Source organism: Bradyrhizobium sp. AS23.2, from assembly GCF_001908185.1.
Lineage (GTDB): Bacteria > Pseudomonadota > Alphaproteobacteria > Rhizobiales > Xanthobacteraceae > Bradyrhizobium.
Genome location: NZ_LGHM01000080.1, coordinates 1 through 163,345 on the forward strand (window position 1 = coordinate 1; position 163,345 = coordinate 163,345).

Genomic DNA, 163,345 nt, shown 5'->3' on the forward strand with positions numbered 1-163,345 from the left:
ATCGCGACCCGCTATGACAAGCGAGCCGATATCTTCCTCTCCGCAATCCTCTTGGCTGCCGCACTCACTTGGTGGATCAATTGAGTCCGGACCCTAGTGCGATCAAGGCAAGTCCAACAAGCGCGCCAGCATCTCCGGCATCGTGCATGCTGCTTTCAGTCGCGAGCAAAGCATCAGCGATCAAACGGCGAATTCCCGATTAAACCGTTGCTGACGGATGCGAAGCGGGTAGTGATGCGCGACGATAGTGCCGCATTAGGTGAATCGCACGTGTTCGTCATGCAATGGACGCCCAGGGCGCATTACAATCTAGGGTAGGGGGATGCGACAGTGTGGCGAATTCGGCCTGCGCCGCCGCGTAGCTGCGCATGCAAGGGGCCGAGGCCCTCGGTTTGCAAAGCCCATCCAGGCCCAAGAACATCCAACCCACTGTGCGCTAGCCCGAGCTACCGCCGGATCGGTTGACGGACTTCTGGTGCTGAGTCCGGCCTGGCGTCGTCACACGGTCGTTCGCGAAGTCCAGCACGGACACGACTGCAAAACCCGCCAGCGTAGCTACTGCGCCCACGATGAAGTCCTCCAACCGCGCATGTCGGCCGGGGACAAACAACTGCAGAAATTCAAGCACGCCAACCATGACGACAGTTATCACTGCGGCTGGTAGCCTGTGGCGCGGATAGGCAAGCGCGAAGGCCAGCGCGACCAAGCCAAAGGCCAGGATATGCTCGCCGACTTGCCCGAGGATGGAATGCGGCCGATGGCTCGGTGGTCCAAGCGTCGCAAAGGTAACGGCGGCAGCCAGCAGCCAAGCCACCAAGCGGATCAGAGTGATCATCCTTCGCCGCATATAACGTGTGGGGCGCATTGCCGCCTTTGCCTTTGAAGTCATACGTCCGGAGAGAGGAACTATGTCAGAATAGAGGCGCGGTGGCTTGCACTAAAAAGGGCACCTCGGGCTGAAAGATGATCTTCTTGAGGCCACAAGAAACTCATTCTTAGTTTCTTCGTTGTGCGCACAGCCAGATTAGTGGCGCACTGAGAAGTATGTCCGACGGCCGCACGTGCCGACCTTCATGCTCCGGGGGGCGTCGCAAACGCCTCCTGCCTATCCTTTTCACCGTTGGAATCCGACAGAGGCCCACGTCGGTCTGCAGAACAATTCGAAACTACTATCCGCTTTCCTTGATCATTGCTGACGGCGACGAAAGCAAACGCGACCAAGTACGAAACGCGCCGGATGATGATGCGAGCGCTGCCCGTCTCTCTTTGGTGTCCTCCACGCTCTCGTCAGTGCGGCTGCCCGGCAATGGCAACAATTCCCCACACGTGCATTCCACCTGACCTCAAGACGGAAGAACGGTGGGTAGTCTGGGTTTATTTGCGTAGACGCCCGCTCTTCCCGACTCTCCGAATGGAATTTGCCGATGGCTCTGTCCAATCGCGTCCAGCGAAATTGCGTTCGCGAAGACCTGATATTTGATGTAGGTCTCCATAAAGGCGAGGACGCCGCCTACTACCTCAGAAAGGGGTTTCGAGTTGTCGGCATTGACGCAAATCCTGATCTGATAGAGTGGAACAGGAAACGGTTCGCCGGAAATGAGCGGATCACAATCATTTTTGGCGCGATCGCCCAAGGCCAGGGCAATGTTCGCTTCTTCGTTGATAAGCAATCCACCTGGGGGACGGTCGATCCAGATTGGGCCACGCGCAACGTGCGCCTCGGGTCCGCCCATCACGAGATCGAAGTGCCGATATTCGATATTCGCGAAGCATTCCAAAGATGGGGCGTTCCGTACTATCTCAAGCTCGACATTGAGGGGCGAGAAGATGTCATCATTGACGCCCTTGCCGAGCTTTCCGGCCTGCCAGCCTTTATCTCCATGGAAAGCGAAAAAGTTGACTTTTGAAAACTGATCCATGAACTCCGAAAGCTGCGCAACCTTGGATATCAACGTTTCCAGGTTGTGCCTCAAGTGCACATTCCGAACTCGTCGATCCGCACGCGCGATCGCAATGGCGCTACCTTCAACTATATTTTCGAAGACGATGCATCGGGAGCGTTTGGCGAGGATCTGAATGGGCGCTGGATCAGCTTTGCCGAAGCTGCTGCGAGATACGCCTTCATTTTCATCCAGTACAAGCTGTTCGGAGATGACGGCTTGATGTTCCGCCTAAGAGGTGGAAGATTCATTCATCGCTTGCTGATGGCGTGCTTCGGGGCGTTTCCCGGATGGTACGACACACATGCGAGGCTCTAGCGTGCCGCCTGTCTAGGCTGAACTGTGAATCATGCTTTGCGGTTGCCATCGTCGTAATGTTGAATTGCCCACTTGGTCGAAGGCAAACCGTTCGTCCTGGTCATCGCCTCAGGCATATAAAGCCATTTGGCCTGAATACTTTGTGAGGGTTTGGAAACAGCTGGTCAGGCGGCCAAACTGCTCGGGCCGACGATTTGCTTGACCTGTTCTTTGATCGCGCCGTAGCACTCGCACGAGCATTCCTCCATCGCTGCGGCGTCCTCGATGCGGACCTTGCCGCGCGAAACCGAAACTAGCCGGGCGGTTTCCAACTTTCGCAAGACGTGCGTCAGGCTCGGTCGATAAACCCCCAACATGGAAGACACCAAATCCTGAGTGAACGGCAGAGTATCTGCGCTCGCCAAATCTCTACATTGCAGAAGCAACCGGCAGAGGCGCGCTTCCAGCGGATGTATGGCGTTGCATCCGGCGATCTGGACAGACTGCGCTGCCAATGCCTGGGAGTGCCGGATCAACACTTCGCGAAGAGCCTCGTTCTCCCGTGCCAGCCGCCGCAGGACACCAGCCTCGATCCGGTCCGCATTTCCTGGGGCCGCAACCATCACCTGATTCAAAGCGGTCCCATCGCCAAACGCTGCGATCGCTCCAACGATCGTATTGGAACCTGCTACAGCCGCCTCGGCCGAATTGCCGTCGGAGAATATCACAACGATGGAAAGCACGCCGCTTCGCGGGAAGTAGACGTGGCTCACGGGCTCGTGCGGGCTGTGGAGAGCGTGTCCAGGGACCAGTTCGAACAACCGCAAGTGAGGAACGATCAGCGATCGTTCCGGTGCGGAGAGGCAGCTTATGACTTGGTTCGTTCCGGAGTAGAGCATCGTTGGGCCCCCAAATAGCGTCGAAGCTGTTCAACGCCCGGTTTCATTTTTCGTTCAAAGTTAAGTAAGGAAGAATACCGAAGCAGGCGGAAGCGCATGGCATCCTCTGACGCATAACGTGCGTTTGACGAAAGGGAGGAGGACACAAGGCGCGCCGCGAATGCATGTTCGCGTGCATAAAGTCTGAGCCTCGTCTCTGAGGCTTTTGTTGTCTTGGAATTTCCTGGAAGCCCGTGCCTCGGCTGCGCGTCCGCAAGCCGCGTAAAGGAGATTCGAAGCAAATGTTCCATCGGACGGTCTCCCCTCAATCCGTCGAGTTGCGTGGGCGGGCGCCGCACGACCGTTTGCTCGCAAGTATTGTCCCCTATTCCGAAATCGGACTATTCATGGCGGCCTCGGATCTGATGCTGATCCTGATGGCGAGCCTGGTTGGGGGGCGTCACCTATCACATGTTGGCATTCAACGAGGTGGGCAGCCTTAGCGAATACCTCGGAGAAGGGGGCGATGCAGGTCTATTCTTCGTTCTGCTGATGAACTCACTGGGGTTGTACCGGGCATCCATTCTTCTCTCTCGCGGACAACTGCGAGCAGTGGCCGGGGGATGGCTGATGGCGATGGCGGCCCTCGTCGGGTTCCTTTTTCTGCTTAAGTCGACGGCCTATTATTCACGGGGAGGGCTGATTACCTTCGCGTTGCTCGGTGTCGCGTTTCTGCTTGGTTGGCGAGTAATTCTGGCCGCGCAGCTTCGGAATGCCCTCGCGGAAGGCCAAGTGAACGGACGCCGGGTCATTCTGATTGGCGATGAAGCCGAACTTGCCCGTCATTCCCCTCGCGATCTGCTGATGAATTACGGGGCGCACGATATCGGCCGCTTTCCGCTCTCCCGTTGCGATCCCGGCGGCGCGGAGCTTTTCTCTCGCGACTCGGAGATCATCACAAATGCAATACGCGCCGCCCGAACTCACGAAGCGGAGAAAGTGCTGATAGCAATATCCTGGAATGACGAGCAACGGCGCAAGCTGATTTGCGAACGCCTGAGGATATTGCCTGTCCCGATCTTCCTGTTGCCCGACAGGTCGTCGGAGACGTTGCTGACGCAGCCGTTAATGAATATGGGCAGGAGCGCCGTGATCCAGCTCCAACGCGCGGCCTTGTCTCGAGTGGAATTGTTCGTCAAACGAGGGTTCGATCTCATCTTGGCAACCCTCGGGGGAATCCTCGCGCTGCCACTGCTCCTCATCGTGGCGATACTGATCAAGCTAGAGTCCGCGGGGCCGTTGATCTTCAAGCAACGTCGGCGTGGGTTCAATGGTCGAGAGTTCACAATATACAAGCTTCGTACAATGACCGTACTCGAAGACGGCCCCAACATCCGTCAGGCCGAGCGAAACGATGTTCGAATAACGCGCGTAGGAAGCGTCCTTCGTAGAACCAGTATCGATGAGGTGCCGCAGTTATTGAATGTGCTGTTGGGCGACATGTCCCTCGTCGGGCCGCGACCGCATGCCGTCGCGCATGACGACCAATACTCGGCGTGCATTGGCGACTACGCGTTCCGCAATCACGTGAAACCCGGGCTCACCGGATGGGCGCAAGTTAACGGCCTGCGCGGTGAAACCGCGCAAATCGAGCTGATGAAGCGCAGGGTCGATTACGACGTCTGGTACATTAACAATTGGAGCCTGTGGTTGGACATATTGATCGTGGCCCGAACGTTCTTCACTGCCGTGTGGGCGAAGAATGCGTACTGACAGCAGCTGATAGCCGGGCAGCGTCCCGCCGGACACTGATCGAGCTCAGGTCGATCGGGTCCTTCTTGACAGATCCCTGCATTGAAGAAGCGATTTGCCACGTTCGCAGCGGATCAGAAGGCTCCCCACTGGGTTGAGGACTGCGGGGCCTACCGCGGGCTGGAGTTTGCGGAGTTGGCAACCTCCATCTCGATTGACGGCTATGTGATCCCCCGCGAGATTGGCCTGGCCCTGAAATCCAACAGAGCCGACCCGCAGTCTCTCAAGCGCGTGTGGCACTGCGTGGCGAAGTTCGGCAGTCCGGTTGCTGAGTAAAAGGCCGCACTGGGGCGGCGGGCGAGCCTGCCATAGGAACCATCACTTCAAGCACGAGTTGGCCGTCCCGTCGGCATCGCCATCAACAAGACCGGCGCGCTGCTGGTCGCCGACGACAGCGGCAATACCGTATGGCGGGTGACCGCTGCGCACCCGCAGGTCACGCAGCGATAGACCTTTAAAAGCTTGCAATGGGCCTTGCTCAATACGCGGTCGTGCCGGTTCAGGACGAATGGGGTGTGCTGCACGACGGCAACATCAACGGTAAATACGCCACCAAGGAATCGGCGTTCGAGTCGGCGGTCGCCGCCGCCTCGCTGGCACTCCGACAGGGTCATGAGGTCCATGTGAGCGTGCCCGGCCGCGAAGCGCGCGAGACCGCGCTTGGCAGCTAGCGCGATCGCACTTCGCGCAGAGCACGAAAGGAGGTCACGATGACCAGGCCTCGTGAGCAAAACGGCGTCGAGCCGCCCAGGTCCGAAGATGACATCGTCCGAAGACGACATCCAGCGCGACCAGCTCGGTCCGCGCGGCGTGCCCGGTGCGCCTGATCCGGCCAGGATGACGCCTCAACGCGAGAAGAAGACGCCCAAGCATATCGATCCCGGCCACGTTTCCTGACATCCGGTCTGCGGCTGGCGCTGCGGTGCCATTCGGAACCGATATTCCCGGCCGTCGCATCCGGGGGTAAGACTACCGTACGGGCGTGATCCGCGCCTGCCGGGCAGGCGACGGGTGGAATGCGGTTTCTGAAATCTGACAGCAGGCTCATCGGCGTCCTGCTGGTGCTCGCGGTCACCCAACTGGTCGGATGGGGCACGATCGGTCTTCCCGCCATCGTCGGGCGCGATCTCGCGGCCGATCTCGGCACGAGCCTGCCGGTGGTGTTCGCCGGGACGTCCGTTCTCTAGGTCTCGATGGGGCTGTGCGCCCCCTGGCTGGCAAAATCCTTTGCGCGGCATGGCGCACGAAACGTCATGATATCAGGCACGGTCGTCGCCATACCGGGCTACGTTCTCCTGTCTTTCGCCCGCGAGCCAACGCTGTATTTCGCTGCCTGGGTCGTCCTCGGCATGGCCGGCAGCGCCACGCTCTCGACCGGCGCCTATATCATGTTGAACGAGGTCGCCGGGCGGGGGGCCAAGAATGCCATCGGCGCGCTCATGCTGGTGACGGGCCTCTCCAGCAGCATCTTCTGGCCGACCACGTCGTTCCTGAGCGGTTGGCTCGGCTGGCGCGGGACGTGCCTCGTCTATGCAGCCATGATGCTCGTCATCAACCTTCCGCTCTATGCGTTCCTCGCACCGCGCCGGAAGATTGCGAAAGATGGTGGTGCTGAGCCGGTCAAGGCCGCGCCGCCGCCTGCGATCCCGAAGAGCACCTTCAGCCTCGTCGTTGCCGCGATCACGATGAATGCCTTCGTCAATTTCGGCATCAGCGCCATTCTGATCGAGTTGTTGAGGGCGGAGGGGCTCGCGCCGGCGCGGGCCCTTGCATTCGGCTCTATGCTGGGCGTGATCCAGGTCAGCGCCCGCGGCCTGGATTTCCTCGGCGGCGGGCGATGGGACGGGATCACGACCGGGCTCGTCGCGGGCACCGCATTGCCCGTGGCCATGCTGCTGCTGATGATGAGCGAGGGCGCGACCTGGGCGGTCGCGGCATTCATCCTGCTTTACGGCGCCGGCAGCGGTGCGATGGCGGTGGCGCGGGCGACGATCCCGCTCGTGTTCTACGACCAGGCCGAGTTCGCCAAGGCGATGTCGATGATCGCGCTACCGCTCAATCTGGCGTCCGCGATCTCTCCGCCGCTCCTTGTCGGCTTGCTCACCCAATTCGGCAGCCGCGGCGCGCTCGGTCTCACCTTTGCCTTCTCCTGCGCCACGGTGCTCATCCTGGTCCTGCTCGGCCGCCGGCGTCCGCAAATCGCCGCGGCGGCCGCGACCTGAGCCGATGGCAATATTCACGGCGCGGAAATTCGCGGCCAGGAGCCGCGGCCTGCGGCGGGGGGATGGCCGTATTCCCGGAGTGCAGTGCTCAGAACGCCAAAATAGTGTATCCGCAGGAAGCGCGGTCCGCTTCGAGAAGCCGCGCCATTATCCAGTTCCCGGAGGAAATCGACATGTCGGCCTTGCCGCTTTCAGGCATCAAGATCCTTGACCTCACCCGCGTGCTTGCCGGGCCCTTGTCGGCCCAGATGCTGGGCGATTTAGGTGCGGAGGTCATCAAGATCGAGCGGCCGGGCACCGGCGACGACGCGCGCGCCTTCGGCCCGCCTTATTTGACCGACCCCGAGGGCAAGGCGAACAACAACAACTCGTTCTATCTCTGCGCCAACCGCAACAAGAAGTCGGTCACCGTCAACATCGCCAAGCCCGAGGGGCAGGCGATCATCCGTGAGCTCGCCAAGGACGTCGATGTCTTTATGGAGAACTACAAGGTCGGCGATCTCAAGCGCTACGGCCTCGATTACGAGACGATCAAGGCTCTCAATCCCCGCATCATCTATTGCTCTGTGACCGGCTTCGGCCAGACCGGCCCCTACGCGCCGCGCGCCGGCTATGACGCCATTCTGCAGGCGATGGGCGGCCTGATGAGCGTCACCGGCCATATGGACGGCGAGCCGGGTGAGGGCCCCATGAAGGTCGGTCCCTCGATCGTCGACTACATGACCGGCATGAATACCTCGATCGGGATTCTCTCGGCGCTCTACAATCGCGACGCCAATGGTGGCGTAGGACAGCATCTCGACGTCTGCCTGTTCGACACCGTGATTGCCTCGCTCAGCCACTGGCTCCAGATCTACCTCGTCAACGGCAAGACCCCGCCGCGCCGGGGCACCTGGGGCAATGGCGGCATGCCGGCCGGCGTGTTCCGCTGCACCGATGGCGAGCTGATGCTGGTGGTCGGCAATGACGGCCAGTTCCAGCGCACCTGCGCGGTGCTCGGCGAGCCCGAGCTCGCCAACGACAAGCGCTTTATCAAGAACAACGACCGCGTCGTGCACGGCAAGGAGATCATGGCGATCTTCGCCGGCCTGTTCCTGAAGAAGCCGGTGGCCTACTGGCTGGAAAAGCTGGAGGAGGCCGGCGTGCCGTCAGGTCCGATCAACAATTTCGAGCAGGTGTTTAGCGATCCGCACGTCCAATCGCGCGGCATGCGGGTGAAGACCGAGCACAAGTTCGAGCCGGAGCTGTCGCTGATCCGCAACGCGCTGACCTTCTCGGAGACCCCGATCAAGACCTACCGCGCCCCGCCGCTCTTGGGTGAGCACACCCAGGAAGTTCTCGGCGGCAAGCTCGGCTATGATGCCGACAAGATCGAGACGCTGAAGAAGCAGGGCGTGATCTGACGGTTGAGAGGTTGCCGAACGTGCTCGGCCTGCATGGTTCGAGACGCCCGCCTACGGCGGGCCCCTCACCATGAGGGTTTGATATCTCGCCGCGAAACGTGACCTCATCCTGAGGGCCCGCCGTAGGCGGGCGTCTCGAAGGATGGCCGCAGGCGAACTTCCTGACGCGTTTTCTTCATATACGATCGCCCTGCCGCAAGCGGGGAGAGGCGAAGGCCGCGCTAGCTCTCCTCGCCCGCGATCCGCGCTAGATAATCCGACTTGCTGAACTGCATGTGATCGACGCACAGCTGGGCGAGCGCCCAGCTGTCGCGGCCCTTCAACAGCTCGATCATCAGCTCGTGCTGGCGCCGCGATTGCGTCAGCCCGTCGCGATCGGCGAGATTCTTTGCGCGCATCGGCAACGTCAGGTTCATGTAGTCCTGGAGCGAGCGCACCAGATAGGGATTGCTGCAAGCCGAAAACAGCGCGAGGTGGAAGGTGTCGTTGGCCTCGTGGATGCCGCGCAGATCCTGCACGTCGGCCTTCGCACAATACTGCCGCTGCAAGACGGTCAATTCGTCGATGAGGCCTTGCGGTGCGGGCAGGGGGATCATCAATGCGGCCTGCCGCGTCAGCATCTCCCGGACTTCGTAGATCTGCCGGACTTCCTCGGCGGAATAGAACCGCACGGTGGCGCCGACATTCTTCTCGCGGCGGACAATGCCGCGCCGCTCAGCATCCACCAGCGCCTGGCGCACGAAATGCCTGGAGGTGCCGTAGCGCGACATCAGCGCGTCTTCGGTCAGGCGCGCGCCCGGCGGCAGGCGGCCGAAGATGATGTCCTCCTCCAGCCGCGCGACGACGTCGTCCGGATCGTCGCGCCGGACCATCATGGCGTCTGCGGTGCGAATGACGGTCATCCCTCAGCCTCCCGGCGCCTAGCCGGTCCGTCTTGTGGAGCAGGGACGGCGCTGATTGTCAATAATTCGTGGCACCAAACGATGCATAGGGCAGAAAATGCGACGATATGGACCAGTCTTATTGACAATCGAGGGGCAGGCTGTACCACAATGGCAAATTGGAAGGAGTGGCATGATGACGAGTGGTTTGCGCAAGGGTTTGACGAGCTACGGCGATGCCGGCTTCTCGCTGTTCCTGCGCAAGGCATTCATCAAGGCCATGGGCTATTCCGACGACGCGCTGGAGCGGCCGATCGTCGGCATCACCAACACCTATAGCGACTACAATCCCTGCCACGGCAATGTCCCTGACATCATCGAGGCCGCGAAGCGCGGCGTGATGCTGTCGGGCGCGATGCCGTTCGTGTTCCCGACCATCTCGATCGCCGAGAGTTTTGCGCATCCGACCTCGATGTATCTGCGCAATCTGATGGCGATGGACACCGAGGAGATGATCCGCGCCCAGCCGATGGATTCGGTGATCGTGATCGGCGGCTGCGACAAGACCTTGCCTGCGCAGGTGATGGCCGCGATCAGCGCCGACCTGCCGACCGTCGTCATTCCCGTAGGGCCCATGGTGGTCGGTCATCACAAGGGCGAGGTGCTGGGCGCCTGCACCGATTGCCGCCGGCTGTGGGCGAAATACCGCGCCGGCGACATGGACGATGCCGAGATCGAGGCGGTGAACGGCCGCCTCGCGCCGTCCGTCGGCACCTGCATGGTGATGGGGACGGCCTCGACCATGGCCTGCATGATCGAGACGCTCGGCCTGTCGCTGCCGATGAGCGCGACGATCCCGGCGCCGCATGCCGAGCGCTTCCGCCTCGCCGAGGCGAGTGGCCGGGTTGCCGCGGAGATGGCCAAGACCAAGGGCCCGAAGCCGAGCGAACTGCTGACGCCGGCGTCCATCAAGAACGCGCAGGTCGTGCTCCAGGCGATCGGAGGTTCGACCAACGGCTTGATTCATCTGACCGCGATTGCGCATCGCTCGCCGCACCGGCTCGATCTCGAGGCCTTCGACCAGATCGGCCGCGAGGTGCCGGTGCTGGTCGACCTCAAGCCGTCCGGCGAGCATTACATGGAGCATTTCCATCACGCCGGAGGCGTGCCGAAGCTGCTGGCGCAACTCGGCGACCTCATCGATCTCGATGCGAAGACGATCACGGGCCAGACGCTGCGCGATGTCGTCGCGAATGCGGAGGACGTGCCCGGCCAGGACGCGATCCGTCCGCGTGACAATCCGATCAAGAAGGAAGGCGGTCTCGCTGTCCTGCACGGCAACCTCGCGCCGCGCGGCGCCGTCATCAAGCAATCGGCCGCGAGCCCAAAGCTGTTGCAGCATACCGGGCGCGCGGTAGTGTTCGAATCCGTCGAGGACATGACCTTCCGGGTTGATGATCCCGATCTCGACGTGACTGCCGATGACGTGCTGGTGCTGCGCAATGCCGGCCCGAAGGGCGCGCCGGGCATGCCGGAGGCGGGCTATCTGCCGATTCCGAAGAAGCTCGCGCGCGGCGGCACCAAGGACATGGTGCGCATTTCGGATGCGCGCATGAGCGGCACCGCGTTCGGCACCATCGTTCTGCACATCACGCCGGAATCCGCCGTCGGCGGACCGCTCGCGCTGGTGCAGAACGGCGACATGATCCGGCTGGATGTTGCCAAGCGCAGCATCGAGCTGCTGGTCGACGCCGCGGAGCTGGAGCGGCGGCGCGCCGCCTTGAAGCCGGCCGCTACGCCGGACGAGGCGCGGCGCGGCTACGCCTGGCTGTTCAACGAGACCATCATGCAGGCCGACGAGGGCTGCGACTTCGATTTCACGCAGAGGACTGGCAAGAAGACTGAGCAGAAAACTGAGCAGAAAACTGAGAGAGGCTGATCAACCACTCGAACGAGCGCTCAGACCGCTGAAGCGGCGGGCGATAGAAACAGGGGGAGACGATGATTGCACGATCCATGCGTGGGTTGGTGGTGGCTGCCGCTGTCCTGTTCGTCACCGGGGCCGGGGCGCAGGAGGTGAAGCATTATCGCTTCGCCTACGACCAGCCGCGCAATACCGGCTATTCGATCGCGGGCGACCTCTTTGCCGACAAGCTCAAGGAATTGAGCAAAGGCACGATGATCATCGACCAGTATCCGGGCGCACAGCTCGGGCAGGAGCCGCAGGTGCTGCAGCTCGTGAAATCCGGTGACATCGAATTCGCGATCATCTCGTCGGCCAATACCGCGACGATCTCGCCGCAGGCGGGCGTGATGTCGCTGCACTTCCTGTTCCGCGACGAGAACCACGTGATCAAGGGGCTGGCCGATCCCCGCGTGTTCGAAGCCCTCAAGACCATGATCGACGAGACCACGCAGGGCCTGCACGTCATCGCGACGGGCTCGCAGGGCGTGCGCCACATGTACTCCAGGAAGGAGATCCACAATGTCGGCGACATCAAGGGCCTGAAGGTCCGCGTGCAGGCGACCGCGACCGAGGACACCATGTTCCCGGCCTATGGCGCCCAGACTGTGCACATGCCGTTCGGCAGCGTCTACACCTCGTTGCAAACGGGTGTGGTCGACGTCGCCGAGAACAGCATCAACGTCTACCTCGTCAACAAGCACTACGAGGTCGCGCCGGTCCTGAACATCACCGAACACGAGGCCAACAACGCCCTGGTGTTCATCTCCGACAAGCTCTGGCAGAGCCTGTCGGCCGAACAGAAACAGTGGGTCCAGACCGCGGCGAACGAGATCAGCTCCAAGGAGCCGCAAAAGGCGTTCGAGCTCGAGCGGACCGCGGCCGAGAAGCTGAAGAAGATGGGCGTCAAGATCGTCGACAACGTCGACAAGAAGAGTTTTACGACGATCGCCGATCCCTATCTCGACAAGCTCGCCAAGGAACTTGGCCCGCATGCCGAGAAGATCAAGGACCTGATCCGGTCGATTAATTAGGCCGCGTGCGGCCATCCTTCGAGACGCCCGCCTACGGCGGGCCCTCAGGATGAGGTCGCCACTGGCGGCGAGATATCAGACCCTCATGGTGAGGAGCCCGCTAAAGCGGGCGTCTCGAACCATGCAGGCCGAGCACGTTCGGCAGCTTCCTGGCTGTCACATGCGATAGCTCCGGGAGGGCGGGGAAACCAATGGCCATCGCCGACAAACTGCTGGTGCAACGGCAACGTCACCTGAAATGGCGCTGGCTCGACTGGCTCGAGCTGACGCTGATGGTCCTCTGTGGCGTGCTTTGCTTCGGCTTCTCGCTTTCGGTGACCGCTGATATCGTCACCCGTACGATCGGCCACCCCTGGCTGTGGCTTCAGGAAGTCACCTCGACGTTGTTCATCTACGCGATCTTCATTGGGGCCGCAGCCGCGACCCGGCGCAACGATCACCTCTATCTCACTGCGATCTCGGAGGCGATGCACGGCACGCCGCGGCTGATCGTCGAAGTGCTCATCCGCCTCGTCGTGCTCGGCGTCGCCTTCTGCCTGATCTGGTACGGCTATCAGAACTATCTGCGCGGCTTCGGCAGTTTCAGGCTGCCCTCGGGCACGCCGATCGCATCGCTCTATGCGATCATTCCGTTGTCAGGCGTGCTGATCGGCCTGTTCACCATCGAGCAACTCGTCAATGGCTTGCGCAACGGCTTTGACCATCCCGAGCCGCCGGATGAGGGAGCGGCACCTGTCGTCAGCGACGCGCAGATGAGGGCGCAGCCGTGAGCGCACCAATTGTCCTGGTGTTGATGTCGATCTGCTTCCTGTCCTTCGGCTATCTCGGCGTGCCCGTGCCGTTCTCGCTAATGGCCGGCGTCTTCATCGGCGCGATCCTGTCGAATGTTTCGCTCGCCGCCATCATCCAGAAGATCTTCGACGGCGTGGATTCCGAGGCGCTGCTGGCAATCCCGTTCTTCCTCCTGGTCGGCGAGCTCATGAGTTCGGCCAACGTGGTGGTGCGGATCGCGAACCTCTCGGTGTCGCTGGTAGGGCACATCAGGGGTGGGCTGTCGCAGGTCGTCGTCGTCTTCAGCATGTTCTTCTCGGAGATGTCGGGCTCGACCACGGCCGACGTCGCCGTGATGAGCCGCGCGCTGGGCGGCCCGATGAGACGTGAGGGCTATGAGCCCGCCTTCATCGCCGCGATCATCGCGTCCGCCTCGACGATTGCGGCCCTGGTGCCGCCGAGCATCACGGCCGTCGTCTATGGCGCGGTCGGCAACGTCTCGATCGCCGGGCTGTTCATGGCGGGCGTCGTGCCGGGCCTGATGATCGGCTTCGGCCTGATGATCTACTGTTATTTCTTCGGCCCCTCGGGCCTGCGCAAGCCGCGCGCGCCGCTGCGGCAGGTGGTGTTCGCGGCCGGCGACGCAGCCCTGCCGCTGATGATCCCGGTGATCCTGCTCGGCGGCATTCTCACCGGCTGGTTCACGCCGACGGAAGCCGGCGTCGTCGCCGTGGCCTGGATCGTGCTCGTCGTGATCCCCGCGCTCAACCGCGGGCATATCAAAAAGATCCCGTACGATTTTTGCCTCGCCGGCCTGATCTTCTCGTTGCCGCTGATCACCATCGGCGCCGCCAACGCCTTCGGCTGGATGCTCGCCTATTTGCGCGGCGCCAGCTACATTGCCGAAATGATCACCTCGATCGCCGGCAACGATCCGCACCTGATCATGCTGCTGATGGTGCTGCTGTTCACCGTGGTCGGCGACTTCATCGAGCCGGTGCCGACGATCATCATCTTCATGCCCCTGGTCAACGCGCTGACAGAAGCGGGCGACATCAACGGCGTGCACATGGGCGTGGTGCTGATTGCCACGCTCGCCTTCGGCCTGATCACGCCGCCTTACGGATTGGTCTTGCTGATGGCCTCGAAATTCGTCGGCATCAGCTTTGCCAAGGCGTTGCGTGCGGCACTGCCGATCTACCTCGTGTTCTTCGCCACGATTGCGTTCGTGATCTACTTCCCGAGCGTGGTGTTGTGGCTGCCGCGGTACGTGCTGCCGGAATCGGTCGGCTGCTTCAAGTCGCCGGCGGGCACGGGCTACATCTGTCCTAAGTGATGACTTGCTCAACGCGCCAGTGCACCGTTTCGCGGACGTAGCGAAACGGTGTGCCGTGGCTGTTCTTGAAATAGCTGCCGCATAGCGACTTCGCCATCGCCTGCATCACCGCGTCATGGCAGACAAACAGGAGCTTGTCGCCGGCGTGACGGTCGAGCCAACCGGAAACGCAGCGCAGCGACCGTTCGGTCATGGTGCTCCAGGTCTCGCCGTCGGAGGGCAGGATGGACACGAGACTCGGCCGACTTCACGCCATGCTTTGCCATCATGTCGCGGACGGGGAGGCCTTCAAAGCTGCCGAAGTCGAACTCGATGATACCGGGGTCCACCTCCACGGGCACCGCGACTGCCGCGCCGATGATCTCGGCCGTCTTCAGCGCGCGGACCAGCGGGCTGCTCACGATCCGGCTGATGCGGATGCCCCTCAGCACATCCGCGGCAGCGTGCGCCTGTCCGAGGCCGTCCTCGTTCAACGGGTTGTCGGTGCGCCCCTGGAATCGCCCCTCGCGATTCCAGTCGGTCGCTCCATGGCGCAGGCCGTAGAACGAGCGTGTCGGCGTCGGTGCGCTCACTTGCCCCTGCTCGTGAATTTCTTGACGGCGACGCGAAACTCCTCCGTATTCATCGCCATGATGATCTTGTGCTCCTCGGCGTCGAGCTGCTGCTTCACCGGCGTGGTGGCGGCCTGGTAGACCAGCGACTTGGTGCCGGCGATCGCCGCCGGCGGGTTCTGCGCGAGACGCTCGGCGAATTTTCGCGTGGCCGCCTTCAACTCCGCGGCGGGAACGACCTTCGCAACCAGGCCCCATTCATGGGCCTGCTGTGCGGTAAAATTGTCCTCGGACAGGAAGATCTGCAGCGCGCGGCGGGAGCCGACCGTGCCGACGATGCCGACCGTGCTGCCGCCATCCGGCGACACGCCGATCTTGGCATAGGCCGGCGTGAACTTGGCATCCTCCGCGGCGATGCAGAGGTCGGTGACGAACGCCAGGCCCATACCGGCGCCGGCGGCCGAGCCGTGCACGCTGGACAGGGAGAGCTTCGGCATGCGTCGGATGATCTCGATGAAGGCGTGATAATGCTTCAGCAGTTCGCCGACGACCGGCGTCACTGTGTTGGCCTCGGCGGCCGCGCCGATCGTCTGCAGATCGCCGCCGGCAGAGAAGGCGCGGCCTTCGCCTTCGAGAACCACGACCCTGATCTCGTCGGTGCTCTCGATGTAGGCCGCGAGCTGCTCGAGCTTCTGCGCGATCGCAAGGTTGATCGAGTTGAACGCGGCGGGGCGGTTGAGCGTAATGGTCGCAATCGGACCGTCGATCCGCAGCAGGGCGGGATCATCGGGTTGGGAGATGGGAGCAGGCATCGGAAATCCCCGGCAAGAGGTCGTTGGTGCAACTAAATCGCAGAAGGCGAGGGGAGACAATCCCCAGCCGTGGTCTCGCCGTACTGCTTCCGGGCCCTTGCCTAAGGCGGGGCGATAGGCTCAAATGGGCGGCCTTCGTCTAGGGACGGACACGAGCGCCGGCTCCTCCTAGGCTAGCCAAGCCAATATCAGCGAGAGAGGAGACGACATGGGTCACGCTCGTGTCTCCGGAAATGGGCTGTTCCAATGACGGAGGGTCCGGTGATCATCGTCGGTGCCGGCCATGGTGGCTACCAGGTCGCGGCATCCCTGCGGCAGGCGGGCTTTTCCGACCGCGTTTGCCTGATCAATGACGAGGCGCATCTGCCCTATCAGCGGCCGCCTCTGTCCAAGGGCTATATCAAGGGCTCCGCCGGACCGGAGAGCCTGATGTTCCGGCCGGAGAAATTTTACCACGACCAGAAGGTCGAACTGATCGCGGGCCGCGCCGTCTCGATCGACCGCGCGGGGCGCAAAGTGCTCCTCGCCTCGGGCGAGACGCTTGCCTACGGCCACCTCGTGCTGGCGACGGGCGCGCGCAACCGGCTGCTCGATCTGCCCAATGCGAATCTGCCTGACGTGAAATACTTACGCATCCTCGACGACAGCGAGGCGCTGCGCAAAGTCATGCCGTCGAAGAAGCGGGCCGTGATCATCGGCGCAGGCTTCATCGGTCTCGAATTCGCGTCCACCGCGCGGATCAAGGGGCTTGAGGTCGACGTGCTCGAACTCGCCCCCCGCGTCATGGCGCGTGCGGTGACGGCGGAGGTCTCCGAATATTTTCAGGCGCGGCATCGCGAGGCCGGCATCCGTGTTCACCTCGGTGTGCAGGCAACCAGCATCGAGGCCGAGGGCGGCAAGGTCACCGGCGTCAGTCTTAGCGATGGCAGGCACCTGCCGGCCGACCTCGTCGTGGTCGGCGTCGGCGTGTTGCCGAACATCGAGCTCGCGGCCGAAGCGGGCTTACCGGTCGCCGCCGGCATCATTGTCGACGAGTCTCTCTCGACGGCTGATCCGAACATCTCGGCGATCGGCGACTGCGCGCTGTTCGCCAGCCCGCGCTTCGGCGGATCGCTGCGGCTGGAATCGGTGCAGAACGCCACCGACCACGCCCGTTGCCTCGCGGCGCGGCTGACCGGTGACAGGAAGGCCTATGACGGCCATCCCTGGTTCTGGAGCGACCAGGGCGACGACAAGCTCCAGATCGCAGGCCTCACCACCGGCTATGACCGCGTGGTCCTGCGCGGCGATCCCGCCGGCAAGGCGTTCTCGGCGTTCTGTTACAACGGCGAGAAGCTGCTCGGCATCGAGTCGATCAACCGCGCCGGCGATCACATGTTCGGCCGCAGGCTGCTGGGCATGGACCGTTCGATCACGCCCGAGCAGGCCGCGGATGAGAGCTTCGACCTGAAGAGCGCGCTGGCGTGAGATTTTCTCCCTCGCCCCGCAAGCGGGCGAGGTGAAGAAAAAGCCTACAACGTCGCCGCCACTTCCGCCGCCGTCGGCATCGATGGACCCGCGCCCATCCGCTGTACGCTGATCGAGGCGGCGGCGTTGGCGAAGGTGAGCGCGGCGCGCAAGGCTGCGCCGCCAGCCAGTTGCGCGGCGAGCGCGCCGACGAAGCAATCGCCCGCGCCAGTGGTGTCGACCGCCTTCACCACACGGCCGGGTACCGAAAGCTCCTCGCGGCCGGCGAGCGCGAGCACGCCGCGTTTGCCGAGCGTGACGCAGATGGTCTGGTCCTCGCGCGCCTGAAGCTGCCGCGCGACATCGATGATCCGCTCCGCGGTATCGCCCTCGGAGAGCTCGGCGCCGGCGAGGAGGCCGAGCTCGGTCTCGTTCAGCACGAGGATGTCGACGAGCGCGAGCAGCTCGCTGGACATTGTCTGCGCCGGCGCCGGGTTGAGCAGCGTGGTGGTGCCGGCCGCACGGGCCCGCTGGAAGAACGCTGCGATCGTCGGCAGCGGAATCTCGAACTGGCTGACGGCGACATCGCCCTTCGCCAGCGGCGCATCCGCGACGTCATCAGCGCTGACCAGCGCATTGCTGCCGGGAATGACGACGATCGTGTTGTCCGCCTCCGCCACCGTGATGATGGCGGTGCCGGTATGCGCCTCGGCCGTCTCGCGGATAGAGCCGAGATCGATGCCCTGATTGCCGAGGAACGCCCTCAGCTCAGCCCCGAATGAATCCTTGCCCAGCCGCCCGATCAGCGTGGTCTCGGCACCGAGCCGCGACGCGGCGACCGCCTGGTTCGCACCCTTGCCGCCCGGAAAATACAGCACCTGCCGGCCGGCGACGGTCTCGCCGACTTTGGGATGGCGATCGGCCGTCGCCACCACGTCCATGTTGATGCTGCCGGCGACGAAGACGCGCCCCATGAAACCCTCTGCGAAGTCACACCCTTACGAAGTCTACACTCTGACTTCGAACTCGTGCCTGACTTTGGCGATGTCGACAAGGGTCGGCAGGCCGGCCTCGTTGCCGAGGCGCTGGATCTTGAAGGTCGAGGCGGCGCGGGCGAAGTCGAAATGCTCGCGCCAGCTTTTGCCGGGATGGGCGAGGTAGGAATAGACATAGGCGCCGTGGAAGACGTCGCCGGCGCCGTTGGTGTCGATCACGCGCTCGCGCGGGATCGGCATCGCCGGCATGATCTCGACCGCTCCGGTCTCGTTGTACCAGAGCAGGCCCTTCTCACCCATGGTGACGCCGCCGATCTTGCAGCCGCGGCCCTTGAGATAGTCCAGCATCTTCTCCGGCGTCAGGTCCATCTGCTCGCACAGCCGTTCGGCGACGATCGCGACGTCGATGAATTCCAGGAGTTCATGCGTGTTGGTGCGCAGGCCACCACCGTCGAGCGAGGTCAGGATGCCGGCCTCGCGGCAGACCTTTGCATAGTGGATCGCGGCGTCCGGCTGGTGGCCGTCGACATGCAGCGCGCGGCAGCCGCCGAGATTGAGCATCGGGAACGGATGGATGTGCTCGTCGTCGCGGCAGCGTACGATGGCGCGCTTGCCGTCCTTGGGCATGATGAAGGACAGCGAAGACTGGTTCACCTTCCGCCCGTGCAGCGAGATCGCGTATTTCGCGCACATGTCCTGGAACATGCGTCCCAGCCAGTCATTGGCTGCCGTGGCGATGAGATCGGGCACGATACCGAGCTTGGCGCAGCAGAACGCCGCCGTGACCGCATTGCCGCCGAAGGAGACCGCGTAGTCCTTTGCCACGTGCTTTTCGTCGCCGGTCGGCATCTGGTCGGTGATGAAGACGACGTCGATATAGGTCTGTCCGATAAAGAGGGCCTGCATTGGTTGTCCGTGATGCGCTGGGTGGTCCCGGCCGGCGGGCTTACTCTAGCACCGGTTCCGCTCCGGGGACGCTGAAATTATTCGCAAAACTGCCGCCGGGGCGCTTGAGGTCAGCATGGTGCCGGAATACGACCATCACCGGCCAATGCCAAGCCCGGACAAACGCCGTCTTTCGGTCCATTGTTCCAGGTCGATCAAATGGGGGAAATATGATCACCGGCCTCGATCACGTCGTCGCTCTGGTCAAGGATATCGGTGCGGCCAAGGCGGCCTATCAGACGCTGCTTGGGCGCGCGCCTGCCTGGCAGAATTCCGGCGAAGGCGCCGACCGCGTGCTGTTCACGCTCGAAAACATGTCGATCGAACTGATGGCGCCGAGCGGCTCCGGCGTGACCGCGGACCGCATGCGCGCGCTGCTCGACGACCATGAAGGTGTGCTCGCCAGCCTGTGCTTTCGTGTCGCAGACATGAGCAAGATGCACCGGCGTCTGGAGCGGGTGGCGCTCAAGCCGGATGGTGTCGCCGAGGTCGAAAGCAGCGACGTCGAGAGCGGTGCGGTTCTGCACTGGAAGCGCACGCGCGCCGCCACCGAACTCACCCGCGGCGTGCGCATGTTCTTCCTCGAGCTCGCCAGGGAGCGGCCACTGTCGGCCGTGACCGACGCCGCGCCGATCGACGGGCTCGACCACGTCGTGATCACCACCGAGGATTCCGACCGCGCCGCCGCGCTCTATGGCGCGCGGCTCGGGCTCGACCTGGCGCTCGACCGCTCGCACCAGGATTGGGGCCAGCTGATGTTCTTCCGTTGCGGCGACCTCATCGTCGAGGTGGTGCGCCGGCCGGTGGCGGGTGGCGATTCCAGCCATGACCGCCTCTGGGGCCTGAGCTGGCGGGTGGCCGATATCGACGCCACGCGCGCCCGCCTGATCGCCGCCGGCCTCGACGTCACCGAGGTGCGTAACGGCCGCAAGCCGGGCACGCGGATCATGACCGTGCGGAGCGGGACGTGCGGCATCCAGACCGTGCTGCTGGAGCGCTCGCCGAAGCCGGTGGATTGAAGGGGGCATTCCGGGGCGTCGCGCAGCGAGGAGCCCGGAATCCATTCGTCCACGCGTCTTGCCGCGCGATGGATTCTCAGGTGCGCAATTGCGCACCGTAGCTCGCGCCCAAAAGGGCGCGCCCCGGAATGACGGAAACATGTGGCATCGACGCGGAGGCGCTTCATCCTTCATTCTCAAACGCCCGCCCGCGTGTTACATGCGTCGTGAGAGCACCCAGCGAGCAACCGGTTTGGCGAAGGCAAAGCAAAATCTGAAGTGGCAGCGCGATCCCGAGGGGATGCGGCTGCGCATTCTCGAAGCCGCCAAGCAGGAGTTCTCGGCCCATGGGCTCGCCGGCGCGCGCGTCGACCGCATCGCGGCCAAGGCCGGCGCCAACAAGCGCATGCTATACTATCACGTCGGCAACAAGGACGAGCTCTACCTCGCGGTGCTCGAAGGCGCCTATGACAAGATCCGCAGCGAAGAGCGGGGGCTCGATCTCGAACATCTCGATCCGCCCGAGGCCATCCGGCGGCTGATCGAGTTCACCTGGAACTACTTTCTCCGCAACCCGGAATTCCTGTCGCTGCTTCAGACCGAGAACCTTGCGCGCGCAAAGCATCTGAAGCGCTCGACCAAGGTCAAGTCGATGCACTCGCCCTTCGTCGAGATGATTCGAACAGTGGTCCGGCGCGGCGTCGACAGTGGCGATTTCCAGGTCGCCGTCGATCCCGTGCAGCTCTACATCTCTATCGCGGCGCTCAGCTTCTTCTATCTCTCCAACTCGGCGACGCTCAGCGTGATCTTCGGCCGCGACCTGCTCGCCAAGGACGCCAAGGACGAGCGGCTGGCACACATGGTCGGCCTCGTGGTGGCCGCGCTGACAGGGCGGTCCGCCGCGCTGTTCGAGATCGCCAAGGCGCCGAAGTCGCGCGCTGCCGTGGCGCAGACGGTTTAGTTGCGCAGTCCTGCAGGTGTGTCCGCACCCTCAGCTGTCATCGCCCGACTTGATCGGGCGATCCAGTATTCCAGAGGCAGCAGCGGGATGCGGAGAAGGCGCGGCGTACTGGATTCCCCGCTTTCGCGGGGAATGACACTGAAGATGATGCGCGACTGTTCCGTCTCCCCATGCTGGCTACAAGGCTACAAGCCCTTGCGGTGCCCGACGGGCAAAACACGCCATAACCGGGTCAATCGGTGGGCGTCAAAATATTCTACTTTCCAGAAATTTCGGTTTATCGTATAGCGTGCCCATCCTGGCCCACGAAAGGGGCGGATCGCGAGTCGTCACGGACTGCGGGCCGGGCTGCGGTGGACGCGGGCAGCGTCGGCGCGGATGCAGGGTGCAGGGCGGGGCAGTGGATTGAGCCGAACCCGTGAGCCCCCGGCAAGCCGTGTTCGATGAACGGCGCTGACGCGTACGGCGAAACCGTGTGGTCCTGGCCGTCGTTGCTACGGCCAAGCCGAGCGGAGGTGCATCGATCCAACCGGACCTCGATGCACCGTCAATCCGTGAGGCGACGGAGGCAAAGGGAATTCGTCTCCGGGGAGAGCGCGCATAAGCCGTCAAACCACTGCGCAGGGAAGGCCGGGTTTCGGCTGCCCTGTGTCTCCCCTGTGCGTTGCGTGCGCATCTGTTCAGCACGGGGGGTTTTGCGGGTGCCAGCCGGCGCCCGACCTTCCCTGCGCCCTTTCTGTCGAGATAGGGCCAAGCGAGAAGCAAAGCTCGGGCAAATGCGCCGCGAGAACGCGGAGGTGTGTCTGCGAGGGGGGAATTGCGCCTGCGAGTGAGGTGCGAATTGATCGAACTATGCTGTTGCCGCAAGCTCCGTCATTGCGAGCGCAGCGAAGCAATCCAGGCTGGCTCTGCGGAAAGGCTCTGGATTGCTTCGCTGCGCTCGCAATGACGAGGTGGGGACAGACGTGCGCCACGTCTCGCTCTCGTGCCCCGGATGCAGCGCAGCGCTTCTTCAGCGGTGCGCTGCAGCGCGTCCGGGACACGAGAGGAGGTGTGTGCCGGACCCTCACCCAAAGGTCCGGGAACCGGCGCAAAACGTCACAGGGAAAGCGCTGGACAGTATTTATCCAACGGGTTAATTACTCCTCCGAACGACGAAGAATGCCGGGAGTGAGACGTGGCCGAGCCGAAGCCGCAAGGTGCGGTGTCCAAGATACTGAATGCGGCCTGGGTGCGGCCGTTATTGTTCCTGGTCTTCATCGTGGTCGCCTGGGATCTTTCGATCCGGCTGTTCAAGATCCCCGCCTACCAGATCCCGGCGCCGGCCGATGTCGTCGCGGTGCTGCGCACCGACTGGCCGGAACTGCTGCGCCAGTCCTGGCCGACCACCTATGCAACCGTGTGCGGCTTCCTGCTCTCCGCGCTGTTCGGCATTCCCGTGGCGATGCTGATCGCGGGCTCCAAGACGGTGGAGAGCTACGTCTATCCGCTGCTGGTGTTCTCCCAATCCGTGCCCAAGATCGCGATCGCGCCGCTGTTCGTGGTGTGGTTCGGCTTCGGCATCATTCCAAAGGTCATCTCCGCCTTCCTGCTCGGCTTTTTCCCGGTGGTCGTCTCCGCCGTGCAAGGCTTCAAATCGGTCGATCCTGACATGGTCGATCTCGCCCGCGCGATGCAGGGAAGCCGCTTCCAGGTCTTCCGCGCGGTGAACTTGCCGCATGCCCTTCCGGCGATCTTCTCCGGGCTCAAGGTGTCGGTGACGTTGGCCGTGGTCGGCGCTGTCGTCGGCGAGTTCGTTGGCTCCAATTCCGGCATCGGCTACGTCATGCAGCGCTCGATCGGAACCTTCGACCTGCCGACGATGTTCGCAGCCCTCGTGATCCTGGCGCTGCTCGGCGTGATCCTGTTCTGGATCGTGGACCGGATCGAGAAGCTGGTCATTCCCTGGCATGTTAGCCAGCGCGAAGACGTCATTTTCGCCTCTTAGGGCATGATCCGGACCCGGAGGGCCGCGTTAGCGCAAAGTGTGCAGCGGTTTTCCGATAAGATCATGCTCAAACAATAACTAAAGCAACGAACGGCCACCAACGGCCGAAACAACAAGGGCAAGGGAGACTGATGATGAAGCGATTGATTGGGGCTGTCTCGGTGGCGCTGTTGGTATTCGCGGCCATGCCGGCGCAGGCAGCCGACAAGGTCGTGCTGATGCTCAACTGGTACGTCTATGGCGAGCACGCGCCGTTCTATTACGGCAAGGCCAAAGGCATCTACGCGGCCGAGGGCATCGACCTCGAGATCCAGGAAGGCCGCGGCTCCGCAGCGACCACGCAGGCCGTCGCCGCCAAGACCGCCGATTTCGGCTATGTCGACGTTCCCACCATGATGCGCGCGGCGATCAAGGGCGCGCCCGTGATCGCGACCGGCGTGCTGCTCCAGACCAGCCCGATGTCCGCCATGGGCTTTGTCGACAAGAACATCAAGAAGCCCGAGGACATCAAGGGCAAGACGGTGGCGATCACGCCGGCCGATTCCATGACCCAGATCTGGCCGTTGTTCCTGAAGAAGACGGGCCTGAAAGAGAGTGACTTCCACACGGTTGCCGGCGACGGCCAGACCAAGCTCAATGCCGTCATCAACGGCCAGGCCGATCTGCTGCTCGGCTACGTCATGGACCAGTCGATGAAGATCAAGGACGCCACCGGCAAGGACGTCTATCCGATCAAGTTCGCCGACTACGGCATCAACATGGTCTCCTCGGGAATCATCGCCAACTCCGACTATGTGAAGGCCAACGCAGATCTCGTCCGCCGCTTCATGTCGGCGACGACCAAGGCGGTCGAGGCCGCCGAAAAGGAGCCGAAGGCCGCGGCGCAGTCGATCCTCGATGCCAACCCGAAGGGCGGCAAGATCGACACGCTGACGCAGGGCTTTGAGCTGACCATTCCGCTCTACCGGACGCCCGAGACCAAGACCAAGCGGCCGTTCCAGGTCACCGACCAGAACATGACGGACTCGGTCAATCTGATGGTCGAATATGGCGGGTTAGATGCCAAGGCCAAGGAGAACCCGAAGGCCTTCTACACCAACGACTATCTGCCGAAGAGCGGCTCGTGAAACAAGTACCGTCATTCCGGGATGGTCCGGAGGACCAGACCCGGAATCTCGAGATTCCGGGTTCGCCCTTTGGGCGCCCCGGAATGACGGTTCATAATCGCCGAGTGGACTTGATTAGATGACCCCAGCAACGAAGGTGGTAGGTGACGTGCAGCCGGCCGCGCATCTGAGACTGGTGAGCGACCGGGCTGGTGGCGATGCGTCAGGCATCACGCTGTCCGGCGTGTCGAAGACCTACCGGACGCGCGACGGCGATGTGCCGTCGCTGCGGCCGATCGACTTCCATATCAACGACGGCGAGTTCTTTGTCGTGGTTGGCCCGTCCGGTTGCGGCAAGTCCACGCTGCTCAAACTGATCTCGGGCTTGCTGCCGCCGACCACCGGCGAGGTGCTGGTCGAGGGCGAGAAGGTGACGAAGCCGCATGGCAATGTCGGCATCGTGTTCCAGAACGCGCTGCTGCTGCCATGGCGCAACATCCTCTCCAACGTCATGCTGCCGATCGACATGAAGCGGCTGCCGCGACAAGAGTATCTCGATCGCGCGAAGGCGCTGCTGAGGCTTGTCGGGCTGGAAGGGTTCGAGAAGAAACTGCCCTGGCAGCTCTCCGGCGGCATGCAGCAGCGGGCGTCGATCTGCCGCGCGCTGGTACATGATCCCAGGATCATGCTGATGGACGAGCCGTTCGGCGCGCTCGATGCGCTGACGCGCGAGCGCATGAATGTCGAGCTGATGCGAATCCAGCGCGAGACGAAGAAGACGGTGCTCCTGATCACGCACTCGATTCCGGAGGCCGTGTTCCTCGCTGACCGCGTGCTGGTCATGACCGAGCGGCCCGGCGCGGTCGCTGCGATCTACGATGTGCCGCTGCCGCGCCCGCGTTCGCTCGACGTGATGGCCGACCCTGTTTTCACCGAGCTCGTGCAGCGCATCCGCAAGCATTTCTTTTCGCAAGGTGCACTGGACTAACGATCATGGCGCCGCGCCTGAAGCTGCGAGACATCGCATTTTTCGAACGACCGACGCGTTTCGCGCGGCCGTTCCGCTTTGGCGCGATTACCATCGACGCGACGCCGCAGCTGTTCGTAAGGGCCGAGATCGAGGTCGAGGGCAGGGGAACCGCGGTCGGCGCCAGCGCCGAGCTGCTGGTGCCAAAATGGTTCGACAAGCGGCCGGAGCTATCGCCGGCGCAGACGGTCGACGGCTTGCGCCGCTCGCTGGAGATCGCGCGCGGCCTTTATCTGGCGCGGACTGGATTCCTGACGGCGTTCGATTTGCATGCTTCGTGCATCGGCGCCCAGATCGCGACCTGTGCGAAAAAGAATATTCCGGCGCTTGCTGCGGCTTATGGCCCTGCGGAAATCGACAAGGCGATCCTCGATGCATTGTTGCGCGCCGCGGAGACCAACTTCTTCGATGGAATGGCCGGCAACATCGCGGGCATCGATGCGCGGCTATCACCGGACCTGAAGGAAGTGGACGTCGCGACGTTTCTCTCCGGCCGGAAGCCGCTGCAGCGTGTTGCTGTCAGGCACACTGTCGGTCTCGACGATACGGTCGAAGGCGAGGGTGGCGTTGCGGACGTACGCGAGAACGCCGGTGCCAGTTACTTCAAGCTCAAGCTGTCGGGCGATCCCGCCGACGATGCGGCGCGCCTGGCGCGCATCGGCAAGGAACTCGATACGCTGGGACGCGGCTACAAGGTGACGCTCGACGCGAACGAGCAGTACGCCGATCTCGCCGCGCTGCGCGCGCTGATGGACCGGCTCGATCTCGATCCCGCATTGCGACCGATTGCGTCGCGATTGCTCTATGTCGAGCAGCCGATGCCACGTGATGTCACGAGGCAATCGCCGCTCGGCTCGCTGGCGGCGCACGGCTTCATCATCGACGAGGCCGACGATTCCTACGATGCATTCCCCGCAGCGCGGGCGCTTGGCTATTGCGGCATTTCGTCGAAGTCGTGCAAGGGCCTCTACAAGTCCGTCGTCAACGCGACGCGTGCGGCGAAATGGAGCGCGGGCGGCGAGAGGTTCTTCGTGACCGGCGAGGACCTCACCTGCCAGGCGGGCCTTGCCGTACAGCAGGATCTCGCGCTCGGCGCCCTGATCGGCGTCACCCATGCCGAGCGCAACGGCCATCACTATGTCGACGGCTTTGGCGAGACGCCGGTCGCTGAAGCGCAGGCCTTCGCAGCCGCGCATCCCGATCTCTATGCCGATGCCGGGCAGGGCATCCGCCTCTCCATTCACAACGGCGATCTCCTGACGGGATCGCTCAACGCAACGGGCTTTGCGACGTCGGTCCATCCGGACTGGTCGGCGCTTCGCCCGCTCGAACAGCCAAAATCACTTCAGGAGCAATCGGCATGACCACCCAACGCCTCGGCCTCATCATGAACGGCATCACCGGCCGCATGGGGCTCAACCAGCATTTGATCCGCTCGATCGTCGCGATCCGCGACCAGGGCGGCGTCAGGCTGAAGAACGGCGACCGCGTGATGCCCGATCCGATCCTCGTCGGTCGCAGCGCCGAGAAGGTCGAGGGGCTTGCCAAGAGCTTCAACATTACGCGCTGGACCACCGACCTCGACGCGGCGCTCGCCGACAAGAACGACACCATGTTCTTCGACGCCGCGACCACGCAGGCCCGGCCGGGCCTGTTGACCCAGGCCATCAATGCCGGCAAGCACGTCTATTGCGAGAAGCCGATCGCGACGAACTTCGAGGAAGCCGTCGAAGTCGTGAAACTTGCGAACGCCAAGGGCGTCAAGCACGGCACGGTGCAGGACAAGCTGTTCCTGCCCGGCCTGAAGAAGATCGCCTTCCTGCGCGACTCCGGCTTCTTCGGCCGCATCCTCTCGGTGCGCGGCGAGTTCGGCTATTGGGTGTTCGAAGGCGGCTGGCAGGAGGCGCAACGGCCGTCCTGGAATTACCGCGACGAGGACGGCGGCGGCATCATCCTCGACATGGTCTGCCACTGGCGCTACGTGCTCGACAATCTCTTCGGCGAGGTCGAGAGCGTGGTCTGCATCGGCAACACCGACATCCCCGAGCGTTTCGACGAGCAGGGCAAGAAGTACAAGGCGACCGCCGACGACTCCGCTTATGCGACGTTCCAGCTCAAGGGCGGCGTCATTGCCCACATCAACATGTCCTGGGTGACGCGCGTCTATCGCGACGACCTCGTCACCTTCCAGGTCGACGGCACGCACGGCTCGGCGGTTGCAGGGCTGACCGACTGCATGATCCAGGCGCGGCAGGCGACGCCCCGGCCGGTGTGGAATCCCGACGAGAAGCGGCTGCACGATTTCTATGGCGACTGGCAGAAGCTGCCGGACAACGTCACCTACGACAACGGCTTCAAGGAGCAGTGGGAGATGTTCATCCGCCACGTCTACGAGGATGCGCCCTACAAATTCACGCTGCTCGAAGGCGCCAAGGGCGTGCAGCTTGCCGAATGCGCGCTGAAGAGCTGGAAGGAGCGGCGCTGGATCGACGTCGCTCCGATCAAGGCCTGAGGTCTATTGGATAAGTCTCGATGTGTATTGAGCCGTCATTGCGAGCGAAGCGAAGCAATCCAGAACGCCTCCGCGAAGGGAGGCTGGATTGCTTCGTCGCTTCGCTCCGCGCAATGACGGGGAAAGGTCCGAAATCATGAATAAACCCGTCCAGCCGATGTCGTCATTGTCGCTGAAGCTGCCGAAAGCCGACCGGTCCATCGAGACCTACCGGCTCGCGGCGTCGCGGAGCTTTCCCGCAAAGCTCGAGGGCACGCTGAACCGCATCGCCTTCTCAGCCGTGCACACGGTCGTCGATCCCTTCGCGGACAACGATCCCTGGCTCTCGGTTGCCGTCGACTGGGACAAGACCATCGCCTTCCGCGAGCACGTCTGGGACCTAGGCCTCGGTGTTGCGGAAGCGATGGACACTGCGCAGCGCGGCATGGGGCTGGACTGGCCGACTTCTCTGGAGCTGATCACGCGTTCGGTGTCTGCCGCCAAGCGCCGCAATGCGCTGGTGTTTTCTGGGGCGGGCACCGATCATCTCGCGGTCGAGGATGCCAAGACCATCGACGATGTGATCCGCGCCTATGCGGAGCAGATATCGGCAGTCGAGAAGGTTGGTGGCCGCATCATCCTGATGGCATCGCGTGCGCTGGCCAAGCTCGGCCGCAACGCCGACGATTACGCGAAGGTCTATGACCGCGTGCTGTCGCAAGTTCGCGAGCCCGTGATCATCCACTGGCTCGGCGACATGTTCGATCCGGCGCTGACGGGTTATTGGGGCACCAAGGACCTCGACAAGGCGATGGACACGGCGGTGGCCATCATCAACGGCAACGCCGGCAAGGTGGACGGCGTGAAAGTCTCGCTGCTCGACAAGCAGCGCGAGATCGACATGCGCCGGCGGCTGGACAAGCGCATCAAGATGTATACCGGCGACGACTTCAACTACGCGGAGCTGATCGCCGGCGACGAGCAGGGTTTTTCGCACGCGCTGCTCGGCATCTTCGACGCGATCGCGCCGGCGGCCTCCTACGCACTGTCGCGGTTAGCTGCCGGCGACGAGGCCGGCTTCCACGACGTGCTGGGGCCGACGGTGCCGCTGTCGCGCCACATCTTCAAGGCGCCGACGCGCTTCTACAAGACGGGCGTGGTGTTCATGGCCTATCTGAACGGTCACCAGGATCACTTCACTATGGCCGGCGGCCAGGAGAGCACGCGCTCGATGCTGCATCTGGCGGAACTGTTCCGCCTGGCCGATCGGGCGGGCCTGCTCGCCAATCCGGAGCTGGCGACGCGGCGGATGAAGACCGTGCTGGCCTCGCACGGGATCGAATCCTGATGCGCGATTTCTCGTCCGACCACCGCTGGCTGTCGCTGAACACGGCGACGGTCCGCAAGCAGGGTGACCTCGTTCAGATCATCGATGCCTGTGTCAGGCATGGCATCCGCGCCATCGACCCCTGGCGCGACCAGGTCGCTTCCGTCGGTCTCGACCGCGCCGTGCGCGCGGTGCGCGATGCCGGCCTCGATCTCTCGGGCTATTGCCGCGGCGGCATGTTCACCTCGGACGCGTCGCGCCGGGGCGAGGTGCGCGACGACAACCGGCGCTGCGTCGATGAAGCCAAGGCGCTGGGCGCCTCCTGCATCGTCCTGGTCGTCGGCGGCCTGCCGCAATATTCGCGGCCCGGCAGCGAGGCGTCCAAGAACATCGCGGGAGCGCGGACGCAGGTCGAGGAAGCCCTTGCCGAGATGCTCGACTACGCCAGACAGGCCAAGCTGCCGCTGGCCATCGAACCGTTGCACCCTGCCTATGCGGCCGACCGCGCCTGCGTGAACACCACAAAGCAGGCGCTCGACATCTGCGACCGGCTCGATCCCGGTCGTAGCGGCATGCTCGGTGTCGCGCTCGACGTCTATCACATCTGGTGGGATCCGGAGCTGATGGGCCAGATCGCGCGCGCCGGCAAGGACCGCCTGCTGGCCTTCCATGTCTGCGACTGGATGGTGCCGACGAAGGACATCCTCAATGACCGCGGCATGATGGGCGACGGCATCATCGACATCAAGTCGGTGCGCGCCGCGGTCGAGGCGCAAGGCTACACCGGCTATTCGGAGATCGAGATTTTCTCCAACGACTGGTGGGGCAAGCCGATCGACGAGGTGCTGCGCACCTGCATCGAGCGGCACCGAAGCGTGGTTTAGGGGCGACACTCCAAGCAATGCTGGTGGCGGTCACTGGCTTGCCGTCTGGGGCAGCGTGTTGAAGCGCGCCTTCTGCTCGCTGCTCAGCGTCGCATAGAACTCGTCCAATGCCGGCTGCACCCGATTGGCAGCTTTCAGCATGGCTTCGAGCCGTTTCTGCATCGCTTCGAGTCGCCCCACCGGCGTCAGCGGCACGTCATCTGGGCAGGCAGCCTGCAGGGCTTTAACTGCCTGATTGGTCGCGTCGCTCAATCGGTCGAGTGCTTCCTTTTGCTTGCCCGCCGGATGGACCACCGCCTCGATCCGCTCGATCGGGAGCCGCGTCAGGCTGGATTTCGGGTCGCCGCAGCTTTCGGACTGGGCATTTGCCTCCTGCTGCTGCGGCTGCTGCGAACGCTCGCCGACATTTGGGCCGAGCGCGTTAAAACGCGCCTGCTGCTCGTCGCTGAGCGAGCCATAGAACTTTTCGAGCGCCGGTCGCACGATCTTCACCGCCTCGAGCGTCGCGCTGACGCGGTTCGTCATCGCGCGCAAGCGGCCGGGTGGCGTCAGCGCATACGAGTCATTGCAGGATTGCTTGAATGCATCGGCGGCCTGTGCCGCCGCGGCCTTCAAGTCGTCGAGCAGGGTGCGCTGCTCGGGCGTCGGCCGAACCGCCTGGGCGATCGACGCGAACGGCCATGCGGTCACGCCTTTGTCCGGAGCGTCACACAATTGTCGTAGCGTCTGCGGGCTTACGCTGGCGCCCCGGCGCGCGCGGTAACTCGCACCGGCTTGCGGATAGTCACTCGGGTTGATGCTGGCATAGGCGGAATAGGCGCCAGCCCCGCCCCAGAACACGGTGTCGACGAAGTCGTCGTAGGCATAGGCCCAATAGCCGGGGTCGTACGCGTAGGACCAGAACGTGTAGTCAAAAATATCGGAATAGGCATACGGCCAGAACACCGGCCCAAGCCACGCCACGAAGACCGCAGGATGACGGTGCCGCCAGGCCTGCCGGGGAGCCCAGCCGCTCTGGCGGGTGATGAGCGCCGCTTGGCTTTGCGGGGTGGCATGCTCGCGGAAACGCTCCGCAAATCGCCCGCGCTCGGCGGCCTGCACGGCGGCGGCAGTGGCGGCTCGCCCAACAGTCGTCGGCTCAGGTCCCAACCGCTGCAAGCGCGCCTGATCCCGCTGTTGCATGCTCTGTTCGCGTTGGAGCAGCCGGTTCTGTGTCTGCAGCGCCCGCTCCTGTGCACGCTGGGCCCGTAGGCCTTCCGGCTTCTGCGACTGCAATTGCTGGACGCGCTGCTGCATCCGATCGAGGCGGCTCTGCCGTTCCGTGCTCTGGCGCGTCAGCGCGTCGCGCTGGCGTTGTTGCGTGATCTGCTGGCGTTGCTGGATTTGCTGCTGACGCTGTTGCGCGCGCTCTTCCACCTGCTCCTGTCGCGATGGCCGCGCGCTCACGGCCGGTGGTGCGCGTCGGGGTGAGGGGGCGGCGATATGCGGTGTCGGCCGCGGTGCCGCCACGTGCGGGGAAGCTCGCGGTGGTGCAGCAAAGTGTGGGGTCGGACGCGGCGGCGGTGAGGCGATGTGGGGCGCCGGATGTGGCGCCATCGCCGGCCGCTGGGGCATGGCAGGAGGATGGAATGTCGGTGCGGCGGGACGCGCCATGGCTGGCGGCGCCGCCGGACGGGCCATCGGCGGTGGTGCTGCCGGTCGTGCAGCCGGCCCCGGTGGTCCACCCCTTCCATGGTGATCCTGGGCGGACACGCCGACGTCCGCCGCTAGTATCGAAACACCAACCAAAAACGCCGTAAAGCAAACACCACGCGAAAGCATGATTGCAGCTCTCCGCTCGTCGAGTCGCCCGCAACTGTCAACGCGCAGGCGCCCAAATCGTTCGGCCGCCGCCGGCATTGCGGTATTCCGACGCAGGCAGGCCTTAGGCCAAATCCCGTGTAAGGGTGGCCGCGATCCGTTCCAGTGCCCAGTCGACCTGGTCGCTGGTGATCACCAGCGGCGGGGCGAAGCGGATCGTGTGCTCGTGGGTATCCTTGGCGAGGATGCCTTCGAGCTGCAGAGCCTCGCAGTAGCGGCGCGCCCGTCCAGCCTCGGGATTGAGCTCGACCGCCAGCATCAGCCCGCGTCCGCGCACCTCGCGGACGGTGTTGGCGCGGATGCTTCTGAGGCCTTGCAGGAAGCGCTCGCCCTGCACCGCAGCGTTCTCGATCATTCCTTCCTCGACGAGAACGCGCAGCGCCGCGCGCGCCACCGCACAGGCGAGCGGGTTGCCACCAAACGTCGAGCCATGCTGGCCGGGCTTCAGCGTGCCGAGGACCTCGTTGTTGGAAAGCACGGCCGAGACCGGATAAAAACCGCCGGACAGAGCTTTGCCGAGCAGCGTCACGTCCGCCTCGATGCCCTCGTGCTGCTCCGCAAGCAGCTTGCCGGTGCGACCGAGCCCGGTCTGGATCTCGTCGAGGATCAGCATCACGTCGTGCGCGGTGCAGAGCTCGCGCACTCCCGTGAAATAGCCTGCCGGCGGAATGATGACGCCGGCTTCGCCCTGGATCGGCTCGACCAGGAAGGCGACGGTGTTCGGCGTGATCGCCGATTCCAGCGCGGCGAGATCGCCGAACGGAATGATCCTGAAGCCCGGCGCGAAAGGTCCGAAGTGTTCGCGCGTCGCCGCGTCGGTCGAGAAACCAACGATGCCGAGGGTGCGTCCATGGAAATTGTTGGCACAGACGATGATCTCGGCTTGCCCGTCGGGCACCCCCTTCACCTCATAGCCCCATTTGCGAACGGACTTGATCGCGCTCTCCACCGCCTCGGCCCCGCTGTTCATCGGCAGCACCTTGTGGGAGCCGGTCAGCTCCGCGATCTCTTCGTAGAAGGGAGCGAGCTGGTCGTTGTGGAATGCCCGCGAAGTCAGGGTCAGTCGACCGGCCTGTTCGACCATCGCCGCCAGGATTTTCGGGTGACAGTGGCCCTGGTTGAGTGCCGAATAGGCGGAGAGGCAATCAAGATATCGGTTGCCGTGGGTGTCCCAGACGAACACGCCTTCGCCGTGCGACAGGACAACGCCGAGCGGCTCGTAATTGCGGGCGCCGAAGCGCGCCTCCCTCGCGATGAAATCGGTCACTGGCGGACTACTCATCCTTCGTCACTCACAGCTCATGCGCCTCGCGTATTCTAACCGATCATGCGCGGCTCGTTCAGAAATTCTCAGCCGATGGAGCAGGGCACGCTCAGGAAGCCGCGGAACCGTACCCGTCCGCCTCGCACTGGCTGGCCGCTCACGGCATAGTTCGGGAAGCGCGCCAGGAAGTGCGAGATCGCGATGGCGCCTTCGAGCCGCGCCAGCGCCATGCCGGCGCATTGATGCGCGCCGGTGGCGAAAGCGAGATGCCGGTTCGGCGTGCGCGCGATGTCGAAGCGTTCGGGGTCCGGAAATTGTGCGGGGTCGCGATTGGCCGCCCCGATGCACAACGTCACCGACGTGCCGCCATCGAGCACGACGCCGCCGAGTTCGACCCGCTCCGTGGTCATGCGGTTGCCGAGCTGGTTCGAGCTCTCGTAGCGGAGCACCTCCTCGACCGCGGTCTTGATGAGCTCGGGATTGTCGATCAGCCGCTGCTTCTGGCCCGGGTTCCGGTCCAGTGCCACGAGACCGTTGCCGATCAGGTTGGTTGTGGTCTCGTGGCCGGCATTGAGCAGGAAGATGCAGTTGTGCAGCAGCTCCTTCTCGGTCAGCCGCTCGCCATTCTCCTCGCCCTGGATCAGGCGCGTCAGCACGTCGCGCTCGGGATTGCCCGGCTTCTCGCGCCGTCGCGCGACCAGCGTTTTGAGGTAAGCGAGAAAATCCGTCACCGCCTTGTTGCCGCGCGCAGCCACCTCGGGCGATACCACCGGCTCGAGCGCGCCGAGGATCGCCAGCGACCAGTCACGCAGCGGCTCGCGCTCGTCGTGGGGCACGTCGAGCAGATTGCCGATCACCTCGATCGGGATAGATGCGGCGAAGTCCTCGATCAGCTCGCAGCTTCCTTTGGCGGCGATGGCGTCGAGCAGGCCGTCGACCAGCTTGATGATATCAGGCTCCATCCCTGCGATCGCGCGTGGCGACAGCGCGCCCATGATCAGGCGCCGCACGCGGGTGTGCGAGGGCGGATCGTTGAAGACGAGGCTTGTGGTGTGGTGCTCGTAGAGCGGCGTGTCGCCGTATTTCGGCGCGAACTCGCGCTTCTTGTCCGAGCTGAAGGATTTTGTGTTCTTGTAGGTGGTGACGAGGTCGTCATAGCGGGTCAGGAAGACGGTGCCGTTCGGCAGGCGCTTGACCGGATCGTTCTCCCGCAGTGCACGATAAGTTGGGTAGGGATCGTCGTAGAATTCGGGCGTCAGCTTCTCCAGATCGAAATTGGCCGCCAGTTCTTTCGCACTTGCGTTCATGCCGCCATACTCGCCGGTTGAGACCGATATGCCGTTTTCGCTCTTTCGAGCGGTGCGGATCACCGTCTACAGTCGTGCCGTGATTTGCAAGTCGACCGGACAGGAAAATGCACGCCCGCGCTGATGCCGACACGGCCCCTGAGTCTAGCACTCTTTGGCCCGACGAAATTTTTGCGACATTGCAACGCTTCGATGTTCGGCAGGTGCCTTACGTGCCCGATGCCGGCCATTCGAAGCTGATCCAGCGGGTGCTGGCCTCGCCCACGATGCGCGGCATTCCGCTGACGACGGAGGAGGAGGGCGTGGCGCTGCTGGCCGGCGCCTGGACCGGCGGGCAGCGCGGCGTCTTGCTGATGCAATCGAGCGGCGTCGGCAATTGCATCAACATGCTGTCGCTGATCCCGATCCTGCGCTTTCCGTTCCTCACGCTCGTGACCATGCGCGGCGAGTGGGGCGAGTTCAATCCGTGGCAGGTGCCGATGGGATCGACCACGCAGGGCGTGTTCGAATTGTCGGGCGTCAAGGTGCTGCGCGCCTCGAACGCGGCCGAGGTGCCGGCCGTGCTCGAAGCGGCCGCAGCCCAGGCCTACAACGCCCTGACCCCCCACCGCCGTCCTTCTGTCGCAGCGCCTGATTGGCGCCAAGGTTTTCACCAAATGAGCAAGGCCAATCTCCTCGACCGCCGCCGGGTGGTGTCCGCGCTGCTTGCGAACCGCAAGGACGTCGTTGCGATCGGCGGCCTCGGGGCCTCCACCAACGACATCACCGCCGCTGGCGACCACGCGCGCAACTTCTATCTCTGGGGCGGCATGGGTGGCGCCGCGATGATCGGGCTGGGCCTCGCGCTGGCGCAGCCGAAGGTGCCGGTGCTGGTCATCACCGGCGACGGCGAGATGTTGATGGGGATGGGCAGCCTGGCCACCATCGGCCTGCAGAAGCCGTCCAACCTCTCGATCGTGGTGCTCGACAACGAGGTCTATGGCGAGACCGGCGGCCAGACCAGCCACACCTCCGCGGCCGCAGATCTCGTTGGCGTCGCCAGGGCCTGCGGTATAAAGGACAGCCAGTCGATCTCGACCATGGCCGAGGTCGAGGCCTTTGCCAAAGCCGTCCACGACGTCTCGGCCGGGCCGCGTTTTGCCAATGTGAAGATCGACAGCGCCAACGTCGAACGGATTTTACCAAGCCGGGACGGGACTTACATCGTCAACCGGCTCCGCGGCGACCTCGGCTTCCAGCCGATCTGATTCCGCCCGCCTCAGGCGACGCCGGCCCCCTCAAGAGGGGAAAGCGGAGCCATTTTCTGCTGAATCTGCAACCCATTGAGGTTGCGATGCAACATAATGCTTGACTTTTGCGTGGGTGAGTGCTTACTCACCAGCATGAGCTCATTGCGTATGACGAGCGACCTGAGGCGTCAATTGATCCTCGGTGCCGCGAAACGCTGCTTCGCCCGACACGGCTATATCGGTACCACGACGAAGAGCGTGGCTGCCGCCGCTGCCATTTCCGAAGCCCTATTGTTCAAGCATTTCCCGTCCAAGGCGGCGCTCTACGCCGAAATCCTCAGCGACGAATGCGAGGCGGATCCGGCGCTCACCGAACTGCTCGAGCGGAAGCCGTCGACGGCCACCCTGGTCGAAGTGATCCGCGGCATGGTCCAGCACTTCATGGAGATCGCCGACGGCCCCGATCAGGAGGAGGCGCAGCGCCTGCGACTGATGGCCACTAGTCATTTGGATGATGGCGAGTTCGCCCGTCTGCTATATGCCAAGATCGAGAAGCTGATCGGGGCGGTCTTCGTCGCGTCGCTCGAGCGGGCGGTCGCCGCCGGCGACGCGCGGCCGTTCAGCAACGAGCCGCTCAACCTGTTCTGGTTCGCGCATCACACAGTGATGACGGCGGCGCTGACCAGGCTACCGGCCGTGCCCTGTCTGGCTTACGGCAAGGCGAACGATCTGGAGCGCCAGCTCTGCGAGTTTCTCCTGAGGGGTATCGGACTTAACGACGCCGCAATTGCTTCGCATTTGGGCCGCGAATTGGCGCCGGGTGCCGGCAAGACGGCGATTGCAGAAAGTGCATGACATGAACATCGTAGCCGAACACAAGATTTCGGGCGAACCGATCGACAGCAAGGTTCCCAAGCGTCCGGTCCGCCCGGTGCTCTGGTTCATCATCGTCGGCACGCTCCTGGGCGTGCTCGTCGGCGGCCTCGTCTGGTTCAATTATTTCCGTGGCGAGATGATCAAGCAGTTCTTCGCCAACAACAAGCCGCCGCCGGTCGCGGTCAGCGCGGCCGAGGCGAAGTCCGAGGTGGTGCCGAACCTCTTGACCGCGGTTGGCAGCCTTGTCGCCGTGCACCAGGTCGATGTCAGCGCCGACGTCAACGGCCGGGTCACCGAGATCAAGTTCGAGCCGGGCTCGCACGTCGAGGCCGGCACGCCGCTGGTGCAGCTGTTCGACGCGCCTGATCAGGCCGACCTTGCCAACTACAAGGCACAGGCGACCGTCGCGCAGCTTTCGCTCGACCGCGCCAAGCAACTGGCGTCGCGCCAGTTCGGTCCGCAGGCGACCGTCGATTCCGCGCAGGCCGCCTACGACCAGGCGCTGGCCGGCATCGCCAGGACCGAGGCGCTGATCTCGCAGAAGCTGGTCCGTGCGCCGTTCTCCGGCGATCTCGGCGTCCGCAAGGTCGAGGTCGGTCAGTATCTGACGGCCGGCACGGCGATCGTGTCGCTGACCGATCTGTCGGAGCTGTGGGCCAACTTCACTGTGACGGAAAAGGATTCGGGCAGCCTCAAGGTCGGCCAGCCGGTCCGGCTCAAGGTCGACGCCTATCCGGGCCGCACCTTCGACGGCAAGATCACCACGATTGAGCCGCAGATCGCGACCGACACCCGCAACATCCGCGTGCAGGCGACCGTCGCCAATCCGGAGAAGATCCTGAAGCCCGGCATGTTCGTGACCACCACGGTGGTACTGCCGAACAAGCCGGCCGTGATCACAGTGCCTGAGACGGCAGTCGACTACACGCTGTACGGCGACTCCGTGTTCGTGATCACCGAGAAGAAGGAAGAGGACGGCAAGACCAGCCTGAGCGCGGTGCGCACCTTCGTGCAGACCGGCAACCGGGTCGACGGTCGCGCCGAAATCATCAAGGGCGTGAAGCCGGGCGACAAGGTCGTCGCCGTCGGCCAGCTCAAGCTGCAGTCGGGCGCGGCGGTGTCGATTTCGACCGACCCGCCGCCGCAGATCCCGGCGCAGCCGCCGCGCTACTGACAAATACACTCACGTGATCCGGCTCTGCCGGATCACTTTTCTTGAGACATAGAAATCGAGATCGCCGCGATGGCCTTTACCGATATTTTCATCAAGCGCCCGGTTCTGTCGGTCGTCGTCAGCCTGCTGATCCTGCTGATCGGCCTGCGCGCGGCGATGGTGCTGCCGATCCGGCAGTATCCGAAGCTGTCGAACACGGTCATCAACATCACGACCGTCTATCCCGGCGCGTCCGCGGACCTGATCCAGGGCTTCATCACGACGCCGATCGAGCAGGCGGTCGCCTCCGCCGAAGGCGTCGACTACATGACCTCGTCCTCGGTGCTCGGCACCTCGACGATCCAGGTCTACATCAAGCTGAACTTCGATCCGAACCAGGCGCTCACCGAGGTGCTGGCGAAGACGAACTCGGTCAAATATCTGATCCCGAAGGAATCCAACGATCCGATCGTCACCAAATCCACGGGCCAGACCACGGCCGTGATGTATCTCGGCTTCTCGTCCGAGGAGCTGTCGGGCTCGGCGATCTCCGACTATCTGACGCGCGTGGTGCAGCCGGTGCTGTCGACCGTCGACGGCGTGGCTTCGGCCGATATTCTGGGTGGCCAGACCTTTGCGATGCGGCTCTGGCTTGACCCCGTGAAGATGGCCGGCCGCAACGTGTCGGCGGCCGATGTCGCGGCCGCGATCGCCGCCAACAACTTCCAGTCCGCGGCGGGCCAGACCAAGAGCTATCTCATCGTTTCCAACATCTCGACGAACACCAGCCTGACCGACGTCAACCAGTTCAGGAAGATGATAGTCAAGGCCAAGGATGGCGGCTTCGTGCGGATGGAAGACATCGCCACAGTCGAACTCGCCGCGCAGAGCACCGATGCGAGCGTCGCCTTCAACGGCGAGCATGCGATCTTCATTGGCGTGAACGCGACGCCGCAAGGCAATCCGCTGACGCTGGTCAAGGGCGTGCGCGCGCTGTTCCCCGAGCTCGAACGCAATCTGCCGCCGTCGATGAAGATGAAGGTTGCCTACGACTCGACCAAGTTCATCCAATCCTCGATCGACGAGGTGGAGAAGACGCTGGGCGAAGCCGTGGTCATCGTGATCGTGGTCATCTTCCTGTTCCTGGCTTCGCTCCGCTCGGTGATCATACCCGTCGTCACCATCCCGTTGTCGATGATCGGCGTCTGCACCCTGATGCTGGCGCTTGGCTTCAGCTTCAACCTCTTGACCCTGCTCGCGATGGTGCTTGCGATCGGTCTCGTGGTCGACGACGCCATCGTCGTGGTGGAGAACATCCATCGCCATCTGGAAGAGGGGAAGACGCCGGTCCAGGCGGCGCTGCAAGGCGCGCGTGAGATCGTCGGGCCCGTCGTTTCCATGACCATCACGCTCGCTGCGGTGTATGCGCCGATCGGCTTCCTCGGCGGCCTCACCGGTTCGTTGTTCCGCGAATTCGCCTTCACGCTCGCGGGCTCGGTGATCGTGTCCGGTGTGATCGCGCTGACGCTGTCGCCGATGATGTGCTCGGTGCTGCTCAAGAACACCGAGGAGGGCCGCTTCGCCAAGCTCGTCAACAAGGTGTTCGGCGCGCTGACGCGCTGGTATGGCCGCAGGCTCGACCGCTCGCTCGACTACAAGGCCATCACCGGCCTGTTCGCCGTGACGATCCTCGGGCTCGTTGGCTTCCTCTACATGCACACCTCAAAGGAGCTGGCGCCCGAGGAGGACCAGGGCATCGTGTTCGCGGTGACCAAGGCGCCGAAATACGCCAACATCGACTATGTCGATTACTACGGCGAGAAGCTCGACAAGGAATTCCAGAAATTCCCCGAGACCGATCTGCGCTTCGTGCTGAACGGCATCAACGGGCCGCAGGGCGGTATCGCCGGCATGCTGCTCAAGCCTTGGGAGGAGCGCAAGCGCTCCTCGATCCAGCTGAAGCCGCTGGTGCAGGCTGAGCTTTCCAAGATCGAGGGCGTGCAGGCCTTCGCGTTCAACCTGCCGCCGCTGCCGGGCGGGCCGGGCGGCCTGCCGGTGCAGATGGTGATCAACTCCACCGCCAGCTTCCAGACTGTCTATGAGCAGATGGAGAAGCTGAAGGAAGCCGCGCGCAAGAGCGGCATGTTCATCGTCTCCGACAGCGACCTCGCCTATAACCAGCCGAACGTGGAGGTCACGATCGACCGCACCAAGGCGCAGGATCTCGGCGTCAACATGCAGAACCTCGGCAGCACGCTCGCGGTTCTGCTGGGCGGCAACTACATCAACCGCTTCAATCTCGAGGGCCGTTCCTACCAGGTGATCCCGCAGGTGCCGCGCAGCGACCGGCTCTCGCCGGAATCGCTCGGTGGCTATTATGTGACGACCAACACCGGCCAGCAGCTCCCGCTGTCGACCGTGGTCTCGATCAAGACCAAGACCGACCCGAACTCGCTGACGCACTACAATCAGCTCAATTCGGCGACCTTCTCGGCCGTGCCGATGCCCGGCGTGACCGTCGGCGCTGCGGTCGACTTCCTCGAAGGCGAGGCCAAGAAGCTGCCGCAGGGCTTCAGCCACGACTATCTCGCGGACAGCAGGCAATACGTGCAGGAAGGCAACCAGCTCGCGATCACCTTCGGTTTCGCGCTGATCATCATCTTCCTGGTGCTGGCGGCGCAGTTCGAGAGTTTGCGCGACCCGCTGGTGATCATGATCTCGGTGCCGATGGCGATCGTCGGCGCGCTGATCCCGCTGTTCTTCGGCGTGGCGACCATGAACATCTACACCCAGGTCGGTCTGCTCACCCTGGTCGGCCTGATCACCAAGCACGGCATCCTGATGGTGGAGTTCGCCAACGAGCTCCAGGTCAACGAACGGCTCGATCGCCGTTCGGCCATCGAAATGTCGGCCCGCATCCGCCTCCGGCCGATCCTGATGACTACGGCCGCGATGGTGACTGGTCTGATCCCGCTGCTGACCGCGTCCGGGGCGGGCGCGGCCAGCCGCTTCTCGATCGGTCTGGTCGTCGTGGCCGGCATGTCGATCGGCACGCTGTTCACGCTGTTCGTGCTGCCGGCGGTGTATGTGGTGCTGGCGACCGACCATCGCGCGGCGGCGGATTCCGAGCGCAACAAGCAGGTCAAGGATCTCGACGTCGGCTCCAAGGCACTGCGGCCGACCTGACACAGGATCGAGCAAGGATCAATTACGTGCGAAGCGGCAACAGCAATGGCTGTTGCCGCTTTTTTTTTATCGTCCGAGATCTCGTAATATGATGGCTCTGGCGCCGTGATGGGCGCCTGGAACAGGTCGTCTGGATGAAACGGCGCGATTTTCTGGCACTTCTTGGTGGGGCCGCTCTGGCAACGCCGAACATTGCGTCGGCGGACACCGCCGACCGTGTTTATCGCCTCGGCACGATCCAGCCGGTCGTGCCGCTAACCGCAACGGATCAACTCGGCAAGATGCTCGTCGATGCGCTGGCACAACGAGGTTATGTGCTCGGCAAGAATCTTGTCCTCGAGGCGCGCGGCGCTCGTGGTGATGTCGAAAAGCTGCCGGCCCTGATCGACGAGTTGAAAGCGGGCGGCGCCGAGGTCCTCGTGAGTTTTGGCTACGCCGCGACTGTCGCAGCAAAGTCCGCGGGCATCCCGACCGTTGTCGGCTGGGGTGTCGGCGATCCTGTCGAGACGCATCTGATCGAGAGCCTGACGCATCCCGGGGGCAACATCACGGGCATCTCGGACGTTGCGGCCGAGTTGACCACGAAGCGGCTCCAGCTGTTGGAGGAAATCACTCCGCGGCTCGACAAGGTTGCCATGCTGTGGAACGAGCAGGACCTTGGCATGACCCTGCGCTACGAGGCCTCGGCGAAAGTGGCGCGGGATACCGGGATCACCGTTCAGGCGCTCGGCGTCAGGAAATCTGGCGATCTCGACCAGGCGTTCGCGGCGATGACCGCCGATCCGCCGGATGCCATGCTGATGGTCGCCGACGCGCTGACCATTTCGAGCAGCCAGCGCATCTTCGAATTCGCTTCATCCAGGCGGCTGCCGGCGATCTACGAGTATGACTTCCTGGTCCGCGACGGGGGGCTGATGTCGTACGGGGCCGATGTGGGGGAGTCGCTGGTGCGCGCGGCAGCCTTCGTGGATCGCATCTTCCGCGGCGCCAAGCCGGCCGATCTGCCGTTCGAGCGGCCCGTCCGCTATCCGCTTGCCGTTAACCTGAAGGCCGCCCGAAAGGCTGGATTGGACGTTCCGCCCACGTTGCTTGCACTGGCGGATGAAGTGATCGAGTAGCCTTGTTCACCGCGACGAGAGACAAGGTCCGGCCTTCTTGCTAGGCTTGCCTGGATGAGCATCTCCGTCCACCCCGACACCCCGCAGGCCAGGCCGCTGCCGAACGCAGCCACGGAAGCCGCCGTGTCCGGTGCGGCGGCGGAGCCCCGGGTCCGGACCCGGCTGTTCACCAAATACGTCGCGCTGTTCGTGGCAGTCGTCGCCATCGCGCTGCTGGCCAATGGCCTGTTCGAGGTCTTCTTCTACTATCGCGAGCACAAGGCCGCGCTGATCCGGGTCCAGCACGAGCAGGCCGAGGCGGCGGCTGCCAAGATCAGTCAGTTCGTCAAGGAGATCGAGAGCCAGCTCGGCTGGACGACGCAACTGCCGTGGTCGACGGGTTCGATCGAGCAGCGCCGGTTCGACGCGCTGCGGCTGTTGCGCCAGGTGCCTGCGATCACCGAGCTTGCTCAGGTGGACGCGACGGGCAAGGAGCGCCTGCGCGTCTCGCGGCTCGCCATGGACACGATCGACAGCGGTATCGACCTCTCGAGCGATCCAAAGTTCACCGAGGCGGCCGCGCACAAGGTCTATTACGGGCCGGTCTACTTTCGCCGGGAGTCTGAGCCCTACATGACGCTGGCGCTCGCCGGTGCGCGCAAGGATGCCGGTGTGAGCATCGCCGAAGTGAACCTCAAGCTGATCTGGGACGTCGTGTCCCAGATCAAGGTCGGCGAGCACGGCCACGCTTATGTGGTCGGCCCGGAGGGGCGCCTGATTGCGCATCCCGACATCAGCCTGGTGCTGCGCAACACCGACATGTCGGGATTGGCGCAGGTGCGCGCGGCGCAAGCCAGCGGCGGCGTCATGCCGGACGCCTTGCAGGAGGCGACCAATATCCAGGGACAGAAGGTTCTGACGGCGTCCGCGCCGATCACCCCGCTTGGCTGGACCATGTTCGTCGAGCTGCCGGTCGAGGAGGCCTATGCGGCGCTCTACGCCTCGCTGGAACGGCTTGCGCTCGTGCTGCTCATGGCCTCGATCTTCGCGGTCCTTGCCGGGATATTTCTCGCGCGCCGCATGGTCGGACCGATCCAGGCGCTGCGCAGCGGCGCCGAGCGGATCGGCGGCGGCGATTTCTCCCAGCGCATCTCGATCAAAACCGGCGATGAGCTCGAGGGACTCGCCCATCAGTTCAACGACATGGGTGCGCGCCTGCATGAATCTTATGCCGACCTCGAAAACAAGGTCGAGCAGCGGACCGCAGCATTGCGGGAATCACTGCAGCAGCAGACCGCAACCGCCGATGTGCTGAAGGTGATCAGCCGCTCGACGTTCGATTTGCAAACCGTGCTTGACACGCTGGTCGGGTCGGCGGCCCGGTTGTGTGACGCTGACGAAGGAACGATCTTCCGGCCCCGGGATGGCGTCTTTTATTTGGCAGCAAGCTGCGGTCTTGACGCGGAGCAGGAGAACAAGCTTCGGACGTTTGCTTCTGTACCGGAACGGGGAAGTGTCGTCGGACGTACCTTGCTCGATTGCAAGACAGTTCATGTTCCGGATGTGCAGGCCGATCCGGAATATGCGCCTTCGTCCGCTCGAAGACGCTCTAACGTTCGTACGATGCTTGGTGTGCCTCTGCTTCGAGAGGGGGCACCAATCGGGGTGTTCGTCTTGACGCGACATGTCGTGCGTCCCTTCAGCGAAAAGCAGATCGAACTCGCCACCACATTTGCAGACCAGGCCCTTATTGCGATCGAGAACGTCCGACTGTTTGAGGAAGTCCAGGAGCGCACCAGGGAACTGTCGCGATCCCTCGATGACCTGCGCGCCGCCCAGGATCGCCTGATCCAGACCGAGAAGCTCGCCTCGCTCGGCCAGCTTACGGCGGGGATCGCCCACGAGATCAAGAACCCGCTCAACTTCGTCAACAATTTCTCCTCGGTGTCGACCGAGTTGATCGACGAGCTCAACGAGGTCCTGCAAACAGCAACGCTCGACGGCAAGACCAAGGAAGAGATCGACGAGCTGACCGCCATGCTGAAGAGCAATCTCGAGAAGGTGGTGCAGCACGGCAAGCGCGCCGATTCCATTGTCCGGAACATGCTTTTGCATTCGCGCGAAGGCTCAGGCGAGCATCGCCCAACCGATATCAACGCGATCGTGGAAGAGAGCCTCAATCTGGCCTATCACGGCGCACGTGCCGAACGGCCCGCTTTCAACGTCACGCTCAAGCGCGACTTCGACCCCGCCGCCGGCATGATCGACATCTATCCGCAGGAGATCACGCGTGTCTTTCTCAACCTTATTTCGAACGGCTTCTATGCCGCCGCGAAGCACAAGGAGAGCGCGGCGGTCGGGTTCGAGCCTACCCTGAGCGCAACGACCAGAAACCTCGGCAGCAAGGTCGAGATCCGGATCCGCGACAACGGCATTGGAATTCCGCCTGAGGTGAAGGAGAAAATGTTCAATCCCTTCTTCACCACCAAGCCGGCCGGCGAAGGGACCGGGCTCGGCCTTTCCATGAGCCATGACATCGTCGTGAAACAGCACGGCGGCACGATCGACGTGAACACCGAGCCCGGTGTATTCACCGAGTTCATCATCACGCTGCCGCGTGCGATGGCGGCAGGGGACACTACCGGAGGCAAGCCTTGAACGTTTACATCCTGGTCGTCGACGACGAGCCCGACGTCGAGGCGCTGTTCCGGCAACAGTTCCGGCGTGACCTGCGTGCCGGCCGTTTCCAGATGGAATTCGCGCCGTCCGCGCCCGATGCGCTGAAGCGCGCCGCCGAGGTTCGCGACCCCTCGCTGATCCTGATCCTGTCGGACATCAACATGCCCGGCATGAGCGGGCTGGACATGCTGCCCAAGGTCCGTGCCGAGCATCCGAACGTTCCCGTCATCATGATCACGGCCTATGGCGATGCCGAGACGCGCCGGAAGGCGATTGAGCGCGGCGCCATTGGACTCCTCACCAAGCCGATCGACTTTGGGCTACTGAGGCAGGAGATCGACACGAGGCTCGAGCAAGCCGCATGACTGCGACCATCCTCTTCGTCGATGACGAGCCGGATCTCGAGGCGCTGATCCTGCAAAAGTTCCGCAGGCAGATCCGCGACGGGCTCGTCTCCATCATGTTCGCGCGTGATGGCCTTGAGGCGCTGGAGTCGCTCGAGCAGAATCCGCACGTCGACATGGTGGTCTCGGACATCAACATGCCGCGCATGGACGGGCTGTCGCTGTTGCAGAAGCTCCAGGAGGCGGAGGACAAGAAGTCGACCATCATCGTCTCGGCCTATGGCGACATGAGCAACATCCGTACCGCCATGAACCGCGGCGCGTTCGACTTCCTCACCAAGCCGATCGACTTCGCCGACCTGGAAATGACGATCCAGAAAACGATCCGCCATGTCGAGATGCTGCGCGAGGTGCGACGCCGCCAGATGGAGGCCGAGCGCGCTCACGCTTCTCTGTCGCGCCATTTCTCGCCCGAGCTCGCCAAGCGTCTGGCAGCAAGCGGCGAGGGTGAAGGGATCGAGGTGCAGTGGCGTGATATCGCGACCATCTTCACGGACATTACCGGCTTCACGTCGCTGGTCGAGAATACACCGCCCGAGATGCTGGGCGAGCTCCTCAACGAATATGTTGGCGGGATGACCGAAGTCGTCTTCGAGCACGAGGGGACAGTCGCCAAGATCATCGGCGATGCGATCCAGGTGCTGTTCAACGCGCCCGGAGATCAGCCGGACTATGCGACGCGTGCGGTCGCCTGCGCCCATGATCTCGATGCCTGGGCACGGGACTTTTGCACGCGCCAGAAAGGCAGGGGCGTGGATTTCGGCGCCACTCGCATCGGCATTCACGCCGGGCCGGCACTGGTCGGCAATTTCGGCGGCAACCGCTTCTTCGACTACACCGCGTATGGGGACACCATCAACATCGCGGCGCGGCTGGAAGCTGCCAACAAGCAACTGGGTACCCGCATCTGCGTCAGCTCCAGCGTCGCCGAGGCGGCTGAGAATTTTCGAGGCCGCCCCGTGGGCGAGTTGATGCTGCGCGGACGCAGCGAGCCGCTGCGCGCGTTCGAGCCGCTGCCGCCGGCCAAATTCGAGGCGCCGGAAACCGCGTTGTATTCCCAGGCCTTTGCCAAGATGGAGGCCGGCGATCCTGCGGCCATGCCGGCCTTTGCTGCGCTGGTCGGTATGCATGCCGACGATGCGCTGGCCGGCTTTCACCTGAAGCGCCTTCTCAACGGTGCCAAGGGCATTCGCATTCAACTGGAATAGGGGTTCGACATGACGCGTGAATTCTCGCTCGGCCATTACCGTTTCATTCCGTCGGTGTTCCAGTATTCGGCCGGCGCGGCCGCGGATGACGGCTATGAGATCGAGCGCGTTCGCTTCGACCGCCTCGTGCCGCTGGCCGAGGGATTTGCGCTCGCGGCGAAGTTCATCCAGGAGGCAGGGCGGCCGCTGACCGCGTTCTGCGCCTGCGAGCTGCGCTCACCGGCGGCCTTCAGCGAAGAGGGCTTTCGCGCGTTCAATCTGCACTACGTGAAGACGCTGTCCGAATGGGGCATCTTCGACGGCACCACCAATCCGGTGGCGCGCAGCAATGTCTGCCCTGAGATCGACCCGCCGTCCGAGCCGTCGTTCTATGCCTTCTCCTTCACGCGCCCGACGCGCTCGACGGCGCCGAGCTTCGTGATCGCCGGCGGTGCCGAAGCACGCGAAGGCAGCGGGACCTATGTCGAGCGCACGGTGCGCTACCGCGACCTCAGCCCGGAAGGGCTACGCGAGAAGGTGCGTTTCACCACCACCTCGCAGATGGAAAGCCGGATGGCGGCCTTCGGCTTCGGCTGGAAGGATACGACCGGCGTGCAGGCCTATTCCGTGCACGACTTCCACCACGCGCTCGTCGACGAGTTGGTCCGCCGCGGGGCGCTGCGATCGGGCCTGACATGGCATTTTGCGCGTCCCCCGGTGGTCGATCTCGAATATGAGATGGATTGCCGCCGCGTGATGCGCGAGACCGTCATTTAGGTCCTCATCCTGAGGAGCGGCCGTCAGGCCACGTCTCGAAGGATCGCCGTGGGCGAGAGCGGGGTCTCATGGTTCTACCGGCGATGCGAAGCGTTGTCCGGAGACGCGCGCGAAGAGCGCGCACCATAAGGGACATCTAGCGCTGGCGCGGGTCGAGCGCGTCGCGCAGGCCGTCGCCGAGCAGGTTCAGCGACAGCACCACGAGGAAGATCGCAAGGCCCGGCCAGATCGCCATCCATGGCGCCTGGGTCAGGAAGCGCTGCGCGGCGTTGAGCATGCTGCCCCAGGACGGAGCCGGTGGCTGCTGGCCGAGGCCGAGGAAGGACAGCGCCGCCTCGGCGATGATGGCGGCCGCGATCGACAGCGTCGCCTGCACCAGAAGCGCGGGCAGGATGTTCGGCAGGATGTGCGAGAATGCGATCCGCCAGGGCGGATTGCCGAGCGCGCGCGCGGCCTCGACATAGTCTTCGGCCTTGACGCTCAGCACCTGGCCGCGGGTCAGGCGGATGAAGATCGGGGTTGCCGAGATGCCGATTGCGATCATGGCATTGCCGAGGCTCGGACCGAGGAACGCCGCCAGCGCAATCGCCAGGATCAGGAACGGGCAGGCCAGCATCGCGTCGGTGATTCGGCTGATCAGCGCATCGGTGAAGCCGCCGCGATAGCCGGCGAGCAAGCCGAGCGGCACGCCGACGCCGAGCGCGATCGCGACCGAGATCAGGCCGGCAAGCAGCGAGGCCCGCGCGCCGTAGACGACACGGCTGAGGATATCGCGTCCCAGTTCGTCGGTGCCGAACCAATGCGCTGCGTTGGGTGGCTTGCGCACCAGGCTCCAGCTCGTTGCGACCGGATCGTAGGGCACGATGATCGGCGCAAGGATTGCAAGAGCGATGAACATCGTGAGAACGACGAGACCGAACACCGCCGCCTTGCGCTTGAACAGGCGCCGACGCGCGCGGCGTGCCGGGCTGTCCAGCTCGTAGGCTTGTATGACGGGTTCCGGCAGCGCGGCATCGCTCATGGATCTAGCCCCGCAGCCGCGGATTGACGAGGATATAGGCGATGTCGGCGACCAGATTCAGCGTGATGTAGACCGTGGCCGTTACCAGCACCACGCCCTGCACGACCGCATAGTCACGGTTGAAGACGGCGTCCACGATCAGCTTGCCGAAGCCGGGAATGGAGAAGATCTGCTCGGTCAGAACCGCGCCTGACAACAGTGTCCCGAGCTCGAGTGCGCCCAGCGTGATGATCGGCGTCAGTGCATTGCGCATGGCGTGCTTGAGGATCACCGAGCGCTCCGAAAGTCCCTTCGCGCGCGCAGTGCGGACGTAGTCGCTTTCCAGCACCTGAAGCATGGCGCTGCGCGTGTGCCGCATCAGGATCGCGGAAATTGCGTTACCGAGCACGAAGGCCGGCATGACGGTGGCGGCGAGGCTCGCGCGCCAGTTCTCGGTGAGCGGTACATAGCCCGAGGCCGGCAACCAGCCGAGCTCGATCGAGAACAGGAAGATCAGCATGATGCCGAGCCAGAAGTTCGGCGTCGAGATACCCCACAGCGCGAACAGATTGGCGCCGTAGTCCCAAGCGGACCCCTTCTTCACGGCGGCGACGATGCCGGCGGGAATGCCGATCAGAAATGCGATCACGATCGCCATCAAGCCGAGCTGGAGCGTCACCGGCAGCTTCTGTGCGATCAGCTCGCGCACCGGCATCTTGTTGCGCAGCGACTCGCCGAAATCGCCGGCCAGTACGCCCTTGATCCAGTAAGCGTACTGCACGGGGACGGGCTGATCGAGCCGGTATTGGTGCCGGATCTGCTCGATCACGGCCGGATCGCGCTCTTCGCCCGCCATCACCAGCGCCGGATCGCCTGGCAGCAATTGCTGGAGCGAGAAGATCAGCACCGAGACGAAGAACAGTGTCGGTACGATCTGCGCAAGACGGCGGGCGAGGAAGTTCAGCATCCTCTGATCGTCACTTCAGCTTGAGGCCGATGACGCGCACGAGGCCGTCGGGCATCTGCTTGTAGCCTTCGAGCTTGGTGGTGTGCGCGATGATGATGCGGCGGTGATAGAGATAGAGGAGCGGCTCCTCATCCTGGACCAGCTTCGCCAGCGTTTCGTAGATGGCCTTGCGCTTGGCGGGGTCGGTGACGAGCCGCGCGTCATCGAGGGCCTTGTCGGCCTGGGCGTTGTTCCAGGCGCTGTAGTTCTGCGGGGCGTTGCTGCGCAGGAAGACATAGCTATTGCCATCGGGATCGACACGGCCGCTCCAGCCGAGCATATAGGCCTGATAGTCGCCGGCCTCGGCCTGCTTGAGCCCGGTCGCGAATTCGGTGACGCGGATCTTCATGTCGAACCCGGCTTCCGCGGCCATCGACTGAATCACTTGCGCCGGCGTCTCCGTCTCAGCGCCCTTCGGCACCAGGAAATCGACGCTGACCGGCGGCGTCACGCCGACCTCCTTCAGCAGCGCCTTGGCCTTGTCGACGTTGCGGCCGCGGACCGGAAGGGACTTCTGGTAGTAGGGATGATCAGGATTGACCCATTGATTGCCGGGCTGGAACTCGCCGTTGAACACGACCTGATTGATCGCTTCCCGGTCGATGGCAAGGTCGAGTGCCTGCCGCACCTTGGCGGATTGGCTGAGCGGCCCCTTGGCTTTGTCCTTGCCGATATTGAGCGTGATGCCCTGATAGCCGAGCTCGATGGCGGTGGCGACCTTCAGCCGTGAATCCGCGCGCACTTCCTTGAGGTCAGTGGCGAGCACGCGCTCGATCAAATCAAGGCCGCCGGATTTCAGGTTCGCCAGCCGCACGGTGGCGTCGACGATGGGCTGGAACACGATGCGATCGATGAAGACGTTGTCCTTGTTCCAATAGTCGGCGAACTTCTCGAAAACGATACGGTCCTGCTGCACGCGCTCGACAAATTTGTAGGGACCGGCGCACACCGGGCGCAGGCCGAACTTGTCGCCGGCTTCCTTCGCCGCCTTCGGCGACATCATCATGCCGGCGCGGTCGGTGAGCTGGGCGAGCAGCGGCGAGAACGGCGACTTAAGCACCAGCTTGATGGTCAGGGGATCGACCACCTCAATGTGGTCGACCGAGGCCAGCTCCGGCTTGCGGAACGAGCCGGGGAAGGTCAGATGGCGCTCCAGCGAGAATTTGGCGGCTTCCGCATCGAACGGCTCGCCATCGTGGAATTTCACGCCGGGGCGGAGCTTGATGACGAGGCCTTTGCCGTCATCGTCTGTCTCGCTCGACAGGGCGAGCTGCGGCACGATGTTAAGCTTCTCGTCGATGTCGAACAGCTTGTCGCAGAACGCGGAGAAAACGATGCGGCCGACATAGGTGCGCGCCATGGAGGGATCGAGGATGTCGGGGTCTTCGGCGAGGCCGATGCGCAGCGTGGTCTGGGCCTGCGCGGCTACGGCAAGTGACAGCAGGAAAGCGGCGGACGTTGCGGCCAGGCGAAACATCTTCATCGGACAGTCCCCATTGCTTCGGCTACGTCGTCGTAGGCGTTGCACTCTGTATACCAACCCCGGCCTGCCCCGCGCCTTCCGTCTTTCGGCTGAAGGCTGCGACTAGTTTTGCCAGTGCCGGAGTGAACCCGCCCGCTGCGGGCAGGATGGCGTCGGCCGAGGGTAGCTCGCCCACGCGATGACAGGCGGTGGCGTGGCCTGCGGCGTCGGCCAGCAGCTCCGGCACCTCGGTGCGGCAGCGATCGACCACGAAGGGGCAGCGGGTGTGGAAGCGACAGCCGGCCGGCGGATTGAGCGCGCTCGGGATCTCGCCTTCCAGCATGACTCTCGCTCGCTTGGCGTGAGGCTGCGGCAGGGGGATCGCGGACAACAGGGCGCGGCTATAGGGATGGCGGGGTTGGGCGAACAGCGCGTCCGCGTCCGCCTCTTCGACGATACAGCCGAGATTCATCACGGCGACGCGGTCGGCGATGTGCTTGACCACCGCGAGGTCATGCGAGACGAAGATATAGGCCAGTCCCAGCCGGTCCTGGAGCTCGCGCAGCAGATTGAGGATCTGCGAGCGAATCGAGACGTCGAGCGCCGAGACCGGCTCGTCGCAGATGATCAGTTTCGGCTCGACAGCGAGTGCGCGGGCAATGGCGATGCGCTGACGCTGGCCGCCGGAGAACTCGTGCGGATAACGCCGCGCGAGCCGCGGCTCGAGGCCCACCAGACGCAGCAGCTCCTCGACGCGCTCGCGCCGTCGCGCCGCCGGCACGAGATCGTGCAGCGCCAGCGGTTCGGTCAGGATCTGGCCGACGGTCATGCGCGGATTGAGGGAGCCGTAAGGGTCCTGGAAGATGATCTGTGCCTCACGGCGAAAGGCCCGCAAATCGTCGGCGTCGAGGGCGAGGAGGTCGCGGCCGTCGAACCGCACCGTACCCGCGTCCGGCTCGATAAGCCGCAGTACGAGGCGGCTGACGGTGGATTTGCCGCAGCCGGATTCGCCGACCAGAGCGAGCGTCTTGCCGGCTTCCAGCGAGAAGGAAACGCCGTCGACCGCTCTGACATGTGCCAGCGCCCGGCCGAACAGCGAGCGCTCGGCGACGAAATGCTTGACCAGGCCTTCGACCTCGAGGAGAGCGGTCATCGTCTCTGCCCTCCACGACGACCGATCTCGTGTCCTGGGCGCGGCGCAACGCGAAGTGTTGCGACGCCGAACCGGGACCCAGATCGTCGACACATGGGCCCCGGTTCGGCAGCGCACCACCGCGCTTCGCCTGTGCTGCGCTGCGCCCGGGGCACGCGTGGAGAGAGCACCGCCATCACGACACCAGGCGTTCGAGCGGCGCGCGGATGCAGCGCGAGAGATGGCTGGGGGTGACTTCGACGAGCGGCGGCGGCGCCCTGGTGCAGGCGTCCAGCACGAACGGGCATCGCGCGGCGAAGCGGCAGCCGGCGGGCGGCTGCGCCATGTTCGGCACCATGCCTTCGATCGTCGCGAGCTGCTCGGTGTGATGGTCGAGCCGCGGGATCGAGCCGAGCAGGCCGACAGTGTAGGGGTGTTGCGGCGCCGAGAACAATTCGTCCACCGGCGCGCGCTCAACGATTTCGCCGGCATACATCACCGCGACCTCGTCACAGACTTCGGCGACCACGCCGAGGTCGTGGGTGATCAGGATGATCGCCGCGCCGCTCGCGGCCTTCAGCTCGCGCATCAGCTCCAGTATCTGCGCCTGCAGGGTGACATCGAGCGCAGTGGTCGGCTCGTCCGCGATAAGGAGCTGTGGATCGCAAGCGAGCGCCATCGCAATCATCACGCGCTGGCGCATGCCGCCGGAGAGCTTGTGCGGATATTCATCGATCCGCCGCTCTGGCGAGGGGATGTGAACGCGCCGCAGCAGCTCGACTGCCCGCTCGCGCGCGCTACGCCGCGAGCCACCGCGATGGCGCAAGATCGTCTCGATGATCTGGTCGCCGATGGTGAAGCTCGGGTTGAGCGAGGTCATTGGCTCCTGAAAAATCATCGCGAGCCGGTTTCCGCGGAGGTCGCGCAGGGTCTGGTCCGGCGTCCGCAGCAGATCGAGGCCGTCGAAGCGGATCGCGCCTGATATTTCTGCGCTTTGTTTCGGCAGCAATCCCATGATCGCCAGTGACGTGACGCTCTTGCCGCAGCCGGATTCGCCGACGAGGCCGAGCGTCGCGCCGTTGGCGACGCTGAGATCGACACTGTCGACGGCGTGGGTGATGCGGCCGTCGTCACCGTGAAAGCGGATACGAAGATCCCTGATCTCGATGAGAGGGCTCACGCTCATGATCGTGCTGCACGTGCTGCGGCGACCCTGGCGTCGATGACGCTGCGATCGGTGTTGCCGGCCGGGTTCTGCCGGGTCGGCAGGGAGGCACGGAAGTGGACCCAGAGCTCCTGGCTCACTTGCTCCAGCCGTTCGAGCTCGCCGAGCGGGTCGGGATGATCATCGGCACGCAAGTCCAGCGCCGCCCATTCCTCCTCGCCGTGGATCAGGAGTGCGGCGGACTGCTTGCCGCGCTTGTCACCACCGGCAGCCTCGCCCGCGCGCATGGCGGCGAGCAGGCGGCGCGGGAAGGGCAGGCTGTCATTAGCAATGTAGGTTCTTGCGGTCTCGTCGAGCACGCCGGCGCCGGCAAGCATGTTGCCGGCGACCGAGAAGCTGCTGCCTGCGACGTGCCCGCACCAGTCGACGCAGTCGCGACCGGTATGCGCGGCGATCTCGCCGCTCGCGTCCATGATGTGGAGCTGCCGGCTCTCGCGGCCGTCGTCGGTCGCGAGCAGCGTGGACAGCACGTCATGCGCGTTCAGGCCCTCGCGCAAGAGTCTGACGCCGTCGATGCCGTAGTAGGGATTGACGAAGGCCTGCGTCGCGATGGCGCCAAGACCGGCTGCGATGTAAGGCACGCGCGCCCCGACCGCGAAGAAGCGGGTCGCAACGGCGATGCCGAACTGGCCGGTGGCAGGATCTCGCGCGATGATCGACCAGGTCATGTCGTTGTCCGTCAGCGCCCTGCTGCGTAGCCCTGCATGCCGCGTGGATTGGCAGCGGCGCGCCGTCGCACACCCACGCGCGAGGCCGCGGTGAGACGGCCCTCGGACCAGTCCGGACCGACCTCCACGATATGCCCGCGCTCGCGCAAATTCTCGATGGTCGCCTTCGGCACGCGGTTCTCGACCACCAGGACGCCGGGGCGTGCGGTGCGCGGCCAGAACGAGATCGGGAAATGCTCGGAGTGCCAGGCCGGCGCGTCGATGGCTTCCTGAAGGTTGAGGTTGCAATGGACGTGGCGCAGGAAGAACTGCGTGATCCATTGATCCTGCTGGTCGCCGCCGGGTGAACCCCAGGCAAGGTACGGCTCACCGTCGCGCAGCGCCATGGTTGGCGAGAGCGTGGTGCGCGGCCGCTTGCCCGGCGCCAGCGCGGCGGGATGGTCTTCCTCCAGCCAGAACATCTGCGCGCGGCTGCCGAGGCAGAAGCCGAGCTCGGGAATGATCGGAGAGGATTGCAGCCAGCCGCCCGACGGCGTCGAGGACACCATGTTGCCGGCCTTGTCGATGATGTCGAAATGCACGGTGTCGCCGCGGACTTCGCCGAAGCGGCCCACCGTGGGCTCGCCGGCGCCGAGCGCGCCGACCGCCTCGCGTTGCCCTTCGGCACGGCGCAACTTGACCACGCCGCCAAAGCCCTCGACCGAGCCCGGCAGGAAATCGAGCGAAGCCTTGTCGGTGACGAGCTTGCGGCGCTCGTCGTTATAGGCGTCCGACAGCAGCGTTGCGATCGGGATCTCGCTGAACTTTGGATCCCCGTAGAATTTCTCGCGATCGGCGAATGCGAGCTTGGCGCATTCGATCTGGAGGTGGATGAATTCCGGCCCGGTCGGATCGAGCCCGTCGAGCGCAAAGCCCTTCAGGAGCGCGAGCTGCTGGAGCGTCACCGGACCCTGGCTCCAGACGCCGGCCTTGCAGACGGTGTAGCGGCCATAGTCGTAGGTGAGGGGCGCTTCGATCGTCGGCTGCCAGCGCGCCATGTCGTCAGCAGAGAGGAGGCCACGGTGCGGCGAGCCGCTGACGTCCATCACTTCCTGGGTCCGGCAGAACTTGTCGATGGCTTCAGCGACGAAACCTTGCGACCAGGCTTTTCGCGCGCGCTCGATCTCGGCGTCGCGGCCACCGCCGCCGCTTTCAGCCTCGCTGAGAATGCGGGCGTAGGTCGCGGCCAGCGTCTTGTTGGTGAAGAGCGTGCCGGGCTTCGGCACCTCGCCGTTGGGCAGGTAGACCGCGGCCGAGGTCGGCCAGTGCTTGCGGAACAATTGCTCGACGGTCTGGATCGTGGCGCAGGCGCGCTCGACCAGCGGATAGCCGTCGCGTGCGTAGGAGATCGCGGGCTCCAGCACGTCGCGCACGCGCATCGTGCCGTAGTCGCGGAGCAGCATCATCCAGGACTCGAAGGTGCCGGGAACGCAGGCGGCAAGCAGGCCGGTGCCGGGCACCATGTCGAGGCCTTCGCTTTTGTAGTGCGCGATGGTGGCGCGCGCCGGTGCCGGGCCCTGCCCGCAGATCACCTCGGTGCGGCCGCGCTTCACGTCATGCACGATGATGGGCACGTCGCCGCCAGGACCATTCAGATGCGGCTCGACCACCTGAAGCGTGAAGGCGGTGGCGACGCCGGCATCGAAGGCGTTGCCGCCCTTTTCCAGGATGGCCATGCCGACGGCGGTTGCGATCCAGTGCGTGGTGGCGACGACCCCGAACGTGCCTTCGATCTCGGGGCGCGTCGTGAAGGGATCGGGATTGATCTTGCTGGCCATGGGTTACCTCATTTGCGGCGCGCGCAATTGATCACAGGCTAAGCCGCCGCCAAATGCGCAGGCCGCATGGCACGCGCGCGTCACGCCGGTACCGGCGCGGTGTTAACCGCGTGGCAGGCGACGCCGTCGATCAGTTCCGGGGTCTCCTTGCGGCAGAGGTCGAACGCGAGCGGGCAGCGCGGATTGAAAGCGCAGCCGGAGGGCGGATTGATCGGGTTCGGGATCTCGCCCTTGACCGGAATACGCTGGCGGCCGCTCATGGCCAGATCAGGCACGGCGCCGAGCAGCATCTTGGTGTAGGGCATGCGTGGGCGGGCGAACAATTCGCGTCCTTCCGCGATCTCGACGATGCGGCCGAGATACATCACACCGACACGGCTCGCCATGTGACGGACCACGGCGAGGTTGTGGCTGATGAACATGTAGGTCAGGCCGAACTTGTCCTGGAGGTCGCGCATCAGGTTCAGGATCTGCGCCTGCACGGAGACGTCGAGCGCGGAGGTCGGCTCGTCGCAGACGATGAATTCCGCGTCAGAGGCGAGCGCCCGGGCGATCGCGATGCGCTGGCGCTGGCCGCCGGAGAATTCGTGCGGAAACTTCAGCCGGTCGTCGGGATGCAGGCCGACGAGAGTGAGCAACTCGCCGATCCGCGCCTGGATGTCGCGCTCGCCCTGCATCAGGTCGAAGGCGCGGATCGGTTCGGAGATGATGGCATCGACCCGGAAGCGCGGGTTCAGGCTCGCATAAGGGTCCTGAAAGATCATCTGGATGCGGCGACGCAGCTTTCGCCGCGCCGGCGCCTGCCGCGGATCGGTCATGGAGACGCCGTCGATCAGGACATCGCCGGAACTGGGTGGCAAGAGGCCGACGACCATCCGCGCCACGGTCGTCTTGCCCGACCCGGACTCGCCGACGAGCGCAAAGGTCTCGCCCTTCCTGATGTCGAAGGTGACGCCGTCGACCGCCCTAAGATATTCGAGGTGCCCGCCTTCGAGGACGCGGTTGAGCCAGGGTTTCGAGACGTCGAAGACGCGGCGCAGATTTGTGGCTTGGACGAACGGGGCGCTCATGCCGCGCTCTCCGCCGGCACGCTGTCATAGAGATGGCACGCAACCGACTGTGCGCCGCGCGCCAACGGCTCCGGCCGCTCCACCCGGCAGCGGTCGAACGCGAACGCGCAGCGCGGATTGAACGAGCAGCCGCGCGGGATCGCCGAGAGCCGCGGCATGGAGCCGGGGATCTGCACGAGGCGCTTGTCGTCGCCGGCAAGCGTCGGGATCGCGCCCATCAGGCCCTTGGCATAGGGATGCAAGGGATTCTTCACGACGTCCTGCACGGGACCGATCTCGGCGACGCGGCCGGCATACATCACCGCGACGCGATCCGAGGTTTCCGCGATCACGCCCATGTCGTGCGTCACCAGCATCACGGCTGTGCCGTGGTCGCGCCCGAGCCGCTTGATCAGCGAGATGATTTGCGCCTGCACGGAGACGTCGAGCGCGGTGGTCGGCTCGTCCGCGATGATCAGTTCCGGCTCGGCGCAGATCGCCAGCGCAATTACCACGCGCTGGCGCATGCCGCCGGAGAATTCGTGGGGATAGCCGTCGATGCGTTTTTCGGGTGCGGGAATGCCGACTTCGGCCAGCAGGTCGATGGCGCGGCGGCGGGCCGCCTGTTCGGACAGATTGAGGTGGGTTCGGATCGTCTCCACGATCTGGTCGCCGATCCGGTACAGCGGATTGAGCGAGGTGAGGGGATCCTGGAAGATCATGCCGATGCGCTTGCCGCGCACCCGGCGCATTTCCTCGGGCGGTAGATTGTCGATGCGCCGGCCCGCGAGATAAATCTCGCCGCCGGCGATGCGGCCCGGCGGGTCGATCAGGCCGATCACCGAGAGGCCGGTGACGGACTTGCCGGCGCCGGATTCGCCGACCACGCCGAGCACCTCGCCCTTGGCGATGTCGAAGGAGACGCCGTCGATGGCGCGCAGCGTGCCGCGGCGGGAGGCGAACTCGACCTGAAGATTGCGGACGGAGAGAACGGGTTCGGTCATGGGCGCGGCGTACTCATCGGAGCTTCGGGTTGAGCGCGTCGCGCAGCCAGTCGCCGAGCAGGTTGATCGACAGGATCAGCGCGGCGAGCGCGAACCCGGGGAAGGCCACGATCCACCATTCGCCGGCGAACAGGTAGTTGTTGCCGATGCGGATCAGCGTGCCGAGCGAGGGCATGGTCTCGGGCATGCCCGAACCGAGGAAGGACAGCGTCGCCTCGGTGATGATGGCGAGCGCGAGATTGATGGTGGCGATGACGAGGATCGGTCCCATCGTATTCGGCAGCACGTGGCGCAGCATGATCACGGGGGCGGGCAGGCCGATCAATTGCGCGGCGGCGACATAGTCCTTGTTCTTTTCGACCATCACCGAGCCGCGCACCGTGCGGGCATATTGCACCCAAAAACTCAGGCCGATGGCGAATACCAGCACGCCCAGCATGCTCATCTCGTCGAGCTTGTTGCCGAGCACCGATTTGGCGATGCCGTTGATCAGAAGCGCAATCAGGATCGCCGGGAAGGAGAGCTGCACGTCGGCGATCCGCATGATCAGCCCGTCGACGGCGCCGCCGAAATAACCGGCCGTCAGCCCGAGCAGGATGCCGAGCGCGCCGGAGAAGACCACGCCGAGCACGCCGACGAGAAGCGAGATGCGCATGCCATAGAGGATCGCGGATAGCACGTCGCGGCCCTGCTCGTCGGTGCCGAGCAGGAACGGACTTTGGCCGTCCGCGGTCCAGAGCGGCGAGATGCGCGAATTCATCAGCTGAAGCTGCGCCGGATCGAACGGATTTTGCACCGAAAGCACCGAGGCGAAGATCGCGAGCAGGAAGAACAGCAGCGTGACCGCGGCGGCGATCATCGTGATCCTGGAGCGACGAAAAGAGTAGAGCAGGTCGCTGTCGAGCACGCGCCTGAACCAGCCTGGTGCGGCGGCGGTGCGCTTCTCGGCACTGTGTGGAACAACGGCCTCGCTCATCTCAGTGCGCCCGGCTGACCGTCGAACGCAGACGCGGATCGACGATGGTGTAGAGGATATCCACCACGAAATTGATGGTGACGAAGATCAGTGACACCATCATCAGATAGGCCGCCATGATCGGGATATCGACGTTCTGAACGGCCTGCACGAACAGGAGCCCCATTCCCGGCCACTGGAACACGGTCTCGGTGATGATCGCAAATGCAATTACCGAGCCAAATTGCAGGCCAGCGACGGTGATGACGGGAACCAGCGTGTTGCGCAGCGCGTGGCCGAAATGGATTGCCCGTGTGGTCAGGCCCCGGGCACGGGCGAAGCGGATGTAGTCGGTGCGCATGACTTCCAGCATCTCCGCGCGCACCAGCCGCATGATCAGCGTCATCTGGAACAGGCCGAGTGTGATCGAAGGCATGATCAGCGCCTTCAGCCCTGAAAGCGTCAGCAGGCCTGTCGTCCACCAGCCGATACGCACGACCTCGCCGCGTCCGAACGAGGGCAGCCAGCCGAGCGTCACCGAGAACAGGTAGATCAGGAGAATGCCGATCAGGAAGGTCGGCAGCGAAATGCCGATCAGCGAGATCGCCTGGAATAAATGCGCGAGCCAGGTGTCGCGGCGAAGCGCCGAATAGACCCCCATCAGGATGCCGAACACCATCGCAAAGATGGTCGCGCAGATCGCCAGCTCCAGCGTCGCTGGCATCCGCTCCATCAGGAGGTTAGTGACTGGCTGCCGGAACTGGTAGGAGGTGCCGAACCGGAAACGCGCCGCGTTGTTGATGTAGCGCCCGAACTGCACGATGACCGGATCGTCGAGGCCGAGCGTCTTGCGGATCGCCTCGCGCTCCGCGCCGGAGGTGTCGATCGACACCATCTGGCTCACGGGGTCGCCGGCGAAGCGGAACATCGAGAACGCGATGATCCCGACGGCGACCATGACGCCGACAGCCTGGATTGCCCGGCGAAGCGTGAAAGCGAGCATCTCTTCCTTTTACATCTCTTCAGGAGCGCGCGCATCGTCGCGCCGCCCTAAACGGCAAATCCCGGAAGCCGAGGCTCCCGGGACGTCACGACTTCTCGACACCTACTCGCCCTCTTTGGTCGCCCAATAGAGCAGAACCTGGTTGTCCGCGCGCTGGGCCAGTTTGACCTTTTTCGAGACGCCCCAGGCCAGCGCCTGCTGATGCAGCGGGATGTAGGCCCAATCCTTGTTCCCGAGCTCGAAAGCCTGCTTGATCAGCTGGTTGCGTTTGGCGGTGTCGGTCTCGACCAGGATCTTGTCGGCGAGCTCGTCGAACTGCTTGTTGCAGTATCCGGCAACGTTGCTCTCGCCGCGGTTGGGATCTTTGGGGTCGTCGCGGCAGCCCATGATGTCGTGCAGCACGTTCTGGGCGTCCATCGTTCCCGGGGTCCAGCCGAGCATGTAGAAGGAAGACTTGTAGCCGCCGGGTTTCAGGATCTTGGCGAAATACAGCGCCTTCGGCTGGGCGAGCAGGGTGACCTTGACGCCGATGCGGGCGAGCATGCCGACCACCGCCTGACAGATCGCAGCGTCGTTGACGTAGCGATCGTTCGGGCAGTCCATCGTCACTTCAAAGCCGTCGGGGTAGCCGGCCTCGGTCAGCAGCTTCTTGGCGCCGTCGGGATCGGCTTTCGGCCGCGTGAACTCCTTCGACAGCAAGAACAGTTCCGGCGCGACCATCAGCGGCGAGGGCGTCGAGAGGCCGCGCATGACGCGGGTCTTGATCAGCTCGGCGTCGATCGCCTTGTAGAAGGCCTCGCGGACGCGGATGTCCTTGAAAGGGTTCTTGCCCTTGACGTTCGAGTAGAGAAGCTCGTCGCGTGCCTGGTCCATGCCGATGAAGATCGTGCGCAGCTCGGGCCCGGTCAGCACGGTGGCATTGGGGCTGGCATTGACGCGCTGGATGTCCTGGATCGGCACCGGCTCGATCACGTCGACCTCGCCGGACAGCAGCGCGGCGACGCGCGTTGCATCGGAGGCGATCGGGGTGAAGATGATCTCCTTGAGATTATGCTCTGGCTTTCGCCACCAGTTCGGGTTCGCCTTGAAAACGGTCTTCACGCCCGGCTGATGGCTCTCGATCGAGAACGGACCGGTGCCGTTGGCATGGAGCGAGGCGTAGCTCGGCGTCGTGGCAGCGACCGGCGTCGGCGGCACCGCGTTGTTCGCCTCCGCCCATTTCTTGTCCATGATGTACCAGGTATCCCATTGGTTGATCAGAATGGGATTGGGCGAGGTCAGGATGAAATCGACGGTGTAGTCGTCGATCTTGACGACCTTGGCGTCGGCCGGGACACGGGTCAGAAGATTTGAGCCGGTGGCGCGGACGCGGTCGGCGCAGAACAGGACATCATCGGCGGTGAAGGGGTCGCCATTCTGGAATTTGACGTTCTTGCGCAAATGAAAGCGCCAGCGGGTCGGTTCCGGGTTCTCCCAACTCTCAGCCAGAGCCGGGATGATCTTCAGGTTCCTGTCACGCTCGACCAGACCCTCATAGACCTGACCAAGATGCGCGTGGGTCGTGCTTTCATTGAGCGTATAGGGATCGAGTGACTTGAGCTCACCCTGGTTCGCATAGCGCAGCGTCTGGCTCGACGCCGGCGTGACTGTCAACGCAAGCATACCGGCGAGCGTCGCCGCAAACAGACTTCGTCCGACTGACATCCTTGACCCTCTCCACTCTGCCGCGCTGGTGATTTTTTGATTGTTCGGCGGGCGGCCCAATCCATGTTGCCCAGAGTTATCGACCCGTGCAAGCGCCATTCCAGCAAGGAACGCGCCAAGTTGCGCCGCTGTGCAGCAATGCTGACCGACAAATTTGGGGCGAAAGGCTCACGGGTGATATTCGACTTTGGGCCTGTGAAGCCTCCGGTGCGGGGAGAGAGATAATCCCGACCGTCGGCGTAGCGGCCATCCGCGCTAGTTAGATTGACCATACCTGCCGATCGCGGAAGCCGGAGCCCGGTCGCCTCCCTCAGGTCGCTTGCGTTGTACACCGTGTCGCGGCGATACTGCGACAGGCCGCTCGAATCTCATCTGGAGGGGACATGAAAGTTAACATCGAAATTGACTGTACTCCCCTCGAAGCCCGCCAGTTCTTTGGTTTGCCTGACGTGGCACCGATGCAGACCGCGGTGATGGACAAGCTGCAGCAGCAGGTCTTAAGCAACATCGAGAAGATCTCGCCGGAATCGCTGATCCAGAGCTGGTTCACCTTCGATCCGAAGCTCGCCGAGCGGTTTCAGGACATGTTCGTCGCGATGGCCGGCCTCGGCGGCACGCGCAGCGGCGACAAGAAGAAATAATGCCATCGGGGCCGGACGGATCGCAGGCGTCAGGCCAGCTTCGTCCGCCGGGTCTCGGCCTGCTGCTCGCCGAGGCCCGTGGGCTGTTCGAACTCAATGCGAGCCTGCTGCTGTCGCCCGTCCTGATGCGCGCGCCCAGGGGCGATGGCCATCCAGTGCTGGCGCTGCCGGGCTTTCTTGCCAGCGATCTCTCGATGGGGCCGATGCGACGCTATCTGAGCGAACTCGGCTATGATGCGCAGGCTTGGCGGATGGGCCGCAACCTCGGTGGGTTGGCGCGGATGCGGGAGGCCTTGCATGCCCGTCTCGCCGAGATCCATGCCGCGACCGGGCGCAAGGTCAGTCTGGTCGGCTGGAGCCTTGGCGGCGTCTATGCCCGCGATCTCGCGCTTCAGTCGCCCGAGATGGTCCGCTACGTCGTCACGCTCGGCAGCCCTTTCGCCAACGATGTGCGGGCGACCAACGCCACGCGGCTCTACGAGGCCCTGTCTGGCGAGAGGGTCGAGGATCTTGCCGAAGTTCGCGAGGCGATCGCCGGTGATCTGCCGGTGCCGGCGACGTCGATCTATTCGCGTGCCGACGGTATCGTGAACTGGCGGACCTGCCTGTTACGTCCCTCCGACCGTGCCGAGAACATCGAGGTGTACCTGGCGAGCCATGTCGGGCTCGGCGTGAACCCCGCGGCGCTGTGGGCGGTGGCGGACCGCCTGGCGCAGCCGGAGGGTGAGTTCTGGCCGTTTGACCGGGCAGGGCCGTTTGCCATTGCATATGCCCCGCCCGAACAGGCAGTATCGGCCTGACGAGAAGTGCCGGCCAAGGCGCCCGTCGATACGAGCGGAGGGAACCATGGCTGACGGGAAGAAGCTGTCGTCGCTGGACGCGTCGTTTCTCTATCTGGAAACGCCGGAAATGCCGATGCATGTCGGCAGCATGGCGATCTTTCGCCTCCCCGACGACTACAAGGGCGACTTCTTCGAAGACTTCAAGGCGATGATTGTCTCGCGCCTGCACATCGCGCCGATCCTGAAAGCCCGGCTGGAGAAGGCGCCGCTCGACATCGACCATCCCTCCTGGGTCGAGGACGACCAGTTCGACATCGACCGTCACATCTTCCGTGCCAGCCTGCCGCAGCCGCGCGACCGCGCCACGCTCGAGCGCATCGTCGGCTGGATGCATGCCAAGCTCTTGAATCGCGCTCGCCCATTGTGGGAATTCTATGTGTTCGAGGGCATGAAGGACAACGAGGTCGGGCTCTATTCCAAGATGCACCATGCCGCCATCGACGGCGGCGCCGGTGCGGCGCTGACCAGCATGATCTACGACATCTCCCCGATCCCGCGGCAGGTCGATCCGCCGGTCGGTGGTGCCAAGCCCGGACAGGAGCTGCGCGACATCGCGGCGAACTTGCTCGATTCCTATCAGCAACTCTTCAGCCAGCCGCTCGACGCTTCGGCCGCCGCGAAGAACCTGCAACTGCCGCGCACCGGCAAGAGCGACATCGGCTCGATCCTGTTTGACAATGCGATGTACCAGATCGAGAGCGCGGTGCGCTTCGCCGGCAACATCCCGACCGTGCTCAAGAGCGTGTCCGACGTTCTCGGCAAGGTCTCCGATCCGAGGTCGCGGGAAAGCCTCGCCAGCATGGTGTCACCGCCGACGATGCTCAACAAGACGATCTCGTCGGAGCGGAGCTTTGCTGGCGTATCGATCTCGCTGTCGCGATCCAAGGCGCTGGCGAAGCAGGCTGGCGGCAAGCTCAACGACGTGGTGCTGGCGCTCGCCTCGGGCGTGGTCCGGCGCTACCTTCAGCAATATGGTTCGCTGCCGGCGAAATCGCTGACCGCAGCGGTGCCGATCTCGTTGCGCGAGGAGGGCAACACCGAAGCCAACAATCAGGTGTTCGGCATGATCTGCGCGATCGCGACCAACATCGAGGACCCCAAGGCACGTCTGGAAGCCATCATCGCGCAATCGGCCAAGTCCAAGGAGATGTCGCATCCATTGCGTGCCTTGATGCCGCAGGTTTCCAATATCTCGATGCTGGGCGCGCCGATCATGGTCCAGATACTGGCCTTGCTCTACAGCCGCTCCAACCTGTCGGACGTGCTGCCGCCGGCCGCCAACATCACGGTGTCCAACGTGCCGGGGCCGCGGCAGACGCTCTATGCGGCGGGCGCCGAACTGCTGCATATCTTCCCGGTGTCGATCTCGACGCACGGGCAGGCGCTCAACATCACCGTGCAGAGCTATCGCGACCAGCTCGATTTCGGTTTCATCGTCGGCGCCAACATCATTCCGCACGTGCAGGTGATGTGCGACATGCTGCCGGAGGAGTTTGCCGCGCTGGAAGCAGCCTACGCGCCGCCGGCGGCCGATATCAAGGGCGCGGCTGAATAGGACAGTTGCAATGATCCAAATGCCGCCGCTCAAGTTCGTCGAGACGAACGGAATCCGCATGGGCTACTACGAAGCAGGTCCGGTGACGGACAAACCGCCCATGGTGCTTTGCCATGGCTGGCCGGAGCTCGCCTTTTCCTGGCGCCACCAGATCAAGGCGCTGAGCGAGGCCGGTATCCGGGTGATCGCGCCGGACCAGCGCGGCTACGGCGCGACGGACCGGCCGGAGCCGGTCGAGGCTTATGACATCGAGCAATTGACCGTCGATCTCGTCGGCCTGCTCGATCATCTCCAAATCGACAAGGCGATCTTCGTCGGCCACGACTGGGGCGGCTTCATCGTCTGGCAGATGCCGCTGCGTCACATCGGCCGCGTCGCCGGCGTGGTCGGTATCAATACCCCTCATACCAACCGCGCCTGGGCCGATCCGATCGAACTGTTGCGCAAGCGCTTCGGCGACAAGATGTACATCGTGCAGTTTCAGGATTCTGCGCGCGAGCCAGACAGGATCTTCGGCAGCCGGGTCGAGCAGACCTTCGACGCCTTCATGCGCAAGCCGGCGCCACGCGCACCCGATGCGCCCGAGGAGGAGGTTGTCGCTGGCGTCGGCGCTTCGCCGCGGCTGAACCTGGCGTTTCCGCAGATGATCGCCGCCTATGATGCGAAGCACGACCCCCGAACGCCGATCCTGTCGGCGGAGGAGAAGAAGGTGTTCGTCGATGCCTTCACACGGACCGGCTTCACCGGGGGCATCAACTGGTACCGCAACATGTCGCGTAACTGGGTGCGCTCCGAAGGGCTCGACCACACCGTGCGGGTGCCGTCGCTGATGATCATGGCCGAGAACGACGCGGTGCTGCCGCCGTCCTCCGCCGACGGCATGGAGAAGCTGATTCCTGACCTGGAGAAGTACCTGGTGAAGGACAGCGGCCATTGGACGCAGCAGGAGAAGCCGGAAGAGGTCAGCGCCAAACTGATCGAATGGCGTAGAAGGCGGTTTGGATAACGACGCGGTCGTCAGTGTAGTTGGCAACGTCGTTCCGGGATGGTCCGAAGGACCAGACCCGGAACCTCGAGATTCCGGGTTCGATGCTGCGCATCGCCCCGGAATGACGCGATCAGGGGGAAGCGCTTTTAATGTCATCCAAGAACCGATTGGACCCGATTCCGCAGCCGCCGACCAAGCCCGTGGTCGGCAACATGCTGTCGCTGGACTCGGCCGCTCCCGTGCAGCACCTGACGCGGCTGGCCAAGGAGCTCGGCCCGATCTTCTGGCTCGACATGATGGGCTCGCCGATCGTCGTCGTTTCCGGCCACGATCTCGTCGACGAGCTCTCCGACGAGAAGCGCTTCGACAAGACGGTGCGCGGCGCGCTGCGGCGCGTGCGCGCGGTCGGCGGCGACGGCCTGTTCACGGCTGATACCAGGGAACCGAACTGGAGCAAGGCGCACAACATCCTGCTCCAGCCCTTCGGCAATCGGGCCATGCAGTCCTACCATCCGAGCATGGTCGACATCGCCGATCAGCTTGTGAAGAAATGGGAGCGCCTCAACGCCGACGAGGAGATCGACGTCGTCCACGACATGACCGCGCTGACGCTGGACACGATCGGCCTGTGCGGTTTCGACTACCGCTTCAACTCCTTCTACCGGCGCGACTACCATCCTTTCGTCGAGTCGCTGGTGCGCTCGCTCGAAACCATCATGATGACCCGCGGCCTGCCGTTCGAGCAGCTCTGGATGCAGAAGCGGCGCAAGACGCTCGCCGAGGACGTCGCCTTCATGAACAAGATGGTCGACGAGATCATCGCCGAGCGCCGCAAGAGTGCGGAGGGGATCGACGACAAAAAGGACATGCTGGCTGCGATGATGACCGGGGTCGATCGCTCGACCGGCGAGCAGCTCGACGACGTCAACATCCGCTACCAGATCAACACGTTTCTGATCGCGGGCCACGAGACCACCAGCGGATTGCTGTCGTACACGATCTACGCGCTGCTGAAGCATCCGGATATCCTCAAGAAGGCCTATGACGAGGTCGACCGCGTCTTCGGCCCCGACGTCAATGCGAAGCCGACCTACCAGCAGGTGACGCAGCTCACCTACATCACGCAGATCCTGAAAGAGGCGCTGCGGCTGTGGCCGCCGGCGCCCGCCTATGGCATCTCGCCACTGCAGGACGAGACCATCGGCGGCGGCAAATACAAGCTCAGGAAGGGCACCTTCACCACGATCCTGGTGACGGCGCTGCATCGTGATCCCAGCGTCTGGGGTCCGAACCCCGACGCCTTCGACCCCGAGAATTTCAGCCGTGAAGCGGAGGCCAAGCGGCCGATCCATGCCTGGAAGCCGTTCGGCAACGGTCAGCGCGCCTGCATCGGCCGCGGCTTCGCGATGCACGAGGCGGCACTCGCGCTCGGCATGATCCTGCAGCGCTTCAGGCTGATCGATCACCAGCGTTACCAGATGCACCTGAAAGAGACGCTGACCATGAAGCCGGAGGGCTTCAAGATCAGGGTTCGTCCGCGCGCCGATCGCGAGCGCGGCGCCTATGGCGGGCCTATTGCTGCGGCAGCTTCGGCGCCCAAGGCGCCGCGCCAGCCGACGGCACGTCCCGGCCATAACACGCCGATGCTGGTGCTTTACGGCTCCAATCTCGGGACAGCCGAGGAGCTCGCGACGCGCATGGCCGATCTTGCCGAGATCAACGGCTTTGCCGTGCATCTGGGCCCGCTCGACGATTACGTCGGCAAGCTGCCGCAGGAGGGCGGCGTACTGATCATCTGCGCCTCCTATAACGGCGCGCCGCCGGACAATGCGACGCAGTTCGTCAAATGGCTCGGCGGCGACTTGCCGAGCGATGCCTTCGCCAACGTGCGTTACGCCGTGTTCGGCTGCGGTAACAGCGACTGGGCGGCGACCTATCAGTCGGTACCCCGCTTCATCGACGAGCAATTGTCGGCGCATGGTGCGCGCGCGGTCTATCCGCGCGGGGAAGGCGATGCGCGCGGCGATCTCGACGGCCAGTTCCAGAAATGGTTCCCGGCGGCCGCCCAGGTCGCGACCAAGGAATTCGGCATCGACTGGAATTTCACCCGCACGGCTGAAGACGATCCACTCTATGCGATCGAGCCGGTGGCTGTGACTGCCGTCAACACTATCGTGACCCAGGGTGGCGCGGTGGCGATGAAGGTGCTGGTGAATGACGAATTGCAGAACAAGTCGGGCGCCAATCCGTCGGAGCGCTCGACGCGCCATATCGAGGTGCAGCTGCCGTCCAACATCGCCTACCGTGTTGGCGATCACTTAAGCGTCGTCCCGCGCAACGATCCGACGCTGGTGGATTCGGTTGCCCGCCGCTTCGGCTTCCTGCCCGCCGACCAGATCAGGCTTCAGGTCGCCGAAGGCCGCCGCGCGCAGCTGCCGGTGGGCGAGGCCGTATCGGTCGGCCGCCTGCTCAGCGAATTCGTCGAGTTGCAGCAGGTGGCGACACGGAAGCAGATCCAGATCATGGCCGAGCACACCCGCTGCCCGGTCACCAAGCCGAAGCTGCTGGCCTTCGTTGGCGAGGATGCCGAGGCCGCCGAGCGGTACCGCACCGAGATTCTCGCCAGGCGCAAGTCGGTGTTCGACATGCTGCTCGAATATCCGGCCTGCGAATTGCCGTTCCACGTCTATCTGGAAATACTCTCGCTGCTGGCGCCGCGCTATTACTCGATCTCGTCCTCGCCGTCGGTCGATCCAGCGCGGTGCAGCATCACGGTCGGCGTGGTCGAAGGGCCGGCCGCTTCGGGGCGCGGCACCTACAAGGGCATCTGCTCGAACTATCTCGCGAACCGGCGCGCCAGTGACGCGATCCACGCAACGGTGCGCGAGACCAAGGCCGGCTTCCGGCTCCCGGATGATCCATCCGTGCCGATCATCATGATCGGCCCGGGCACGGGACTCGCGCCGTTCCGCGGCTTCCTCCAGGAGCGCGCCGCGCGCAATGCGAAAGGGGCCGTCCTCGGCCCGGCCATGCTGTTCTTCGGCTGCCGCCATCCCGACCAGGATTTTCTCTACGCGGACGAGCTGAAGGCGCTGGCGGCAAGCGGCATCACCGAGCTTTTCACGGCATTCTCGCGCGCGGAAGGGCCGAAGACCTATGTGCAGCATGTCCTGGCCGCACAGAAGGACAAGCTCTGGCCGCTGATCGAGCAGGGTGCGATCATCTATGTCTGCGGCGACGGCGGAAAAATGGAGCCCGACGTGAAGGCGGCCCTCGTCTCGATCCATCGCGAGAAGAGCGGCAGCGATGCTGCCGCCGGTGCGCGCTGGATCGAGGAGATGGGCGCGAAGAACCGCTACGTGCTGGACGTCTGGGCGGGCGGCTAGCTTCAGACCGTAGGGTGGGTTAGCGAAGCGTAACCCACCATCTTCACGACGGGCGGCGAGCAAAGCGGTGGGTTACGCCTTCGGCTAACCCACCCTACGATTTGCGATCGTGCTAAAGCTCTCCCATGATTCCCTGGGAAAAGATCGATACCGCCCGGATTCCCGGCTCCGACGGCGAGCTCCGACTGATGCGGCGCGGCAAGGAGTTTTCCATCAAGCTCGGCACCAACGAGCTGATGAACAGCCGCCTGTCGGGCTCGGAAGCCGCGCTCGCGACGCTTGCCGCGAAACAGATCGAGAAGGTCGCCAAGCCGGCCCTCCTCATCGGCGGACTGGGCATGGGGTTTACGCTGCGTGCGGCGCTCGCGGTGCTCGGAAGCAAGGCGAAAATCGTGGTCTCAGAGCTCGTGCCGGCGGTGGTCACGTGGGCGCAAGGCCCGATGGCGGAGGTCTTTGGCGACAGTCTCGACGACCCCCGGGTGAGCATACGGGAGACCGACGTTGGCGAAATCATCCGGGCGCAGCGCTCGGCCTTCGACGCCATTCTCCTCGACGTCGACAACGGGCCGGAAGGGCTGACTCGGAAGGGCAATGACGCGCTCTACAATGCGAGCGGGTTGAAAGCGGCGAAGACGGCGCTGCGGCCGGGAGGCGTGCTCGCTGTCTGGTCGTCGGGGCCCAACCCGGCATTCACCAAGCGTCTTGGCAGCGCAGGTTTTGACGTCAACGAAGTCAACGTCCGCGCCACCGGCAGAGGCGGGGGCGCGCGCCATGTGATCTGGATCGCGAGAAAGAGCTAAGCCGCCTGTTCCGCCGCGCCGTGCGCGTGCTTGTCGATGGCGCCGATGATCTGCGGCCAGAAGCGCATCGGCAGGGCGTGGCCCATGCCCTCGATCATCAACAGCTTTGCGCCGGGGATCGATGCTGCCGTGTCCTTGCCGCCTTCAGGCCGCACCAGTGGATCGACGGTGCCGTGGATCACCAGCGTTGGCGTCTTCACACCATGCAGCCGCTCCTTGCGACTGCCGGAAGCCAGCACGGCGCGGAGCTGCCGGCCGACGCCGGCCGGATTGAGCCCGCGCGCGAACACGCGCTCGGCGCGATCAGGGTCGAGCGCTTCCTCTTCCGGAAAGGAGCCGGCGCGCAACACCTTCCAGGTCTCGCCGAAGCGGACGATGAATTCTTCCTTGCTGCGTGGCGGCGGCGCCATCAGCATCGCGGAAGCCTCACGTGTCGGCGGCGGCACGCGCGGATTGCCCGTCGTCGACATGATCGAGGTCAGCGAGCGCACGCGCTCGGGAAACGACAGCGTCACCTCCTGCGCGATCATGCCGCCCATGGAGGCGCCGACCAGATGCGCCGACTTGATGCCGAGTGCATCCATCAGGCCGACCGTGTCCTTGGCCATATCGATCAGCTTGTAGGTTGCGGCCACGGGAATCCTGAGGAAACGCAGTTTCAACAGCTCGAGCGGCGTCAATCGTTTGCCGCCTGTCAGATGGCTCGACTTGCCGATGTCGCGATTGTCGAAACGGATCACGCGAAAGCCGTGCACGGCGAGCTGCTCGCAGAACGCATCGTCCCAATGGATCATCTGGGCTCCGAGCCCCATGATCAGCAGCAGCGGCTCGGCATTGTCGTTGCCGAAGATCTCGTAGCAGATGTCGATGCCGTTGGCGCGGACGGTCTGGGGCGGCTGATGGGCGATCACGGCTGCGTTCCCTCGCTGCTGACGAATGCTGTATCGCACGGTTTTCGGTCGCAATGAAGCCGTGTACGCGACATCCCATCCGCTGCTTGCCGGTTGACCGGCACGGCGCAACGGTGTGGTATGGCGAAAAAAGAAGGGCATCGCAGCTCTCGACATCCGGAGGACGCCGATGACCGACAAGATCAACGACCCGGTCGCCACGTGGCAGAAGATGATTGGCGAGATGGAGAAGGGGTTTAACTCCTTTGCCAACCAGGCCATGTCATCGCCCGAGTTTTCACAGGCGATGAACCGTGCGGGAGGAGTTGCTGCAGGTGCTCAGAAGCAGCTGGGCGAGCTCATGGAGAAGTACCTCGTCGCGATGAACCTGCCGAGCCGCGAACAGGTGACGGGTCTTGCGGAGCGGCTGCAGTCCATTGAGGTCCAGATCGGCGAGATCAAGTCGATGCTCAGCCAGATGGCGGCAAGCTCCGGCATATCGCAAGGCTTCGACGGTGCGCCGCGGCCACCACGGACGAAGCGTCCGCCCTCCGAAGGCGGAGAGCAAAAATGAACGCGCCGACGGGACTTGATTTCGCTTCTATCCCGGAGCGCATCCAGTCCGAGGTGCAGCGCGCAATCCAGCGCAGCATCAAGGGCGTCGAATATTTCTCGACCTCCGGTCCGACGCTCGGCTCGACGCCGAAGGACGTGCTGCATTCGCGCGGCACGATGAGCCTCTATCACTATCGGCCGATGTCGGACGAGATCTACCGCGTGCCGGTTCTGATCGTGATGGCGACCACCAACCGCGGCTACATCCTGGATCTCGTGCCTGGCCAGAGCTTCATCGAGTTTCTCCTGAGGCGCGGCTACGACGTCTACATGCTCGACTGGAGTGCGCCGCGGCCGGAGGAGAAGAGTCTGCGCATGGAGGATTATGTCCTCGACTTCATTCCGGATTGCGTTCGCCGCGTGCAGCAGGATTCCGGCGAGAAGGACGTCTCCGTCATCGGCTATTGCTTCGGCGGCGTGCTGTCGCTGCTCTACGGCTCGATCTTCAAGGACGGGCCGATGAAGAATTTGATCTGCTTCACCACGCCGATCGATTTCCGAGAGATGAAGCTGTTCTCGAATTTGTCCGACCGCCGCTATTTCGACGTCGACCGCCTTGTCGACAGCGTCGGCAACGTGCCGCCGGAGATGATCTTGTCGTCGTTCGAGATGCTGCGCCCAGCCTCGCGTGCGGTGAGCCAGATCCAGCTCTGGGAAAACATCTGGAACGACGAGTTCGTCAAGTCGTACCGCATGTTCGACCGCTGGGCGACCGATACGCTGCCGCTGGCCGGTGAATATTTCCGCACCATCACCAAGGACCTGATGTGGGACAACAAGCTGTTCAACGACACCATGTCGGTCGGTGGCCGCGCAGCGAGGCTCGAGGACATCAAGGTGCCGATCCTGCATGCGGTCGCCGAGCACGATCACATCGTGCCCTATGACGCGGCAAAGCACCTGATCGCGAAGATCGGATCCGAGGACAAGGAAGAGGTGATGCTGAAGGGCGGTCACGTCTCGCTCGTCGCCGGCGCCAACGCGGTGAAACGGCTGTGGCCGAAACTGGACTCCTGGCTGGGGAAGAGATCGATATGAGCGAACAGCGTTCCTATCCGCGTCACGTCAAGACGGATGCCGGTGACATTGAGATCCGCCTGATGTCGCCCGCGGACGAAGCCGCGGTGCTTGCCTTCGGCAAAAGCCTGCCGCCCCATGATCTCCTGTTTCTGCCGCGCAATATCAGCGAGCCGAAGGTGCTGTCGGCCTGGGTCAAGGAGATCGAGCGCGGCGCGATCAGGAGCCTGCTCGCGGTGAGAGACGACAAGGTCGTCGGCTGCGGCACGCTGGTGCGCGATCCGCATTCCTGGTCGCCCCATGTCGGCGAGATCCGGATGGTTGTGTCACCCGACGTCCGCGGGAAGGGGCTAGGGAAGGCGCTGTCGCAGGAGACCTTTGCGCTCGCGCTTGGTGCCGGCCTGGAAAAGCTCTCGGTCCAGATGACGGTTGATCAGCAGGCGGCGATCGCCCTGTTCGAAAGCCTTGGCTTCAAGGCCGAGGCGCTGCTGCGAGACCACGTCCGGGACGTCGATGGCAAAACCCACGACATTGTCGTGCTCGGGCACAACATCGCGCAGGTCCAGGCCCAGATGGAGGCCTATGGGCTTCCGGGCGCGGTCCAGCACTAGAGGGCACCGTCCAGCGCTACGATCGTCAGTTGACCCTTGCATCGTCCCTCAGGGAACCCGGATGGCGAGGAGGCAGCAGAATGCCTCCCGTTAAGTCTGTTCACAGGTTCGTGATATTGCAATGCAACATTGATGTTGCGGCGCACAATTGGCTGTGCCATATAAGCCTTGCCCCGGGCCAATGCGGACGGGGTGAGCCCATAGCTCAGACCAATGAGGATGGAGAGACCCCGTGACCACTGAAACGAATACCGCTTTCGACGGCTTCAAGGACGCTTTCAAGAACATCCAAAATCTGGAAGTTCCCGAGGCTGCTCGCGAGTTTGTCAAGAAGACCGCCAATACTGCCAAGGACCGTGCTGCCGAGGCTTTCGCAGGCTCCGAGCGGGTGACCGCCGCCGTCGAGAACGCGGTGACCGAATCCGTCGCTGAGGCCGGCAAGATCAGCCGCAACATCCAGCAGGCGATCTACGAGGACGCTGAGGCGTTCTTCTCGGGCATCGACAAGCTCGCTTCGGCCAAGTCGATCAGCGAAGCCGTCGAGATCCAGTCGGGCCTGCTCCGCGCCCGCGGCGAAGTGTTCGTCTCGCGCGCCAAGGCGACCGCCGACTATTTCGGCAAGCTCGCTGCCAACGGTGCGAAGTCTGCTCAGGACAACTTCGCCAAGGTCTACAACAAGACCGCCTGATCTGGCGCTGAGACGAGAAACTGAATTCGAGGCCCGCTTCGGCGGGCCTTTGTTTTTTTCTCTTGCGTTCCCCGGATGCTGTGCAGCGCGCCGCGTTGCGGCGTGGTGCACTGCTGATCCGGGGGGCATCCTGCGTCGGATGCTTGCTGGGTCCCGGCTCTGCGGTGCATCGTTGCACGCTGCACCGCGTCCGGGACACGCGGAGACTGACACGTTAAGTTTCTGCCATGACTCCATCTGCCACCTTCTCCTTCGACACCCCCGGCGATGCCGAACGCGCGGCCGAACTGCGCCGCGTCAAGGCGCTGGCGACGTTGGTACTGGCGTCGACGCTTCTGCTGTTCATCGTCGCGAAATGGCTTCTCCCCGTGCATCCCGTGTTCGGCTTCATCGCCGCCTTTGCGGAAGCTGCTACAATTGGCGGGCTCGCCGACTGGTATGCCGTGGTTGCGCTGTTCAAGCGGCCGCTCGGCCTGCCGATCCCGCACACTGCGATCATCCAGAGCAACCAGGCCCGCATCGCGGACAAGCTCGGCGAATTCATCCAGGTGCATTTCCTCGAGGCGGGTCCCGTCGAGGCCAAACTGAAAGAGATCGATTTCGGCTCCTTCGTCGCGGACTGGCTGCGCGACCGCAAGCGTAGCGATGATCTTGCGCGCTTCGCGCTGCGCTTGCTGCCGGAGGCCGTCTCTGCGACCGAAAGCTCCGGCCTGATGACCTTCATCATCCGCCGCATGTCCTCGCAGCTCCAGGCGATCGACCTTGCGCCGCTCGCGGCCGGCACGCTGCGCGGCTTCGTGGCAGAGGGACGGCATCAGATCCTGTTCGACGATTTCCTGCGCGTGATGCACGACACGCTGAAGCAGAAGGAGACGATGGCGATGATCCGCGAGAAGGTGCGCGCGGAGTTGCCGACCCTGCTCAGGCTCTATCGCGCCGACAAGTTTCTGGTGAACAAGATCGTGGCGTCTGCCACCGCCTTCTTCGAGGAGGTGCGCAGCGATCCCAAGCATCCGTTTCGCGGCGAGTTCGACCGCATGGTGCTGAGTTTCGTCGACCGGCTCGGCACCGACCAAGCCTATATCGACCGCATCGACGGCCTGAAGCGCGATCTGCTGGCACGGCCTGAGCTCGCCGATCTCGCCCGCACCGTCTGGGCCAACACGCGCTCCTTCATCGAGCGCAGCGCTAGTGGCGAGACGCAGGTACTGCAGCATCATTTCGCCGGCATGTTCGTCGCCGCAGGCGAAGCGCTTGCCGGCGATGCCGAGCTGCGCGGCGAGATCAACAAGGGCCTGGTGACGGTGCTGCGCAGCTTCGTGGCCGACCAGAAGAGCGGCGTCTCGACCTTCATCTCCGATCAGGTCAAGGCGTGGGATATGGCGCAGCTGATCTCGCTGATCGAAATCAACATCGGGCGCGACCTGCAATACATCCGCTTCAACGGTTCGCTGATCGGCGGCCTCGCCGGACTCGCGCTGTACTCCGTCGAGTTCCTGCTCCGATTGTTGTGACTTTTGCGTCACGGATGCTGGCATTAGCGCGCGGGCCTATTGTCGCTCCGCGCCTCTCCCGCTTGAATGTCGGGAGCCGGCCGCCTAGCTGATTCATGTTGCGCTGCGGAATGTTCAAGAAGCCGGCGTATTGGAATTCATGCCCATTTGCCGGCATCGCGACCGGCGGCCTTTCCAGGAATTCTTGCCAGGGGAACATTGATGACCGCTACTGCCCAGACGCTGCGCCCGCCGTCCCGTACCCTGATGTTCCTGGAGGGGCGCGCTATCCACGAGTTCGGTGCGTTCGTCGGCGCACTGCCGCTGCTTAGCCTCGCGCCGCGCGGCGACGGGCATCCGGTGCTGGTGCTGCCGGGCCTCGTGGCCTCCGACGCGTCCACGCGCGCGCTGCGCACGTTTCTGTCGGGCAAGGGCTATGCGGTGAGCGGCTGGCGCCAGGGCCGCAATTATGGCCTCCGTCCGGGCGTGCAGCATGCGATGGTTGATCTGGTCCACGAGCTCAATGACAGGCACGGCCGCAAGATCAGCCTGGTTGGCTGGAGCCTCGGCGGCCTCTATGCGCGCCAGCTCGCCAAGATGATGCCGGAGCGCGTGCGCCAGGTGATCACGCTCGGCAGCCCTTTTGCGGGCGATCCTCGTTCGACAAATGCCTGGCGCGTCTACGAATGGGCGAGCGGGCGGAAGTCCGACGAGGTCGATCCGCAGTTCGGCGGCGAGCTCGCCGTCCCGCCGCCGGTGCCGACCACCGCCGTCTTCAGCCGCACCGACGGCGTCTGCGCCTGGCAGGGCTGCATGGAGAAGACGGGAGCGCAGACCGAGAGCATCGAGGTCGAGAGCAGCCATTGCGGCATGGGCCATCATCCTGCCGTCGTCTATGCGGTCGCCGACCGCCTCGCGCAGAAGGAAGGCCAGTGGCGGCCCTTCGATCGCAGCGGCTGGCGCAGCCTCGCGTATCCCGATCCGCACCGGTAGTGCTCTTCTTCACCTCGCCCCGCTTGCGGGGAGAGGTCGGATCGCATCGGAGATGCGATCCGGGTGAGGGGGAGTTTCCGCGAGTCCAACTGTCACCATTTTTGCGGATGCAGCCCCTCACCCCAGCCCTCTCAGCGCGAGCGAAGCTCGTCGCGGCCCCGTAAGAACGGGGAGAGGGAGAGCAACAGCGTCGCTCCCATCCATTGTCGCGCCCACATCAAACGCGCTATGCCTCGCGCATGACGCATCCGCTCTCCCGCATCATCGACGAACTCAAGCGCGAGCCGTCGCGTACGGGCTCCATCGTCATCACCGTGTTCGGCGACGCCATCGTGCCGCGTGGCGGTTCGGTGTGGCTCGGCACGCTGCTGGAATTCTTCGAGAGCCTGGATATCGACAGCGGCGTCGTCCGTACCGCGATGTCGCGCCTCGCAGCCGATGGCTGGCTGACGCGCGAAAAGGTCGGTCGCAACAGCTTTTATCGCCTCGCCGAAAAGGGCCGCGAGACCTTCGAGGCCGCGACGCGCCACATCTACGATCCGCCGCCATCCGACTGGACCGGTCGCTTTGAGCTGCTCCTGATCGGCAATGGCGAGGATCGTGACGCCTCGCGCGAGGCGCTGCGCAATGCCGGCTTCGGCAGTCCGCTGCCCGGCGTCTGGGTCGCGCCGTCGGGCGTGCCGGTGCCGGACGAGGCCGCGGGCGCGATCCGTCTCGAAGTCTCGGCGGAGGATGCCAGTGGCCGCCGTCTGCTCAGCGCGAGCTGGCCGCTGAATCGCACCGCGGGCGCCTATCTGAAATTCATGAAGACGTTCGAGCCGCTCCGCGCCGCGATCGCGCGCGGCACGGAGCTGTCTGAAGCCGACGCCTTCACCGCGCGCATCCTCCTGATCCACCATTACCGCCGCGTCGTGCTGCGCGATCCGCTGTTGCCCGAGAGCCTGCTGCCGGCGGATTGGCCGGGCAGGGCGGCGCGGGACCTCTGCGGCAAGATCTATCGCGCGCTGCTCGTCCCGTCCGAACAATGGCTTGATGGCCGTGGAACCAACGAGAAGGGACCGCTGCCGCCGGCGCGGAAGCTCCTGGAACGGAGGTTTGAGGTCTGAATTTTATGTTACAGAAATATCTTGCATGAAGTAGTTTTTGTTATATATTGCCTCCCAATAAAACGGGAGGATGCGCATGTATACCCAGGCGCTGAACACGGCCGAGGCGGACGACCGCAGCCTCGAAGATGCGGCGCAGGCCGCAACGTTCCAGGCGCGCATCGATGCCGAGGTACGTATCGAGCCGAACGACTGGATGCCGGCGGCCTATCGCAAGACGCTGACCCGCCAGATCTCCCAGCACGCCCATTCCGAAATCGTCGGCATGCTGCCCGAAGGCAACTGGATCACGCGCGCCCCCACGCTGCGCCGCAAGGCAGCGCTGCTCGCGAAGGTGCAGGACGAGTGCGGCCACGGGCTCTATCTCTACGCCGCGGCCGAGACGCTCGGCTCATCGCGCGAGGAGCTGGTCGACGCCATGCTCGCGGGCAAGGCCAAGTATTCCTCGATCTTCAATTATCCGACGCTGACCTGGGCTGATATCGGCACCATCGGCTGGCTGGTCGACGGCGCCGCGATCATGAACCAGATCCCGCTGTGCCGCTGCTCCTACGGTCCCTATGCGCGCGCGATGATCCGCGTCTGCAAGGAGGAGTCGTTCCACCAGCGCCAGGGCTACGAGATCATGCTGACCTTGTGCCGCGGCTCGGACGAGCAGAAGGCGATGGCGCAGGATGCGCTGAACCGCTGGTGGTGGCCGGTCCTGATGATGTTCGGCCCGCCGGATGCCACGAGCCAGCACAGCGACACCTCGACGAGGTGGAAGATCAAGCGCTTCTCCAATGACGAGCTGCGACAGAAGTTCGTCGATGCCACCGTGCCGCAGGCGCAATATCTCGGCCTCACCATCCCCGATCCCGGCATGACGCAGGATGCGGACGGGCACTGGTGCTACAGCGGCATCAACTGGACCGAATTCAAGCAGGTGCTCGCCGGCAACGGCCCGTGCAACCGCGACCGCATGGCCGCGCGCCGCAAGGCCCACGCGGAGGGCGCCTGGGTACGCGAGGCGGCAGCCGCCTATGCCGCAAAGCGCGTTCAGCGTCAGACCGCACAAGCCGCGGAATAAGGAGGTTACGATGGCCACGCCGAACACGCCGCTGTGGGAAGTCTTCATTCGCAGCCGCAACGGGCTTGCGCACAAGCATGTCGGCTCGCTGCATGCGAGTGACGCCACCATGGCGCTGCAAGCCGCGCGCGACATCTATACCCGCCGCGGCGAGGGCCTGTCGATCTGGGTGGTGCCGTCGAGCGCGATCACCGCGAGCGATCCTGCCGAAAAGGGAATGATGTTCGAGCCGGCGGAATCGAAGATCTACCGGCATCCGACGTTCTACGAGGTGCCCGAGGAAGTGGGGCACATGTGATGCCCGTCGCAAACATCCAGGTCTCCGAAACGCCGCTGGTGCTCTACGCGCTCCGCCGTGCCGACGATGCGCTGATCCTCGGCCACAGGCTGTCGGAATGGTGCGGGCATGCGCCGATGCTGGAAGAGGACATGGCGCTCTCCAACATCGCGCTCGACCTCATCGGTCAGGCCCGCGAGCTCTATACCTACGCCGCCAAGGCCGAAGGCAAGGATAACGACGAGGACAAGCTCGCTTACCTGCGCGATATCAGGCAGTACCGCGACCTGCTGCTGGTCGAGCAGCCCAATGGCGACTTTGCCCAGACCCTGGTGCGGCAGTTTTTCTATTCCGCCTTCGCCGACCTCTACTGGCGTGCGATGATGACCTCGCGCGACACGACGCTCGCGGCCATTGCCGCCAAGTCGGAGAAGGAGAGCGCTTATCATCTGCGCCATGCCTCGGAATGGATCATCCGGCTCGGCGATGGCACGGACGAAAGCCATGCCCGCGCGCAGGCTGCGATCGATCACCTCTGGGCCTTCACCGGTGAGATGTTCGCAGTCGACGATGGCGAGCGCGCCCTGATCCATGCCGGTATCGCCATCGATCCCGGGACCCTGCGCGGTCGCTGGCTGACGACGCTCTCGGATGTCGTCGGCGAAGCAACGCTGGTGCTGCCGCAGAACGACTGGATGCAGCAGGGCGGCCGCGTGGGCCGGCACAGCGAGCATCTGGGCCATCTCCTGTCCGAGCTGCAATCGATGCAGCGCACCTTCCCGGGGCAGACATGGTGACGGTACTCGATCGCGATAGCGAGTTGCGCCGGCGCGCCTGGGATGCCGCGGCAAGCGTGGTCGATCCCGAGATTCCGGTCTTGACCATCGCCGAACTCGGTGTGCTCCGCGATGTCGTTCTCGACGGCGATCATGTCGAGGTTGCGATCACCCCGACGTATTCGGGCTGCCCGGCAATGAACATGATTGCGCTCGAAATCGAGGTCGCGTTGGAGCGTGCGGGTTTCCGCCAGCCAAAAGTGCGTACCGTGCTATCGCCGGCCTGGACGACGGACTGGATGAGCGAGGAGGGCCGCCGGAAGCTGCGCGCCTACGGCATCGCGCCGCCGCAAGCTTCAAACTCACGGCGCGCGCTGTTCGGCGAGCAGGCCGTCACGTGCCCGCAATGCGGCTCGCAAAATGCCGAGCTCTTGTCTGAATTCGGCTCGACCTCCTGCAAGGCGCTCTGGCGCTGCAAGGCCTGCCGCGAACCCTTCGACTATTTCAAGTGTCATTGAGAGGCGTGCGATGCCAACCCCATTGTCATTGCGAGCGCAGCGAAGCGATCCAGGCTGTCTCTGCGCTGGGACTCTGGATTTCTTCGATGCGCTCGCAATGACGGCTAGATCAAATCCAGGGTAATGTCAGCAGCCGCACCGCGCTTCCATCGTCTCGCCGTCAACGATATCCGCCGGGAGGCATCCGACGCCGTTTCGATGACGTTCGCTATCCCCGGCGAACTCGCCGGCGATTACGCCTTCACGCCCGGCCAGTATCTGACGCTCCGCACCACATTGGATGGCGAGGAGGTGCGCCGCTCCTATTCAATCTGCTCCGGCCCTGATGACGGCGAGATCCGCATCGCCGTGAAGAAAGTCGACGGCGGCGCGTTTTCGAACTGGGCGGCGGATGAACTCAAACGCGGTGATGAGCTCGACGTGATGACGCCGACGGGGCGCTTCGGCGTGGTTCCGCCGGCTGATGCCGGGCGCATCCACGTCGGCTTTGCTGCCGGCTCCGGCATCACGCCGATCCTGTCGATCGTCAAGGGCACGCTCGCGCGCGAGCCGGATAGCCGCTTTTTCCTGTTCTATGGCAACCGATCGACCGACAACATCATGTTCCTCGAGCCGCTCGAGGAGCTGAAGGACCGCTTCATCGATCGCCTCTCGATCTTCCATGTCATCTCCGGCGAGGAGCAGGACATCCCGATCCTGCATGGCCGGCTCGACGGCGACAAGGTGACGGTGCTGTTGCGCTCGCTGGTGCCGGCCGCGAGCGTCGATCATGTTTTCATCTGCGGTCCGTCCGGCATGAGTGAGGACATCGAGGCGACCTGCCGCGATCTCGGCATCGCAGAAGAGCGCGTCCATGTCGAGCGCTTTGTCTCCGAGTTTGGCGGCAAGCCGCGGCCGAAGAAGGAAGTTGCTCCCGACGCGCCGCCGAAGGCGATCGCCTCGCTGATCATCGACGGCAAGCGCCGTGACGTGCCGGTCGCCGAGGATGAGGCGATCCTCGACGCCGCGCTGCGCGCCGGAGTCGATCTGCCCTTTGCCTGCAAGGGCGGCATGTGCTCGACCTGCCGCGCCATGCTGGTGGAAGGTGAGGCGCCGATGGACATCAACTATTCGCTGGAGCCCTGGGAGCTGAAGGCCGGCTTCGTCCTGACCTGCCAGGCGAAGCCATCGTCGGAGCGGGTCGTGGTCGACTACGACCATGTCTGATCGGGCATATCAGATCCCAACAATGCAAATGCGTCGCATTATTTGACAGCTTGAGCCAACCAGCAGAACATCATGTGCAAACATTTGACCGGGAGAAGCGCGTGAACGTCAAAGCCGACCTGTCGCCTGAGGACGTTGCCCGCGCCTGCGCCGACGCGATGTGGGCGGAGGACGATGCCTCCAAGGGGCTCGGCATGGAGATCGTCGAGGTCGGCCCGGGTTTCGCGGTGCTCGCAATGACGGTGCGGCCAGACATGGTCAATGGCCAGCGCATCGCCCATGGCGGTTTCATCTTCACGCTCGCCGATTCCGCCTTCGCTTTCGCCTGCAACTCGCACAACGACCGCGTGGTGGCCGCGCAGGGCCAGATCACCTTCATCAAGCCCGGCAAGCTCGGCGACCGCCTCGTTGCGCAGGCAAGGGAGATCACCCGCGGCGGCCGCTCCGGCATCTATGATGTGCGCGTCACCGCAGGCGATACCGTCATCGCGGAATTCCGTGGGCATTCGCGTGTCATTCCCGGCACGTGGCTGCCGCCGCAAGATCAATAAGAGACCAATAAAGAAAAGAACAAACCAATGATGTGGGGAAACGAGAATGGCTCTGACGAGGCTCAAGGAAGGTGGCAACGCCTATAGTCCCGAGATGGACGCGCATGAGCGCGCCTCACGCGACGAGATCATGGCGCTGCAGAAACAGCGTCTGGCGTGGTCGCTGAAGCACGCCTATGACAACGTCGCGCATTATCGCAAGGCCTTCGACAAGGCCGGCGTGCATCCGTCCGATTTTCGCGAGCTCGCCGATCTTGCGAAATTTCCGTTCACGGTGAAGACGGACCTTCGCGACAACTATCCCTTCAACATGTTCGCCGTGCCGCGCGAAAAGCTGGTGCGCGTGCACGCCTCCTCCGGCACGACGGGCAAGCCGATCGTCGTGGGCTACACGCAGCGCGATATCGACACCTGGTCGGAGGTGATGGCGCGCTCGATCCGCGCGGCCGGGGGCCGCACCGGCATGATCATCCACAATGCCTACGGCTATGGTCTCTTCACCGGCGGGTTAGGGGTGCACTACGGCGCCGAAAAACTTGGCTGCACCGTGGTGCCGATCTCCGGCGGCATGACCGAACGGCAGGTGCAGCTCATCAACGATTTCCGGCCCGACATCATCACGGTGACGCCGAGCTACATGCTGGCGATCCTCGATGAGTTCAAGCGCCAGAAGCTCGATCCGCGCCAGTGCTCGCTCAAGGTGGGCATCTTCGGAGCCGAGCCCTGGACCAATGCGATGCGCGGTGAGATCGAGGATGCCTTCGACATGGACGCGACCGACATCTACGGCCTCTCCGAGGTGATCGGCCCCGGCGTCGCGCAGGAGTGCATCGAGACCAAGGACGGCCTGCACATCTGGGAGGACCATTTCTACCCTGAAGTGATCGATCCCGAGACCGGCGCAGTGCTGCCCGATGGAGAGAAGGGGGAGCTGGTCTTCACCTCGCTCACCAAGGAAGGTTTTCCGGTGATCCGCTATCGCACCCGCGACCTGACCCGGCTGCTGCCGGGCACGGCGCGGCCGGGTATGCGGCGCATGGAGAAGGTGACGGGCCGCTCCGACGACATGATCATCCTGCGCGGCGTCAATCTGTTCCCGACCCAGATCGAGGAGGTGCTGCTTGCCACCGACTGGTGCGGCGGACACTTCATCCTGGAACTGACCCGCGAAGGCCGCATGGACGAACTGACCATCATCGCCGAGGCAAGGCCGGAAAGCTGGGACGGTCGGGGGCTCGTGGATCATGCCGACCGGATCGTAACCCATATCAAGAACACGATCGGCATCAGCTCCAAGGTGCAGGTGGTCGCGCCGGCGACCCTGGAGCGCTCGCTCGGCAAAGCCAAGCGGCTCTACGACAAGCGGCCGAAGGATTGACTTGACCGCCCCCAGAGGCGACAAGGCCCGCGAGAAATCGTGGGTCTTTCGATGTCATCAACCGATACCAAAGCCGTCGAAGCGCGCTGCGTGCGCCTCAATGCCAAGGCCGAAAATGCTGCCGCGGTTGCGCCGGTTGTCGAGCGCCATATCCTCACGCGCGGCCCGAACGACCTCCTGATCGAGGTGAAGGCTGCCGCGGTCAATCCATCCGATGTCAAGGCCGCGACCGGGCTGATGCCCTATGCCGTGTTCCCGCGCACGCCCGGCCGCGATTACGCCGGCGTGGTGATCGACGGCCCAGCCGGCACGGTCGGCCGCGAGGTGTTCGGCTCATCCGGCGATCTCGGCATCCGCCGCGACGGCACCCACGCAACCCACCTCGTCGTCGAGGCGGACGCGGTGGTGGAGAAGCCGAAGACGGTGTCGTGGGAGGAGGCGGCCGGCATTGGCGTGCCCTTCGTCACTGCGATGGAAGGCTTTCGCCGCGCGGGCATTCCAAAGCGCGGCGAGACGGTGCTGGTATTCGGTGTCAACGGCAAGGTCGGCCAAGCTGCCGTGCAGATCGCGACCTGGCAGGGTGCGCGCGTCATCGGCGTAGTGCGCAAGGCCGAAGCCTATGAAGGCCATGCCAACGCGCCAATCGAGGTGATCGACGCCTCCGCTAGCGACGTCGCTGAACGCGTTCGCGAATTGACCGGCGGCAAGGGCGCTGACATCGTCTTCAACACGGTCGGTGATCCCTACTTCCAGGCCGCGCACAAGTCGCTCGCCTTGCGTGGCCGTCAGATCCTGATCGCCGCGATCGACCGTATCGTGCAGTTCAACATCCTCGAATTCTATCGGGGACAGCACACCTATGTCGGCATCGACACGCTCGGGCTGTCCTCGGCAGCAACCGGTGCGGTGTTGCGCGAACTCGGCCGCGGCTTTGCCAGCGGTCACTTGAAGCCGTTTCCGATCAAGGCGAATGCCGTCTATCCGCTGGAGCGCGCCAGGGAGGCCTATCTTGCCGTCGCCGGCTCCTCGCGGGATCGCGTGATCCTGAAGCCGTGAAATTCGTCATTGCTTCGCTGCGCTCGCAATGACGGAGAATGATGAGAGGTCTGAGGACAGCTTATGGAATCCACCCAACTCGTCATCCTCGCCGGCCTTGTGATCGGCCTGGTTTACGGCGCCGTTGGCCTGCTCAGCGGTTTCTGTCTGATGAGCAGCATGCGCGGTATTCTTGCAAAAGGTGATGGGCGGTTGGTGAGGACCTATGCGCTGGCGATTGCGGTCGCGATCGCCGCCAGCCAGTTCCTCGCCGGCAACGGCTCGGTCGATCTCGGCAAGTCGATCTATTTGCAACAATCCTTTTCAGTGCCGGTGCTGTTCCTCGGCGGCCTCCTGTTCGGTTACGGCATGGTGCTGTCGAACGGCTGCGGCTCGCGCGCGCTGGTGCTGCTCGGTCGCGGCAATCTCCGCTCCTTCGTCGTTGTGATCGTGCTCGCCATCGCCGCCCAGATGACACTCAAAGGCCTGATCGCGCCGGCACGTATTGCGTTGGTCCAGGCTTCCCAAACCACCGTCATTGCCAATTCGCTGCCGTCGCTGCTGGCATCGCTCGGACCTTCCGAAGTCGTTTCGCGCGCGTTGGCCGCCGTCGTGGCCGTCGTCGCGCTGGTCCTGTTTGCTTTTGCCCATCCGGCGTTCCGCCGCTCGCCGGGCCAGATCGCTGCGGGTGTCATCGTCGGTCTCCTCGTCGCCGCCGGCTGGTTTGTCACCGGCTATCTCGGTGCTGACGAGTTCAATCCCGTCCCGGTGACTTCGCTCACCTTCATCGCGCCGATCGCCGACGCGCTGCAATACGCCATGCTCTCGACCGGCCTGACGCTGAATTTCGGTATCGCGACGGTTGTCGGTGTCCTCGCCGGCAGTCTGGTCACCGCACTTGCCACCGGTCGCTTCCATCTCGAAGGTTATTCATCGCCACGCCACATGCTTCGCTCGGCCAGCGGCGCAGCGCTGATGGGGATCGGCGGCGTGATGGCATTCGGTTGTTCGATCGGGCAGGGGCTCACGGGTGTGTCGACGCTCGCGGTAGGCTCGTTCATAGCGGTCGCCGGCATTCTGCTCGGAACGACGGCAGGCCTGCGCGGTGCGCTGCGCGTGCAGCCCCTCGCGATGGCCTGACCGCGCAGCAGCCGGTCGCCGAGCGTCGCAAGGCCGATGCCAGCGACGATCAACCCGGCCGCAACGGCAAGACTGATGTCGATCGGTTCGCCCAGCAGAATCGCAGCGCTGCCGATGCCGACGAGTGGCGTTGCGGTGGTGCCGAGTGAGGTCGTCAGCGCCGAGATGCTCTTGTTGACCATCGACATCGCCCAATAGGCCAGCGCGGTTCCGATCAATCCCGAATACAGGAACAGCGACACGAGCCTCCACGACCATTCCATGTGCGGCAGGCCGTCCGTGATCGCGGCCGAGGCCGAGAGCACGATCGTTGCGACGAGCACCTGCCAGATCAGGAGCTGGAGCGGGGATGCGCTCCAGCGGTGCGCGCGGATATAGATGATGTTCGCGGCCCAGCAGATCGCGGCCAGGATGACCATGCCGGCGCCGAGCACGACGCTAGCGTTGGTCCAATCGATCGACGCCGGGTTCAGGATCACGGCAAGGCCGATCAATCCGAGCAACGCGCCGGCGAGCCTTGGCGCGGTCAGCGTGTCCTTTCCGAGCAGGGGCGCAGCGAGCGCGACCCAGAGCGGCGTGGTGTAGCCGAGCACGATGCCCTTGCTCGCGGGCAGGAAGCGCAGGCCTGCCGCGGCCAGGGTCGAGAACAGCGTCATGTGCAGCAGCGCAACGCTCAGGACCACCGGAATGTCGCGCCGTTCCGGGATCACCAGATTGTTGCTCAGTCCGAGGATCACGGCGAGACCGGCCAGCGCGATCCAGCTCCGGATAGCCGCAGTCCACAGCGGCGGGACGAACTGCACGAGCTGCTTCGTCACCGACCAGTTAACGCCCCAGGCCAGCACGACGATGAGGAAAAGGCCGACGGCCGCACGCGGTGACAGGGAGTTCATCTCAGAGGTCCTTGAAGCAGTCCGGTCCGGCGGATACCATCCGCCTGGTACTTCCAAAAGCACCAGATCGAGAAGGAATAAGGTGCCAGTTTCGGAAGACATGGTCTCCGCCCTGATCGGCCTGAAGCGGACCGACGACGAGGGGCTGGTGGCTCAACTGACGAGCCAGCTCCGAAGCCTGATCGCGACCGGCCGTCTCGGCAAAGGGCGCACGCTGCCGTCGAGCCGACGGCTTGCGAGCGATCTCGGCGTCTCGCGCAACACGGTTACCTACGCGTTCGAGCAGCTCGCGGCAGAGGGATATCTCGAGGCGTCGCGCGGCCGCCGTCCGGTGGTCACGGTCGACGGCGGCGAACGTCACAGAACGGGCGCCGTTGCATCCGGCGTGCGCTCCGGCAAGCCGCGGCTCTCACCTTGGGCGTCGAGGCTCAAGCAGACCGATTGGCCGATGTCCTACCTGGCGCCGCTGCGGCCGCTGCGTCCAGGGCACGGAGATGCGCGGGAGTTTCCGAATGAAGTCTGGGCGCGCTGCCTGCGCCGCAGCGCCGTGCGTGCGGCCAAACGTGAGCTCGGACCGGTCAATCGAACGCGCCTGCGCGAGGCGCTGGCGCATTATCTCGCGACCAGCAGGGGTGTTCGCGCCTCGGCGGACCAGATCCTGATCCTGCCAAGCGCGCAGGCCGCGCTGACGTTGATAGCGGCTGCTGTCATCACGCAAGGCGACGAGGTCTGGGTCGAAGATCCCGGCTATCCCGGCGCCGCGGCCGCCTTCCGTGCGTCCGGCGCGCGCGTGACCGGTATCAGGCTGGACGAGCAGGGTATGCAGCGTATTCCGGGAGCGGCGGCGCCAACGCTGATCTTCATGACGCCGTCGCACCAGCACCCGACGGGCCGGCTGATGTCTCTGGCCCGCCGAACCGAGTTCCTTGGCCTGAGCAGGCCCGGCAAGACCTGGATCGTGGAGGACGATTACGACGGCGAATTCCACTATGACAGCCGTCCGGTGCCGTCCTTGCAGGGGCTCGATGCCCATGGCCGCGTGTTCTACGTCGGCACGTTCTCGAAGGCGATGACCTCGGACATCCGGCTCGGCTATCTCGTCGTGCCGCCGGCGCTGGTCGGCACCTTGGAGATCGCTCAGCGGCACATCGGGCTGATCGCCGCCAGCCACATCCAGGAAGCGCTGGCCGAATTCATCGCCGGCGGACACTTCCTCGCGCATCTGCGCCGGATGCGCCGGCTCTATCACGCGCGTCGGGATCACCTCGTCGAGGGACTGGAGCGCCATCTCGGCGAAGTGCTCTCGGTTGAGGTACCCTCGGGCGGCATCCAGCTCGTCGCCCGCCTCAAGCGCGGACGCGCCGATCAGGCGGCGGTCAAGCGGCTGGTCGAGGCGGGCGTTGAAACGCGCGCCTTGTCCAGCCTGTCGCTCGGCCGGCCACGCGATCACGGCCTGCTGCTCGGCTTTGCGGCCTGGCGCGAAAACGAGATCAGCACTGCCGTGCGGACGATGGCGTCGTGCTTGTAGTGCAAGCGCGCTAGTCCACAGCCTTCGTCACGATCCGGATCTCGGAGGTCAGTGTCCGGTGTACCGGACACTTGTCCGCGATCTCCATCAGCTTTTTGCGCTGCTCGGCGTCGAGCGCGCCGTCCATCGCGATGTCGCGCTCGATCTGGTCGAGCATGCCTTCGCGTGTCTCGCACTCTGCGCAATCCTTGGCGTAGATCTTGGAATGCTTCAGCGTGACCGTGACGCGGTCGAGCGGCAGCGACTTGCGGTCGGCATAGAGGCGCATGGTCATGGAGGTGCAGGCGCCCAAGCCGGCGAGCAGGAAGTCGTAGGGACCCGGGCCGGCATCCTCGCCGCCGGCTGCCGCCGGCTCGTCCGCCACGAGACGATGGGGGCCGACGGTGATGTTCTGGTTGAACTTGCTCTTGCGGGTCTCCTGCACCACGACCTTGCGCGGCTCCTCTGCGCGATCCATTGTCTTCGCGGGTTTTGCCGTTTCGATGTAGCGGCTTGCCCAGACCGCGATCACGTCGGCCGCGTAGAGCGCGTCTGCTGGTTTCGTCAGCAGATGATCGGCATGGTCGAGCGAGACGAAGCTCTTGGGATGCCTGGCCGCAACGAAGATCTTGGTCGCATTGTCGATACCGACGGTGTCGTCGACCGGCGATTGCATCACCAGCAACGCCTTGTGCAGGCCGGTGACGTCCTTCATCAGCTCATGCTCGACGATGTCGTCGAGGAATTCGCGCTTGATCCGGAACGGGCGGCCCGCGAGCGAGACTTCGACCTCGCCCTGCGCGCGGATGTTGTCGAGATGCTCCCTAAACAGGCCGGTGACGTGTGCCGGATCGGACGGTGCGGCAATAGTCGCGACCGCCCTGGCTTCCGGGATTTGGCCGGCTGCAGCCAGGATCGCGGCGCCACCGAGGCTGTGGCCGATCAGGATCGACGGTGCCTTGCGCATAGCGCGCAGATGATCGGCGGCGCGCACGAGATCGGCGACGTTGGAGGAGAACGTGGAATTGGCAAAATCGCCTTCGCTGGAGCCGAGCCCGGTGAAGTCGAAGCGCAGCACCGCAATGCCCTTGGCTGCGAGCGCGACCGAGATGCGTTTTGCGGCGAGCGTGTCCTTGCCGCATGTGAAGCAGTGGGCGAACAGCGCGAAAGCCGCAGGCTCGCCGTCCGGCAACTCCAGCGCGGCCGCGAGCTGATGGCCGCCTTCGCCCGTGAACTGAAAGCGTTCCGTCGGCATGGGCATCCCCCGTCGTTGCTTGAACCTAATCGCCTGAATAGCGTTGCTCGGCCCAGGGATCGCCGCGGTTATGGTAGCCGCGGACTTCCCAGAAGCCGGGCGCGTCGTCGGTCAGGAATTCGATCGCCTGAAGCCACTTCGCGCTCTTCCAGAAATAGAGATACGGCACGACCAGCCGCACCGGGCCGCCATGCTCCTCCGTCAACGGTTGGCCCGACCAGCTATGGGCGAGCAGAGCGTCCTCGGCTGCAAAATCTTCCAGCGCGAGGTTGGTGGTGTAGCCGTCAGAGGAATGTAGCACGACGAAGCGTGCATCGTCGCGCGGCTGGCATGCCGCGAGCAACTCGCTCGTCGCAAGCCCTTCCCACTCGTTGTCGTAGCGCGACCAGGTCGTCACGCAATGGATGTCTGAAGTGAACTGTGCCTGCTTCTGCGCGCTGAACTCGGCAAAGGTCCAGAACACGGGATTGTCGATCGCGCCGTAGACGTCGAGCCGCCAGCGCTCGCGCGACACCGGCGGCACGACCCCGAGATCGAGCACCGGCCAATCCTTGGTGAGATGCTGGCCGGGCGGCAGGCGCTGGCCCTCCGGGCGCGTGACCCGGCCCGTGAGGAAGCGGCCCTCGCGCGCCCATTTCTCCTTGGTGCGCGTCAGCTTGTTGTCGGGCGGCTCGCTGTCGTTGGCCATGAGCTACTCGTGGCGGTGCATCGCGGAAGCGTGCTTGGTGTCGCGCATCGTGGAATAGATGATCAGCGACAGGAAGATGACGCTGGCGAGATAGTAGTAGAACCACTCCTCATGCCCGATGGTCTTGAAGTAAAGCGCGATCGCCGGCGCCGTACCGCCGAAGATCGAGACCGTGATGGCATAGGGCAGGCCAACGCCGAGGGCGCGGACATTGGTCGGGAACAGCTCGGCCTTCACCACCGCATTGATGGAGGTGTAGCCGGCCACGAACAGCCAGGCGGCGCAGATCAGGATGAATGCCATGAATGGCGACTTGGTCTCCTTCAGCGTCATCAGCAGCGGCACGGTGGCGAGCGTGCCGGCCACGCCGAAGAAGATCAGCAACGGCTTGCGTCCGATCTTGTCGGAGATGGCGCCGTAGATCGGCTGGAGGATGGTCGCGAAGATCAGCGTGCCGAAGATCACGAAGGTGGTCTGGTCCTCGGTCAGGCCGACCGAGAGCTTGACGAAGGTCTGCATGTAGGTGGTGAAGGTGTAGAACGCCGCGGTGCCGCCCGCGGTGAGACCGACCACCAGCAGTAGCTCTCGCGGATAGCGCAGCAGGTTGGCGAGCGAGCCGGTCGGCTGCACTTTCTTCTTGGCTTCCTCGAAGGCTTCGGTCTCGTGCAGGCCGCGCCGCATCACCGCGGCGAAGATCGCGAGCATCGCGCCGATGGCAAACGGGATACGCCAGCCCCAGGCCTTGAGCTCCTCCGGGGTGAGGAAGACCTTTTGCAGGAGCAGCAGCACGATGATCGCGGTGAGCTGGCCGCCGATCAGGGTGACGTATTGAAAGCTTGAATAAAAGCCGCGGTGCTTGGGATCGGCGACTTCGCTCAGATAAGTGGCGCTGGCGCCATATTCGCCGCCGAGGCTCAGGCCTTCGATGACGCGGGCGAGCGCCAGGATCGCCGGCGCGGCAACGCCGATCGTGGCATAGGTCGGCGTCACCGCGATGATCAGCGAGCCGAAGCACATGAAGACGACCGACAGCGTCAGGGAGATACGGCGGCCGAAATGGTCGGCGAGATAGCCGAAGAACCAGCCGCCTAGGGGGCGCATCAGGAAGGTCGCCGCGAACACCACGGCGGCGTTCAACTGCTGCACGACCGGGTCGTTACCGGGGAAGAAGGCCGGGGCGAAATAGAGCGCGAACGCCGTATAGGCGTAGAAATCGTACCATTCGACGAGATTGCCGATGGAGCCGATGAAGATGGCCTTGATCCGCCGTTCCGCGTCGGCGATGTCAAAATGCTCGGAGGCCGGTTTGGTTGCTAGCTCTGTCACGCCCGGCCTCTCCGCTTAGCTACTGGAAAGGCTTACATCGCCTTTCCAAGCAGAAATGGCAACTGGCGGGGGCCTCTCACCGTGCCCTGCGACCAGGTCACGGTGCCTGCTGGATCGAGCCGGAAGTCCGGAATCCGTTTCAGCCATTCCTCCAGCGCAACCTGCATCTCCATGCGCGCCAGATTGGAACCGACGCAGCGGTGGATGCCGAGGCCGAAGGCGGCGTGGCGGTTCTCCCGTCGGTCGATCACGACTTTGTCAGCGTCCGGAAACACCTTGGGGTCGCGGTTCGCGGCCGGGAAGGACAAGAGCACCATGTTGCCCGCCTTGACCGGGCAGCCCGAAATCGTGGTTTCCTTGACCACCTCGCGAGCCATCGTCACCGGCGAATAGGCGCGCAGCAGTTCCTCTACGGCGGTCGGGATCAGCCCGGGCTCGGCGATCAGGCGCTCGCGGTCGGCCGGCGTCTTGGCGAGATGCCAGAGCGAGGAGCCGATCGCGCTCCAGGTGGTGTCGATGCCGGCGATCAGGAGTAGCCGCAGCGAACCCAGCACGTGCGAATCCTCGAGCGGGTTGCCCTCCTTGTCCTTGGCGTTCATCAAGTAGGAGATGAGGTCGTTTGTCGGCTTCTTTTTGCGCTCCTCAATGTGGCCGCTGAAATAGGCGCTCATCTCCTGCACGGCCTGGAGCAGCATGTTCTCGTCCTTGATGCCGAGCTCAAGGATCATGTGGATCCAATTGACGAAGAGGTCGCTGTCGCTTTCGGGAATGCCGAGCATATGTGCGATCGCGCGCACCGGAATGTGTTTTGTGTACCGCGCTGCCGCATCCACTCTGCCCTCGGCGATGAAGTCGTCGATCAGCTCGTTGCAGATGGCGCGAACCCGCGGCTCGAGCTTCTTCATCGCGTCCGGCGTGAAGGGCGGCAGCAGCAATTGCTTGGCCGGCTTGTGCACGGGGGGATCGGAGGTGATCGGCGGGGCGGCGTTCCGGGCGATTTCGGGCCGTACGTTACGGACGATGATCCGGCGCGAGGAGAAATGCTCGGTGTCGTTGGCGATCTCGCGCACCGCCTCATAGGTCGTCGGCATGTAGCAGCCGAGGAAACGCTCGGTGTGCACGACCGGGCTCGCGGCGCGCAGCTCGTCCCAGATCGGAAAAGGATCTTCCGTCCACTGGGGATCGGTGTGGTCGAAATCATGGACCCAGTCGGTCACGGGCGGGTGGGCGGCGGGCTGGCTGACGTCGGACATCTCGGGAATCTCTCGGGTTCGTGGTCGCTGAAGGCACACAAGCGGGCGGAGAGCGCGCTACTCCTCGATCACATCGATTGCGATTTCCGGACAATTGGATTTGGCAAGCCAGGCCTTGTCTTCAAGGCCGGGAGGGACCGTGCCGTCTCCGGCCTCATGGGCGTTGCCGTATTCGTCGAGTTCGAAAAGCTCCGGCGCCAGCGCCTTGCAGCGCGCGTGGCCCTGGCATTTGTCGGGATCGACGTGAACCTTGAGTCGCTCTGCCATTGCGGCTTCCTCGGCGTGTGTGCGGGCCTGAAAGGGCCGCGCGTTCCTCGTGTCAGATCTTATCCGCGGCACTCACCGCGAGTTCTAAGTTATAGTATATTACATTCGCGACAGGCTTCCCCTGTCAAGCGCAAACTTGTGGTAGACAGTCCAGCAGTAACCGCGAAGGCGTCGTCGTATACTGCGAAAGTTTCTAGTAGGACTGACCTACGATCAAGCGCTCATCCAGGGATGAGGGGATTGTTCCTGCGAGAGCCGATATGACCCACTATTGTGGTGGGCCCGTGGATCCCGTCGGGAATCCCACCAACGATGCCTATGTGCATAGATGTGCGGGCCGTCGCCCGCCCGGACTTCTTCCTAGCCATGGTATGCGCCGGCCACCCCTCCGCCGCCCCGACGATGCGCTCGGGTTCGTTGACCGGCAAGTCCTGTGGCCGCTGGCCGCCGCGGAGGCTGTTGACCGACGCGAACCGGTAGGCGAGCGCCCAGTCGTCCTTCCGTTCGCGCAAGACGGCCAGCACTCTCGCCAGGCCTTTGGCCGGCTGCTTCTGGCCACGGCAGGCCTTGGTCGCCTGCCTGCTCGATGTCTCCAAGTGCCCCAAAGAGGTCATAAGCCCGATCGGACCTATACAAGTTCGGCTGAGTTGGGATTTGCTCGGCTTAGAGCGCTTCAGTGCAGAGGCCTGCCCGGGTAATGCCGTGGGCCTGATAGGGAGGCTCTACCGCACAGCGTCGGCCGATCGTAGCCGTTCAAGCGCGCGAACCTAAGCGCACCGCATGGCCATAGAGGAGTGGCTACGCCGACCGTCGGAAAGGCGCCGATCCGATGCGGCGAAGGCGCAGTGGAAATTTGAATTCTATCTGAAATTGAATGTCTATTTTATGTCTTATGATCCATACTGTCTTTTTCTATGGGCGACATATCTCTGTGAGACGCAGGAGAAGTTAATTGACTGCGCGATTGCTCTTTACGAACGCTGGTCACGCTCCGAGCAACAATCTGGCCCGCAGCTTGCGAAGAGGGGCCGAGCCTGTCTTCATCGTCGGCTGTAATGACGACCAGTTCACTCTGAAGAAATCCGACGCGGACAGACACTATCTCGTTCCGCCCGTGGACCATCCGGAATGGTCCCAGGCACTGCGATGGATTGTCGAAACAGAACGGCTGGATCTCATTGTTCCTACGGTTGATTCTGATCCGGACAGCTTGTCGCGCGTGCGTAAGCACCTGAGCGAATACCTGTTCCTGCCACGCGCATCCGTGCTCGAAATCTGCCGGGACAAGTACCGTCTCATTGCGCTCTTGCGCGCCAACGGCGTCGACGCCCCCGCGAGCTATCAGGTGAAGGATCTGAGGCACATTACCAGGATCTTTCAGGAATTGAGGGGCAGCAGGCCACTGTGGTGCCGTGTTCGGGACGGGGCTGGCGCGCTTGGTGCACTGCCGGTTCGAACGCCGGAACAGGCGCGCAGCTGGATCCGGTACTGGAAGGAGATGCGCGGCGTGCCTGTCTCCGCGTTTATGCTTTCAGAGTACCTGCCAGGCCGCGATTTCGGCTGTCAAAGCCTTTGGAAGGATGGCGAGCTGGTGCTGATCAAGACGTATGAACGGCTCTCCTATCTCGGGACTGGCAGCCAACCAGCGGAAGTTTCTTCCGTAGCAGCCCTCGCAAAGACCGTGTTCGAACCGAAGGTCGTCGACACCTGTATACGGGCGATCCGATTGCTTGATGCAAAGGTGTCTGGCGTTTTCAGTGTGGATCTCAAAGAGAATGCACGCGGCGTTCCTTGCATCACGGAAATCAACGCAGGACGATTTTCGTCCGCAACCAACATCTTCGATCTGGTTGGAAAGCACAACATGGCCGCGAGCTTTGTCCGGCTGGCGCAAGGTGTGCCGGTCGATATTGAGGACAGTTACGACGCGGCTCCGGATTGGTACATGTTGAGAGGCATCGATGGCCCTCCGTGCATCTTCCACGCCTCCGAATTCTCCGATAACATCAAGAAACCTTGGCAAGGGGCAGGCCCCCGTCGGGGCCGCTTGCAGGCAACCGCAAGAGGCAACTAGCATGGCGGATATCAAGGTCTACAAACGGGTGAACAAGGGTCGCACGTTTATCCGGGTGGCGGTCACACCCAAAAGCACAGAGACGCGCAAGCTGCTTCGTCAATTCCAGGCCGGAGTCAGAGAATTTGAGAAAGATTGGAAAGCGACCCCAGCCTATCGTGAAGCGCAAAAGGCCAAGAAAAAAAAAGAAGAAGGCTGCAAAGTAGCGAAACCGACGAACAGGTCGTCGCTACGGTCACGATCGATCGAGATCTCGATAGCCATCAGCTGGAGACGATCCAACTCGAGCTACGGGCTCTTGCGCGATCCTGCGGGCTGGAGGTCCGCAGCATTGAGGTCGAAACCTCCACTCGCCGCTAGAGCGTTTTCGAGCGAAGTGGACACCGGTTCGCGTAAAGAAAACGCGTCAAAAAAATAATCTAGAGCCCCGTTCCGATTCCATCGGAACGGAAGTGGCTCTAGCCCGCATTTCAGTGCCCGGTTTTCCGAGCCCGCGAGTGATCGCCCGTGGCACGTTTTGGCTGACCTGGTCCCGGGAAGATTGCGCTAACTGCCACACGCGGCATGCTCCTCCGGCGAGAACTGCATCCCGAGTTCCGAGAACAGTGCTGTGGCGATGTTGAGGTGTTGTTCAGCGCTCGTCTGCTGGCCGATCCATCGGTAGCGTTTTCCGAGCCCGAGGTGGCATTGAGCCGCGAGAGGTCGCAGACCAAGCTCTTCGGCCCGGCGCAGCGTTTCGAGAAAATTCGTCTGGCATTCATCAAGGTGAGGAGGGTCTGTCGCGCCAAGCTCGGCAAGCAATCGCAGTGCGTAAGCTTCGTGGCCGCGCTCGCCATGTTTGCGTGAAAGCATCAGCGCCCGTTGGCCGCACTGCTCAGCCTCGACCGCCCGAAGCTTTCTAAGGTATGCCTCACCCAATCGGACCAAGGTCATGGCGAGCCCGCTCATGCGGTGCATTGCGGTCGAGTCTCGTTCGGTTTCCTCCAACAGTGCAATGGCCTCGTCGAGGCGGTCGGAGAGGCAATAGGCATATCCAAGGGACGTTCCGATGAGTGGTGTCATCAGCGGTAGAATCCATGAGCGGCAGAGCTCAAGGCCCTCCTCAAGGACGCTGATGCCTCGCGGCGCTTCGCCCCGAAGGGCTAGAACAGTGCCAGCTCCGTAACAGGAGAACGCAAGGCTGTAGACGTGGTTGGCAGCTCTGGCAATTTCCATGGCCTCTTCCGCAAGGCGCAAGGCCTGGTCGAACTCGCCGAGCTCGGCAAGCGAACACACCAGATAGACCCGCCTGAAAACGCCTTGAACGCCGGTCGTTCCCATCGTGTCGGAGGCGAGATCACCGCGAAGGCGCTCAACGGCCGGAGACAATATTTGCACCGCGCGATGATGACCTCCCTGTGCCGCCAGGGCTGCTCCCAAGTGTCCACTGACGATCGTCCGAAGCGAGAGGTCGTCCAATTCGTTCGCTATAGACATCGCGCGTTCGCCCGCCTCGATCGCCGGGCCCAACTCGCCCAGCAAACGGTAGTATTGGCATATGAATGACGATGCCTGACCAAGCCTTCGCTTGTCCGCGAGTTGTATCGCCTGCGCCTCCACTCTCTGCAGTTGGCCCAGGCATTTCTCAAGGTGGCCCAAGGGGTGAAGCGCGTTGCGGAGATCAAAGCGAATATCGATGGTAAGTTCGATATTGTCTTTGGTCTCAGGCAACTTCTCGAGGATCGTGAGCGCCTGTTCGAACCAGACTCGCCCGTTCTCGAGCGCCGATCGCGAGAGCGCCTTCAATCCGGCCTGCCGCAGGTATCGAACAGCCTTGTCCGGCAACTCTCCGCGAACCGCATGCTGCGCAAGACGCTCAATGTGCTCGCCGATCCGGTCCCGATACAGAGTCTCGATTGTGCCGACCAGTCGCGCGTGCAGCGCGCGGCGTCGCGTCCGCAGCAAGCCGTCATACGTTACCTCGTGGGTGAGCGCGTGTACAAACGAGTACTCCACGTCCGGAAAGAACCCGGACTCGTAGAGAAAGCCGGCCGCCAGCAGCCGATCCAGCGCGTCATCCAGTGCGCCTTCCGTCAGGTCGGCCATCGGTCGAAGTACCGCCAACGGAGTCTCGCGGCCTGCAACTGAAGCAATTTGCAAAAGATTCTTGTCACCGGGAAGCAGCCGATCTATTCGCGCCGCCAAAATGGCCTGGACGGTGGGGGGAACCTGAACATTTCCGGTCGGACGCAACAATCGATAGTGACCGCGTTCTCCGGCGAGGTATTCGGTCTCCACCAGGGACCGGACTGTTTCCTCAATGAAAAAGGGATTGCCGCCCCGCGCGATCAGAAGCTGCTTGAGTGAAGCGAGCTCAGGATCTTCACCCAGGAGTGCCTCCAGCAGATAGCGCGTGTCACGGGTCGGCAACGCGCTCAGCCGGATCTGATGGTAGTTTTCCTTGCTCCCCCAGTTGTGCTGGTAGTCGGGGCGATAGCTGACAAGCAGCACAAGGCGAGCCGAGCCCAGGACGGCGACCAAGGCATCGAGCAATTCCTGCGTTTCGCTATCCACCCAATGGAGGTCCTCGAAGATCAAGAGGACCGGTTGTTTGCGAGCCTCCCGCAGCAATAAACTCTTCACGGCATCGATATTGCGACGCCTGCGTTGAATTGGATCGAGCGTATGCCAGCTTTGGTCGTCGACCGGGATATCGAGCAGCGCCAATAGCGCGGAAAGCGTCGGTTCCAGCCTCTCGTCGAGAGCGAAGATTTTCTCGACCACCTTTCGGCGCATCTCATGGAGCTCATCCCGGTCTTGGATGCCAAAGTAGCTCTTGAGAAGCGCGATGACGGGCAAGTAGCTGGTCGCCCTTCCATGCGAGATCGACGTACTGTCGAGTACCAGCCAGCCAAGCAGGCCGAGCAGCCGATTGGCGTGGGTGAACTCGTAGACGAGACGCGACTTGCCCACGCCCGCCTCACCAATGATCGCTACCGATTGGCCCGATCCCGTGTCGGCTAGTTGCTGTGCGCGACGCAGCTCATCGAGCTCGGCCTCGCGGCCGATAAACTGGGTCAGGCCCCGAATCGTTGCGGCCTGCAAACGAGTGCGCGCCGGCCCCGCTCCGATGACCTCATAGACCTCCTCGGGCTCGGCAAGCCCCTTCACCGGCAGCGGCCCCAGCGACCGCGCCATGACGTATCCCTCAGCCAATCGGATGGTCTTCTTCGTCGTCAGGATCGAGCCGGGCTCCGCCATCTGCTCCATGCGAGAAGCCACGTGCACGGCCTCACCGACAACGGTGTATTCCCTATCAAGCTCGTTGCTGATCGCGCAGATGACAACTTCGCCCGAGTTGAGTCCAACGCGGATCTTGAGCGGTTTATGATCAGACTGATCGACCTCCGCCAATTTGGCCAAGGAGTCCTGCATCATCAGCGCGGCGTAACAAGCCCGCACGGCATGATCCTCATGGGCGAGCGGCGCGCCAAAAATGGCCATGATACCGTCACCAAGGATCCGGTTGACCGTGCCCTCATAACGGTGGACGGCCTCGCACATCCGCTCGAGCACGGGGTTGAGGATCGCCTGCGCGCTCTCCGGATCTTGGCCAGATATCAGGGCCAGTGAGCCTGTGATGTCTGCGAACAGCACGCTCACCTGCTTTCGTTCGCCCGCGAGTTCGGCGGTAGAGGCGAGATTATCGTCAGGGATGAGTTGGGCAGTCTGTGGTCTCACCGCCTGAGAGCGCGCGGACAGGTAGTTTGCGACGCCCTGACCGGTTGAATGACCGCAATGCGAACAGAACTTGGCCGTCGGCGAAACCTGAGTGCCGCAGTTCGCGCAAACGGGGGTCAGTGCCAAAGCACATTGTTCGCAGAACTTCGCCGCTGCGCCGTTTACGTGCTGGCACCTCGGGCAAATCATCTAGGTTCCTAAAAAAACTCGTACCCACGGTACCGTCGAACTCCATTGCCAACAAGCTCGTTTTCGGCCCAGCGGCGAGATCTGCCGGCCCCAAAAGACCTGCATTTTGATGCAATTAGTGCTTCGCTGGCTTTGCAACCGTGCCGCGAGCGCAGGCACTTGGCTTCCAGACTGGAGAGAGCCCATCCCTCCCTTACCGCTACCTTAAGCCTCGCACGAACGAAGTAATTGGGGCGTTGGAGCGCCGATAGGCTTGCGAGGCTGTCTAGTCGAGTTCCGGTATCGGGGGAGTTTCGGGATTGGAGACAGGGGGCGCCGCAGGCGGCGGGAGCACCCCGTAAGACGCTTCGCAAGACTTGCGCTCAGCGGTCGTTTGGAGAATCGGGTGCGGCATTGCCTGCGCGGCCGCGGTTCGCCGTCCCCGGTTGGAGCGATGAAGATACCGAGCGCTGGCTGGACAACGCCAGCTCGGCCTGGTCGCAGGCCTGATGCTAGTTCGCTCCCTTGGTGCTGACGAGATAGTCGACGATCGCGGGCACATTGCTTTCGTCGATGGGCGCTCTGTAGACCTTGATCATCTTCCGGACCTCGGAGTCCCAGGCGGACTTGGAGAGGGCCGGCTGGTTCAGCACCATGTCTGCGGAGTGACAGGCCAGGCAATTGTTGTTGATGGCGTCCGCGTTGGGTCCACCGGGGAATAGCGCGTCGCCCGATGGAAGCTCCACGGTCGTCGATGTGATCGCCGGGGCGGGCTGGACCCAGGCCGAGGTGGACGTCAACAGGGCAGCGAACAAGGCGCCCAGAGCAATAATGGCGTGCCGCATGAACTCGCTCCTAAATGGCGGTGATGTGAGCCGTCTCGACGACGTTGAGCATGAAACCGCTGTTATTCCAGTTGGGCACTGCGGGCTGAACGTCGCCGCTCAGATTCGTGCAGCGGACCATGAGTGAATGATGGCCCTTCATGAGCTGGGGGATGTTCATCTGCCAGCGGCGAAAGCTGTACTTTCCGTGATCCTCGGCCAGTGTCGCGAGTTGCCAGGTCCGGCCGTCATCCATCGAAAGCTCGACCTTGGCGACGCCCGCGTCGCCTCCGAACGCTATTCCGCGGATCGTCGCGCTGCCGCCCGCTGGAAACGACGCACCTTCCGCAATATTCGTAAAAAAAGATCGCGGCACCATCCGGCTGATGGGAACCATTTTTACCCCGGTCTGGCCCGGCGCTATGTTGGCGTGCGGCGTATCCGGAATGGTATACGCGGTCGTCATCCAGTAATTGTCGTCCGCGCGATCGAGAACCTCGATGTCGCTGAGCATCTTGATCCAATAGGTCGAGTACCATCCCGGCACGATCAGACGCAACGGAAAGCCGTTCAGCAGCGGCAGCTGCTCCCCGTTCATCGCGAAGGCGATCATGACTTCACCGTCGCGAGCATGATCGATGTCGAGCGACTTTCGGAAATCGGGGGCTTCGGGTACCACGGGCTCGTCCAGTCCATCGAATCGGACCTGGATCGCGCCTGACTTCACTCCCGCGCGGTCGAGCACATCCTTCAGCAGAACGCCCGCCCATCGCGCATTGCCCATTGCACCATGCGCCCACTGCGCGCCAGCGACGCGAGGTGAAAAGAAGCCCCGGGAATTGCCCGAGCACTGGTTGACAGCCGCAAGCTCTACGCGAGGCATCTTGAGCAGATCGCTGATGGACAAGGACAGCACTTGGTTGACGTGGCCGCGCACGGCGAGCCTGAAGGCGTCGGCATCCACCGACGTCGGGATCACAGCCCAGTGCCAGCGCACATAGAACTGGTCGTTCGGCGTGAAGACGCCGCGATCGAACACCTCCATTGGAGTTTCCAGCAGCGGCGGTCGGGTGCGCTGCAGGATCATGGACCCCTTCTGCGGGAAGTCATGCGTCACCGGCCGCTGTCGCGGACCGCCGGCAATCGGCAGCTCCACCGATTGATCGGCCCGGGCCGATGAGGTCGCGAGCGCCATGCCGGCGACTCCGATGGTGCGGAGCACGGCGCGGCGAGATAGAGCTTGAGAACGTGTGTTGTTGCGATGTTGCGGCATGGAAAGCTCCTGTCGAGCTGGGCGTGCGCTTTTATGCAGGTTCACTCATCCGAGGATCAGGTCTGCAAAGGGATCTTCGACGCGCTGCTGCGACGGCGCCTGGCGCTGGTACGGCAGATGCCGGTTGGCAAGGCGGAAGCGCTCCTTCGAGTGAATGGTACTCCTGTCGCCCGAGGAATGCATCAGGCTGCTGGCATGCGCGAGCGGCGCACCGAGCGTCGAAGCGGTGATGGCAAGCAAGGCAATTGTGAGGGAAGCGCGGAGCGAACGGGTCATTGTAAATCTCCATCTCGATGTTCTGGCAAGCGGGATATTCAATGTGCTTGCCGCTTCCCAAGAGGTAGACTGCATTGCGGCGGCGATCTAACGAGATGATTGGATCGTTCTAATCGTCGGCCACGATCGAATGCGGAAAGGACGTCGTCGCGAATCGACAACGTCCGAGCGCTTCCGTCGCGGTCGGTTCAATCGTTGCGATAGAAGTGTTGCCGCAGGCCTTCCTACGCAGCAGCACCTGCTGCGAGGCTGGACATCAGCGCTGCTTCGGCCTTGCTCACATGCCGCTCCTTGTGACGCAAAGCGTAGAACGAACGCTTCGCCAGCTCGCCTTCCAGCTGGAACAGCCGCTTTGCCTCGATCGCCTTTTCGACCACCAGATCGGAGATGGCCGCGGCGCAGCGGCCCGTCTCGACCGCCGTTCGAATTGCCTCGTTCGAGGCGAGCTCGAGCGGCACCGTGAGGTCGGAAAGGCGCACTCCGCGCTTCTTCAGAGCCCGTTCGAACATGGCACGCGTTCCGGAGCCCGGCTCGCGAAGGATCCATGGTGTCGTGGCAATCCAGTCTGGGGGCAGCTTTCTCTGGTTCGCCAGAGGGTGTTGTGGGCCCACGACGGCGACCAGCGCGTCGCCGTCGACGCGCCGGGCCGACAATGCGCCGTCGTTAATGTCGCCCTCGATGAAGCCGAGATCCGCCATGCCTTCGCGAACGTTGGTCGCGACGTGTTCGGTGTTGGTGATCTTCACGTCAAGCTCGATGCCGGGATAGATGGCCTTGAAAGCCAGCAGCCTCTTAGGCAGCCAGTAGCTACCGACCGTCTGGCTGGCCGCGATCACAAGCCTTCCGGCCCTGAGCCCGGCGAAGTCCCGCAGGACCTGCTCGGCGGCATGGGCACGCGCCAGCACGGCACGGGCTTCTCCGAGAAACGAGCGGCCCATATGTGTGAGAACGATGCCGCGGCCCACGCGATCGAACAGCTTGACGCCATAACGACCTTCGAGCGCGGCGATCGCCGCGCTCGTGGCCGATTGTGTCAAATTCAACTCGCGGGCGGCTTGTGTCACGTGCTGCTTGTCGGCGACCGCGGCGAAGATCCGGAGCTGTTCGAGCGTCATGGTCACCCCGCGAATTTGATGAGAGCCAGGCTGAAGGCTGCAATGAACAGGAAGGCAAGTGCACCCAATATAGCCGGACGCAGCCCCTGAGCGTAGAGTTTCGAGACGTCGGTCTCAAGGCCCATGGCGGCGAGGGCGACCGTGAGCAGGAAGGTGGACAGGGCGACCGTCGCGTCCCTCGCGCCCTCCGGAATACTCACGACACTGTTGAGTGCGGCCACCGCAACAAAGCCGATTGCGAACCAGGGCAGGGGTGGTCTTGCCGACCTGCCGCCGGTGCCACGGGCCGCAAGCCGGGGCGCGACGCTCAGGGCGAGGACTACAGGGGCGAGCAACATAACTCGCGACAGCTTGGCGACCGTCGCGACTTCGCCGGCGTGCTGGCTGTTCTGAAAGGAGGCGGCGGCCACCTGCGCAATCTCGTGGATCGATGCCCCGCTCCAGAGTCCATAGGCGGCGCCATCGAGCTGCAGAAGATGGGGCAGCACAGGGTAGACGAACATCGCGATCGAGCCGAAGATCGTGACGCAGGCGATTGCGTAAGCAACGTCCTCGTCGGACGCCCGGGTGACGCTGTTGGTCGCGACCACCGCCGAGGCACCGCAGATCGAGGTGCCCGCAGCGATCAGTTCAGAGAGCTTTCGGTCGACACCCAGCACCCGGCCGGCTGCAAGAGTAAATCCGAACGTAGCAACGAGCGTGCCGATGACGATGAAGAGTCCGTGCGCACCCACGGCTGCAAGCTGGGTCAGCGTGATCTGAAAGCCGAGCAGCACGATTGCGGCCCGAAGCAGACGGCGCATGCTGAAAGCAATTCCCGGGGCCGCGAAAGACGGCGTGCCGACCAGATTGCGTATCGATATCCCGATCGCGATGGCGAGAATCATGGGGCTGAACGTCGCAATCCCTGGAACGCTGTGAAGCGATTTGGCTGCGAGCGCGATGGCGCCGGTCAGCGCGATCCCGGGGATGATTGCGCGGGCGGATTCCACACGCGCTGCGATGGTTTTGCGGATGGCGAGCTTGATTGGAGAATGGCGGATGTCGGTGGCAGATGTCATTGGCGTCACTCCGGGTTACGTCAACTGTGGTCTGCGACGACAAAGTTATCTAATGGATTGATTTGTTCATTATGATCGATAAAATCGATCATTCGACATTGAGAGCATTTCATGGCCGGGGGCGCTAACGCTTCTGTGATCGGGCCGAAGATCGTGCCTTAGTCGTTGTTTCAGCTAGTTTTTTAAATATTCCGCTGCTCACGGCCGAAGAATTTTCGTAGCATTATGGAATAGGACGCGCGCTGCGCCGTCCAACCCCCATGCGATCAACATGGGAGTTCAGGATGCACCAGCCGTCTCGCAGATTTCTCGCGACACTCGCGAGCAGGTGTCGTTTCCGAAAAACTGGGCTCGCCGCGATCCTGTTGGGCGGGCGGGTTCTAATTGCTTGCGCGATCCCGCCGCTCGCGTTCGCGCATGAAGCCCATCCGGCCGATCCGCCGGCGGGGCTGACCGCCGAGGAATCCGCGTTCCTGAAAGAGAACGATGCGGCGATGACCAAGATGATGAACGACATGGCGGCGAAGCCGACGGGCGACATCGATCGCGACTTCGTTGCCATGATGAACCCGCATCATCAAGGCGCCATCGATATGGCCGTGATCGAGCTGCGCTACGGCAAGAACGAGCAGCTTCGGCGGATCGCGCAGGAAATCATCGTCGACCAGATGCAGGAGATCGCCGCGATGAAGCTCGCAATCGGCGAGCCGGCGACCGACACGACGCCTGCACCGACGCAACCGCAGGCTCTCCCCGCCGCGCACGATCATCATCATTCGGGCATGCGGATGGACAAGTCCTCCGGAATGAAACACTAGGAGCGAAACATGAAAACGTGGAAGACATTCTTCCTGGCGGCAACGATGCTCGCAACCGGGTCCGCTGCGTGGGCAGGGCAAGCGCCCGGCGCGCTGTCCTCGCCCGACATTCCGATCAGCCATCATGACCGCATCTATGCGGCCGAGCAGTTCTCGAATACGGTCTCGGTAACGGATCCCGTCGACAACAAGCTGCTTGGCGTAATCCGGCTCGGTGATCCGCAGCCCCTCAATTTCAGCCCGCTTTACAAGGGGCAGGTGCTCGTTCATGGCATGGGCTATTCGCCCGATCACCACACGCTCGCGGTGGTGTCGATCGGCTCGAATTCGGTGACCTTCATCGACACCGCGACCAACGCCGTCAAGCACGTGACTTATGTCGGCCGTTCGCCGCACGAAGCATTCTATACGCCGGACGGCAAGGAGGTCTGGGTCACGGTGCGCGGCGAGAACTACATCTCCGTGATCGATGCCAAGAGCTTTAAAGAGAAGACGCGCATCACGACTCCGAGCGGCCCGGGCATGCAGATCTTCTCGCCCGATGGCAAGTACGGCTACATTTGCTCCTCGTTCAATCCGGAAACTGACGTCGTCACTGTTGCCGATCACAAGATCGTCGCCAAGGTGAAGCAGGAAAGTCCGTTCTGCCCGAACATCGCTGCGACGCCCGACGGCAAGCAGGTGTGGTTCACGCTCAAGGACGTCGGCAAAACACAGGTGTTCGACGCCCGTCCCCCGTTCAGCCTCATCAAGACAATCGACACCGGCCCGATCACGAACCATGTCAACTTCGCGCACACCGCAAAGGGATCGTTCGCTTATGTCACGATAGGCGGCCTGAACGAAGTCAAGGTGTTCCGCACCGACGATTTCTCGCAGGTCGCGACCATCCCCGTCGACAATTTGCCGCACGGCGTCTGGCCGTCGGGCGATGGATCGCGCGTCTATGTCGGTCTCGAGAACGCCGATGCGCTGGCGGCGATCGATACTGCGACCAACAAGGTGATTGCGAACATCCCGATCGGTCAGGCACCTCAGGCGATCGCCTATGTCCCCAACGCCGCGCCCAATCCCGACGACCGGGAGAACCTGCAGCCGCTTGGTGTCGCTGGCCAGGTGGCCCATCTCGCCTTGGCGCCCAAGCAGGCGGCGGGAGATGGCAAGGCGCCGACCAGCGTGTCGCTTTTCGACCAGGGCCTGATCCAGATCCTGCAGGCCTCAGTGACAGGTCTCCAGCCCAAGCAGAAATATGTGCTGGCGCTTGCCGAGCATGAGGACGGCAGCGGCCCGTTGCAGCCGCTCGCAGCCTTCATGACGAACCCGGCAGGATCGGCTATCGTCAACGCAGTTGGCCCGATCCGGCAGATCGTCGATCAGGGGGCAAAGGCCGACAGGCGATACCTCGTGATCGCACCCGGCGAAGCGGCCATGCCTGGCGAGGCGATCCAGATTGAGACCCGTTGACGTTCGCGCAAGCGCGAAGGAACGCAGGCGGAGGGCGAGATGCAGGACATGTTGGTTCAGGTCGAGCCGCTGATCCCCGCCCTCCGCCGCTATGCGCGCGCGCTCGTGCGCAACCGCGCGAACGCGGACGACCTGGTGCAGGACTGCCTGGAGCGCGCGGTCAGCCGCTGGCATCAGAGGCGGGACGGCAGCGTGCGCGCCTGGCTGTTCACGATCCTGCACAATCTCGCGGCGGATCAATTCCGTCAAGCGTCATCGCGCGGCAGACATGTGCCGATCGAGGAGGCGGGTGAGGGTGAGTTTCGTGGGGCGGCCGCGCAGGAGCATCGGCTTATGTATCAAGATGTGCTGGACAAGCTTGCGAGGCTGCCGGAGGAGCAGCGGGCCGTACTGCTGCTGGTCGGAGTCGAGGATCTCTCTTATGCGGAGGCCGCGAAGGTACTGAACGTCCCGATTGGCACCGTGATGTCCCGCCTATCGCGGGCACGCGGGAGGTTGCAGCAGGAGCTCGACGGCGTCGCCGGTGCGCCAGGGAATGTGGTGACGATGCGGAGGCTGACATGAACAACCGGCTTATCACAGAAGATGACCTCCACGCCTATGTGGATGATTTGCTCGAGCCGGAGCGTCGAGCGGAAGTCGGCTCTTACCTCGCCGGTCATCCGGATGTCGCCAAGCGCGTCGCCGGCTTTGTCGACCAGCGCGAGCTGTTGCGCGCGGCGCTGGCGCCGATTGCTGACGAGCCGTTGCCACCCGAGCTGAACCTTTCACGCATCATCGAGGGCCAGAGGCGTCGTTCGCCGCCGGTCTGGCGGGCGATCGCGGCGATGCTGCTGCTCAGCGTGGGCGGGTTTGGCGGCTGGATCGTGCGCGGCTCGATGGAAGCAACACCTGGCGGCCTGGCCGCGCTCGCGCAGGAAGCAGGCTATTCCTATAATGTCTACGCACCGGATCGGATCCGCCCGGTCGAGGTGCGAGCATCCGACACCGCTCAGCTCGTCCAATGGATATCGAGTCGGCTCAACCGGCCTGTCAAGGTGCCGGACCTGACGAGCTCAGGTTACCGTCTGATGGGCGGGCGCCTGGTCGCGACCCAGCACGGACCAGCCGCGATGTTCATGTATGATGACGACCATGGCAGCCGGGTTGTCGTGCTGACCCGGCCGATGAGCAGTGCCGACCAGAACGCCCCAATGACAGCACAGTCAAACGACGGCGCCACCGGGTTTACCTGGGCCGATAGCGGGATTGGCTACAGCCTCGTCGGCGAGGCTCCGGCGGAGACCTTGAGGCCCGTCGCGAACGAGGTCCGCAGGCAGGCGCGCGCGATATAGTCTTGCGATCGGGTGTGGCCGCGAAGACGCCGCCTCGCGCGGCGAAGGACTTCATCTTCATCCGAAATTGCACGCACTGCTGGAACAGGCGGCCAGCCCGTCGGTTTCGGAGCTCTCGATGCGACGATGATGGCCTGGTTCAAGCCGGACCGGATCCGGACTCGGAAATCGTATCGTCGCGCACCAATATGGTCCTGTCTTCGCGATAGCCGCGCCGTATCGAGCGAGAAGTAGGTCGCCGCCGGTATTCTTCGCGGTGCAGTTGAGCTACCCATCGAGAGGTCTGCTGCGCCAATGAGAATCTCTTCGAAATTTTTGATGGACTCCCGTGCTGATTTCGCAGCAAATGGTTTGCAGATCTCTCAGGGCCAATTGAACGGAGTGACGCAACTGCCTGATCTCGCTCACGTGACGTCCTCCGCTTTTGTTTGACAGGCCACATAGGTTTCGCGTCAACATGCCGTCACAGCTCGTCCGCAAGCCGCAGAACGCCTATCATCACGGCGATCTCCGTGATACCCTGATCAAGGCCGCCTTGCGCGAAGCGGAGAAGGGCGGTGCGGAGGCAATCAGCATCAAGGCGTTGGCAAAACGGCTAGGCGTCTCGCAGCCGGCGCCATACCGGCATTTCGCCGATCGTGAAGCGCTGCTTGCGGCGGTGACGGCGGAGGCGTTTCGGCAGCTCAGCGCGATCCTGCGCGAGGCGATGGTAAAACCGTCCGAGCAATCGAAATTATCGCGGCTGGCGCAGGCGACGCTCGATTTCGGTCTGCGCCGCAACGGCATCTACCGGTTGATGTTCGCTTCCCGCACCGTGTCATGCGCGGCCAAGGGCAGCGAGCTGCACGAGGCTGCGCGTGAAACCTTTGCGCTGGTGGTCGAAGCGCTGGAAGTGCCGGCCGTCGGTTTTTTGCGCGAGCGGCACGCGCTCAAGATCTGGGCTGCGCTGCACGGTGTGGTGATGCTCGCCGAGCAGGGCTTGTTCACGGGCGAGGCGGCGCATGCCACGCGCGAAGAGCTGGTCGAGGATTTTGTGAACGAGACGAAGGCCGCGCTCCTGTCCGCAATCAAGGACGTGCGCCGCCGGGGAAAGCCCGGCGCTTAAGCCTTAGCCACCAGCAGCCTCGCCAGCTTCTCCACGGCGCTGTCCGGCGTGGTTACGACCGGACGGCCGGTGGCTTCCGCGACGAGTGGTGCAGTCGCCGCGATGCTGAACTGTGCCAGTGCAATGACGTCACAATCGCGCAAATCGCGCGAAGCTTCCGTGATCAACCGATCATGCGCTGCGTGATCGCCGCGATCAAGCGCAGCCAGCGCGCCCTCGGCGAGTTTCGGCACGACCTGGACGGAGGTTGGAAACTCCGGCGGCATCGAGACCAAGGTCGGCGGGAAAGTCGAGAGCAGGCCGATCCGCCTACCCATCGTCACCGCGCGCTCGATCATGGCCTCGTTTGGCTTGAGCACCGGCATCGGTGCATGTGCGCGTGCGACCGCCTCGATGCAGGGGCCGAAGGCCGAGCAGGTGAACAGGATTCCGTCGGCTCCCGTTGCCGCTGCATAATCGCCGAGCGCGAGGAAACGCTCGGTCATTGCGTCATTGAGCTTCCCGTCGCGCGCCAGATCCGCAGAGAGGCTGTCGTCGAGCAGGTTCATCAGCCGTGCCTCTGGCCATGCCTTTGCGAACGCCGCCTCGATCGGGGCGATGGAATGCTTGAGGGCGTGGATCAGAGCGATGCGCATGGGGGCGTCGTCATTGAACGTGCGTACTTGATCAAAGATCTCGTGCCCCGGACGCAGCGCGTCCGGGACACGCGCGATGTTTACTTGAACGGAATGGCGTACATCAAACCGCCCTTGCTCCAGAGGCCGTTGAGGCCGCGTTCGAGCTTGAGCGGACTCGCCTTGCCGACATTGCGCTCGTAGATCTCGCCGTAATTGCCGGTGGCCTTGATCGCCGTGACCAGCCATTTGTTGTCGAGCCCGAGCCGCGAGCCAAGGTCGCCGGAGGCGCCGAGCAGCCGCTGGATCGCGGGTGTCTGCGACTTCGCCATCTCGTCGACATTGGCCTGGGTCACGCCGAGCTCCTCGGCCTCGATCAGGCCGTAATGCAGCCAGGTAATGATGTCGCTCCAGACCTCGTCGCCGTTGCGTGTGAAGGGGCCGAGCGGCTCCTTGCTGATGGTCTGCGGCAGCACGACGTAGTCGGCGGGGTTCGGCGCCGCGGTCGTCACAGCGCCGGCGAGCGCGGAAGCGTCCTGGGTCATGGCATCGCAGCGGCCGCCGAAGAAGGTCTGGTACATCGTGTCGATGCGGTCGAACACCAGCGGCTTCCAGTCGATGCCGTTGGCCCGGCCGTAATCGCCGAGCGTGACCTCATGTGTGGTGCCCTGCGCGACGCAGACGGTGGCGCCCTTGAGGTCCTTGAGCTCCTTCACGCCGAGGTCCTTCTTCACCACAAAGCCCTGGCCGTCGTAAAAGTTGATCGGCCCCTGCCGCAGGCCCAGCGTGACGCCGCGCAAATAGGTCTGCGTCGAATTGCGGTAGAGCACGTCGATCTCGCCCGACTGCAGTGCCGTGAAGCGGTTCTGCGCGGTCAGCGAGACGTAGCGCACCTTGTTGGGGTCGCCGAGCACGCCGGCCGCGAGCGCGCGGCAATAGTCGACGTCGAGACCCTTGTAATTGCCTTGCGAATCCGGCGCGGAGAAGCCGGCAAAACCGGCGCTGACACCGCACACCAGCGTGCCCCGGGTCTTGACCGTGTCGAGCGTCGCCGCCGACGCGATCACCGTCGATGCCGCGAGCACACCTGCGGCGATAACCACTTTCCTCATCATGTTACTCTCCCCTCAGTGATTGACACTACGCAACACGTTATCGACGGCCGTGCCGAGCCTGTCGACGATCAGGTCGATCTCCTCCGCGGAGGCGATATAGGGCGGCGCGAGCAGCACATGATCGCCGCGGACGCCGTCCACGGTGCCGCCGCCGGGATAGCAGCCGAGGCCGTTGGCAAAGGCCTCCGCCTTGATCTTCTGATTGAGCTTGAGCGCCGGATCGAACGAGGTGCGGCTGGCGCGATCCGCGACGAGCTCGATCGCCCAGAACAGCCCACGCCCCCTGATGTCGCCGACATGGCGGTGATTGCCGAAGCGATCGATCAGGCGTTGCTCGAGTTGCTTGCCGCGTTCCTTGACGCGGTCGAGCAGGCGATCCTCGCGGATCACCTCCTGCACCGCGAGCGCGGCTGCGCAGGCGAGAGGATGTGCCAGATAGGTGTGGCCGTGCTGGAAGGCGCCCGAGCCGGCGCGGATGATGTCGATGATCTTGCCGCTCGCAAGCATCGCGCCGATCGGCTGATAGCCGCCGCCGAGACCCTTGGCGATGGCTTGGATGTCCGGGGCAACGCCCTCCTGCTCCCAGGCATGCGTCGTGCCGGTGCGGCCCATGCCGCACATGACCTCGTCGAGGATGAGAAGGGCGCCATGCCTGTCGCAAATCTCGCGCACCGCCTTGAAGTAGCCGTCCGGTGCCGTCACGGCGCCGGCGGTCGCGCCGACGACGGGCTCGGCGAGGAATGCCGCCACGGTGTCAGGGCCGAGTCGCTGGAACTCGGCTTCGAGCTCGGCCGCAAGCCGTGCCACGAACTGCGCATCCGACTCGCCGTCGTGTTTCTCGTGATAGGCGAAGGCCGGCGTCACATGGCTGAAGGCGGCCGAGAGCAACGGTGCATAGGGCGCGCGCCGCCAGGCATTTCCACCCGCGGCAAGGGCGCCGAGCGTGTTGCCATGATAGCTCTGTCGCCGCGCGATGAAATGCTGCCGCTGCGGTTCGCCGCGCTCGATGAAATATTGCCGTGCCAGCTTGATGCTGGCCTCGATCGCCTCCGATCCGCCGCTGACGAAATAGGCGTAGGCGAGGCCACCGGGCTCGTGCCCGACCAGCGTTTCGGCAAGCGCCTCGGCCGGCTCGGACGAGAAGAAAGCAGTGTGGGCATAGGCGAGTGTTGAGGCCTGCTTCGCCATTGCGGCAATCACGCGCGGGTGCTGGTGGCCGAGACAGGAGACCGCCGCGCCGCCGGAAGCGTCGATCACGCGCCGTCCGTCTTCGGCAAAGAGATAGACGCCTTCACCGCCGATCGCCTTGGGCGGCGTTTCGCGCAACGAACGATGCAGGACGCGGCTGGTGCGAGCGGCCATGGGTCAACCTTTCTCTGAGACGTAGGTGGTGGCCGCGGCCAGCCGCGCCTCGGTATTCTCAAGGCGCTTCTTCGCGGCCGCGCCGCCGAGCGAGAACGTCACCGCGGCGAGCGACTGCGCAATTGCGATCGCGCCGGTGAGACTGGGGAAAAAGCCGGGCGGGGAGGCGGCCTCGAACAGCAGCACGTGGTCGGCGCCTTCGGCCATCGGCGCCGAGTGGCTATCTGCGATCGCGATCAGCGTTGCGCCGCTGCGATGAGCGGCTTGCGCAACGCGGACGCTCGCATGTGTGTAAGGCAGGAAGCCGATGACGATGACGGCCTCGCCGGGCCGAAAGGCGCCGAGGTCGAGATCGTCGGGGCCGGACGCGCCGACGAGTTGCACCTGCTCCGGTCGGAATAGCCGGAGCTCGTAGTTCAGCAGCTCCGCGACGCTGCGGCAGCTTCGATAGCCGGTGATCCAGATCCGTTTGGCGTCGTGGAGTGCGCGGGCTGCTTCCGCAATCGGCTGCGCCGGGATGCGTGGGAGGCCGGCGGCTTCGGCCTCGAGCTTGTCGATGACGAGCGTGACGTCGGCATTTGGGCCGTGACGTCGACCTTTGGCGCGGCCGGAGAAGGGCGATGTCTGGGACGGCCGTCGTGCCTCGGTCAGCGCAGCGCGAAGTTCGTCCCAACCGGAATAGCCGATGGCCTTTGCGAGCCGCGTGAATGCGGCGGGGTCGGCGCCGGCTTCGGCGGCGAGATCGCGCATCGAACGGGTGGTGGCGTCGTAGTCGTTGGCGGCGACGAAGCGCCCGACCTCCTGCAAGCGCATCGGGAGCGATGGCAATGCAATGCGGAGTTCACTCAACGGCGAGGATTTCGCTGGCTCAGCCATGAAACATTTGTTGCACGGTTTTTGGATTGGTGCAACACTTGACGTGCGCCGCCGGAAATCGTTGCTTTTGAGAAGGATTTTTGCGCTGTGACATCAGACTCACCGAGACCACCGCCGCGCCGCCGCTTCTTCGGCGCATGGGGACGCCGCGAACTACAGGGACTGTTCTGGCAGGTCCTGGTGGTCGGGATCGCGGTTGGGGTGATCGCTTTCCTTTGGTCCAACACCGTCACCAATCTTTCGGCCCGCCGTATCACGACCGGCTTTGCGTTCCTCGGCCGCGAGGCCGGCATGCCGATCGCCGACAGTTGGCTCTCCTATAATCCGAGAGATACCTACCTCTGGGCCTTCGTCGTCGGCGTTGCCAACACCTTGCGCGTTGCCGTGATCGGCATCGTGCTCGCAACCATTCTCGGCACGCTGATCGGCATCTCGCGGCTGTCGGCGAACTGGCTGCTGTCGCGGCTCGCCGCCGTCTATGTCGAAACGCTCCGTGACATTCCGTTGCTGCTCCAGCTTCTGTTCTGGTACGTGCTGATGCAGGCGCTGCCGGCCGCGCGCGCGGCGTGGCGGCCGATCGAGGGCGTGTTTCTTTCCAATCGCGGCCTGATCCTGCCGGCGATCCCGATCGGGTCGCCGCAGCTTTGGGTGCTCGGCGCGACGGTGCTCGGGCTTGCGGTGTTCTACATGATCCGGCGCTGGCTGATCGCGCAGCAGATGCGCGACGGCAAGCCGCGGCCGGCGTGGCCCTTTGCGGTTGGCCTCATCGTCGCGCTGCCGGCGCTGGTGTCCGTGCTGCTCGGTGTGTCCTGGAAGATCGAATGGCCTGAACTGCGCGGCTTCAACTTCGTCGGCGGCTTGACGCTGGCGCCGGAATATTTCGCGCTGCTGATCGCGCTCGTCACCTACACCTCGGCCTTCATTGCCGAGATCGTGCGCAGCGGCATCCAGTCGGTGCCGCGCGGCCAGTGGGATGCCGCCAACGCGCTCGGCCTGCGGCGCAGCTTCATGTTGCGGCAGATCATTTTGCCGCAGGCGTTGCGCGTCATCGTGCCGCCGATGACGAGCCAGTATCTCAACCTGACCAAGAACTCCTCGCTTGCGGTGGCGATCGGCTACCAGGACGTGGTCTCGGTCGCCAATACCACGCTGAACCAGACCGGGCAGGCGATCGAGGCGATCGCACTGATCATGGCGGTGTTCCTGACCATCAGCCTCGGCATCAGTTTCTTCATGAACTGGTACAATGCGCGCATCGCGCTGGTGGAGCGCTGAGCATGACCGCGATCACCGATATGCCTGAGGCGCCGCGTGCTGCCCGTCGACCGCAAATGGGAAACCCGGTGCTGCGCTGGCTGCGCACCAATCTGTTCTCGTCGGTCCCGAACGCCATCCTCACGGTGGTGTTGCTGGCGGTGCTCGCGAAAGGCGTGATCAGCTTCGTGCAATGGGGCATCGCGAATGCGGTCTGGCTGACGCCGGCGAACGACTCCAGTGCCTGCCGTGCGGCGCGCGGTGTCGGCGCCTGCTGGGCGATCATCCCTGAAAAATACCGCTTCATCCTGTTCGGCACCTATCCGTTCGACGAGCAGTGGCGGCCGGCGCTGTCGGTGCTGCTGTTCATCGCGCTGTTCTATCTCTCCACCCGCCGCGCCCTGTGGCGGCGCGAGCTGGCCTATATCTGGATCGGTGCGCTGGCGCTGATCAGCGTGCTGATGTGGGGCGGAGTACTGGGGCTCAGTTTCGTCTCGCAGGACCGCTGGGGTGGACTGCCGGTGACGCTGATCCTCGCAACCTTCGGCCTCGCTTTCGGCTTCCCGCTCGGCATTCTCGTCGCGCTCGGCCGGCGTTCAAAGCTGCCGGCGATCCGCTCGCTCAGCGTGCTCTATGTCGAGCTGATCCGCGGCGTGCCGCTGGTGAGCTTGTTGTTCATGGCGAGCGTGATGTTTCCGTTGTTCATGCCCAGCGGCTTCAACATCGACAAGCTCCTGCGCGCGCAGATCGCGATCATCCTGTTCGCTGGGGCCTATCTTGCTGAAGTCATTCGCGGCGGGCTTCAGGCCGTGCCGCGCGGGCAGTATGAGGCGGCCGATGCGCTGGGACTGTCCTACTGGCGCAAGCACCGATTGATCGTCCTGCCGCAGGCGATCCGCCACGTCATTCCGCCCCTAGTCAACACCTTCATCGCTTTCTTCAAGGACACCAGCCTCGTCCTGATCATCGGTATCTTCGACCTGCTGACGACGGCGAAGACGGCGATCATCGATCCTGCCTGGCAGCAATTCTCGGTGGAGGTCTACATCTTCGTCGCCGCGATCTATTTCGTCTTCTGCTTCGCGATGTCGCGGTACAGCCGGAGCCTGGAGGCGACAAGCGGGAGATGATCTCTCGTGTCCCGGACGCGCTGCAGCGCGCCAGCGCTGCTGCGCAGAGCCGGGACCCAGAGATACACGAGAGGTTGTAGATGCATGGGCCCCGGCTCTGCAGCGCACCGCTGAAGGAGCGCTGCGCTGCGTCTGGGGCACGAGAGTGAGGCTATTTCTTCACGCGCGGATCGATCGGTGTGGTGCTGCGCAGACCCAGGATATCCTCCAGCACCTTGGCGCCGGCGATCACTTGCGCATCCGCGCGTGGCGCGCCGACGACCTGGATGCCGACGGGCAAGCCCGAGGCCGTGAAGCCGCAGGGCAGCGACAGTGACGGACAGCAGGCCAGCGTGACGGCGTAGACGATGCCGAGCCATTCGACGTAGTTGTCGAAACGCTTGCCGGCGCACTCGGCGACATAACGATGCTCGATCGGGAAGGGGGGCACGATGGTCGTCGGCACCAGCAAGAGATCGTAGGTCTTGAAGAACTCGATCGCGCGCGCGGTCATGCCGACGCGCTGCGCTTCGGCGCGCTCGAGCTGCTCGACGGTGAGCTTGAGGCCTTCCTCGATGTTCCAGATCACCTCGGGCTTGAGCAGGTCGCGCTGGGTGCGGAGCAGCTGGGCCTTGCTGATCGCGAAATCGAAGGCGCGCAGCACGTGGAAGCATTCATGCGCCTCGCTCCAGTCCGGATGCGCCTCTTCGACGGTCGCTCCGGCTTCTGCGAAGCGTTCCGCCGCCTTGCGCGTGATCGCCTTGACCTCGGGGTCGACCGGCGTGATGCCGAGATCGGGCGAATAAGCGATGCGCTTCGGCTTCTTGCCCGACTGCGCCGCCGACAGGAACGAGGTTGCAGGCGCCGGCAGCGACAGCGGATCGGCCGCATAGTCGCCGCTCATGGCGTCGAGCAGCAGCGCGAGATCCTCGACGTTGCGCGCCATCGGGCCCTGGACGCCGAGATTGCGGTCGATACCCGCCTTCGGCGTGTGCGCGACGCGGCCAATGCTTGGCCGCATGCCGACGATGCCGCAGAAGCTCGCCGGATTGCGCAAGCTGCCGCCCATGTCCGAGCCCTGCGCGAGCCAGGCCATGCCGGTGGCCAGCGCGACGGCCGCGCCGCCGGAGGAGCCGGCCGCCGATTTGGACGTATCCCAGGGATTGAGCGTCGCGCCGAACACCTCGTTGAATGTATTGGCGCCGGCGCCGAACTCGGGCGTGTTGGATTTTGCGTAGACCACCGCGCCGTTGGCCTCGAGGTTCTCGACCATGAGGTCAGACTTTGCTGGGATGTTGTCCTTGAAGATCGGCGATCCCTGCGTGTTCAGCACGCCCGCAACGTCGGTCAGATCCTTGATCGGCACCGGCAAGCCCGCCAGCAGCCCGCGCGCGCCGGCCGGCTTCTGCATCAGCGCCTTGGCGCTATCCCGCGCGCGATCGAAGCACAGCGTCGGCAGCGCATTGACCTTGCCGTCCACCTCACTGATGCGTTTCTCCAGCACATCCAGCAGTTCGAGCGGCGAGACGTCGCCGGACCGCAGCTTGTCGACCACGGCGCACGCGGTTTCGCGGATCAGGTCCTGAGACAATTATGTTACTCCTACCTCTTGATTGTCATTCCGGGGCGCCCGAAGGGCGAACCCGGAATCTCGAGGTTCCGGGTTCGATGCTTTGCATCGCCCCGGAACGACTGTGTCCAAGAACGTTGTATCAGTTAACCCCACCCCGCGCTGATGCCGCCGTCCACCGTGTAGATCACGCCCGACGTGTAGCCGGCGCGATCGGACGCCAGGAACGCCATGAGGTCGCCGATCTCGCGCGCATGCGCGGGGCGGCCGAGCGGCAGGCTCTTCTGGAATTCCTTGTAGCGGGTCTCGTCGCCGAACTGATGCTTTGCCCGCGTCTTGAGCAGCGTGACGTGGCGATCGGTGCCGACCGGGCCGGGATTGATGCCGACCACGCGGATGTTGTCGGCAAGGCTCTTGCCGCCGAGCGCGCGCGTGAAAGCCATCAGCGCGGCATTGCCGGCGCTGCCGCAGATGTAATTGGCATCGAACTTCTCGCCGGCCGCGCCGATGTCATTGACGATCACACCGCCGCCGCGCGCTTTCATCTGGGCATAGATCATGCGCGTGAGGTTAATGTAGCCGAACACTTTCAGTTCCCAGGCGTGCCGCCAGGTCGCCTCGTCGATCTTGTCGATGGAGCCGCCGGGTATGTCACCGGCATTGTTGACGAGGATGTCGATCTCCGCCGCTTCCTTGGCGAGCCGCGCCACATTCTCGGTCTTGCGTAGGTCGACGACGGTCGTGGAGGCATCGATCTGGTGCGCGGAGCGCAAGCGGTCCGCCAGCGCCTTGAGCTGATCGCCGCTGCGGGCGGCAAGCAGGAGGTGCGCGCCTTCCTCGGCAAAGGCCTCGGCGGCGGCTGCGCCAATGCCCTTGGACGCACCCGTGATCAGGACGCGCTTGCCACGCAGATGCAGATCCATGGAGGTTACTCGCTCGGTGGGAACAGGATGAAATCAGTAGGCGCTCGGCCGCGCCATGGTCAACATTGCAGTGCAGCGTTGCACTGCCGCCGAGTTTGGTTCATTGCAGTGCGACCAAAAAGACGCCGGCTGCCGGACCAACCCCAAGGACGTTCTCGATGAGCAAGAAGAAATACCGGATCGCAGTCATTCCCGGCGATGGCATCGGCAAGGAAGTGATGCCCGAGGGCCTGCGCGTTTTGGAGGCAGCGGCGAAGAAGCACGGCATCTCCCTGCACTTCGACCATTTCGACTTCTCGTCCTGGGACTATTACGAGAAGCACGGCCAGATGATGCCGGACGACTGGAAGGAGAAGATCGGCAAGCACGACGCGATCTACTTCGGAGCGGTCGGCTGGCCGGCAAAAATCCCGGACCACGTCTCGCTGTGGGGCTCGCTGATCAAGTTTCGCCGCGAGTTCGACCAGTATGTGAACCTGCGCCCGGTGCGGCTGATGCCCGGGGTGCCGTCGCCGCTGGCGGGCCGCAAGCCCGGTGACATCGATTTCTGGGTGGTGCGCGAGAACACCGAAGGCGAATATTCCTCCGTCGGCGGCCGCATGTTCCCCGATACTGACCGCGAGTTCGTCACCCAGCAGACGGTGATGACCCGTACTGGCGTCGATCGCATCCTGAAGTTCGCCTTCGAGCTCGCGCAGTCGCGGCCGAAGAAGCACCTGACCTCGGCGACGAAGTCGAACGGCATCTCCATCACCATGCCCTATTGGGACGAACGCGTGGAGGCGATGGCCAAGAAGTTTCCGGGCGTGAAGTGGGACAAGTACCACATCGACATTTTGACCGCGAACTTCGTGCTGCACCCTGACTGGTTCGACGTCGTGGTCGGCTCCAATCTGTTCGGTGACATCCTCTCCGACCTCGGTCCGGCCTGCACCGGCACCATCGGCATCGCACCGTCCGGCAACATCAACCCGGAGGGCGATTTCCCGTCGGTGTTCGAGCCCGTGCATGGCTCGGCGCCTGACATCGCGGGGCAGGGCATCGCCAATCCGATCGGAATGATCTGGTCGGGCGCGATGATGTTCGAGCATCTTGGCGAGAAGGAAGCCGGCAGGTCGATCGTCGATGCGATCGAGCGCACACTCGCCGAACGCACGCTCCGTACCAAGGACCTCGGCGGCAACGCCGACACCACCGCTTGCGGCAAGGCGGTCGCGGAGATGGTGGACTAAGGCAGGTTGTCGAATGCAATGTCGTCCCGGCGGAGGCCGGGACGACGCGAGACATGCGCTTCGTTTTTTTAACTAACCCGCGATCTTCTCGATCGTGGCCTGATCCAGCCCGAACCTCTTCCCGGCGTGCAGAATCTCCTGCCAGGTGTTCGGATCAACCTGAATGCCCTCGGCCAAACGCTTCTTTTTGGTCTCGCGCTCGGGCTCGCCGGCGATCTTCACTCTGTCGACGCCGGGTCCGGGAGGCGAGCCGGTGTGCCAGGCGACAAAGCTCTCGACTTCGCGCGCGAGGTTTTCGCCGGTGCCGAGCTTGTTCGGATCGATGATGATCGAGAGCATGCCGTTGAGCACGCGGCGCTTGCCATCGTCCGGGCCCTTGACGGTCTCGCCGCCCGAGAGCGCGCCGCCCAGGATTTCGCACACCAGCGCCAGTCCCGAACCTTTGTGCTCGCCGAAGGGCAGGATCGCGCCGTGCGGGGCAATCACGGTGTAGCGCGGATTTGTGGTCGGCTTGCCCTCGTTGTCGATGATGGTGCCCGGCTCGAGCTCGACGCCCTTGTTGTAGGCGACACGGGTCTTTCCTTGCGCGATCTTGCTGGTGGCAAAGTCGAGCACGATCGGCTCCTTGCCCTTGCGCGGGATGCCGACGCAGAATGGGTTGGTGCCATGGCGCGCATCGCTGCCGCCCCACGGCGCCACGATCGGGCGCGAGATCACGTTGACGAAGTGGATCGAGACCAGTCCATGGTCGATGCACTGCTCGGCCCAGTGGCCGATGCGGCCGATGTGGTGCGAGTTGGAGAGGCCGACGACGCAGACGCCGTTGCGCTTGGCGCGTTCGGCGCCCAGCTCCATTGCCTCGTAGCCCATCACCTGACCGTAGCCGGTGAGGCCGTCCAGGGTGAGCAGGGGGCCTGTATCCATCACGATCTTGACGTGCTGGTTCACGGCGAGACCGCCTTCGGCCACTCCCTCGGCATAACGCGGAATCATGCCGACGCCGTGCGAGTCGTGGCCCTTGAGATTCGCCTCGACGAGATTGGTGGACACGAGATCGGCTTCGCGGTCCGAGGAGCCGCCGGCCTTCGCGATGGCGCGGATGACGTTGGTGAGCGGCTCTGCCTTGATGGTGCGGTAGTCGGCCATTGTTGTTGCTTTTATCCTTTCACAATTCTGCGGCAGTGTTCCCACGCCGCATGAATGAGGTTCTCGCTGGCCTCCGGCGTCCGGAACGCCGAATGCGCCGACAGCGTCACGTTCGGAATCTTCGTCAGCGGATGGTCGGCCGGCAGCGGCTCGATGTTGAAGACATCGAGACCGGCATGGCGGATGTGGCCCGACTTCAGCGCGTCGATCATGGCTTGTTCGTCGACGATGGCGCCGCGGGCGGTGTTGATCAGGATGACGCCAGGCTTCATCTTCGCGATCTTGTCGCGCGTGATCATGCCGCGGGTCTCGTCGTTGAGCAGCAAGTGCAGCGATACCACGTCGCATCTAGCCAGCAGCGTATCGAGGTCGGTGAACTCCACGCCGGGGTGGGTCTTCAGCGAGCGGTTCCAGGCGATTACCTTCATGCCGCTGCCGGACGCGATGCGCGCGACCTCGGCGGCGATGCCGCCGAAGCCGATCAGGCCGAGCGTCTTGCCGGTGAGCTGCATGCCGTCCTCGCGCAGCCAGTTGCCGGCGCGCGTCTCGCGATCCATCATCGCGATAACGCGGGCCGAGGACCACATCAGCGCGATCGCAGATTCAGCCACAGCGGTGTCGCCATAGCCCTTGATCAGATGCACGGAGATGCCAAGCTGGCTAAGCTCCTCCGGATTCATGTAGCTGCGTGCGCCGGTGCCGAGGAAAACGACGTGCTTGAGGCCTGCGCATTTCCTCGCGACGTCGGTCGGCAGCGCGGTGTGGTCGACGATCGCGATCTCGGCGCCGTCGAGGATCTCAGGGTATTGCTCGGGCTTGATGTCGGGATCCCTGTGGATCCGCACCTTGGGATCGCCGGGCTTTTCCAGCCGCTCCATGATCACGGCGAGGGCTTCGTTGGCGTCGACGAAAACTCCGCGCATGGCTCTCTCCGATCAGGATGCGACGCCGGCGATGGCCAGCACGGTATGTAGCAGCACGTTGGTGCCTGCGGCGCAGTCGGGCTGCGTGGCGTCCTCCAGCTCGTTGTGGCTGATGCCGTCCTTGCAGGGCACGAACACCATCGCCGCCGGCATGACGGTGTTGAGGTTGCAGGCGTCATGGCCGGCGCCGGAGGTGATACGGCGGCTGGAATAGCCGAGCGTCTTCGCCGCGTTCTCGACCGCTGCGATGAGCTTGGGATCGAAGTGCGTCGGCGGCTTGCGCCAGACCAGGTCGATCTTGACCTCGACCTTGCGGCGCGCGGCGATCTCGGCGATCGCGGCGCGAAGATCGCGGTCGAGCGCATCCATGATCGCGCGATCCGCGCTGCGGCAATCCACGGTGAAGGCGATCTCGCCGGGAATGACGTTGCGCGAGGGGTTTGCGATCACTGCCTCGCCGATGGTGCCGACCGCCTTCGGCGCGTGCTTCCTGGCGATCGCTTCCATCGCCAGCACGATCTCCGAGAGCGTGGCGAGCGCATCGCGCCGCAGCGGCATCGGCGTCGATCCCGCATGGCTCTCGAAGCCGGAAATCTTGCCGTCGTACCAGAGCACGCCCTGGCCGGAATCGACCACGCCGATGGTCTTGCCCTCGGCTTCCAGGATCGGACCCTGCTCGATGTGCAATTCGACGAAGCAGCCGAGCTTCTGGAAGCCGACCGGCTTGTCGCCGCGATAGCCGATGCCGTCGAGCGCCTGGCTCACTGTGACGCCCTCGGCGTCCTTGCGCGAGAGAATATCGTCGGTGGTGAAATCGCCGACATAGGCGGCCGAGGCCATCATCGCGGGTGCGAAGCGCGAGCCTTCCTCGTTGGTCCAGTTGACGACGCAGATCGGCGCCTCGGTTTCGATGCCGGCGTCGTTCAGCGTGCGGATGACTTCGAGCGCGCCGAGCGTCCCCAGAATGCCGTCATATTTGCCGCCGGTCGGCTGGGTGTCGAGATGCGAGCCGATGCCGACGGGCAGCTTCGACATGTCGCGGCCCTTGCGCAGGCCGAACATTGAGCCGAGCGCATCGACATGCACTTCGAGGCCGGCGTCTTCGCAGGCCTTCCGGAACCAGTCGCGCACCTGCTTGTCTTCTGTGCTCAGCGTCAGTCGCCGCACGCCGCCTTTCTGTGTCGCGCCGAACTGCGCGGTCTCGTGGATGGAGCCCCAAAGGCGGGCGGAATCGATTTGCAGGTTGGTGGCGGCGCGGCTCATGCGGTCAGTCTCTCAGTTGTCATTCCGGCTTCGATGCTGCCGGGCCACACTTCGCGCGGTCCCGTCGCATCGCCCCGGAATGACGTTGAAGGTTGTCCGGCGTCTTTTTCAATGACGCGCCAGCGCGGGCTCGTCAACCGCGAGGCTGCTCTGTGCGATCTGCCGTGCAAGCTCGGCGACGCGCTCCACCGCCACGACGTCGGGCGAGGCGAGCCAGCTTGCCGTGAATGTCAGCGGCGAGATGGCGAGGTCGGTGTCGAGCAGCTGCAGCCGCCCGTCGGAGAGCTCGTGCTCGACGATGGCGTCGGGGATCACCGCAATGCCGAGCCCTTCGACCGCCATGTGGATAACGGTCGCCAGCGACGCGGACGCGTGCAGCCGGATCGGCGGCAGCTCCGGCCGGTCGAACACCTCGCGCACGACCTCGTAAGGCCGCGTCTTGCGCGGGAAGGTGATGATCGGAAACCGCGCGAGCTCGGCGCGCGTTACCGGGCCGTTGCCGAGGCCGAGCGAGGGGCTTGCGAGAAATCCGATCGGATAATCCGCGAGCACGCGGTTGTGCACGCCCGAAGCAGACAGCGGTCCCACCACGAAGGCGAGCTCGATCTCCTGCGCGAGCAGGCGCGCGGTGAGGTTCGGCGTGATGTCGACCTCGATCTCCAGCGACAGGTTCGGATAGATCTCGTTTACGCTCTTCACCAGCCGCGGCAGCCAGGTGTGCACGATGGTTTCGGCGACGCCGAGGCGCATCACGCCGCGCATCGCGGAACGGTCGCCGATCTCCGCCATCATCGCCGCGCGCAGGCCGATCAACTTCTCCGCATAGACCATCATCTGTCGGCCACTCGGCGTCGGTGAAGCCACGCGATGATCGCGGTTCAGGAGCTTTACGCCCATCTCGCGCTCGAGCTGGGCGATGCGCTGGGAGATCGCCGGCTGGGTGGTGTTGAGCCGTGCCGCGGCGCCGCGAAAGCTGCCGAGCTTCACAACCCAGAGGAAGGTTTCGATCGACCTGAAGTCCAGCATTGGAAGGATTTTCCCAATTGATAAAATGGATTTATCGAGATCGATTAGAAAGGAAGATTAGACTTTATATCACGCCTGGTGTTGGCTGTCTTTGTCGAGTTTATAGGCAGGTCGATCAAATGACTGTTTTGGTGGCAGTGCAGCAAACTGAAACGCCCGACACTCTCCCGAGCCGCAAGGCCCGGCTCGCCTACCGCGAGGGGCTGGTCGCCTCCACCGCCGGTGCTGCCCCCGGCTTCGTCCAGGGCAATCTGGCCATCCTGCCGGCCGAATACGCCAGCGCCTTTCATCGCTTCTGCCAGCTCAATCCCAAGCCGTGCCCAATCATCGGCATGTCCGATGTCGGCAGTCCGCATATCCCGGCGCTCGGCGCCGATCTCGATATCCGCACGGATGTGCCGCGCTACCGCGTCTGGCGTGACGGCGAGGTTGTCGACGAGCCGACCGATGTGACGAAGCACTGGCGCGATGATCTCGTGACCTTCGTGCTCGGCTGCTCGTTCTCGTTCGAAGAGGCACTGCTCGACGAGGGCATGCCGATCCGCCACATCGAGCACAATGTGCGCGTCCCGATGTACCGCACCAACATCGCTTGCGGCGAGTCCGGTCCGTTCGCCGGACCCATGGTGGTGTCGATGCGTCCGTTCAAGCCGGCCGATGCGATCCGCGCGGTGCAGATCACCTCGCGCTATCCCGCCGTACACGGGGCGCCCGTGCATCTCGGCCATCCGCATCTGATCGGCATCAAGGACATCGCCAAGCCCGACTATGGCGATCCCGTGCCCGTCGCCGACGACGAGATCCCGGTGTTCTGGGCATGCGGCGTCACGCCGCAATCGGTGATCAACGCCGCGAAGGTGCCATTCGCGATCACGCATTCGCCCGGCCTGATGCTGGTGACGGATCTGAAGAACAGGAGCATGGCCGTGATTTAGTAGGCAGCGTTTGCTGCTTCTTCGGGCTTTACCGCATTCATCAATCGCTTCATTCGATCAATCGAAATTCAGTAACAGGGGACTTTGCCATGACGATCTCTCGCCGCGACGTGCTGTTGGGAGCCACCGCCACCGCAGCGCTGGTGCCGCTGGCTGCGCGCGCCCAGACCTCGGAAGTCGTGATCGGCGTCATCTATCCGTTCTCCGGCGGCAGCGCCCAGCAGGGCGTCGACGCGCAGAAGGCCTATGAGACCGCGCTCGAGGTCATCAACAAGGACACCGATTTCGATCTGCCGCTGGCGAAGGGCGAGGGCCTGCCGGGTCTAGGTGGCGCCAAGGTGCGTCTCGTGTTCGCCGACCACCAGGCCGATCCGCAGAAGGGCCGCGCCGAGGCCGAGCGTCTGATCACCCAGGAGAAGGTCTCCGCCATCATCGGCACCTATCAGAGCGCGGTCGCCGTTACCGTCAGCCAGATCTGCGAACGCTACCAGATCCCGTTCGTCTCGGCCGACAACTCCTCGCCGAGCCTGCATCGCCGCGGTCTCAAATATTACTTCCGCGCCGCCCCGCATGACGAAATGTACTCGGCCGCGATGTTCGACTTCTTCGACGCCATGAAGAAGAAGGGCACCAAGATCGAGACGCTGTCGCTGTTCCACGAGGACACCATCTTCGGCACCGACTCCGGCAACGCCCAGGCCAAGATCGCCGGCGAGCGCGGCTACAAGATCGTGTCCGACATCAAGTACCGCGCCAACTCGCCCTCGCTCTCGGCCGAGGTGCAGCAGCTCAAGACCGCGAATGCGGATGTGCTGATGCCCTCGAGCTACACCACCGACGGTATCCTCCTGGTCAAGACCATGGCCGAGCTCGGCTACAAGCCGAACGCGATCGTGGCGCAGGACGCCGGCTTCTCCGAGAAGGCGCTCTATGATGCCGTCGGCGACAAGCTCGAAGGCGTGATCTCGCGCGGTACTTTCTCGCTCGACCTTGCGCAGAAGCGCCCGATGGTCGGCAAGATCAACGAGATGTTCAAGGCGCGCTCGGGCAAGGACTTCAACGACCTCACCTCGCGCCAGTTCATGGGCCTGATCATCCTCGCCGACGCGATCAACCGCGCCAAGTCGGCCGACGGCGAGAAGATCCGCGATGCGCTGGCGGCGACCGACATCCCGGGCGAGCAGACCATCATGCCCTGGAAGCGCGTCAAGTTCGACGAGGCGGGCCAGAACAACGACGCCGACCCGGTGTTGCTGCAATATGTCGGCGGCAAGTTCGTCACCGTCTTCCCGCCGCAGGCCGCGATCGCCGAGGCGATCTGGCCGATGAAGTAAGCGGGGCGCGGCTGGGGGACCAGGCGCTGTGAGGGGCGGGAGGATCAAGCTGCTCCCGCACCGTCATTTCGAGGAGCGAAGCGACGAAGCAATCCAGACCACGTCCGCGGTGACATTCTGGATTGCTTCGCTTCGCTCGCAATGACGAAGTCCACGAAGACATTTCGAGCGGGGGACCAGAGGTGACAGCCCAAGCCATTATCCAGAGTCTCGCGAGCGGCCTTCTCATGGGCCTGCTCTACGGACTGATCGCGGTCGGCCTCGCGCTGATCTTCGGCCTGATGGACGTCGTGAACTTCGCCCATGGCGAGTTCCTGATGATTGCGATGTACGCGTCCTTCTTCCTGTTCGCGTTCTTCGCCATCGATCCCTTGCTGTCGGCGCCACTGGTCGCCGCGGCACTCTTCGTATTCGGAGCGGTGGTCTATCTATTAGTCGTACGCTTCGCCATGCGGGCCAAGGCCAATGCCGGCATGGTGCAGATCTTCTCCACCTTCGGCCTCGCCATCGTGATGCGCGGCCTCGCACAGTTCTTCTTCACGCCGGACTATCGCAGCATTCCACAGTCCTGGCTCGGCGGCAAAACCATCTCGGTCGCCGGCATCTTCCTGCCGGAGCCGCAGCTCATCGGCGCGCTGGTTTCGATCGCGGCCTTTGCCTGCCTCTATTTCTTCATCCATCGCACCGACTTCGGCCGGGCGCTGGAAGCCACCCGTGAAGATCCCGGTGCCGTCGCGCTCGTCGGCATCGACAAGAACCGCGTGTTCGCCCTCGGCTGGGGCCTCGGGGCCGCGCTGGTCGGCCTCGCCGGCGCGATCATGGCGGTGTTCTTCTACATCTATCCCGATGTCGGCGCGTCCTTCGCCTTGATCGCCTATGTCACGGTGGCGTTGGGTGGCTTTGGCAGCGTGTTTGGCGCCTTCGCCGGCGGCATCATCGTCGGCCTCGTCGAGGCGGTCACCGCCCTGGTGCTGCCGCCCTCGCTGAAGTCGGTCGGCATCTACGCCGTCTATCTCCTCGTCGTCTTCATCCGGCCGCGCGGCCTGTTCGGGTCGATGTGATGGACAAGACTTTTGCAGCGCGGCGCCGCCGCGACCTGATCATCGCCGCGGTGCTGGCTGCACTGGCCGCGCTTGCGCCGCTGTTGATCAAGGACGTTTACGTCCAGAACATCCTGATCCTGACCTTGATGTATGCGGCGCTGTCGCAGAGCTGGAACATCCTCTCCGGCTATTGCGGACAGATCTCGCTGGGACACGCGCTCTATTTCGGGATCGGCGCCTACACCACCGAGCTTCTGTTCACGAAGTTCGGCGTGCTGCCCTGGTTCGGCATGCTCGCCGGCGGCGTGATCGCGGCCGTCATCGCGATGGGGCTGGGCTATCCCTTCTTCCGCCTGCGAGGCCATTACTTCGTGATCGCGACCATCGTCATCGCGGAGATCGGGCTGCTGCTGTTCCAGAACTGGGAGTGGGCGGGAGCTGCGATGGGAATCACCATTCCGGTGCGCGGCGACAGCTGGCTGAAATTCCAGTTCATGCGCAGCAAGTTGCCATACTTCTATTTCGCGCTGGCGCTGTGCAGCCTTGCCTGGTTCGTCACCTGGTGGCTCGAAGACTCCAAATGGGGTTTTTGGTGGCGCGCGGTGAAGGACAATCCGGAAGCAGCTGAAAGCCTCGGCGTCGTCGTGTTCAACTCCAAGATGGGTGCGGCTGCCGTCTCCGCTTTCCTCGTTGCCGTCGGCGGTGCCTTCTATGCGCAGTTCCTCGCCTATATCGATCCTGAGAGCGTGATGGGCTTCCAGTTCTCGCTGCTGATGGCGCTGCCGGCCGTTCTCGGCGGCATTGGCACCCTTTGGGGGCCTGTGCTCGGTGCTGCCATCCTGATCCCGATGACGGAGCTGACGCGCTCCTATATCGGCGGCTCCGGCCGCGGCGTCGATCTCATCGTCTACGGCGCGCTGATCGTGCTGATCTCGCTAGCCTTGCCGCAGGGACTGGTGAGCCTTTTCTCGCGCACAAAAGCGAAGGGAGCCACGCGATGACCGCACTCCTTGAAACCCGCGGTGTCTGGCAGCGGTTCGGCGGCCTCGTCGCCAACAGCGACGTCTCGATTTCGGTAGGCCGCGGCGAGATCGTCGGCCTGATCGGCCCGAACGGCGCCGGCAAGTCGACGCTGTTCAATCTCATCGCCGGCGTCCTGCCGCCCACTCAAGGGTCGATCTGGTTCGACGGCGAGGACGTCACCAACATGCCGGCGGCCGAGCGTTGCCAGCGCGGCGTCGGGCGCACTTTCCAGGTGGTCAAGAGCTTCGAGACCATGACGGTCATCGACAACGTTATCGTTGGTGCTCTGGTGCGCAACACGGTGATGCGCGAAGCGCGTCGCAAGGCGCATGAAGTGCTGGAGTTCACCGGTCTTGCCGCTCGCGCCGAAGTGCTCGCGAGCGACCTCGTGCCGGCCGAAAAGCGCCGCCTCGAGGTCGCGCGCGCGCTCGCAACCGAACCGAAACTGCTGCTGCTCGACGAAGTCCTCACCGGCCTCACGCCGACCGAAGCCCAGACCGGCGTGGCGCTGGTGCGTAAGGTGCGCGATGCCGGCATTACCGTGTTGATGGTCGAGCATGTAATGGAGATTGTGATGCCGCTGGTCGATCGCGCCATCGTGCTCGACCTCGGCAAGGTGCTGGTCGAGGGCAACCCCACTGAGGTCGTCCGCGATCCCAAGGTGATCAGCGCATATCTGGGAGATCGTCATGCTGTCGGTGCATGAAGTCACGACCGCCTATCAGGGCCTGGTCGCGATCTCTGCGGTCTCGATCGAAGTCCAGAAGGGCGAGATCGTCTGCGTCGCCGGCGCCAACGGCGCGGGCAAGTCGACGCTGCTGAAATCCATCGCCGGTGCCGAGCGCCCGCGGTCGGGCACGGTGACGTTCGACGGCAAGCGCCTCGACGGCATGGCGCAGCATCACATCACCGCCACCGGCATCGCGTATGTGCCGGAGAACCGCCGCCTGTTCCCGCGCTTGTCGGTGCGCGACAATCTTCGTCTCGGCAGCTACCTCTACCGCGGCGACGCCGATCGCGAGGGGCCGCTCGATCTGGTCTTCAAGCTGTTTCCGCGCCTGTCCGAACGTTTGGAGCAGCGCGCCGAGACGCTTTCCGGCGGCGAGCAGCAGATGCTCGCCATCGGCCGCGCGCTGATGACGCGCCCGCGGCTGCTGATGCTGGACGAGCCCTCGCAGGGCATCATGCCAAAGCTCGTCGACGAGATTTTTCAAGCTGTGAAGCGCATCCGCGACGCCGGCATGACCGTGCTGATCGTCGAGCAGCGCATGGCCGAGTGCCTCGAAATCGCCGACCGAGCCTACATCCTGCAAACCGGCCGGGTACTGATGCAGGGCCCCTCCGCGGAGATCAAGGGCAATCCGGACGTGCGCAAGGCGTATCTGGGGCTGTAGGCGCAGAGCTTTGGGCACGCACGTCCCACACCCCCGGTGTCATCGCCCGCGAAGGCGGGCGATCCAGTATTCCGAGACGTCAGTGGGATACGGAGAAGCCGCGGCGTACTGGATTCCCCGCCTTCGCGGGGAATGACAGTGGTGGGAGAGGTGGCGTTATTCCACTCATGACCGCACGAAGCTAATGCTCGTGCCCATGCTCCGGCAGGGTCAGCCCAAACACCTTCACCAGATCCGCCACCTGCTCCGGCGACAGATACCGCGGATTCATCCCGCGCAGCAGCAGGTACAGCTTCGCCGTCTCCTCCAGCTCCTCGGTCGCGAACACCGCGGCTTCAAGCGTGTCGCCGGCGACCACCGGGCCGTGATTAGCGAGCAGCACGGATGAATATTTCCCCGCCAGCCCCTTGATCGCATCGGCCACAGCGGGATCGCCTGGCCGGTAGTACGGCACGAGCGCTGTGGCGCCGCACTTCATCAAATAATAGGCTGTCATTGGTGGTAGCGCGGCGCGCGGGTCGATCTCGGGCAGCATCGAGAGTGCGACCGAGTGGGTCGAGTGCAGATGCACGATGGCGCGCGCGCTCCCGCGCGTATCGTAAAGCGCGGTGTGCAGTGGAACTTCCTTGGTAGGGGCATCGCCCGCGATCAGCCGGCTTTGCTCATCCAGCCGCGACAGCCGCGCCGGGTCGAGAAAGCCGAGCGAAGCGTTGGTCGGCGTCACCAGCCACCCGCCGCCATCCAGTCTGACGCTGATATTGCCGGAAGATCCCGGCGTCAGCCCGCGCTCGAACAGGGACCGACCGAAGCGGCAGATATCCTCGCGCAGCCGCGTCTCGTTGCTCATGGCCGTCATGCCTGCTTGTCTCACGCTTTGGCAGCGCGGCCAAGCCGTGTTATTCGGTTGACCAAGCTGCCACCAAGGGCGGCCGTCCGGAAAACGTTCGCAAGGGTCAGTCGCATGTCCGCCTCCACGTCACAGAATCAGCGCATCGCCGTCATCGGGCTCGGCTCGATGGGATTTGGCATGGCGACGTCGCTGAAGCGCGCCGGCCATGCCGTGACAGGCTGCGACGTTTCGGCCGATGCGGTTGCGCGCTTCGTGACGGACGGCGGCGCAGGCGCCAGGACGCCGGCCGAGGCGGCCAAGGACGCCGACATCGTCGTCAGTGTCGTCGTCAACGCTGCGCAGACCGAGACAATCCTGTTCGGCAAGGACGGCGTCGCCGAGACCTTGCCGAAGGACAGCGTGTTCGTGTCCTCTGCCACCATGGATCCGGACGTGGCGCGTCGCCTCGCAAAACAGTTGGAGGCGACCGGCCGGCACTATCTGGATGCGCCAATCTCGGGCGGCGCGCAGCGCGCGGCGCAGGGCGAATTGACCATTCTCGCTTCCGGCAGCTCCGCCGCCTTTACAAAGGCACGTCCGGCGCTCGATGCCATGGCCGCAAAGCTCTACGAGCTCGGCGACGACCCAGGGCAGGGCGCGGCTTTCAAGATGATCAACCAGTTGCTCGCCGGTGTGCACATCGCCGCGGCCAGCGAAGCCATGGCGTTTGCGGCCAAGCAGGGCCTCGACATCCGCAAGGTCTACGAGGTGATCACGGCCTCCGCCGGCAATTCCTGGATGTTCGAAAACCGCATGCCGCACGTGCTCGATGGCGATTACACGCCGCGAAGCGCGGTCGAGATCTTCGTCAAGGACCTCGGCATCATCCAGGACATGGCGCGCAGCGCCAGATTTCCGGTGCCGGTCTCGGCCGCGGCGCTCCAGATGTTCCTGATGACGGCCGCAGCCGGCATGGGGCGCGACGATGATGCCTCGGTGGCGCGGATGTATGCGCAGGTCACCGGCGTGAAGCTTCCCGGCGACAAGTAGACAAGAGGATTCCAATGCCCCGTTTCGCCGCCAACCTCTCGATGATGTTCACCGAGGTACCGTTCCTCGACCGGTTCGATGCTGCCGCGCAAGCAGGCTTCACCGCGGTCGAGTTTCTCTTTCCTTACGAGCATCCGGCCGAAGCTATCGGCGAGCGGCTCAAGCGCAATGGCCTGACGCAGGCACTGTTCAACCTGTCGCCGGGCGACTGGAACGCCGGCGAGAAGGGCTTTGCGGCGCTCCCCTCGCGCTTTGCCGATCTCAAGGCGAGCCTCGAGACGGCGCTGCCATACGCCAAGGCGACCGGCGTCAAGCGCCTCCACCTGATGGCCGGCATCGCCAACCGCGGCGAGCGTGTCGCGATCGAAGCCTTCTACAAGTCGGTGGCCTGGGCCGCGGAGTTCTTCGCCCCGCACGGCATAGACGTGGTGCTCGAGCCGATCAATCCGCGCAACGTGCCGGGCTATTTCCTTAACGATTTCGGCTTCGCCCGCGACCTGATCCAGGAGTTGAGGCTCCCGAACCTGAGGCTCCAGTTCGACATCTATCACTGCCAGATCATCCATGGCGACGTGACGATGCGGCTGCGCGAGATGATGCCGATCATCGGCCACATCCAGATCGCGAGCATTCCCTCGCGCAATGAGCCCGACGGCGAGGAGCTGAACTATCCATTCCTGTTCGCCGAGCTCGACCGGCTCGGCTATGCCGGCTTCGTCGGTTGCGAATACAATCCGCGCGGCAAGACCACCGATGGCCTTGCCTGGTTCAAGCCCTATGCGGGAGTGAAGCCGTGACACTTGCGTTGGGCTGCATTGCCGACGACTACACAGGCGCTTCCGATCTCGCCAACACGCTGACGCGCGCGGGCCTGCGTACCGTGCAGACCATCGGCGTGCCCGCTGACGATCTCGCGCTGCCCGAGGTCGACGCCGTCGTCGTGTCGCTGAAGAGCCGCTCGATCGAGGCCGGTCTTGCCGTATCGCGCTCGCGTGCGGCGGAGAAGTGGCTGCGCGGCCGCGGCGCAAGCCACGTGCTGTTCAAGATCTGCTCGACCTTCGATTCCACCGATGCCGGCAATATCGGTCCGGTGATGGACGCGCTGCGCGCCGGCTGCGGCGAGGCCGCCGTTCTGGTGACCCCTGCCTTCCCGGAGACCGGTCGCACCGTCTACCAGGGCAATCTGTTCGTCGGCGCCGTGCCGCTGAACGAGAGCCCGCTGAAGGACCATCCGCTCAACCCGATGCACGATTCCAACCTCGTCCGCGTGTTGGCGCGTCAGAGCAAGACGCCAATCGGCCTCATCGACCTCGCGACCGTGACGCGCGGTGCAGATGCCGTGCGGGCCTACCTTGCTGAATTATCGGGCAAGGGCACTGGCGCCGCGATCATCGACGCCGTGTTCGACCGCGACCTCGAAACCATCGGCCTCGTCGCAGCCCAGCGGCGGCTGTCGGTCGGTGCCTCCGGCATTGGCCTGGGTCTCGCGCGCGCGCTCGTGTCGACCGGCAAGGTCAAGTCAGCGGCGGCGAGCATTGAGTCGGGTGCCACCGTTGGCGGAGCGGCGGCGTGCCTTGCCGGAAGCTGCTCGCAGGCGACGTTGCAGCAGATTGCCAGGGCGGAATCCGTCATGCCGGTGCTCCGTCTCAACCCGGACAGTATTATTACGGGAAAGGGCGAAGCCGAGCGGGCGCTGGCTTGGGCCAGGCCCCGGCTCGCCGACGGTCCGGTGCTGATTGCATCGAGCGCGACGCCGGATGACGTCGCTGCGTTGCAGGCGCGTCACGGCCGCGACGCGGCCGGTCACGCCATTGAGCAGGCGATGGCGGACATTGCGGAAAGCCTCGTAAAATCAGGCGCTCGACGCCTGATCGTGGCCGGCGGCGAGACCTCCGGCGCGGTCGTCGACCGCCTCAAGATTCCTGGCTTCCTGGTCGGTGCGGAGATCGCCGCGGGCGTGCCAGTGCTGCGTGCCGTCGGCGCGGAGGCTGGCGACATGCTGCTCGCATTGAAGTCGGGCAACTTCGGTGGCCCCGAGTTTTTCGCCGATGCGCTTAGGCTCATGCGCTGAGCGCAGGGCGGTCTTAGTCGCTCATTCACTTCTTTAAGGTTCCGTACTCCTACGGAGTCGTAGTTAACAACTACTCAGTCGCTTTGTTGTTGGATATCGGCGCCGCGCCTTTTGGTTGATCCGCAATTTCAGGACGCGCACCGCGCCAACGCAAAGAGACCAGTTATGTTCGCCACCATCTCCATCCGCGCCAAGATCATCAGTGTCGTGGCATTCCTGCTGGTCGCGATGACCGGCATGGGCCTGCTCGCCGTCATGAAGATGCGGACGATCAACGCCAATACCGTCGATATCACCACGAACTGGATGCCCAGCGTTCGCGTGATCGGCGAGATTCGAGCCAGCGTCATCACCTACCGCAACGTGGTTCGCCAGCACATGCTGGCTGAAACGCTCGATGACAAGCTCGCGAACGAGAAGACGGCCGTCACGGTGCTCGATGGGCTCGCGAAGGCGCGCAGGAACTACGAGCCCATGATCACGTCACCGGCGGAACGGGCGCTCTACACTCAGTGGTCGAGCCTTTGGGACGACTACAAGAAGGGTACCGAAGAGGTTTTTGCGCTGTCGCGCCGCGATGCCGGCAAAATTCCGCACGACGCTCAGGAGCTGAACAGCCAGAAGGTCAACAAGATCGGCCTGCAGGCGGATGAGGTCTTGGGCAAGGATATCGAGCTCAACACCAAGGGCGGCGATCAGGCCGCCGCAGATGCGGCTGACACCTTCTATTATGCGTTCATGCTCGTTGCGATCATCCTCGGCGTCGCCGTCATCGCCGGCATCGGCGTCAGCTTCTATCTCGTCCAGGACGTCTCCGCCGGCATCAACTCGATCATCCAACCGATGCAGGCGCTGGGCCAGGGCGATCTGACCGCCGAGGTCCCGCATCGCGGCGAGAAGACCGAGATCGGCGCCATGGCCGATGTGCTCCAGATCTTCAAGGAGGCCCTGATTGCCAAGAAGGCTGCCGACGAGGCCGCCGCGGCCGATGCCGAGGCCAAGATCGAGCGCGGCCGCCGCGTCGACAACATCACCCGCGAATTCGAATCGATGATCGGCGAAATTGTCCAGACCGTGTCGTCGGCCTCAACCCAGCTCGAAGCCGCCGCCTCGACGCTGACTTCGACTGCCGACCGCTCCCAGAGGCTGGCGACCACGGTTGCCGCTGCCTCGGAGGAAGCCTCGACCAACGTGCAGTCGGTGGCTTCGGCGACCGAGGAGATGGCTTCGTCGGTGGGCGAGATCAGCCGCCAGGTGCAGGAATCTGCGCGGATGGCGGGCGATGCCGTCGGCCAGGCCCGTGCCACCACCGAGCGCGTCAGCGAACTGTCCAAGGCGGCCTCCCGCATCGGCGACGTTGTCGAACTCATCAACACCATTGCCGGCCAGACCAACCTCCTGGCACTGAATGCGACCATCGAGGCGGCCCGCGCCGGTGAAGCCGGCCGCGGCTTCGCGGTCGTCGCCTCCGAGGTGAAGGCGCTTGCCGAGCAGACCGCGAAGGCGACCGGCGAAATCGGCCAGCAGATCACCGGCATTCAGGCGGCGACCAACGACTCGGTCGGCGCCATCAAGGAGATCTCCTCGACCATCGAGCGTCTGTCGGAAATCTCCTCGGCGATTGCGGCTGCGGTGGAGGAGCAGGGCGCGGCGACCCAGGAGATCGCCCGCAACGTGCAGCAGGCGGCGCAGGGCACCCAGCAGGTCTCCTCCAACATCACCGACGTGCAGCGCGGCGCAACCGAGACCGGTACGGCGTCCTCGCAGGTGCTGTCGGCGGCGCAGATGCTGTCGAACGACTCCAACCGGCTGAAGACCGAGGTGAGCAATTTCCTGACCAACGTCCGCGCGGCGTAAGTCGGGAAGAAGCGGCAAATTTTCAAAGCGGCGCCTTCGGGCGCCGCTTTTTTACGCGGCAGAAAGCGGCTTCTGTAATCTTCCTGGCAGAGCTGCATATCTGGAATGCGATTTTGCCATGCGATAGCAGGGAAGTGACCGCGCGTGACGCGCTGTCGTTAGCCATTTCAGCGGTGTTCAGGTAAATCAGCCGAGGAACCCGTGGGGGCGTGTTCCCTGTCCCCTGATTTGGAATCGCCTGACGAATGATTGCTCTGGTCCGTATTGCCCTGAGCCGACCCTACACGTTTGTCGTGCTCGCGCTCCTGCTCCTGATCATCGGACCGCTGACAGCGCTGCGGACGCCGACCGACATCTTTCCAGAGATCCGCATCCCCGTGATCGGCGTGGTCTGGCAGTACACTGGACTGCCGCCGGACCAGATGTCCGGCCGCATCACCACGCCGTTCCAGCGCTCGCTGACGACGACGGTCAACGACATCGAGCACATCGTCGCGAACTCCTATAACGGCTTCGGCATCGTCAAGATCTTCTTTCAGCCGACCGTCGACATCCGCACTGCCAACGCCCAGGTCACCGCGATCTCGCAGACGCTGCTGAAGCAGCTGCCGCCCGGTGCGACGCCGCCCTTGATCCTGAATTACTCCGCCTCGACCGTGCCCATCATCCAGGTGGCGCTGTCGGGCGACGGGCTCACCGAGCAGAACCTCGCCGACATCGGCATCAACCAGCTCCGCACGCCGCTGGTCACCGTGCCCGGCGCGGCGATCCCGTATCCGTTCGGCGGCAAGCAGCGCCAGGTCCAGATCGACCTCGACCCGACCGCGCTCCAGGCTCGCGGCCTGTCCGGCCAGGACGTCGCCAATGCGCTCGCGGCGCAAAACCTGATTACGCCGGTCGGTACTCAGAAGATCGGCACCTTCGAGTACAACATCCAGCTCAACAACTCGCCGCTCAAGATCGACGAGCTCGGCAACCTGCCGATCCGGGCCGTCAACGGTGCGATGGTCTATGTGCGCGACGTCGCGACCGTGCGCGACGGCAACCCGCCGCAGACCAACATCGTCCACGTTGACGGCAATCGATCGGTGCTGATGATGGTGCTGAAGGCGGGCGCGACATCGACGCTCGATATCATCGCCGGCATCAAGCAGAAGGTGATCGACGTCAAGGACCAGATGCCGGACGCGCTGAAGATCGGCTTCATCGGCGACCAGTCGGTGTTCGTGCGCGGCGCGATCGAGGGCGTCGCTTTCGAAGGCGTGATCGCGGCGCTGCTCACCAGCGTCATGATCCTCCTGTTCCTCGGCAGCTGGCGCTCGACCGTCATTATCGCGGTCTCTATTCCGCTCTCGGTGCTCGGCGCCATCATCATGCTGTCGGCGATCGGCGAGACGCTGAACATCATGACGCTCGGCGGCCTTGCGCTCGCGGTCGGCATCCTCGTCGACGACGCCACGGTGACCATCGAGAACATCAACTACCATCTGGAGCAGGGCAAGCCGGTCGAGCAGTCGATCCTCGACGGCGCCAACCAGATCGTGACGCCGGCCTTCGTGTCGCTGCTCTGTATCTGCATCGTGTTCGTGCCGATGTTCTTCCTCACCGGTGTCGCGCGCTTCCTGTTCGTGCCGATGGCCGAGGCCGTGATGTTCGCGATGATCTGGTCATTCATCCTGTCGCGCACGCTGGTGCCGACGATGGCGAACTATCTGCTGCTCGCGCATGTCCATCACGAGGGCGAGCCGCCGAAGTCGCGCAATCCCTTCGTCTGGTTCCAGCGCGGTTTCGAGGCGCGGTTCGAGCGCATTCGCGGCCGCTACCGCGGCTTGCTCGGACTTGCGCTCGCGCATCGCGCGGTGTTCGTGATCGGCTTCCTCTGCGTCGTCGGCGCGTCCTTCGCACTGGTGCCGTTCCTCGGGCGCAACTTCTTCCCAGCGGTTGATGCCGGCAATATCCTGATGCATGTCCGCACCCAGGTCGGCACCCGCGTCGAGGAGACCGCCAACCAGCTCGCCGACGTGCAGAAGGCGATCCGCAAGCTGATCCCGGGCGAGATCGAGACGCTGACCGATAACATCGGCATGCCGATCTCCGGCATCAACATGACCTACAACAACACCGGCGTGATCGGCCCTCAGGACGGTGATATCCAGATCAAGCTGAAGGAAGGTCACAAGCCGACCGGGGAATACGTGCGCGTGCTGCGCGAGCAATTGCCTCGGATGTTCCCCGGCGTCAGCTTCGCCTTCCTGCCGGCCGACATCGTCAGCCAGATCCTGAATTTCGGCGCGCCCGCGCCGATCGACTTGCAAATCCGTGGCAATAATCTCGATGCGAATTTTGCCTACGCCAACAAGCTGCTCGCCAGGATCCGCCGCATTCCTGGCGTCGCGGATGCGCGCATCCAGCAGTCACCGAACGCTCCGACCTTCAACATCGACGTCGACCGTACCCGCGCGCAATATGTCGGTCTGACCGAGCGCGACGTGACCAACAGTCTCGTCGTCAACCTCGCCGGCTCCTCGCAGGTCGCGCCGACCTACTATCTCAACCCGGACAACGGCGTGTCCTACTCGATCGTGATGCAGACGCCGCAGTACCAGATCGACTCGCTCAGCGCGCTGCAGACGCTGCCGATCACCGCCGCCGGCAATACGCAGTCGCCGATCCTCGGCGGCATCGCCGACATCAGGCGCTCGACCTCGAGCGCGGTTGTGTCGCAATACGACATCCAGACGCTGGTGCAGATCTTTGCCACGACGTCGGGCCGCGACCTTGGCGCGGTCGCCACCGACATCCGCCAGGTGATCGCCGACACCGCCAAGGACGTGCCGAAGGGCTCCTCCGTCGCGCTGCTCGGCCAGGTGCAGACCATGAACAGTGCCTTCACCGGCCTTCTGATCGGTCTGCTCGGCGCGGTCGTGCTGATCTACTTCCTGATCGTCGTGAATTTCCAGTCATGGTCCGATCCGTTCGTGATCATCACTGCGCTGCCGGCCGCGCTCGCCGGCATCGTCTGGATGCTGTTCACCACGCAGACCACGCTGTCGGTGCCGGCGCTGACAGGCGCCATCATGTGCATGGGCGTCGCCACCGCCAACAGCGTGCTCGTGATCTCCTTCGCGCGCGAGCGCTACGAGGAGCTCGGCGATCCCATCGCAGCCGCGCTCGAAGCCGGCTTCGTCCGCTTCCGCCCGGTCCTGATGACCGCGCTCGCCATGATCATCGGCATGGCGCCGATGGCCTTGGGGCTGGGCGAGGGCGGCGAGCAGAATGCGCCACTTGGCCGCGCCGTGATCGGCGGCCTGATCTTTGCAACTTTTGCCACGCTGATGTTCGTTCCCGTGGTGTTCAGTATGGTACATAAGAAACAAGGCGCCAAAGCCACCGCCCCATTGGAGACTCCGCATGTCGCCCACTGAACCCCGCTCCCCGGTGTCGCACCGGAAACTGGGCATTTTCGGCGTGGTGGCGCTGATTGCAGCAGGTCTCGTGGTTGGCACCGGCATCCGGGCCCGCGAGGACCAGGACTCCAAGCTCAAGGAATGGACCGACGACCAGGCGGTCCCCAGCGTCGCAGTGGCCCTGCCCAATGCCAAGGCCCGCAACGCCATCATCGATCTGCCGGGCCGGCTCGAGGCCTACTACCGCGCGCCGATCTTTGCCCGCGTCTCCGGCTATCTCAAAAGCTGGAGCGCCGACATCGGCGCCCGGGTCAAGGCCGGGCAGGTGATCGCCGAGATCGAGGCGCCCGACCTCGACCAGCAGCTCTTGCAGGCCCGCGCCGACCTCGCCAGCCAGCAGGCGAGCGCAAGGCTGTCGGAAGCGACGCTGAACCGGCGCAAGACGCTGGTCGCATCGAACTTCGTCTCTGCGCAGGAGATCGACGAGCGCACTGCCGACCTTTCCAATAAGAACGCTGCCGTCCATTCGGGGCAGGCCAATGTCGAGCGCCTTGAGGCGCTGGCCGGCTACAAGAAGATCACCGCGCCGTTTGATGGCGTGGTCACCGCCCGCGACACTGACGTCGGCGCGCTGATCAATGCCGGCGGCGGCTCGGGCCCGGCGATGTTCGTCGTCTCCGACATCACCAAGCTGCGCGTTTACGTCAACGTTCCCCAGAACTACGTGCCGGCGATCAAGATGGGCGCCAAGGCCACCATCGCGCTGCCGGAATATCCAAACCGGACCTTCCAGGCGACGGTGGAAGCCTCCTCGCAGGCCGTGGACGTCGCCTCGGGCACCACGCGCATGCAGCTTGGTCTGGACAATTCCAGCGGAGAGCTGATGCCCGGCGGCTATGCCAGCGTGAAGCTCGGCCTCCAGCGCGACTCCGCGCCACTCAGTATCCCCGCCAGCGCGCTGATCTTCAACGGCAGCGGGCTGCGCGTCGCGACCGTCGGTGCGGACGACAAGGTGCTGTTCAAGACCGTGACGATCGCTCGCGATCTCGGCCGCGAGATCGAGCTTGCGTCAGGAATCGCGCCCGACGACCGCGTCATCACCGCCCCGCCGGACGGCCTCTCCGATGGCGACGCGGTCCGCGTCGTCGGCGCCGGCGGCAAGCCCGCAACGGCATCGGAAAAGCAGGCGCCGAAGAGCTAGGGCTTCTTCACCTCGCCCCGCTTGCGGGGAGAGGTCGACGCGCGAAGCGCGTCGGGTGAGGGGGACTCTCCGCGAGTCCAACTCTCACCGTCCCCGTGGAGACTCCCCCTCACCCCAACCCTCTCCCCGCAAGCGGGGCGAGGGAGATCAGGCCACCCGCCACTCCGGCACGCCATCGGCGGCCATCACGATCTCCCCGAGCGAGCCGACCGGCGCCCGATCAATGTTGAGCAGGTGCGCCAGCGTCGCCGTATCGCTCGCCGGAATCCGCGCCAGCGTGCGGCGGTCATCCGCCGTGCGCAGCATCACGACGCCGTGCTCGACATCGCCATTGCGGCCGTAGAGCACCGTAAAGCTCTCGACCTTGCCCTTGCCTGATGGCGCCGTGACGAAGTCCGGCACCGCGCGCTTGTTGCGGTCGGCCTCGCTCTGCACGCTCGTCTCTTGCGCCAGCGCCCCGCGCGGCGCTGTCTTCGAGACGACCAGCGCGTGATGCTTGGTGACGAAGCCGCCCTGGCCATAGAGCAGGCCGAGCTTTGCACCATCGCGCACGCGCCGCACCATGGCGCAGGCCGCATGCGTCATATAGGTGTTGAGCGGAGCGCCGAAGAAGGTGAGGCCGCCCGTCACCGTCGGCTGCACGTCGTCACCCAGGCCCAGCGTCCGCCGCGCCATCTTGGGCACGCAGGGGAAGCAGCTGTAGAGCTCGATCGCGTCGAACTTTTTGCCGTCGCCGCCGGCGAGATCCAGCACCGCTTTCAGGACTGCGTTCTGCGGATGGCTCTCATAGAACTGGTCGCGCAGCAGGTAGTCGCGCGGCTCTTCCGCCGAGGCGCCGCCGAGTGGATAGACCAGCTTGTCCTCGGAAATGCCCGCCGCGCGTGCTTTGGCGAGGCTGGTCAGCAGCAGCGCGCCGCCCATGTTGACGCTTGGGTTGGCAACCATGAGCTTGTTGTAGGGCCACGCGATCAGCCGGTTGTCCGCCGTCGGCGTCGTGATCTCGTCCGGTGCGAAACGCCGCTTCAGCCAGGCGTTGGGATTTTGCGCTGCGGCTTCCGAATAGCGCGACCACAGCGTGCCAGACTCCGCCATGGCTTCGCGCGGTGTCTGGCCCCAATGGGCCGACGAAGCCGCTTCATAGAACGGATAGACGGTGACGGGGCGGAACACGCCGAGCGTCACGGCCAGCGGTTTCTGGAACGCCGCGCCGCGCTTCGGCTCCTCCACATCATGAGCGAACGGCGTCCATGGCAGCTTTGTCCCGGTGCGCTCCGCCTTGGTCGCGGTCGACTGCGCTTCTGCTCCGCAGACTGCAGCCACGGTGCATTCGCCGCGTGCGATGCGCTTGGCGGCCTCGTGGATGTAGCGGATCGGGCTCTCTCCGCCGACCGGGCCGTAATAGCAATGTGAAGGCGTGATCCCGAGCCGCTGCGCCAGCAGCTTCTCCGGATCGCGATAGCGCCAGCTCAGGAAGTTGACGACGTCGAGCGATTGCACCTCGCCGAGCAGCTTTGCGCCCGCATCCTGCTCGGCACGGCGCAACGCTTGCTCCAGAAGGTCGAGCGGCTCAAGACCCTCGGTGACCTCTTTCGGGCGGTCGACGATTTCGCCGATGCCGACGATGACGGGAATGCGGTGTTCGGGGATATTGGTCTTGTCAGTCATAATCTCGATTCACGATGTTAGTTGTTTCGTCATTGCAAGGATCGAAGCGACGAAGCAATCCAGAAATGCATCCGCCGAGGCAACCTGGATTGCTTCGCTACGCTAGCAATGACAGCGTTGATGCTACTCCGCCACCACTGCATTCATATGCAAGATGGCTTCGGCGAACTCTTCCTTGAACTCCTGCACCACCGCGTTCACGCTGTCGATCAACCCGACGCCCTGGCTGACGAATAGCTGACGAGATCGCGCGCCCTGGCGTTGCCGGCGGCGGCTGCGCGATCGATCTAGCTGAAAGCTTCGCGGCTGATGATCCTTTGCAGCGGCGACGACGTCGCGGCAATGGCTGAAGGCGAGCAGCGGAAACTCGACGCCCAGCATGTCGCAGATCGGCGATTTCATCGTTCTCTCCCGGCGGCCGCCTTCGTTGCTGTTGTTGCCTCCTTCGACGAAGGCCGTCCGACGCTAGCCCATCGCCGTCAGCGATGCCAAGCTGGATTTCCCCGCGCATCTTGCGTGCAGGCGTCACGTAGCGTGCGGAGCTATTCCGCCGCACAAAATAAGCAGGTCAGGACCTGATGATTTGCCACTTGCGCTTTCGCGAGGTCGAGAGAATGCTGGCTGACTGCAACAGATAACAACAAGGGAGCGCCAATCGATGTCGTCAGCGCAATCGAGCTCGGGCCAAGCCACGGAAGCTTACGACGTGGTCGTCGTCGGCGCGGGCTTTGCCGGCATGTACATGCTGCACCGCCTGCGTGAGCTCGGTTTTTCGGCGCGGGTCTACGAGCAGGGTGGTGGCGTCGGCGGCACCTGGTACTGGAACCGCTATCCTGGCGCGCGCTGCGACGTCGAGAGCATGCAGTACTCGTACTCGTTCTCCGACGAGCTCCAGCAGGAATGGGACTGGAGCGAGCGCTACGCGCCGCAGCCGGAGATCCTGAAATACGCCAACCATGTCGCTGACCGTTTCGACCTGCGCCGCGACATCCAGTTCAACACCTGCGTCGAGCGCGCGGCGTTCGATGAGCATGGGAAGTTCTGGTCGGTGACGACGTCCGACGGCAAGACGGTTGAGGCCAAATTCGTCGTGCTCGCCACGGGCTGCCTCTCGAACGCGCGTAAGCCCGACATCAAGGGCCTCGAGAATTTCAAGGGCCCCGTCTATCACACCGGCAACTGGCCGCATGAAGCGGTGGACTTCACCGGCTTGCGCGTCGGCCTGATCGGCACGGGATCATCAGGCATCCAGTCGGCGCCTGTCATCGCCGAGCAGGCCAAATATCTCACCGTGTTTCAGCGCACGGCGAATTTCTCGATTCCTGCCCGCAACGCCGCGCTGACCGACGAGGAGCGTGATGCGTTCCGCAGGGATTATCCGGAGATCCGCCGCTTCGCCCGCGAAGTCGCGCGCAACGGCATTTTCGCGGAGCAGCCCGATCGCGGAGCGCTCGATGATGGCGACGATGTCAGGCACGGCAAATACGCGGCGCGGTGGGAGCGCGGCGGGCTCACCTTCATGTCTGTCTACAACAATCTCGGCCTCGAGCGCGCCGCGAACGACACCGCGGCGGATTTCGTGCGCGGCAAGATCGCGGAGATCGTGAGGGATCCCGAGACCGCTAAGCTGCTTCAGCCGAACAGCCATCCGATCGGCACCAAGCGCATCTGCATCGACACGGATTACTTTGCGACCTTCAACCGGCCGAACGTCTCGCTGGTCGACATCAAGGCCAATCCGATTGAGGAGATCACGGCGAGCGCGGTCCGCGTCGCTGGCAACGACCACGAGGTCGACGCGCTGGTGATGGCGACCGGCTTCGACGCCATGACCGGATCAGTCGCTAGAATCGACATTCGCGGCCGTGGCGGGCAGACGCTGAACCGCAAATGGGAGGAGGGGCCGAAAACCTATCTCGGCCTGATGAGCGCGGGCTTTCCGAACCTCTTCATCATCACTGGTCCCGGCAGCCCGTCGGTTCTCTCGAACATGATCGTGTCGATCGAGCAGCATGTCGACTGGATCGCCGACTGCCTCGTCCACATACGCAAGCAGGGCTTGGCCACCATGGAGGCGGGCAGGGAGGCCGAAGAGAAATGGGTCGCCCATGTCAACGAGGTCGCCCAGGGCACGCTCTTTCCGCAGGCCAATTCCTGGTACATGGGCGCCAACATCCCGGGCAAGCCGCGCATCTTCATGCCCTATATCGGCGGCGTCGGCGTCTACCGGCGGATCTGTGACGAGGTGGCGGCGAAGGGGTATGAGGGGTTTTTGATGGCGCGGGCAGAGCAGGCGCAGGCGGCGGCGTCTTAGGCCGACATACTCTCTTCTCGTCATTCCGGGGCGTCGCGAAGCGACGAGCCCGGAATCCATTTCTCCAAGCGTCCCTGTGGCGCGATGGATTCCGGGCTCGCCCTGCGGGCGCCCCGGAATGACGTTGGGGAGATTGCCTGCCATGACAGAAACGCGGAGCGTGTTGGCCCAGCCCTGCAACCCCCTACCCTTGCCAATCCTGCCCCGGTCGCTAGCTAACACCCCACGCGCCTTCTGCGCCGGAGCTATTTCATGACCGACACCCCCGCCTACGTGCCGCCCAAAGTCTGGACCTGGGACAAGGAAAACGGCGGTCAGTTCGCCAGCATCAACCGCCCGATGGCGGGCGCGACCCACGACAAGAAACTGCCGGTCGGCCGCCATCCGCTGCAGCTCTATTCGCTGGCGACACCGAACGGGGTGAAGGTCACGGTGATGCTGGAGGAGCTGCTGGCGTTCGGCCACAAGGGCGCCGAGTACGATGCCTGGCTGATCAAGATCGGCAATGGCGACCAGTTCGGCAGCGGTTTCGTTGAGATCAACCCGAACTCGAAAATTCCGGCGCTGATGGATCGTTCCGGCCCTGAGCCTATCCGGGTGTTCGAGTCCGGCTCGATCCTGTTCTACCTTGCCGAGAAGTTCGGTGCCTTCCTGCCGAAGGACATCAAGACCCGCACCGAAGCCATGTCCTGGTTGTTCTGGCAGATGGGCAGCGCGCCCTATCTCGGCGGCGGCTTCGGCCATTTCTACGCCTATGCGCCGACCAGGATCGAATACGCCATTGACCGCTTCGCGATGGAGACCAAGCGCCAGCTCGACGTGCTCGACCGGCGCCTTGCCGACAACGAGTATCTCGCGGGCAGTGAGTACACCATCGCTGATATCGCGGTCTGGCCCTGGTACGGCGCGCTCGCCAAGGGGCTAGTCTATGGCGCCGGCGAATTCCTCTCCGTGCAGGACTACAAGAACGTGCAGCGCTGGACCGACCAGATCGCGAAACGCCCCGCGGTGAAGCGTGGCCGCATGGTCAACCGCGTCTCAGGCGATCCCGCCAGCCAACTCCACGAACGCCACAACGCGTCTGATTTCGAGACGAAGACCCAGGACAAGGTGGCGCCGGCGTCGTAGGGCTCTCTCTTTCACCTCGCCCCGCTTGCGGGGAGAGGTCGAATTCGATCACAGATCGAATTCGGGTGAGGGGGACTCTCCGCGAGTCCGACTGCCACCGTCCCCGTGGAGACTCCCCCTCACCCCAACCCTCTCCCCGCAAGCGGGGCGAGGGAGCAGAGCGACCGTGTAGCCAGACTTGATCCTCAATCCGGCAACATCTCCCCGGACCCGCCGAGCTCCGCGGGCAGGTCGACGTATTTCGGCAAGCCATCCTTCACCGACACCATCTTGCTCGCGTAGTTCGCATGCAGCGTCGGCTGATGCGTGTATCCCTCCAGCAGATTGGCGTAGACGTCGATCAACCGCATCCGAGGGTGCTCGGTCATGACATGGCCGCCGCAGCGCTTGCAAAATTTGCGATAGGAGTGCTCGGTCTTGTTGAAGGTCCCGAGCTCTGCCTCGCCCTTGGTGATGCGGACGCTGTCCGACTTCCAGAGACTGAAGGCGTTGATCGGCGCGGCCGACCAGGCCTGGCAGTCGGCACAATGGCAATAGCCGGCGAAGACCGGCTTGCCCGTGACCTCGACCTCCACGGCCCCGCAGAAGCAGCCGGCCCGGTAGCTCGCGAGCGGCTCCCCTTGCGTGTTCTCGCCCTCCGCAAGCAGATCGTTGTAGCCGGGATTCTTGCTCATGAAGTTGCGGATGAAGTCGCACTCGACAGACAGCTTTCGTCCCTGCGCGCGTACCGCATCCAGCGTCGCGCGGCCGAGCTTTGAACCGATGCCGCGGCCGCCGAGCTCGGGCGGCACATCGGTGTGCACCAGCGTGATCGCGTCGTCGTTCTTCCGGTAGGTGACGAAGGCGACCAATCCGTCGACATCGAACTCGAACCGGCTGCGCTCCTCGTTGTCGCGAAAGGCTTCCGGCATGGTCTTGCTCCCCAACGTGTCGCCTTTATTTGCGCTTCGCACGCTCCGCCGCCGGAAACTCGTGGTCAAGTCACCCACGCGATCGGACTTTCTTCACCTCGCCCCGCTTGCGGGGAGAGGTCGCATCGCATCGAAGATGCGATGCGGGTGAGAGGGAGTCTCCGCGCGTCCAACTGTCACCGTCCTCGCGGAGACTCCCCCTCACCCTGACCCTCTCAGCGCGAGCGAAGCTCGTCGCGGCCCCGCAAGCGGGGAGAGGGGAAACGAGAGACGGGAGGCTTACGCCATGCTCAGCTCGTGGCGTCCCACCACCATCCAGTGCACCTCGTCGGGGCCGTCGGCGAAGCGGAGGTGGCGGACGTCCTGGTACATCTCGGCGAGCGGGGTCCAGTGCGAGATGCCGGTGGCGCCGTGCATCTGGATCGCCTGGTCGATGATCTTGCAGGCGCGCTCCGGCACCATGGCCTTGACCATGGAAACCCAGACGCGGGCTTCCTTGTTGCCGAGCACGTCCATGGCCTTGGCGGCCTTCAGCACCATCAGCCGCATCGCCTCGATCTCGCAGCGCGCCTGCGCGATGATCTGCATGTTGCCGCCGAGATGAGCGATCTTCTTGCCGAAAGCTTCGCGGGTGAGGCCACGCTGCACCATCAGGTCGAGCGCTTTCTCGGCCTTGCCGATGGTGCGCATGCAGTGATGGATGCGGCCGGGGCCGAGGCGGAGCTGCGAGATCTCGAAGCCGCGGCCTTCGCCGAGCAGCATGTTCTCCTTGGGCACGCGGACGTTGTTGAAGCGCATGTGCATGTGGCCGCGCGGGGCGTGGTCTTGCCCGAACACGTACATGGGGCCGAGCACCTCGACGCCGGGCGCGTCGCGCGGCACCAGGATCTGCGACTGCTGCTTGCTCGGCGCCGCATCCGGATTGGTCTTCACCATCACGATGAGGATCTTGCAGCGGGGATCGCCGAGACCCGAGATGTAGTACTTCTCGCCGTTGATCACCCATTCGTCGCCGACGAGCTTTGCCGTCGTCGAGATGTTCTTGGCGTCGGAGGAGGCGACGTTCGGCTCGGTCATGACATAGGCTGAGCGGATCTCGCCGTTGAGCAGCGGCTTCAGCCACTTCTCCTTCTGCTCCTTGGTGCCGACGCGCTCCAGCACTTCCATGTTGCCGGTGTCGGGCGCCGAGCAGTTCATGGTCTCCGACGCCAGCGGGCTCTTGCCGAGCTCGGCTGCGATATAGGCGTAGTCGAGATTGTTCAGGCCCTGGCCGGTCTCGTCATCGGGCAGGAAGAAGTTCCATAGGCCTTCCTTCTTGGCCTTGTTCTTGGCGACCTCGAGCACCTCAAGCTGCTTCGGCGTGAAGCTCCAGCGATCCTCTTTCTTTTCGCCGGCCTTGGCAAACTCGATCGACATCGGCTCGACGGTGTCGCGGATGAACTTCTTGACGTGATCGTAGAGCGGGCGGACCTGGTCCGACATCCTGAGGTCGTTGAGCTCGTCGCCGGGATTGAGGGTGTAGTTCGTGGTGCGGGGAATGTAGGTGTGCTTTGTCATTGTTCCTCCCGTTTCGCTGAGACCGTTGGGCGAGACAATAGTCGCAGCACGGCCGAAGCGCGAGCCTGCATTTTTCACGCAAGCCATGCCATGTGATGGAGTTTCGCGGGGCGTTTGAAATGTTGTTTGAATGGGGCCGCCAACCCACCGCCGTCATTCCCCGCGAAGGCGGGGAATCCAGTACGCCGCGGCCCTTCCGTGAATCACCGACACCAGTGGAATACTGGATCGCCCGATCAAGTCGGGCGATGACAGCTGTAGTTGTGGTTAGTTCGGCATTCGATGCATCGCGCAGATCTTGTTGCCGTCGAGATCACGCAAGTAAGCGAGATAGAGCTTGCCGCCCGGGCCCTGGCGCACGCCAGGCGGATCCTCGCAGGTCTTGCCGCCACTGGCGATGCCGGCCGCATGCCAGGCATCGACCTGCTCGGGCGAGCTGCAGGCAAAGCCGATGGTGCCCCCGTTCGCGTGCGTTGCCGGCTCGCCGTTGATAGGCTTCGACACCGAGAACACGCCGGTCTTGGTGATGTAGAAGATACGATGGCCATCGACCCTGGCCGGCCGCACCTCGAGCGTGCCGAGCAGGTTGTCGTAGAACGCTTTGGCCTTGTCCAAATCGTTGGTGCCAATCATCACGTGTGAAAACATGTGCCCCTCCTTGGAGTTGGTAGCCCGGATGGAGCGCAGCGAAATCCGGGTTGTTTGTTTTTGCAGTCCCGGATTGCGCTGCGCTCCATCCTGGCTACGTGCTCGAGAAATCAGAACGCCGTATAGCCGCCGTCGATCACGAAGGTGTCCGCGGTGTGATAGGATGACGCCTTGCTCATCAGATACACCGCGATGCCGCCGAAATCGCTGGCCTCGCCGAAGCGCCGCACCGGAATGCGCGGCATCACGTTCGCGACGAATTTCTCGTTGGCCATGATACCGGCGGTCATGTCGCTCTTGATCCAACCGGGCAGGATCGCATTCGCGGTGACGCCATGACGCGCCAGCTCGACGCCGAGCGCGCGCACCAGCGCGTTGATGGCGGCCTTGGTTGCCGCATAATGCTCGTTGCGCGCGGTGCCGAAGATCGAGGCGAGGCTCGAGGTCGCTACCAGCCGGCCGAACGGATCGCCGGCATTGGCGCGATCGGTCATGTGCTTTGCGGCAGCCTGGAACGCGTGGAACACGCCGTCGAGATTGGTCGCGAACATCGTGCGCCATTCCTCCTCGGTGCGCTCGATGAAGGAGCGCCGGCCGCCGCCGCCGATGCCTGCATTGGCAAAGCAGCCGTCGACCCGGCCGAACGTGTCGAGCGTGGCCTTCATTGCGGCATTGACCGAGGCCGGGTCGGTGACGTCGCAGACGCGGGTATCGACCTTGCCGGGCGAACCCGCCATGCTCGCGGCAGCACTCTTGTTCTTGTCAGCATTGCGGCCCCAGATCGAGACGTTGCAGCCCTGGCCGGTAAGCGCCTGCGCGATGCCGAGCCCGATGCCACCATTGCCGCCGGTAATCACGGCCACGCGGCCGGTCAGGTCGAAGATGTTCATGGAGCGTTTCCTGTTTTTGGCACAGAAGTGCGCCAGCCTGTGCGCGCAAGATTGTGCGATACGACGACAAGGTATGTTCGGACCACCATGGACAAGGCCGCGACAAAAATCAAATATGCGCCCCGGCAAAAGTAATTCCGGCCTGCGAAACATCGCAGGCGACAACTGACGAGGAAACCATGCAGTTCAAACACGTCACGCTCGATTTCGATGGTTCGGTCGCGATCCTCAGGCTCGACCATCAGGAGGTGATGAACGCTGTCTCCGTGGACATGCTGGGCGGTCTCTCCGACGCGCTCGACGCGATCGAGGAGAAAAAGGACGAGGTACGCTGCGTCGTGCTGACCGGCGCGGGGCGGGCGTTCTGCACCGGCGCGAATCTTCAGGGCCGCAACAACCAGTCGAAGAAGACCAGGGCCGGTGTGGCGCTCGAGACCGGGTTCCACCCGTTCCTGCGCCGCATCCGCAATCTGCATTGCCCGATCGTCACCGCGGTCAACGGTCCGGCTGCCGGCGCCGGCATGAGCATCGCGCTGCTCGGCGACATGATCCTGTGCGCGCGCTCGTCCTATTTCCTGCAGGCCTTCCGCCGCATCGGTCTCGTGCCCGATTGCGGCTCGACCTGGCTGCTGCCGCGCCTGATCGGCAAGGCGCGTTCGGTCGAATTGTCGCTGATGGGCGAGCGCCTGCCGGCCGAGAAGGCGCTGGAATGGGGCCTCGTCAACCGCGTCTATGACGACGGCGTGCTGATGGAGGAAGCGATGAAGCTCGCGCGCGAGCTTGCAAGCGGCCCGACGGTCGCGCTGTCGTTGATCCGCAAGCTCTACTGGGACAGCCCGGAAAATTCCTTCGAGGAGCAGCTCAATCTCGAGTTCCAGTGCCAGATCCGCGCCGGCGACACGCAGGACTTCCGTGAAGGCGTCGGCGCGTTCCTGGAGAAGCGCCCGGCGCAGTTCAAAGGCAAATGATCGAGGCGGAGCTTTCACGCAGCGTTGCGCGCTGGTGCGAGGGGGCGACCGGCGTGACCGGGGCGGCAAAGCTGTCCGGCGGCGCCAGTCAGGAGACCTGGCGCTTCGACATCGTTCATCCCGATGGACCAATCGGCGCGATCCTGCGCCGCTCGCCGAAAGGCTATGGCGCAGCCCCGACACGCGCGGCGGGTCTCGCCGCTGAAGCACAGTTGATGCAGCTTGCCTTTGAGGCCGGCGTGCCGTCGCCGCGCGTGATGCATGTGTTGACGGCTGACGAGGATCTCGGCACCGGCTTCATCATGCAGCGGGTCGAGGGCGAGACCATCGCCCGCAAGATCCTGCGGGATGACGAGTTCGCGGCGGCGCGGCCGCATCTCGCGCGGCAGATCGGCGGCGTGCTTGCCGGCCTGCACAGGCTGCCGCTGGACAAGCTGCCCGAGTTGCGCCGCATGACCGCGGCCAGGGAGATCGGCGAGTTCGAGCGCGACTATCGCAGCCTGAACTGGCCAAAGCCCGTGTTCGAGCTGGCGCTGCGCTGGCTGCGCGATCACGATCCCGGTCCGTCGGCCGAGGAGACGCTGGTGCATGGCGATTTCCGCAACGGCAATCTCATCATCGGCGCCGACGGCGTCCGCGCCGTGCTCGACTGGGAGCTCGCCCATCTCGGCGATCCCATGGAGGACCTCGGCTGGGTCTGCGTCAACTCCTGGCGCTTCGGCGAAATCGACAAGCCCGTCGGCGGTTTCGGCACGCGTGAGGAGCTGTTCGCGGGCTACGAGGCGGCCGGCCGCAAGGTCGATCCGGCGCGCGTCAAATTCTGGGAAGTGATGGGCACGCTGCGCTGGGGGATCATGTGCGGCGGCATGATGCAGCGGTTTCGCGAGGGGCCGGATCATTCGATGGAGCGCGCGATGATCGGCCGCCGCGCCTCCGAGACCGAGATCGATCTCTTGCGGCTGCTGGCACCGCGCGGGAGTTGACCATGCAGGACGAACCGACACCGATCGAGCTGACCAAGGCGGTCGCCGATTTCCTCCGCAACGACATCACGCCGCTGATCTCCGGCCACCAGGCCTTCAAGCTGCGCGTGGCCGTCAATATCCTCGACCTCGTCACGCGGCAGCTGACGCAGGAGGAGGGGAGCGATGCGAAGGAGGTCGAGCGCCTGCGTGCGCTGCTCGGCATGGACGGCTCGGTCAACGATCTCAACCGCGCGCTCGCCGAGCGCATCGCGAAAGGCGAGGTCGACCTCGCAACGCCGGGCCTCGCCGAGCATCTCTGGCAGACCACGATGGACAAGCTCGCCGTCGATCAGCCGAACTACGCCTCGTACAAGCGGGAGCTGTCGCGCGGCGGGTAGGGCGGCACGCCGTATCCGCCGTCATTGCGAGGAGCGAAGCGACGAAGCAATCCAGAGTGTCTCTCCGGAGACAGTCTGGATTGCTTCGCTGCGCTCGCAATGACGGTGTTGAGGCAGTCGCGCACCTCTCTCCAATCGTCATTCCGGGGCGTCGCGCAGCGACGAGCCCGGAATCCATTTATCTACGTGCTCCGCCGCCTGATGGATTCCGGGCCCGCGCCTGTCGGCGCGTCCCGGAATCCATCAGGCGGCGGAGCGAAACGCTCTACTTCCCCAGCCACTTCGGCGGGCGCTTCTCCGAAAACGCCTTCGGGCCCTCGATATAGTCCTGCGAGGCCACCATCGCCCTCACCGCCGGATACTCACGCTGCTCCTCGATCGCTTGCTCCAGCGAGACGGCCAGTCCCTTCTGGATCGTCTGCTTCGAGGCCCGGATCGACATCGGTGAGTTCTTGGTGATCATCTCCGCCCAGCGTAGCGCGCCTGACAGCGCCTCGCACTGCGGCACCACCTCGTTGACGAAGCCGAGCTCATGTCCTTCCTTGGCGCTGACATGGCGCGCGGTGAGGATCATGCCCATGGCGCGCTTGAGGCCGATCTGGCGCGGCAGCCGGTGCAGGCCGCCGGCGAGAGCGGCAAGGCCGACGCGCGGCTCGGGCAGGGCGAAGGTCGCGTTCTCCGACGCAATGATCAGGTCGCAGGCCAGCGCGATCTCGAAGCCGCCGCCCATGGCGACGCCGTTGACCGCGGCGATGATCGGCTTGTCGCAGTCGAAGCGCGAGGTGAGGCCGGCGAAGCCGCCCTTGTCCCAGCCGCGCTTGCCGCCCGCCGCCTGCCACTTCAGATCGTTGCCGGCGCAGAACGCCTTGTCGCCCGCGCCGGTGACGATCGCGACCCATTGTTCGGGATCGGCGGAAAAGTCGTCAAACACCTTGTTGAGCTCGAAATGCGCGTCGGTATGAAGCGCGTTGTAAACCTCGGGCCGCGACAGCGTGACGATCGTGATCTGCCCCTTGCGTTCCACCTTTGAGAATTTCAGCTCCATCGCTCGCTCCGCATTGTCTCGTGAGGAAATATCGGCGTCATACTACCGCGCGTCGGCGCTGCAACACCATCGAATCGCGCAACGCGCCTTGCGCCTCTCGCACGTCTCGCTTTGCTTGACTTCGGCTGCTTGACTTGCGCGCGGTCTTCTCACCTTAATCGCGCGAAGCAACAACGCGCGCAGCGCCTTAACGCAAAACGAAAATCAACCCGGGAGAGAACCGTGGATTTCTCATTGCCTGCCGATCTCGTCGCCTATCTCGGAGAGCTCGACCGTTTCATCGAACGCGAGATCAAGCCGCTGGAACAGGCCGACGACAACATCCGGTTCTTCGACCATCGCCGCGAATGGGCGCGCACCGATTTCGAGAATGGCGGCCTGCCGCGCCATGAATGGGAAACGCTGCTGCGCAAGGCGAAGGATCTCGCGGATGCCGCCGGCCATCTGCGCTTTCCAGTGCCAAAGCAATATGGTGGCAAGGACGGCTCCAATCTCTGGATGGCGGTGATCCGCGAGCATTTTGCCGCCAAGGGGCTCGGGCTGCACAACGACCTGCAGAACGAGCACTCCATCGTTGGCAATTTCCCGGTCGTCACCATGCTCGACCGCTACGGCCGCGACGACCAGAAGGCCATGATCGACGGCTCTATCAAGGGCAAATACCGCATCACGTTTGGCCTCACCGAGCCGCATCATGGTTCGGACGCCACCCACATGGAGACACGCGCGGTGCCCGCGACCCGTGACAACGTCAAGGGCTGGATCATCAACGGCGAGAAGATGTGGACGACGGGCATGCACGTCGCCACGCATTGCGCCCTGTTCGCGCGCACGTCAGGCAATGACGGCGATGCTCGCGGCATCACCTGCTTCCTGGTGCCGGCGAAGAGCCACGGCGTGAAGGTCGAGGAATACATGTGGACCTTCAACATGCCGACCGACCATCCGCGCGTCAGCTTCACCGACGTGTTCGTGCCGGAGGACGCCCAGTTCGGCGAGGTCGGCCGCGGCCTGTCGCTGGCGCAATGCTTCGTGCACCAGAACCGCATCCGCCAGGCCGCGAGCTCGCTGGGCGCCGCCGTCTATTGCATCAACGAAAGCGTGAAGTACGCGCGCGAGCGCAAGCCGTTCGGCAAGGCGCTCGCCGAGAATCAGGCGATCCAGTTCCCGCTGGTCGAGCTCGCCACGCAAGCCGAGATGCTGCGCCTTTTGATCCGCAAGACCGCCTGGGAGATGGACCAGCTCAACGAGGAGCAGATCGAGCGCACGCTCTCCGACCGCGTCTCCATGTGCAATTACTGGGCAAACCGCCTTTGCTGCGAATCCGCCGACCGCGCGATGCAGGTCCATGGCGGCATGGGCTACTCACGCCACAAGCCGTTCGAGCACATCTACCGCCACCACCGCCGCTACCGCATCACCGAGGGCAGCGAAGAGATCCAGATGCGCAAGGTGGCCGGGTTCCTGTTCGGCTATATGGGGCCGGGGAAGCACTGATGCGCTATTGCGCGTTATCTCTCCCCAACGTCGTCCCCGCCTAGTGCGCAATTGCGCACGGGAGCGGGGACCCATGACCCCAGGGAGTAGTTTGAGGCAGGCTGGTACTTGCCAGCCTTCGCCAAACCCAATCCTGTCGTTATGGGCCCCGGGCTCGCGCTGCGCGCGCCCCGGGACGACGATGTGGATAGAGCGGAGCTAATTCACCCGCCGATCCTTGCCCGCCCAATACGGTTCGCGCAACTGTCGCCGCAGGATCTTGCCTGAGGGATTGCGCGGCAGCGCGGGGATGAACTCCACGCTCTTCGGCGTCTTGAAGCCGGCGATACGTTCGCGGGTGAAGTTGATGATGTCGGTGGCGGTCGCCTCCTTGCCGGGTTTCATCACCACGACCGCCTTCACCGCTTCGCCCCATTTCTCATCGGGCACGCCGATGACGGCAGCCTCCGCGATGTCAGGATGATCGCACAGCGCGCTCTCGACTTCGGCGGGATAGATGTTCTCGCCACCGGAGATGATCATGTCCTTGATGCGGTCGTGGATGTAGAGGTAACCGTCCTCGTCCATATAGCCGGCGTCACCGGTGCGCAGCCAGCCGTCGCTGCGCAGCGTCGAGGCGGTGGCCTCCGGCAAATTCCAGTAGCCGGCCATGTTGGAGCCCGAGCGCGTCGCGATCTCGCCGACCTGACGCGGGGGCAACGGCTTGCCGTCGACGTCGAGGATTGCGATCTCCACGCCCGGCAGCGCCTTGCCGGCCGAGCGCATCCGCTCCAGCCCTTCGATATGGCCTTCAGGCGGCAGCGCCACGATGGTGCCGGTCGTCTCGGTCATGCCGTACATCTGCACGAAGCCGCATTTGAAGACCTCGATACATTCCTTCAGCAGCGCCGCCGGAATCGGGGAGGCGCCGTAAAGCATGTATTTCAACCGCGAGAAATCGACCGTCTTGGCGCGCGGCTGCCGCACCACGAACTGCATCGCTGCCGGTACCATGAACAGTTTCGTGATGCCGGACTGCTCGAAGAAGTCGAGCACCTTGGTCGGATCGAACTCGCGCGCGATGACGCCGCGGGCGCCGTGATAGAGCCCCATCACGCCCCAACCGGAGCCGCCGATATGGAAGATCGGCATCGCCACCAGCGACACATCGTCGGTCGACCACCGGTTCCATTCCGGCTTGTCCTCGGCATTGCCGGTCTGCACGAGGTTCAGGAAGTTCGCATGCGACAGCATTGCGCCCTTTGGCTTGCCTGTCGTGCCTGACGTATAGAGCTGGATCGCGATGTCCTTGGTGTCGATCGGCACCTTCGGATCATCGCCGCTCTGCGCATCGCGCCAGGCCGTAAAATCCTGCCATTCCGGCGCGCCGCCCTCGGTGGTGACGATAGTTTGCACACCCGGAAGCTGGTCCTTGATCTGGCGAACCTGCGTGATGAACTCCGGTCCCACGAACAGAACCGGCGCCTTGCAATCGGCGACGATGAAGGCGACCTCGGGCCCGGCGAGTCGCCAGTTCACCGGCGCCATCACGACGCCGACCTTCATCGCGCCCATGAGCAGTTCGAAATAGAGGTCGCTGTTCTTGCCGAGATAGGCGATGCGATCGCCCTTCTTCACGCCCATCGCGAGGAGCGCGTTCGCGACCTTGTTGGTCCTAGCGTCGAACTCGGCAAAGCTGGTGACGCGCCCCTCGAACTCGTAGGCGGTGGCGTCGCCGCGGCTCTTCGCCCGTTCGCGCACCATGTCGGCGAGATTCGCCAATGGCTGTGTGGTGGACATGTTTCTCCCGTGGCGTTTTGTTTTTATGCCGCGGAGTGTGGCGTCATCCGCGGGCAAAGACAATACGGCAGAGGGAGGAGTGCGGTCTTGTGTCTTGAGCGTGCTGCAGCGCCACAGGCGCTCACGCACGTCTTCAGCGCGCCACGCCGCAAGGGCTGCGCGCTGAGCTGCGTCCGGGGGCGCGAGATCAGCCCCGCGCCGCCCGGTCCTTCTCGTTCTGCGCCATGATGCTCTCGCGCGCGGTTTTCCAGTCGGCGTCGCTCCAGTCCCGGAGCTGGTAGAAGTTGCCGCCCATGGCGAGCGCCTGGGCGCCGTCCATGGCGATGGTCTCACCGGTGATCCAGTCGCAGCCGCCGGAGATCAGGAACACGGCGAGGTTCTGCAATTCCTCCATGGTGCCGACGCGGCCCATCGGGTTCATCGCCTTGGTGCGCGCGCCGGCCTCATCACCGGGCTTGATGCGCTTGCTCATGCCTTCGGTCGGGATCTCGCCCGGCGCGATCGTGTTGAGGCGGATGCCGTACTTGCCCCATTCGGTGGCAAGCGACATCGTCATGGCGTGGATCGCCGACTTGCTCATCGCCGACGGCACCACGTAGGGCGAGCCGTTGCGCACCCAGGTCACGGTGATCGAGACGACGTTGCCAGGCTGGCGCGCGGCGATCCAGCGCTTACCGACCGCATGCGTCACATAGAACGTGCCGTGCATGACGATGTTGGCGACGGCATCGAAGCCGCGCGGCGAGAGCTCTTCGGTGCGCGAGATGAAATTGCCGGCGGCGTTGTTGATGAGATCGGTAAGGGGCGCGTCGCGGAAGATGTTCTCGACCATCTCCTCGACCGCGAGCGAGTTGCGGATGTCGACGCCGTGGCTGGTAACGCGGCCGCCATACTGATCCATCAGCTCGGTCGCGGTCTCGTCGCACACGATCTTGCGCCGACCGCAGATGTGCACTTCGGCGCCGAGTTGAAGGAAGCGCGCCGCCATCGACTTGCCTAGCCCGGTTCCGCCGCCGGTGACGAGAATGCGCCGTCCGGCCAGAAGATTTTCCTTGAACATGGCTGTTTCCTCCGTACGGATTGTCAGTTAATTGGTCGATTGACTAAATCCGGCCGCCGGCTTCCTGTAAAGCGGCACTGAACAAGAACACGGGAGAATTCGTCCATGGAAGAGCGCGTCTCGATCTCGATCTCCCAAGGCGTCGCCGACGTGCGCCTGGTGCGCGCCGACAAGATGAACGCGCTGGATCAGGCCATGTTCGAGGCCCTCGTGGCCGCAACGGACCGGCTTTCGAAGGAGAGAGGCGTGCGCGTCGTCGTCTTGTCCGGCGAGGGCCGCGCCTTCTGTGCCGGTCTCGACATGGGCCGGTTTGCCGCCATGAAAGAGAAGGGCGGCAACGGAATTCCGGGTGGCGAAAATCGTGATCTCACGGTACGCACGCACGGCAAGGCGAACTTCCCGCAGCAGGCTGTCTGGGGTTGGCGCCAGCTTCCGGTTCCGGTGATCGCGGCCGTGCACGGCGTTGCCTTCGGCGGCGGCTTCCAGCTCTCGCTTGGTGCCGACATGCGCTTCCTCTCACCCGATGCGCGCATGTCGGTGATGGAAATCAAATGGGGTCTCGTGCCTGACATGGCAGGCACGCCGATCCTGGCTTCGCTCGTGCGCGACGACATCCTGCGCGATCTCACCTATACGGGCCGTATCTTCTCCGCGCAGGAGGCGATGACCTACGGCCTCGCCACGCGGATCTGCGACGACCCGCGCGCAGCAGCCCTCGAAGTCGCGCGCGAGATCGCCGGTAAGAGCCCCGATGCGATCCGCGCCGCAAAACGCCTGCTCAACAATCTCTCGGTCGATCCGGGCGCCGCGCTGCTCGCCGAATCCGTCGAGCAGCAGAAGCTGATCGGCAGCGCGAACCAGACCGAAGCGGTGCGCTCCAATCTGGAGAAGCGCGCGCCGAAGTATGCGGATTGATCATCTCTCCGTCATGGCCGGGCTCGTCCCGGCCATCCACGTTCTTGCCCGAGGCGACGAAGAAAGAACGTGGATCACCGGGACAAGCCCGGTGATGACGATTAACTGGCACCGTCGCTAAGCAACAAAGAAAAACAACAAATGAGCGAAACGTCCCAATTCCTCGGTATCGTCTCCGGCGACCGCCGCCGTACCCACGCCGAGGTCGCCAGCCGCGCCGATCGCATCGCCTCCGGCCTTGCCAAAATCGGCGTCAAGCAAGGCGATTGCGTCTGCATGCTGATGCGCAACGACATCGCCTTCCTGGAGGCTGCCTACGCCGCGATGCGGCTGGGCGCCTATGGTGTGCCGATCAACTGGCACTTCAAGCCGGAGGAGATCAACTACATCCTGAATGACACCGGCACGTCCGTGCTGATCGGACATGCCGACATGCTGCACGCCTTGCGCGATGCGATCCCGAAAGGTGTCACCGTGCTCAGCGTGCCGACGCCGCCTGAGATCCTGTCCAACTACAAGATCGATTCCGATCACTTGAAGACGCCGGACTTTGCGATCGATTTCGAGACATGGCTCGCACAATTCCAGCCCTATCGCGGCCCGGTCGTGCCGCAACCCATGAACATGATCTACACATCAGGCACGACCGGCCATCCCAAGGGCGTGCGCCGCAATGCGCCGACGCCGGATCAGCAGGCGGCCGGCGAGCGCATGCGCGCGATGATCTACGGGCTGAAGCCCGGGGCCCGTGCGCTACTGCCGGGGCCGCTCTATCATTCCGCGCCGAACTCGTTCGGTATCCGCGCGGGAAAACTAGGCGGCGCGCTAGTGCTGATGCCACGCTTCGAAGCCGAAGAATTTCTCGAATTGATCGAGCGCTACAGGATCGACACCATCTTCATGGTGCCGACCATGTTCATCCGCCTGATGAAGCTGCCGGAGGCGGTCCGCAAGAAGTACGACGTGTCCTCGCTGCGCCACATCATCCATGCCGCGGCGCCCTGTCCGGCGGACGTCAAGCGCGCCATGATCGAGTGGTGGGGACCGGTCATCTACGAATTCTACGGCTCGACCGAATCCAGCGCCGTCACGTTTGCGACCTCGGAGGACGCGCTGAAGAAGCCTGGTACCGTCGGCAAGATCTCGCCTGGCGCCGAACTGCGCTTCATCGGCGATGACGGCCGCGTGCTGGGCGTGGGCGAGATCGGCGAGATCTACTCCCGCATGGCCGAGATGGCGGATTTCACTTATCACAACAAGCCGGAGAAGCGCGCCGAGATCGACCGCGACGGCTTCATCACCTCCGGCGACGTCGGCTACATCGACGAGGACGGCTACGTCTTCATCTGCGACCGCAAGCGCGACATGGTGATCTCGGGCGGCGTCAACATCTATCCGGCCGAGATCGAATCCGTGCTGCATGCCGTGCCCGGCGTGCATGATTGCGCGGTGTTCGGCATCCCGGATGCCGAGTTCGGCGAGGCGCTGATGGCGGTGGTCGAGCCGCAGGCCGGCATCACGCTCGATGCCGCCGAGGTCCGCGCGCGGCTGAAGACCTCGCTCGCGGATTACAAGGTGCCCAAGCACATCGAGATCCGCGCCGGGCTGCCGCGCGAAGACTCCGGCAAGATCTTCAAGCGCCGCCTGCGCGATCCCTATTGGGAGCAGGCCGGGCGGAAGATCTGACAGTTTGAGGAGAACCCGTAGGGTGGGCAAAGCGAAGCGTGCCCACCAAGACGGTCGCAGGTATTGATGGTGGGCACGGCGCAAAGGCGCCTTTGCCCACCCTACGAGAACAAGGATAGGGAAGTATTCGTCATGAGCGATGCTGCGAAAGAAGTCCTCTATGAGGTCGCCGACCACATCGCCACCATCACGCTGAATGCGCCGGAGCGCATGAACACGATTTCCGGCCCGATGCTGAACGATCTGGCGCGGCTGCTCACGGAAGCCAATGAGGACAAAGACGTTCGCGTCGTGATCCTCACCGGCAAGGGGCGGGCGTTCTGCGCCGGCCTCGACCTGCGCAAGGAGCGCGACGGGAACGGCCTGAGTGCCGCGTCCTCGCCGACCACGATCAACCTCCGCAACACGCCGCCGACGGTCTTGCAGGCGATGGACAAGCCGACCATTTGCGCCGTCAACGGCGGCGCGGCTGGTTACGGCATGGACACCGCGCTCGGCTGCGACATCCGCATCATGGCGGAGTCATCAAAACTTGCGGCCGCCTTCGTCAAGCGCGGCGTGGTGCCGGAGTCCGGCGGCACCTGGCTGTTGCCGCGCATGCTCGGCTGGGCCAAGGCCTCCGAGCTGATTTTCACCGGCCGCACGCTCAGCGCCCGCGAATGCCTCGAATGGGGGCTCGCCAACGAGGTCGTCCCGGACGGCGATCTGATGGGCCGTGCCCGCGCCATCGCCCTTGAAATCGCCGCCAACGCGCCGCTGGCAGTCCAGGCCTCCAAGCGCATGATGCGGATGGGCCTCAACGAAAACTTCTCCGACCACGTCCACCACGTCTATCTCCAGCTCCTGCCACTGTTCAAAACCCAGGACATGGCCGAGGGCATGAAGGCGTTCATGGAAAAGCGCGAGCCGAAATTCGACGGGCGGTAGCCGAACCGGGGCTGTGCGTCTCGGAGCTGTCTTCGCAGCGACAGCTTTCGAGCTTATACAGGCGGGATCATTGATCGCGGATGATCCCATGGCTCCCGTTTCCATTCTGCTCAACCTGCTCTGGATTTTCATCGGCGGCGCCTGGATGGCGTTTGGCTGGCTGGTCGCTGCGATCATCATGGCCATCACCATCATCGGCCTGCCCTGGGCAAGGGCTGCGTTCAACATCGCCGTCTACACGCTGCTGCCGTTCGGCTCGAAGGCGGTGCGGCGTGACGAGGTCACCGGTGCGAGCGATATCGGCACCGGCCCGCTTGGGGTACTCGGCAATATCATCTGGTTCGTACTCGCCGGCTGGTGGCTGGCGCTCGGCCACGTCCTGACCGCGCTGGTTCTCGCGATCACGATCATCGGCATCCCCTTTGCCTGGGCCCATCTGAAGCTCGCGGGCATCGCGCTTTGGCCGATCGGAAAGGTGATCGTGCCGGCCTAGCGCCGAAAAGAAGCGATAAATCCTGGCGTTGGCGCCATCTTCGCCCTCACTGTGCGCCGCCCCCAACTTCATCTTGCGCTGCGGCAAAAAACTTGCACACTCGGCGGGCCGGAGAGCCAAGGGAGCTCTAGAAGGGGAGCGAGCCATGTCCCTCCAGACCGTACCGACCGACGCCGTTGAGCCGCGCCCCAACCGCCCTGAAGACGTTCAGGCGCTGGAGGCGGACGCGCGGCTGCGGGACGATATCCGCCTGCTGGGGCGTATCCTGGGCGACACGGTGCGTGACCAGGAAGGCGCCGATGTGTTCGACCTGGTCGAGCGCATCCGGCAGACCTCGATCCGGTTCCACCGCGACGAGGACCGGATTGCCCGCCGCGAGCTTGAACAGATCCTCGACAGCATGTCGACCTCCGAGACCGTCCGGATCATCCGCGCCTTCAGCTATTTCTCCCACCTCGCCAACATCGCCGAGGACCAGAACAACATCCGCCAGATGCGCGCCCGCAGCGCCGCCAACGACGCTGGCAAGGACGCCGGGGCGCGCGGCGGCTCCGGCGTGCTGGCGGAAACGCTCGCCCACGCCAGGGACGCCGGAATCAGCTCCGATGCCCTGCGCAGCTTCTTCAAGACCGCGCTTGTCAGCCCGGTCCTGACCGCGCACCCGACCGAGGTGCGCCGCAAGAGCACCATGGACCGCGAGATGGAGGTCGCAGCTTTGCTCGATCGCCGCGAACGCGTCGCGTTGACCGCGGACGAGGCGGCAGCCAGCGACGAGCAGCTTCGCCGCGAGGTGCTGACGTTGTGGCAGACCAATCTCTTGCGCCGGACCAAGCTCACCGTGCTCGACGAAGTCGCCAACGGCCTGTCGTTCTATGACTACACGTTCCTGCGCGAGGTGCCGCGGCTGGTCAACGTGCTGGAGGACCGGCTGGAGGAGGGCGGCGAGCAGGCCGCCGGCGAACTCGCCTCGTTCCTGCGCATGGGAAGCTGGATCGGTGGCGACCGCGACGGCAATCCCTTCGTCACCGCCGACGTGATGCGCGGCACGCTGCGGCTGCAGTCGAGCCGGGTGATGCAGTTCTACCTCGAAGAGCTGCACGTGCTCGGCTCGGAACTGTCGATCGCGGCCCATCTCGCCGACGTCTCCGAGGAGCTGCGTAACCTGGCTGAGCGCTCGCCGGATACCTCGCCGCACCGGAGCGGCGAACCTTACCGCCTCGCGGTCTCCGGCATCTATGCGCGCCTGACGGCGACGGCCGAAAAGCTCGAGGTCGAGATCACGCGCCGACCCGTCGGCAAGGGCAGGCCTTACGAGAGCGTCAGGGAGCTGCAGGCCGACCTCGACGTGCTGTACCGCTCGCTGATCTCCAACAACGCCCGCGTCATCGCCCGCGGCCGGCTGCGGCAGCTCCGCCGCGCGGTGGACTGTTTCGGCTTCCACCTGGCGCGGCTCGACATCCGCCAGAATTCGGCCGTGCATGAGCGGACCATCGCCGAGTTGATGGATGCCGCCAATCCGGGCATGTCTTATCTCGCGCTTGGCGAGGAGGCGCGCATCTCGCTGCTCACCAACGAGTTGCGCAGCCCGCGCGCGCTGGTCTCCCCGTTCGTCAAATACAGCGACGAGACGATGGGCGAGCTCAACGTCTTCCATGCCGCCGCGGAGGCGCATGCGAGGTTCGGCCCGGATGCCATTCCCCAATGCATCATCTCGATGTGCAAGGGCATGTCCGACATGCTCGAGGTCGCGGTGCTGTTGAAGGAGGTCGGCCTCGTCCATCCCTCCGGGCGCAGCGCCATCAACATCGTGCCGCTGTTCGAGACCATCGAGGATCTGCAGGCATCTTCCGGCATCATGGACCGCATGCTGTCGCTGCACGATTATCGCCGCCTCGTCGACAGCCGCGGCAGCGTGCAGGAAGTCATGCTCGGCTATTCCGACAGCAACAAGGATGGCGGCTTCGTCACCTCCGGCTGGGAGCTCTACAAGGCCGAGATCGGACTCGTCGAAGTGTTCGAACGTCACGGCGTGCGGCTGCGCCTGTTCCACGGCCGCGGCGGCTCGGTCGGCCGCGGCGGCGGTCCGAGCTATGACGCCATCATTGCGCAGCCCGGTGGCGCCGTGAACGGCCAGATCCGCATCACCGAGCAGGGCGAGATCATCTCGTCGAAATATTCCAACGCCGAAGTCGGCCGCAACAATCTCGAGATCCTTGCGGCCGCGACGCTGGAGGCGAGCCTGTTGCATCCGCGCCAGAGCGCGCCGCGCCGCGAATATCTGACCGCGATGGATGAGTTGTCGAACCTCGCCTTCAAGGCCTATCGCGGCCTCGTCTACGAGACCGACGGCTTCGTCGATTACTTCTGGGCCTCGACGGTCATCAACGAGATCGCGACGCTGAATATCGGCAGCCGTCCGGCCTCGCGCAAGAAGACCCGCGCGATCGAGGACCTTCGCGCGATTCCCTGGGTGTTCTCCTGGGCGCAATGCCGCCTGATGTTGCCGGGCTGGTACGGCTTCGGCAGCGCGGTGGAGCAATGGATCGCCGCGCATCCCGACAAGGGCATGCCGTTCCTGAAAGAGCTTTACAGGGATTGGCCGTTCTTCCGCATGCTGCTCTCGAACATGGACATGGTGCTCGCCAAAAGCTCGATCGCGATCGCCTCACGCTATGCCGAGCTCGTGCCGGACGAAGCCCTGCGCGAAAAAATCTTCGGCCGTATCCGCCGCGAATGGCATTCCTGTATCGAGACGCTGCTGGACATCATGGGCCAGGACCGGCTGCTCCAAGGCAACCCGCTGCTGGAGCGTTCGGTCCGCCACCGCTTCCCGTATCTGGATCCGCTCAACCACGTTCAGGTCGAGCTGCTCAAAGAGCACCGCGCGCAGAACCCGGACGAGCAGGTGCTGCGCGGGATTCAGCTTACGATCAATGGCATCTCGGCGGGACTGAGGAATACGGGTTGAGGGGGCGAGTAGCGAACAGAAGGGCGTGCCGCCAACTATTCGCTACTCCCCACTCGCTATTCGCTCATGGCTTCATTGCGCCCTGTACACTCGTGTAGACGGCGTAGAGCGAACTCGAGCCGCAGATGTACAGTCGATTTCGCTGCTGACCGCCGAAGCAGAGGTTGGCGACGGTTTCCGGAATGTGGATCTTGCCGAGTAGTTCACCCTCCGGACTGTAGCAACGCACGCCGTCTTCATTCGGATCGCCCCAACCGACGGAGCACCAAACACGCCCGGCGGTGTCAGTTCGCAATCCGTCGGTAATGCTGGGCTTTGGCATTTCGGCAAACACCTTGCCGTTCGATATCTTTCCGGCCGCGACATCGAGGTCGAACACGCGGATATGCGACGGGTTCTCCGGTCCGTCCGTAAAGCCGGTGTCGATGACGTAGAGCTTCTTTTCGTCAGGCGAAAGCGCAATGCCGTTTGGCTCTACGAAGTCGTCGACGACAACCTTGATGTCCCCGGATTTTGGATCGACCCGGTATACGTTGTGCTTTTCCTGCTCTTGATCGGCCTTGATGCCCTCATAAAAGCCGCCGATCCCGTAGGCCGGATCGGTGAACCAGATCGCGCCGTCGGACGTGACAACCGCATCGTTCGGCGAGTTCAGTCTTTTGCCATTGAACTTGTCGGCAATGATGGTGACCGAGCCGTCGAGCTCGGTGCGGGTGACGCGTCGGCCGGAATGTTCGCAAGTGATCAGGCGTCCTTCGCGATCGATGGTGTTGCCGTTCGAGTTCATCGATGGCTGACGGTATACGCTCAGGTGACCGTCATCTTCCGAGAAGCGCATGATGCGGTTGTTGGGAATGTCGCTGAACAGCACGTAGCGGCCGGCCGCGAAGTAGACAGGACCCTCGGCCCAGCGCATGCCGGTTGCGACGCGCTCAACTGCCATGGTGCCCGCGAAGGCGGGGAAACCGGGGGGGCCGAACGTTGGCGGTCCTCCCTTCTTGGCGGATTCCAGGTGGGAGTCCGGGTAGCGGCTACCGGGAAGTGGTCCCAAGGGTAATGGCGCCGTCGACCTCGTCGGAGTGCCGGTCTGGCCGAATGGCGCGACGGAGGCCGCCAGGGCTGCGTTCATGGTGACGCCTGTCGCGGCTACTGCAGCCGCTGCACCCTTCAGAAGGGTGCGGCGCCCGAGGCAAGGCGTATCGGTAGAAATGGTCAGTGATTTTGTCATAGTCGCCTCCCATTTTTTGTTGGAAGGAAACTATTCGCCCGCAATCGGGCGTAATGCGGGCGATCTCTGGCCGAGCAACCAGAGATCGCAGCGCAACATTAGCCGGGAAGCCGCTTAGACAGGATCCCAGGGGAAGATGTCGGCCGAGCGGTCGAGCTTGTAGAACGAGCCCTTCAGTGCCGGCATGCCGTGTTCCGCGATCGACTGCGGCGTCCAGCCTTCGCTTCGATGCACGGAGCGCAGCGGACGATTTTGGCTGAACAGGAACAGCTCATTCATGCGCGCGCCGAAGATCTGTCCGCTGACGTCCTTGGCAGCATCGGAGAGCAGATAGGCGCAGATCGGCGCGATCTTTTCCGGTCCCATCTGCTTGATCTTCTCGACACGCGCCTTTTCGGCTTCGGTCTCGGTCGGGATGGTGCCGATCATGCGGGTCCAGGCGAACGGCGAGACGCAATTGGAGCGGACGTTGAAGCGGCCCATGTCGAGCGCGATCGACTTCGACAGGCCGACGATGCCGAGCTTGGCGGCAGCGTAGTTGGCCTGGCCGAAATTGCCGATCAGGCCCGAGGTCGAGGTGAAGTGCACGAAGGAGCCGCTCTCCTGCTCGCGGAAGATCCGCGCCGCGGCGTGCGAGAC

At 64.0% G+C, this 163,345-nt stretch carries 143 protein-coding genes and 7 pseudogenes; 89 read left to right on the forward strand and 61 right to left on the reverse strand.

The features are described from left to right. Positions 1–436: 436 nt before the first annotated feature. Positions 437–835 (reverse strand): VanZ family protein, encoded by a 399-nt coding sequence (locus AC630_RS17650; protein ID WP_074119769.1) that lies wholly within the window; start codon positions 833–835, stop codon positions 437–439. A gap of 589 nt (positions 836–1,424) precedes the next feature. Between AC630_RS17650 and AC630_RS17655 the strand changes: the two genes are divergently transcribed. Both AC630_RS17655 and AC630_RS17660 read left to right on the forward strand, forming a co-directional pair. Next, positions 1,425–1,907 (forward strand): FkbM family methyltransferase, encoded by a 483-nt coding sequence (locus AC630_RS17655; protein WP_074119770.1) that lies wholly within the window; start codon positions 1,425–1,427, stop codon positions 1,905–1,907. Positions 1,908–1,973: 66 nt separating this feature from the next. Next, on the forward strand, positions 1,974–2,258 hold the full coding sequence (locus AC630_RS17660) for a hypothetical protein (protein WP_074119771.1): 285 nt from the start codon (positions 1,974–1,976) through the stop codon (positions 2,256–2,258). 164 nt (positions 2,259–2,422) lie between these two features. Here the strand turns inward: AC630_RS17660 and AC630_RS17665 are convergent, their stop codons facing one another. After that, positions 2,423–3,136 (reverse strand): Crp/Fnr family transcriptional regulator, encoded by a 714-nt coding sequence (locus AC630_RS17665; protein WP_074119772.1) that lies wholly within the window; start codon positions 3,134–3,136, stop codon positions 2,423–2,425. 450 nt (positions 3,137–3,586) lie between these two features. Between AC630_RS17665 and AC630_RS17670 the strand changes: the two genes are divergently transcribed. The 7 genes and pseudogenes from AC630_RS17670 to AC630_RS17690 all read left to right on the forward strand — a co-directional run bounded on the left by AC630_RS17670 (position 3,587) and on the right by AC630_RS17690 (position 8,552). Next, a complete protein-coding gene (locus tag AC630_RS17670) occupies positions 3,587–4,888 on the forward strand; it encodes an undecaprenyl-phosphate glucose phosphotransferase (RefSeq protein WP_074119894.1) in 1,302 nt (433 codons plus the stop codon). Between the two features lie 81 nt (positions 4,889–4,969). Next, on the forward strand, positions 4,970–5,203 hold the full coding sequence (locus AC630_RS17675) for a hypothetical protein (protein ID WP_208867024.1): 234 nt from the start codon (positions 4,970–4,972) through the stop codon (positions 5,201–5,203). Positions 5,204–5,251: 48 nt separating this feature from the next. After that, positions 5,252–5,377: pseudogene (locus AC630_RS43925) on the forward strand (hypothetical protein); the annotation flags it as partial. A 17-nt stretch (positions 5,378–5,394) separates the two neighbouring features. After that, complete coding sequence (locus AC630_RS17680) at positions 5,395–5,598, forward strand: hypothetical protein (protein WP_074119773.1); 204 nt, start codon at positions 5,395–5,397, stop codon at positions 5,596–5,598. A 39-nt stretch (positions 5,599–5,637) separates the two neighbouring features. Beyond that, positions 5,638–5,824 (forward strand): annotated as a pseudogene (locus AC630_RS45490) (hypothetical protein). A gap of 119 nt (positions 5,825–5,943) precedes the next feature. Next, positions 5,944–7,149, forward strand: a pseudogene (locus tag AC630_RS17685) (MFS transporter). Positions 7,150–7,322: 173 nt separating this feature from the next. Beyond that, complete coding sequence (locus tag AC630_RS17690; RefSeq protein WP_074119895.1) at positions 7,323–8,552, forward strand: CaiB/BaiF CoA transferase family protein; 1,230 nt, start codon at positions 7,323–7,325, stop codon at positions 8,550–8,552. 221 nt (positions 8,553–8,773) lie between these two features. Here AC630_RS17690 and AC630_RS17695 read toward each other — a convergent pair whose 3' ends face one another. Continuing rightward, on the reverse strand, positions 8,774–9,454 hold the full coding sequence (locus AC630_RS17695) for a GntR family transcriptional regulator (RefSeq protein WP_074119774.1): 681 nt from the start codon (positions 9,452–9,454) through the stop codon (positions 8,774–8,776). A 175-nt stretch (positions 9,455–9,629) separates the two neighbouring features. Here AC630_RS17695 and AC630_RS17700 point away from each other — a divergent pair, with 175 nt between their 5' ends. The 4 genes from AC630_RS17700 (at position 9,630) to AC630_RS17715 (ending at position 14,537) form a co-directional block, all read left to right on the forward strand. Further along, positions 9,630–11,372 carry an IlvD/Edd family dehydratase gene (locus tag AC630_RS17700; protein WP_074119896.1) on the forward strand — a complete coding sequence of 581 codons (1,743 nt, stop codon included), beginning with the start codon at positions 9,630–9,632 and terminating at the stop codon, positions 11,370–11,372. Positions 11,373–11,434: 62 nt separating this feature from the next. Continuing rightward, complete coding sequence (locus tag AC630_RS17705; RefSeq protein ID WP_074119775.1) at positions 11,435–12,430, forward strand: TRAP transporter substrate-binding protein; 996 nt, start codon at positions 11,435–11,437, stop codon at positions 12,428–12,430. Positions 12,431–12,621: 191 nt separating this feature from the next. Beyond that, a complete protein-coding gene (locus AC630_RS17710; protein ID WP_074119776.1) occupies positions 12,622–13,200 on the forward strand; it encodes a TRAP transporter small permease in 579 nt (192 codons plus the stop codon). Continuing rightward, entirely contained in the window at positions 13,197–14,537 is a 1,341-nt protein-coding gene (locus tag AC630_RS17715) for a TRAP transporter large permease (protein ID WP_074119777.1), read from the forward strand. Before AC630_RS17710 ends, AC630_RS17715 begins: the two co-directional genes overlap by 4 nt. On the opposite strand, the gene AC630_RS48350 is transcribed toward AC630_RS17715, so the two are convergent. Genes AC630_RS48350 through AC630_RS17725 form a run of 3 tightly spaced genes read right to left on the reverse strand, consistent with a single transcriptional unit; the run spans position 14,530 to position 15,900 of the window. Beyond that, positions 14,530–14,730, reverse strand: coding sequence for a hypothetical protein (locus AC630_RS48350; protein ID WP_502691522.1), 201 nt, complete (start codon positions 14,728–14,730; stop codon positions 14,530–14,532). The genes AC630_RS17715 and AC630_RS48350 overlap by 8 nt on opposite strands. After that, a complete protein-coding gene (locus AC630_RS17720; protein ID WP_245330432.1) occupies positions 14,651–15,109 on the reverse strand; it encodes a histidine phosphatase family protein in 459 nt (152 codons plus the stop codon). Before AC630_RS17720 ends, AC630_RS48350 begins: the two co-directional genes overlap by 80 nt. Next, complete coding sequence (locus AC630_RS17725; RefSeq protein ID WP_074119778.1) at positions 15,106–15,900, reverse strand: enoyl-CoA hydratase/isomerase family protein; 795 nt, start codon at positions 15,898–15,900, stop codon at positions 15,106–15,108. The genes AC630_RS17720 and AC630_RS17725 overlap by 4 nt, the downstream gene beginning before the upstream one ends. 246 nt (positions 15,901–16,146) lie before the next feature. Between AC630_RS17725 and AC630_RS17730 the strand changes: the two genes are divergently transcribed. Next, complete coding sequence (locus tag AC630_RS17730; RefSeq protein ID WP_074119779.1) at positions 16,147–17,367, forward strand: NAD(P)/FAD-dependent oxidoreductase; 1,221 nt, start codon at positions 16,147–16,149, stop codon at positions 17,365–17,367. Positions 17,368–17,411: 44 nt separating this feature from the next. On the opposite strand, the gene rbsK is transcribed toward AC630_RS17730, so the two are convergent. Both rbsK and AC630_RS17740 read right to left on the reverse strand, forming a co-directional pair. Then, the gene (gene rbsK, locus AC630_RS17735; RefSeq protein WP_074119780.1) at positions 17,412–18,320 is read right to left on the reverse strand and encodes a ribokinase; all 909 of its coding nucleotides are present in this window, start codon (positions 18,318–18,320) and stop codon (positions 17,412–17,414) included. 33 nt (positions 18,321–18,353) lie between these two features. Beyond that, a complete protein-coding gene (locus AC630_RS17740) occupies positions 18,354–19,247 on the reverse strand; it encodes a sugar kinase (protein ID WP_074119781.1) in 894 nt (297 codons plus the stop codon). A 209-nt stretch (positions 19,248–19,456) separates the two neighbouring features. On the opposite strand from AC630_RS17740, the gene AC630_RS17745 reads away from it, so the two are divergent. From AC630_RS17745 to AC630_RS17785, 9 genes are all read left to right on the forward strand, one after another. Further along, positions 19,457–20,305, forward strand: coding sequence for a VOC family protein (locus tag AC630_RS17745; RefSeq protein ID WP_074119782.1), 849 nt, complete (start codon positions 19,457–19,459; stop codon positions 20,303–20,305). 232 nt (positions 20,306–20,537) lie between these two features. Next, positions 20,538–21,245, forward strand: a complete 708-nt coding sequence (locus tag AC630_RS17750; protein WP_208867025.1) for a TetR/AcrR family transcriptional regulator — start codon at positions 20,538–20,540, stop codon at positions 21,243–21,245. Positions 21,246–22,422: 1,177 nt separating this feature from the next. Beyond that, positions 22,423–23,232, forward strand: a complete 810-nt coding sequence (locus AC630_RS17755; RefSeq protein ID WP_074119783.1) for an ABC transporter permease — start codon at positions 22,423–22,425, stop codon at positions 23,230–23,232. Positions 23,233–23,366: 134 nt separating this feature from the next. Next, positions 23,367–24,359, forward strand: coding sequence for an ABC transporter substrate-binding protein (locus AC630_RS17760; RefSeq protein ID WP_074119898.1), 993 nt, complete (start codon positions 23,367–23,369; stop codon positions 24,357–24,359). 118 nt (positions 24,360–24,477) lie between these two features. Then, entirely contained in the window at positions 24,478–25,326 is an 849-nt protein-coding gene (locus AC630_RS17765) for an ABC transporter ATP-binding protein (protein WP_074119784.1), read from the forward strand. Positions 25,327–25,331: 5 nt separating this feature from the next. Then, the gene (locus tag AC630_RS17770) at positions 25,332–26,729 is read left to right on the forward strand and encodes an enolase-like domain-containing protein (RefSeq protein ID WP_074119785.1); all 1,398 of its coding nucleotides are present in this window, start codon (positions 25,332–25,334) and stop codon (positions 26,727–26,729) included. Next, on the forward strand, positions 26,726–27,877 hold the full coding sequence (locus AC630_RS17775; RefSeq protein ID WP_074119786.1) for a Gfo/Idh/MocA family protein: 1,152 nt from the start codon (positions 26,726–26,728) through the stop codon (positions 27,875–27,877). Before AC630_RS17770 ends, AC630_RS17775 begins: the two co-directional genes overlap by 4 nt. A 136-nt stretch (positions 27,878–28,013) precedes the next feature. Further along, complete coding sequence (locus tag AC630_RS17780) at positions 28,014–29,204, forward strand: dihydrodipicolinate synthase family protein (RefSeq protein WP_074119787.1); 1,191 nt, start codon at positions 28,014–28,016, stop codon at positions 29,202–29,204. Continuing rightward, positions 29,204–30,067, forward strand: coding sequence for a sugar phosphate isomerase/epimerase family protein (locus AC630_RS17785; protein WP_074119788.1), 864 nt, complete (start codon positions 29,204–29,206; stop codon positions 30,065–30,067). The genes AC630_RS17780 and AC630_RS17785 overlap by 1 nt, the downstream gene beginning before the upstream one ends. Before the next feature lie 30 nt (positions 30,068–30,097). Here AC630_RS17785 and AC630_RS17790 read toward each other — a convergent pair whose 3' ends face one another. The 3 genes from AC630_RS17790 to AC630_RS17800 form a co-directional block, all read right to left on the reverse strand. After that, positions 30,098–31,483: a Spy/CpxP family protein refolding chaperone gene (locus AC630_RS17790; RefSeq protein ID WP_245330433.1), complete on the reverse strand. Its 1,386-nt coding sequence runs from the start codon at positions 31,481–31,483 to the stop codon at positions 30,098–30,100. A 508-nt stretch (positions 31,484–31,991) separates the two neighbouring features. Beyond that, positions 31,992–33,209 carry an ornithine--oxo-acid transaminase gene (gene rocD / locus AC630_RS17795; RefSeq protein WP_074119790.1) on the reverse strand — a complete coding sequence of 406 codons (1,218 nt, stop codon included), beginning with the start codon at positions 33,207–33,209 and terminating at the stop codon, positions 31,992–31,994. 68 nt (positions 33,210–33,277) lie between these two features. After that, positions 33,278–34,498, reverse strand: a complete 1,221-nt coding sequence (locus AC630_RS17800) for a cytochrome P450 (protein WP_074119899.1) — start codon at positions 34,496–34,498, stop codon at positions 33,278–33,280. A gap of 107 nt (positions 34,499–34,605) precedes the next feature. Between AC630_RS17800 and AC630_RS17805 the strand changes: the two are divergent. The 10 genes and pseudogenes from AC630_RS17805 to cnbZ all read left to right on the forward strand — a co-directional run bounded on the left by AC630_RS17805 (position 34,606) and on the right by cnbZ (position 47,086). Beyond that, positions 34,606–35,158, forward strand: a pseudogene (locus AC630_RS17805) (phosphonopyruvate decarboxylase). Beyond that, on the forward strand, positions 35,155–35,745 hold the full coding sequence (locus AC630_RS17810; protein ID WP_074119791.1) for a thiamine pyrophosphate-dependent enzyme: 591 nt from the start codon (positions 35,155–35,157) through the stop codon (positions 35,743–35,745). Before AC630_RS17805 ends, AC630_RS17810 begins: the two are co-directional and overlap by 4 nt. 135 nt (positions 35,746–35,880) lie before the next feature. Next, on the forward strand, positions 35,881–36,582 hold the full coding sequence (locus tag AC630_RS17815) for a TetR/AcrR family transcriptional regulator (protein ID WP_074119792.1): 702 nt from the start codon (positions 35,881–35,883) through the stop codon (positions 36,580–36,582). Between the two features lies 1 nt (position 36,583). Next, on the forward strand, positions 36,584–37,777 hold the full coding sequence (locus AC630_RS17820) for an efflux RND transporter periplasmic adaptor subunit (RefSeq protein WP_074119793.1): 1,194 nt from the start codon (positions 36,584–36,586) through the stop codon (positions 37,775–37,777). A 69-nt stretch (positions 37,778–37,846) separates the two neighbouring features. Continuing rightward, positions 37,847–40,942 (forward strand): MexW/MexI family multidrug efflux RND transporter permease subunit, encoded by a 3,096-nt coding sequence (locus AC630_RS17825; protein ID WP_074119794.1) that lies wholly within the window; start codon positions 37,847–37,849, stop codon positions 40,940–40,942. A 134-nt stretch (positions 40,943–41,076) separates the two neighbouring features. Further along, the gene (locus AC630_RS17830; protein ID WP_074119795.1) at positions 41,077–42,060 is read left to right on the forward strand and encodes an ABC transporter substrate-binding protein; all 984 of its coding nucleotides are present in this window, start codon (positions 41,077–41,079) and stop codon (positions 42,058–42,060) included. Positions 42,061–42,114: 54 nt separating this feature from the next. Then, the gene (locus tag AC630_RS17835) at positions 42,115–44,697 is read left to right on the forward strand and encodes a sensor histidine kinase (RefSeq protein ID WP_074119796.1); all 2,583 of its coding nucleotides are present in this window, start codon (positions 42,115–42,117) and stop codon (positions 44,695–44,697) included. Beyond that, positions 44,694–45,083: a response regulator gene (locus AC630_RS17840; protein ID WP_074119797.1), complete on the forward strand. Its 390-nt coding sequence runs from the start codon at positions 44,694–44,696 to the stop codon at positions 45,081–45,083. Before AC630_RS17835 ends, AC630_RS17840 begins: the two co-directional genes overlap by 4 nt. Beyond that, positions 45,080–46,330, forward strand: a complete 1,251-nt coding sequence (locus AC630_RS17845) for an adenylate/guanylate cyclase domain-containing protein (RefSeq protein ID WP_074119798.1) — start codon at positions 45,080–45,082, stop codon at positions 46,328–46,330. The genes AC630_RS17840 and AC630_RS17845 overlap by 4 nt, the downstream gene beginning before the upstream one ends. A gap of 9 nt (positions 46,331–46,339) precedes the next feature. Further along, positions 46,340–47,086: a 2-amino-5-chloromuconate deaminase CnbZ gene (gene cnbZ, locus AC630_RS17850; protein WP_074119799.1), complete on the forward strand. Its 747-nt coding sequence runs from the start codon at positions 46,340–46,342 to the stop codon at positions 47,084–47,086. Between the two features lie 136 nt (positions 47,087–47,222). Here the strand turns inward: cnbZ and AC630_RS17855 are convergent, their stop codons facing one another. The 12 genes from AC630_RS17855 to AC630_RS17910 all read right to left on the reverse strand — a co-directional run bounded on the left by AC630_RS17855 (position 47,223) and on the right by AC630_RS17910 (position 61,111). After that, positions 47,223–48,107, reverse strand: a complete 885-nt coding sequence (locus AC630_RS17855; protein WP_074119800.1) for an ABC transporter permease — start codon at positions 48,105–48,107, stop codon at positions 47,223–47,225. A gap of 4 nt (positions 48,108–48,111) precedes the next feature. Beyond that, complete coding sequence (locus AC630_RS17860; protein ID WP_074119801.1) at positions 48,112–49,053, reverse strand: ABC transporter permease; 942 nt, start codon at positions 49,051–49,053, stop codon at positions 48,112–48,114. A gap of 10 nt (positions 49,054–49,063) precedes the next feature. Beyond that, positions 49,064–50,575: an ABC transporter substrate-binding protein gene (locus AC630_RS17865; protein ID WP_074119802.1), complete on the reverse strand. Its 1,512-nt coding sequence runs from the start codon at positions 50,573–50,575 to the stop codon at positions 49,064–49,066. A gap of 22 nt (positions 50,576–50,597) precedes the next feature. Continuing rightward, positions 50,598–51,707 carry an ABC transporter ATP-binding protein gene (locus AC630_RS17870; protein WP_074119803.1) on the reverse strand — a complete coding sequence of 370 codons (1,110 nt, stop codon included), beginning with the start codon at positions 51,705–51,707 and terminating at the stop codon, positions 50,598–50,600. A gap of 175 nt (positions 51,708–51,882) precedes the next feature. Next, a complete protein-coding gene (locus AC630_RS17875) occupies positions 51,883–52,872 on the reverse strand; it encodes an ABC transporter ATP-binding protein (RefSeq protein WP_074119804.1) in 990 nt (329 codons plus the stop codon). After that, the gene (locus AC630_RS17880) at positions 52,869–53,579 is read right to left on the reverse strand and encodes a DUF1028 domain-containing protein (RefSeq protein ID WP_074119805.1); all 711 of its coding nucleotides are present in this window, start codon (positions 53,577–53,579) and stop codon (positions 52,869–52,871) included. Before AC630_RS17880 ends, AC630_RS17875 begins: the two co-directional genes overlap by 4 nt. Positions 53,580–53,590: 11 nt before the next feature. After that, positions 53,591–55,396 carry a gamma-glutamyltransferase family protein gene (locus AC630_RS17885; RefSeq protein ID WP_074119806.1) on the reverse strand — a complete coding sequence of 602 codons (1,806 nt, stop codon included), beginning with the start codon at positions 55,394–55,396 and terminating at the stop codon, positions 53,591–53,593. Positions 55,397–55,476: 80 nt separating this feature from the next. Beyond that, on the reverse strand, positions 55,477–56,466 hold the full coding sequence (locus AC630_RS17890) for an ABC transporter ATP-binding protein (protein ID WP_074119807.1): 990 nt from the start codon (positions 56,464–56,466) through the stop codon (positions 55,477–55,479). Then, positions 56,463–57,449, reverse strand: coding sequence for an ABC transporter ATP-binding protein (locus tag AC630_RS17895; RefSeq protein ID WP_074119808.1), 987 nt, complete (start codon positions 57,447–57,449; stop codon positions 56,463–56,465). Before AC630_RS17895 ends, AC630_RS17890 begins: the two co-directional genes overlap by 4 nt. Positions 57,450–57,462: 13 nt before the next feature. Then, positions 57,463–58,425, reverse strand: coding sequence for an ABC transporter permease (locus AC630_RS17900; protein ID WP_074119809.1), 963 nt, complete (start codon positions 58,423–58,425; stop codon positions 57,463–57,465). Between the two features lies 1 nt (position 58,426). Continuing rightward, positions 58,427–59,407 (reverse strand): ABC transporter permease, encoded by a 981-nt coding sequence (locus AC630_RS17905; RefSeq protein ID WP_074119810.1) that lies wholly within the window; start codon positions 59,405–59,407, stop codon positions 58,427–58,429. A 102-nt stretch (positions 59,408–59,509) separates the two neighbouring features. Continuing rightward, positions 59,510–61,111, reverse strand: coding sequence for an ABC transporter substrate-binding protein (locus tag AC630_RS17910; RefSeq protein WP_074119811.1), 1,602 nt, complete (start codon positions 61,109–61,111; stop codon positions 59,510–59,512). A 383-nt stretch (positions 61,112–61,494) separates the two neighbouring features. On the opposite strand from AC630_RS17910, the gene AC630_RS17915 reads away from it, so the two are divergent. The 6 genes from AC630_RS17915 (at position 61,495) to AC630_RS17940 (ending at position 69,323) form a co-directional block, all read left to right on the forward strand. Next, a complete protein-coding gene (locus AC630_RS17915) occupies positions 61,495–61,752 on the forward strand; it encodes a DUF6489 family protein (RefSeq protein WP_074119812.1) in 258 nt (85 codons plus the stop codon). Then, positions 61,752–62,552, forward strand: coding sequence for an esterase/lipase family protein (locus AC630_RS17920; protein ID WP_074119813.1), 801 nt, complete (start codon positions 61,752–61,754; stop codon positions 62,550–62,552). Before AC630_RS17915 ends, AC630_RS17920 begins: the two co-directional genes overlap by 1 nt. A 46-nt stretch (positions 62,553–62,598) precedes the next feature. Then, a complete protein-coding gene (locus AC630_RS17925) occupies positions 62,599–64,149 on the forward strand; it encodes a WS/DGAT/MGAT family O-acyltransferase (RefSeq protein ID WP_074119814.1) in 1,551 nt (516 codons plus the stop codon). 10 nt (positions 64,150–64,159) lie between these two features. Beyond that, on the forward strand, positions 64,160–65,155 hold the full coding sequence (locus AC630_RS17930) for an alpha/beta fold hydrolase (protein WP_074119815.1): 996 nt from the start codon (positions 64,160–64,162) through the stop codon (positions 65,153–65,155). Between the two features lie 131 nt (positions 65,156–65,286). Further along, entirely contained in the window at positions 65,287–68,523 is a 3,237-nt protein-coding gene (locus AC630_RS17935; RefSeq protein WP_074119816.1) for a bifunctional cytochrome P450/NADPH--P450 reductase, read from the forward strand. Positions 68,524–68,648: 125 nt separating this feature from the next. Continuing rightward, complete coding sequence (locus AC630_RS17940; protein ID WP_074119817.1) at positions 68,649–69,323, forward strand: spermidine synthase; 675 nt, start codon at positions 68,649–68,651, stop codon at positions 69,321–69,323. Here the strand turns inward: AC630_RS17940 and AC630_RS17945 are convergent. Then, the gene (locus AC630_RS17945) at positions 69,320–70,234 is read right to left on the reverse strand and encodes an alpha/beta fold hydrolase (protein WP_074119818.1); all 915 of its coding nucleotides are present in this window, start codon (positions 70,232–70,234) and stop codon (positions 69,320–69,322) included. The genes AC630_RS17940 and AC630_RS17945 overlap by 4 nt on opposite strands. 169 nt (positions 70,235–70,403) lie before the next feature. On the opposite strand from AC630_RS17945, the gene AC630_RS17950 reads away from it, so the two are divergent. The 16 genes from AC630_RS17950 to AC630_RS18025 all read left to right on the forward strand — a co-directional run bounded on the left by AC630_RS17950 (position 70,404) and on the right by AC630_RS18025 (position 84,686). Then, positions 70,404–70,787 carry a hypothetical protein gene (locus AC630_RS17950; protein ID WP_074119819.1) on the forward strand — a complete coding sequence of 128 codons (384 nt, stop codon included), beginning with the start codon at positions 70,404–70,406 and terminating at the stop codon, positions 70,785–70,787. Next, the gene (locus AC630_RS17955; RefSeq protein WP_074119820.1) at positions 70,784–71,866 is read left to right on the forward strand and encodes a PHA/PHB synthase family protein; all 1,083 of its coding nucleotides are present in this window, start codon (positions 70,784–70,786) and stop codon (positions 71,864–71,866) included. Before AC630_RS17950 ends, AC630_RS17955 begins: the two co-directional genes overlap by 4 nt. Next, positions 71,863–72,456, forward strand: a complete 594-nt coding sequence (locus AC630_RS17960) for a GNAT family N-acetyltransferase (protein WP_074119821.1) — start codon at positions 71,863–71,865, stop codon at positions 72,454–72,456. Before AC630_RS17955 ends, AC630_RS17960 begins: the two co-directional genes overlap by 4 nt. A 232-nt stretch (positions 72,457–72,688) precedes the next feature. Beyond that, complete coding sequence (locus tag AC630_RS17965; RefSeq protein ID WP_074119822.1) at positions 72,689–73,144, forward strand: phasin; 456 nt, start codon at positions 72,689–72,691, stop codon at positions 73,142–73,144. 227 nt (positions 73,145–73,371) lie between these two features. Then, positions 73,372–74,658: a DUF445 domain-containing protein gene (locus AC630_RS17970; protein WP_074119823.1), complete on the forward strand. Its 1,287-nt coding sequence runs from the start codon at positions 73,372–73,374 to the stop codon at positions 74,656–74,658. Between the two features lie 201 nt (positions 74,659–74,859). Further along, positions 74,860–75,630, forward strand: coding sequence for an esterase/lipase family protein (locus AC630_RS17975; protein WP_074119824.1), 771 nt, complete (start codon positions 74,860–74,862; stop codon positions 75,628–75,630). A gap of 239 nt (positions 75,631–75,869) precedes the next feature. Continuing rightward, positions 75,870–76,736, forward strand: coding sequence for a phenylacetic acid degradation operon negative regulatory protein PaaX (gene paaX, locus AC630_RS17980; RefSeq protein ID WP_074119825.1), 867 nt, complete (start codon positions 75,870–75,872; stop codon positions 76,734–76,736). A 76-nt stretch (positions 76,737–76,812) separates the two neighbouring features. Next, positions 76,813–77,805 carry a 1,2-phenylacetyl-CoA epoxidase subunit PaaA gene (gene paaA / locus AC630_RS17985; RefSeq protein ID WP_074119900.1) on the forward strand — a complete coding sequence of 331 codons (993 nt, stop codon included), beginning with the start codon at positions 76,813–76,815 and terminating at the stop codon, positions 77,803–77,805. Positions 77,806–77,815: 10 nt separating this feature from the next. Beyond that, positions 77,816–78,103, forward strand: a complete 288-nt coding sequence (gene paaB, locus AC630_RS17990; protein ID WP_015687593.1) for a 1,2-phenylacetyl-CoA epoxidase subunit PaaB — start codon at positions 77,816–77,818, stop codon at positions 78,101–78,103. Continuing rightward, positions 78,103–78,879 carry a 1,2-phenylacetyl-CoA epoxidase subunit PaaC gene (paaC, locus tag AC630_RS17995; protein WP_074119826.1) on the forward strand — a complete coding sequence of 259 codons (777 nt, stop codon included), beginning with the start codon at positions 78,103–78,105 and terminating at the stop codon, positions 78,877–78,879. The genes paaB and paaC overlap by 1 nt, the downstream gene beginning before the upstream one ends. Beyond that, positions 78,873–79,376 (forward strand): 1,2-phenylacetyl-CoA epoxidase subunit PaaD, encoded by a 504-nt coding sequence (gene paaD, locus AC630_RS18000; protein ID WP_074119827.1) that lies wholly within the window; start codon positions 78,873–78,875, stop codon positions 79,374–79,376. The genes paaC and paaD overlap by 7 nt, the downstream gene beginning before the upstream one ends. 123 nt (positions 79,377–79,499) lie before the next feature. Continuing rightward, entirely contained in the window at positions 79,500–80,582 is a 1,083-nt protein-coding gene (gene paaE, locus AC630_RS18005) for a 1,2-phenylacetyl-CoA epoxidase subunit PaaE (protein WP_074119828.1), read from the forward strand. 101 nt (positions 80,583–80,683) lie between these two features. Continuing rightward, a complete protein-coding gene (gene paaI / locus AC630_RS18010; RefSeq protein WP_074119829.1) occupies positions 80,684–81,133 on the forward strand; it encodes a hydroxyphenylacetyl-CoA thioesterase PaaI in 450 nt (149 codons plus the stop codon). A gap of 46 nt (positions 81,134–81,179) precedes the next feature. Next, complete coding sequence (gene paaK, locus AC630_RS18015) at positions 81,180–82,511, forward strand: phenylacetate--CoA ligase PaaK (RefSeq protein WP_074119830.1); 1,332 nt, start codon at positions 81,180–81,182, stop codon at positions 82,509–82,511. A gap of 51 nt (positions 82,512–82,562) precedes the next feature. After that, a complete protein-coding gene (locus AC630_RS18020) occupies positions 82,563–83,567 on the forward strand; it encodes a quinone oxidoreductase family protein (protein WP_074119831.1) in 1,005 nt (334 codons plus the stop codon). 63 nt (positions 83,568–83,630) lie between these two features. Next, positions 83,631–84,686: a YeeE/YedE family protein gene (locus AC630_RS18025; protein ID WP_074119832.1), complete on the forward strand. Its 1,056-nt coding sequence runs from the start codon at positions 83,631–83,633 to the stop codon at positions 84,684–84,686. A gap of 86 nt (positions 84,687–84,772) precedes the next feature. On the opposite strand, the pseudogene AC630_RS18030 reads toward AC630_RS18025, so the two are convergent. Beyond that, positions 84,773–85,681 (reverse strand): annotated as a pseudogene (locus AC630_RS18030) (DMT family transporter); the annotation flags it as partial. Here AC630_RS18030 and pdxR point away from each other — a divergent pair. Next, the gene (pdxR, locus tag AC630_RS18035) at positions 85,680–87,107 is read left to right on the forward strand and encodes a MocR-like pyridoxine biosynthesis transcription factor PdxR (protein WP_208867026.1); all 1,428 of its coding nucleotides are present in this window, start codon (positions 85,680–85,682) and stop codon (positions 87,105–87,107) included. The pseudogene AC630_RS18030 and the gene pdxR overlap by 2 nt on opposite strands. A 10-nt stretch (positions 87,108–87,117) precedes the next feature. On the opposite strand, the gene AC630_RS18040 is transcribed toward pdxR, so the two are convergent. From AC630_RS18040 to AC630_RS45495, 6 genes are all read right to left on the reverse strand, one after another. Then, positions 87,118–88,341, reverse strand: coding sequence for a bifunctional alpha/beta hydrolase/OsmC family protein (locus AC630_RS18040; RefSeq protein ID WP_074119901.1), 1,224 nt, complete (start codon positions 88,339–88,341; stop codon positions 87,118–87,120). A gap of 25 nt (positions 88,342–88,366) precedes the next feature. Then, the gene (locus tag AC630_RS18045; RefSeq protein ID WP_074119834.1) at positions 88,367–89,029 is read right to left on the reverse strand and encodes a sulfite oxidase-like oxidoreductase; all 663 of its coding nucleotides are present in this window, start codon (positions 89,027–89,029) and stop codon (positions 88,367–88,369) included. Between the two features lie 3 nt (positions 89,030–89,032). Beyond that, complete coding sequence (locus AC630_RS18050; RefSeq protein ID WP_074119835.1) at positions 89,033–90,355, reverse strand: MFS transporter; 1,323 nt, start codon at positions 90,353–90,355, stop codon at positions 89,033–89,035. 32 nt (positions 90,356–90,387) lie between these two features. Beyond that, positions 90,388–91,608: a cytochrome P450 gene (locus tag AC630_RS18055; RefSeq protein ID WP_074119836.1), complete on the reverse strand. Its 1,221-nt coding sequence runs from the start codon at positions 91,606–91,608 to the stop codon at positions 90,388–90,390. A 57-nt stretch (positions 91,609–91,665) separates the two neighbouring features. Next, complete coding sequence (locus tag AC630_RS18060; protein WP_018648108.1) at positions 91,666–91,875, reverse strand: ferredoxin; 210 nt, start codon at positions 91,873–91,875, stop codon at positions 91,666–91,668. Positions 91,876–92,096: 221 nt separating this feature from the next. Next, entirely contained in the window at positions 92,097–92,399 is a 303-nt protein-coding gene (locus AC630_RS45495) for a hypothetical protein (protein WP_167561235.1), read from the reverse strand. 428 nt (positions 92,400–92,827) lie between these two features. On the opposite strand from AC630_RS45495, the gene AC630_RS18070 reads away from it, so the two are divergent. Together AC630_RS18070 and AC630_RS43940 are read left to right on the forward strand one after the other, a co-directional pair. Continuing rightward, entirely contained in the window at positions 92,828–93,949 is a 1,122-nt protein-coding gene (locus AC630_RS18070; RefSeq protein WP_143198125.1) for an ATP-grasp domain-containing protein, read from the forward strand. 1 nt (position 93,950) lies between these two features. Further along, the gene (locus AC630_RS43940) at positions 93,951–94,367 is read left to right on the forward strand and encodes a hypothetical protein (RefSeq protein WP_143198126.1); all 417 of its coding nucleotides are present in this window, start codon (positions 93,951–93,953) and stop codon (positions 94,365–94,367) included. Between the two features lie 128 nt (positions 94,368–94,495). Here the strand turns inward: AC630_RS43940 and AC630_RS18075 are convergent, their stop codons facing one another. The 7 genes and pseudogenes from AC630_RS18075 to AC630_RS18100 all read right to left on the reverse strand — a co-directional run bounded on the left by AC630_RS18075 (position 94,496) and on the right by AC630_RS18100 (position 102,386). Continuing rightward, entirely contained in the window at positions 94,496–97,591 is a 3,096-nt protein-coding gene (locus AC630_RS18075) for an ATP-binding protein (protein WP_245330434.1), read from the reverse strand. Between the two features lie 126 nt (positions 97,592–97,717). Next, positions 97,718–97,858, reverse strand: a pseudogene (locus tag AC630_RS48355) (zinc-ribbon domain-containing protein); the annotation flags it as partial. A 491-nt stretch (positions 97,859–98,349) separates the two neighbouring features. Continuing rightward, positions 98,350–98,682 carry a hypothetical protein gene (locus tag AC630_RS18080; protein WP_074119840.1) on the reverse strand — a complete coding sequence of 111 codons (333 nt, stop codon included), beginning with the start codon at positions 98,680–98,682 and terminating at the stop codon, positions 98,350–98,352. Between the two features lie 10 nt (positions 98,683–98,692). Then, on the reverse strand, positions 98,693–99,934 hold the full coding sequence (locus tag AC630_RS18085; protein ID WP_074119841.1) for a molybdopterin-dependent oxidoreductase: 1,242 nt from the start codon (positions 99,932–99,934) through the stop codon (positions 98,693–98,695). Between the two features lie 45 nt (positions 99,935–99,979). Further along, the gene (locus AC630_RS18090) at positions 99,980–100,210 is read right to left on the reverse strand and encodes a hypothetical protein (RefSeq protein ID WP_074119842.1); all 231 of its coding nucleotides are present in this window, start codon (positions 100,208–100,210) and stop codon (positions 99,980–99,982) included. 224 nt (positions 100,211–100,434) lie between these two features. After that, entirely contained in the window at positions 100,435–101,325 is an 891-nt protein-coding gene (locus tag AC630_RS18095) for a LysR family transcriptional regulator (protein WP_074119843.1), read from the reverse strand. A gap of 2 nt (positions 101,326–101,327) precedes the next feature. Continuing rightward, the gene (locus AC630_RS18100; protein ID WP_083636307.1) at positions 101,328–102,386 is read right to left on the reverse strand and encodes a YeiH family protein; all 1,059 of its coding nucleotides are present in this window, start codon (positions 102,384–102,386) and stop codon (positions 101,328–101,330) included. Positions 102,387–102,670: 284 nt separating this feature from the next. On the opposite strand from AC630_RS18100, the gene AC630_RS18105 reads away from it, so the two are divergent. The 5 genes from AC630_RS18105 (at position 102,671) to AC630_RS18125 (ending at position 107,107) form a co-directional block, all read left to right on the forward strand. Beyond that, positions 102,671–103,204, forward strand: coding sequence for a DUF305 domain-containing protein (locus AC630_RS18105; RefSeq protein ID WP_074119844.1), 534 nt, complete (start codon positions 102,671–102,673; stop codon positions 103,202–103,204). Between the two features lie 9 nt (positions 103,205–103,213). Continuing rightward, positions 103,214–104,668 (forward strand): YncE family protein, encoded by a 1,455-nt coding sequence (locus AC630_RS18110; RefSeq protein ID WP_074119845.1) that lies wholly within the window; start codon positions 103,214–103,216, stop codon positions 104,666–104,668. Between the two features lie 39 nt (positions 104,669–104,707). Then, the gene (locus AC630_RS18115) at positions 104,708–105,232 is read left to right on the forward strand and encodes a sigma-70 family RNA polymerase sigma factor (protein ID WP_074119846.1); all 525 of its coding nucleotides are present in this window, start codon (positions 104,708–104,710) and stop codon (positions 105,230–105,232) included. Continuing rightward, on the forward strand, positions 105,229–106,002 hold the full coding sequence (locus AC630_RS18120) for an anti-sigma factor family protein (RefSeq protein WP_074119847.1): 774 nt from the start codon (positions 105,229–105,231) through the stop codon (positions 106,000–106,002). The genes AC630_RS18115 and AC630_RS18120 overlap by 4 nt, the downstream gene beginning before the upstream one ends. Positions 106,003–106,459: 457 nt before the next feature. Next, positions 106,460–107,107: a TetR/AcrR family transcriptional regulator gene (locus AC630_RS18125; protein WP_074119848.1), complete on the forward strand. Its 648-nt coding sequence runs from the start codon at positions 106,460–106,462 to the stop codon at positions 107,105–107,107. Here AC630_RS18125 and AC630_RS18130 read toward each other — a convergent pair. The 4 genes from AC630_RS18130 to AC630_RS18145 form a co-directional block, all read right to left on the reverse strand. Then, complete coding sequence (locus AC630_RS18130; protein WP_074119849.1) at positions 107,104–107,742, reverse strand: aspartate/glutamate racemase family protein; 639 nt, start codon at positions 107,740–107,742, stop codon at positions 107,104–107,106. The genes AC630_RS18125 and AC630_RS18130 overlap by 4 nt on opposite strands. Positions 107,743–107,822: 80 nt before the next feature. Next, positions 107,823–108,836: an amino acid ABC transporter substrate-binding protein gene (locus AC630_RS18135; protein WP_074119850.1), complete on the reverse strand. Its 1,014-nt coding sequence runs from the start codon at positions 108,834–108,836 to the stop codon at positions 107,823–107,825. Positions 108,837–108,848: 12 nt separating this feature from the next. Beyond that, positions 108,849–110,198, reverse strand: coding sequence for an aspartate aminotransferase family protein (locus AC630_RS18140; RefSeq protein ID WP_074119851.1), 1,350 nt, complete (start codon positions 110,196–110,198; stop codon positions 108,849–108,851). 3 nt (positions 110,199–110,201) lie between these two features. Then, on the reverse strand, positions 110,202–111,074 hold the full coding sequence (locus AC630_RS18145) for a MurR/RpiR family transcriptional regulator (RefSeq protein WP_074119852.1): 873 nt from the start codon (positions 111,072–111,074) through the stop codon (positions 110,202–110,204). 87 nt (positions 111,075–111,161) lie between these two features. On the opposite strand from AC630_RS18145, the gene AC630_RS18150 reads away from it, so the two are divergent. Together AC630_RS18150 and AC630_RS18155 are read left to right on the forward strand one after the other, a co-directional pair. Next, positions 111,162–112,349: an amino acid ABC transporter permease gene (locus tag AC630_RS18150; RefSeq protein WP_074119853.1), complete on the forward strand. Its 1,188-nt coding sequence runs from the start codon at positions 111,162–111,164 to the stop codon at positions 112,347–112,349. A gap of 2 nt (positions 112,350–112,351) precedes the next feature. After that, positions 112,352–113,458: an amino acid ABC transporter permease gene (locus AC630_RS18155; protein WP_074119854.1), complete on the forward strand. Its 1,107-nt coding sequence runs from the start codon at positions 112,352–112,354 to the stop codon at positions 113,456–113,458. 151 nt (positions 113,459–113,609) lie between these two features. On the opposite strand, the gene AC630_RS18160 is transcribed toward AC630_RS18155, so the two are convergent. Continuing rightward, positions 113,610–115,028 carry an amidase gene (locus AC630_RS18160; RefSeq protein WP_074119855.1) on the reverse strand — a complete coding sequence of 473 codons (1,419 nt, stop codon included), beginning with the start codon at positions 115,026–115,028 and terminating at the stop codon, positions 113,610–113,612. 125 nt (positions 115,029–115,153) lie between these two features. Beyond that, entirely contained in the window at positions 115,154–115,930 is a 777-nt protein-coding gene (locus AC630_RS18165) for an SDR family oxidoreductase (RefSeq protein ID WP_074119856.1), read from the reverse strand. A 158-nt stretch (positions 115,931–116,088) separates the two neighbouring features. On the opposite strand from AC630_RS18165, the gene AC630_RS18170 reads away from it, so the two are divergent. Next, on the forward strand, positions 116,089–117,162 hold the full coding sequence (locus AC630_RS18170) for a tartrate dehydrogenase (RefSeq protein WP_074119857.1): 1,074 nt from the start codon (positions 116,089–116,091) through the stop codon (positions 117,160–117,162). A gap of 72 nt (positions 117,163–117,234) precedes the next feature. Here AC630_RS18170 and AC630_RS18175 read toward each other — a convergent pair whose 3' ends face one another. The 4 genes from AC630_RS18175 to AC630_RS18190 form a co-directional block, all read right to left on the reverse strand. Next, entirely contained in the window at positions 117,235–118,308 is a 1,074-nt protein-coding gene (locus AC630_RS18175) for a malate/lactate/ureidoglycolate dehydrogenase (RefSeq protein ID WP_074119858.1), read from the reverse strand. Between the two features lie 11 nt (positions 118,309–118,319). Further along, entirely contained in the window at positions 118,320–119,231 is a 912-nt protein-coding gene (locus tag AC630_RS18180; RefSeq protein ID WP_074119859.1) for an NAD(P)-dependent oxidoreductase, read from the reverse strand. A gap of 12 nt (positions 119,232–119,243) precedes the next feature. Beyond that, on the reverse strand, positions 119,244–120,494 hold the full coding sequence (locus tag AC630_RS18185; protein WP_074119860.1) for a Zn-dependent hydrolase: 1,251 nt from the start codon (positions 120,492–120,494) through the stop codon (positions 119,244–119,246). Between the two features lie 108 nt (positions 120,495–120,602). After that, the gene (locus AC630_RS18190) at positions 120,603–121,520 is read right to left on the reverse strand and encodes a LysR family transcriptional regulator (RefSeq protein WP_074119861.1); all 918 of its coding nucleotides are present in this window, start codon (positions 121,518–121,520) and stop codon (positions 120,603–120,605) included. Between the two features lie 119 nt (positions 121,521–121,639). Here AC630_RS18190 and AC630_RS18195 point away from each other — a divergent pair, with 119 nt between their 5' ends. From AC630_RS18195 to AC630_RS18220, 6 genes are all read left to right on the forward strand, one after another. After that, on the forward strand, positions 121,640–122,455 hold the full coding sequence (locus AC630_RS18195) for a putative hydro-lyase (RefSeq protein WP_074119862.1): 816 nt from the start codon (positions 121,640–121,642) through the stop codon (positions 122,453–122,455). 89 nt (positions 122,456–122,544) lie between these two features. After that, positions 122,545–123,789 (forward strand): ABC transporter substrate-binding protein, encoded by a 1,245-nt coding sequence (locus AC630_RS18200; protein ID WP_074119863.1) that lies wholly within the window; start codon positions 122,545–122,547, stop codon positions 123,787–123,789. Positions 123,790–123,971: 182 nt separating this feature from the next. Then, positions 123,972–124,850, forward strand: coding sequence for a branched-chain amino acid ABC transporter permease (locus tag AC630_RS18205; RefSeq protein WP_074119864.1), 879 nt, complete (start codon positions 123,972–123,974; stop codon positions 124,848–124,850). Then, a complete protein-coding gene (locus AC630_RS18210; RefSeq protein WP_074119865.1) occupies positions 124,850–125,833 on the forward strand; it encodes a branched-chain amino acid ABC transporter permease in 984 nt (327 codons plus the stop codon). Before AC630_RS18205 ends, AC630_RS18210 begins: the two co-directional genes overlap by 1 nt. Continuing rightward, positions 125,830–126,561, forward strand: coding sequence for an ABC transporter ATP-binding protein (locus tag AC630_RS18215; protein ID WP_074119866.1), 732 nt, complete (start codon positions 125,830–125,832; stop codon positions 126,559–126,561). Before AC630_RS18210 ends, AC630_RS18215 begins: the two co-directional genes overlap by 4 nt. Beyond that, complete coding sequence (locus tag AC630_RS18220) at positions 126,545–127,249, forward strand: ABC transporter ATP-binding protein (protein ID WP_074119867.1); 705 nt, start codon at positions 126,545–126,547, stop codon at positions 127,247–127,249. The genes AC630_RS18215 and AC630_RS18220 overlap by 17 nt, the downstream gene beginning before the upstream one ends. A 181-nt stretch (positions 127,250–127,430) precedes the next feature. Here AC630_RS18220 and otnC read toward each other — a convergent pair whose 3' ends face one another. Further along, a complete protein-coding gene (otnC, locus tag AC630_RS18225; RefSeq protein WP_074119868.1) occupies positions 127,431–128,105 on the reverse strand; it encodes a 3-oxo-tetronate 4-phosphate decarboxylase in 675 nt (224 codons plus the stop codon). Positions 128,106–128,153: 48 nt separating this feature from the next. On the opposite strand from otnC, the gene ltnD reads away from it, so the two are divergent. From ltnD to AC630_RS18255, 6 genes are all read left to right on the forward strand, one after another. Further along, positions 128,154–129,128, forward strand: coding sequence for an L-threonate dehydrogenase (ltnD, locus tag AC630_RS18230; RefSeq protein ID WP_283808432.1), 975 nt, complete (start codon positions 128,154–128,156; stop codon positions 129,126–129,128). Positions 129,129–129,142: 14 nt separating this feature from the next. Beyond that, complete coding sequence (gene otnI / locus AC630_RS18235) at positions 129,143–129,925, forward strand: 2-oxo-tetronate isomerase (RefSeq protein WP_074119870.1); 783 nt, start codon at positions 129,143–129,145, stop codon at positions 129,923–129,925. Beyond that, positions 129,922–131,199 carry a 3-oxo-tetronate kinase gene (gene otnK / locus AC630_RS18240; protein WP_074119871.1) on the forward strand — a complete coding sequence of 426 codons (1,278 nt, stop codon included), beginning with the start codon at positions 129,922–129,924 and terminating at the stop codon, positions 131,197–131,199. Before otnI ends, otnK begins: the two co-directional genes overlap by 4 nt. Positions 131,200–131,364: 165 nt before the next feature. Further along, the gene (locus AC630_RS18245) at positions 131,365–133,056 is read left to right on the forward strand and encodes a methyl-accepting chemotaxis protein (protein WP_074119872.1); all 1,692 of its coding nucleotides are present in this window, start codon (positions 131,365–131,367) and stop codon (positions 133,054–133,056) included. Between the two features lie 245 nt (positions 133,057–133,301). After that, positions 133,302–136,481: an efflux RND transporter permease subunit gene (locus tag AC630_RS18250; protein ID WP_074119873.1), complete on the forward strand. Its 3,180-nt coding sequence runs from the start codon at positions 133,302–133,304 to the stop codon at positions 136,479–136,481. After that, the gene (locus tag AC630_RS18255; RefSeq protein WP_074119874.1) at positions 136,468–137,664 is read left to right on the forward strand and encodes an efflux RND transporter periplasmic adaptor subunit; all 1,197 of its coding nucleotides are present in this window, start codon (positions 136,468–136,470) and stop codon (positions 137,662–137,664) included. Before AC630_RS18250 ends, AC630_RS18255 begins: the two co-directional genes overlap by 14 nt. A gap of 147 nt (positions 137,665–137,811) precedes the next feature. Here AC630_RS18255 and AC630_RS18260 read toward each other — a convergent pair whose 3' ends face one another. Beyond that, positions 137,812–139,329, reverse strand: a complete 1,518-nt coding sequence (locus AC630_RS18260; RefSeq protein WP_074119875.1) for an acetyl-CoA acetyltransferase — start codon at positions 139,327–139,329, stop codon at positions 137,812–137,814. A 123-nt stretch (positions 139,330–139,452) separates the two neighbouring features. Further along, the gene (locus AC630_RS18265; RefSeq protein WP_245330435.1) at positions 139,453–139,710 is read right to left on the reverse strand and encodes a hypothetical protein; all 258 of its coding nucleotides are present in this window, start codon (positions 139,708–139,710) and stop codon (positions 139,453–139,455) included. Between the two features lie 277 nt (positions 139,711–139,987). Here AC630_RS18265 and AC630_RS18270 point away from each other — a divergent pair, with 277 nt between their 5' ends. Together AC630_RS18270 and yghU are read left to right on the forward strand one after the other, a co-directional pair. Then, complete coding sequence (locus tag AC630_RS18270) at positions 139,988–141,643, forward strand: flavin-containing monooxygenase (protein WP_074119877.1); 1,656 nt, start codon at positions 139,988–139,990, stop codon at positions 141,641–141,643. Between the two features lie 252 nt (positions 141,644–141,895). Continuing rightward, a complete protein-coding gene (yghU, locus tag AC630_RS18275) occupies positions 141,896–142,771 on the forward strand; it encodes a glutathione-dependent disulfide-bond oxidoreductase (RefSeq protein WP_074119878.1) in 876 nt (291 codons plus the stop codon). A gap of 185 nt (positions 142,772–142,956) precedes the next feature. On the opposite strand, the gene AC630_RS18280 is transcribed toward yghU, so the two are convergent. The 5 genes and pseudogenes from AC630_RS18280 to AC630_RS18295 all read right to left on the reverse strand — a co-directional run bounded on the left by AC630_RS18280 (position 142,957) and on the right by AC630_RS18295 (position 146,777). Continuing rightward, positions 142,957–143,418 carry a GFA family protein gene (locus tag AC630_RS18280; protein ID WP_074119903.1) on the reverse strand — a complete coding sequence of 154 codons (462 nt, stop codon included), beginning with the start codon at positions 143,416–143,418 and terminating at the stop codon, positions 142,957–142,959. Between the two features lie 9 nt (positions 143,419–143,427). After that, positions 143,428–143,682 (reverse strand): annotated as a pseudogene (locus AC630_RS47050) (GNAT family N-acetyltransferase); the annotation flags it as partial. 279 nt (positions 143,683–143,961) lie between these two features. Further along, on the reverse strand, positions 143,962–145,239 hold the full coding sequence (locus AC630_RS18285) for an acyl-CoA dehydrogenase family protein (protein ID WP_074119904.1): 1,278 nt from the start codon (positions 145,237–145,239) through the stop codon (positions 143,962–143,964). 267 nt (positions 145,240–145,506) lie between these two features. After that, entirely contained in the window at positions 145,507–145,887 is a 381-nt protein-coding gene (locus AC630_RS18290) for a VOC family protein (protein WP_074119879.1), read from the reverse strand. Positions 145,888–145,997: 110 nt separating this feature from the next. Then, a complete protein-coding gene (locus tag AC630_RS18295; protein ID WP_074119880.1) occupies positions 145,998–146,777 on the reverse strand; it encodes an SDR family NAD(P)-dependent oxidoreductase in 780 nt (259 codons plus the stop codon). Positions 146,778–146,956: 179 nt separating this feature from the next. Here AC630_RS18295 and AC630_RS18300 point away from each other — a divergent pair, with 179 nt between their 5' ends. From AC630_RS18300 to AC630_RS18310, 3 genes are read left to right on the forward strand one after another with little or no spacing between them, the layout of a single operon-like run. Then, positions 146,957–147,745: an enoyl-CoA hydratase/isomerase gene (locus tag AC630_RS18300; RefSeq protein ID WP_074119881.1), complete on the forward strand. Its 789-nt coding sequence runs from the start codon at positions 146,957–146,959 to the stop codon at positions 147,743–147,745. Next, positions 147,742–148,728: a phosphotransferase family protein gene (locus AC630_RS18305; RefSeq protein WP_074119882.1), complete on the forward strand. Its 987-nt coding sequence runs from the start codon at positions 147,742–147,744 to the stop codon at positions 148,726–148,728. Before AC630_RS18300 ends, AC630_RS18305 begins: the two co-directional genes overlap by 4 nt. A gap of 2 nt (positions 148,729–148,730) precedes the next feature. After that, on the forward strand, positions 148,731–149,108 hold the full coding sequence (locus AC630_RS18310; RefSeq protein WP_074119883.1) for a DUF6285 domain-containing protein: 378 nt from the start codon (positions 148,731–148,733) through the stop codon (positions 149,106–149,108). Between the two features lie 265 nt (positions 149,109–149,373). Here AC630_RS18310 and AC630_RS18315 read toward each other — a convergent pair whose 3' ends face one another. Continuing rightward, a complete protein-coding gene (locus AC630_RS18315; RefSeq protein ID WP_074119884.1) occupies positions 149,374–150,153 on the reverse strand; it encodes an enoyl-CoA hydratase-related protein in 780 nt (259 codons plus the stop codon). 222 nt (positions 150,154–150,375) lie between these two features. Between AC630_RS18315 and AC630_RS18320 the strand changes: the two genes are divergently transcribed. Next, a complete protein-coding gene (locus tag AC630_RS18320) occupies positions 150,376–151,650 on the forward strand; it encodes an acyl-CoA dehydrogenase family protein (RefSeq protein ID WP_074119885.1) in 1,275 nt (424 codons plus the stop codon). A gap of 198 nt (positions 151,651–151,848) precedes the next feature. Here AC630_RS18320 and AC630_RS18325 read toward each other — a convergent pair whose 3' ends face one another. Beyond that, positions 151,849–153,429, reverse strand: coding sequence for a fatty acid--CoA ligase (locus AC630_RS18325; RefSeq protein WP_074119886.1), 1,581 nt, complete (start codon positions 153,427–153,429; stop codon positions 151,849–151,851). Between the two features lie 187 nt (positions 153,430–153,616). Beyond that, entirely contained in the window at positions 153,617–154,489 is an 873-nt protein-coding gene (locus AC630_RS18330) for an SDR family oxidoreductase (RefSeq protein ID WP_074119887.1), read from the reverse strand. Positions 154,490–154,594: 105 nt separating this feature from the next. Here AC630_RS18330 and AC630_RS18335 point away from each other — a divergent pair, with 105 nt between their 5' ends. The 5 genes from AC630_RS18335 to ppc all read left to right on the forward strand — a co-directional run bounded on the left by AC630_RS18335 (position 154,595) and on the right by ppc (position 161,478). Then, positions 154,595–155,404 (forward strand): crotonase/enoyl-CoA hydratase family protein, encoded by an 810-nt coding sequence (locus tag AC630_RS18335; RefSeq protein WP_074119888.1) that lies wholly within the window; start codon positions 154,595–154,597, stop codon positions 155,402–155,404. A 141-nt stretch (positions 155,405–155,545) separates the two neighbouring features. Further along, positions 155,546–157,090: an acyl-CoA synthetase gene (locus tag AC630_RS18340; RefSeq protein WP_074119889.1), complete on the forward strand. Its 1,545-nt coding sequence runs from the start codon at positions 155,546–155,548 to the stop codon at positions 157,088–157,090. A 132-nt stretch (positions 157,091–157,222) separates the two neighbouring features. Next, positions 157,223–158,017: an enoyl-CoA hydratase/isomerase family protein gene (locus AC630_RS18345; RefSeq protein WP_074119890.1), complete on the forward strand. Its 795-nt coding sequence runs from the start codon at positions 157,223–157,225 to the stop codon at positions 158,015–158,017. Positions 158,018–158,105: 88 nt separating this feature from the next. Beyond that, positions 158,106–158,510: a YccF domain-containing protein gene (locus AC630_RS18350; protein ID WP_074119891.1), complete on the forward strand. Its 405-nt coding sequence runs from the start codon at positions 158,106–158,108 to the stop codon at positions 158,508–158,510. A gap of 145 nt (positions 158,511–158,655) precedes the next feature. Beyond that, positions 158,656–161,478 carry a phosphoenolpyruvate carboxylase gene (gene ppc / locus AC630_RS18355; RefSeq protein WP_074119892.1) on the forward strand — a complete coding sequence of 941 codons (2,823 nt, stop codon included), beginning with the start codon at positions 158,656–158,658 and terminating at the stop codon, positions 161,476–161,478. A 64-nt stretch (positions 161,479–161,542) separates the two neighbouring features. On the opposite strand, the gene AC630_RS18360 is transcribed toward ppc, so the two are convergent. Together AC630_RS18360 and AC630_RS18365 are read right to left on the reverse strand one after the other, a co-directional pair. Next, the gene (locus AC630_RS18360; RefSeq protein ID WP_074119893.1) at positions 161,543–162,706 is read right to left on the reverse strand and encodes an SMP-30/gluconolactonase/LRE family protein; all 1,164 of its coding nucleotides are present in this window, start codon (positions 162,704–162,706) and stop codon (positions 161,543–161,545) included. 114 nt (positions 162,707–162,820) lie between these two features. Then, positions 162,821–163,345: SDR family oxidoreductase (locus tag AC630_RS18365; protein WP_143198132.1), on the reverse strand; the 525-nt coding region annotated here is incomplete at its 5' end.

Coding starts and splice junctions, on each gene's coding strand:
- AC630_RS17650 (WP_074119769.1), bottom strand. CDS start 835: ATGATCACTCTGATCCGCTTGGTGGCTTGGCTGCTGGCTGCCGCCGTT.
- AC630_RS17655 (WP_074119770.1), top strand. CDS start 1,425: ATGGCTCTGTCCAATCGCGTCCAGCGAAATTGCGTTCGCGAAGACCTG.
- AC630_RS17665 (WP_074119772.1), bottom strand. CDS start 3,136: ATGCTCTACTCCGGAACGAACCAAGTCATAAGCTGCCTCTCCGCACCG.
- AC630_RS17670 (WP_074119894.1), top strand. CDS start 3,587: ATGTTGGCATTCAACGAGGTGGGCAGCCTTAGCGAATACCTCGGAGAA.
- AC630_RS17680 (WP_074119773.1), top strand. CDS start 5,395: ATGGGCCTTGCTCAATACGCGGTCGTGCCGGTTCAGGACGAATGGGGT.
- AC630_RS17690 (WP_074119895.1), top strand. CDS start 7,323: ATGTCGGCCTTGCCGCTTTCAGGCATCAAGATCCTTGACCTCACCCGC.
- AC630_RS17695 (WP_074119774.1), bottom strand. CDS start 9,454: ATGACCGTCATTCGCACCGCAGACGCCATGATGGTCCGGCGCGACGAT.
- AC630_RS17700 (WP_074119896.1), top strand. CDS start 9,630: ATGACGAGTGGTTTGCGCAAGGGTTTGACGAGCTACGGCGATGCCGGC.
- AC630_RS17705 (WP_074119775.1), top strand. CDS start 11,435: ATGATTGCACGATCCATGCGTGGGTTGGTGGTGGCTGCCGCTGTCCTG.
- AC630_RS17710 (WP_074119776.1), top strand. CDS start 12,622: ATGGCCATCGCCGACAAACTGCTGGTGCAACGGCAACGTCACCTGAAA.
- AC630_RS48350 (WP_502691522.1), bottom strand. CDS start 14,730: ATGACCGAACGGTCGCTGCGCTGCGTTTCCGGTTGGCTCGACCGTCAC.
- AC630_RS17725 (WP_074119778.1), bottom strand. CDS start 15,900: ATGCCTGCTCCCATCTCCCAACCCGATGATCCCGCCCTGCTGCGGATC.
- AC630_RS17730 (WP_074119779.1), top strand. CDS start 16,147: ATGACGGAGGGTCCGGTGATCATCGTCGGTGCCGGCCATGGTGGCTAC.
- rbsK (WP_074119780.1), bottom strand. CDS start 18,320: ATGGGGCGCGTCTTCGTCGCCGGCAGCATCAACATGGACGTGGTGGCG.
- AC630_RS17740 (WP_074119781.1), bottom strand. CDS start 19,247: ATGCAGGCCCTCTTTATCGGACAGACCTATATCGACGTCGTCTTCATC.
- AC630_RS17745 (WP_074119782.1), top strand. CDS start 19,457: ATGATCACCGGCCTCGATCACGTCGTCGCTCTGGTCAAGGATATCGGT.
- AC630_RS17760 (WP_074119898.1), top strand. CDS start 23,367: ATGAAGCGATTGATTGGGGCTGTCTCGGTGGCGCTGTTGGTATTCGCG.
- AC630_RS17765 (WP_074119784.1), top strand. CDS start 24,478: ATGACCCCAGCAACGAAGGTGGTAGGTGACGTGCAGCCGGCCGCGCAT.
- AC630_RS17770 (WP_074119785.1), top strand. CDS start 25,332: ATGGCGCCGCGCCTGAAGCTGCGAGACATCGCATTTTTCGAACGACCG.
- AC630_RS17775 (WP_074119786.1), top strand. CDS start 26,726: ATGACCACCCAACGCCTCGGCCTCATCATGAACGGCATCACCGGCCGC.
- AC630_RS17780 (WP_074119787.1), top strand. CDS start 28,014: ATGAATAAACCCGTCCAGCCGATGTCGTCATTGTCGCTGAAGCTGCCG.
- AC630_RS17785 (WP_074119788.1), top strand. CDS start 29,204: ATGCGCGATTTCTCGTCCGACCACCGCTGGCTGTCGCTGAACACGGCG.
- rocD (WP_074119790.1), bottom strand. CDS start 33,209: ATGAGTAGTCCGCCAGTGACCGATTTCATCGCGAGGGAGGCGCGCTTC.
- AC630_RS17800 (WP_074119899.1), bottom strand. CDS start 34,498: ATGAACGCAAGTGCGAAAGAACTGGCGGCCAATTTCGATCTGGAGAAG.
- AC630_RS17810 (WP_074119791.1), top strand. CDS start 35,155: ATGAGCAAGGCCAATCTCCTCGACCGCCGCCGGGTGGTGTCCGCGCTG.
- AC630_RS17815 (WP_074119792.1), top strand. CDS start 35,881: ATGAGCTCATTGCGTATGACGAGCGACCTGAGGCGTCAATTGATCCTC.
- AC630_RS17820 (WP_074119793.1), top strand. CDS start 36,584: ATGAACATCGTAGCCGAACACAAGATTTCGGGCGAACCGATCGACAGC.
- AC630_RS17825 (WP_074119794.1), top strand. CDS start 37,847: ATGGCCTTTACCGATATTTTCATCAAGCGCCCGGTTCTGTCGGTCGTC.
- AC630_RS17830 (WP_074119795.1), top strand. CDS start 41,077: ATGAAACGGCGCGATTTTCTGGCACTTCTTGGTGGGGCCGCTCTGGCA.
- AC630_RS17835 (WP_074119796.1), top strand. CDS start 42,115: ATGAGCATCTCCGTCCACCCCGACACCCCGCAGGCCAGGCCGCTGCCG.
- AC630_RS17845 (WP_074119798.1), top strand. CDS start 45,080: ATGACTGCGACCATCCTCTTCGTCGATGACGAGCCGGATCTCGAGGCG.
- cnbZ (WP_074119799.1), top strand. CDS start 46,340: ATGACGCGTGAATTCTCGCTCGGCCATTACCGTTTCATTCCGTCGGTG.
- AC630_RS17855 (WP_074119800.1), bottom strand. CDS start 48,107: ATGAGCGATGCCGCGCTGCCGGAACCCGTCATACAAGCCTACGAGCTG.
- AC630_RS17860 (WP_074119801.1), bottom strand. CDS start 49,053: ATGCTGAACTTCCTCGCCCGCCGTCTTGCGCAGATCGTACCGACACTG.
- AC630_RS17865 (WP_074119802.1), bottom strand. CDS start 50,575: ATGAAGATGTTTCGCCTGGCCGCAACGTCCGCCGCTTTCCTGCTGTCA.
- AC630_RS17870 (WP_074119803.1), bottom strand. CDS start 51,707: ATGACCGCTCTCCTCGAGGTCGAAGGCCTGGTCAAGCATTTCGTCGCC.
- AC630_RS17875 (WP_074119804.1), bottom strand. CDS start 52,872: ATGAGCGTGAGCCCTCTCATCGAGATCAGGGATCTTCGTATCCGCTTT.
- AC630_RS17880 (WP_074119805.1), bottom strand. CDS start 53,579: ATGACCTGGTCGATCATCGCGCGAGATCCTGCCACCGGCCAGTTCGGC.
- AC630_RS17885 (WP_074119806.1), bottom strand. CDS start 55,396: ATGGCCAGCAAGATCAATCCCGATCCCTTCACGACGCGCCCCGAGATC.
- AC630_RS17890 (WP_074119807.1), bottom strand. CDS start 56,466: ATGAGCGCCCCGTTCGTCCAAGCCACAAATCTGCGCCGCGTCTTCGAC.
- AC630_RS17895 (WP_074119808.1), bottom strand. CDS start 57,449: ATGACCGAACCCGTTCTCTCCGTCCGCAATCTTCAGGTCGAGTTCGCC.
- AC630_RS17900 (WP_074119809.1), bottom strand. CDS start 58,425: ATGAGCGAGGCCGTTGTTCCACACAGTGCCGAGAAGCGCACCGCCGCC.
- AC630_RS17905 (WP_074119810.1), bottom strand. CDS start 59,407: ATGCTCGCTTTCACGCTTCGCCGGGCAATCCAGGCTGTCGGCGTCATG.
- AC630_RS17910 (WP_074119811.1), bottom strand. CDS start 61,111: ATGTCAGTCGGACGAAGTCTGTTTGCGGCGACGCTCGCCGGTATGCTT.
- AC630_RS17915 (WP_074119812.1), top strand. CDS start 61,495: ATGAAAGTTAACATCGAAATTGACTGTACTCCCCTCGAAGCCCGCCAG.
- AC630_RS17920 (WP_074119813.1), top strand. CDS start 61,752: ATGCCATCGGGGCCGGACGGATCGCAGGCGTCAGGCCAGCTTCGTCCG.
- AC630_RS17925 (WP_074119814.1), top strand. CDS start 62,599: ATGGCTGACGGGAAGAAGCTGTCGTCGCTGGACGCGTCGTTTCTCTAT.
- AC630_RS17930 (WP_074119815.1), top strand. CDS start 64,160: ATGATCCAAATGCCGCCGCTCAAGTTCGTCGAGACGAACGGAATCCGC.
- AC630_RS17935 (WP_074119816.1), top strand. CDS start 65,287: ATGTCATCCAAGAACCGATTGGACCCGATTCCGCAGCCGCCGACCAAG.
- AC630_RS17940 (WP_074119817.1), top strand. CDS start 68,649: ATGATTCCCTGGGAAAAGATCGATACCGCCCGGATTCCCGGCTCCGAC.
- AC630_RS17950 (WP_074119819.1), top strand. CDS start 70,404: ATGACCGACAAGATCAACGACCCGGTCGCCACGTGGCAGAAGATGATT.
- AC630_RS17955 (WP_074119820.1), top strand. CDS start 70,784: ATGAACGCGCCGACGGGACTTGATTTCGCTTCTATCCCGGAGCGCATC.
- AC630_RS17960 (WP_074119821.1), top strand. CDS start 71,863: ATGAGCGAACAGCGTTCCTATCCGCGTCACGTCAAGACGGATGCCGGT.
- AC630_RS17970 (WP_074119823.1), top strand. CDS start 73,372: ATGACTCCATCTGCCACCTTCTCCTTCGACACCCCCGGCGATGCCGAA.
- AC630_RS17975 (WP_074119824.1), top strand. CDS start 74,860: ATGACCGCTACTGCCCAGACGCTGCGCCCGCCGTCCCGTACCCTGATG.
- paaX (WP_074119825.1), top strand. CDS start 75,870: ATGACGCATCCGCTCTCCCGCATCATCGACGAACTCAAGCGCGAGCCG.
- paaA (WP_074119900.1), top strand. CDS start 76,813: ATGTATACCCAGGCGCTGAACACGGCCGAGGCGGACGACCGCAGCCTC.
- paaB (WP_015687593.1), top strand. CDS start 77,816: ATGGCCACGCCGAACACGCCGCTGTGGGAAGTCTTCATTCGCAGCCGC.
- paaC (WP_074119826.1), top strand. CDS start 78,103: ATGCCCGTCGCAAACATCCAGGTCTCCGAAACGCCGCTGGTGCTCTAC.
- paaD (WP_074119827.1), top strand. CDS start 78,873: ATGGTGACGGTACTCGATCGCGATAGCGAGTTGCGCCGGCGCGCCTGG.
- paaE (WP_074119828.1), top strand. CDS start 79,500: ATGTCAGCAGCCGCACCGCGCTTCCATCGTCTCGCCGTCAACGATATC.
- paaK (WP_074119830.1), top strand. CDS start 81,180: ATGGCTCTGACGAGGCTCAAGGAAGGTGGCAACGCCTATAGTCCCGAG.
- AC630_RS18020 (WP_074119831.1), top strand. CDS start 82,563: ATGTCATCAACCGATACCAAAGCCGTCGAAGCGCGCTGCGTGCGCCTC.
- AC630_RS18025 (WP_074119832.1), top strand. CDS start 83,631: ATGGAATCCACCCAACTCGTCATCCTCGCCGGCCTTGTGATCGGCCTG.
- pdxR (WP_208867026.1), top strand. CDS start 85,680: ATGGTCTCCGCCCTGATCGGCCTGAAGCGGACCGACGACGAGGGGCTG.
- AC630_RS18040 (WP_074119901.1), bottom strand. CDS start 88,341: ATGCCGACGGAACGCTTTCAGTTCACGGGCGAAGGCGGCCATCAGCTC.
- AC630_RS18045 (WP_074119834.1), bottom strand. CDS start 89,029: ATGGCCAACGACAGCGAGCCGCCCGACAACAAGCTGACGCGCACCAAG.
- AC630_RS18055 (WP_074119836.1), bottom strand. CDS start 91,608: ATGTCCGACGTCAGCCAGCCCGCCGCCCACCCGCCCGTGACCGACTGG.
- AC630_RS18060 (WP_018648108.1), bottom strand. CDS start 91,875: ATGGCAGAGCGACTCAAGGTTCACGTCGATCCCGACAAATGCCAGGGC.
- AC630_RS43940 (WP_143198126.1), top strand. CDS start 93,951: ATGGCGGATATCAAGGTCTACAAACGGGTGAACAAGGGTCGCACGTTT.
- AC630_RS18080 (WP_074119840.1), bottom strand. CDS start 98,682: ATGCGGCACGCCATTATTGCTCTGGGCGCCTTGTTCGCTGCCCTGTTG.
- AC630_RS18085 (WP_074119841.1), bottom strand. CDS start 99,934: ATGCCGCAACATCGCAACAACACACGTTCTCAAGCTCTATCTCGCCGC.
- AC630_RS18090 (WP_074119842.1), bottom strand. CDS start 100,210: ATGACCCGTTCGCTCCGCGCTTCCCTCACAATTGCCTTGCTTGCCATC.
- AC630_RS18095 (WP_074119843.1), bottom strand. CDS start 101,325: ATGACGCTCGAACAGCTCCGGATCTTCGCCGCGGTCGCCGACAAGCAG.
- AC630_RS18100 (WP_083636307.1), bottom strand. CDS start 102,386: ATGACATCTGCCACCGACATCCGCCATTCTCCAATCAAGCTCGCCATC.
- AC630_RS18105 (WP_074119844.1), top strand. CDS start 102,671: ATGCACCAGCCGTCTCGCAGATTTCTCGCGACACTCGCGAGCAGGTGT.
- AC630_RS18110 (WP_074119845.1), top strand. CDS start 103,214: ATGAAAACGTGGAAGACATTCTTCCTGGCGGCAACGATGCTCGCAACC.
- AC630_RS18115 (WP_074119846.1), top strand. CDS start 104,708: ATGCAGGACATGTTGGTTCAGGTCGAGCCGCTGATCCCCGCCCTCCGC.
- AC630_RS18120 (WP_074119847.1), top strand. CDS start 105,229: ATGAACAACCGGCTTATCACAGAAGATGACCTCCACGCCTATGTGGAT.
- AC630_RS18125 (WP_074119848.1), top strand. CDS start 106,460: ATGCCGTCACAGCTCGTCCGCAAGCCGCAGAACGCCTATCATCACGGC.
- AC630_RS18130 (WP_074119849.1), bottom strand. CDS start 107,742: ATGCGCATCGCTCTGATCCACGCCCTCAAGCATTCCATCGCCCCGATC.
- AC630_RS18135 (WP_074119850.1), bottom strand. CDS start 108,836: ATGATGAGGAAAGTGGTTATCGCCGCAGGTGTGCTCGCGGCATCGACG.
- AC630_RS18140 (WP_074119851.1), bottom strand. CDS start 110,198: ATGGCCGCTCGCACCAGCCGCGTCCTGCATCGTTCGTTGCGCGAAACG.
- AC630_RS18145 (WP_074119852.1), bottom strand. CDS start 111,074: ATGGCTGAGCCAGCGAAATCCTCGCCGTTGAGTGAACTCCGCATTGCA.
- AC630_RS18155 (WP_074119854.1), top strand. CDS start 112,352: ATGACCGCGATCACCGATATGCCTGAGGCGCCGCGTGCTGCCCGTCGA.
- AC630_RS18165 (WP_074119856.1), bottom strand. CDS start 115,930: ATGGATCTGCATCTGCGTGGCAAGCGCGTCCTGATCACGGGTGCGTCC.
- AC630_RS18170 (WP_074119857.1), top strand. CDS start 116,089: ATGAGCAAGAAGAAATACCGGATCGCAGTCATTCCCGGCGATGGCATC.
- AC630_RS18175 (WP_074119858.1), bottom strand. CDS start 118,308: ATGGCCGACTACCGCACCATCAAGGCAGAGCCGCTCACCAACGTCATC.
- AC630_RS18180 (WP_074119859.1), bottom strand. CDS start 119,231: ATGCGCGGAGTTTTCGTCGACGCCAACGAAGCCCTCGCCGTGATCATG.
- AC630_RS18185 (WP_074119860.1), bottom strand. CDS start 120,494: ATGAGCCGCGCCGCCACCAACCTGCAAATCGATTCCGCCCGCCTTTGG.
- AC630_RS18190 (WP_074119861.1), bottom strand. CDS start 121,520: ATGCTGGACTTCAGGTCGATCGAAACCTTCCTCTGGGTTGTGAAGCTC.
- AC630_RS18195 (WP_074119862.1), top strand. CDS start 121,640: ATGACTGTTTTGGTGGCAGTGCAGCAAACTGAAACGCCCGACACTCTC.
- AC630_RS18200 (WP_074119863.1), top strand. CDS start 122,545: ATGACGATCTCTCGCCGCGACGTGCTGTTGGGAGCCACCGCCACCGCA.
- AC630_RS18210 (WP_074119865.1), top strand. CDS start 124,850: ATGGACAAGACTTTTGCAGCGCGGCGCCGCCGCGACCTGATCATCGCC.
- AC630_RS18215 (WP_074119866.1), top strand. CDS start 125,830: ATGACCGCACTCCTTGAAACCCGCGGTGTCTGGCAGCGGTTCGGCGGC.
- AC630_RS18220 (WP_074119867.1), top strand. CDS start 126,545: ATGCTGTCGGTGCATGAAGTCACGACCGCCTATCAGGGCCTGGTCGCG.
- otnC (WP_074119868.1), bottom strand. CDS start 128,105: ATGACGGCCATGAGCAACGAGACGCGGCTGCGCGAGGATATCTGCCGC.
- otnI (WP_074119870.1), top strand. CDS start 129,143: ATGCCCCGTTTCGCCGCCAACCTCTCGATGATGTTCACCGAGGTACCG.
- AC630_RS18245 (WP_074119872.1), top strand. CDS start 131,365: ATGTTCGCCACCATCTCCATCCGCGCCAAGATCATCAGTGTCGTGGCA.
- AC630_RS18250 (WP_074119873.1), top strand. CDS start 133,302: ATGATTGCTCTGGTCCGTATTGCCCTGAGCCGACCCTACACGTTTGTC.
- AC630_RS18255 (WP_074119874.1), top strand. CDS start 136,468: ATGTCGCCCACTGAACCCCGCTCCCCGGTGTCGCACCGGAAACTGGGC.
- AC630_RS18260 (WP_074119875.1), bottom strand. CDS start 139,329: ATGACTGACAAGACCAATATCCCCGAACACCGCATTCCCGTCATCGTC.
- AC630_RS18265 (WP_245330435.1), bottom strand. CDS start 139,710: ATGCTGGGCGTCGAGTTTCCGCTGCTCGCCTTCAGCCATTGCCGCGAC.
- AC630_RS18270 (WP_074119877.1), top strand. CDS start 139,988: ATGTCGTCAGCGCAATCGAGCTCGGGCCAAGCCACGGAAGCTTACGAC.
- yghU (WP_074119878.1), top strand. CDS start 141,896: ATGACCGACACCCCCGCCTACGTGCCGCCCAAAGTCTGGACCTGGGAC.
- AC630_RS18285 (WP_074119904.1), bottom strand. CDS start 145,239: ATGACAAAGCACACCTACATTCCCCGCACCACGAACTACACCCTCAAT.
- AC630_RS18290 (WP_074119879.1), bottom strand. CDS start 145,887: ATGTTTTCACACGTGATGATTGGCACCAACGATTTGGACAAGGCCAAA.
- AC630_RS18295 (WP_074119880.1), bottom strand. CDS start 146,777: ATGAACATCTTCGACCTGACCGGCCGCGTGGCCGTGATTACCGGCGGC.
- AC630_RS18300 (WP_074119881.1), top strand. CDS start 146,957: ATGCAGTTCAAACACGTCACGCTCGATTTCGATGGTTCGGTCGCGATC.
- AC630_RS18305 (WP_074119882.1), top strand. CDS start 147,742: ATGATCGAGGCGGAGCTTTCACGCAGCGTTGCGCGCTGGTGCGAGGGG.
- AC630_RS18310 (WP_074119883.1), top strand. CDS start 148,731: ATGCAGGACGAACCGACACCGATCGAGCTGACCAAGGCGGTCGCCGAT.
- AC630_RS18315 (WP_074119884.1), bottom strand. CDS start 150,153: ATGGAGCTGAAATTCTCAAAGGTGGAACGCAAGGGGCAGATCACGATC.
- AC630_RS18325 (WP_074119886.1), bottom strand. CDS start 153,429: ATGTCCACCACACAGCCATTGGCGAATCTCGCCGACATGGTGCGCGAA.
- AC630_RS18330 (WP_074119887.1), bottom strand. CDS start 154,489: ATGTTCAAGGAAAATCTTCTGGCCGGACGGCGCATTCTCGTCACCGGC.
- AC630_RS18335 (WP_074119888.1), top strand. CDS start 154,595: ATGGAAGAGCGCGTCTCGATCTCGATCTCCCAAGGCGTCGCCGACGTG.
- AC630_RS18340 (WP_074119889.1), top strand. CDS start 155,546: ATGAGCGAAACGTCCCAATTCCTCGGTATCGTCTCCGGCGACCGCCGC.
- AC630_RS18345 (WP_074119890.1), top strand. CDS start 157,223: ATGAGCGATGCTGCGAAAGAAGTCCTCTATGAGGTCGCCGACCACATC.
- AC630_RS18350 (WP_074119891.1), top strand. CDS start 158,106: ATGGCTCCCGTTTCCATTCTGCTCAACCTGCTCTGGATTTTCATCGGC.
- ppc (WP_074119892.1), top strand. CDS start 158,656: ATGTCCCTCCAGACCGTACCGACCGACGCCGTTGAGCCGCGCCCCAAC.
- AC630_RS18360 (WP_074119893.1), bottom strand. CDS start 162,706: ATGACAAAATCACTGACCATTTCTACCGATACGCCTTGCCTCGGGCGC.